Source organism: Francisella uliginis, from assembly GCF_001895265.1.
GTDB lineage: Bacteria > Pseudomonadota > Gammaproteobacteria > Francisellales > Francisellaceae > Francisella > Francisella uliginis.
In genome coordinates this window covers 115,343-346,028 of record NZ_CP016796.1, presented here as the reverse complement: position 1 = coordinate 346,028, position 230,686 = coordinate 115,343, and the positions used below count along the sequence as shown (strand labels likewise).

Genomic DNA, 230,686 nt, shown 5'->3' with positions numbered 1-230,686 from the left:
TAAAACAGTATCAGCTGGATAATCAGAAAGATCAACCCCAACCAATCTTTCTACTGCATATACAGGAGCATCTGCCTTTATTAAAAATCTATTTGCTGCTAGTGTCAGCCAAGGCTCTTTAACAAGATGAAACTCATCGGATATCCTACCTATTAGAATAGTCAACAAATTATCTAAAGTAGACCTCTTGCGAAATACTAATTATTCACCATATATATAGAAAGATTGCTTAAGAGATCCATAAAAATGCAAATAAGCTACGCAATATTGTCAAAGAAAGCCAGAATATTTAGAAAACTAACAGGTTTAAAACTAAAACATTTCAATAAAATCTTAACCGATGCCTCAAAATCCTTAGATGAAGGATTTCCAAGGATTGGCAGAAAGCCAAAAGTTGATAATCATGCAGATAGATTATTGTTAGTTTTAATATATTATCGTTGCTATATGACACAAGAATTTTTAGGCTACTTGATAGGATTAGATGAATCAAATGTAAATCGCCTAATTAGACGAGTAGAGTTACTACTAGTTAAAGAAATACATATAAAAAAAGATAGAAGCATGACTAATCAAAAAGTAGAAAGACTTTTAATAGATGCAACAGAACAGCCAATCCAGAGACCTAAGAAATTAAAACGAAGAAAGGCTAACTATTCAGGGAAGAAAAAAAGCCATACACAGAAAGTAGAAATAGCTATCAGTGAAGCAGGTCAAATAGTTAATGTTTCGAAGGTTTATCCAGGCAGTGTTCATGATATAACTGTTCGCAGAAAATCAGATAAATTAGCTCGTGATGTTGATAAATATTGTGACAATGGCTACCAAGGTATTCAAAATGAATCTACTAAAGTAAAACTCCCCTATAAAAAGCCCAAAGGAGGTTCTTTAAGTATAGAGCAGAAGAATTATAATAAATGGCTTAGTAAGATTAGGATTTATGTTGAGCATAAAATTGCAGAAATTAAAAAGTTTCGTATACTGGGTGAAACCTATAGAAGTTTTGGTAAAAAAGCTAATCTTAGGTTTAATTTAGTGGCTGGAATAGTTAATTTACAAAACGGATTCTAAAAAGAAAATACCTACTTAGAAATAAAATGCCTCTGAAGTAGTATTTCGCAAGAGGTCTAGTTATAAAACCTACTAATTTATGATTTTTATAGACTAATGCAAAATGTGGTTTACCTTGCTGAAATTTTCGCAATACATCTATTAATTGATCATGATGTGATACTTTAAGTATAGGTCGTAACTCTTCCTTTCTAGATTCATCATCTAATGCGCATAAAATATCTTTAGTATGTATAACTCCTATAATATTCTTACTCTTACCTCTATAAACTGGGTATCTTGTATATAAATGCTTTTTGACGACCTCAAGCTTTTGTTTACTTGATAAATCATAATCTATAGCAACCATTTCCTTGATTGGTCGCAGAGCATCTATTGCTTGTAAATTAGAGAACTCTACTATTCTTAGTAATATATCTCTATGATCTTCAGTCATCGGCTCTCTAAAACGACTACTTTTAAGAATAAGCTTTATTTCTTCAGTAGTATAGCCATATTCAGTATCAGAAACTGTGTCTAGTTTAAAAACTTTAAGGAGTTTGTTTGCAGTCTCATTAAGAATCCATATAAATGGCAACATTGTCCAATAAAATATATAAAGAGGAATGCATGTCAGTAAAGATAGCTTTTCTGTTTGTCTTATAGCCATAGATTTTGGCATTAGCTCACCTATAACTATATGCAGAAAAGATATCACAGCAAAACCCACAGCAAATGCTATAAATTTTGTGATCTCTACTGATACAATTCCTAGATATAATAAAAATGGCTCCAATAGCTTAGAAAATGCAGGCTCCCCAACCCAACCTAATCCAAGAGAAGCTAGCGTGATACCTAATTGACAAGCAGAAAGATAAACATCAAGATCATTATGTACTTTATATAATATTCTACCTCTTAGACCTTTTTTTTGCTTTAAGATTTTCGCTTGCGAATGTCTAAGCTTGACTAAAGAAAATTCCGCAACTACAAAAAAAGCATTTAGCAGGACAAACCCAAACGCTATAACCAAGTAAAATAAACTTTCATATTCAATCATATTATAAATTTTATTATCTTGCTTTACCTAGTATAGCAACACATAAAATTGTATTCAAAAATAAAAGTATACTTGGCAACATGCACAAGAAATACATATAAAAATCTGTTTGAGGATAAAATTTTAAAGTTGAATAAATAGCTACAGCTAAGCCAAATGTTGAAAACGCTAGCTTACCAATATTATCATAGATAATTTGCGGCCAACCCTCAATCTTATCAAAAACCTTACTCGTAGGCTTCCAACCTTGCGGTTTATTTAAATAATAGTTTATTTCAGCTTTTATACCGCACCAGAATACGAAAGATGAAAGCATAAACATTGATACGTATATCTGTGATATTTTACTTAAAAAACCACCTTGAATATCTCCATACCAATAATACCAAAAACTTAAAATAAATAACGGAACAAGGGTTATATTTACAATTAAAACAAACTGTGGATCTCCTTTAGGAAAAAGCACTAAAAGCAATGCAAATATAGGAAATCCTGAAGCTACTACTTTAAACAAAAGATATAACATATCAAGCTTCACTCTAAAATGAAGATTTGGTGATCTTATTATCTTTGACATATGCTTGTGCATAACTTGCATACCTCCAAATGACCATCTCAACCACATTTTCTCAAACTCTTTCAAAGATGTAGGTACCCACTCGCCTGTCTTAAGAAACACCGGCTTACTTGTAAAACCTGCTTCATAACATCTAAAACCTGCTGCAATATCTTCAGTTACCATAACTTGAGATTTGTAGTACTCCTCCCACTTAGATATCGCATTAAGTGCTTTTTTATTCCAAATACCATTATGCCCTTGATAGTTACAATAACCATATTTACCTACAAACTCATTAAAATACCTAATTGTATTTTGAAATATGCTAGCAACCTTGGTAACTAAGTTAGTGCCATAATTAGTACTTTCTATTAGAAAGCTTATAAATCCTAGCTTTGAATCTTTTTTAAACTCAGATAGTCCTACTTTAAGTGCATTTGCTGGTAATGTTGAATCTGCATCTAAGAATAGAACATAATCAAAACTAACATTTTCCATAGCAATATCTAGATTACGCGGCTTAAAGCCTTCAGTGCCATCTCTATGAATAAATCTACAAGCTATGCCATCACGCATATTCTTTTGGCTAACGTACTGGCGCCACTTAATAAAATCTTTATTATCTAAATCACTGTTGTCTACAACAACTATTTCTTTATTCTGCGCAGGATAATCTAAATCATATGCTGAATCAAAAGTCATCTTACAAACATCAAAAGGTTCATTACGAGTTGTAATAACTATTGAGCACTTAAGATCTGATGTTTCTGTGACTATTTTATTTTTTTTACGCGACTGATATAAACTATCGATAAAGCAATGTAAGCTTAGGATTATCCTATAACCCAATAAAAAAAATGTTGGTAAAAGGATAACCAATACTACTACAGATATAAATGGATGAGAATTATAGTCTGCACCTAAAAAAGTTTGTGTCACGTAAGCAACAAAGCCAAAACTCAAAATAGCATATATAATACCAATGAGTTTAAGCCGATCTTTTTTTGAAGATATAAATAAATATAATAAAAATAAAAGTAATAAGGATAGTAAAATTATTGCTGCCATAAATCGTCCTGCAAACGAAACATTATACAATACCATAAGTATTATTGTTAAAGCTAATGTTCGTCCCATCTAAAAATCACGAAATCAAATGATAAGAATTCTACTGCAAAACAACCTAAGTAACAATATTATATTTAATTTATAATGCTTGTTTCTCTGTACACGACAAAAAAAGTTGAGTTAGCTGACTAAAGCCTTATATATTCATTATTTGGAACAGATGAAAAAGCACCTTAATCAGCTAACAGGAAGTTTATCTAAAATATTTGATTGGCACAAGTCAAGAATAGATTGCTTTAGCAATCTATTACTTGGACTAATATCAGCTCAAACTGTTAATCTATCGAAGATAGCTAGATACTTTAAAAATAATAATCTGATAGAGTCAAACTATAGAAGAATCTACCGTCTTGAAAATCAAGCACTAAATTGCATATTTTGCTTAACCATAGCATTGAGAGTTACAAGCATTTTTCTCATAACAGCAACTATAGCAACCTTTTTGATTTTACCATTTTCTAATAAACGATTATAAAAATCCTTCATCCTAGAGTTAAACCTAGTAGCTACTAATGCAGCCATATACAATGTTTTGCGTACTTTAGAGCGACCATACTTAATTGCAGAATAGCCGCTTTTCATACCACTCTGATTTGTAATAGGTGCTACACCAACTAAAGCAGCTATTTCTTTATTGTTAATTCTGCCAATTTCAGGTAAATCACATACAATACAGCAGGCAGTATTTGCACCAATACCAGGCATCGATGTTAATATGTCAAACTTGTTAGCTAGTACTTTATCTTCATTTATGATTGCCATCATGTGTTGCTCTATTTTCTCTATCTCTTTCTTCAGGTATTTAAGCATTCTTTCACTCGATGATTTCAAGATTTTATCTTTAACCAAACCTAAACGACAAGCCTCTTGATGATGAGTCTCTTTAAGCTGACCTAGGCGAGAGCTTAGTGCATTCAACTCTAGATCTTGATCGCTAGGTAAGCCTCGTATATCATCGTCTTTAATAAACGCACCATAAGCCTTTAGTACTTTTGCATCTATAGCATCAGTTTTTGCTAAACATCCCATGGCTTTAGCAAATGAAACCACCTTGTTAGGGTGAGCTATGTGGACTTTTATGCCAAAGCTTTCTAAACATTTTGCTGGCAGAACTTCATAACCTCCAGTACTTTCTAATACTGCTAAAACAGCTTCGTTTTCTTCAAAATGCTTTTTTATGAAAGAGTTGATGCTACTCTTTTTCATGGCTATACGCTTAACTTTGCCTTTATCGCCATAGCAAACATCTATCCACTTTTTTGATATATCTATTCCTAAATACTTTATTGTTTTATCTGTCATGTTTGGTATCCTTTTTATTAGGCTCATAATCGCGGGATTGTACATTCGGTCTTTGATGACCTTTCTACCGTTCGCGTTTTAAAGTCGTGATTGAGATGAGCTTTTTGATTCTCACGGTTTTCAATAACCAATCCAAGGTCAAAGTCTCATCTCTTTCTTATATTTTATCAAGGATGATAGAATACAAGATTAATCACTGTTTATAAGATACAATCCAAAACTTCTTCAAGGAAGTAGAGTTTGATATTAATGATATAGCCCAATTCAGTATACAACATCTTTTATCAACTAAAGATAAATTATATCTAATTCTTGATAGGACAAACTGGCAGTTTGGAAAAACAGATATAAATATTCTAGTTCTATCAGCTGTGTATAGACCTCTTGCGAAATACTAATTATTCACCATATATATAGAAAGATTGCTTAAGAGATCCATAAAAATGCAAATAAGCTACGCAATATTGTCAAAGAAAGCCAGAATATTTAGAAAACTAACAGGTTTAAAACTAAAACATTTCAATAAAATCTTAACCGATGCCTCAAAATCCTTAGATGAAGGATTTCCAAGGATTGGCAGAAAGCCAAAAGTTGATAATCATGCAGATAGATTATTGTTAGTTTTAATATATTATCGTTGCTATATGACACAAGAATTTTTAGGCTACTTGATAGGATTAGATGAATCAAATGTAAATCGCCTAATTAGACGAGTAGAGTTACTACTAGTTAAAGAAATACATATAAAAAAAGATAGAAGCATGACTAATCAAAAAGTAGAAAGACTTTTAATAGATGCAACAGAACAGCCAATCCAGAGACCTAAGAAATTAAAACGAAGAAAGGCTAACTATTCAGGGAAGAAAAAAAGCCATACACAGAAAGTAGAAATAGCTATCAGTGAAGCAGGTCAAATAGTTAATGTTTCGAAGGTTTATCCAGGCAGTGTTCATGATATAACTGTTCGCAGAAAATCAGATAAATTAGCTCGTGATGTTGATAAATATTGTGACAATGGCTACCAAGGTATTCAAAATGAATCTACTAAAGTAAAACTCCCCTATAAAAAGCCCAAAGGAGGTTCTTTAAGTATAGAGCAGAAGAATTATAATAAATGGCTTAGTAAGATTAGGATTTATGTTGAGCATAAAATTGCAGAAATTAAAAAGTTTCGTATACTGGGTGAAACCTATAGAAGTTTTGGTAAAAAAGCTAATCTTAGGTTTAATTTAGTGGCTGGAATAGTTAATTTACAAAACGGATTCTAAAAAGAAAATACCTACTTAGAAATAAAATGCCTCTGAAGTAGTATTTCGCAAGAGGTCTTATGAAGGTATAGCAATACCATTATATTATGATTTATTAGATCATAGAGGTAATTCTGATTCTGGATTTAGAATAGATTTAGTCAAAAAGTTTATTGCTAAATTTGGTAAACAACGTATTGGTTGTATATTAGGAGATAGAGAGTTTATAGGTCAAGACTGGTTAAGTTGGTTAGAATCTCAAAGTATTGATTATGTTGTTAGAATCAAAAACAACCTTATGACAACTAACACTAGAGGTTTCAGCGCTAAGGTCTCAACACTATTTGATGACTTAACTGTTCATGAGCATAAGGATCTTAGAGATCAAAGAAGTATTTGTAACCAAAGTGTTTATCTATCTGGCACTAGATCGCATACTGGTGAACTACTTATTGTAGCTAGTAATTCCAATAGTATAAAGAGACTGATACCTATTTATGGTATGAGGTGGGAGATTGAAAATTTATTTCAAGCTTTTAAGGGCAGAGGATTTAATCTAGAAGATACTCATTTGACTGATACTAATAAAATATCAAAGTTAATAGCTTTGATATCTATAGCCTTTGTATGGGCTCATAAGGTTGGAGAGTATAAAGATGCTAAAATAAAACCTATTCCTAGAAAAAAGCATGGAAGGTTGCAGAACTCTTATTTTAGGTATGGTTTGGATATGATTATTAATGCAATTCAAAAGATAGCTTTCTCTGTAAAAGACTTTTCTCTTTGCTTAAGAGTACTCAATAAAACAAATAAGGAACTCAAAATATGAAAATCATCGTGTACAGAGTGCTTGTTTATACTTATTATATTCAAGCTGTATTGATTCTTCTGGTTTTGAAGTTAACAAACTAACAATCACTATTAATATGCTACTAATTGCAAAGCCAGGAACCATAGCATATATTTTAAACCAGCCTCCTAAACTTGCAAATAATGGCCATATTAAAACTACCAATGCTCCTGATAAAATACCAGCTGTAGCGCCAGCCTTATTAATTCTAGACCAAAATAGTGAGAATATCACAACGGAACCAAAAGAGCTTCCTAAGCCAGCCCATGCATAACCAACTAGATCTAATATAGTCGTATTAGGATTTAGAGAGATAACTATTGCTACTATAGTTATTATAAGTACAATTAAGCGGCTAACATTTAATTGTTCACGATGTGAAGCATTCTTTCTTATAAACTTAGCATAAACATCTACAGAGAACGCACTCGATAGTGCTAGCAATTGTGCTGAGGATGTACTCATAACAGCAGAAAGAACTGCTGCTAATAGAACCCCTTCTATCCAAGGATTAAAAAATACTGATGATAGCTTTAAGAATACCGATTCAGGATTTATTTGACCGCCTTGAAAATAAGCTGCTCCAAGGATACCAACACATGCTGCCCCAATAAGTGCCAAGATCATCCAAATCATACAAATCCACATAGCTTGTGAAGTTTTATTAGGATCTTTTATTGCCATAAATCTCACAATAATATGTGGCTGACCAAAGTATCCAAGTCCCCAAGCAAGCAAGGAAATAATCGTAATTAAAGGAACTCCTGAAGTTACATCATAGAAACCTTTAATATCAATATTTGATAAAATACTTGTAGTTCCAGAGCTATCAAAATTAAAATAAACAACAATAGGTACTAGTAGTAAAGCAAAAAGCATTAATGACCCTTGGAAGAAATCAATCCAAGATATTGCTAAAAAGCCTCCTACACAAGTATAGATAAATATAATTGAAGCTGTAAGTAATAAGGCGCTATGATATGAAATCCCAAACATTGAGCTAAATAAAACCCCTCCAGAGACAAAACCCGCGCCAACATATATAGTAAAGAAAATCACTAAAACAATTGCTGTCAAAGTTCTAATTCTACCTGTACTATCATGAAATCTATTTTCAAAATATGCTGGAATAGTAATAGAATCTTTAGCTATCTCTGTATATATCCTTAATCTTTTTGCGATAACTCCCCAGTTAATAAATGCTCCGATTGATAAACCTAGTGGTAACCAAATTTGGTTAAATCCAGAAACCATAAATGCTCCTGGAAGAGCTAGTAGTAGCCAAGATCCCATATCAGAGGCACCAGCTCCTAGTGCAGCAATTGGAGCACTTAAAGAGCGCCCCCCTAGCATATAGTCAGAAACTTTTTTCGTTTGAAAGTAAGAATATAAGCCTATACCGAAAATAATAGCTATATATATAATGAAAGTAACCCAGAGAATACCTATTTGATCCATTTGTTAGATATTAGTTTTAAAAGTCATTTTTACAATCTAACATTTTAGAATTGTTTTTTAAACCTTGTTTATTGGGATTATAAAGTTTATTTGTCAAATTAACTTTATTAGAACTTAATCTTAATAAAATAGCACTTAAAATTTAAGATAAATTAAAACCTAATACAAAGGCAACTTGGCATGGGAGGTAGAAAAATTCTGAGGGAGCTAAAATTTAAGACATAAACTTCTCAACACCATCTTTAAAATCAAAACTATGCTCAGCTGTAATATGACGCACTGTTTTTGTTGTAGAACGCATAACAACACTATGAGTTACCGCAAAAGATCCTCTAAGTGAGCTTTTAACTCTCTTAACTCCTTGTAGCATATTACCATCAGTAACACCTGTCGCAGCAAATACAATATCTCCCGAAGCTAGATCATCAATATCATACTTTTTATCAAGATCTGTAATACCTAGACGATGTGCTCTTTGAACCTCTTCATCTGAATGAAAAACTAGTCTTGCTTGCATTTGACCACCTAAGCATTTCAAAGCAGCTGCTGATAAAACCCCTTCAGGAGCACCACCAGTTCCAATAAAGACATCGATGCCTGAACCCTCAGTAGCTGTTGAAATAACACCTGAAACATCACCATCATCTATTAAAATAACTCTAGCACCACACTCACGAGCCTCTTTAATAATATAGTCATGCCTAGGTCTATCCATTGTACAAACGACTAATGCTGATACATGAACTCCTTTGAATTTTGCAATTCTTTCTAGATTTTCCGTTACAGAGTCATCTAAATCAACAATTCCTTTTGGAGCCTTAATCCCACCAACTGCAATTTTTTGCATGTATACGTCAGGAGCATTTAAAAAACCTCCTTTATCTGCCATCGCTAAAACAGTAAGAGCATTTGCTCCGCCTTTTGATGTAATAGTTGTTCCTTCAAGAGGATCCAAAGCTATATCAACTTCACAACCACCAGCACCAACTTTTTCACCAATATAAAGCATTGGAGCCTCGTCAAGTTCTCCTTCACCTATAACAACAGTTCCATCAATATCAACCTCATTAAGAGATTCTCTCATTGCATCTACAGCAGCTTGGTCTGCAGCAATTTTATCTCCTCGACCCATCTGACTCCAAGATGCTAATGCTGCTAATTCTGTTACCCTAACCGCTTCAAGAGCTACTTTTCTATTCATTACTTTGGTCCTTTTTGTTTTATAGTTTCTTAACTATGGGGGTTAAAAAGTCTTCTATTACATTCTTTAATTGTATCAATTTACCATGAAAAAAATGGCCAACTTGATCCATCTTTACTAAAGTTAAATCTGACTTTACTTTTTTAAGAGTAAAATCAAAAACAGAGTTTGGATTAACTGTATCATCATCTATACCTTGAATAACAAACCATGGCACATTAGGCTCATTAAACTTAGTAAGATCAAACCTATCAACTGCTGGAGCAATCGTTATCAGTGCTACAACATTATCTAAATTGCTTAAGCCTTTATAGGCTATAGCTCCTCCAAATGAGAAACCACATAGTAATATTTTTTTTACAGAAGTATTTTCAGATATCCATTTACATAGAGAAAGTAAATCATCTAGTTCACCCTCTCCTTCACCATACTCACCTTGACTGCCACCAACTCCTCGATAATTAAATCTATACGATTGTATATTATGAGTTTTCATCGCTCGAGAAACAGTAGTTACAACTTTATTATGCATGCTACCTTGATATAGCGGATGAGGATGACAGATAACAGCTGCAACCTCTTGATTAGAATCTTTTACTTTATCATGAGCTACTTCGATTTGCCCAGCTTTACCTTGTATAAAAAAAGTATTCAAGACACAACCCTAAACATTATTTGCGCTTCCTAAATCACATTCTTCAAGTTTAACAATTTTAGTTTTTTTCACAAGCTTATAAACAAAATACATTACTATAAATACGATTAGTCCCACATATGTTGATAAAAACTCCAACAACATAGATATAAAGCTTCTATCATGTTGTGTAAACATGCTCAAGCCTTGACCAACAACAATAATGCAAACCATACCCAAAGCGATCAAAGGCGCCCATGGGAAAAATCTAGATTTATAAGGAAGTTTATCAACATCAAAACCTTGCTTAATATATGCCTTCCTAAACCTATAGTGACTAAGTGCAATGGTAAACCAAGCCGTAAAACCCGCCAAACTAGATACATTTATAAGCCATGTTAAAATCTCATTACTACCAATAAAACTAACAGCAAAAAATAGTGATCCTATAATAGCAGTAGCAAGCAGTGCAAATATTGGCGTACCATTTTTATTTATTTTAGACAAAAATGACGGTGCTTGTTTGATATTACCCAAATGCCACAGAGTTCTAGTAGCAGTATACATACTAGCATTACATGCAGATAATATCGCTGTAAGTATAATCACATTCATAACTGTTGCAGCAACCTTAAAGCCCAAATCGCTAAACACAATAGTAAAAGGACTAAAAACAGCTGACAAAGTATTACCATCAATTTGTTTAACATATTCGTTATTATAAGCAACTAAGAAACTAACTATCACAACTGTCACTACATAAAACACAAACAATCTCCAAAAAGTTTGCCTGATTGCTTTAGGTATAGATGTTGATGGATCTTTTGCTTCACCAGCAGTTACACCAATAAGTTCGCTCCCCTGAAAAGAGAAACCTGCGATCATAAACACCGTTATAAAACCCCAAAAACCATTATGGAATGGGGCATCTCCGACTGTCCAGTTTTCAAAACCAACTGGCTGATTTCCCATCAAACCAAATATTGCCAATGTCCCTACTACAATAAATATAACAACAGTAGAAACCTTTATAAATGAAAGCCAGTACTCAACTTCACCATATATCTTCACAGAAAATAAGTTCAAACCAAGTATTAAAAAGAAGAAAAGTGAGCTCCACACAATAGGATGAACTTCTGATGCTGGAAACCAATACTGCATAACAACAGCTGCAGCAATAACCTCAGTAGCAACAGTTACAGCCCAATTAAACCAATAATTCCAACCTGTAGTAAACCCTAACGCTTCATCCACATACCTTCCTGAGTACTCACAAAAAGTTCCTGTTACTGGTGAATGTGCTGCCATTTCGCCAAGGCTCGACATTAAGAAAAAAACCATAATAGCAATTAATACATATGCAATAACCGTTCCGCCTGGGCCTGCATCTGCAATAGCTTTACCAAGACCAATAAAAAGACCTGTACCTATACATCCGCCTAATGCAATCATTGACATATGGCGACTTTGTAAACTACGCTTAAGTTTCTGGGACATTAAACTTTCTTCTCCAACTATTTTTAGTTTTTTTAACTTCTACAACACAATAATTAAGATATAACATCTTAACTTTCTTTTATAAAATACAATATTTATTATCTCATTAATGACACATAAATCAATTAACCTTCGAATTCTCATAAGATTTTTAGCATACTCTTTCTAAAAAGATCCTACTAAACTAGCCACTGAGATGCTTGTTTTGCTTCACGCACTACTTGCACTTGACCCTTTATATAAATAATCTCTGCAGGTAATGTATGGCATAAGAAAAAAGGCATACTTTCTGTAAAACCATATGCTCCTGTTTGAGTAAATGCTAAATAGTCTCCAGACTCAGTACTATCAGCTAAATCAACTCTTCCTAAATGATCTATACTTGTACATAAAGGCCCATGAACTTCCATAATTGTATGATTTTCTTGATTAGCTCTTGATATATTTTTTACTGGGAATGCTTGGTTTGTAATAAATGGACGACCTAAATGTTGGCTTCCCCCCTCTAAAACAAGTAAATCTTTATCATAAACTTTTTTTCTATCTATCACTTTTGTTACATAAGCACCACATTCACCCACTGCATAACGACCTAACTCTAGCCAGAAGTCGACTAATGGATATTTCAGTTTCAAATTATTTAAAGCTTCTGCAACATCCTCAACTTTCAGTTCATTAGCTTGATTGTAGTAAGGTATTCCTAAACCTCCACCAAGATCTATAACTCTTAGATCCATTGAAATTTGATTTGCTAATACAACTAAATTTTCAGTAATAACTTCCCAAAGATGTACAAGCTTCTCTATATCTGTAATATTCCCCCACTGGAAGCAATGTAAACCTATTACATCAACATATTCATTTTTTATAGAGTTTTCTGTGAAAAAATTCACCCATTCTTCAGGTGCTAATCCAAAAGGAGTCACGCTATCGCCACCAAGAACATTCTTCTCACCAGAATTATCCCAACTGATCTGAACACGTAACAGTGATGTAACTTGAACGTCATAGTTTTTAGCTGCTTTTAATAGATCTTGATACTGCTGAACACTTTCAAGTACAAAAGTTCGTACACCTTTTTCAATAAAATAACAAATCTGCTTATATGATTTTGCTGATCCAGTATTTAAGATATTCTTAGGATCTACTCCTTGTTTTAGAACCTGGTCTAGTTCTCCACAACTTGCAACATCAAAAGATATACCCTGTTTAGCTACACTCTGAATTATACTTGATAATGGATTTGCTTTAACCGCATACCAAAGTTTTACTGTTAGTTTTCTTAAACTTATTAACTTATTCTCTAACGCATCTAAATCATAAAAAAAGAAGGGACTGCCTACTTCATCTGCTAAGTTAAGTAAACAATCTCTATGTAATCCCAAAGAAAACATTAACGTAACGCCTCCTCTAGAGTCAAAGCTTTATCACTTTTATCATCACGATATTTAATAATTACAGGACAATAAGATTGTAATCCATGAGCTTTTGCCCAACTTGTATTTATTGGACGTGATCCCGGTACAACAATAGCCCCCTCAGGAATTTTTTCTCCTTTATCAAGCACTCTTTCATTAACGCTATCATAAACTCTAACACCTCTTGAAAGAGAAACAGATGGTGCGATTACAGATCTTTTGCCAACGATGACACCTTCAACAATAATAGCTCCAGCACTAACAAATACATCATCTTCAATTATTACAGGATTCATCCCCACTGGCTCAAGAACCCCGCCAATTTGCACCCCAGCAGATAAATGAACATTTTTACCTATTTGAGCACATGAGCCAACCAATGCATTACTATCAACCATTGTTCCCTCATCGATATAGGCACCAGTATTTATATATGATGGTGGCATTATAATCACAGATGATGCAACATAAGCTCCTGCTCGTACAGATGAACCTCCTGGAACTATCCTAATGCCTTCTGATTTACTAAACTTACGTGGTGCTAGGTTATGCTTATCAACGAATCCTTCATAAGTACCATTATAATCAACATTCACACCAGCTTTAAAAGCCTCTAAAATAGCTTTTTTAACTTCAACATTTACTTGCCAGCTTCCATCACTTAATTGTTCTGCTGCTCTTATTTGCCCTGATTGAAGCGCATCTAAAGTCTCCTGCCATTCCATAATACTACTCTCCTATCTTTTCTATCCTATTAATCTTATAAATTTGTGTAACTCTGCTTAACTAAACTATTAGCTTTCTCTAGATTAGTAATATCTGTTAGTTCCTCTGCTACAAGTGGAGCTCTTAAAGTATTAGATCTTATTACACCATTATGTTTAAGCCATACTTTAACTGGTATTGGGTTTGCCACCTCAAAGCATGCCTTTGTCGCATCTTTCCAAGTCTGACAATGACTTAGCTGTATAGTTTTATTTATGCTTTCTTTAACATAGCTTCTAACTTGCACAGGCCAAATATTTGATATCACAGATATTAATCCTACAGCCCCATAGTTTGATAACTCAGGAAATATTCCATCTTCACCACTATACATTCTTAAATTTGGTGCAATCTGAGCATATTTTGCAAAACGTTCACAATCACCTGAAGCTTCTTTAATTGCCCATGCATTTTTATGATCTTTTATAATTTCTAGTGCTTCATAACTCAAATTCACACCAGTTCTAGATGGAACATTATATAAAACACATGGTCTTTGAGCCGCATCAAGTAGACTTGTAAACCAATTAATTTGACCAACTGTCCCAGGTTTAGCATAAACTGGTGTTACTAGTAAAAAACAATCAATATTCTGAGAATTACAAAATTCTATCCATTTAATCTGCTGATCAAGCCTAGATCCTCCAACACCAACCATTATTGGAGTATTTAAATTCAATGAACATGTAAATTTAACTACCTCACATTGTTCCTCAAAGCTTAGTGCTAATGCTTCTCCAGTGCTACCTAAAATTAATATTCCACAGCCAGATTCTGCCTGATATTTTAATATTCTTTCAAAACTACCATAGTCTATCTCACCATTATCAAGCATTGGTGTTACTATCGCTGTATAAAGATCTTTATTAATATTCATTTGCATACTCCTTAGCAACAAGCTCTTCAAATTGGTAAAAACCATATAAATCAGAATTATTTATGGCATATTTAGCTGCCCAAATAGCACCCTGAGCAAAAAGCTTGCGGTCATGCGCAGTATGTTTTAACTCGATAGTTTCATATTCATAGCTAAGAGTCGCCTCATGAATTCCTTTAATATCACCTAAACGCTCTGATGATATCGCACAGCTATCAATATCAAGCCAATTTTCCCAAGATATTGCCGTACCACTTGGAGCATCTAGTTTTCTTGTATGATGAGTTTCTTTTATCGTGCACTCTAATCGTGGAATTAAATGTTGGATTTTACCTAGTGAGTTTAGAGCTTTTTTAATAAAAACCATGGATAGACTAAAGTTATTAGCAACAATCCACACCTTTTTATTTAGAGTAACTTGCTCAACAACACCTTGAGTATAGTCAAAGCCTGTTGCTCCACAAATAATAGGTGTTTTTGTCTCTAATAAAATTGGTAATATATCTTCCAATATTTTAGCTGAAACAAATATAATAACAGCCTCAGCATTATTAAGTTTTTCAACTGTAACTGTGTTATTTGAATCAAAAACTTCATATATATTTTGACTACCAAGCAAATCTAAAACAGCTTGTCCTGTGTTACCTTTTCCTACAATTGCAATTTTCATACCATCCCTCCTTTTTCAAAAAATTGATTATAGATTTTTTGTATAACTAGAGATGATTCATTTTGGTCAACAAGCAAACACATATTATGTCCACTAGCTCCATGACTAAGTAAGCGTATATTATGATCAGATAACTCAGAAAATAACCTTGAGCTAATATTCTTAGTCTGATGGATATTGTTACCAACTATCGCAACTAGAGATAAATTCTCATCAATCCTTATTTCAACATCACCAATCTCATCTAAATCCTCCAATAAGCTTGGTGTAAGTATAGTATCTCCTATAGATTGACTACCGATATGATCTAAAGTCAAAGCAAGGCTTACCTCACTAGTAGTCACAAGATCAACACTTACTTTATGATCAGCTAAAACCTGAAAAACTTTAGCTAAGAAACCTTGAGTATGAACCATATCATAACTTTTTATCGTTACTAATACCTGATTTTTGCGCTCAGCAACAGCTCGAACAACTGGAAGCTCTTGATCTATTTCTTTTGCAATCCATGTTCCAGGATTATCTGGGTTAAAAGTTGAGCCTATAAATACACTTATATTACTTCTTATAGCAGGCCATAGCGTACTAGGATGTAAAACTTTAGCTCCAAAAGTCGCTAACTCAGCTGCTTCATTATAAGACATTTTCTGTATTGATACTGCACTAGGTATTCCTCTAGGGTCAGCTTGATAAATACCTGGAACATCTGTCCAAATCAGCAGATCCTTAGCACCTATAGCCTCAGCGATTAAGGCTGCAGAATAATCACTTCCACCACGACCAAGAGTAGTTGTCAGGCCTTGAGATCCTTGACCAATAAAACCTTCTGTTACTACAATACTATCTTGAATTAATGGTACTAATTTTTGCTGTACATTTGCACGAATACCTTTAGTAATAGGTTTTGCCTGACCATAGTGGTTATCAGTTTTTATAAACTCTGTTGCTCTTAGATGTGTAGCATTAACACCTGATTGAACTAAAAGCTCTGTCATTATCGTTGCTGAAATTAACTCACCAAATGATAATATCTCATCTGATAATTGAGGAGTTTTTAATCTTAGGGATAGCTTAGTAAGAGACTCTAAATCTTTTATTACTTCTTTTATTCTTATCGAAGTTTCAGAATTTTTAATATGCTCTAGTATTGGATAGACAATTTCTTGTATTTTATTAATTGTCTCTTGTAGAGAGCTCTCATTAGAACAGCTTGTCACAAGTTTTACTAAAAGATTAGTTACTCCAGACTGAGCACTTACAACAACTACTTTAACTTGAGATGTATCTTTTATAATTTCGATACATTTTGTTATTGATTCAATATTGGCAACACTTGTACCACCGAATTTTGCAACACTTATTTGATCTTCCACAAAGCTCTCCATGTTTTCACTAATGTGGGGAAACTAGAGACTTTGCAAAATTAATGCTTAGACCGAAGCGCCCCACGTTTAAGTTCAACGTGACAGTTCTGCTACCTTTCAGTATCAGACCCAAGAATATAGCTCATAACTTCTATATTCTTTCGGCACAATCTCTAAAAAATCTAATCATCTCTAAGCGTTATGGCTTTCAGATTAGCATTATAGACTATGCACCTCTTCTTTAAATTACGTTAGTAAGAAAACTTACTGATTTTGAGTCTAACATAGTAAATCAAAACCTGTCAAACTCTATTTAGCATTTTAATAAAATTAAATTAATGAGATAATATAAAATTCTTTAATCTCTTAATAGCCTCCTCTAAAACTCCTCTCCCAGCTGCGGCACTAATTCTAATATGTCCTGCCAAACCAAAGGCGCTACCATGAATAACTCCTACAAAGGTTTCTTCTAAAAGATTTATACAAAAGCTCTCATCTGTAAGTTGGATCCTTTCTAAAACATCACTTATATCTAAAAATATATAAAAACCTCCGTCAGGCATAAAAACTTTAACGTTCGGAATATCTTTCAAAGCATTAAAAACAAAAGAAACATTCTTATAATATTCTTGATTCATATACTCGATATCAGATCTTTCTAACTTTAGTGCCTCTATCGCTGCAATTTGTGAAATTGAACAAGCACATGATAGAGATTGAGACTGAAACTTCTTAATAGCATTAATAAAAGCTGAGGGTGCTAGAATATGCCCAACTCGCCACCCTGTCATTGCGTAATTCTTAGAAACTCCACTAGCCACTATGACACGGTTTTTAAGTTCCGGAGAAATTTTTGTAACAGGAGTTGGGGCTCTATCCCAATAAATCTGATCATATATCTCATCACTAATTAATACAATATGAGGATACTTTTTCATTAAATCAGCTAAAGCTGACATTGTAGCTTCTGAATAAATAGCTCCTGAAGGATTATTGGGAATATTTATCAAAATAGCTTTTGTTCTTAAGCTTATTAAACTTTCAAGTTTCTCAATATCAGGTTCAAAACCATTTTCAATATTTGTTTCTAAAACAACCGGAACACCTCCAGATAATTTAATCATATCTGGATAAGATGCCCAATACGGAGCCATATAAATAATCTCATCACCATCATTAATAATACAATTAAATATATTATGAAGACTGTGTTTAGCTCCAGTTGTGACACAAACTTCATCAAGCTCATAATCAACTCCATAATCACTATAGTACCGCTTTATTATCGCTTGTCTTAAATCTCTATAACCATCAACAGTTGTATATTGAGTATAATTATTTTGGATTGCTGTAATACCTGCTTTTTTATAATATCAGGCGTGCTAAATCCTGGTTCTCCTACACTTAGAGAGAGAATTTTCTCGCCTTTATCAACAAGCTCTTGAACTTTAGAAGACATTAATACTGTTGCTGAAGGTTTAATATTTTTTACACGATTACTAATTTGTATAGTCATTGATTTTCCCATTCTTTCACCAATAATGGGGAGCTGAGACTTTGCAAAAATTAATGCTTAGACCGAAGCGCCCCACGTTTAAGTTCAACGTGACAGTTCTGCTACCTTTCAGTACCAGACCCAAGAATATAGCTCATAACTTCTACACTCTTTCGGCACAATCTCTAAAAATCTAATCATCTCTAAGCGTTATGGCTTTCAGATTAGCATTATAGATTATGCTCCTCTTCTTTAAATTGCGTTAGTAAGAAAACTTACTAATTTGGAGCCTAGCACAGGAACTCAAAGCCTGTCAAATTCTATTTAGCATTTCTTAAAATGGTTCTCTGTACACGACAAAAAAAGTTGAGTTAGCTGACTAAAGCCTTATATATTCATTATTTGGAACAGATGAAAAAGCACCTTAATCAGCTAACAGGAAGTTTATCTAAAATATTTGATTGGCACAAGTCAAGAATAGATTGCTTTAGCAATCTATTACTTGGACTAATATCAGCTCAAACTGTTAATCTATCGAAGATAGCTAGATACTTTAAAAATAATAATCTGATAGAGTCAAACTATAGAAGAATCTACCGTCTTGAAAATCAAGCACTAAATTGCATATTTTGCTTAACCATAGCATTGAGAGTTACAAGCATTTTTCTCATAACAGCAACTATAGCAACCTTTTTGATTTTACCATTTTCTAATAAACGATTATAAAAATCCTTCATCCTAGAGTTAAACCTAGTAGCTACTAATGCAGCCATATACAATGTTTTGCGTACTTTAGAGCGACCATACTTAATTGCAGAATAGCCGCTTTTCATACCACTCTGATTTGTAATAGGTGCTACACCAACTAAAGCAGCTATTTCTTTATTGTTAATTCTGCCAATTTCAGGTAAATCACATACAATACAGCAGGCAGTATTTGCACCAATACCAGGCATCGATGTTAATATGTCAAACTTGTTAGCTAGTACTTTATCTTCATTTATGATTGCCATCATGTGTTGCTCTATTTTCTCTATCTCTTTCTTCAGGTATTTAAGCATTCTTTCACTCGATGATTTCAAGATTTTATCTTTAACCAAACCTAAACGACAAGCCTCTTGATGATGAGTCTCTTTAAGCTGACCTAGGCGAGAGCTTAGTGCATTCAACTCTAGATCTTGATCGCTAGGTAAGCCTCGTATATCATCGTCTTTAATAAACGCACCATAAGCCTTTAGTACTTTTGCATCTATAGCATCAGTTTTTGCTAAACATCCCATGGCTTTAGCAAATGAAACCACCTTGTTAGGGTGAGCTATGTGGACTTTTATGCCAAAGCTTTCTAAACATTTTGCTGGCAGAACTTCATAACCTCCAGTACTTTCTAATACTGCTAAAACAGCTTCGTTTTCTTCAAAATGCTTTTTTATGAAAGAGTTGATGCTACTCTTTTTCATGGCTATACGCTTAACTTTGCCTTTATCGCCATAGCAAACATCTATCCACTTTTTTGATATATCTATTCCTAAATACTTTATTGTTTTATCTGTCATGTTTGGTATCCTTTTTATTAGGCTCATAATCGCGGGATTGTACATTCGGTCTTTGATGACCTTTCTACCGTTCGCGTTTTAAAGTCGTGATTGAGATGAGCTTTTTGATTCTCACGGTTTTCAATAACCAATCCAAGGTCAAAGTCTCATCTCTTTCTTATATTTTATCAAGGATGATAGAATACAAGATTAATCACTGTTTATAAGATACAATCCAAAACTTCTTCAAGGAAGTAGAGTTTGATATTAATGATATAGCCCAATTCAGTATACAACATCTTTTATCAACTAAAGATAAATTATATCTAATTCTTGATAGGACAAACTGGCAGTTTGGAAAAACAGATATAAATATTCTAGTTCTATCAGCTGTGTATGAAGGTATAGCAATACCATTATATTATGATTTATTAGATCATAGAGGTAATTCTGATTCTGGATTTAGAATAGATTTAGTCAAAAAGTTTATTGCTAAATTTGGTAAACAACGTATTGGTTGTATATTAGGAGATAGAGAGTTTATAGGTCAAGACTGGTTAAGTTGGTTAGAATCTCAAAGTATTGATTATGTTGTTAGAATCAAAAACAACCTTATGACAACTAACACTAGAGGTTTCAGCGCTAAGGTCTCAACACTATTTGATGACTTAACTGTTCATGAGCATAAGGATCTTAGAGATCAAAGAAGTATTTGTAACCAAAGTGTTTATCTATCTGGCACTAGATCGCATACTGGTGAACTACTTATTGTAGCTAGTAATTCCAATAGTATAAAGAGACTGATACCTATTTATGGTATGAGGTGGGAGATTGAAAATTTATTTCAAGCTTTTAAGGGCAGAGGATTTAATCTAGAAGATACTCATTTGACTGATACTAATAAAATATCAAAGTTAATAGCTTTGATATCTATAGCCTTTGTATGGGCTCATAAGGTTGGAGAGTATAAAGATGCTAAAATAAAACCTATTCCTAGAAAAAAGCATGGAAGGTTGCAGAACTCTTATTTTAGGTATGGTTTGGATATGATTATTAATGCAATTCAAAAGATAGCTTTCTCTGTAAAAGACTTTTCTCTTTGCTTAAGAGTACTCAATAAAACAAATAAGGAACTCAAAATATGAAAATCATCGTGTACAGAGAAAATGGTTATAAAAATAGTTTGATAAAGATTTACTTTAATCCTTAATGACTCAAAACTCTAGAAAATATATGTATTGTTAAAATCTAACCTGAATAATTTTCTATTTCAGGAGGCTTTTTATTCCTCTCATACATCACCCAGTATATAATCCAGGTACATATGTATACAAATATTCCACAGAAAATCACATCACTAAAAAAATGTCCTCCTTGAGCCATTCTCATTAGGCCTAAGCCGCCACCTGCTAGTATCGCTGCTGCAAAAGCTAAGGCTTTTTTCTTACGTGTCGCAGCTAAAGGCATTAAAGCAAAAAGCCAGAATCCCATAGATGCATCTCCACAAGGGAAAGAGCAATTAGTAGAGCATTGGTTAGATATAACAAATGGTTGTTGAAAAACCTTATCTCCATCAAACTGTTGTACCATATATGGTCTAGGTCTACCCCAATGATTCTTAAATACAGCATTGACAACAAGTCCTGGACCTATCCATAAGCACACAGCCACAAAAAATATAGCTTTTCTATTTTTTATTCTAAAAGCTTTTATAAATAACGATCCTAGCAAAAATAAAATAACTATTACCGAAAATATTACAGGGAAGACCATTGCAAATTTATGTAGAGCACCAAGTATACCTTGACTAGCACTCGCTGCAAACCCATATGAAGGGTTATAAAAATCACTTGCTAAAGTTAAATCTAAATGGGGAAATATTAAAAAAAACACCCACGCACAGAAGCAAACAACTAAGCCTACTATTATATGAAATTTTGCCAAAATTTATCCTTAATTAAGTTATACTCAATAAATTAGTACTATAAGTTTAACATTTTTAAACTTTTTTTTGTTAGAATTACGAATTGGTTTTATGATTAAGTTTAATATTTCATTTGTAAATTAATATGGTAGACAATAATACGAACAACACAAACAAAACTCATGCTATTGGCAGACTAAAAATAACACTAGTTGTCATTTTAGCAGCAATTGTAATATATCTTTTTATAGCATTATTTAGCTTTAATATAAATGATCCTGGCTGGAGTAGTGTTTCTTCAGAAACTACTATAAAAAATTATGCAGGTCCTGTTGGAGCATATATTGCAAGCTTTATACTCTCAATATTTGGAGTAGTTGGTTTTGTCATTCCATTTGTTTTTATAGATTTTATTAGAATTTTACTAATTAAAAGAAAAGAACAAAGCCTTAGTTATCTAATGTTTACAGTCAAAACAATAGGTATTGTATTTTTTATTCTATCTTGTTGCGGTATTGCTGAGTTATATTTTAGCTTTGCTAATTACTGGATGCCTCAACGTTCTGGAGGAATTTTAGGCTATGAAACAGCAAAGATTTTTATTAAATATTTTGGTACTGTAGGTGGATCATTTGGGTTATTAGTATCACTATTTATTGGCTTAACGCTTTATTCTGGTACGACATGGTTACACTTAGGCAAAAAGATTCTTTCAATATTTGGTAAGTCTGTTAGCCATGTTGCAAAATCTAAAAAGAATGATAAAGACATTACAAGCTTTAATGATTTTGATGACTTTAACAATAAACCTAATACATCAGCATTAGCTCAAGACAAAACTTCAACTTCAATACCTTTTAAGGATGAAAAAAAAGAAGCCCCTAGTGAAGACACTTTTAAAGAAGTGTTACAAAAATCAAAAGATAATGATGAACTATCATTCAAAGACTTTAATAATAACCCATCTCAAGATGAGCTATCATTTACAGAATCTGAACAAAAAAAAAATAAAAAACCAATAAAAGCTATTGAAAAAACAAAACCACAATCACCTAAAACAAATAGCCTAAATAAAGACTGCTTACCATCTATTGACCTTCTTATGGAACCTGAAGCAAAAAAGGTTGCAGTATCTCAAGAGCAACTTAATGAAACTTCGTCCCTGCTAGAACAGACTCTAAATGACTTTAATATTAATGCTAAAGTTGTAGCTGCATATCCCGGTCCTGTTATTACAAGATACGAGATAGATTTAGCTAGAGGTACAAAAGTTAGTAAACTTACAAATATAGCTCAAGATTTAGCTCGAGCTCTTTCAACAACAGCTGTTAGAGTTGTAGAAGTGATACCTGGAAAACCCTACGTTGGATTAGAACTACCAAACCCAACAAGACAAATGGTACGCATAAAAGAAGTTTTATCTTCTCCAGAATTTTTAAAATCTCGAGCAGCAACATTAATGGGAATTGGTGTTGATATTTCTGGAAAACCTGCATTTGCTGAACTTGCAAAAATGCCGCATCTTTTGGTTGCTGGTACAACCGGATCTGGTAAATCTGTCGGTGTTAACTCTATGATAATTAGTATGCTATATAAATGTACTCCTGATGATCTAAAATTTATCATGATTGATCCTAAGATGCTTGAATTATCTATTTATGATGGCATTCCTCACCTTTTAACTCCTGTTGTTACAGATATGACAGAGGCTGCTAACTCTTTACGCTGGTGCGTTAAAGAAATGGAAAGACGCTATGCTCTTATGTCAGCTGCTGGTGTTAGAAATATCGCATTGTTAAATGACAAAATTGAGCAAGCTGAAAAAGCTGGTAAACCTCTAAAAGATACAATGTTTATCAAGATGAATCCAGAGCGTGCCCATGAAGCTCCAACGCTTACAAAAATGCCTTATATTGTTGTCGTTGCAGATGAGTTTGCTGATATGATTATGGTAGTTGGTAAAAAAGTTGAAGAGCTTATCGCAAGACTTGCTCAAAAGGCTCGTGCTGCGGGAATTCATATAATACTTGCAACACAAAGACCTTCCGTTGATGTTGTAACTGGACTTATAAAGGCTAATATACCTACTAGAATGTCTTTTCAGGTATCATCTAGAATAGACTCAAGAACTATACTTGATCAACAAGGTGCTGAACAACTACTTGGTCAAGGTGATATGCTATATTTAAAACCTGGCTTTGGCGCCCCTATGCGTATTCACGGTGCTTTTGTTGATGATAATGAAGTCCATAGAGTTGTCGAATCATGGAAAGAATATGGCCAACCAGAATATGTCCAAGATATTCTCGAATCTACTGAAGAAGCTGAAAATGGTTCATCAGGAGGGGAAGACAATAGCGAAGACCCTCTATATAATGATGCTGTTGAAATAGTAATTAAAACACAGAAAGCATCAATATCAGCAGTCCAACGTAAACTAAAAATTGGCTATAACCGTTCTGCAAGACTTATGGAAGAAATGGAAGAAAATGGTATAGTCTCAGAAATGAATCAAAATGGCATGCGTGACGTGCTAGTAAAAAGAGAATCTTAAATGAAAAAAATAACCCTACTTTTAATAACAATTTTTATTAGTGCAAATATCTGTTTTGCTAATGCTGCGGGAGACTTGGTAGAAAAAATTAAAAGCATCGACTCTATGACTGCTAACTTTAGTCAAAGACTTATTAATAGCCAAAATGATATGAATACTAAAGGTAAAATGAGCCTTAAAAAGCCTCAATTTTTTAAATGGGTCACAATCTCTCCAAATAACCAAGAAATTGTCTCTAACGGCAAAAAACTTTGGATTTATGATGGTGATCTTGAACAGCTTATAATTAAAAAAGTCTCAAACAATATTGCTCAATACCCATATCTCATACTTTTATCAAAAAACACAGATAATATTGATAAGTTATTTACTGTAAAAGAAAAAAGTAACAATAGTTATATTCTTAAGCCTAAAAATGATGAAATGATAAATAGTATCGTAATTAAGTTTGATAGTGAAAATAAACTTAAATCACTAGAGATTTCAACTTCACTAAATCAATTTACACAGATTAAATTCTCTGATGTAAAAGATAATGTTTCTCTTGATAACTCGACTTTTAACTTTAAAGCACCTAAAGATACTGATGTAATTGATGAGACAAAATCATAAAAAACTCTTTACTTCTTATCAACCATATATGCTCCAGCAGCACCCCCTGCAGCAGCAACACCTCCGACAGCCAACCAAAAACAACTATTTAGAGATAAAGTTAATGAACACAACAATACCAAAGATACAAACTTCTTTTTCATTTATATTTTTCCTAAAAAATAATACCTAGTATATCAACAAAAATTCTTTTTTTAACTCTTAAAAATATACATTCTTTAAAAACCATCGTACATATATCGATTATCTTAAGCTATTCTAGAATAAACTAACTGATTAGTATCAGCATCATAAACCTCAACTGTTTTAAAAGATACAAAAAACCTCAAAATATAACCCTTTGCTTACAAGGTGTTTAACCAAAAAAAACAAACAACAAAGAGTTAATTTTTAGACATTTTTTTTAGTTGATGATTAAGCAAAGTAACCATATAATTAAATTTAACCTTTATTTCACACTTCTTTAACTATGTATTTTGGTGTCGATTACTACCCAGAGCAATGGGATCATTCACTTATTGATAAGGATCTTCAACGTATTGCAAACTCAGAACTTAATTGTATTAGAATTGCAGAATTTGCTTGGCATCTAATGGAACCTCAAGAAGGTCAATTTGATTTTAGTTTTTTTAAGACAATATTAGATAAAGCACATAAGCTAAATCTCAAAGTAATGCTTGGTACACCAACAGCTACAGCTCCTGCTTGGTTATACAAAAAAGATCCAAAGATATTCTCAATAGACAAAAATGGCTTACAAAGACATTTTGGTGGTAGAAGGCAGGCTTGTCTAAACTCACCAACATACAACAAGTATGCTGAACGTATTACTCAGAAAATGGTAGAGGCATATCATCAACATCCTGCTTTATTACTTTGGCATATAGATAATGAACTAGGTCATGAAACTAGTGATATGTGCTACTGTGATCAATGCGAGTTAGAGTTTAGAGACTATCTAAAACAGCAGTTTGATAATAACATCGACTTATTTAATGATGCTATTGGCTCAGTTTTTTGGTCACAAACATATAATGATTTTGATGAGATAAATATACCTCGCCCAACTATTCCTGCACCAAACCCTGGAATGATGTTATATTTTAACCGTTTTAGAGCACAAACAACTACCAACTTTTTAGCAAGACAAGCTAAAGTTATCAAAGACATAGCTCCAGACCAACAAACTTTACATAACTTTACTGGGGATTATTTCTCTAAGGCTCAAGATCATACAGATCTAGCTGAGCAAATAGATCTTGTAGCACTAAATAACTACCCCGTTTGGGGTGGTCAACAGGTCCCAGTAGATGCTTATAAAACAGCAATGAAGTTAGATCAAACTCGAGGCTTTAAAAAAGAGAACTATTGGATTACTGAGCAACTGATAGGAGCTCAAGCTCACAATATAATGGGATTTGTACCTCGACCAGGCCATGCTAAGTTATGGTCTTTTCAGGCAATGGCTAGAGGATGTGATAATCTAATCTATTTTAGATGGCGTACAGCAACAAAAGGTGCTGAGCAATTCTGTTATGGTGTCTTAGATCATGATAACAAATATAATCATCGCTATGATGAAATGCTAGATATCATTAAATTAGCTAAACAAAATCAAAAGGCAATACAAACTCCAACACAATCAAGAGTAGCTCTTTTATATTCTATGGATAATATCTATAGCTGGCGTATCCAACAGCAATCAACTGCTTTTGATATTCAGCATGAGCACACTAGACTTTATAAACCTTTCTTTGATAATAACATTAATGTTGATGTACTAGATGTTCGCCATGATTTTAGTAAATATTCAATACTCTTACTTCCAGTATCTATGTTAATCACAGATAAGAATATTGCTAGAATCAAAGCTTTTATTGAAAATGGTGGTACTATTATAGCTACATTTAGAGCAGGTCTTAAAGAATATCACAATGAGATTCGCTTTGGTGTTGATAATCCTATTCATGAACTTGCTGGTGTAAAAGCAGACTATTTTGAGCCTCTCCCTATAGGGACAAATTGTAAAATCAAATATCAAAATAAAGATCTAACTGCCACTGTATGGCGCGATATGCTTACAATTAAAGGATCTAGTCAATCATTATGTGATTATGCTGATGAATTTAAAAACTATAGTGCAGCTGTAAGAAATAATCTCGGTAAAGGATCAGTTTACTATATTGGTACAGGTATTGATGATAGCTCTTTTTGGAATGACTTAGTGCTAGACACGACTAAAAAGCATAATATTAATAGCTTTCAATCTCCAGATGATGTTGAGGTTATTATAAAAGGAGATGGTGATTCCAAAATAGCTATTATTTTAAACCACAATAGTCATGAGGTTGACTATTTAGGATTAAAACTTAATCCTTATGATACTCAGATAATAAACTATTTAGAGTTCTCAAATTCATATAGCAAATACTATTAAATCAAAGGCAAATCATAATGAAATATAATACTCGTCGCTGGAATCCTTTTTTGATTTCTATACCTGATATTGGCATAGGAATGTATTGGTCATTAACAGGAACTATTGGTTCATGGATAGTTTACCAACATACAGACTCTTCTTTTTTAGCTGGCCTTTTATTATCTATGGCTGCTTTTACCGGACTATTTATGCAGACCCTCTCAGGAATTATTTCTGATAATACATCTTCCAATACCTTTTTAGGTAAAAGAACTACGTGGCTATTAGTAGGATTAGCCAGTACTTGTATCTTCCAAATGCTCTGGCCTTTTGCTCCTAACTATATTTGTTTATTTACAATTGCCTTTTTGACCTATGCTAGTATCAACTTCTTTCAAGGTCCTTACTATACAATGGTTGTAGAGGTTGTAGATCGTGATCAAATTCCTTTTGCTACACTACTTGCTAGAACTACTGCGCAGATAGGAACAATTATAATTGGTCTAGTTGGTGCAGTTATCTGGAATATAGGCGGTGCTTTTCTTAGCTGCGTAACAGTATGTCTACTACTGATAATACCTACACTATCTGTAATACCATTTATTGTTAAAGAGCGTCCTGAAAATCAAATAACCTCAGCTTTTAGATTAAGTTTTGATATTTTTAGTGATAAGAACATAAACCTTCTTTTTCTAGCTACCTTCTGTACATTAACTGGTTTTGGCGCTTTCATGCCTTTAATGGGTGGATATATGAACCATTTTCTAGGCTTTAGCAAAGACTTTACAGCTTCATTAGTAATGACATTTGGCGTTGGCTCTGTTGTTGTTGGTATACTTGCAACAAGTATTATAAGTTTAATTAAAGTTGAGGATATTTTTAAAATTGGCTTATTAATATTCGCTATAGCTTTGATTTGTGGTTCTTTTTTAACAAAAGAAAGCTTTTTGTGGTACATTATTACATTTATTGTTGCAACAGGCTTTATTTTATCTCAAGTATGTTGCTATACACTAATTGCTAAATTAGCACCAAAAGGCAGACTTGGCGAATATATGGGCTGGCTAAACATGTTTTTTTCACTACCACAACTAATAATGCTTATTTGTGGAGGCTTACTAATAGATAGTCACCTAGCACCATATTTATACTGGATAGCAGGTATTATTTTGCTAATAGGATTTGTTGCTGTTACACAGATCAAGACTAACCATCAAGAAAGCTAGTTTTTGGCTTTGCTTCTCTTTTATATATATTTCTATGTTTCAAAATTTCTTTTTTTTGTGATTCTGATTTTTGTGGATTTGCTTTATCAAACTCTTGTAAAAGCTTATCAGCCTCACTCACATATGCTCTATCTTTTTTATTATCAAATAGATGAGCCAATTTTAATATAAGTTTCATCATAGTAAAAAACCTCTCTTAGATACTAGTAATTTATCTTGTAGCTTAGACATAATTATACTAAACTAAACATCAAAGTCACCAGTAAAGATATAGCTTTTAAGTATTACATCGATGAGGTTAAGCCAAAACCCTAAGATAATAGGTATGTTCTTAATGTTTTTAAGTCTTACCATGCTTACACCTATTGCTGTTGACTATATCTATGACGAATCAAATATATACCCTTTTTTACTAAGCTTTGCAATAACATTCATCTGTGGTTTCTTGTTATGGTTTATTGGTCGCAAGGCAAGTAAAAAAATTACAAATAAAGACGGGTTTGTTATTGTTACACTTGTCTGGGTTTTTGTTACAGTCTTTGGTGGGATTCCTTATATGGTGTTTCCTGGACTAGATTTATCTTTTACTCACGCAGTATTTGAATCGATTTCAGGATTTACTACAACAGGTGCAACGGTAATAATAGGGCTAGATAAATTACCACATAGTATCTTATATTACCGCCAGCAAACACACTTTTTTGGTGGTATGGGAATTGTTGTATTAACTGTTGCAATCTTACCATTATTAGGTGTTGATGGTATGCAGTTATATAAAGCTGAGGTAACAGGCCTAGGTAAAGATGAAAAAATAGCGCCTAGGATATCAACTACTGCTAAAGCAATGTGGTTAGTGTATGTCTTACTAACATTTATTTGCTTTATAGCTTATTTATTAGTTGGCATGGGGCCTTTTGATGCTATCTGCTATGCATTTTCAACTATCTCAACAGGTGGATTTGCTCCTACTGACGCTGGTATGACAACCCAATCAAAACCTGTGGTTTATGTATGTATTTTCTTTTTGTTTCTAGGAGCTACAAACTTTAAAGCACACTATATAGCTTTTTCAAAATTCAGCCTAAAATACTATTTAAACAATATAGAATTTAAAGCTTACTTTTACTTTCTATTTCTTTCATCTTTGATCATCGCTATAACTCTAATTGCATACTCAAAAGATTTATCAAAGATTCCTGATATAATAACTAATAGCATCTTCATGGTTGTCTCTATAAGCTCAACAGCTGGTTTTGTATCTGATTCAAATTATTATTTATGGCCTAGCTTTATACCATTCTTTTTGATGTTTGTAGCAATTATTGGCGGTTGTGGTGGATCTACAGCTGGTGGTGTCAAAATGATAAGGGCTATTCTTTTTAAAGAAAAAGCTACTCTTGAAGCAAAAAGAGTTATTCACCCCCAAGGAAAGTTTACCGTGAAGCTTGATGGAGTAGCTATATCAGAGCAAGCTCTTAATAGAGTCTCGGGTTTTGTCTCTGTTTACTTAATACTATTCGCTGTTTGTTGGTTAATGCTAATAGCATGTGGGCTAGATCCAGATACTTCATTTTCAGCAATTGCAACTACCCTATCGAATGTAGGTCCTGGCTTAGGGCAAATTGGTTCAAACTTTAAAACTGTACCTGATGACGCTATTTGGATATGTAATTTTGCTATGATTGCTGGTCGTCTTGAGATATTTACCGTACTAGTTCTTTTTATGCCAGATTTTTGGCGAAAATAGTATATATAAACCTTAAAAATATCCTCTTATTTTTAATAAAGACAAATACTTTCTCTAATTGAGAATTTTTATATACTAGATGATAAACTTGTAGCTTAAGTATAATTGTAATAAACTAAACATCAAAATCATCTAAAAGATAGCGCTTTTGAACCTTTTATCAATGAATTTAAGCCAAAAACCTAAAATAATTGGTATATTTTTGATGTTCCTAAGCCTTACTATGCTTAGTCCGCTAATCATTGACTATATTTATAAAGAAAATGATGCATACCCTTTTATTTTAAGTTTTACTATTACTTTTTTATGTGGCTTTTTATTATGGTTTATTGCTCGAAAATCAGATAAGAAACTATCAAATAAGGATGGCTTTTTAATTGTAGCTCTAGTTTGGATATTTGTTTCAGTATTTGGGGCTATCCCATATATGACGTTTCCTGGTTTAGATTTATCTTTAACCCACGCTGTATTTGAATCTGTATCTGGATTTACTACCACAGGAGGCACTGTAATTGAAGGTTTAGATTCTCTGCCTAATAGTATTTTATTTTACCGTCAACAAACTGAGTTCTTTGGTGGTATGGGGATTGTTGTCTTAACAGTTGCAATCTTACCACTACTGGGAGTCGGTGGGATGCAATTATATAAAGCTGAAGTAACAGGTCAATGGAAAGATGATAAAATCGCGCCAAAAATCTCTAGTACTGCAAAAGCATTATGGTTGGTATATCTGCTGCTTACATTCTTATGTTTTATCTCCTATATAATAGTAGGCATGGGACCATTTGATGCTATATGCTATACATTCTCGACTGTTTCAACAGGTGGATTTGCTCCTAGTGATGCTAGTATGACAAATAAGTCAACAGGGGTCCTTCTTGTTTGTGGTATTTTCCTATTTCTAGGAGCTACTAGCTTTAAAGCACACTATATTGCACTATCAAAATTTAAGATTAGTCACTACTTTAAAAATGTTGAATTTAAAGCATATTTTTATTTTCTCTTTTTCACATCTTTGATAGTAAGTATCACACTGATAGCCAACGCTAGTAGTCTTTCTGATACTTTTCACATTATACTTAACAGTATATTTCAGGTAATATCTATTAGCTCGAGTGCTGGATTTGTATCTGATACAAATTATTACTTATGGCCTACATTTCTACCCATTTTACTTATGTTTATAGCGATCATTGGTGGTTGTGGTGGCTCTACAGCTGGTGGTCTGAAAATGATACGTGCTATTCTTTTCAAAGAAAAAGCCATGCTTGAGGCAAGAAGAGTAATTCATCCGCAGGGAATGTTTACTGTAAAACTAGATGATGTAAACATCTCAGAACAGGCTCTTAATAGAGTATCTGGTTTTATTTCTGTTTATATCATAGTCTTTGCAGTTGGTTGGTTAGCCTTATTAGGTTGTGGTCTAGATATTGCTACTGCATTTTCAACAATTGCTACAACATTATCAAATGTAGGGCCTGGTTTAGGTGAGATAGGCTCTAACTTTAAAAATATACCTAATGAAGCTCTATGGATATGTGACTTTGCTATGATAGCAGGACGTTTAGAAATATTTACACTGTTAGTTCTTTTCATACCAGATTTCTGGAGAAAATAGTTAACTTTTAGATATTTCCTGATTCAACTAAATATGACAAATTGCCAATATTATCGTATTCAGCTCCATTTGCATAAGCTACTATTTTATAGTCAATATTTGACTGTTCACCCTTACACTGAAGCTTCAAGAGTTCATTTCTACCAGATAAATATGCTGTAAAAGATTGTGTTTTTGTAAAGTCTTCTTCATGATCACCATCTTTATCTTTAGTATAGGTGAACTTACAACCTTCATTATCAGCAATGTATACGTTTACGGTAAATTTAGTTGGCTCTTTGTTGACAACATTATATATACCTTTAGGAGTAGTTGCATAATCAAAACCAAAAACTTGAGATGCTGTATGTTTTGATTTTGAATAATTATGCTTTAATAAAGGAAGCTCTTTAGCTTTACCATCATCTTTTGCACAACTAGATAAGAGACTGACACTTAGTAAAGCAAAGATAGCTATATAAAGTAAGATATTTGTTTGCTTATAAGATTTTAAAAAACTCATGAGATTAAATACTATAGATTGCAATATAGTCAAATAATAAACTTAAAGATTTAAATAGACAATAATTTTATACAAACTTTCAGAATGAAAATTTATATACAGAGATTACTCTTCTGTATCGACATCCTCTTCTGACTGCTGTTTTTTGTACTCATAATAGTCTTTCATAGTTAGACCTTTTGCTCTAAACTCAGCTTTTTCAGCGATTTCATCTAGACGTTTTTTAGAGTACTCAATATGCTCAGCAGAATAATCTTCAACTGGTTGGCCTTGAAGGTTAAATCTTTGCTTTAACTCAAAAACTGCCTTGTGATAACGAGTATCTCCAACATAGCGACGTAATACATTTCTAAGTACTAACTTATCAACTGGAGCAAAATGCTCATTTTGATAAATTATTTCTATTTCTGGACTTATACCTATCTTAAGCGGCTTTTTATTAATAGGATCAAAACATTTTGGAAAACGTTTACATAACCATTTAAATAATTTAGCTTCTTCTTTTTGTCTTTCTTTCTCAACATCAACAGTTACTACTATCTCTTCGGCAGCGTCTTCTACTTGAGGGTTTTGTAACTCATTAACTATTTTATTATTTATTCTATGACCATATTGAGGAATACGAATAAATGATGTATCTCTATCTTCCACCTTTTTAGAGGGCGCTTTAGGCGTGTTTTTACTCTTTGAGATGTTTTTATCTCTTGCTTGTTTCATCCTAGATGTTTTCTCTTCTATTTTAGAAGAACCACCTAATAGAGATTGTAATAGCGAAAAATCGTTTAATTTATTTCTACCTTCAGACATCTTATTTTTTTATCATTTTATAGAGGGATTAATCCCTTTGTACACTTGGCTTATATCGTACTACAAAACCAACCCTTTTAGCAAGTAATAAAACATTAGTAATATTTTTTTTAATATCGTGATTAATTAATATTGACAATTACCATAATTTAAATATAATATGCTACATCATTTGTGGCTATGTAGCTCAGTTGGTTAGAGCACAGCATTCATAATGCTGGGGTCACTGGTTCAAGTCCAGTCATAGCTACCACAAGTTTTATACCAACAACTTATATAATTAGTTAATATTTAAAATTAGTACAGATTATTATAAATTAGCATCAACAGTAGAGCTAATTAGATTTCTACAGGTTATTTTTAAAGTATCAATAAGAATAAGCTCTTCTTGCTGCCTGCTTAGCTCTTTTTACCGCGGCTCTTTTAGCAATTTTTCTTTTTTCTGTTGGTTTGATAAAAGTTTTTCTATCTCGAAGTTCTTGTTTAATACCAGCTTTTTCACAAGCTCTTTTAAAGTTTCTCAGACTAATATCAAAAGGCTTTCTAGGGTCAACTATTATTCTTGGCATATTATCCTCTCTTAATTTTAGAATATTAAGAACTATTAAAGTTCTTTTTAGGTTAAAAATTTTTACTAGTAAAATAGTGAATGAAGTATCTAAAGAAGGTTTAGAGGCTTTATTTTATTTATACCCAATTAATAGTAATACAAACTAGTCATTAAAGATACATATTATGAGATATATATGAATATAACCTCTGTACACGACAAAAAAAGTTGAGTTAGCTGACTAAAGCCTTATATATTCATTATTTGGAACAGATGAAAAAGCACCTTAATCAGCTAACAGGAAGTTTATCTAAAATATTTGATTGGCACAAGTCAAGAATAGATTGCTTTAGCAATCTATTACTTGGACTAATATCAGCTCAAACTGTTAATCTATCGAAGATAGCTAGATACTTTAAAAATAATAATCTGATAGAGTCAAACTATAGAAGAATCTACCGTCTTGAAAATCAAGCACTAAATTGCATATTTTGCTTAACCATAGCATTGAGAGTTACAAGCATTTTTCTCATAACAGCAACTATAGCAACCTTTTTGATTTTACCATTTTCTAATAAACGATTATAAAAATCCTTCATCCTAGAGTTAAACCTAGTAGCTACTAATGCAGCCATATACAATGTTTTGCGTACTTTAGAGCGACCATACTTAATTGCAGAATAGCCGCTTTTCATACCACTCTGATTTGTAATAGGTGCTACACCAACTAAAGCAGCTATTTCTTTATTGTTAATTCTGCCAATTTCAGGTAAATCACATACAATACAGCAGGCAGTATTTGCACCAATACCAGGCATCGATGTTAATATGTCAAACTTGTTAGCTAGTACTTTATCTTCATTTATGATTGCCATCATGTGTTGCTCTATTTTCTCTATCTCTTTCTTCAGGTATTTAAGCATTCTTTCACTCGATGATTTCAAGATTTTATCTTTAACCAAACCTAAACGACAAGCCTCTTGATGATGAGTCTCTTTAAGCTGACCTAGGCGAGAGCTTAGTGCATTCAACTCTAGATCTTGATCGCTAGGTAAGCCTCGTATATCATCGTCTTTAATAAACGCACCATAAGCCTTTAGTACTTTTGCATCTATAGCATCAGTTTTTGCTAAACATCCCATGGCTTTAGCAAATGAAACCACCTTGTTAGGGTGAGCTATGTGGACTTTTATGCCAAAGCTTTCTAAACATTTTGCTGGCAGAACTTCATAACCTCCAGTACTTTCTAATACTGCTAAAACAGCTTCGTTTTCTTCAAAATGCTTTTTTATGAAAGAGTTGATGCTACTCTTTTTCATGGCTATACGCTTAACTTTGCCTTTATCGCCATAGCAAACATCTATCCACTTTTTTGATATATCTATTCCTAAATACTTTATTGTTTTATCTGTCATGTTTGGTATCCTTTTTATTAGGCTCATAATCGCGGGATTGTACATTCGGTCTTTGATGACCTTTCTACCGTTCGCGTTTTAAAGTCGTGATTGAGATGAGCTTTTTGATTCTCACGGTTTTCAATAACCAATCCAAGGTCAAAGTCTCATCTCTTTCTTATATTTTATCAAGGATGATAGAATACAAGATTAATCACTGTTTATAAGATACAATCCAAAACTTCTTCAAGGAAGTAGAGTTTGATATTAATGATATAGCCCAATTCAGTATACAACATCTTTTATCAACTAAAGATAAATTATATCTAATTCTTGATAGGACAAACTGGCAGTTTGGAAAAACAGATATAAATATTCTAGTTCTATCAGCTGTGTATGAAGGTATAGCAATACCATTATATTATGATTTATTAGATCATAGAGGTAATTCTGATTCTGGATTTAGAATAGATTTAGTCAAAAAGTTTATTGCTAAATTTGGTAAACAACGTATTGGTTGTATATTAGGAGATAGAGAGTTTATAGGTCAAGACTGGTTAAGTTGGTTAGAATCTCAAAGTATTGATTATGTTGTTAGAATCAAAAACAACCTTATGACAACTAACACTAGAGGTTTCAGCGCTAAGGTCTCAACACTATTTGATGACTTAACTGTTCATGAGCATAAGGATCTTAGAGATCAAAGAAGTATTTGTAACCAAAGTGTTTATCTATCTGGCACTAGATCGCATACGGGTGAACTACTTATTGTAGCTAGTAATTCCAATAGTATAAAGAGACTGATACCTATTTATGGTATGAGGTGGGAGATTGAAAATTTATTTCAAGCTTTTAAGGGCAGAGGATTTAATCTAGAAGATACTCATTTGACTGATACTAATAAAATATCAAAGTTAATAGCTTTGATATCTATAGCCTTTGTATGGGTTCATAAGGTTGGAGAGTATAAAGATGCTAAAATAAAACCTATTCCTAGAAAAAAGCATGGAAGGTTGCAGAACTCTTATTTTAGGTATGGTTTGGATATGATTATTAATGCAATTCAAAAGATAGCTTTCTCTGTAAAAGACTTTTCTCTTTGCTTAAGAGTACTCAATAAAACAAATAAGGAACTCAAAATATGAAAATCATCGTGTACAGAGGAATATAACTAAGATTATAACGTATTTTATAAGTATAATAGTCACCTACTAGTTAATAATATTGATATAGAATGATTGATCCAAAAAGTACATTTATTAATTTTGAAAATAATAAAATGTTAGAAGCTATTTTTCGTGATATAACTAATTTAGTTAAAAAAAATAGAAAAATCAAAAAAAATAAGCATTGCTCAAGCAGCTGAGATGAGTATATTAAATACTGAAATTATGGAACAGTTTATTAATTTAATAAACCATATGACAGATAGCAATTTTAGTGACCATAAAGAGTCTTCAATGGTCGAAAGTTGTTTAGACTTTCAAGATTTGTGCTTATATCTAAAAGATATAGATAAGTATGAAGAAGATTTTGATTTAACTAAAATGCCTAGTTTTCACTAAAAAGCTTTCAATTAAGACTTTGTTACTATATGATTGGTGACAGTTATTTATATTGTAACTTTATTTGACTACTACGAAACTAATATATCAGAAGTTTATTTCCAATATTCTATCCTTTATAAGTAAATCGTTAAAGTTTAAAACTAAGCCCAATGTGATTTAACTTATAAAACAACAAACAAAAGGAAATAAAACAATGAGACAAGGTACTATTAAGTTTTTTAATACGACTAAAGGATTCGGATTCATAGAACCTCAAGATGGTGGTAAAGATGTATTTGTTCATATTAGTGCAGTAGAAAATTCTGGTTTAAGCTCTCTACGTGAAGGCGAAAAAATAAGCTTTGAAACTGAAGAAAACAGAGGCAAAATGGCAGCTGTTAATATTAAATCTATCTAATCCCGTTATCCTTATATAGATTTATAATTATAAGGATATTCTTTTTCCCTCTTTTGGAATGAAATTATCTTTTTATTCCAAACTAAGCCCTCTTTTATATCTGTAGCATCCGATAATACTTTGCTTTTTGCTTTATTCTCTTTAGTCAAAGTAATATTTGATAAATAATCATTTATTACTCTAGATATAGATCTAGTAGCATTATCCCAAAGATATTTTGACGCATGATTGACTCCATAATAATCTATAGTACCTACTTTAAGCATAGGGTTATTAAACGTAGTTGGTTTAGCAAAAAAGAATCCCATACCCTCATTACAACTAAGATCTATAATTAAACATTTAGGATTCATTTTTACAAGATCTTTTTCTTTTATAAACATTGTTGGTTTTGTTAGATCTTGTGAAATTCCATTTACTACAATATCTGATTTATTGAGAAGTTCCACAAATTTGTTACTATCAGATATATTTTTAGGTGCTGTGATATACTTACACCCCTTAATTACATTTGGTAATGTTGCGATACTATAACGTGTACATACAGTTATATCTTTATATCCTCTAGATAATAAAGCATGTATAGCTCCTCGACTTACTGATCCAAAACCTATTACTAATATTTTCTTTTGATCGCCATATCTACCATCTATACCTTTTATACCAAGAGCATGCAAAACAGCGCTATATCCTGCTAACTCATTTGTCTCATGAAATATATTTTTCTTTATTTTTTCTTCATTATCACAAGAAATCATAGATTCAAAAGAAATAAGTGTTAATTTTTTATCAATAGCTAATTGTGCTATTTCTTTATCTTTAACACAGTTTGTCCACCCCCAGACCGTACCACCCTCTTTAATTTCAGCTAAATCTTTTGATGTTGGAGCTATTAATATTACATTACCAATATTTTCTAGTATTTCTTGGCGTGAAGATACTCCTGCAGTTAAGCTAGCAATTTTTTCATCTGAAACACCAAAAGACTCTCCATAACCTATTTCAAATACGAGATTATTCCTAATATTTCTAGGTATTTTTAATAATAGCTCTGGATTGATTGGTAGTCTCTTTTCATTTTGATCACTTGAGGTTGCTATAACTCCATATAATTGCTTATTCATAATTAGTTCCTTGCGTATTCATCAACACTATATGACCTGTAGAAATATTTTCTTATATCAGTGTTAAAGGTAAAACAGATCAAAAAAAGCTGATAATTAAAGGTCTAGCTAAGAATGAATTTTATAGGACTAACATTCAACATTGATCCCATATAAAGTATATACTATAAAATAGCTATATATTAGCAAACTGCTCAACGGTTAATGCTTTATATCCAAAAATATTAATGGCTATAGCAATTATATTGTTAAAGTTAACACAAAAAAGTAAAAAGATAATTTAATAGCTCTAATCATTCAGGAAAAAATAATTCCACAAGCTTTTTAACTTTTGGTTGAACAATATTATTTTTCTCATAATAAATACATAAATCAAAAATTTCTATATCAGTTGGTTTTAGTATCTCAATAAGGCTTCCTTCTTCTAACTCTTTCTTAACAGCATAATCATGAAACTGTGCAATACCCATATGTTGCAAAACACATGCTTTCATAGCTTCAACACCATTAATATATAAATAAGGTTTAATATTCTTTGGAGCATTCCTAAAACCTATTAACATCGGCATATTACTCTTTGTTCTTATAGTATGTATTATAAATTTATGCTTATATATATCTTCTATCGTCTTTGGCTCACCATAACGACGAATATACTCAGGTGAAGCACAAGTAACATAAGAAGTCTGCTTATATTTACGTGAGATAATATGCTCTGGAGGTGGCCAGTTAAAACCAAATGCAATATCTATTGTTGTCTGGCCGAAATTTACAGGCTCTTCCGTTAGATCCATATTAATGGTAACATCAGGATACATTTTAGTATAGGTATCCAACTTAGCTAATAAATCAGATGAAAATAGCAAAGGATTACAAATAATATTAAGTGTACCACTAGGATTAGCATTTATTGCAGAAACCATATTTCTAGCTATATCTAATTCTCGTTTAATATTTCTACACTGAAGATAAAGCTTCTCACCTTCAGCTGTAGCTTGTAGCCTTTTTGTTGATCTAAGAACCAAAGGAGCTCTAACTTGTTGCTCTAGTAATTTAACATTCTTACTAACAGCAGCTGTTGTAATACCTAGTTTTTTAGCTGCATTAGTAAAGCTATTTTCCTCAATAACTGTCAAAAAAACTTCAAAGTGATCTAGTGATGGTTTCGAATTAGACTTTTTTAACATTTTCTACACCTTATATTCAACTTTTAGTTAACTATTGTTAACTTTCATATAGCTTATTTATATTAAGTTAAAAAGATATAATAATCAAAGAAAATACAAAACATAAATTCTAATAAATTTTTAAGGATTAACACAATGAATAAAATATTTGCATTAATTTGCTATTTAATTGTTCCTATGTCTGGCTTATGTGTTGACCTATATGCACCTTCACTACCTGCGATTAGCTCTGCATTTGGCACACCTGAGGTACTTGCAAAATATACGATCTCATTTTACTTACTTGCATTTGCTTTTTTTCAACTATTTGCCGGTCCTGTTACAGATAGCTTTGGTCGCAAAAAGCCTATCATAGTATCATTGATAATTTTCATAATCGTCTCTTACTTAATGACATTGACAACTAGTATGACTGTTTTTATGGTTTACCGCATATTACAAGGTGCATGTATAGCATTTGTTGGAGTATCAGCTAGAGCAATTATCCCTGATATTTTTGAAGGTGCTCAATATAAAAAGATGATGAACTATATGACTATAATCTGGGCATTAGGTCCTATTATTGCTCCTTTCATAGGTGGCCACTTACAACACTATTTCGGTTGGAAATCATGTTTTTACTTCTTTAGCATATATGGTATTTGTGTGCTACTTTTAGTTATCTTTGTTTATCGTGAAACAGCAAAACAAACACACAAAATATCCCTAAGCAAAGTATTCTCAAACTACTATGAGATGGCTACTCATAACCACTTCGTTCTTGGCACACTTTGTATTGGGCTACTTTATTCATTCCTTGTGATATTTAGTACAGTGGGAGTATTTGTTATAGAAGATACTTTACATTACTCTGCAATTACTTTTGGTAATATCGCACTATTAATCGGATTTGCTTGGTTCTTAGGAAATATGGCTAACAGATTCTTACTACATCTAAGTGAAGAATTTAATAGAATGAAGTTAAGTTTAGCTGTTAGCATATCTGCAGTATCTTGCTTAATATTAATGGCTATTAGCATCTTCTTGCCAACTAGTATTGTAGCCCTAGCTGTATTTATGTTTATTGCATTCTTCTTTGCAGGAATTGTTTTCCCTAACTTCTTTGCACTATGTATTGGTCTATTTAGCCATATTGTGGGTAGTGCAAATGCGTTAATGGGTTCATTCTTTATATTTTTAACTAGCATACTAGTATTTATCTTTGGCCTAGTGCATATTCATACAATGCTAGCTTTAGCTTCGATCATATTTATACTATCTCTAGTAAGTTTTATATTAATAAAACTATTCTTCGCTCTTGAATTTAAAAAAATAGAGTAATTATCCCAAATCCACACATCTATTCAACTGTCAAACGTTTTAGTCTCAAAGCTACGGCAACAACTGTTACAGATGACATAGCCATTGCTAGAGATGCAATCACAGGACTAAGCATAATACCAAAGAATGGATATAAGATCCCTGCAGCAACAGGTATACCACAGATATTATATATAAAAGCTCCCACTAAAGTTTGCTTAATATTTAAGATAATTTTCTTTGAAAGAATAATTGAGTTATTAATATTTTTCAGCTCTCCAGAGGTCAAAGTAATATCAGCACTTTCTATAGCTATATCAGTACCATTACCCATGGCAAAGCCAACATCTGCTTTTGCTAAGGCTGCTGCATCATTGATACCATCACCGACCATTCCAACTTGGAATCCTTGTTGTTGTAGATCATCAACGAATTTTGTTTTATCTTCAGGCATTGCACTAGCAAAGACCATATCATTATCTATACCAACTTCTTGAGCGATTACTCTTGCTGTATGCTCATTATCTCCTGTAACCATTGCAACTTTAAGGCCAGATTTTTTAAGTTGAGATATAACTTCTTTACTCTCTTTTTTGACAGGATCCTTAACAGCAAAGATCGCTGCTACCTTACTATTCATAGCAAAGATAATAGGTGTTGCTCCTTGGTTAGCATAACCATCTAAAACCTGTTCAACATTATTATCTATATCTATGCCATTTTCTGACATTATCTTCATATTACAAATAAGAACATCAGTATCTTCAACTTTTGCTGAGATACCTTTACCTGAAGTTGTCTCAAAATCACTTACTGCTAAATTTTTATTATATGCTTTACTATAAGTACTTAAAGCAAGTGCAAGTGGATGTTCAGATTTTGCCTCAACTGCATAAAGATGACTTAAAACTAAGTCTTCATCCGCGATGAAATGACTATTTGTTACTGCTGGCTTACCTTGTGTAACTGTCCCAGTCTTATCCATAACAATATGTGTTAGATTACTAACATTTTGCAACACTTCACCATTACGAATCAAGATACCATACTCGGCAACTTTACCCATACCAACCATCATTGACATTGGTGTTCCCAGACCAAGTGCGCAAGGACAAGCTACAACTAAGACAGCTATCCCAGCAGTTATCGCTAAAGCTAGGCTAAAAAAGCTCCAGACGATAAATGTAAATACTGCAATAGCAATAACCACTGGTACAAATACAGCTGTAACTTTATCTACTATCCTAGTAATTTCTGGTTTTGAGCTTTGTGCAGATTTAATAAGCTCAATAACATTTGCTAAAGCTGTCTCATCTATAGATTTAGTCATCTTGACTCTTAAGCTACCATTTTGGTTTATAGTTCCAGCAAAGACTTTATCATCTATTTTTTTACTGACAGGATCAGACTCACCTGTCAGCATTGATTCATCAATATTAGCTTTACCATCAATAACTACACCATCAATAGGAATCTTCTCTCCAGGATAGATAACAATAGTTTGTCCTACTTTTAAAAGCTCTAATGGTATATCAACTTCTGCATCATCATGGATCACATGAGCATTTTTAGGCTGTAGATGGATTAGCTTTTCAATAGCCTCAGATGCCCTACCTTTTGATTTGAGCTCCATGGCATGACCAATGTTTAGAAACCCTAAGATAAGGACACTAGTATCTAAAAAAACATGTAGCATTTGCTCAGGTAAATAAAACTCAAATAGTATAACAATAACAGAATATATCCAAGCAGCTCCGGTACCTAGTGCAACTAGAGTATCCATATTTGAGGATAGATGTTTTAGTTGTCGCCAAGCTCCCTGATAATAACGTTTACCAGAATATACCATAACAACAAGTGTACTAGTAGCCAATATAATCCAGATTACAAGTCTTTCGATACTATCAGTATTTGAAAAATATAAAATACTATCTTGGTTTTCTGAATGCATTTGGATAGCCATAAGAATAGCACCCGCCACAAATGCAACTATTGCTTGTTTGATACTTGTTCTGATTTCCTTTTTAGCTCTATCTATATCTCTAGTTTGTAATTTTTTCTCTAGAACTCCTGGTTTACCTATTTTATCTAAAGTGGCAAAGACTTCGGTAACATCCATACTACCTTCGATCTCTAATATCTTATCAACAAGATTAACACTAACTTTCTCAACACTAGAAACCACTTTCAAAGATTTTTCTATCTTTGCTACACAACCAGAACAAGAAATTCCCTCAATAAAAATGCGATATTTATTGCTGTTTTTTTCTCGCTGCTGTAGTTCACCAGGATAGCCAATCTCTTGTAACTTATTTTGTATAGGGTCAGTCAAAGACTCCTCAGCTTCAACAAATACACTTTTATCAACGATATTTGCTTTAACATTACTTACACCATCTATACTTAACAAAGCCTTTTCTATCTTTGCTACGCAACTTGAGCATGACATTGATTCAACTATAAATTGCATGATTATATAGACCTAAATTTAAATACTAACTATTTATTGTAGATAAAACATTAAAACAAAACAATTGACTTGAAATAATAGATCCTTAAATAGTTAATCAGAAAGGAGTATATCATTCTACAATACTGAATCAAGTTCAGCACAGGCTTTGATCGTAGAATCTAATTTTAGGGCTCATTATGAGCAGATCTTATGATCATACTTCGACTCCGTGGTTACTGAGCGTAGTCGAATGTACTCAGTGACCAGAGAAGATGAAAAAAGGTTTTCAAAAGATATTCGGATTAACTATATGTCTAAACTATCTAAAAATTTTGCCATATCATGAACATTGCTCTGCTTTGAAAAATTTCCTGACTTAGCTGTGATTCTCAAATAGTCATAAACACTGGCAATTGGAGCCCCTCCTAAAGGTCTACCTGAAGGTATCTGACCATAAAATACAAAATCTACCCTTTTAGGCTTAAATGTTTGAATGTCTTCTAAAACATATTCAAAAGCAACTCGTGGCAAAAACACTCTTTTACTATTTAAAATATAATACCAACTATTATTAAAGTACGAGTAATTATCACTATCGTATTTTTTAGGTGCATGATAAAAAGTCTGTAAGCCTAAAAAACTTAAAGAGCTAGGGTTGTCTATAAGCTGTGACTTATATAACGCATGTAAAGCAGTGTTTACACAATCATAAGAGATACCTCCTGTATCTTGTGAAATACGCATATAATTAAGGTCTCTATCAATAGTATTTGCCATTTTCTCAATTTTGTCTTTATCAACACCATATATAATAAGAGTATATGTCGGTCTGTAGTTTTGCTGGCCTTGTGATAAATTACCAAAGTAATCCACATATGATATCTTCGCAGGAATCATCATTTTTTTATTTTTAGTTGTGTAAAAATTAAAAAGACTAAAGTCTTTAAGCATATGATTTTTAATAGTTGCTTCACCTAAAACAAAGTGTCCACCAACTGTAGCAAAATCATCACCTTGCCTACCTGCTAATGAAATTATTAGAGCTTTATCGTTGTCTTTGACCTTAACATTATTAATTATAGTTGCTTTAAACGGTTGTAGGTTTTGACTAAGCTTATTTTTCATTAAAGTTTCTGTTATAAACTTCTGATAATCATTATCTAGAATCTTTTTATATTTAGCACTAATTGGAAATTTAGCATTCATATTTTCAAAAATATTACTGAGCAAAATTGCTGATATGTGTAAATATCCATTATAAGACTTGCCAATAACATTAACCTGCTTATTAATATAATAATCTATAGATTTTTGATCAAAATGATTCCCTCTAAAATCAACTCCATATAAAAATTTGACAGAAATTTTACTATCTTTAGTCTCTAAATATAAGTTGTTATCATCTCTAACAAGCTTTCCGCTAAGCTGAACATTACCACTTATTGAGGATGGAACTTCTTTGATAAATAAAGTTTTGCTATTTACTTCAGTATAATTATTAACAACAACTAAACTATCTAAATAAATTAAACTTTTTGACTCTTTTATGATCTCTTTGTCACCTTGCAAGCTAAACTTTTTGCTTTTACTTGTAAGAAAAAGTTTGCCATTTTGGATACTTAATTCACCAACTAATGCCCAAGCTTGACTTGTACTTAAAACAAATAAAAGACAAATAAATAACTTAGCTAACGCATTTAGTTGTATATTTTTTATAAACTTATAAACCATTATAAATAAAAGAAACATGCTAATTTCTTAGCATATAATATCACAATTAGAAAAAATATATACTAATGCAAACTAACTACACTCATCTGCAGAAGTTGGCTCATTAAAAACCTTTGGATGAATTTGATGTAAGTATTACATTTAATTTACCAAATTTAGTCATGTTCTCTAGAGTATCTAAATATTGATATATAAATAACAAGAGATAAAATAAATTTTGAAAATATTTAAATAGGCTCTCTTGCTGATTAATTAGATTTGTTATTAAAATATTCATAAGAAAGCTTAAACACTACTGGACTAAGCAACAATAGCGCTATTAAGTTTGGCACTGCCATAAGTCCATTTAAAGTATCTGCCAGCAACCAAACAACATCAATTTTAAGTATAGCACCAACAGGGATAGCTACAATCCATAAAATACGAAATGGTATTATAGATTTATCCCCAAGAAGAAACTCAGCACAGCGTTCTCCATAATAGCTCCAACTCAAAACTGTTGTAAATGCAAAAAATATTAAACCTAAAGTAACTACCCAACTCCCAAAACCAGGAATCAAAGTATTAATTGCTTCTGAAGATAAGTTTGCTCCATTAAGGCCACTATTCCATTTACCAGATAGAATTATCACAAGAGCTGTCATTGTACAAACAACAAGAGTATCAATAAAGGTTCCAAGCATTGCAACACAACCTTGTCGAACAGGACTATTTGTTTTGGCTGCTGCATGTGCAATTGGTGCTGAACCTAAACCAGCTTCATTTGAAAACACTCCACGAGCAACCCCCATCTGAATAGCAAGCATGACCCCTGCACCGGCAAACCCTCCAGTTGCAGCTGTAGGAGTAAAAGCACTATCAAATATAATATAAAATGCATCTGGTAATAATTTAATATTTAATAAAATTGCAATTGCACAACTAACAAAATATAAGATCGCCATCACCGGTACAACCTTACTTGCAACTTCTGCAATTCGTTTAACTCCTCCTAATAAAACTGTTGCGATAAGAAAAGCAACAAAAATACCTGTAATATAGTCCGGAATATATAAGTTCTTCTGTACCACATCTGCCATTGAATTAACTTGAACCATATTACCAATACCAAAACTCGCAACAGAGCCAAATATTGCAAATAATACGCCAAGCCAGAGAAATTTTTTACCTAAGCCATTTTTAATATAATACATAGGCCCTCCAACATAAGAGCCTTTTGCACCTACTTCACGATACTTAACTGCTAAAACTGCTTCAGAATATTTTGTCGCCATACCAATTAGCGCTGTACACCACATCCAAAAAACTGCTCCTGGCCCACCTATTGCAATAGCTGTCGCAACACCGGCAATATTCCCTGTCCCAATAGTAGCTGATAAAGCTGTCATCAACGCTTGAAAAGGCGTTATTTCACCATCATCCTTGTTTTCCTTTTTACTAAAAAGTAATCTAAAAGCAAAAATGATCTTTCTCAAAGGTAAAAAGCATAATCCTAGCATTAAAAATAAGCCCACTCCGACAATCAGCATAAGCATTTGTGGTCCCCAGACATAACTATTTACTATTTCAACTATTTGATGAAACAAGCCTTTTTCCATAGCTGTATTTTCTCCAAAAATTATCTTTCAATAATCTAATTATAAATTTTTAAATATCTTTAGCTGCTGATAATGCACTTATCATTTCAGATGTTAAGTTATTAAAACCTTTGGGTGAATTTGGTGTAAATATTACATTTGATTTACCAGATTTAGTCATGTTCTCTAGAGTATCTAAATATTGATACATCATAACAAGAGATGAAATATATTCTGAAGATATACTATCACCAGTACCTTCTTTAACATCTTCTATAGAAACACGCAAACCTCTAGCTATTGCTTTGCGTTGCTCGGCGATACCCTCACCAAGAAGCTTCATTGATTCTTTTTGTCCTTCAGCCTCTTTTATCTTTATAAGCTTCTCAGCCTCAGCTTTAGCCTTTGTAGCTTCAAGCTGCCTTTGAGCAGCATTAATCTCATTCATAGAACGTTTTACATTCTCTTCTGGGTTGATATCAACAACTAATGATTTAATAATTGTATAACCATAAGTACTCATCTCTTCAGAAAGCTCTTTTTTGATATCCAATGCTATTGCATCTTTATTCTCAAAAGATTCATCTAAACTCATACGAGGTAAAGATGATCTAATTACATCAAACACATATGACTCCATCTGAGCTCTAGCATTTGTAAGTTTATAAAACGCATCAACTGCACTAGCCTCCTCTACCAAAAACTGTACTGATACTTTCATATGCACAAATACATTATCTCTAGTTTTTGTCTCAGCTACTATATCTAATTGTTGAACTCTTAAACTAACTCTCCCAGCAACTCTTTCGATAAAAGGTATCCTAAAATTAAGACCTGCCCTTTGAATTCTAACAAATTTACCAAATCGTTCTATAACATTTACAGACTGAGTTTCGACAAGACTTACTGAAAAAACCAGCAAGATAATTACTACAACAATTAAGACTGTTAACCAAACTATAAACACGCTTTATCTCCTTTCAAATTAAGACTGTGGAAAATCCACTATTATTTTATATTTATTATTTTTATTCTTTTGCCAAACAAGTAGATCATGTCCTGTTGCTACTTCACCAGCAGGACTAGTCCATATAAATTTTAATATTACTAGCTGATGATTTTCATCAATATTTCTACAATACTGATAATTAAGCTTTAGCTTACCAAAATCTCTCTTACCAGAACTATCAGTAGCAAAACCATCAACATAATGCTTAAGCACTTTAGCTTTAGTCTTATATGGTTTACCACCACTCATATATATAAAATCATCATCATAAAATGAAACTAGTTTATTCGCATTTGCAGAATCCCAAGCTTTCTCCATTTGTACAGCCTGATTTTTTATTGCATCAAAACTCTTATTACTACAATCGCCTGTTGCATAAGCACTGATTACAGTAAATAGACCTAATATCATCAAACATATTTTTTTCATTAATTTCTCTCTTCTAATTTAATAATGACAATACAATTATATCTTTTTTAAAAATTTTTGGATTACTTTCAAACGGTCGAAAACACTCAAAATGTAAGATTATCTTTTGAGGAGCTTTTTTAAACCTATCATGAGCTCTAAGCTTAAAACTATCAAGCCCACCATATTTTGATTTTTCAATATTAGCGCTTTCATGTTCATAACTAACAGGTCTAATATAATCATAATCTGGAGATACCAAAAACCATCTATATCCATCAGTTGAGTCAACGGGTAAAGCAATATTAATTGTTTTATGGTTCCCATCTAAAAATATTGGTTTCGTATAAATAGAATCTATATATTTTTGAGTCATTTCTGCTAAGGCGAAAGAAGGAGCAAAAACTAATAAAATTCCTAAAACTCTAAATATCTGTAGCATAATACAAATACAAAATTATTACTCCTACTACTGCATTATACATAAAATGTTTTCGCGCATAAACATTAATAACTAGTCTAGTTACTTGAGCTTTCTAATACCTTTCATTATAAATAGATAAAAGACTAAAATTGAAAACTATATTTTAAAACCTATTATGTATATAATTACAGCTGTTACAAATATACATAATAGTTTTAATAAAATGGCATTAGAAAAATTTGAACTTGAATTAGTCTCTTTTAAAGATATTACAGATAATGTTAGACACTTTGTTTTCAAAAGAACAGATGGCAAACCTCTTAACTTTATTGCTGGGCAGTTTATTACATTTATGTTCGACGGTGATGATGGCAAGATTAAGCGTCGTAGTTATAGCTTAGGTTCTCTACCTTCTGACAATATGCTTTTAGAGATTGGCATCACTTATGTAAAAGATGGTATTGCTTCTGAAACATTCTTTAATATGGAAGTCGGTGGCAAAGCAAATGCAATGGGGCCAGCTGGTAGACTTATCCTAAAAGATGAAGATGTTAGAAAAATAATCTTAGTAGGTACAGGTACAGGTATTGTCCCTTATAGATCAATGTTCCCTGAGTTATTAGAAAGAGCTGATAATACTGAAATACATATACTACTTGGCTGTCAATATCGTAAAGACGCACTTTATCAAGAAGACTTTATCGAGTTTGCTAAAAAACATAAAAATATTGACTTCAAACTTTGTCTAAGTAGAGAGACTCAAGATCTTAAAGATTATGAAATCTCAGGCTATGTACAAAACCAGTTTGAAAAGATTGGATTAAACCCAGAAACTGATGTTGTTTATGTTTGTGGTAACCCAAATATGATTGATCAATCATACGAAATGCTTACAAATGCAGGCTTTGGACCTAAGAGTGTAAGAAGAGAAAAATATATTTCTTCTAATTAAGCTTGATACTGTGGATAACTTAAGCTAGAATATTCAAGCTATTCTATCTACAGGATATGGTGCTTAGATGAAATAGTCTAAGTGGCGATGTCAGATTATAAAAATAAGGAAACTATAAAAATGAGACAAGAAATTCATCCAAAATACACTGAAGTAACAGTAACTTGTAGTTGTGGTAACTCTTTTGTTACAAAATCAACTTCTGCTAAAGACGCTATGAGCATCGATATCTGCTCTCAATGTCACCCATTCTACACAGGTAAGCAAAGAATCGTTGATACTGCAGGTCGTGTTGATAAGTTCAAGAAGAGATTCGGCGGAATCAAAAAAGTATAATTTTACTTTTATTAGATTCACAAATATTAAAACCAGCCTTGCGCTGGTTTTTTTATATCTAAGAAAAAGTATATTAACAAACTCTTAAACTCTCCCAGACATCAAAAAATGAGCTTAGAATAAGGTTTTTTTGCAAAAGAATTCTAGTTATTTTTCATATATTTTGACAACAAAAAAATCTAACAACAATCTTTTGATGACTCATAATATCTATTAATATATTCATCTAGAGAGATATCGTCGCTTTCTACAAGCTCCTTTTCTGCGACAACAGATTTATCAACTTGCTCTTTTAATTTAGATTCTACTTCTTCAGAAATTTTAAACTTTCTAAACTCTTTTGATACATTTTTAGAAATCTCTAAAGCAAAGTTTTTGTACCCTTTTTGCTTTGCAATATCAACTATTCTCGCTGATGGTGTTTTAGATACATCTAATACTTTTTGCTTTTCGGCCTTAACTGCTTCTAAATACTCTTGTGGCATTTTTTCAGCTATATTTTCTATTTTTTCAAACAATTCAAGTGCATAGTCCTTCAACAGTACTTTATCATCCTCCCCAAGTTTATGAAGTTTAAGCTCTGAATTACGTCCATCTATAGCAACTGCTGTTAAATTTTCTTTAGCTAATTTAATAGAGGCCTTATCATATTTTTTTGGTTTTTCTTCTAAACAAGCCATCAGCATTGCCTCAACAAAAAGAGCCGTTGTCTTGCTTACACCGTTAGTTGCAAAAGGATCAACATCTAAAACTCTAACCTCTATATACTCAACCCCTCCTTTAGATAAAGCACAAGCAGGTCTTTGACATCTTTGAGTAGCCTGTTTAGGTCTAATAGAGCTATAGTATTCATTTTCTATTTGTAGAATACTTTCATTTAATTGGATTCTATCTCCTTGAGGATTGTACAACCCTATAGTCTTGTAATCTTCAAATTCCTCATCTGTAGCTTGTATAAGGTCTTTTACATAGGAGCTAACATCGTTATATGATATCGCTAAATCTTTTTGTGCAGGGCTTGTATAGCCAAGATCACTCATTCTAAGACTTGTTGAATATTTACCCACATAGAACTCTTGATCTAAATCTACCAAGTAATCTGGCTTATTTTCTACAGAGGTTTTTGCACATATTGGACTAGCTCCAAATAAGTATGGTAGTAACCACATATATTCAAAGTAATTATTTATAATTCCAAAATACACATCTGAAAAAGAAGTATCACTTTGATCTGCTTTAGCTTGAATCAAATCTTTATCAAATGAAAAATTATAATGAATCCCTGCAATAATCTGCATTACTTTTCCATATCTAGCAGACAAGCCTTTACGATAAGTTTGCTTCATCTTTCCTGAATTAGATTCACCAAAATCAGCTTCTTGAATTTCATTTTCATCTGCTGATAAAGGCATACTTGTATTTAAAGTTATCTCATCATCAGACATATTTTGTAATGTAAATGCTCCCAGAGATTCTAATTCAGCAAAAACACTATCAATATTTGAATGTGGTGATGTTATTAACTCTAAGAGGTTTTCAGAAAAATCAACTGTTATACTTTCATTAGTTAGCTTATGACCAAGCTTTTGTGGATGCTGAGAGTCAGCTAGTACACCATTTGACTTAATACGTAAAGTCTCTCTTTCTATGCCACGAAGATTATTCATTTTTTTGAAATCGTACATATTATTCCTATATAATTGCCTCATTAATAGTATAAACCAATCAGCAATTAATTTTTAGGAATCTGTTACTTTTAATGACTTGAACGTCCCTAAAATAATAATCACACTTATGTAAACTAAAAAGCCAGCTAATACTATTAAACACATATTTTTTAGTCTATCAAACATTGATAATGCAATCCAATAACTATCACTTAAATTAAATAGTTTTAATATCACAATCATAAATAAAGATGCTAAAAATATTCGTAATAAAACAGCAAAAGGTAAATAAATCTTACAAAGTTTTTTAAAATTAAACTCTGATAAAACTAAAAGCTGAATAAATAAATTAACTAAAGATACACCCGAGCTAACAAAAGCCAAATACATAAAAGCATACTTATCATTAGCAAAAAAATATATAACTATACTATCTAATACAATACTTAGTAATAAACACCCAAGGCTTATATAGAAAACTATTGAAGTTCTATTTTGAGCGTATAAGGCAGATATAACAACTCTAACAATTACAAAACAAAATAATGATAGCAAATATCCTAGCATTGCCAAATATGTAAACTCCACATCACTAAAACTAAAATGTCCATAATAAAATAATGTAATAACAATAGGCTTAGCTAATATAAATAAACCAATAATAGCTGGAATTGTTATTAATAGTGTAAGTTTTATAATCCATGCTAAAGTTTTGATAAACTCATCTTTATTGGTTTTGCAACTTATTAAATATGGAATCATTACAACAGCTATTGCAGTGCCAAAAACCCCATATAAAAATTGATTTACTCTATCAGCATAATATAACCAAGCTAAGCTTCCTGATATCAAAAAAGAGGCAAAAAAGGTCTCTATCAATGAATTTATCTGTAATATAGCTGTACCAAAAAAGGCTACAGGGAGTTTTTTTAGAAAAATTATAGACCTCATATCTTTTAACAGCATAATTCTTTTATTAAGTCTAAGATTTCCAGTTAGCTTATACAATGCGCTAACTCCAACCAATAGTTGAATTGCTCCAGCTGCTAAAACGCTATAAGCAACAGAATATATAGGTATATTGAAACCTGGGGATAAAACTATTCCTATTATCATTACAATATTTAAAATTATTGGTAAAAATGATGATATTAGATAGCGACTATAACTATTTAGTATTGCAGCTATAAACCCCATTACACTATTAAACAGTATATAAGGTATCATAACTACAAACATATCTCTGACAAGCTGATGAGAGTTACTCTTATCAACAAAACCATAAGCATATATATCTGTCCATAAATTACTAAATAAGATTGCTAATAGCGTAGTTATTAACATCAATATAGCTATAAAATATAATACGGTTACAATAAATGTTTTATCTCTAGAGCGTATTTTTGTTTTTAAATAAGGGTTTACTATCTGAGTTAGTGCCCCAGATGAGGTAACTTTACGAATAAACTCAGGGAATCTAAAAGCGATCAAAAAAGCTTGTAATCCAGAACTACTACCAAAAAAGCTTGCTAGTAATAAATCTCTAACAAAACCTAAAATTTTTGATAAAAGTAAAAAAAAAGAAACTATTAAACTATTGGAAAAGAATTTTTTCATTTTACAAATAAGACTTACTTATTTTTATGAATTCTCAGTTGGGGCTTTTTGCCAACTATTTTGGAAGCCTTTTATCTTTTTATTTGCTTGTTCTAGCTCTTCCTGAGATAACTTAATTTTTGCCAATTCATTTTTAGCTGCTTTTAAGCCACTATCAGATAGGTTTGGACGACAATATGCATTAAACTGATTCCAAAAATTAAGTGCTGGAGTTTTAAATAGCTGCACAGCTTGACTTAAATAAGCATACTTATCTACATTATTATCTGATAGCTCAGCAGCTACAACAAATGCAGGAGCATATGGTTGCTCTATTGCTTCTTGCGCATATTTTTTCGCTGATCTTTTATTTCCTTTTACTATATATGCTTTTGCTAAGCCTACTTCAACAGGAGAGATATGATCTATTTCATAAGCTTTTTTGTACCACTTAAGTGCCTCATTAACATCTTTAGGTAAATCTCCTTCACCTATAAAGAAAGCATCTCCAATAAATGTTTTACCTTGAGATATACAATAAGGGTACTTTTGAATAAAGCTTTGTTCATTATTAATTAAAAAGGCAGTACGGGCTTCCAAACTACCGTTAGCTATAGCAAGCTTATACCATTTATATGCTTTTGCAAAATTTGGTGAAGGGTTCTTACCAGCTCTTACATAAAAGTTACCTAGCTGATTTTGTGCAATTGCATAACCTAATTTGGCTGCCCCAATTATATATTTAAGACCCTTTTCCTGGTCAACCTTGATATCATTTGAGCCAAAATAATATAGCTCACCTACTAGGTATAGTAAATAAGAATATGACTTTTTATCATGTGCTGGGATACCATTCTTCTTATAAAAATCAATCGCCCATAAAGCATCACTTAAAGCACCTTTATCATTTTCATCAAGTTGAATATATGCTTCTGCTAGTAGTCCAGTCGCCCTAGCATCAGTTTTATCATATGGCTGGCAAGATTTTAAAACTTTTTGATAATCTTTATCAGATCCATCTTTATAACACTGCTCTAAGGTTGCATATGATGAGCTAAAAAACACTACTGATAAAAAAGCAACGATAAGTTTGGCTTTCATTTTTTCTCCCGTAATATGAAGTAACGTTTCCCATAAAGTATATAATTATTATAATATCAATATATTATGCTTTTAGCACATCTTTTACGCGGTTTATTTAGCAAAATTCAATAAGCCTACCACTTGGTAAATATTTTATAAATATTTTCGATACTTTTTCTGGTAAGAAACCTTTTGCCTTTTCAGGCCATTCAATAAAACATATACTTTTTTCATTAAAATAATCTCTAGCTCCTATCCACTCTAACTCCTCTGGATCTGCTAATCTATATAAATCAAAATGATAAATATTAAAATCATTAAATTGATAATCTTCAACTAAAGTATACGTCGGACTTTTAACGTTACCTTTGTAACCTAAAGATTTGATAACACCTTTAACAAAAGTTGTCTTACCAGCACCAAGATCTCCATATAAAAACACCACGGACCCAGGCACCAAATTTTTAGCGTACTCTTCAGCAAATTCAAACATTTGCTCTTCACTTTTAACTATTATGCTTTTCATATTCTTTTATAAATTCTCCAGCTAAAACAAATGATCCAAAAACGACCGTTACAGTACCTTTTTTTGATAAATAAACACTACTTAAATCTTTATTATAGTCAACTTTTAAAATATTTTGTTGGCTAAATTTTTGCTTAATTTTTTCTATATCTAATGCTCGTGGATCTAAGTATTTAAGATCAACAACTTCCCATTTATGAACATACTTTTTAGCGATAGATAAAATCTCAGAGACATCTTTGTTCGCTAAAATTCCAAATATAGCTTCATATCTAATTTTCTTATAAGCAAACTTTGCTTCAAGTAACTTGAATAAATGACTTACTGAAGCAGGGTTATGCGCGACATCAACAACAACATAACTTCTATTACTATCATCATTTTTGAGCAATTTAAATCTTGCATTTGCTCTTACATCATCTAGCTTTGGAATATAGCTAATCTGTATCTTATTAAAAAGATAATTTGCTATTCCCATAGCAATATTATAGCTATGTGTAAAACATTCTTTAGAACTATACTCATATTTATCATTATAAATTATAGCCTCAGCAGATTTTGCATACTCATAGACACTATTAGGCATTTCTGAACCTAAAAATAATGGAATAGCTTTTCTTGATATAGCAACTTTCTCAAAACCTATTTTATCTAAGGTATCTCCTAAGAGTTCACAGTGATCAAAATCAATATTTGTTATAGCTGTTATATCTGGATCCATTATATTAGCAGCATCAAGACGTCCACCAACACCAACTTCTAAGAGCAAGTAATCTATTTCTACTTTTTGAGAGTACATACATGCGCATAAAAATGCTATTTGGTAGTAAGATAATTTGTAATCGAATGTTATCTCTTCTAATCGCTCTAGTAATTCTAATAAAACACTATCACAGATAGGTTCTTTATTTAGAGAAATTCTCTCGTTAAATTTAAAGATATGAGGAGATGTATGACTTAAGACAGATTTATTATTAGTGGTTAATAATTCTTCTAACATTGCTACCGTAGTACCTTTACCATTAGTACCAGCAATAGTTATAATCTTAAATTTTTTTTTGAAATTAAATCTATCTAGTATAAATAATAAATCTCTAGAGCTACAAGAAAGAGCATCGTTATTAGCCATAATTTTAGCTATTTTTACTTCGACACTCATTTTTTTGATAAATTAAGCTTGTTCTTCTGCTGCTTTATGTTCTAAGGCTTGAGAATGGTTTATTTTCGTAAGATTTGGCATTAACTTATCTATTAATTTAGAAACTTCACTTCTTAAGTTTCTACGATCAACAATCATATCAACCATACCTTTTTCTACTAAGAACTCACTTCTTTGGAATCCTTCAGGCAGCTTCTCTCTAACAGTCTGCTCAATAACTCTAGGCCCTGCAAAACCAATTAAAGCTTTCGGCTCAGCAAGATGAACATCACCTAACATCGCTAAAGAAGCTGAAACCCCACCTGTAGTAGGATCTGTTAGAACAACTAAATATGGTAACTTAGCTTCTGCTAGCTTTTGTAGCGCTGCACTTGTTTTTGACATTTGCATAAGTGAAAATAAGGACTCTTGCATTCTAGCTCCACCACTTGCTGTAAAGCAAATAAATGGCACCTTTTTCTCCATAGCAAGTTTAACACCTCTAGCAAACTTCTCACCAACTACTGAACCCATAGAGCCACCTAAAAACATAAAGTTAAACGCTGCAGCAACTACAGGAAAACCTTTTACAGTTCCATCCATAACAACTAATGCATCTTGCTCTTCTGTTTTCTTTTGCGCCTGAGCTAATCTGTCTTTATAAGTTTTTGTATCTTTAAACTTAAGCATATCAACCGGAGCTATATCAGCAAAATGCTCAGTCGTGCTATCTCTGTCAAAGAAAATATTTAATCTATGTCTTGCTGATATTCTATAGTGATAGTTACAATGAGGACAAACCGACTTATTATTTTGTAACTCTTCTGAATATAATGTCACTTGACAACTTGGACACTGGCTCCATATCCCTGAAGGCATATCTTTTTTTTGAGCATTTGTCCCTAGACTTCTACTTATTACTCTTGTTAACCAACTCATTCTCTTATCTCCTCCTAAATTTTAAGACCAGATGTGATTCTTAGCTAAAAATCTCTATATCACTAAAGAAATATCTAATTTCTTGAGCTGCTGTATCTTCTGCATCAGAACCATGAACAGCATTAGCATCGATACTATCTGCAAAATCAGCTCTAATTGTACCAGCATCTGCTTCTTTAGGGTTTGTTGCTCCCATTAGTTCACGATTTTTAGCTATCGCATTTTCTCCTTCTAAAACTTGAATCATTACTGGGCCTGAAATCATAAACTCAACTAATGCACTAAAAAAAGGTCTATCTTTATGTACAGCATAAAAGCCTTCCGCTTCTGCTTTAGATAATTGTTTCATCTTAGATGCTACTATTTTTAAGCCTGCTTTTTCAAAACGACTGTAAATTTCTCCTATTACATTTTTCGCAACAGCATCTGGTTTAATTATAGATAAAGTTTTTTGTTTACTCATTTAGTATTCTCCAATAGTTTATTAAATCAAATTATAGCACTTTTATTCATGAAATATCAAAACTCGTAGCTAATTATTAGAATTTTCGATAGCTGCCTGTATATATGACTCGAATAATTTATGACCATATCTAGGTGTAGAAGTAAATTCTGGATGAGCTTGACATGCTATAAACCATTTATGATTTGGTATTTCCACAAGTTCCATTAAATTATTATCTTCAGATCTTCCAGAAAAGATTAAACCAGCTTGCTCAAGCTTTTCAACATAGTTCTTATTTACTTCATATCTATGACGATGTCTTTCAATAATCTCATCAGACTCATATATTTCTCTAGCACGAGACCCTGGCTTTAGAACACACTTATAACCACCTAAACGCATTGTACCGCCTAGGTCTGAATTATGATTTCTTTGATGAATAGTTCCATCTTCAGCTTGCCACTCTGTTATTAAACCTATAACAGGATTTGTTGTAATAGGATCTAGTTCACTTGAGTGAGCATCTTTCAATCCAAGCATGTTCCTTGCATATTCAACAACTGCTAGCTGCATACCTAAACAAATACCCAAAAATGGAATATTATTCTCTCTAGCATATTTGATTGAAGTTATTTTTCCTTCTGCACCTCTACTACCAAATCCACCTGGAACTAATATCGCATTTACATCGTCAAAATATGATGAAACGTTATCATCTGTAATATTCTCAGAATCAACAAACTTAATCTTTACTTTTACGCCCTTTTTGTAGCCTGCATTATACAAAGCTTCATTTAAGGATTTATATGCTTCAGTCAAAGATACATATTTACCAACCATCGCAATCGTAACTTGGCCTTTAATATTTCTAATGGTATCAACCACTCCTTGCCACTCTGACAAGTCAGCCTCATTAGTATTTAAATTTAAAAGTTCTACCAATTTAGCATCAAATCTTTGTTGATTATATTTAAGTGGTACTTCATAAATAGTTTCAACATCTTCAGCAGTAAAGATACAGTCTTGATCAACATTTGTAAAAAGAGCTATTTTACGCTTTTCACTTTCATCAAATATTTGTTCACACCTACAAACCAAAACATCTGCCTGGATACCAATACCTCGTAGCTCTTTAACAGAATGTTGTGTTGGTTTTGTCTTTAACTCGCCTGCTACTCTTATATATGGTAAAAGAGTCAAATGAACAAACAAGGTTCTATTTCTACCTAACTCAATTCTTAGCTGTCTAATTGCTTCTAAGAATGGTTGTGACTCAATATCTCCTACTGTACCACCTATCTCGACTATAGCCACATCTACATCGTCAGCTATCCCCATACAAACACGCCTTTTTATTTCATCTGTAATATGTGGAATAACCTGAATAGTTGCGCCTAGATAATCGCCTTTACGTTCTCTCTTTAAAACTCTTTGGTAAACCTTACCTGTTGTGAAGTTATTCGCTTGAGTCATCTTATTACGAATAAATCTCTCATAGTGACCAAGATCTAAGTCTGTCTCTGCACCATCTTCAGTAACAAAGACCTCACCATGTTGAAGAGGACTCATAGTACCAGGATCAACATTGATATATGGATCCAGTTTCATCATTGTAACATTTAAACCACGACTCTCTAAAAGAGTTGCTAGAGAAGCTGCTGTAACACCTTTACCAAGCGAAGATACAACCCCACCTGTAACAAAAATAATTTTAGTATTTGAATTCATTAGAACACATGAAAATATAAAAAATCATGGAACATTATAATAACATTTTTCCTAAAACGTTGCTATTTAAAAATAGCTCTATCACTTAAATTATACAATTAACTTTAATTAGTAAAAGCTTAAACATCATTATACAGTCACAAGCGGCTCTGCCTTGCTTGATCATATCTCAGGTGTATAATACCAAGCGACTCCTCTAAACCTAAAAAGAAAACCATGATAACTAAAATACGAATATCTTCAATATCTGTATTTTACAAAAAACTAAGGTTCAAGACATTAATCAACAGCCTTTGATTTACAGTGCTTTTATTCTGAACAGAGATTATTTAAGATTTGTATAAGGTTTAGACTTATATTATTCAGATACTTAACTTATCACTTAGGATAAGCTAAGTTAGGATTTATTATACTTTTTCCCAAGGAGAGCCTTTTGATGGAATATCACCTCGTGTCCACCACTTAGCTTTATATTCCTGCCCTTGGTAAGTTACTGTTTGACCACCTGTATAGGCTTTACTACTTTCCCAAGCTTCTCCACCTTGGTTTTGATCATTTACTTGGCCATCAACTACTCTCCATACACCCCATTTTCCTGATTGTGTAGGATTTTTCCCTTTAGTCCACCACTGAGCTTCGTATATTACTCCATTAACTTCCACTCTATCACCTTTAGTGTAAACCTTATTAGAGACCCAGTTTCCTGTAGCTTCATCTCCATCTTGGTTTGGATCAACAAGCTTAATTTTCATATCTTTTTGCCAAGTTGGTGCCCCTTGAAGAACACTACCAACTATAAGATCATATTCACCAAGCTGTAAGTTGTTTACTGTTAACGATAAGCTATAAGTTTCCATAGGAGATAATTGTATATCTCTCTTATCATAGACTGCTTTACCATTACTATCTTGCAATGTTACGAAAACATTTGTTTTATCAGAAGCATGAGACATAATCTTAGCAGTTATATTAACAGCACCATTTAAATTTAAATCATATTGATCTTTAAAGTCCATTAAATGAAGTTCATTTTTAAGATGATTATTTCCTTGATAATATTGGAAACTCGTATCACTATATGGCTTAGCCGAAACTTGATAAATGCTTACCAGCTCATCATTTGGTACAACCTCACCATTATTGTTTTTGACTCCAGCAATAATGCTACCATTAAGTTCTTGAGAGCTGATTTGATTAATTTTATCAGTCATTTGTTTAATTAACTGATTTCTAGTCATGCCTCTAGGAACTGTTACAAGATCATACTCTTTCATCACTCCATCTTTAGAGACTTGTAAAATTACTCTATCTCCCTCGCGAACATTTTCTTCGTTAATTGTGAAAGTGTTCATTTCAACAGGGAATTTATCTGATGGATTTGTTTGTTCATGATCTCTAATATATTCCCATGGCCCCCATTGAGTGGCTCCTGGAGTTTGTCCAGGATTTACCCACCATTTATTTGCATAAACTTTACCTTCATAAATAACTTCTGTACCAGGATCTGGATAGCTGCTATTTGGATCATACTCTTGAAGCCCATCAGCGCTACCTCCGTTATCAGTACTACCTCCGTTATCAGTACTACCTCCGTTATCAGTACCACCTCCGTTGTCAGTACCACCTCCGTTGTCAGTACCGCCTCCGTTGTCAGTACCGCCTCCGTTGTCAGTATCACCACTTGGCAATATGACTGTTCCAACTGGATGATCGCTTGTAAAATCAACATCTATAACATTAAGAAAACTAGCTGCAGTATCACCAACATTCCACTCTGCAGCAATAACTTGATATCCTGATCTATCAGGTAAATCACATGTAACTGTAAACTTACTATTTGAGTCACCTGGCATGCTATTTGCAAAGTTAGGTATCGGATTGTAGCAGTTAAGCGGCTGTGCCTCAAAATCACTTCTGCTTAATGGCATATTTGGATTCCAGTCAGGTTTTGTTATCCAAAATCTAAATGATGCTGGTGACACTGTCCAATGCTGTGCTGTGAAATGCCATCTAAAAGTTGTAGGGCCTGATTTAACAACTGTTTTAGCCCATCTACTTGATGTCTGCTCAGATAGTGATGCACTAAGACCTGCACCACCAACTTGATCCCCCATAGAACCATTTTCAAAACTACCATCGGCAACCTCAAATGACTGAGGTTCATAAAGAGATATATTTCCACATCCTTGGTTTACCCTCTCATTGCATAAAAGAGGACGCCCTTTTGGTGTTTGAACATAAGCATGTGAATATGCCTGTGAAGTAGCTAACAAAGCTAACCCTGTTAAGATCGTTATTTTCTTCAGTTTCATGATAAGCTCCTTATCTATAATTTATCTCAAAAACTCTAATTTCAAATACCTACATCCTCATGCTACATCAATAATTTAATAAATAAAAATATGGCAAAATATTACTATCTTAGGTGGCTTGATGAGACATTTTTCTAATTTTTAATAAAAGTTAAAGAATCATAAAAAAACTTTTTCAAGGAAAAATTAATCTAGATTTAATAATCACTTTTTTTGCAAAAAAAGCTTGAATTTATATTTTTTTATCATCGTAAACATAAGTAAAACTTATCAATATCTATACAATGATATTTTTTTTGTATGGAAATATTTCTAGGTTTCAACTAAAGAGAATTTTTAAATCCAGGATTTTTTCTTAGTCTATTATTTATAAATTCTAATAACCTCTCCAAAAACCAGAACTTTAAACATTCCCTTTCCCCTCTTAGAATTAGCAACTTTTTGTAATGATTTTTTTAAATACATATGAAGAATTTTACTCCAGTGATAACTTGCTACTTGTATTAGATTCTTTTGGAAGTATTTATATTTTAAGCAAAAAAAGTTATTATCAATATATAACCTAGTTAAAATTAATTGAATGAGTTTTAAAAAGAAGTCATGCGAAATAGGATTTAATTCTTTATATAGACTTACTAAAGATGATGTAAACTTAGTTATTAGTGACTCTATAGCTTATAGAGAAAAACTTATAGCTTTCTTGTCGTTGTTAAAGCTAGATCAAGTTACAAACTTATCATGGATTAGAATCATTGATGATAATAAATTTCAAACAGTTACAAGTAATATTAACGTTAATGCCTCATTAAATTACAGTCATAGTGGTTTATGGCAATATGACAAGGTAACTGTATCATACACTTCTGATTCTGAAGGCGTGATAGACTATTATACTTTAAATCCTAATGATACTTATGCAATAGAAAATAAGCATTTATTGTCAATATATAATTGCAAACACTTTCAAAATATATATGACTACTTCTCATTTGAAATTGGTAGAGATTTTTATAACAGTTTAGATACCAAGTCAAAAATTGCTCTTAGAAAAAGGCTTGATTCTGTTATCTCTTTAATGTACCAATCAATTTTTCTAGAAAAAACTTTTGAAGTAAAAGAACTTAATGCTACTTTCTATAAAGATTCTTTTGGAGAAATAGAGACTGAAATTTTAAGTACTTATAAGTTAACTCCTCTAAACTTATCATATTTAAAATTAATAGCTACTGGAAATACTGCTAAAGAGATTGCTCTTCAACTAAATAAGTCTAGTCGCTCCGTAGAGACAACAATAATGACACTCTGTAAAAAACTAAAGTGCTCAAATAAACAACAACTAGTTCTAGTTGCTAAAATTATCGTTAGTTATCTCTATTATTAATAATTAACAGTAACCACAATAAAAGCCTTTTGAGTAAAGAGACTTATTGTATTTTTTTGACTTATATAGATACATTGATATTAATCAAACCATTGAATTAACATCTTTAAACAAGGTTGCACATACTTTCACTATACTTTTCAAAACCTACTAACTTGTTTAACTTTACAGATTTATTATCAATACCAAGTGATTCTTCTATACCTAAAACAAAAAGAAAAATCTACGGTAACTAAAATACAAATATCTTCAGTATCTGTGTTTTATAAAAATCCAAATTCAAGACATTAAATCAACGACATTTAATTTTCATTTATTTTAACCTAGTAAAACTATCAAACATTTAATTTGCAGCACTTTTACTTCGAATAGAGATTATTTAAGATTTGTATGAGATTTAGATTTATATTATTCAGATATTTAACTTATCACTTAGGATAAGCTAAGTTAGAATTTATTATACTTTTCCCAAGCTCTGCTTTTAGATGGCTTATTACCTCGAGTCCACCATTTAGCAATATATGCTTGACCCTTATAAGTTACTTGGTCTCCTTTAGTATAGACAGTATTAGAATCCCAAACTCCTAAAACTGTAGGATTATCTCCATTTTGGCTTGAATCATCACTACCCTGATCTTGACCATTAACCACTCTCCATACACCCCATTTTCCTGATTGTGTAGGGTTACTTCCTTTAGTCCACCATTGAGCTTCGTATGTTACTCCATTAACATCGACTCTATCACCTTTAGTGTAAACCTTGTTAGAGACCCAGTTTCCTGTAGCTTCATCTCCATCTTGGTTTGGATCAACAAGCTTAATTTTCATATCTTTTTGCCAAGTTGGCGCCCCTTGAAGAATACTACCAACTATAAGATCATATTCACCAGGCTGTAAGTTGTTTACAGTTAACGATAAGCTATAAGTTTCCATAGGAGATAATTGTATATCTCTCTTATCATATACTGCTTTACCATTGCTATCTTGCAATGTTACGAAAATATTTGCTTTATCAGAAGCATGAGACATAATCTTAGCAGTGATATTAACCGTTCCATTTAAATCTAAATCATATTGATCTTTGAAATCCATCAGATGAAGTTCATTTTTAACATGATTATTTCCTTGATAATATTGGAAGCTTATATCACTATATGGCTTAGCTGATACTTGATAAATGCTTACCATCTCATCATTCGGCACAACCTCACCATTATTATTTTTGACTCCAGCAATAATGCTATCATTAAGTTCTTGAGAGCTTATTTGATTAATTTTATCAGTCATTTGTTTAATTAACTGATTTCTAGTCATGCCTCTAGGAACTGTTACAAGTTCATACTCTTTCATCACCCCATCTTTAGAGACTTGTAAAATTACTCTATCTCCTTCGCGAACATTTTCCTCGTTAATTGTAAAAGTGTTCATTTCAACTGGGAATTTATCTGATGGGTTTGTTGGTTCATGATCTCTAATATATTCCCATGGCCCCCATTGAGTAGCTCCTGGGACCACCCCAGGTTGTACCCACCATTTATTAGCATAAATTTTACCTTCATAAATAACTTCTGTGCCTGGATCTGGATAGCTGCTATTTGGATCATACTCTTGAGGCCCACCAGTGCTGCCTCCGTTATCAGTACCACCTCCGTTATCAGTACCACCTCCGTTATCAGCATCTCCGTCAGGTAAGATAACTGTTCCAGCTGGATGTTCATTAGTAAAATCAACATCTATTACATTACCAAAACTTGCACTTGTATCCCCAACATCCCACTCAGCAAAAATAACTTGATAACCAGATCTATCAGGTAAATCACAAGTAAGTGACTGAGGATTATTTGGTTGTGACTTGCCTGCAAAATAAGGTTCTGGATTGTAACAGTTTAGAGGTTGTGTCTCAAATTCATCCCTCTTTAAAGGCTCATTAGGATTCCAGTTTTGTTTTGTTATATAAAATCGAAAAGATGATAGATCGGTAGTGAAGTGAGGGGCCGTGAACTTCCATGTAAATTTTGTTGGGCCAGATCTAACTACAACTTTTGCCCACCTACTTGAACTCTGTTCATTCATTAGTTCATAACCACTAACTCCAGACCCACCGATTTCGCCATCCATTTTGCCATTTTGAAATCTACCATCTCCATACTCCATTGATTGTGGTTCATAAATTGCTCTATTTCCACAACCCTTGTTTATACCCCTATCACACAAATCAACTCGACTAGCTGGTGCTGTAACCCATCCATGCGAATAGGCTTGTGACGTAGCTAACAAAGCCAATCCCGTTAAGATTGTTATTTTTTTAAGTTTCATTGATATTCTCCTTATCTAATTGTTCTAACAACTCAGGCTTAACTCCTGTGACCTCAGTATTACATAAATAAAGATAAGAATAAAAACAGTGAAAAATATAATATATTTTTAATAATTCACAAAGCATTCATTAATATATACAGTAAAATATACGTTATTTAATTATAGCCTTCTTAGCTATGCTTAATATTATTTTAATAAAGATAATTCTGTTACAAAAACTTATTGACATTCTAGTTTTTCACCACACCAACGAATAATAAAATATTATCAAAATACATATCTCCATATTTTTTTTATATTAATTTTGATGCAAAAACTTAAAGATTTAATTGTTAATTAATATCCAATTTATTTATAAATACTGATACTCTAAATAGAAAGTTAATAATTTCTTTTACACATGAAAAATATCAAAAAAATTCAAATGCCTGATACATTAGTAATCTTATTTTGTATCGCTGTACTTGTTGCTATCGCTAGCTACTTTATTCCCGTAGGTAAATTCGATGTAAAAAAGGTTCAATATACTTCTGATGGGCAAACACATTCAAGAAATGTACTTATTGCAGATAGTTTTAAATTCAAATTAAACTCTCAAGGCTCACCTGAAGCTAACCCTGTAAAAATATTTGCAAAAGGAGATTCTGATCAAAGAGGTTTTACTAATTTTGTTTATGAAGGTATAACATCAGGTTCTAAGGATGGCGGAGCTGTTGCCATAATAGCCTTCTTACTAATAATTGGCGGTTCATTTGGCATATTACTTAGAACTAAAGTAATTGACCAATCTATATTACGTGTGGTAAATAGATTCCAAAATAATAAAATCGTCCTACTACCAACCTTATGCTTTATTTTTTCATTAGGTGGGGCAGTGTTTGGTATGGGTGAAGAAACCATACCTTTTATAATGTTACTAGTACCAATATTTGTACTTATAGGATTTGATGCTCTAACCTGTACGGTTGTGATATATTTAGCTACTCAAGTAGGCTTTGCAACATCCTGGATGAACCCTTTTTCTGTAAGTATCGCTCAAGGAATTGCCCAAGTTCCAATATTATCTGGGAGCTTATTTAGAATAATTATGTGGTTTATATTCACATTATCAATAACTATTTTTGCTGTAATACATGCTCTAAAAGTACAAAAGGATCCTCATGATTCACTAATGTATGAGCATGATAACTTGTATAGAAATTCGGATGAGCATTCTCTAGAACAAACACAAAAAATGTGTATTTACTCTTGGTTAATATTAACAAGCTTAGTAGTAACAATAGTATGGCTAGTTTATGGTGTTGTTGAACTAGGCTATTACTTACCAGAAATTGCTACTCTCTTCACGATATTAGGATTTGCAGCTGGATTTTTTGCCATAATTGGCAAAGTAAACGGCATGACACTAAATATTGCTCTAGATGCATTTAAAGATGGTGCAAAAGCTTTACTACCAGTTTGTATAATTATTGGTTTTGCTTATGGTTTAATTTATCTAATGGGCGGCTCAAATCCCGAACATTACACTATGTTAAACTCTATTCTTCACTATGCTTCGGCAAGCATATCTGGCACTAATCAATATGTCTCGGCACTAGGAATGTTCTTTTTCCAATCAATATTTAACTTTTTTGTAACATCCGGATCTGGACAAGCAGCTCTAACAATGCCAATTATGTCACCTTTAGCTGACTTAACTGGATTAAGTAGACAAATTGCTGTTTTAGCATTCCAGCTTGGAGATGGTTGGACACACTGTTTAATGCCAACATCTGCAACTTTAATGGCTGTATTAGGAGCTGCAAGAATACCTTATGGATTATGGTTAAAATTTATCTTTAAATTCTACTTATATCTTATGGCTCTTAGTTCTATTATGATAATTATCGCCGTCTATATTGGCTATAACTAACCCTTAACTATTACGATATATTTTAAAACTCTATAGATATTTCCATCTTTTCAAAACAAAATGATGAATAATTATTTAACTAATTCAGATTAAAAATCACATACATTAAAAACAAAAACAATTATAACCAAGAAACAACACCTTCAAATAAATATTCGTAATAAGTATTTGTTACTGCATTTTTTTCTGATAAAATGAATAAAAATTCAAAATAAGAAAAGGTGACATATGTCTGAAAAATATCAAAAAGTTGCAAGCCATGAAGCAAAAAAGGGAAACTTCAAGCGTTGCCTTTTACTTTATTCTGGTGGCTTAGATACATCTGTAATGCTTAAATGGATTCAAGAAGAATATGATGTTGAAGTTGTTGCTTTAACTATAGATATTGGCCAGGTAGCTGATAACCTAGAGCAAATAAAGCAAAAAGCTATCGATTTAGGAGCTATAGATGCCGTAGTATATGATGCCAAAGCTTGTTTTGCAGATGAGGTTATAAGCAAAGCTATCAAAGCAAATGCTGATTACCAAGGCGGCTATGCTCTTTCAACACCGTTAGGTAGAGTTATTATCTCAGAGATAGCTATTGAGGTAGCTAAAAAATATGATTGTCAGGTCGTTGCTCATGGTTGTACAGGCAAAGGTAATGATCAAGTTCGTTTTGAAAGCTATCTAACAACATTAGATGAAAATATAAAAACAATTGCCCCAGTTAGAGAATGGGGAATGGGAAGAGAGCAAGAGCTAGAATATGCAGAGAAACATGACATCCCAGTTAAGCAACAGAAAAGCAAACCCTACTCTTACGATGAAAATATGTGGGGAAATACTGCAGAAGGTGGTGAAATAGAACACTCTAACCTTATAGCTCCAAAAGAAGCTATCTTACAATGGTGCAAAACTCCTGAAAACGCTCTTGATAAGCCACAAAATATTACCTTAGAGTTTGTCGAGGGTATACCTGTAAAACTAGATGATGAATCAATGCCTTTAGCTAAGCTAATAATGCAATGCAATAAAATAGGTGGCGAGCATGGTGTTGGAGTATTTAACCTTATTGAAGATAGATTGATTGGTCTAAAAGTTAGAGGTATCTATGAAAATCCAGGTGCTAGTATTATAATAGCCGCTCACAAAAAGCTAGAACAACTTGTTTCTACACGTCAAGAAAATGAGCTAAAAACATTTATGGATAATAAATGGGCTTACCTTGCTTATGCTGCTGAATGGTACAACCCTGTTATGAATAACATCCTTGCATTTATCGAAGAGCAAAATAAAAAAGTAACAGGAAAAGTGACTGTATCTTTATATAAAGGTAATATAGAGGTAGTAGCTGTAGAATCACCGTTCTCTATGCTTAAACCTGAACTAGCGACTTTTGAAGCTGGTGGAGATTTATTTAACCATAATGCTTCAGCTGGATTTATAGAATTACATAGTCTAGCTCAGCGTACAGCCTATTCAATAATCAAAAATAAGAAATAAATATATGAGTAAAAAACTTTGGCAAACAGAAACTGACAAACTCCTACCTATAGTTGAAAAATATACTGTAGGTCAAGACTATATACTTGATCAAAAATTACTTAAATATGATATTCAAGCTAGCTTAGCTCATGCCAAAATGTTACTAAAAATGAATGTCATTAGTAAAGATGAACTTTCACTACTAACCAAAGGTTTAAATGAGATAAAAGAGCTTGAAGCTAAAGGTCAGTTTGAAATAACTCAAGATCAGGAAGATGGTCATACTGCAATTGAGCAATATCTTTGTAAAAACTATGGTGATGTTGGTAAAAAAATACATACAGGTAGAAGTAGAAATGATCAATCTCTAGTAATGCTACGTCTCTTTATGAAAGATAAACTGCAGCAACTAGAAGAAACCATACATGAAAATATCCATACTTTACGTACAAAAGCTAGTAAGTATACAAATACTCCTATGCCTGGCTATACACATATGCAAAAGGCCATGCCCACTACAGTTGCTGTATGGTTAGGATCTTTTGCTGATGCATTAGCTGATGCTCTACTTTTAATATCTACTACAAGCAAAGTTATCAATCAAAACCCTCTAGGATCAGCATCTGGATTTGGTATTGATAATTTCAAACATGATAAAGATTACACAACTGAGCTACTAAAGTTTAGTAGAACTCAAGAAAATCCTATATATTGCGCTTTTTCTCGAGGATATTTTGAAAAACTAATTTTACAAACTTTATCAAACCCTATGAGTATTTACTCAAGATTTGCTAATGATATGATGCTTTTTACAATGTCTGAGTTTAACTATTTTAGTTTAGATAATTCATATACTACAGGCTCATCTATTATGCCACAAAAGCGTAATTATGACTTGTTTGAGATTATGAGAGGTAATGCAAAACTATATCAAGGTTATCTTCAACAGATCACTTCCATAATTGATGGTGTGCCTAGTGGTTATAACCGCGATTATCAACTGACAAAAGCTCCTTTCTGTCAAGCTATAGAACTAATAGAAGATACCACTTTATTATTCGACTCAACTATAAAAAATCTAAAAGTTCATAGTAATGAGTTAAGTCAAGCAATGACTTCCGATCTATATGCTACCGAAGAAGTCTACAAACTTGTTCAGCAAGGGCTATCTTTTCGTGATGCTTATATAACTATCAAAGAAAAACTTAATAAATAATTCATCTTTTTATTAAATCTATATGTATATCTGCCTGAAAAGTTTATAATACCTTTTGATTTTTTTAATAATTATTAGAATTTGATGTTTTTTAGTAAAACTATTTAGAAATAATGATAAGTATAAGAATACATTAGATAGAAATTTATCTATTTAAGGAAAATATTATGGACAAGTCAGATATTTATAACGATTTAAGACAACTCATTCTTAGCAAAGAATTCTCTTCACAGAATGAAATATGTGACACTTTAGAACACTTAGGCTATAGCGCTAGTCAATCTAAAGTTAACCGAATGCTCAAAAAACTGGGTGCTATTAAAATCAAAAATGAGAAAAACACTCTAGTTTATAAAATACCTAACGAGCCAGCTCCACCAATAATGACTGATAATATTTCATCTTTAGTTATTAATGTTAATGCCAATGAGGCTGTAGTTGTTATAGATACAGCACCAGGGGCAGCACAGTTAGTAGCAAGAACTTTAGATTATAATAAAAATAGTTTTGGAATAATTGGTATAGTTGCAGGAGATGATACTGTTTTTGTTGCTCCTTCAACGATAAAAAATATTAGTAAATTAAAAGTTAATATACAAAAGTTCCTATTCTCTCAGTCTTAAATCTTTTATTACCTGTATTACTTCTAAAATAGTTTCTTCTTCTATAGTCAATGGAGGCAAAAGTCGAATAGTATTATTTCTAGTTTTCACAGACAACACTCCTAAACTTAAAAGCTCTTGGTAAAAACTCTCAAAATATTGTGGATATATTTGCAAAGCGATAAATAAACCTTTTGCTCTTATTTCTTGGATATATTTAGAGTTTATCTTTTTTAACTTATCCATAAGTAGACTTCCTAGAGTCTCGGCTCTCTTTGCTAAAGCTTCTTCATCCAAAATACCAAGAGTCTTATATGCTATAGCCGAGGCTAATGGATTTCCTCCAAAAGTACTACCATGATCACCAGGATGCAATACTTCCATAAGATTTTCTTTGCCGAGAAATAATGATATTGGTAAAACACCTCCTCCTAAAGATTTCCCTAATGTCATACCATCAGGATCTAAATCATAATGTTCTTTAGCAAAGTTTTTGCCAGTGCGCCCCATACCTGTTTGTATCTCATCTAGAATAAACAATACATTGTTCTTTTTACAAATTTCCTGACATTTATATAAATACCCCTCATCTGGAATAACAACTCCGCCCTCACCTTGGATAGGTTCAATAATTATTGCTGCTGTATTTTTTGTAATAGCTTTTTCAAGAGCATCTAAATCATTAAAAGGTATTGAAATAAAACCTTGTGGCATAGGACCAAACTTATCTTTATACGCAGGATTCGATGATGTGCCTATTGCAGTTATTGTTCTACCATGAAAACTATTATCAAAAGTTATTATCTCTGCTAACCCATCTGGAATTTGTTTTTTAACATATCCCCATTTTCTAGCTACTTTTATTGCAGTTTCTATAGCTTCAGCACCACTATTCATAACTATAGCCTTATCCATATTCGTTAATTCACAAGCTTTTTTAAATAAATTTGCCAACGGTTGATTATGAAAGAGTCTTGGGACAACTGCAATTTTATTTGCTTGTTTAAATAATTCTTCAATAATCTTGGGATTATTATGGCCAAAATTAACTGATGAAATCCCTGTTGCCATATCGATATATTTTTTACCTAAATCATCATATACATAAGCATTATCTCCTTTAACTATTGTTATAGGTGCAGGTAATATAATATTTGCACCATATTGCTTTGTTATATCAATTGTTGTCTGCATTGCTTATCTCCCATTTAAATACCAATCCATCAAAGTTGAATAAAAAAATAATAAATTAACCTAATTATAAATATTTATTCTTTTTTAGTAAATAATTATTCACTTTTTATTTTTTTGATGTTAAGTTAATTATCAAACGCAAATTTATAAGACAGAACAATGACTTGGAAAATATGTATAGCTGGTGTAAATGGCTACACTGGTCAACTTCTTAAAAAACTAATAGATAAACACCCTAACTTCGAACTTGCTGGAAGCTTAGGAATATCACCACAAGAAGACAAAGCATATACATTTACCTTAGATAGCATAAACACAGAAAATTTTGCTGTTGATTTCCTACTTCTTGCAACACCAGCTGATATTTCTATTAATGTCTTAGAAAAATTACAAACAAAGAATATTAAAGTTAAAGTTATTGACCTAAGTGGAGCTCTTAGATTAGATAAAGAATCTTTAAGATCATGGTATAACTTATCTCACTCTATTCAAGGACTTGAGCATGGTGCTAAATATGGACTTTCTCCATATGCCAACTTTGATGAAAATGATACTGTAATAGCAAATCCTGGATGCTATGCAACATGTGCATTACTATCACTATTACCATTACTAAAATATAATCTAATAAAGTCTAGCAATATAATTATAGATGCCAAATCAGGAGTTTCTGGAGCAGGGAAAAAACCTAGACAAGACCTAATGTTCTCAGAGATGCTTAACAACTTTTTTCCATATAAAATTGGCAAACATCAACATATCCCTGAGATTCTAAAAGCTTTAGCAAAATTTGATATTAAAGAAGATGAATTTTATTTCAACACAAGTATGTTACCTATTCACTCAGGTATTTCTATGAGCATTTATGCAGATCTTAATTTAGTAGATAATCTATCAAAAAAAGAACTTAGAGATTTAGTCAGTAATGCTTATAACAAAGAGTATGCTGACTACCCCTTATTTAAATTTATTGATATAGCAGCAGAAACAGATAATACAGAAGTATCATCATTATTATCAATTAAAAGTGTCGTTGGCACACCTAACACTCATTTAGGATTTTCGATTAAAAATAATAAAATCATAATTTTTTCTTTTATCGATAACTTATTTAAAGGTGCTGTTACTCAAGCGATTGAAAACTTAAACAATTATTACGGGCTTCCTATAACCACAGGATTATAAAAAAAGGAGATAGATATGGAGAGCTTATTTAGAACAAAATTACCAAAAGGATTTTTAGCAGGCGGTGTAAATTGTGGTGTTAGGCTCTATCGTCCAGATCTAGGAGTTATAATCTCAGAAGACAACTGCAAAGCTGTGGGAGTTTTTACAAGAAATAAATACAAAGCTGCTCCAATTAAATATTGTATGAATTTATTACCTGCAGACAATATCAAAGCGATCATTACAAATAGTGGTCAAGCTAATGCTGCTACTGGAGAAATAGGCGAAAAACACAATCAACAAGTAGTTGATAGTTTGGCAACAGAACTAAGCTGCTCATCAGAGCAAGTCTTAATCGCTTCAACAGGTGTTATTGGTCAGCAAATGTCTATTGATAAAATAACGTCTGCGATACCAAAACTAGTAAATAGCGTATCGAATATTGCTGATAAATTTGCGATCTCAATACTAACTACAGACCTACTACCTAAATCAGTCTATAAGAAAATACAGCTATCCACAGGAGAAATCACTATTACTGGGATTTGTAAAGGTTCTGGAATGATCAATCCAAATATGGCTACAATGCTTGGATATTTTCTAACAGATGCTGATATAGATATTCAGCTAGCTCAAGAAATCCTTAAAGAATCTAGTGATAACAGTTTCAATATGATTTCAGTAGATGGTGATATGTCTACAAATGATTGTGTATTTATGCTAGCAAATGGTGCAAGTGATGTAAAAGTTTCTTCTGATGAAGACGTAAATATATTTAAAGAAGCATTACATGAAATAGCTGTAATTTTAGCTAAAAGCATTGCTCGTGATGGCGAAGGTGCAACCAAACTTATCGAAGCAAAAGTTACTGGTCTAAACAATGTAGCACTTTCTAAGGAGCTGGCAAAAAAAATAATCTCTAGCTCTTTAGTCAAAACAGCGATATATGGCGAATCTCCCAACTGGGGAAGAGTTTTAGCAAAAATTGGTGAAGTTGATATAGATGAGCAAACTCTAGAAAGTTGCCAAATATTTATGCAAGGACAAAAAATCTTCACTAATGGCCTACCTGTTTCAGATGATTTAACAAATCTTAAAAATGCCATGAAAGAAGATACTGTAATTATTGATGTCACATTTTCTCAAGGAAACGAGCAAGCAATAGCATGGGGCTGTGACCTAACTCAGCAATATGTAAATATAAATGCGGAGTATTTATCATGAAAGAATTAGCAAATAAAAGAATCCTAATAAAACTAGGTGGTTCAGTACTTGAAGATGAAAAAGTTATGAAAAACCTATGTATTGATATAAAAAACTTAAAAGAAGCTGGGGCAGAAATAATCATTGTCCACGGTGGCGGAAAATTTATAACCAAATGTCTCGAAAAACATAATCTTCAGACAAAATTTTTAGATGGTTTAAGAGTTACTCCAAAAGAACATATGGAGATAGTTCAAATGGCTCTGTATAGAGTTAATAAAAAACTTTCACAAATGTTTAGTAGTATTAACTTAGATGGTATTAGCATCTCTGGTGAAGATAGCAATTTACTAACTTGTAGCCTAATTGACAAAGAAAAATATGGCTATGTTGGTCTAGTCAAAGATGTTGATCCTACAGCTATCTTTAAAACGCTACCGCAAGGCCTAATACCTATAGTTGCAACCATTTGTCTTACTGATAAATTTGAGTCAGTAAATGTTAATGCTGATAATGTTGCATCTGAGCTAGCTATTATTTGTGATGTCGATGAACTTATCTATATAACAGATCAAAATGGTGTACTTGATAATAATGGCAATCTAATCAAAAGCCTATCAGTAAAAGATATTTCAAAACTAATTGAAAATAAAACAGCTATTGGTGGAATGAGTATCAAGCTTGACTCAATAAAAAACTTTTTAAATTGTTCAAAAAAAACCATCAGCATACTAAATGGCAATGAAGAGAAAATTTTAACAAAAAAAATATTATTTAATGCAAAAGAACTAGGAACAACTTGTGTATTTGGAGGAGGAATATGAAAAACTTATCTTTTAATCATCTACTCTCTGGGGCAGAAATAACAACCGAAGATTTTGAAAACATCATGCAAATAGTCCAAGATATGAAATCTAATCCTCAAAAATATAATAATGCCTTAAAAGATAAAATAATTGCTCTGATTTTTGACAAGCCATCTCTTAGAACTCGTTTTAGTTTTTCTGCAGCTATTATCGAGATGGGTGGTAATCTAATTGAGAGTGTCTCAGCTTCGAGAAAAAATGAACAGCCCAAAGATTTTATTAGAGTGATACAAAACTATTGCTCTGCTGTTGTGATTAGAACTTTTGCTGATAGTGATGTTGAAGAAATGGTTTCTTACTCTAAAGTTCCAATTATAAATGCTCTGACAGACCTATATCATCCTTGCCAGACATTAGCCGATATTTTAACGCTAAAGGAAGTTTTTGGTAGTTTAGATTCTCTAAAAATCGCTTATATAGGTGATTCTAATAATATTTTATATAGCTTGTTATTATTAGCTAACACTACTGGTTTAGAGGTACACTACTCATGTCCAGAAAGTCATAAACCAAACAAAAAGATTTTAGATCAACTGCAAGATCTAAGTATTGTTAAAAGTTTTGACAATCCTAAAGAAGCTGTCAAAGGATGTGACGCGGTATATACTGATGTTTGGTGTAGTATGGGCTTTGAACCTACGGAAGATGATGCTTTCGCAGGATTTCAGGTAAATAAAGAACTAATGTCATATGCAAATGATAATGCCATCTTTATGCACTGTATGCCTATGGAAAGAGGTAAAGAAGTCAGCAAAGATCTCCCTGATGATAAATGCTCAGTTATTTTCCAACAAAGCTTAAATAGAAAATTTGTGCAAAAAGCTCTTTTGTATATGCTATTAGGAAACCCTGTAACATAATAGAATATCTAAATTAAAAATCAATTTCTCGTGTTAGATAAAAGGCAATATCTTTTTCATAATATGCCGACTCATTCACAAAAATAGGATACCATTCTCCAGGCTCACTCAACAATTGAACACTGCCATCCATTAATTCAAAAACTGGATCTTGCTCATTAATTAGCTTAAAATCATAACCATTAATATTATCATGAATTACTGCGTTAATATTTCCCTCATTATCTCTAGGAAAAGCAATAGCTTTAACTGGTTCATATGCCTTACAATTTTTGGTTTCTGGTAAATCATCACAGTTTGCCATCTCAACAAACTTAATAATTTCATTTAATATTTCGGTAGTTATTTCAATAGCTTTTGTATCATAAACACTTGTATGCACAGCTCCAATTTCAATAGTTAGTGACATCGGTGCAATATTATTAATTGCCACATCAGTAATACTTTGATGCTTAATAACTCTAAGACCATCAATTTGCTCAACTAAGTATGCACATAATTTATTAACTAGAGGGCTTCTACCATCAGTAATTATTGTTTTACCAAGGCTTGAAGTTGTAGTATGAAAATCAACTAGAAGATCAACAGGAGAATCTGATTTAAATCCATAAGTTTGGTTAATTTCTCGAGCTCTTTGATCTTCGTAGGTATTTAATGAAAGGTTGTTTAGATCCTCAGTTGAAAAAGATCGATTTAAATCTTGATCTTTATATCTTTTACTTAATTTAAAAGCTTCAGGATTTGATAATAAAGGTATAATTTCAAATGTTTTTGCTTTTAATGGATATTTTTTCAGACGATTAATTATATAAATACCGGTATATTCATTCCCATGGACACCGCCACTAACTAATAGCTTATTTATTTTCATGAAAATACTCATAAATTTGAATATATAGATACTGATAAGTTTACATTATAGTTTAATAAAATTCTGCTATTCTATAACTTATCGGGAGTCAATCATCTAAAGTTCTCAACAGGTACAAAAAGCACTATATAGTTAATCCGAATGAGTTATGCCAAATAAAACCTGTCATTCCCGCGGAGGCGGGAATCTCTCAAGTATTTAAGAGATCCCCGTGTCAAGCACGAGGATGACTAATATTTTTGATGGTGTACCCTGATTAGATAAAGAATCTTTCAAAAGTTATTCTGATTAGCTATAAATATTAAACACTTTTGTCATTCCATGGCTTGACCATGGAATCCATTTTAAAAAAACACTTTGTTTCGGTCATACTGAACTTGATTCAGTATCTCATTATGATTAGGAGATTCCGTATCAAGTACGGAATGACAGCTTATGGTTAATACTCCTTCTAACCTCCTCTATACATTCGACTTCGCTCAGCAACCAACTGAAGGGGTAGTTTTACCCAACGCTCATCGGGCTATTTATTCTTTCAGTCTAAGTAATTTTCTAATTTGTAAAGCCATAAGAAAGACTAACAAATAAGAAACTATCATTAGAAAATATATAAATATTTGCGATACTCCATTAAGTATTACAGTTTCTGGTTTATGAATAGTTGCTAATAGTGGTACTGTTACTAAAAAAGCCTGCTTAATAGAAAATAATACGGAATAACTAGAATATGCTATTACTCCTGTTGATTTAGCAGACATTACTAATTTTATACTTGATGATAAGAATATCAGATATGTAAATAGCCAACAGTATAAAATCCCTATAAAAGGCTTCAGCAAACTAGTCCCACAACCATTTATAAAATCATAAATATTAATCAGTCCTGATAAACCTGTCCACTTTTTACAGAAGCAAGGCTTATTCTCTTTATCACTATTATCTTCTTTAGATTCCTCTTTTAGAGATTCTTTAGCTTTTGCCAATAAATAATGCCTATGTAACTGTTGTGCTTCCATATAAGCATTATTGCGATTAAAAAACTCTGCGAGTCGACTAAACTCAAGTGAACCACCTTGTTTTACTTTTAACAAGTTATTAAAAGTTGGTTTGTCTATATTAACTGAGTGCTTGACTGATGATTTATCATCAAAATATGGTATTTCTTCTATCTTCTTTAAGTTACTTAAACGGAAGTTATCAAAGACTGTTTTTCGAGCATCAATTTTCTTGCAAATCCTATTAATATCTAAAGATATATTTTTAGAATTATTAATTAGTAAATTATCTATACCATTACTACTTATGACTTTGACTGATTTATAGATCCCAGCATTAAATATGCTTAGCTTTGATAACTTACCTATATTTTCTATACAAAATGTACATAATGATTGATCTAATTCTAGTAGTCTTTTCCTATTGTAACTTTTTAAGAAAACTATTTGTACAAAAGTCTTATTTTTTGAATTAAAACATAATTTGACATTTTTTTCTATTTGTTTTGATGGGAAATAAGTGGTTAACTCCCTAAACTCAGGCTCATATATAATAACATCAATATAGTCACAACCACAATTAGAAATACAAAAATCACCTTCAATATACCAGAAACATTTATAAAAAAATAAACGCATACCAAAATTAGAGTTTTTCATTTTTTCGGTCGCTAAAGATGAAATTTTACAGTTAATAAAAATAATTATACAACCATTATCTAAATTTAAATCGAGTACACAATCAAGAGAGATGTCTTTAAAAATGATTATTGACATATTAATTTCTTCACCACTCAAAAGATCAGTAAAAATGGTTAATTTATTATTTCTTTGCAAAAAAACATTATTAATCAAATAAATATTTGCTTGAGATGAGAAGCGAAGATTATAAGTTACTATAGACTCATAATCATTATCAGATAAGTTCAAACTTGTTTTAAATTCATTCTCATCTATCTCTAAATAACTATCTATAGCATAAGGATTATAGCTAAAGAATTGGTTTTTATTATCTTCCATAATATATAAATACAAATACCTCATACTTATAAGCATAAGGCATAAGTTAAAATAATAAAAATTAAGTTATATATTTAAAAAGAAAAAATATTTAGAAAAAAACTATCTGATATATTTATTTACAAGCTTAACAAAAGACATAGGATCTTCGATCTTAGCACCTTCAACAAACATTGCTTGCATAAGAAGTAGCTCAGAAATATCACCAAATACTTCTGTATCAGCTTCATCTTTTAGCTTTTGTACTAAATGATGCTCAGCATTAAGCTCTAAGATAGGCTTCATACCCATTCCTGGCATAAATGACTGTCCCGCTTCTTCCATCATCTTTTGCATGTGTAAGCTCATACCATAGTCGTTTACAACCACACAGCTTGGAGAATCAGTTAGACGCTTAGATAAACGTACATCTTCAACTTTATCTTTTAGAGATTCTTTTACTTCTTCTAAGATTTTTTTGAAATCTTTAGATTCTTTTTCAAATTTCTCTTTGTTTTCTTCTGACTCAAACTTATCAAGATCGATATCACCTTTGATAATAGATTTCATATGCTTACCATCAAACTCAGTCAATGTAGACATCATCCACTCATCGATACGATCTGACATAAGAATTACTTCGATACCTTTTTTCTTGAATGCTTCAAGTTGTGGGTTATTCGCAGCAGCCTTATGACTATCAGATGTAATATAGTAGATAGTATCTTGACCTTCTTTCATACGCGAAATATAGTCAGCTAAAGAAACTGTTTGCTTAGAGTCACCACTTTCAGTAGTCGCAAATCTCATTAGACCAGCAAGCTTTTCTTTGTTTGAGTGATCATCAGATACACCTTCTTTAAGTACTTGACCAAAGTTATCCCAGAATTTTTGATATTTTTCTGCATCTTTATTAGCAAGTTTCTTAAGTTCACTAAGAACTTTCGAAGTTGTAGCTTTTCTGATTTTATCAATAACTTTGTTATGCTGTAATATTTCACGTGATACGTTTAGTGGTAAATCAGCAGAATCAATTACACCCTTAACAAATCTTAAATATGGAGGTAATAATTCCTTGTTCTCCATAATAAATACTCTACGTACATATAAAGATAAACCATAATCTTTATCTCTATTCCAGAAGTCAAAAGGCTTATTCTCTGGGATATATAGTAAGCTGTTATACTCAAGGTTACCTTCAACCTTATTATGTATCCACATTGAAGCATCTGCAAAATCATGAGATATATACTTATAAAACTCCTGATACTCTTCATCAGTTATTTCATCTTTTGATCTTAACCAAATAGCTTTAGTATTGTTTACAGTTTCATACTCATCTTTGATTGTTTGCTCACCCTTATCATCAGTTTCAACTTTTTTCATCTGAATAGGAGTGTTGATACAATCTGAGTACTTATTAACTAGTCCTTTTAAGATGTGATGCTCTAATAAATCTAAATGATCTTCTTTAATATGAAGAGTTATTTCTGTACCACGCTTTTCTTTTGTAATAGTGTCTATTGTAAAGCCATTTTGTGCATCAGAAACCCATTTAGTTGCCTGATCTTTATCTTGACCTGCTTTTCTAGTTCTAACTGTAACTTTATCAGCAACGATAAATGAAGAGTAGAAACCAACACCAAACTGACCGATAAGCTCATTATCTTTACTCTTATCACCAGTTAGGCTTTCTAAGAATTTCTTCGTACCAGATTTTGCAATAGTACCAAGGTTCTCGATAACCTCTTCCTCTGTCATACCAATACCATTATCACTAACTGTAATAGTCTTAGCATCTTTATCAAAATCTACTCTTATTGCATAATCAGTGTCGCCTTCATTTAACTCTGCATTTGAGATGCTTTCATATCTTAATTTCTCAATCGCATCAGAACTGTTTGATACAAGTTCTCTTAGAAAGATTTCACGATTTGAATATAGCGAATGAATTACAAGGTGAAGTAATTTGTCTACTTCAGTTTCAAAAGTATATTTTTTTTCTGACATTTTATATAACCCTCTCTTGTTATACTCATTTTTAAATAATTTATGACACTGATATATATGAGAGTTATTATTATTTTTTCAAGAATTTTTTTATAACGATTACATTTTAAAGAGCTAATTTTACAAAGAATCCTTATCAGTTCTAGATATTTTTTTAGCCGCTTCCTCTCGTTCTTGGCGTATTTCATCAATAAAAGCGCCTCCTATTAGACCACTAGGAATAGCAAAAACCCCTATACCAAGCATTGAAAGAATAGCTGCAATAAGTCTGCCAACTAGAGTTACTGGATACATATCGCCATATCCAACTGTTGTTAGAGTAGTAACTCCCCACCATAATGTATTTGATATAGTTGAAAACACTTCTGGTTGTGCATCATGCTCTGCGTAAAACATCATTACACACGATATTATTAATATCACAAAAATTAAGCAGTATGATACTAACAGCTCGAGATAGATTTTTTTAAAGACATTTATTAATCTATTCATAATTGCTGTATTTTGAAATATTTTAAATACACGTAATAATCTAAGCACAATTAATTCGTGAGAGTTTACACCAAAAAGAGCAAGTATTAAGGGTAAAAAGATAGCCACAAAATCGATAACATTATAAAACTTAAAAACAAACACTAGTTTTCTAGGAGATATAACTAATCGAACAATATACTCAATAGCAAAGATTGCTGAAAAAATAATATTAATATAGTTAAGATAATCTATATCTCCATAATCTACTTGTGCTATTAATGTTATAGAATTGATAACAACCAGTATGATAATTACACACTGATAAAGTTTCTGAACCATATAAATTAAACAGTAAAAAATTTATAAAGTAATTTTAGCAAATATATTTGAATTTATGAGAATAAAAATTTAGATATTTTTGGATAAGAATTTTTGAGATAAAAAGAAATATTATTCTTCGTCAGCAGCTTCTTCTACTTCAGGTCTGTCTACTAATTCGATGAAAGCCATAGGAGCCTTATCACCGAATCTATAACCACACTTAAGAATTCTAGTGTAACCACCAGCTCTTTCTGCATAACGAGCACCAAACTCTTCGAAAAGTTTAGTTACAGCTGCTTTGTTTCTTAAGAAATCAAAAGCTTGTCTTCTTAATGCAACTGATTGTGCTTTGAACTCATTAGAATTTACATCTAACTCGTTTCTTAACTTATATTCTCTTTTAGCTAAAGTAACTAAAGGCTCAACGATAGTTCTTAACTCTTTAGCTTTTGGCAAAGTAGTTTTGATAAGCTCATGATTAATCAAAGAAGCTGACATGTTTTTAAACATAGCTTTTCTATGACTACTAGTTCTACCAAATTTTCTACCTTTCTTATGATGTCTCATAGTAATTACTCCTTTATAGTTAATATTATATGATTACTATATTAATTTATTTTCCTTCAACTAACTCTCTAAAGTTATCAATCTGAACACCTAGAGATAAGTTGTTATCTATCAATATTTGCTTAATCTCATTTAGAGATTTTTTACCTAAATTAGGTATCTTCATAAGTTTAGACTCACTATATTGAACAAGATCACCAAGATACTTGATGTTCTCGGCTCTTAAACAATTAGATGATCTTACAGTAAGCTCTAAGTCATCAATTGGTTTAAGAAGTATTGGATCAATATTAGAATCTAATAAAGCATCTCCAGTTTTACCATTACTAGGTACTTTAAGAGATACAAAAACTGACATTTGCTCACAAAAATATTCTAAAGCTTTTGTAACAGCTGCTAGTGGTTCTACAGTACCATTTGTTTTCAAAAATACTTCTAGAACATCACTGTCGCCATTATCAATTACTTCAAATGCAACTCTTTTGATTGGGTTATAGTCTGCATCAACAGCTATATCGCCAACTCTGTCTAGTTCAATTGGTACAGCTGAAAGTATTCCAACATTTCTGCCATAATCAACTGTTGCAACTAAACTGAACTCTCTTTGATTTGTCAAAGTAGCTATAGGTTGATCTTTGTTTATAATCTCTACGCCTTGAGTTGTCTTAAAGTCACCAGCTGTAACAATACCTGCTTTATCAACAGATAACTCTAACTCAACATTATCAATGCCTTTGTCAAGTTTGATTGCTACTTTCTTTAAGTTAGAAACGATTTCGACAACATCTTCTTTGACATCTTCTAAAGCAGAATACTCATGCAATACATCTTTAATATTAACTTTAATAATAGATGCACCAGGAAGAGAAGATAATAAAACCCTTCTAATAGAGTTGCCAAGGATATGAGCCATACCTTTTTCTACAGGAGAAAGCTGTACTTTATATCCTAAAGCACCCAAATCTTCTTTAAGCTGTATATTAGGTAAAAATTCTTGGTTTGAATTATTATTACTCACTAAAAAATCTCCTTGAAATAAAGGCTATAAAGAGCCACTAAAGATAATAAAATATTATTTATTATTACTTAGAGTAAAGCTCGATGATTAATTGTTCATTTATGTCTGATGATAACTCAGATCTGTCTGGAGAAGCCTTCATAGTACCTTCTAATGAATCAGTATTTACATCGATCCAAGAAAGTTCTTTTCTACCTTTAGCAAGCTCAACAGCATTTTGAATTCTTAATTGTTTTTTAGCTTTCTCTCTTACTGCAACTATATCACCAGCTTTAACTTGAGCAGATGGTACGTTACAAGTATGTCCATTAAGAACTATACCTTTATGAACAACAAGCTGTCTAGCTTCTGCACGAGTAGCAGCAAAGCCCATTCTATAAACAACATTGTCTAATCTTGATTCTAATAGTTCTAATAAAGTAGCACCTGTGTTACCTTTTCTTCTATTAGCTTCAAGATAGTATTTTTTGAACTGACCTTCTAAAACACCGTACATACGACGAACTTTTTGCTTTTCTCTTAACTGTAAACCATAGTCAGAAAGACGCGCTCTTCTTGCTCCATGTTGACCTGGTGCAGTATTCATTTTGCATTTTTCGTCGTTAGCTTTTACGCCACTTTTTAAAAATAAGTCAGTACCTTCTCTTCTAGAAAGTTTACACTTTGGTCCTAGATATCTAGCCATTATTTATTTCCCTTTAAAATATTAAACACGACGTTTCTTAGGAGGACGACAACCATTATGAGGTAATGGAGTCACATCTGTTATACTTGATACTTTTAGGTTCTTAGCATTTAAAGCTCTAACAGCTGAATCTCTACCTGAACCTGGTCCTTTTACTAAAACATCTACATTTTTAACACCATATTCTAGAGCCATATCAGCTGCTCTTTCTGCTGCAACCTGAGCAGCGAAAGGTGTACTTTTTCTTGAACCTCTAAAGCCACTACCACCAGAAGTAGCCCAAGATAAAGCATTACCTTGTCTATCTGTGATAGTCACTATAGTGTTATTAAAAGATGAGTAAATATGAGCAACTGCATCAGTAACTACTCTTTTTACTTTTTTCTTTGATGATCTAACAGACTTAGCCATATAATCTACCCTTTAATCTTTATAGTTATAATTGTATTACGCCTTGATTGGCTTTCTTGGACCCTTACGAGTACGAGCATTAGTCTTCGTTCTTTGCCCTCTTACAGGAAGGCTACGACGATGTCTTCTACCTCTGAAGCAACCTAAGTCCATAAGTCTTTTTATGTCCATAGAAACTTCACGACGCAGGTCACCTTCTACAGTATATTTAGCAACCTCTGTTCTTAAGGCTTCAACTTGCTCATCTGTTAACTCTTTGATCTTAACAGTTGGATCTAGTTTACAAGATTCACATATTTGTTGTGCTCTTGTCTTGCCTATTCCATAAATTGAAGTTAATCCTATTACAGTATGTTTATGAACAGGAATATTAACACCAGCTATACGAGCCATCTAATTCACTCCTAAATAATTATTCTTAATTTATTTGCTACCACAGCAATTAGTAACTTGCTAGGATAACTTTTTAAAAACAAATAATCAAGCTTTATTTAATTTGCTTGACTGATTAACCTTGTCTTTGCTTATGTCTAGGGTCTGTACATATCACACGAACAACTCTGTTACGCTTGATAACTTTACAGTTTCTACACATTTTTTTAACTGAAGCTCTAACTTTCATTATATTTCTCCAAAAAATATTTCTCTATTTTCTCTTACCGCTAAGATTTGCTTTTTTCAGTAAAGAATCATATTGTGTTGACATCATATGTGATCTAACCTGAGCCATAAAGTCCATCATCACAACTACAACAATTAGTAAAGATGTTCCACCGAATGTAAATGATAAACCTTGTGCAAAGAATTTCACTACAAATATCGGTAATAAACATATAGCTGTAATATATAATGAACCAACTAAAGTCAATCTTGTCATAACCGCATCTATATACTTAGCTGTCTGCTCACCAGGTCTTACACCTGAGATATAAGCACCAGATTTCTTTAAGTTATCCGCTGTTTCTTTCGGATTAAATACTAGTGAAGTATAAAAGAAACAGAAAAATATAATAGTCGCAGCAAATACTACTGTATAAACTATACTACCTGGTTGTAGCATCTCAGCAACATCTGCTAACCAGCCTAGTGAATTATAGTTAGATAACCAACCAATTAAAACACCTGGAACCATAAGTATAGATGAAGCAAAGATTGCTGGGATTACACCAGCCATATTTAACTTCAAAGGCAAATGACTAGTCTGAGCAGCAAACATTTTTCTGCCCTGCTGTCTTTTTGCATAATTAACAGTAATTTTTCTTTGAGCACTTTCCATAAATACCACAAATGCTATCACTAACAATAGAAGTATTAAAAGAACCCAAACAGATAAATATGATATTACATGTTGACTTGCCTGAGATAGAGTATTTGATATTTCAAATGGAAGATTCGCAATAATACCCGAAAAAATTAGTAGTGAAATACCATTTCCCACACCTCTTTCCGTGATTTGCTCACCTAACCACATCAAAAACATACTACCTGTTGTAACTGAAACAATAGTTGTTAAATAAAATAACGGCATATTGTTTGTTGTCACTAAACCATCTTGATGCAGAACAAATGCAACAATACCAAATGATTGCACTACAGCTAAAGCAAGAGTAAAATATCTTGTATACTGAGTGATTTTTTTCTGACCAGATTCGCCTTCTTTCTTCAACTCTATAAATTTCGGATATACAGCTGATAACATTTGAAAGACAATTGATGCAGAAATATAAGGCATCACACCCAAAGCAAAGATACTCATTTGAGTAAGAGCGCCACCAGAGAACATATTAAACATACTCATCAAACCACTTGTTGATGAGTGTTGATTTGAAATAATTTGAACTAATTTTGCAGGATCAATATTTGGTATAGGAATATATACACCTAATCTAAATACTAATATAGCAATAACTACAAAAATTAGTCTTGATTTTAATTCACCTGTTGTACCAGAAGCACTATTAAACTTTGACATATCTTTAATCTTACTCTACTTTACCACCAGCTTTTTCGATAGCTTCTTTAGCACCTTTAGTGCAAGCTATACCTTTAAGGTTAATAGCTTTTTGGATTTCTCCAGTAGCTACTACTTTTGCTGTTTTAATATCTTTTCTAATAAGACCAAGATCTTTTAAAGTATCTAGAGTTACTTCATCAGCAGCAACATGATTTAACTCATGAAGTCTGATTTCAGCAACGAATCTTTTAGACGCAGAAGTGAAACCAAATTTTGGTAGTCTTCTTTGTAAAGGCATTTGACCACCTTCGAAACCTACCTTATGGTAACCACCTGAACGTGCTTTTTGACCTTTGTGACCCTTACCAGAAGTTTTACCTAAACCACTTCCTATACCACGACCAAGCCTTTTTGGAGCGCTTTTTGAGCCAGCAGCAGGAGCAATTGTATTTAATTTCATTTGATACTACCCCTCTATCTTAACCATATAATAAATTTTATTAGCCATACCACGATTTTCTGGAGTATCTAATACTTCAACTGTGTGGTTGATTTTTCTTAAACCTAAACCTCTAGCAGATGCTATGTGTTTTTGCTTACGACCTATCAGGCTTTTTACTAAAGTAACTTTAAATGTTTTAGCTTCGCTCATTTTAATTACCCCTGAATCTCTTCAACAGATAGACCTCTTTTATCAGCGATCTGTTCTGGTGATTTAATTTTCGCCAAGCCTGAGATTGTTGCTCTAACAACATTTACAGGATTAGTTGAACCATATGTTTTTGCTAAAACGTTATGAACACCAACAGCTTCAAATACAGAACGCATAGCACCACCAGCAATAATACCAGTACCAGCAGACGCAGGCTGCATAAACACTTTTGAAGCACCATGGTTAGCCATAGTAGCATACCATAACGTATCGTTATTTAGATTCACTGATACCATGTTTTTCTTAGCGTTTTCCATAGCTTTTTGGATAGCAACAGGCACTTCTCTTGATTTACCTCTACCTACGCCAATTCTACCTTTACCGTCACCTACAACAGTTAGTGCGGCAAAGCTCATGATTCTACCACCTTTAACTGTCTTAGAGTGTCTTTTAACACTAACTAACTTTTCAATCAGCTCTTCGTTCTTTTTTACTTCATTAGACATAATGAATAATCATCCATATTTTATTTATTAAAACTGTAGACCATGCTCTCTAGCAGCTTCTGCTAAAGCTTTAACACGTCCATGATATCTATATCCAGATCTATCAAAAGCAACTTGCTCGATACCTTTGTCTTTACATCTATTAGCAATAACTTCGCCAACGATTGCAGCAGACTCAACATTACCAGTATATTTACATTTTGCTTTAACATCTTTCTCTACAGTAGACGCAGAAGCTAATACAGTAGAACCATCACCAGAAATTACTTGAGCATATACATGCTTAGGTGTTCTATAAACACAAAGTCTAGTATGCCCTAATTCTCTTAGCTTAATTCTAGTACGCTTACTACGATTTAAACGAGCAGTTTTTTTATCCATAATAATACTATCCTTTACTAACTACTTCTTCTTAGCTTCTTTCTTAGCTACATATTCGTCTTCATAACGAACACCTTTACCTTTATAAGGTTCAGGTTTTCTATAGTCTCTAATTTCAGCTGCCACTTTACCTAAAAGCTCTTTATCAGCACTTTTAAGAACGATTTCTGTAGGAGCTGGAGTCTCTGCAGTTACACCTTGTGGTAAAGCATAAACAACTGGGTGAGAAAAACCTAATGTAAGGTTTAACTCACTACCTTGAGCTTTAGCACGGTAACCTACACCTATAATTTTTAGCTTTCTTTCAAAACCTTTGCTTACACCTTCAACCATATTGTTTAGGATAGCTCTTGCAGTACCTGATTGAGCAACTGCATTTTTACTATTATTGTTAGGTGTAACTGTTGCTTCATTATCTGCAACATTAAAAGTCACATCAGTAGAAAAAGTTTTGTTTAAAGTAGCCTTAGCTCCTTTAACTTCTACCTGATTGCCAGCAGCAACGTTGATTGTAACACCACTTGGGATAGCAACAGGTTTTTTACCTATTCTTGACATATCAAATCTCCTTGCTAACTTAAGCTACGTAGCCAATTACTTCGCCACCAACACCAAGAGCTCTTGCTTTTCTATCACTTACTAAACCTTTAGAAGTAGAGATAATAGCAACACCAAAACCACCATATACTTTAGGTAGTTCTTCGTGAGACTTATAGATTCTCAAACTTGGTCTAGAAACTCTTTTGATCATCTCGATCACAGGAGTACCAGCATGATACTTAAGCTCAATTTCTATAGAAGGATGACCTGCAGCAGTTGTACCTTTAGTACAGCTTTTAACATAGCCTTCTTTAACTAAGAAGTTTGCGATTTCCATTTTCATCTTTGAAAACGGTACAGAAACAGCTTCCTTTTCAGAAGAAAGACCATTTCTGATTCTTGTAAACATATCCGCGATAGGATCTTGCATACTCATAACTTAAAATTCCTTATTACCAACTAGCTTTCTTCAAACCAGGAACATCTCCTGCCATTGCATACTCTCTAAGCTTATTACGACATAAGCCAAATTTTCTGTATACAGCATGTGGTCTACCTGTTACTTTACATCTTCTTTGTACTCTAGAAGCTGAAGAGTTTACTGGTAGTTTTTGCAGTTTAATTTGAGCTTCCCATACTTGTTCTTCAGTAGAATTTACATCAAGAATAATAGCTTTAAGCTCAGCTCTTTTTTGAGCATATTTAGCTACTAATTTTTCTCTCTTCAATTCTCTCTGAATCATTGCTTTTTTCGCCATTTAAAACCCCAATTTAGATTAAGACTTAAAAGGAAAACCGAATGCTTTAAGCAAAGCTCTTCCTTGGTCATCATTTTTAGCTGTAGTAGTTATCGAAATATCTAAACCTCTGATTGAGTCAACTTTATCATAATCAATCTCAGGGAAAGAGATTTGCTCTCTCATACCTAAGCTGTAGTTTCCTCTACCATCAAAAGACTTAGCACTTAAACCCCTAAAATCTCTAATTCTAGGAATAGCAATTGTTATAAGTCTATCTAAAAATTCATACATACGCTCACCACGTAAAGTAACTTTACAACCGATTGGCCATCCATCACGGATTTTGAAACCAGCGATTGACTTTTTAGACTTAGTAACAACAGGCTTTTGACCAGCAATAGCTGTCAAATCATTTAATGCAAAAGTCATGATTTTTTTGTCTTTTGCAGCATCACCCACACCCATATTAAGAGTAATTTTCTCAATAGCAGGCACTTCCATTATATTATCTACATTAAGCTCGTCTTTTAACTTAGCAACAAGCTCCTTCTGATAATGATCCTTTAATCTTGCCATAAAACTTAGTCCTATAAGTCTACAAGCTCGCCATTTGATTTAAAGTAGCGAACCTTTTTCTCATCAACAAACTTATAACCCACTCTATCAGCTTTTTCAGTAGCTGGGTTAAAGATAGCAACGTTAGAAGCATCTACTGGAAGTTCTTTTTCAACAACTCCACCTTCAACACCTCTATTTGGGTTAGGCTTAATGTGTTTCTTAACAACATTAATACCTTCCACTAAAACCAAAGAACCACCTTTAGCGAATGACTTAACAACGCCTCTGCGACCTTTGTCTTTACCAGCGATAACGATTACATCATCACCTTTCTTTAATCTATTCATTACTTACACCTCAATAAATAACTATAATACTTCTGGTGCTAAAGATACGATCTTCATAAACTTCTCAGTACGAAGTTCCCTTGTTACAGGGCCAAAGATACGAGTTCCCATTGGTTGACCGTTAGCATTTAGTAGCACGGCAGCATTGCCATCAAAACGAACCTTAGAACCATCTCTTCTGCGCACACCTTTAGCTGTTCTCACAACTACAGCATTATATACAGATCCTTTCTTAGCTTTACCTCTTGGAGCAGCTTCTTTCACAGTCACTTTTATCACATCACCAATAGATGCATATCTGCGATGAGAGCCACCCAAAACTTTTATACACTCAACTCTCTTAGCGCCACTGTTATCAGCAACTTGGAGTTCTGTTTGCATTTGAATCATACAAATAACCCTTATTTATTATTAGATAAGACTGCTTGTGCATTTTTGCAGTCCGATAAATATACCAATAAACAAAAATAAAATCAAATTTATTATTTTTCTCTATAGATAATATCTACTAAACACCATTTCTTAGTTTTTGAATATGGCTTAGTTTCCTTGAACTTAATAACATCGCCCTGCTTACATTCATTCTTCTCATCATGAACATAATACTTAGTAGTTTTCTTAACGAATTTACCATATAAAGGGTGCTTAACGTATCTTTCAGCTCTTACTACTACAGTCTTATCCATAGCAACGCTAGAAACTTTACCTTCTAACAATCTAATTTTATCGCTCATCTTTCAGGCACCTATTTATTCTTTTCTGATATTATTGTATTTATACGAGCAATATCTCTTTTAGCACTTTTGAATAAGTGATTCTTTTTTAATTGCCCAGTACCCTTTTGCATACGAAGAGAAAATAATTGTTGCAATAACTCAATTTTCGCTTCTTGCAATTGGTCAATACTTTTACCTCTATAATCTTTTAAAGTATCATTTCTTTTCATTACATCACCTGCTTTTCAACAAAAGTTGTCTGCACTGGCATTTTAGCTGCCGCTCTTGCAAAAGCTTCACGCGCTAACTCTTCTTTAACACCAGTAATTTCATATAGTACACGTCCTGGTTGAATTTGAGCAACCCAATATTCAACTGAACCTTTACCTTTACCCATACGAACTTCAAGAGGCTTTTCTGTAATAGGTTTGTCCGGGAAGATTCTAATCCAAACTTTACCACCACGCTTAATGTGACGATTAATAGCTCTTCTTCCTGCTTCTATTTGTCTAGCAGTGATTCTGCCTCTAGATGTTGCTTGAAGACCAAACTCACCAAAGCTTACTTTATTACCTCTGTGAGCTAAGCCTCTATTACGCATCTTCTGCTGTTTACGAAACTTTGTACGCTTAGGCTGTAGCATTATCTAGCTCCTTTTTTATTATTTTTCTGATTCGTTTGACCAGGAAGGATTTCACCTTTATAGATCCAAACTTTAACACCGATAATACCATAAGTAGTTAAAGCTTTTGATGTAGCATAATCCACATCAGCTCTGAATGTTTGAAGAGGAACTCTACCATCTCTAGCCCACTCAGAACGTGCGATCTCAGCACCACCTAAACGACCACTTACCATGATCTTGATACCTTTAGCACCTGACTTCATAGCACCTTGCATAGCTTTTTTCATAGCTCTTCTGAACATTACTCTTTTTTCTAATTGTTGAGCAACGCTATCTGCTACTAATTTAGCATCAATTTCAGGCTTACGAACTTCTTCGATATTGATTTGAACAGGAATCCCCATTAACTTGTTAACTTCTGCACGAAGTTTTTCAACATCTTCACCCTTCTTACCAATTACAATACCAGGTCTTGCTGTATGAATTGTAATCTTAGCATTTTGAGCAGGTCTCTCAATCTGAATCTTACTAACTGCTGCTGAAGCAAGTTTTTTGTGCAAAAACTCTCTAACCTTAATATCTTCATTAAGCTTAGTAGCGTAGTCAGAAGAGTCAGCATACCAAGTTGAGTTATGCTCTTTTACTATGCCTAATCGAATTCCATTAGGATTTACTTTTTGACCCATTTTTACTACACCTCTTAATTTTTCTCAGCAACTTTCACAGTGATATGTGAAGTTCTTTTTAAAATACGATTACCACGACCTTTTGCTCTAGCTTCAAAACGCTTCATAGTAGGACCCTCATCAACAAACACTGTTGAAACAAATAAAGAATCAACATCCATTCCGTCGTTATGCTCAGCATTTGCAACAGCAGAGTTTAAAACATCCTTGATTAGAACCGCTGCTTTTTTGTTACTAAAAGTCAAAAGATTAATAGCTTTCTCTACAGGTAGACCCCTGATTTGATCAGCAACCAATCTACATTTTTGAGCTGAGATTCTTGCAAATTTTAATTTAGCTTGTACTTCCATGTATATAACCCCAACTATTTCTTCTTAGCTTTTTTATCAGCTGCATGACCACGATAGTTACGAGTTACCGCGAACTCTCCTAACTTATGACCAACCATTTCTTCAGTCATAAGAACAGGCACGTGCTGCTGACCGTTATGTACAGCTATAGTTAAACCTATCATATCTGGCACAATCAATGATCTTCTTGACCATGTTTTGATTGGCTTTTTAGAATTACTTTCTTGCGCTTCAAAAACCTTCTTTAAAAGATGATGATCTACAAAAGGTCCTTTTTTTAATGAACGAGGCACAACCTTCTCCCTAATTACTTACGTTTTTGAACAATCAACTTATTAGAACGCTTATTTTTACGCGTCTTATAACCTTTAGTAGGCACACCCCAAGGTGACACAGGATGTCTACCACCTGAAGTACGGCCTTCACCACCACCATGTGGGTGATCTACTGGGTTCATTGCAACACCTCTAACAGTAGGTCTTACACCTCTCCAGCGCTTAGCACCAGCTTTACCTAAAGATTTTAAGTTATGCTCAGAATTAGATACCACACCAATAACCGCTCTACAATCTAAAAGCACTCTTCTCATCTCACCTGATCTTAGACGAATAATTGCATATGCATTATCCTTACCGACCAACTGAGCAAAAGTACCAGCACTTCTGATCATTTGCGCACCTTTTTTTGGCTTCATTTCGATATTATGAATAACTGTACCTAGAGGGATATTTCTAAGAGGCATACAGTTACCAACAGCAACATCAACTCTTTCGCCAGAAACTACAGACATATCTTTCTTTAGTCCTTTAGGAGCGATGATGTATCTTCTTTCACCATCAGCATATAATACTAAAGCAATGTTTGCACTACGGTTAGGATCGTACTCGATTCTCTCAACCCTAGCAGTGATACCGTCCTTATTTCTTTTGAAATCAACTACACGATAGTGTTGTTTATGTCCACCACCGTGATGACGAACTGTAATTCTACCAGTATTATTTCTACCAGCTTTATTCTTCTTAACTTCAACCAAACCTTTAAATGGCTTACCTGTATGTAATTCTGTATTCTTTACGCTCACTACGTGGCGACGGCCAGGTGAAGTAGGTTTAGCTTTTTTTATTTCAATCATGATTATAAACCTTCTTTATAATTACTCTGCACCAACAAAATTGATATCATGTCCTTCAGCAAGCTTCACATAAGCTTTTTTCCAAGCTTTTGTTCTACCTTCAACACGACCAAATCTACGCGCCTTACCCTTAACATTAAGGATATTTACAGACTCAACTTTAACTTCAAAAAGCTGCTCAATAGCATTTTTTACATCTTGCTTGCTTGCAAATCTAGCAACTTCAAACACGATTGTTGAGTTTGCATCTGAAAGACCATAAGTTTTATCAGAAACATGAGGTCTTATTACAGTTTTTAATAATTTTTCTTGAGAACTCATACTAACTTCTCCTCTATTTCTTTTATAGCTTTTTTAGTGAAAACAACGTTCTCAAAGCATACTAAAGAAACCGGATTAATTTCTACAGAATCACACACTGCTACATTCTTAAGGTTTCTAGAAGATAAGTATAGATTCTCACTAAATTCTTCTACACCAACAACAAAAAGTACATCATTAACTCCTAAAGAATCAATAACTGATTTAAACTCTTTTGTCTTTGGAGTTTCTAACTTCAACTCTTCTACTACAGTCATTCTATCTGATCTTAATAACTCAGATAGGATTGACTTGATAGCACCTGAATACATTTTGCGATTAACTTTTTGCTTATAACTCTTAGGCTTAGCGGCAAATGTTACACCACCCTTTCTAAAGATAGGAGAACGGATAGTACCCGCTCTTGCTCTACCTGTACCTTTTTGTCTCCAAGGCTTAGCTCCACCACCAGATACTTCAGATCTAGTCTTTTGAGCTTTTGTACCTTGACGAGCACCTGCCATATAAGCAACAACAACCTGGTGGATCAGAGCTTCATTATAGTCTGTTGCAAAAACACCTTCTGCAACATCTACTACACCAGCCTCTGCACCAGCTAAAGATTTCATATTTAAGTCCACAACAATCTCCGGTATTTAATATTTATCTACTAACTTTTAACAGCTGGAGTAACAATGATATTGCCACCAACTGAACCTGGAATACCACCTTTTAAAAGTAATAAACCATTTTCCGCGTCCACTCTCACAACCTCAAGAGACTGAATAGTAACGTTTTCGCTACCCATGTGTCCAGCCATCTTCTTGTTCTTAAATACTCTACCTGGAGTCTGGTTTTGACCAGTAGAACCATGAACTCTGTGAGAAAGTGAGTTACCATGAGTTGCATCTTGTGTAGCAAAGTTATGACGCTTAACGCCACCTTGGAAACCTTTACCTTTAGATACTCCTCTTACATCCACTTTTTGACCTGCTTCAAATATAGTAGCTTCAACAGATGAACCAACTTCATATTCAGTAGCATTATCTATAGCGAATTCCCACAATCCTCTACCAGGCTCCACACCAGCTTTCGCATAGTGACCAGCTGTAGGTTTGTTTACATTAGAACGCTTCTTGAAACCAGTAGTTACTTGTATAGCATTATAACCATCCGTTTCAGTAGTTTTAACTTGAGTAACCTTGTTAGGCTCAACTTGAACTACTGTTACAGGAATAGAAACACCATCTTCAGTAAAAATACGAGTCATACCACATTTGCGACCAACTAATCCTAAAGACATTATTTAATCCTCTATTATTATTATATTAACCCTGTGATTACGATTGACCACAGAGACCTAATTGATTACATTTTTTGAGTTTTTCAAAAAAGTAACGTATATATTAGCTTAAACTGATCTGAACATCAACACCTGATGCTAAATCTAATTTCATTAAAGCATCTACAGTTTTGTCTGTAGGCTCAACAATATCGATCAATCTCTTGTGAGTTCTGATCTCATATTGATCTCTTGCTTTTTTATTTACGTGAGGAGAAATAAGAATTGTAAACTTCTCTTTACGTACTGGTAAAGGAATAGGTCCTTTAACCTGAGCCCCTGTTTTCTTAGCTGTATCAACAATTTCTTGAGTTGAAACATCGATAAGCTTATGATCAAAGGCTTTTAATCTAATTCTAATACGTTGATTATTTATAGCCATTTTAATTATATCCTTTTAATTATGAGTTACGTGATTTGATGATTTCATCAGCTATGTTATTTGGTACTTCAGCATATTTTTCAAACTGCATAGAGAAAGATGCTCTACCTTGGCTCATAGAACGAACATTAGTAGCATAACCAAACATTTCTGAAAGAGGAACTAGAGCATTAACAACTCTACCACTTGGGTTCTCATCCATACCTTCAATAATACCTCTTCTTCTGTTAAGGTCACCCATAACATCACCAAGATAATCTTCAGGAGTCACAACTTCTACCTTCATAATTGGCTCAAGTATACAAGCATTTGCTTTTTTAGCACCTTCTTTAAGCGCCATAGAAGCAGCAATCTTAAACGCCATCTCAGATGAGTCAACATCATGGTAAGAACCATCAAATAAAGTAGCTTTAACACCAATCATTGGGTAACCAGCTAATACACCATTCTGCATTTGCTCTTCGATACCTTTAGCAACTGAACCAATATATTCTTTTGGTACCACACCACCAACAATCTCATCAACAAACTCAAATGTCTTATCTTCACCATTTTCATCTTCTTCAACAACTAATGGCTCAAACTTAACAACAACATGACCATATTGACCGCGACCACCAGATTGGCGCACGAACTTACTATCTTGATCTACAGTTGATTTAATAGTTTCTCTGTATGCCACCTGAGGATTACCAACATTTGCTTCAACCTTGAACTCACGCTTCATACGATCAACAATAATATCCAAGTGAAGCTCACCCATACCAGAAATAATTGTTTGACCTGACTCTTCATCAGTTTTAACTCTGAAAGATGGATCCTCTGCAGCTAGCTTACCTAAGGCTATAGACATTTTTTCTTGGTCAGCTTTAGTTTTTGGCTCAACAGCAACAGAAATCACTGGCTCAGGGAATTCCATTCTTTCTAAGATAACAACATTATCTTGATCACAAAGAGTATCACCAGTAGTTACATCTTTTAGACCAATACATGCAGCGATATCACCAGCACGAACTTCTTTGATCTCTTCACGCTTGTTAGAGTGCATCTGTACAATACGACCTACACGCTCTTTTTTACCTTTAACAGGGTTATAAACAGCATCACCAGACTTAAGTACGCCTGAATAAACACGTATAAACGTTAAGTTACCAACAAACGGGTCAGTAGCTAGCTTAAACGCAAGAGCTGCAAATGGCTCATCATCAGATGAAGGACGAGAAGCTGGCTCACCATCTTGTGTTTCACACTTAATAGCAGCAACCTGGTTAGGAGCAGGTAAATAACGGATAACACCATCAAGAACAGCCTGAACACCTTTGTTCTTAAATGCTGATCCACAGAATGCAAGCACGATCTCATTATTAAGAACTCTTGTACGAAGACCTTCATGAATTTCATCTTCTGAAAGCTCGCCTTCTTCAAGATATTTTTCCATTAGCTCTTCTGAAGACTCAGCCGCAGCCTCAATCATCTCCATACGTAGCTCTTCTGCTCTATCTTGAAGCTCAGCTGGAATATCTACAAGATCATAAGTTAGACCCATATCTTCTTCATTCCACATAATAGCTTTCATCTTAACTAGATCTACAACACCTTTGAAATCTTCTTCCGCACCAATATTTAATTGAACAGGAACTACATTTGCTTTTAGTCTTGTTTTAATCTGACCACAAACTCTTTCAAAATCTGCTCCAGATCTGTCCATTTTGTTTACAAATACGATTCTTGGAACACCGTATTTGTTAGCTTGACGCCATACAGTTTCTGACTGAGGCTCAACACCTGATGAACCACAAAATACAACAACCGCACCATCTAGTACACGTAGAGAACGCTCAACTTCAATTGTAAAGTCAACGTGACCCGGAGTGTCAATAATGTTTACACGATGCTCAGGAAATTGTTGATCCATACCCGACCAGAAAGTAGTTGTAGCAGCTGAAGTAATTGTAATACCTCTTTCTTGCTCTTGCTCCATCCAGTCCATAGTAGCAGCACCATCATGTACCTCACCGATCTTATGAGAAAGACCTGTATAAAATAAGATACGCTCTGTAGTAGTTGTCTTACCTGCGTCAACGTGGGCACAGATACCGATATTTCTATATTTTTCTAAAGCTGTTTTACGAGGCATTTTCTATTCTCCTATTACCATCTAAAGTGAGCAAATGCTTTGTTAGCTTCAGCCATCTTATGAGTATCTTCTCTCTTCTTGACAGCAGCACCTCTACCTTCTACAGCTTCTAGAATTTCCGCAGCAACTCTATCACCCATAGTATTTTCTTTTCTCTTACGTGCAGCATCAATTATCCATCTCATACCCAAAGTTTGACGACGCTCTGGTCTAACTTCTACAGGTACTTGATATGTAGCACCACCAACACGGCGAGATTTAACCTCTACCATAGGGCTAACGCTTTCTAACGCATTTTCAAAAACTTCAACTTCATTAGCTGAAGCATCTTTTGCTTTGATTCTATCAAATGCACCATATACAATTTTCTCTGCTACTGATTTTTTACCATCTAGCATGATATGGTTAACAAACTTAGCAACTACCTGACTCTTATACTTAGGATCAGGTAAAATATCTCTTTTAGGAGCTCTATTTCTTCTAGACATTTTTACACCTTTTTCAAATGTTAAATTTTAAACACAAACTAAGACTTAGGACGCTTCGTACCATACTTAGAACGACCGTGCTTACGATTATTAACACCTGAAGTATCTAAAGCACCCCTAACGATGTGATAACGCACACCTGGCAAATCTTTAACCCTACCACCTCTGATAAGCACCACACTGTGCTCTTGTAGGTTATGGCCTTCACCACCAATGTAACTTGTTACCTCAAAACCGCTCGTTAATCTTACACGAGCTACTTTTCTAAGTGCTGAGTTAGGCTTCTTAGGAGTTGTAGTATAAACTCTTGTACAAACACCTCTTCTTTGAGGACAAGCCTTCAACGCAGGAACCTTAGACTTAACAACCGATCTCTTGCGAGGGTTGTTCACCAACTGATTTATAGTTGCCATTAGTTATTATTCTCCGTTTTTTTATCAGTTTTCGATTTAAATAATTTCAAATGCTAGACAAAGGCAATGCCTATGCAAAAATAGCATTAGGCAACAATAATAACAAAAAAGCAAGAAAAAGCAAAGAAAAAGTATTACTTATTGGAAGATCCAAAAACGGACTTAAATGCAACATAAAGATAATTACACATAGAATAAACTGTTAAAACCACAGCAATATACAACATCAAAAACCCTAAAAATATAAACCATGTATTAAAACTTGCATAATCAATAGACTGCCTAAAATCTATCGCTGGTTTAATTAGAAATATAAATAGCGCTGCCATCTGAGCAGTAGTTTTAACCTTCCCCCAGATACCAACCTTAACAACACTACGCTGACCTAACTCTGCCATCCATTCACGTAAAGCAGACACAAGTATTTCACGACAAATCATAATAATTGCAGGGATAGTCGCCCACCAATAAGGATACATCTCAACAAATAAGCATAAAGCTGTAGCTACGATAAGCTTATCTGCAACAGGATCTAGAAAAGCTCCCAACTTACTTGTCTGTTCCCATTTACGTGCTAGATAACCATCCAACCAATCAGTTGCAGCACCTAATAAAAATAGCGTAGCCGTGATACCATGATGATGCGGAAAATTAAAATAATAACAAATAACGATAAAAGGAATTAAAGCCAAACGCCCAAAAGTTAAAATATTAGGTATATTAAAAAACATTAAACTAAACCCCTGTATGGCCAAAACCACCAATGGCTCTAGCTGTTTCTTTTGAAAACTCATCAACAACATTAAAGGTTGCTTGAATAACAGGCACAATAACAAGCTGAGCAAATCTCATCAAAGGTTCTATTTCTACAACCTCTTGAGAGCGATTAAAACAAGAAACTTTTAATTCACCTTGATAATCAGAATCTATAAGACCCGTACCATTACCAAGTACCAAACCTTTCTTATGCCCCAACCCTGATCTTGGCAAAATCATCGCAGCATATCTTGGATCAGCAATATTAATAGCTATTCCAGTACCTATAAGCTTACATTCACCAGGATTTAAAAACACACTCTCAGAAATACATGCTTTCAGATCAACAGCTGCAGAACCCTCAGTTCCATAACTAGGCAGCTCTTTAATAATCTCTTTATTTAAAAACTTAAGTTCAATATTCATAAAAACCTCTATAAAACAAACACACCAGCCAAATATCCTAACAACACAAATACTGGCAGAGTAGGCATATAACCATCCAACCTATCAAGCAAACCACCATGGCCAGGCAAAATATTACCACTATCCTTAACCCCTGCTATACGCTTCATCATACTCTCAAACACGTCACCAACAACAGACAACACTGCAATAAGAGCTGATATTAGCACCATATAAAGATACTCTAAAGGAGTTAAGCCCATGTATAAAAGAAATATTACAGCCACCACAACAGCACAAGCCATACCACCAAGAAGACCTTCTATAGTTTTATTTGGGCTCAACCTAGGAAGCATCTTACGCTTACCAATAGCTTTACCAGTAAAATATGCGCCACTATCAGCTGCTGCAACAACTAAAATAAACATAAATATCCACGCAACATTATTACTATGCAATATATATAGACAAGCAGCAAAAGGAGCTATAGTAAACAACCCTAAAACAAGCATTTCCGTTGATGAAATAGCATTTATTTTCTCTCGCTCATACTGACTTAATCTAAATATAGCGTATAACCAAAATATAGGGAAAATATACTGCAAGTAGGTAAAGAATTCAGCAACTACAAAAGCTGCAACCACGAACACAATAAGATACTTAACCATAGCATCCTGATCAACCTTTGCTAGTCTTAACCACTCATGTGCAGACAAAAGAGCTACAAGGAAAACACCAACCCCAAATAAGTACTCAGATGCGTATAACAAAAAACTAAATACCACTACTACAAGCACAACACCTGTTATAATTCTTTCTTTCATAAATCCCTCTTATTTAACCTGCTCACCACTCTTACCAAACCTTCTTTGGCGCGAATAAAAATACTCTACAGCCCTATTCAGCTCCTTTTTAGAAAAATCTGGCCACATAACATCAGTAAAATACATCTCTGCGTATGCAAGTTGCCACAACATAAAATCACTTAAGCGGACTTCACCACTTGTGCGAATAAGTAAATCAACAGGTAGATCACCAGCAACCAAATATTTACTAAATACTTGCTCAGTTATAGCCTCTGGCAAAACTTTTTGTTTCTGAACATCGTTTACCACAGCTTTTACTGCCTCTACAATATCCCATTTACCAGCATAGTCAACAGCCAATCTTAACTCTAAACCTGTATTTTGACTCGTTAAAGACTCTGTTTCTGCAATGATATTTAAAAGCTTCTCTGAAAGTCTTGTCTTATCGCCAACAACCTTCAAAGATATATTATTTTTATGCAACTTAGGAGCTTTATCTTTGAGCGTTTTGCAGAACAAATCCATCAAGTCCTCGACTTCCTGCGCTGGTCTTAGCCAATTATCCCTACCAAAAGCAAAAAGTGTCAAAATTTCGATATTATTTTCAGCACAATACTCTATTGAAGCATCTACACTAGATATAGCATTCCTATGTCCAAAGATTCTTGGCTTTAATCTACTTTTAGCCCACCTACCATTACCATCCATAATTATGGCAATGTGTCTAAGAGTATTTTTCTTAGCCGAGATCATAATTAAATTTAGAATAAAAATTAAACTAGGTAAATAATAAGAAAGAATAGATGAAAATACAAGTTTTATTAAGAAATCTAAGCAATTAGACCTCCATTAAGTCTTGTTCCTTTTTAACTGCTAGAGCATCAGCTTGAGCAATCATTTTATCAGTGATTTTTTGGATATTATCTTCAGCTCTTTTTGCTTCATCTTCAGTTATTTCTTTTTCCTTAAGAAGCTCTTTAATATCACTATTAGCATCACGACGAATATTTCTGATAGAGATTCTGCCACTTTCTGTTTCAGACTTAACTAGCTTAACAAGCTCTCTTCTTCTTTCTTCGTTTAATGCTGGCATAGGCACTCTTAGAGAATCGCCTAAGTTAGTAGGGTTAAGACCAAGATCAGAAGTCATAATAGCCTTTTCAATCTGACCCGAAAGACCCTTCTCCCACGGAGTAATACCAAGAGTTCTCGCATCTAGAACATTTACGTTAGCAACCTGAGTAATAGGAGTAGCTGAACCATAATAGTCGATAGTTACATGAGCTAAAATATCAGGATGAGCACGACCAGTTCTAATCTTAGCTAAATCATCAGCTAAAACATCCAAAGATTTACTCATTCTGCTTTCAGCATCTTTTAGAATTTCATTTATCATATAAATAACCCCTTTAAAAATTAATTAGTCTAAAGTAACCCAAGTACCATATTTAGAATCAACAACAGCATCAACCAAAGCATTAGGCTGAGTCAAATCAAACACATATATTGGAATACCAAAATCTCTACATTGAGTAAAAGCTCCCAAATCCATAACACTCAGCTCTTTAGCAACCACTTCCGAGAAAGTAATTCTCTCAAAGCGCCTTGCATCTGAGTGCTTATTTGGATCTTTATCATACACCCCATCAACAGTTGTAGCTTTAAGTAAAGCATCTGCACCAATCTCAACAGCTCTTAAACTAGCTGTAGTATCAGTAGTTACAAATGGATTACCTGTACCACCAGCAAAGATCAAAACTTTCCCAGCAGCTAATGACTGATTAAACTCATGCGCACTAGCCACCTTAAGCAAGCCATCAACACCTTTCGCTGAAAAAACATCTGCTTCGACATTTTCACTAATAAGCATATCACGTAAAGCCAAAGCATTAATCATAGTCGCGATCATACCCATCGAGTCTGCAGTCGCCCTTTTGATCTTGTCACCAAAATTAGCCCTACCTCCTCGCAAGATATTACCACCACCAACAACTATAGCTACTTCAACACCCTGATTAGCAAGAGTTTTAATTTGATTTATAACAGGTTTTGCAGAGTCAACATTTATACCAAAACCCTGATCTGCAGATAAAGACTCTCCACTTAACTTAAGAAGAACTCTCTTAAACTTTGGAGATTTTTGAGAACATTCTGACGAATCGTTAGACATATATTAACCTTTAATTTGGCTCATCACCTCTGCAGCAAAGTCTTCTTCTTTCTTCTCGATACCTTCACCAACATCTAGACGAATAAAGCTAGCTACTTTTGCATTTTTATCTTTAAGAAGCTTTTCAACTTGGATACTTGGATCTTTAACAAAAGCTTGACCAGTTAAGCTAACTTCACCAGTAAACTTCTTCATACGACCAACAACCATCTTCTCAGCGATTTCTTTTGGCTTACCAGATTGCATAGCGATCTCAACTTGGATAGCCTTTTCTTTTTCTACAACATCTGCAGGAACATCTTCAGGATTAACATACTGAGGATTAGCAGCTGTTACATGCATAGCGATATCTTTAGCAAGTTCTTCATCACCGCCTTCTAAAGCAGCAACTACACCAATTCTACCACCGTGAACATAAGCACCTAAGTTACCAGCTTCTGTAGCTTTAACTCTACGAACTTGAATGTTCTCACCGATCTTAGCAACTAAAGCTTTTCTAGCTTCTTCAACAGTTTCACCAGTTGAAATCTTAGCTTCTAGAACTTCTTCGATAGTTTTTGCATTAGCAGCATGAGCAGCTTTCACAGCTTCTTTAGCAAATGATTTAAAACTATCATCTCTAGCAACGAAATCCGTTTCCGAGTTGATTTCAAGCAATACAGCTCTACCGTCAGCAGCATAAGCTTCGATAACACCTTCAGCAGCAACACGAGAAGCTTTCTTATCAGCTTTTGCTTGACCAGAGATTCTCATCTCTTCAGCAGCTTTTTCAATATCACCTTCAGCAGCAACTAGAGCTTTCTTACACTCCATCATGCCAGCACCAGTTCTTTCTCTAAGTTCCTTTACTAATTTAGCAGAAATATTTGACATTGTTTTATTATCCTTGTTTTGTTTCTTATGCTTCTTGTTGAGCTTCTACAGCTTCATCAGCTTTTGCTTCAATTGCTCTATCTAGACCTTGAGCATCGATAACAGCATCAGCAAACTTCTTCATATAGAAAGATATAGACTTAACAGCATCATCATTACCAGGAATGATATAATCAATACCTTCAGGGTTTGAGTTAGTATCTACGATAGATACAACTTTGATACCAAGCTTTTTAGCTTCTTGAATAGCGATATGCTCTTTGTTGCTATCAATAACAACGATAGCATCAGGAATACCACCCATCTCTTTAATACCACCAAGAACTTTCTCTAACTTCTCGATAGTTCTTAAGTTTTGAAGCATTTCTTTCTTAGTTAAAGATTCAAAAGTACCATCTTCTTTCATCTTTTCTAACTGAGCTAATCTTTTGATAGATTGTCTAACTGTTTTGTAGTTAGTAAGCATACCACCTAACCATCTGTGGCTAACGAACGGCATACCACATCTTTTAGCTTCAGTTTCTATGATATCTTGAGCTTGTCTTTTAGTACCAACAAAAAGAACCTTACCACCATTAGCAACAGTTTTACCAACAAAGTTAACAGCGTCTTGGAAAAGAGGAACTGTTTTTTCTAAATTGATGATATGTACACCATGGTTAATACCAAAGATGTATTCATTCATTTGTGGGTTCCAGAAAGCTTTTTTGTGTCCGAAGTGAACACCAGCAGATAACATTTCTTTCATTAAAGACATTTTATTAATCCTTATTTATTTGGGTTATATCTAACACTTTAAACCAGCTCAAACATCGTAAACGACACCCTTTAAGCTAGCATTATTTTGCTAAAGTGTATGATTTATTAATTAAACATTACTTATACATAAAAATATAAGCTTGCTTATTCTATCATAAGACATCCCAAAATTACAAAAATTTATTTTTAATTAGATATGAAATACATTTCGACAAAATTAATAAAAAGTTCTGCTAAAAAGTGTAAAATGCTACAATATTACAAAACTGTTAAATAATACAAGAATATGATTTCACTAATAGTTGCATATGACAAAAACCTTGGTATTGGTAAAGAGAATTCTTTAGCATGGAAACTATCCGAAGATCTTAAAAATTTCAAAAAAATCACTGAAAACAACTATATTGTAATGGGTAGAAAAACTTTTGAATCAATTGGCCGCCCTCTTCCTAATCGTAAAAACATTATTCTAACTAGAGATAAAGAATACAAGCAAGACAAGTGCCTAATAATAAATAGCACGCAAGATATCTTAAACTTTGCCAAATCAAAACCGCATTATGAAATATTTATAATAGGTGGCGCGCAAATTTACAAAGAGTTTTTGCAATATGCCGATAGATTATATATAACTGAAGTTGATACACAGATAAATGATCTTGATGCTTTCTTCCCTCAATGGGATGAATCTAAATACAAACGCATAGGTCATAAAGAATTCAAAAAAGACGATAAAAACGAGTTTGACTTTACTTTTAGTGTTTTTGAGAAAAACTAATACTTTTTTGACATCAGTCAGATATAAAATCAACAACTACACTTAGTAGCTCACTAGGTCTTTCAATATGTGGTAAATGACCAGTATTTTTAAACCTATAATACTCAGCGTTTTTGATTAATTCACAGAGAGCTCTAACATCACTCTCATAGAAAATAATATCTTTCTCACTAGCAACAACCAATGTAGGAACCTCAATTTTTGAAACCCATCTTTTAGAATCAAAACCCTCAACTGCACAACGCTGATTCTTAAATCCAATTAAACTAAAAGGATGTGGATTTGTTATCACAAGCTCGACAAGCTTCTCTATTTTCAGATCACTTATTAAAAAATCATCAGAATAAATCCATGGTAAAAAAAGTCTTGTTGCTACTTCAGGTGGCACTGCTCTAGCACTCAAAACCTCATAAAACGATTGCATAAACACGCTGTAATGTTTTGATGTTTTTGTTGCCGAATTTAATATAACTAACTTTTCACAAATCTCAGGATAATCATGTACAAGCTGCTGAGCAATAAACCCTCCCATCGATGAGCCAATAACAATCGCTTTCTCTATATCTAAATAATTACAAAGACTCTTTACATCTTTTGCCATTTGAGCAATTGAATAAGGCTCATCTGGACAATCAGTCTGCCCTGCACCTCTATTATCAAATACTATAACTTTATAATCTAGAGCAAGCTTGTTAGCAAACTCACCCCAAGCTTTATGATCTGCTCCAAAACCTCCAATCAGAATAATAGGATGCCCACAACCTTTTTCTTCATAATACATATCAATATAATTAACTCTTGCCTTAGGCACTGTCTACCTCCTATCCAAATAATCAAAAGTAAAAATACACGTATGCAGTATAATTAAAAACTAAATTCATACAAATCCCAATATAAGCTAATATATTTACCATAAAGCAGTTTATGTCTAATTTGTGCTTTTGATTTGTATATAATAGTCTATTAGCTAAGGTATTATAGTAAAATTTTTCAGTAGACATAAAAAAAGCCACTTTAAGTGGCTTTTTAAATTTGGCATCCCGTAGGGGATTCGAACCCCTGTTGCCGCCGTGAAAGGGCGGTGTCCTAGGCCTCTAGACGAACGGGACATAAGACTTTAAGTCACTGTTTCCAGCGATATGAGATGTATTATAATGACTTTTAAAACTTAGTCAAGGTTTTTGTAAAAAATAATTAATATTTTTTAGTACTTCGCGTGAAACAACAGTTTTTTACAGTCTAGCAAAAAAATACTTTATTAGATAACTTGCTACAGCAGATTAAAAATGATAATAATGGCTATATTTTGCCATTAAATTATTGACTATTTATTAATAGGATATTAGTTGTTAGCAATATTATTTATTGCGTTAGATATTCTTGAAATGACCTTTTCTTTACCTAATAATTTCAGCGTAATCCCAATATCTGGCGACTGTCCAGAACCTGTAATAGCAACACGTAGTGGCATACCAACCTTACCCATACCAACTTCACATTGCTCTGCAGTATTACCAACGATATGATGTAATTCTTGTGGATCTTGCCATTGCTCTGAGCTTAAAGCTTCAAATTTTTCTAGAGCTACCTTCAATATACTTCCAGTTGCAGCTTTAAAATGTTTCTTAACCGCTTTTTCATCATACTGAATATCATCACTATAAAAATAACTAGACTTCTCAGCAAGCTCAACTAAAGTATCAACCTTTTCAGCCATTACAGCAACAAGCTCTTGTAAATCTGGACCATTATTAATATCTAAACCTAATTTTGAAAAATGATACTCAACTTCTGAACGAATATCTTCAAACTTAGATTCTTTAATATAGTGTTTATTTATCCATTTAAGTTTCTCAAAATCAAAGCGTGATGGTGAGGCACTAATATGCTCTAAATTAAAACTTTTTATCATTTCTTCAAGAGAGAAAATCTCTTGATCACCATGTGACCAACCTAACCTAACAAGATAGTTAAGCATTGCTTGAGGTAAATAACCATCTTCACGATATGCCATTACATTCACAGCTCCATGACGCTTAGATAGTTTTGCCCCATCTGGACCAAGAATCATTGGCACATGAGCAAATACTGGAATATTAGCGTTTAATGCTTTGTAAATATTGATTTGCTTAGGAGTATTATTAACATGATCATCACCACGAATAACATGAGTAATAGCCATATCCATGTCATCTACAACAACACAAAAATTATAAGTTGGTGACCCATCTGCTCTTTGAATAATCATATCATCTAACTCTTGGTTCGCTATTGAGATCTTACCTTTTACCGCATCATCCCAACTTACTACGCCATCTTTAGGATTCTTAAATCTTATAACAAAACTCTCACCCTCTTTAGGTACATAGTTTTCATCACGACACTTACTATCATAGCCAGTTTTAAGATTATTTGCTTGTTGATATTCTCTTAGCTCATCTAACCTTTCTTTAGAACAGCTACAGTAGTACGCCTTGCCTTCGGCTATAAGTTGCTCAACAACTTCTTTATATCTATCAAAACGCTTAGTTTGGTAGTAAGTTTCACCATCGTTTTTTAGACCTAACCACTTCATGCCATCTAAAATTGCATCTACTGCCTCTTGAGTAGATCTTTCTAAATCAGTGTCTTCGATTCGAAGAATAAATTTGCCATGATTTTTTTTTGCATATAACCAACTAAATAATGCTGTACGCACTCCACCAACGTGTAAAAAGCCAGTTGGGCTCGGTGCAAATCTTGTTGTAACCATAATTAAATACCTTAGAAATAAAAAATTGTTTAAAGATTAAACCAGAAGGTAGATTGTTTCAAGATTTTAAGAATTAATTTACTTAATAAAGTAACTACATATAAATGTTATTGTAGTTAAGAAAATATAATCTAACAATTAAGATTTATCAAAAGATATCTAAACACACTTAGAGCAAATACCACGAATTTCCATACTCCAACTATGAACTAGAAATGATTCTTTTTCACTAATCTCAGCTGATATACGTTTGTCATCAACACATGTCTCTTTAGTCATACCACACTTTTCACAAATAATTATCTGTGTCCCTTTATGTTTATGATTAAAGTTACATGCTATATAGCAATTCATACTTTCAACCCTATGTATGAATCCATGCTTTAACCAAAAATCAATCGCCCTATAAATAGTTGGTGGTTTTGTATCTTTTGCTATAGATAAAAGCCTTAAAATATCATAAGCCGTAAGTGGAGCTTTTTGTTTAACTATTGCTTCTAAAACACGTTTCCTAGGTTCTGTAAACCTGTGCTTATAAGACTTACAATATATTTCAGCCTGCTTTATCAGATCCATATAACTTATTTTAAATATATTTTAATGTCTAAGTATAAACTAATAATCTTAACTTTTACAAACTGTTATATTGTAACACTTTATGTTTTTGTGTATTATTCACATAAAATTTAATAATATAAGAGTTGAAGTAATAAATGAAATTACCTGTTACAGTGCTATCTGGTTTTTTAGGAGCTGGTAAAACTACATTATTAAGTAATATCCTTAATAATGCTAATGGTCTTAAAGTAGCAATGATCGTCAATGATATGAATGAAATAAATATTGACGCTGAACTAATCAAAAATCATGACTCACATATCTCAAAAACTGAAGCAAAAATGGTTGAGCTCAGTAATGGTTGTATCTGTTGTACTCTGCGTGAAGATTTATTAGTAGAGGTAGAACAGTTAGCAAAATCACAGAAATATGACTACCTAATTATCGAAAGTACAGGTATTTCTGAGCCTTTACCTGTGGCTACAACTTTTGAATTTAGAGATGAAGACGGTAAAAGCTTAGCAGATGTTGCTTATATTGACACAATGGTTACAGTAGTTGATAGTGTCAACTTCATGAATCACTATAGCTCTTCTGAATATCTAAAAAATACTGGCGAAAGCTTAGGCGATGAAGATGATCGAGCAATAGTTGATCTTATGGTTGAACAAATAGAATTTGCAAACGTTATAATCTTAAACAAAGTTGATAATTGTTCAGCAAAAGATAAGCAAACTATTAAGTCTATAATCAAAGGCTTAAATATTGATGCTGAAATTATAGAAACAAATTTCTCAAAAGTTGATATAAATAAAGTTGTAAATACTAAAAAGTTTGATTTGGAAGAAGCTGAAAATCACCCTTTATGGAGTAAAGAACTATATAACTTCAAAGAGCATGTACCAGAAACCGAAGAATATGGTATTAGATCTTTTGTTTATCACTCAATAAACCCTTTTGACCCTGAAAAGATAATGAACTTTTTTAATAATGTTGACTGGCCGGGAGTTGTGCGAGCAAAAGGTTTCTTTTGGTTAGCTACAAGACCTGATTATGTTGGTGAAATTTCTCAAGCAGGTGCTTTAGTTAGACATCAAGGTATGGGTATGTGGTGGGCTGGTATTGACAAAGATCAATGGCCAAATACTCCAGAATTTCAACAGATGCTAAAAGATCGATGGAATAAGGTAAGTGGAGATAGAAGACAAGAAATCGTATTCATTGGTCTAAAAGATCAAATGAAAGATGATCAAATTAAAGCTGCTTTAGATGAATGTCTAATAAAAGACTATTGGGATAATCCACGAGGATATTCTAATTTATCAGACCCATTCCCAGCATGGTTTCAAGAACAGTAAATATAAGGAAGTAAAATGTATAACTTTAATATTATAGCTGCGATACTAATTTTTTTTGTAACAGTTATATTTGGAATATTTCCATTTGTCAAAAAAGCAACAAATCCCGAAGGTTTTAAATTCCCTATTGGTGAGGCCTTAGCAAGTGGTGTTTTTTTAGGGGCTGGACTAATTCATATGCTAGGAGATTCTGCTAGTGATTTCTTTAGTTTGAAAATAGACTATCCATATCCATTTATGATAGCAGGCGTTACAATATTATTTTTCTTATTCATGGAGCATGTTGGCGGATCATTAGCAAAAAGCAATAAGGGAAATTCATCTTTTATGGCTATAATGGCAACTATTATGCTATCAATTCATAGCTTCCTTGCTGGCGCTGCTTTAGGAGTTTCACCTCAATTAAGCGTAGCCATAATAGTTCTTTTAGCAGTCATAGCGCATAAGTGGGCTGCTAGTCTAGCATTATCAATAGTAATTAATAAATCAAATTTGCAATTTCTTACTAGGTTTTTACTATTCTTTGGTTTTACATTAATGGGCCCTATAGGAATTTTATTCGGCGCAAATGTTCAAAGCCATGTTTCAAATCCATATATTGAACCAACAATAACAGCAATAGCTGCTGGTACATTTATATATATGGGTACTTTACATGGATTAGAAAGATCAATACTTATAAAAGACTGTTGTAATACTAAGCAATATACATTTGTAATAATTGGTTTTGCTCTTATGGCTATAGTCGCTATTTGGGCATAACTTCTAAGTTATATTTTCTTAAAGAAAATGACGCTATGCTAAAATAGATACACTTGAGTTTAATATAGTTTAAAATGTTTATTAGTATAAAACTCTAAATCAATATTTAGATATAAATACTAGATTCATAAAACTCAAGGAGGTATTTATGTCCTTTTACTCTATCCAAGATGAACTTCTAGAGAACTATAAATCTAAAGTTGAACTTAAATATAAAATGCTCAATGGTCTTTTTCTAAGTACTCCTCTTGATAAAAAACATAATGCAAACTTTAAATTAGCAACATTTGCTAATATCTGCAAAAGTGAGCTAAAAAATGGTAAAGACCCGATAGAAATTATTGAAAACATATATCCTGAGATGTCAGAAGAAGAAAAACTCGAGACATTCATAAAATTTATCCGTTATATAGAGAGACAAATAGTCTTAGTCGATGCCTTAGAAGAAGCTGCTTATGCTAAAACACATGATCTAAATGGTGAATATAGTATCACTAGATTAACTAGAAGAGTAGAAAGACACAATAAGCAGAACTCTTTAAATAAGGCCCTAAAAGAGTATAAAACAAGGCTTGTTCTTACAGCACACCCTACCCAGTTTTATGCCAAACTAGTGTTACCTATTATTCATGATCTTAAGAAAGCTATCACAGATAATGATATAAATAAAATTCAAGATATTTTCCTACAGATGGGAAAAACTAAGTTTAGTAACAAGACTAAACCTACTCCAGAAGGCGAAGCAATATCAATCATATGGTACTTAAATAATATTTTTTATAATACTATCCCCAAAATTCAGCATAAACTAACTAATGATAATACCAATATTGAGCTTGGATTCTGGCCTGGAGGTGATAGAGATGGTAATCCATTTGTGACCGCAAAAGTAACTAAAAGAGTATCTAAACATTTAAGAGTAAGTATTTTTGATTGCTATAACAAAGATCTAAAAAAACTTATTAAAAAACTAACTTTTGAAAATGTTCATGATGAACTCACAAAGATTAGAAAAAAACTAAAAGCTAATAGATATTCTTCAGCACAAGAATTCTTAAATGAGTTAGTTAAAATAAAAAAAGTTGTTGACACACAGTACGACTCATTATTTGTTGATAGACTTGATAATTTGATTTTAAAGGTAAAGATCTTCGGTTTTCATTTTGCAAAATTAGATGTTCGTCAGAATGCTAGAATACATAAACAATTCTTCACAGAGGTTTTTAAAGAAAACTATAGTTTAGACTATGAAACGCTCAAAGAAACACAAAAAATCAAGCTTCTAATTAAGCTTGCTAAACAAAAAAGCTTTGCAGAGCTAGAACATAGTAGCGAGTTAGCTAAAGAACTGATAGAAACTATTGCGACTATACAATATATCCAGCAACAAAATGGCTATGAAGCTATAGAAAGATATATCATTAGCAATGCTGACTCTACCGTAAGTATCTTAGAAGTTTTAACAATATTCGAACTTTTTAATAAGAATACTAAAGGTCAAGATAAAATCAAAATCGAAGTTGTTCCATTATTTGAAACTATGGAAGATTTAAAAAACTCAACGCAAATCTTAGATGATTTACTAAAAATAAAACTCTATACAGATAACTTAAAAATCTGGCAAAACACGCAAACAATTATGCTTGGATTCTCTGATGGCACAAAAGATGGTGGTTATTTTATGGCTAACTGGTCAATCCTTGAGGCTAAACGAGCCCTAAGTAAATACCTTAGCTCTAAAGGGATCAAACCTATCTTTTTTGATGGTCGTGGTGGCCCTCCTTCACGCGGAGGTGGTGATATGTTTTTATTCTATAGAGGTTTATCAAACGTAGTTTCAAATCATGATGTTCAAGTAACCATCCAGGGACAAAGCATATCATCTAAATTTGGTAATTCTGATAGTGCTCAGTATAACCTAGAGCAGATTCTCACATCAGGTCTATATGGCAAGCTAAACCTACATAATGCGCATAAATTAAACTCTACAGAGCTTAATCTTATAAATGAGCTAGGTAAACTGTCTTTTGATACATATATAGGCCTTAAGAATCACCCTCAGTTTATAGATTACCTAACAGAAGTAACTCCTCTTAAGTATATTAGTGAGATGAATGTAGGCTCGCGCCCATCAAAGAGAAACTCTGGAGATAAGATCAAGCTAGATGATTTACGAGCTATTCCTTATGGTGCTGCCTGGACACAAATGAGACAAAGCATCTTGGCATTTTATGGGCTTGGAACAGCAATAAACAGAGTGGTCAAAAAAGATCCTGACAATCTAGATTTGATCCAAAAGATATATAAGCGCTCACTTATAATCAAAGGAATATTTGATAATGCTCTACAAAGTATCGTCCAAACAAATTTCAATATGACTAAACATATAAGTAAAGACCCTAAGTATAGTGATTTTTGGCAACAAATACACAATGAGCACGCTCTAGCGAAAGAGTACTTATTGGCAGTAACAGGTAAAAATGAAGATTTTTTACACGCAAACCCTGTCAAAGAAAGATCTATAAAAATGAGAGATGATATTACCCTACCTCTAGTTATATTGCAGCAATATGCACTTAGCGCTCTAAGGAAAAATTCTAATCATAAATACAAAAATCTTCTAAATACTATAATCAAGAAATCCTTAGCTGCGAATATTAATGCAAACCAAAATTCTATATAAATCCGTGACTATGACTTATACCATCTACGGATACTTTCTATCACAGCTGGAGCCATAAATTCTGTATCATCTAAATCAAACCATTTTATCTCAGAGATTTCAGCACACGGTTGTATTAGTTGATTGATATCACCAGCATAGCACTGTACTGAGACAGTATCTGTTCTATCATGATTATCTGTAATAACCTCACCAAGATACTTTAGCTTAGATGACTGTATTTGTACATTTAGCTCTTCATCAAGCTCACGAATAATCGTTTGTAGATGAGTTTCACCTTCATCTATTTTTCCACCAGGAAAATACCAAATAGTATTATCACGTACTCTTACTAGAAGCATCTTATTATCTTTAACACAAAGCAAAGCCGAAGTTTTTATCATAATTTTTTATCTTTCTTATATCTACAAAAAGATATGATTACAAAAAAGTATAAATATATCTACTAAAGTATTAAAGATCTTTAAGCTTATACCAATATAGCCCAACTATAATTGCTATCAATACTAAATATATTGCCACAATATTAGTGATAGTATCAGCATGTAAATACCCTTGGATAAATGAAGTTAGACTTGATATAGTCATATTTGTAAGGTACATAATCGCAGCAGCTGTCCCAGAGATATGGCTAAACATTGAGATGCCCTTCCCCATAGAAAGAGGAAATATTGATCCGCAGACGAAATAAACTGTCATTGTAGCTACAATAAGTAAGCTAATACTACTTTGCATAAAATAACTAGATATAAAAAATAGTAATATTAAAAGTATAAAAAAATGAGTCATTATAAAAAATATTTTGCTTACAGGAAAATAATCAAGTAGCTTACGGGCAATTATTGGCGCTGGTAAAAAAGAACATCCCAAAAAGATTGCTAACTTACCAAAATAAGCTGGTGAATACCCCATTACATCCTGGATTAAAAATGGCCCTAGAGTATTAAAACTTATTATCATAGAATACGCCATCCCCATTGCTACACATAAGCTCATAAACTGTTTATTAGACACAACCTCGATAATGTTTTTATATACTTGTGAGAATTTTAATGATGTTTTTTTTGCAATAGTCTCAGGTATGTATATAAAAACGAGTATTGTTATTATTAAAGTGATTATAGCAAAGAAATAAAATCCAGATTCCCAGCCGAAGTACTCTTGTAGAAAACCTCCAATTATAGGTCCGACAATTGGACCTAGCCCCCAAAGAAACCCAATAGTTGGCCCAAGTTTTAAAAGCTTCTCAGCTGGCAAGATATCTGAGAAAACACCTCGACTAAGCACTCCCATAGATCCCATTAAAAAGCCTTGGAAAAATCTCACTACTAACAATACATATTCATTAGGTATCAACGGAGGTAAAATACTTATTATAACAAACAGCACGCATGAAGCTCTTAATAAAGTTCTACGGCCTATAGCATCGGTTATTATACCAATAATAAAATTTCCTAAAGCATAGCCAATCAAATACATTGAAATAACCATCTTTGCTGTTGATGGATCAATTTTTAACGAAGAGCTAATTCCTGGTAACGATGGTGCAAATAAATCTATACTCATTCCCATCAGTATAAAGAATGATAGAAGTATAATTATTCTTATTTTAGTTTTATCAAGATTAATAATAGACATTAGTTTTTATTAGAAAATCTAAGAAGATGATAATTCTATCAAAAATTAAACTAATATTGGTTATTTAATGCCTAGCAACTATCAAGTTCTGCATAATTTAGTATTATAAAAATTAAAATATCTTAAGCTAAGAGCATTGTTGAAAATTTTTCTATAAAATATACTAATCAAAACTTTAATAATCCTACTTTTTCTATGAATATAGTCAATTATGCGAAGACTCGCTATACATCAAAAGCCTATGATCCAGCAAAAAAATTAACAAATGAGCAAATCCAACAGATAAAAGATATACTTAGATTTACACCTTCAAGTGTAAATTCTCAGCCATGGCATTTTATCTTAGCTACCTCTGATCAGGCAAAAGCTAAAATTTCTAAAGCTGCAGAAAACATTCATCCCAAGAATGTAATTAATATAAAAAATTCTGCTTTGGCTATAGTACTTTGTTTTAAAACAAGCATTGATAATGATTATCTAGAAGAGCTTTTGACTCAAGAAAGAGAAGACGGTCGCTTCCCTACCGCTGAATTTGAAATTATGCAAAGGGATGTACGCAAAAAATTTGCTCTAGCATACCAAGATAGACCTCAGGAGCTACAAAACTGGGCTGAAAAACAGCTTTATATCGCTCTAGGTAATATCCTACTTGGTATCTCAGGTTTAGAGCTACATGCAACGCCAATGGAAGGAATTGAGCCTCATATAGTTGACCATGAATTTAATTTAGAAGAAAAAGGACTTAAAACCTCTGTTATTGTCACAGTTGGTTATAGTTCAGAAGACGATTTTAATGCTAAGCTACCTAAATCAAGACTTCCTGAAGAAAAGATATTTACCGAAATTTAGTTAAAAACTTTAAGTTATATTAGTAGAGAAACTCCTATGAAAAATAATCTTCAAAAAATCATATCTCTTGATGAGTTGCGTAAAATTTATCATCGTAAAGTTCCTAAAATGTTTGTTGACTACTGTGAATCAGGTTCATGGCAACAACAAACTTTAGAGTATAATCAAAAGGATTTTGATAAATATCTTTTTAAACAAAAAGTACTAACTGATATACAGCATCGCTCACTAAAAACAAAGATTCTAAGCCAAGAGTATAAAATGCCTTTAGCATTTGCTCCAATAGGTTTATTAGGAATGCAACATGCTGATGGTGAAATTCATGCTGCTAGAGCCGCTGAGAAGTTTGGCATACCTTTTACCCTATCTACAATGTCTATCTGCTCTATCGAAGAAGTAGCAAAGCATACATCAAAGCCATTTTGGTTTCAGCTATATATGATGAAAGATAGAAAATTTATGGCAAATCTAATCGCTAGCGCAAAACATGCTGGTTGTAATGCCTTAGTATTGACGGCTGACTTACAGATGCTTGGTAACCGCTATGCTGATATAAAAAATGGTTTAACAGTCCCACCAGAGCCAACTCTTAAAAACCTAATTAATTTAAGTACAAAAATTCCTTGGTGTCTAAATATCCTAAAAACCAAAAACAGAACTTTTGGTAATATCTTAAATCACATAGAAAACAAAGGTGGTTTTGCTTCTCTAGGAAAGTGGACAAATGAGCAGTTTGACCTAAGCCTAAACTGGCATGATATTGAATGGGTACAAAAGCAATGGGGAGGTCCAATGATTATCAAAGGCATTATGTGCCCTGAAGATGCTATTATGGCACAAAATACTGGTGCTGATGCAATCGTTGTATCAAATCATGGTGGTCGCCAACTAGATGGTGCCCCATCGAGTATATCTGTACTAGAAGAAATCATTAGCTGTGTAGATAGCAAACTTGAAGTTCTGATTGATAGTGGTATTCGTACCGGACAGGATCTACTTAAAGCAAAAGCTCTAGGCGCAACAGCTGGACTAATTGGTAGACCTATGGTTTACGGTTTGGGGGCTTATGGCGAAAAAGGAGCTCATAGGGTATTAGAAATCTTCTATGAAGAAATGGATAAAACTATGGCATTTTGTGGCCACACAGATATTAACAATGTTGATAAATCAATTTTAATAAATTCTAACTAGTAACCTATTTAGTTAACCATTTAAATGATTTCTTAAGAAAATCTGCCGCATTAGCTTCAATATTTTTACCATGAGCGACAATTATCCTCTCAGGCTGCCAAGCTATTATTCTATCAAAACATTCACGCGCTTGTTTTTTACCAAAGAAAAACGATAATCTCCAATCGATAGGAGTTTTACCATTTGGAGCTACAATACCAGAAAGCCTAGCAATAAGACCTTTAAAACCTGAGAAATAATTCTCATCAAAATTCTCTATAAGATCTGTAAGTATAAGTGTTTTAGAGGCTTTATGAAAAAAGACAACCTCTTGCATCACTCTACTACCCTTAAAAATAAGCTGATCAATTCCCCCCTGCCACTCAGGTTCGGAAGAATCTTTCAAATCAGCAGTAAAATTAATATCTTTTCTTTTGTTTCTAAGTCCAGGTGATGCATATATCTTAGCATCAGGGAAAATTTTTGCCCAATCTTGTAAAAATAGATGATGAATCTTATTTGGTGATATCAAAAACTTTACTTTTCCAAGCTTCGATACCTGCGAAATCAGTTCAGAATCAGCTTTAATTGGTGAATGAATGAAAAGCTCATCATTAGCAAGGCGAATCACTGTCATTCTTGTTGAATATGGTAGCCCGTAAAATGGCACTGAGTCACCATTGCAGATCCAGAGGTTTTTAGATAACTGTTCTAACATACTCTTAGGACAAACAACCTAGAATAAAGCACCCTAAAAAATGCTGGATAAAATATAAAACAATAATAGTTACTATCATTGGAGCAATCAAAAGCTTCTTATTTTTATCAAATACTGCAAATATAATCGCAAAAATAATAGACAATAACCCAGAAACCTTTATTGCACCATAAATTGATGTCCAAATGAATCCATGTCCTTTTAAGATATTGTAAACATCTTTGGATGATGTTAAATATACTGCTATGTAGCCAACTAAAAGACCTGCCACAAACCAGAATATAAACATAAATAAGTTTTTTAAAATATAATCAAGTAATATAAATGCCTTTTTCATACTTAAGCCTGTATCCTAAAATTTTAAATTATCATGTAAATGAGCTTTTTTAGATTAAACTAGAAAGCAAATTGTTTCAATATAAAAATTTGTTAGGTAACTTTTTAATAAAAATAATTTTTACTATTAAATTCTCTTCAATATAAGTGAATGTTTTAGTAACCCACCTTTTTGAAGCCATTGTACACTAAACTTTGGATTCTTCTTATTTTTATATACTTCATATATATCATATAACCCTTGAGCCTCAAGGAGTGATATATTTATATCTGGATCTAATTCAGCATGCTCGATAAAATCATCTGTAAAATCAGGAGCTATAACCAAAACTTGAGTTACATTCTTTCCATGCTGCTCACACAACCTTACATATGACTTTGTTTGTCTTGCTACGGATGAATAGCTACCGTACCCTCCACCCTTATGAGTTTTCATTTCTCCAATTATTACATCATCATTACTAGTTGATATTATTAGATCGGCTTTATCTTTAGATGTATTAACCTCCGCTCTTAATTCTTCATCGACATTAAGACCTAACTGCTCTAGAATGCTTCTGGTCGCCTCTTCAAACTTAGTCCCTATTTCAGCCTCACTTAGATTTAAACCTTTTGCATTTAGTGAATTAACATCTCTATTTGCAAGCAAGTTATAGTTTTCTATTAACTTGTCAGTAGCATCATTAAAACTACCAATAATACTTTCTCTAACATTACCTCTATTACTTAGACCAAAAAACTTAGCTATTGCTTTAATATCATCATTATCAACGATATATAGAATATCGTATGGTGTAATTGATAACTGCCTTAATTTACTTGAATCAATTTTTTCAACAGATTCTATTTCAAATTGTTCTCTTACTAGATCATAGAAAAAGTCTTTTGACTTTTCTTGATTAAAATATTCATTCAATTTTTCAAGACATTCATCATATCCTGCTGAACTAAGAACATTTGACTCAATCTTTGAAATATCTTTTAAACTATCAATTATAATATCTATTCTAGACTCAACAGTTGTGCCTATTGTTTTAGTCTCAATACTCAAATCATCAATTAGTAGTTTTAATCGCTCTTTTCTTTCATTTTGAGAGGCACTATCATTAAACATATATACAGAAAGAATTTTCTTAACATCTAATCCCAAATGTACAATATTATTAATTTTATTTACTCTCTCAACACCTCTTATTCTCTGATTTTGACTTTTTAATATATTTGACAGCTCAGCATCAGATAAAGTTCTTAGAACTCTAATCAGATACTTATCTGATATAGCTTTTCCTTTAATACTATTCAGAATCTCAACTACTTCATCTGCAACATAAACTGTTTGCTCTTTATTTTTTATAAAAAGAATTCCTAGGCATCTCAACTCATTTAAATAATCAGAGATAGCGCTTTGTTTACAACATGGTCTTACCATGTACTCTAAAACCACTTTATCATCATGGTTTATATCAAGCTTATCAGACAATACGTTGAGAATACTTCTTTCATCATCATTTATTTTAGGCTCTTGATTATTTCTAATATCATTATTATAAGCTTCTTTCAGACATGAAAAATATACATTCATTCTACCTTCGTAAGTTAAAAGGTCAGTTTCTGTACTTCTTATTGTAGATAATTCTTTTACTTTAGCTTCAAGTCTTTCAATATCTTTATGATATAAAGATTCTATCCATGAGACTCGAGCCACAGAGTTTCCATCTCTGCTTAAAATATCAGTTAATATACTTATACTTGGGTTTATATAAGATAATTTCTCAAGAAGATACTCTTCAAAGTAAGGTTTTGCCTGTTTAAATAATGCAACAATCTCATTATTCGTTGCCTGCTTAATCTGATCATATTTCTTTGAAATATTATTCTCTTGAATGAGATTATCAACAACGTTGATAAATTTATTTTTCTCAACCTGATTTAAGTTTGACAATACACTTTCTAACTTCACAAATATCTCCTTAGAATTTTTAAACTACTACACCAAAGCCTCTTTCTTCTCAAGCGTTTTAGTATAAAGCTCTTGATACTTAGCAAGCTTGCCTTTCTCTGCAGCAACTACAGCCTCTGGAGCATTTGAAACAAATCTTTCATTAGAAAGTTTCTTCTCAACCCTTGCAACCTCGCCTTTTAGCTTGTCTAGTTCTTTATCTAGTCTCGCTTTTTCAGCCTCAATATCAACTAAACCTTCTAATGGAATATTTAACTCAAGCCCTTCAACAATTTGTGATAAAGATGTTGGAGGATTATCATTAAACTCAATATTATTCACTCTAGCTAACGCTTTGATAAAGCTTTCAGTTTGAGCAAGATATTGTTTATCTTCTTCAGCGACATCTTTGACAATTAGAGAGATCTCTAAAGATGGCTTGATACCTACTTCGCTACGCATATTACGTAGAGTTGTTACAACACTTTGTAACCATACGATCGCTTTCTCAGCTTCTGGAGCTTCTAAATCTTGAGTCGCTACAGGATAACTAACATCCATAATTGTTTCTTGGGCATTATCAAGATGAGCTTTTAACTGCTGATAAATACTCTCTGTAATAAATGGAATTAATGGATGTGCTAAAGCAAGGATATTTTCTAAAACTTTAGTAAGTGTATATTTAACACCATTTTTTTGCTTCTCAGATAAAGATTCATCTTTTAAAGCAACCTTAGCAAACTCAACATACCAGTCACAATAGTTATTCCACACAAGATCATAAATAGTATTTGCCACCATATCAAAACGATAATTAGCAAGTTGTCTATGTATATCAGCTACAGCGTTATTTAAAACACTCCAAATCCACTTATCTGCAACACCTAGCTCATAATTATCACAAACCTTATAATCATCTAGATTCATCATCACAAATCTTGAAGCATTCCAAAGTTTGTTACAGAAGTTACGATACCCCTCTACCCTAGCAGTATCAAAACTAATATCACGAGATGTAGAAGCCAATGCAGCATAAGTAAATCTCACCGCATCTGAACCATAAGCACTAATACCCTCAGGGAATTCTTTCTTAGTAGCCTTTTCAATTTTAGCTTTCATTTGTGGCTGCATTAGACCAGTAGTTCTCTTTTTCAAAAGCTCATCTAACGTAATACCATCAATCAAATCTACAGGGTCTAAAACATTACCTTTAGATTTTGACATTTTCTGACCTTCGCTATCACGGATAAGTCCTGTGATATAAATATCTCTAAATGGCACATCATTCATAAAATACATGCCAAACATCATCATTCTAGCTACCCAAAAGAAGATAATATCAAAACCTGTTACAAGCACGCTTGTTGGATAGTATTTTTCTAACTCAGGAGTTTTTTCAGGCCAACCTAAAGTACTAAATGGCCACAATGCAGAAGAGAACCATGTATCAAATACATCTTCATCTTGTTTGATAGCAATATCATCAGCTAGGTTATATTTAGCTCTAACATCAGCCTCACTTTCACCGACATAAGCATTACCTGCCTCATCATACCATGCTGGAATTCTATGTCCCCACCAAAGCTGACGTGATACACACCAGTCTTGTAGATCTCTCATCCAAGCAAAATATGTATTTTTCCAGTTATCAGGTACAAATCTCACCGTACCATTCTCTACAGCCTCTATTGCTGGTTTTGCAAGCACATCAGCTTTAACAAACCATTGCTTAGTCAAATATGGTTCTAAAACCTCACCAGTTCTATCGCCAGTTGGCACTTTTAGTGCATGCGGTTCGATCTTATCTAGAAGACCAGCTGCTTCCATATCAGCAACTATTTGCTTACGTGCTGCAAATCTATCTAAACCTTGATATTTTGACGGTACATTTGTATTTAGAGCTGCATCATCTGTTAAGATATTCATCATTGGTAAATCATGTCTTTTGCCCATTTCATAGTCATTAAAATCATGGGCAGGAGTGATCTTCACACAGCCAGTACCAAAATCTTTCTCAACATAATCATCAGCAATAATCGGAATCTGTCTGTCTGTAAGTGGTAGATTAATCATCTTACCTACTAAATGGGTGTATCTTTCATCTTCTGGATGAACTGCAACAGCCATATCACCAAGCATTGTCTCTGGACGAGTTGTTGCAATTATAACCTTTTCATCACTATCAGCTATAGGATATACAAAATGCCATAAAGAACCTTGTTTATCTATCTGAGCAACTTCCAAGTCTGAAACTGCTGTCTTTAACTTAGGATCCCAGTTTACTAGTCTCTCACCACGATAAGCTAAACCATCTTCATACAGTTTGATGAAGCTCTTCTTAACAGCATCAGATAAACCATCATCCATCGTAAATCTCTCACGATCCCAATCTGGAGATGCCCCGATTCTACGCATTTGAGATGTAATAGTTCCACCTGATAGCTCTTTCCATTCCCAAACTTTGCTTACAAAGTTGTCACGCCCTAAATCATGTCTTGAAATACCTTGAGCATTAAGCTGTCTTTCAACTACCATTTGCGTAGCAATACCAGCATGATCCGTACCTGGTTGCCAAAGTGTATCTTTACCAGCCATACGGTTATAACGTGTAAGGATATCCATAAGCGTCATCTGGAAACCATGTCCCATATGCAGAGTTCCAGTTACATTAGGAGGAGGAAGCATTACAGAGAAAGTATCTTTTGAATCTGTATTGCCACACGCAAATTTACCAGCAGATTCCCAGTTTTGATAATTAGATTGTTCTATTTCTTTTGGATTATAATTTTTATTCATTTGTTAAGCCTTTATAATGCTGTAAATATATAAGTTTATAGAAAAATTAATGCAAATAATTTTAGCAAAGTTATTTAAAAAGTACTATTAGTTAGTTGACAAAGATCTATCAACACCTCTTTTTTTCCAAACGATAATACCTATTACAGATGTAAGCATATATACAAGTTGCATCAGCGACAGATAATAATTATGAACCATAAAGAACATTATTGTCTCTAGAGCATTTAGGGTAATGAGAAATAACCAACAATAAATACTTCTAACCGCCATTAAAAATGTTGCTATAAGACCCATAGATGCAACAACAGTATCAAGTATTGGTAAAGGATTATTCGTAAATTGAACCTGAATCATGGCAACAACAAAAACTACTAATATATAAGGTAATAAGTGCCATTTCTTAAAATAATAAATAGATGTTTTCCAATTTATAAAGCCTAAAAAGCAAACAATTGCTGCTAAAGCCCTAATTATAGCATTTGCATATAACTCATCAGAGTATGTAAATGCCGATAAACTTGCAAAGAGAAAAGCCCCTAATAGTAAATTTATTCTCCATCCAATAACTTGTGTAAATTGTGTTATATATCCCAATATAGATATTGCTAATTCCATTGATCTTTTTTACTCTTTTATAGTATTAATTTCTAAATTAGAATTTTTGTAGTACATATATTTTTTACGTGAGGCTAGTAATGCCTGCTCTTGCTGATAGACAAACTCTTTAAGCTCCTTTATCTTAATCCTTTGAGGATCTACTGCCACATCCATAATATTTATCAACACATCAAAACCAGAAGTGATAAATAGATTATCTGTTATTAGGATAGGAATATTTTTATACTGATTATACTCTTTAGCACTTATAGCACAGTGATGAGGTATAAAAGACTCCTCCCCTTCTTGCCATAATCTTTCATCTAGCTCTTTGGCAATTCCAGCAGGTGCCAAAATTGCAAATGTACTATTTTTATAGTTATCTAGAACATAGTCAATTATAGAATCTAGAAGTACTTTTTGCTCAGATGTTTGTAAAACTTGAAACTCTACTTTCATAAAAATATCTTTAATTTTGACGACTAATATAAACTCAGTAATCTAGTATAAAACATTTTTATGATTAAACAATTATAATTATTTGAGCTAAAAGTTTAGTTGATGGTAACGATACTATTCATAGTCTATATTAGTAAGAAAGATATTTTTACACAATAGAAAATTAACTATAGTATCTATTAATTGATTTAATTATTATTTGGTTAGAGTATCTAACTCAGTTTATCAACTTTTTAAATATTTAATTTTTTTTGAAAACAAGATTGCCAGAAGTGAATGTACTTCGATCAAAGTCTATAGTAAAGATTCCTTCAGATATAAATCCCGTAGGTCTGAGAAGTAACTGTTCATAATTATCTCCAAGTAACGTACTATATATTTCTTCGTCAAAAACTTTAATACGTTCCTTATCAAATTTTTTTAAGATTCTAAAAAATAACAAATGCTCTTTAGTATCTAAATTTATTTTAAAATCAAACATACCTGAAGCGACACAAGAAGTCGATAATAATAGCTCAGCTCTAGTGATCTGTGTTTGTTCATGATTTTTATAATATGGCGTCATAATATCAGCTAGGATGCCTTGATGACACATAGGCATATATTTCTTAACAGTGCTACTATCATCCTTACCTAAAAATTTTTCTATTTCTTTAAATATATCAGCTTCTTCTCCAGTATATTGTCTACCAATTTTTATTGCCTTTTTGTTTTTAATTATTTCAATCTGGGTAAGCCTTTGAACATCTTTTAAAGTCGATCGCATATCTGCATTTGCGAGATTTAAACTTCCTGATACATTATTATCAATCAGGAGAATTTTCGTATTTATTTCTCTTAATATATAAAAAGGGTTTTCGTATAATCTTTTAGTCCATTCAGATCTACCATTCACATTTATATTAGTATTAACTTTTTTTAACTTTTCAGCTAATTCTTTAATAAAATCACCTTGGTTAATTGTGATCCGTTGCGACATCTCCTTAATAGCTCGTCCTAAATTATCAGGTACAACATAAGATACATTATCACTTATATTTACCCTACGCCCTCCTCCTAAGGGCTTATATTTAACATAAGTTGTTGCCTCTTTACATAAATCTATTAAAAACTGCTCATTTGCAGCTTTATTAGCTTCATTATTTTCATTAAAACTAGATTGCCGATGTAAACTACGGGCTCTACTTCTTTGCTGAGAAAATAATCCATAACTCATTATTCTAAACTCCTACGATAAAATTTTACGGATTATAGTAGCCAAGAAATGTTTAACAAATATATATATTTTGTAACTATTTGTAACAAATATATAATAAGAAATATTTAATGATAAATTAAAGCAAAAGCTTTATTAGGCACGATATTTAAAAGCTGACTTTAACTTTGTTATAAAATCAGTTCCTAGAACAAAGAAACTCGCTATAAAGATCAAGTCTCCACTAAATAAGATAAGGATCATATTAAGCTCACCAACTTGCTTAACCTTATCAAAAATAAGAACCATCTCAGTAATTACTGTCGGATATATTAGACTAGCAAAGAACATTATAATACCTAGCAAGTATCTTTTATAACTAATAGGTTTTTGTTGTGAGAAAGCAGACTTAAACACCCTTTTTACCCCAGCTTTCATCGCATCTACAATAGTTCTTCCAAGTAACATTACAGATATAACAAACATGCCTTCTGCACTTGCTAGTAATATAGATGAAATTGCCAAATAACTAGCTGTAGATAAACCTAAAAAAGGCATAATGCAGAAAACTATTATATACGGTACAAATGACAAACAAAAAAGCATAAGTCCTAAACAGTACTTCCAATCCTTTTTTTTCATCTGTACTTACTATCCTTGAGCTTTGATTGATTCTTGTATAGCTTTTACTAACGCCTGTGTAGCATTAGAAGTACTCATACTAGGAGTATCTTTTTTATCAACAACTTGGCTTGGTGCATACGGCACATGGATAAAACCACCGATCTTATTAGGATATTTTTTGTCTAATAGTTTTAGTAAATGATACATTACATGATTGCATACAAATGTCCCAGCAGTATTAGATATATAAACTGGAACTCCCTGGTTCTTTACTGAACTTTCTATCTGATATATAGGCAACTTTGTAAAATATGCATTTTTACCTTCTTTAGATATTTTTTTATCTTTAGGCTGATTATTATCATTATCTGGGATTCTAGCATCATCAATATTTATAGCAACTCTTTCAAGAGACACCGCAGATCTCCCCCCAGCTTCTCCTACATTTATGATGATATCTGGATTATATTGCTTTATTAAACTATCAAGCTTTTGTGTTGAACGTTCAAATGACACTGGCAGCTGCTTTTTGACAATCATCGCGCCATTAATAATATCTGGTAGACTCCTAACTGCTTGCCAAGATGGATTTATCTTTTCACCTCCAAAAGGTGTAAATCCAGTTATTAAGACAGTTTTTGCTTCAGCCGTAATTATAATTGTTAAAAATATAAATATACTAAAAAATATTTTCTTCATAGCTATTACTCATATAATTTTTTCACTAAATTACCAGACTTGTTTTTTTTAGTTTTCTTAACTTCTTTAATTAATTCTAGTAACTCTTTATACTGATTAAAATCTTTCTTCGCATATATTGCACCATTTAGATCTTTTAGAATTTGCTCTAGCTCTGGGAAGATTCTTGCAACCTCTAATAATGAAAATATATGTTTATCTGATTTAGTATTTGCCCAACTAATAATAGCTTTTTGCAACTCTATATTATCTTTACTAGAGCATGCTTTTTTAATTTCTTTTATACCAGTTGATTTATCCACTGATTCTGACGCTAAATCATCAACTACTTGAACTGCTTTCTTTGTATACCTGATTTTTATTAATAAAATTAACGTCAACACCCACAATACTATAAATGCTATAGCTATATCCCTCCAGAAAGGATCTTGGACAATTTTTTCGACAACTTGTGGTGACGAGTTATTATTACTAACAAGGTTGCTCGGCATATTTCCTTTTTGAACATCAAACGTCTTAGCCGCTAAGCTAGCTATTTTAGAACTATGTGTATCAACATCATACCACTTAAGTTTAACAGGCGGCACTGTTGCTTTACCTTTTTTGATAGGCATGTAACCAATCTTATATGTTGCCACACCAGTTAAGTGTCCTCCTTTCTCAATATCCTGAAGCTCAGGTTTTTCTGGATATACATTAAAAGCATCAGATGATTTAAATTCTAAATTAGGAATATCACTACTTAATACACCTTCAGCCTTAACCTTTACTGTTCTAGTTAGAAGTTGACCTTCTTTGACACTTTTATCTTGTGACCAATTATCACTGATTTTTACTTCTGATGCAGGAAACCAGTCTTTAATGCTTATATCATTTGGCACAGGTTTAACATTTAAAATCTTAGCTTTAGTTGAAAAGTATTTCCTTCTAGATCCTAATTGACCAAAAGCATTAGGGATAGTAGCTTGTAAAACAATTGCTGGAATTTTTATCTCACCAGTAGTATTTGGAATTATTAAAAAGCTTTCTTCAACAACATCATACAACTTACCATTTATACTTTTTTGATAGGTTTTACGATGATTTGTTGTTTTAATGTCTGATTTTTTTATATCAAATGGTTTAGGTTGTAAGCTTAATATTGGCCTTGAAGTATATATTCTTAAAGTATATAAAACTGGTACATTCACATACGTTTGATTAGTATCTAATGTACCTATAGCAAAAAGGTCTTGATATTTACTTTGCTCTTCATTTGAAAGCTCTTTATCAACTTCAATTTTGATTGGTTTTGTTGCTTGATTACCAACTTTTATAGCCGGTATTGTCAAATTGCCTGCTTTATTTGGCATTAACGTAACTATCATCTCAAAGTGAGACTCTCTCTTACCATTAATTACTGTTGTTTTACTACTAGTACTTGTGTTGTAAACAGTGAAGTCTTTATCCAAAACATCTAAGTTTGGCTGCGTACTAAAACTATCTAAATGCAAAACTAGTTCAAACGTTTCACCCTTTTCAATATGATTCCTACTAATAGTAGCTGATACATTAGCATAACTAATACTTACAACCATTATTGATAATGTAAAAATACTTATTAATTTAAATAGTTTAGCTTTCACGTTTATCTCCTATCATTCTTTGGTAGTCACGTGCAAATTTATGTCTAAGAAGCCCACCAGGGTCATCATCAATCATTGATAAAAGCTTATCTGATTCTTTTTTATCAAGCTCTTTTTGACGCTGATCCATTTTGTTTTGTTCAGCTTTTTGCTGGTCTTTATTGTTTTTATTATCTTTGTTGTTTTTATTATCTTTGTTGTTTTTATTATCTTTGTTGTTTTTGTTATCTTTGTTGTTTTTGTTATCTTTGTTGTTTTTGTTATCTTTGTTGTTTTTGTTATCTTTGTTGTTTTTGTTATCTTTGTTGTTTTTGTTATCTTTGTTGTTTTTGTTATCTTTGTTGTTTTTGTTATCTTTGTTGTTTTTGTTATCTTTGTTGTTTTTGTTATCTTTGTTGTTTTTGTTATTCTGTTGTTTCTTCTTTTGCTTATCTAACTCTTTTGCTATTTCTAAATTACTTTTAGCATCTTCAAAATCTGGTCTTTTTTCAATAGCCTTTTTATATGTATCTATAGCTTGTTTATACTGACCTAAATGAGTTAAGGCATTCCCTTGATTATAAAGACCTTTTGCAGAACTATCTTTTTTAAACTCTTGATATGCATTTTTATAATCACCAGCTTTATAATATGAAGCCCCTTTCCAGTCACTATTTTTAAAAGATACAGCAGCTTTTTTAGCATTACCACTATCATAATAGCTCATACCTTGCTGATCTCTTGTTTGCCATAAGTCATCCCAACTACTAGCAAATGAAATACTTGGTATTAGTATTAAAATAAATATTAATCTTCTTAACGACATATTCTCTCCAAAATACCTCTTCTAAAGATAAGAACACTCAAAATACTCAAAACCCATATAATATAGATACCATCATCTTGCCAAAAAACATTTGCTGAATCTTGCTTTGACTCTTTTGTTCCAACATTTATCTTTTCTGACAGTAAACTCTTAATATCTGTATTATTAGTCGTTAGTGTTACCAACTTACCATCACCAGCATTTGCCAATGATTTAAGTTTAGAAAGGTTAACACCGAAATATTGAATATTACCTTTAGCATCTTTCAAGTAGTTACCTTTAGCATCTTTAGCTATTCCACCTTGTGGAGTACCTATAGCATATACGTCTATTTTTATACCTTTTGCAGCTAAATCTTTTGCTTGCTGTATTGCTTTAGCAGACGGAGTAGAATCAGTTACTAATATAATTTGACCATCTGTTGCTCCAGCTTGTTCAATAAGCCCTGCTGATTTCTTTATCGCTTTGGTAATATTATGTCCTTTCACTGGAACAATATCTGAATTTAACACAGGTACCAAGTTTGCAACAGTTTTTGCATCTGAAGTTAAAGGACTAACTACAAAAGGCTCACTAGAAAACACCAACATCCCTACTTGACCTTCTTTTATTCTACCTAGTATATCAAGTATCTTATACTTAGCTCTTTCAAGCCTACTTGGAGATATATCTGAAGTATCCATAGATTGTGAAACATCTAGTGTAATAACTCTCGAGATATTTTTTTGATAAACTGGAACCTCTTTATGCCTATACGCTGGGCCGGCTAAAGCAAATACTGCGATGCCCCATAAAACCAGGAATACTAATGGTATTAATGTTTTATTTGTCTTTGAGTCTTGACCTATAGTTACATGTTCAAGTAAATGGCTATCACAATATTTACTCCAGCTATTAGATTTTGCTGAATATTTAAAAAGCAATATAGTCAATATAACAACTGGTATTAAAGCTAGAAGCCACCAAGGTCTTAATAAATGAAAGTCCATTTAGTGCCCTCCTCTGCGTTTTAGCCACATGCCAGCAACCACAAAGCTCAAAATCAACGCTAAACCTAAACTCCATGGATAAAGGTATGTAACTGGTCTAACTATAGTTTTATCTGATTTGATCGGTTCAAGCTTATCTATATCTTTATATATATTTTTCAAATCACTACTATTTTGAGCTCTAAAATATTGCCCACCTGTCATTTTAGCTATTTTCTGTAAGGTTTCTGTAGCTAAATCTTCTGATGTGTTTACTAACCTTTTTCCAAAGGCTGTTTTGATAAGCATCTGACCACCACCAAGAGCAATCGTATAGATTTTTATACCATATTGCTTAGCAATTTCTGCCGCTTGCAATGGTTGTAATAGACCTGCAGTATTGTCACCATCTGTAAGTAATATAATAGCTTTCGAATCATTTGGATATGACTCTAGTTTTTTAATAGATAAACCAAGTGCATCACCTATCGCCGTATTTGGACCAGCTATAGCTATACTAGAATCATCAAGCATTTTTTTAACTGTTGGAATATCAAATGTTAAAGGAGTCTGTAGATATGCTCGTGTCCCAAAAAGTACAAGGCCAACACGGTCACCTTTGCGAGTATCTAAAAACTGATTTGCTACTCGCATAACTAAGTCAAATCTTGACTCCATTTTACCATTAGGCTTTTTCATATCTTGTATTGACATACTTCCAGATAAATCTATAGCCATCATCAGAGCTCTACCACTTTGTGGCATACTTATCGGCTTGCCTAACCATTGTATCCCTGATCCAGAAACAATTAGCAGCAGCCAAATAGCCGCCAGGATGTATTTAAAGTAATTTGCTTTTGAAAAATCATGCGCACTGTGAGTACCCAGCTGTGACTGTAATTGATCAAAAAATGGTGTTTTTAATGCTGATTGCTGCTTATTTTTAGCTCTAGGAAAAATCCAATAAACAACTAAAGGCAAAACTACTAAAATAAAGAACCAAGGATACTCAATATTTATCATATGACTCTCCTCAACCATTTCTCAGCCACAGCCATTACCTCATCAAAAGTTGATCTATCTAGCTCGATAGGTTTATAAGTGTTTTCAAGTAATCTTGCCTTAGTTGCTTCAAAACTGTCTTCATCTATCTTTGAGTCCAAAAATTCTAACCATTTTTCGCCATATAAAGTTTTTATCTCTTCACTAGGGAACTTTTGCATTGCGACTCTTTTTAGATAAACAGATATACATTCTAAAACATGAGTTGGATCATTCTTATAAACACTCTCTACTTCTTGTCTAAATTCATTGATTATAGAGTTCTTATATTGTTTTTTCTTTTTCTTAAGACGTAAAACGATTAATACTAAGATTACTATTAAAACAATAATACCTAAAACTATCCACCAGCCATATGCTAATGGCCATAATTGAGAGATTCTATCAGGCAAATAAATATCTTTTAATTGCTCTAAAAGACTATTATTTTGCATAATTGGCTACCCCATAGTTTATTGTTTTGACCAAATTATCATTTGTAGCAACCTCTATAAAGCCTGTTTTATTTTTACGTGAAAACTCTTCTATAGCATCATGTCTACTTTTATAAATATTTTTATAGACTTGATTTTGTTTCTTACTTGCAGAATCTAAAACGACTCTTTGTTTACCATCACTAAAATAGTAAGTATCTAAACCAGGTAGATCTTTCTCTATTGGATCATAGCTAAACACATTAATCACTGAGTTTTTATTATTTAACAGTTTAAGATATCTATTCGCTTCTTCATCAAAACTACTAAAATCACTTATAACAACGACTATACTACTGCTACGAATCTTCGCATAAAGAAACTTTAAAGCCTCAGCAAGCCTTTTATCAGAAGATAATTGGTACTTTTTCTCATCATTTGCAACAAAGTTGAACATCTTGACTAAAGCTGACTTATTTTGTTTCGCTGGATAAAAATTATAGCCATTATCATCAAAGATAATACCGCCAACTTTTTCATGTGCTTCTAATGCCCCAAAACCTATCAAAGCAAGAATATTAGAAGCTTTAACACTTTTAAAACACTCCCTAGTGCCAAAATGCATACTTTTACTTTGATCCAAAACAAAGTATAAACTTCTTTCTCTTTCTTCATGATAAACTTTTGTATAAGGCTTACCTAATCTTGCTGTAAGAGCCCAATGCATCAAACGAATATCATCACCAGCTTGATAGTGCCTAACTTCATCAAAGTCCATACCACGACCCTTTGCCTTAGAAAGGCTATTTCCAGCATTAACACTATTTACTCTTTGACTTGCAAACAATTTAAGAGCTTTGGTCTGATAGCGATAGCTTAAGAGCTCTTGAACGTCAGGTTTTATTCCTTTGTAATTTTTCATAGTTTCTCTTAAATTTATAACTTTTTATGTATAGACAAATTATGATTTGTCCCTACTCCAAAATCATATAGCTCTATGGTATCGGTACAGCCTTTAATAGCTCAGTAATAACGTCATCTGTTGTTACACCATCAACCTCAGCTTCGAAAGTCAAAAGTATTCTATGGCGCAGTACTTCATAAACAACCTCATGAATATCACTTGGAGAAACATAATCATGACCTATAAGCCAAGCATGTGCTCTTGCAGCTCTATCTAAAGCAATTGTTCCTCTTGGGCTAGATCCAAATGCAATCCATTTTTTGATGTTTTGGTTATATTTTGATGGATCTCTAGTCGCTAATATCAATTGAATAATATACTGCTCAACAGCTTCAGAAACTCTGATATTTAGAACCTCTTGTTGTGCCTTAAAAATAGTATTTTGATGAATATTTGGATGCTTTATCTTATGTCCTAATGCCTCACCTCTACTTATAGCTAAGATCTTTGCTTCAGTCTCTGGATCAGGATACTCAATTTTAACAAACATCATAAATCTATCTAACTGAGCTTCTGGCAGCGGATAAGTACCCTCTTGTTCAATTGGGTTTTGTGTTGCCATCACCATAAATAAATCAGATAACGGATATGTTTGCTTACCAACAGTTATTTGTTTTTCACCCATTGCCTCAAGCAACGCTGATTGTACTTTTGCTGGAGCCCTATTTATCTCATCAGCTAAAAGTAAATTATGAAATAAAGGACCTGACTGAAACTCAAACGTTTGTTGTTGAGGAACATATATTTCAGTACCTGTTAAATCTGCAGGTAAAAGATCAGGAGTAAACTGTACTCTATGATATGAACAATCTATACTTTCTGACAAAGTTTTAATTGCTGTAGTTTTCGCTAGTCCTGGAGCTCCTTCAACAAGTAGATGCCCCCCCGCTAATAATGCTATAAGCAAACGTTTGTTTAGGTTTTCTTGACCTACAACACGATTATTTAAAAATTCTAATAATTCTCCAAACTCACTATAAACAGACATCGATTTCCTCCCAAATCGTAGATCACTTGTTTAGAAGTATAGGGGCTATTACTACATTTTCAAGGGTTTAAACATTATATAGTCAATTTACAAAAAACAAATACTATTATAAAATTCCTACCAGCTAACTATAAAGGAGTAAATCAAAATGAAAAAAATTAAACTTTTAGCGATTGGGATATTAGCTGTCTCTACTCTTGCTAGTTGTTCAAATAATGCTAGTCTATCAAATGATTTGAATAACACTGGCGACTCTATTGTTAGGTTTGTTAATGGTACGTTCACTGCTCAGATAGATAACACTAGCGTAAGCAGTGTGTATGATGCTACTAAATTAGCTCTAAACAACAGCAAAATTTACAATATTACGAATAGCTCTATACATGCTAAATCTGCTGACATCTCAGGAACCTTTGCAACGGATAAGAACTACTTTAATGAGTCAGGTACTGATAACTTTGATGTTCGAATAGTTAAAGATAGTGGAAGCAAAGTTAATATATATATAAAAATTGGTAAACTAGGTGATAAACAAGCATCCGTTGACTTACTTGCAAACATAAGAACAAATCTAGGCCTATAATTTAAATGTCTTTTAAAACACCTCACGTACTTTCTATCCAATCACATGTTGCATATGGTTACGCCGGAAACAAGGCAGCTGTATTTCCAATGCAAAAACTTGGTATAAATGTATCTCCAATATATACAGTTCAATTATCAAACCATACTCAGTATGATTATTTTAAAGGCTCTTTTTTTAATGCTAATGATATCCAAAATGTCATCGACGGAATGATAGCTAATAATTTCTTAGCTAAACAAGATGCTATCTTATCTGGGTATATTGGCGATCTTGAAGTAGCTAAAGTTATTGCTAATACTGTTACTAAGCTTAAAGAAGATAACCCTAATAGTTTATACTGCTGTGATCCAGTTTTTGGTGATAAGTATGACGATCAAGAATATGGACATATTTTTGCCTCAAAAGATCATCCAAGCATTTTTCTAGAGCATTTATTGCCATTAGCAGATATTATTACGCCAAACTTATTTGAATTAAGCATACTTAGTAATACTGAAATCAATAACTATAATGACATTGCTAAAGCGTGCAAAAAACTAATAAAGATAACGAAAAATAATGAGCTAATTATCATAGTAACTAGTGTATCTTTTAGTAGTTCAAAAACTGGTATCGCAATATATGACAAAGATAATTTCTCTCACTTAGAGTCTCCTAAGTATAAGGTCCAACCTAAGGTTAGTGGTTCTGGTGATATCACTGCAGCAATGTTTCTAAGCTATTTATTAAAAGATAAAAGTCTTGAAGATGCATTAAAAGCAGTCACACAATGCCTAGATGGAATTTTTAGAGTAACACATGAATTAGATACTGATGAGCTTGCTCTAGTTCAAGCACAGGAGTATATCAAATAATGCAACGCTATAGCAAAATCACAGATGTTCATAAATACAAGCGAGAAATAGTTCTTCTAAAAAGTCGTCCATGTGCTTACGGTAAATGTACATTCTGTGACTACATCTTGGATAACTCCAAAAATATCGATGAAATTAATAAAACAAACTTTGAAATTTTAAAAAATGTCACTGGTGAGTTTGGTATATTAGAAATTATAAACTCTGGAAACATTTTTGAGCTTCCTTTGCAAACAAAAAACTTTATTAAAGATATTGTAAAAGAAAAAAATATCAAACTACTTTTTGCCGAAGCTCACTGGATGTATAAAGATCATCTACATAAAATTAAAGATATTTTTGAAACTGAGATCTTTATTAAAACAGGACTTGAAAGCTTTGATTATAATTTTAGAGAAAAGCTTCTAAATAAAGGGTTTCATCACGACTCACCAGAGCAGTTAAGTAAATTATTTGATTCAGTTTGTCTATTAATAGGTGTGCAAGGACAAACTAAAGAAATCATCAAAAATGATATTCAAATAGCAAAAGATTACTTTAAGCATACGACTCTTAATTTATATGTTAATAATACTACTCATATCAAAGCAGATGAAAATTTAAAAAAATGGTTCTTAACAGAATACAAACATCTCTTTGATGACCCTCAATTTGAGATACTTGTAGATAATACCGACTTTGGTGTTGGCGACTAGTTACTATATCAAAAACTAAAGAAAGCTGTTAACCTTAAATTAACATATAAAACAAAGTCTTAAGCTTAATATGAAATATTCTGTCACAGAAATCTCTCAACAAATCGGTGGTAAGTTAATAAATCCATCAAATGAAAATATCACAATTTCAGGTCTAAACTATGCTAGCCTTGCTAAACAAAGTGATTTAACCCTTATAAACAAATATGAGCACATAAAATTATGGCAAAATTCTAATGCTTCTGCTGCTATCGTAAGTGAAGATATAAGTAAAGATCTACTAGAGATTAACGATAAGCCTCTAATAGTTGTAAAAAATGCTGACCTTGCAATGGCTCTAGTATTAGAATTATTCTCTGAACCTAATCCAGAGCAAAATGGCATACACGAGAAAGCTGTAATAGATCCAACAGCTCAAATAGGTAAAAATGTATCTATTGGACCAGGAGCCTATATTGGCAAAAATGTATCTATTGGTGATAATACGATAATATACGCTAATGTATGTATTTATGACCAAACTAGTATCGGACAGAATTGCATAATATGGCCAAATGTAACAATTCGAGAAAGAACTGAAATAGGACACTTTTGTAGACTATATTCAAACTGCTCTATTGGAAGTGATGGTTTTGGTTATAGACCGTCACAGGATGGTAAAAGCATTGTTAGAATACCTCATATTGGTAATGTAGTAATTGGCAGCTATGTTGATATTGGTTCTGGTACTTGTATAGACCTTGCAAAATATGGTTCTACCATAATTGGTGATTTTACAAAAATAGATAATCTAGTCCAAATAGGTCACAATGTTATAATTGGCAGAGGTTGCATGATCTGTGGCCAAGCAGGGATTAGTGGTTCAGTTACTATTGGCGACGGGGTTGTAATTGCTGGTAACGCTGGCATCAAAGACCATATTAATATTGGTAGTGGTGCTAAAGTTGGTGCTAAAGCTGGTGTTATGTGGGATGTACCTGCAGGAGAGAGTCAAATGGGCTATCCTGCATACAAAGATAAAGAGCTAGCAAAACAATGGATTGCTATTAGAAAATTACCTGAAACAATGAAAAAACTTAAAGCTATCGCAAAAGGTTTAAATATAGATCTATAAGTTTTATCCAAAAGTCAAACAAATAACTGTGATTACAATAATTGAAAATTTAAATACTGTTTTTGCATAAACTCTATCCTCATCATTGATATAAGATTTAATCGACTTATATAACCAATACAAAGATATAAACATACAGAAAATAAAAGATAATAAATCTGCTGTACCTAACAACATCGGTAAGCTACACGATAATACAAATAGTACTAGGTATACCAACATAATTTTTTTAGTATAACTTACACCTTTGACTAAAGGTAACATTGGAAGCTTAACCTTCTTATAGTCATCCATATATAACATAGCTATAGCAAATGAATGAGGTATTTGCCAAAAGAACAAAATTAGAAATAACCCAAGAGCATTATAGTCTAAATGATTAACAACTGCTGTATAGCCAGCTACTGGAGGAATAGCACCTGAGATACCACCTAGGACAGTAGCATGGATAGTAATACGTTTAGATACTGTATAGACACCTACATATACGATAAAGCCAATTATAATAATCCATAGAGTCAAAGGATTTACAAGATAGTATAAAACGGCACAGCTAAGTATCAACAATACTGAACCATAAACAGTTGCTTGTATAACTGAAATATCTCCAGTAACTAAAGGTCGTCTTTGTGTACGTGCCATAGTGCTATCAATATCTTTATCATAGATATTATTAAAGACACACCCTGCTGCAATCATTAAAGCAACACCTATCATCACATAGAAAAATAATGCTAAATATTCAAAACCAATCTCTCTATGTGTTGCTAGTAGAAAGCCACCTGTAAGAGTAATAAGGTTGCCAAAGATAATACCTGGCTTAGCTAATTGGAAATATTTTTTGAAAGACATAATAAAAGAAAGTTAATTAAAAAGAATTACATCATCATGTCATACAAGTCAAACATGATCCACATAGTACCAGCAACTATGATTAATACAACAATAGCCGCAAATATCGCACTTACCAAATTCCATAGTGCTTTTGAGTCTGTACTAAGGTGTAAGAAATATACTAACTGAATAAAAAGTTGTGCAATAGCTAGGATTGCCACAGCAACACACAAAGCAATCGGAGATAGCAAACTAAAGCCAACAAGTACAAAAGCTATAGTTGTTGTTATAACAGATAGAACAAAACCTGTTATATAGCTTTTATAAGTTCCGTATGCAGCACCAGTATCTTGATCATATAAATGTTCTTTAGCCATATTATACTGCTCCTAATAAGTAAACTATTGAGAATACAAATATCCATACGATATCTAAGAAATGCCAAAACAGTCCTAAGTAAGTAAGCTTTGTTTTAGCCATAGGATTCATACCATATTTTTTAAGCTGGAATATCATGCTTACAATCCATAAAAGTCCCATTGTTACGTGTAACCCGTGAGTCCCTACAAGAGTATAAAAAGATGATAAAAACGCACTTGAAGCCCAAGTGTGTCCTTCCATTACTAGCTCATAAAACTCATACAACTCCATGCATATAAAGCCTAAACCTAGAAAGAAAGTTATCCATAAAAACTTTATAACTGTGCCAATATTCTCAGAATTACGGTTAAGCATAGCCAAGCCGAATGTAAAACTACTTACTAGTAGAAGCATAGTCTCAACAAATACAAAAGGTAGATTAAAAATCTCGTGCGAAGCTACCCCACCAAAAGTGTGCTCATGAAAAACTGCAAACACTGCAAATAGTGTTGCAAAAAGCACACAGTCGCTCATTATATAAATCCAAAAACCAAATACACTCTTAGAACCATCAAAATGATGTTCGTGGTGATGATTATCTGCAGTTACTGTACTCATACGCGTAACTCTCCTTGTTGATTATATTTATTTTCAACATCTTTAACTTCATCAGCTTTTACGTAGTAATCGATATCATAATCAAATGATCTATATAGAACTGTTCCTATCATACCAACAACGCCTACAGCTGCTAACCACCAGATATGCCATACTGCAGCAAAACCAAATACAAAACTAAACGCTCCGATAATAACCCCTACAGAAGTATTTCTTGGCATATGGATATCTTCATATTTCTTATCATCAGTCAGTGGCTTATTATCAACACCTAGACCTTTTTCTTTATGATCCCAATAAGCATCACGCTCTTCGACAACAGGATCATGTGAGAAATTATAAAAAGGTACCGGTGATGGGATCCCCCACTCTAGAGTACGTCCATAACCCCAAGCATCTGAACCAACACGATTCTTTTCTCTATCTTTGATACTTACGAGAATTTGTAAAACCTGGAATAAAATACCCAAACCAATAATCATAGCTCCTATCCAAGCAACTATCAATAAAGGCTGATAGCCAGTTGATGCTGAGTAATGGTATAGTCTTCTTGTCATACCCATCATACCTAATATATATAAAGGCATAAATGCAACAAAGAAACCTACTAACCAACACCAAAACGCATATTTTCCTAAGCGTTCATTTAATTTAAAGCCAAACACTTTCGGGAACCAGAAAGTAAGACCAGCAAATGCCCCAAATACAACCCCACCAATAATAACGTTATGGAAATGTGCAATCAAAAAGACACTGTTATGCATTTGGAAGTCAACACCTGGCACTGATAGTAATACACCTGTCATCCCACCAACAGAGAAAACTATCATAAAACCAACAAGCCACATCATAGGTGTTGCAAATGTTATACGACCCTTATACATCGTAAATAACCAGTTAAAGATCTTAACCCCTGTTGGAATTGCAATAATCATTGTCATAATACCAAAGAAAGCATTAACGTTTGCACTAGCTCCCATTGTAAAGAAATGGTGAAGCCATACTGTAAATGACAATATAGTAATAGCTATACTAGCCCAAACCATTGTTGTATAACCAAATAACGGCTTCTTAGAGAAAGTTGCCGCAACTTCTGAAAATACACCAAACATAGGCAACACAAGAATATAAACTTCAGGATGTCCCCATATCCAAATAAGGTTTACATACATCATTTGGTCACCACCACCTGAAACTGTAAAGAAGTGCGTACCAAAATATCTATCTAAAGTTAATAATGTCAAAGTTACTGTTAAGACAGGGAATGCTGCTATTACTAAAACAACAGAGCAGAAAGATGCCCATGTAAATATTGGCATTTTCATTAGAGTCATGCCTTTACAACGCATTTTGATAATTGTTACAAAGAAGTTAATACCTGTCATTAGTGAACCAATACCAGATATTTGTAGACCCCATATATAATAATCGGTTCCGACGGTCGGACTATAGGTCATCTCAGAGAAAGGCGGATACGCAAGCCATCCAGCATGAGCGAAATCCCCTACTAATAGAGAAACATTTATTAACATAGCCCCTACAACAAACAACCAGAAACTCAAAGAATTCATATAAGGGAAAGCTACATCTCTAGCACCAATTTGAAGAGGAATAACCCAGTTCATTAATGCAAACACTAAAGGCATAGCCACGAAAAAGATCATAATCACACCATGTGCTGTGAAAATCTGATCAAAATGCTCAGGAATTAGATAACCTGTACTATCACCAGAGGCTAATGCTTGTTGTGTTCTCATCATTGCTGCATCAACAAAACCACGGAACATCATAACTAATGCTACAATAGTGTACATCGTTCCTATTTTTTTATGATCAACTGTTGTGAACCACTCTCTCCATAGATAGCCCCACTTCTTAAAATAAGTAAGTCCTCCTAATAGTGCCACACCTCCAACTACAACACCAATAAACATCACAAGTATAATCAACTGTTGGCTTACTGGCTCATATAGGTATGGAAACACTAAATGAGGATTACTTAGTTTCCCAATCAATGCTTCTAGCATATTTTTCTCCTATTTATAAACTACTACTATTTTACTAACTACATACTATGATGATGCATGCTGTTATGCATTTTTTGCCCATGATGCATAGGCATCGCATTAGCCATATTCTCTGGCTTATAATTTGGCATCATATATGACATAACAATATGATTAAATAAATTTTTATCAACATGAGAATAATATGCCACTGGATTATTTATAGAATCTTTTACAAGATCCTTCCAGAAGTAATTCCATGTCAATGATTGGTGTTTACCATCTTTAACTTCTTTAACCCATTTGTTAAAGTCAGCCTGATCAGTCACTTTGGCATAGAACTGCATCTCAGCAAAGCCTATTCCAGTATAGTTTGCAGAAAAGCCTCTAAATTTACCTTCATGTTTAGCTATCACATGTAATTGTGTTGTCATACCTGTCATTGCATATATCTGCCCTGCTAACTCTGGTATAAAGAAAGAGTTCATAGGCGCTGCAGATGTTATTTTGAAATTAACTGGGCGATCTTTCGGTAACTGTATATAGTTAACTGTAGCTATATCATACTCAGGATAAATAAACATCCATTTCCAGTTTAGAGCAACAACATCTATCTCTATAGGTTTTTTATCTGACTCTAATGGCTTATATGGACTAAGTGTGTGCGTTGTTTTCCATGTAACAATTGACAATATCAAAATTATCACAAATGGTACACCCCAGCAGATTATCTCTAGCTTATTACTATGACTCCAAGTTGGCTTATACTCAGAATTAGCTCCATCTCTATATTTCCAAGCAAACCACAGTGTCAGAATAATAACCGGAATAACCACAAAAAGCATAAGAACAGTCGCAAATATTAGCAGATGTTTTTCTTGCGATGTAATAACACCCATTGGATTCCAAATACCGCCTTTACAACTAGATAAAGACAGCACCCCAACTATACTTGCAAATATTAGTAAGTATTTTTTCCAGTTCATCAATACATTCCTTTTAAATTACAATTGCATATAAATCGTTTATTCTCTAAACAGATACTTTACCAAACCAGTATATCATAATATATAAATATAAAAGAAAATTCATTAATTAATAATTTTTTTATTATTTGAATATAAAGTCATATTCGCTATACTCATCAATATTTTTATTACGATAAATATTTCCGATGTACAACAAAGAGTTAAGAACGACTATAAACATCTCTCTAATATACGGCTTCAGAATGATTGGGTTATTTATTATTTTCCCAATATTTAGTTTATATATTAATCACTTACAATACGCAACACCCTTTCTAATAGGCTTGGCTCTGGGTGTTTATGGACTAAGTCAGGCAATGTTACAAATTGTTCTAAGTATTTTATCGGATAAGTTTGGACGTAAACCTATTATACTAGTTGGTTTGATATTCTTTATTATTGGTAGCATTGTTGCAGCCTGTTCTACTAGTATTTATGGAATAATTATTGGTCGTGCTATACAGGGTGCTGGAGCAATAGGAAGTACACTAACGGCATTAGTCGCTGACTCCACAAAAGAAGAAAACCGTCTTAAGGCAATGTCACTAATAGGGATGTCTATTGGTTTTTCATTTCTAATAGCAATGATGATAAGCTCAATACTAAATAGTATTATTGGATTATCTGGTATTTTTTGGTTAACTGCAGTCTGTGGTGGTATTAGCATATTTATCTTAACAAAAATACCTACCCCAAAGACACCAAGCTTTCATCATGAAGCAAAACCTGTTTTAACACTTATCAAAGATATCATAACGCATAAAGAACTACTTAAGCTCAATTACGGCATCTTTACACTACACGCAACACTTACAGCTTTATTCATAGTAGTTCCGCCTATTCTAACTAATATCTTGCAAATATCCTCTAACTATCAATGGCTTATCTATCTTCCCGTGTTAATCATATCTTTCAGCATGATGTTTCCGTTTGTTATGATTGCTGAAACACAACGTAAGATGAGAAAATTCTTTATCGTTGCTGTTTTAATTTTAAGTGCTTGTTTAGGGCTTTTAGTTATAAGCTTCAACCATACAATAATTCTAAGCATAGTCCTAACCTTTTTCTTTGCTGCCTTTACATTCTTAGAGTCATGCCTACCTTCATGGGTTTCGAAAATAGCTCCTGTGGGTAGTAAGGGAACTGCTATGGGTATTTTTTCTAGCTGTCAATTCTTTGGTATTTTTATCGGAGGAGTCATGGGGGGAATAATATTCCATAAATATCATATACCTGGAGTTTTAATTTTCTGCACAATCTTAGCTTCTTTATGGTTTTTAATCACATTAATAATGGCTGAGCCAACATACCTAAACTCCAAAGTTTATAAACTTAATAAAATAACATCTGAATTAGAAGAGAAATTAAAAAGAATAATTATTTCAGAGAAAGGTTTATATGAGTCAGTAATCTGCTTTGAAGAAAATGCTATATATATAAAAATTGATAAAAAAGAATTTGATGAAGATCTTTTTATTCAAAAGATAAATCTAATTAACCAAAATACATAAATACAGTTCAGATAAGACTCTAAACTATACCATTTTGGTATAGTGAAATCCTTTATTTTCAATGCTTTCAGCCATATTTAGTTTTTGATTTAAACAATTTATATGTTACAATTCATGTGTATAGTTAAAGGTTAGAAAAAGTGACTACTCAATTACAAGCCGATTTTTCTTTCCAAATTTCTATTTTTAGAAAAAAATAACCTTTCGTTACTCGAATATCATAAGGAGAAGCAACATTATGTTACCAACGCTCATGTCTGTTGACTTAGCAAGATTGCAGTTTGGTCTAACGGCATCATTTCACTTCTTATTTGTTCCTTTAACTTTAGGTCTAACGTGGATTTTATTCACAATGGAGCTAATGTATATAAGAACAGGTAAAGAAGTTTACAAAGATATGGTGAAGTTTTGGGGTAAATTACTTGGAATAAACTTCGCTCTAGGAATTATTACTGGTCTAACCATGGAATTTGAATTTGGTACCAACTGGTCATACTACTCACAATCAGTAGGTGATATTTTTGGTACTCCTCTAGCTATTGAAGGTATGGCAGCATTCATGCTTGAGTCAACATTCGCTGGTTTATTCTTCTTTGGTTGGGATAAACTATCAAAGAAACAACATTTACTTTCAACGTTCTGCTTAGCAATAGGTTCTAGCTTCTCAGCATTACTAATTCTTGTTGCAAATGGTTATATGCAACATCCTGTGGGTTCTGAGTTTGTAGCTTCAACTATGAGAATGGAAACAGTTAGCTTACTAGATGTATTCTTAAACTCTACTGCTCAGTCAAACTTTGGACATGTAATCACAGCTGGATACACAACTGGTGCTACTTTTGTTATTGGTATTAGTGCATACTACTTACTTAAAGGTCGTGATATTGCTTTTGCTAAGAGATCTTTAGCCGTTGGTTTAGGATTTGGTATAGTAGCTTGTACTATGGCTATATTCTTTGGTGATGCCAATGGACAAGATGCTTGGAAAGTACAACCATTAAAAATGGCAACTATCGAAGGTGAATGGGATACTTCACCAACTCCGGCTCCATTTAATGCTATTGCATTCCCTGATCAAGAAAAGCAAGAAAACAATTTCAGCATAGAAATACCTATGGCTCTTGGCCTGATAGCAACACACACAACAACTGCTCAAGTTCCTGGTGTTAAAGCTATTCTATACGGAGAAATGCAGAACGGTAAAAGAGATCCTAATCTAGCTTACTACAGAAATATCAAGACAGGTGAAACTGCTGACGTTTCCCCTGCTGTAGCTGCAGCTAACCCTCAAAAGTATGAGAAAGTTCCTGCTGCCACTGTAATGATTAGAGATGGCGGTCTTGCTTATGCTGATCTTCTAAAATGGAGAGAATCTGGTCATAAAGGTGATACTCCTGATAGTAGTTATGCAAATTACAATAACCCTGAATATCAAAGATATATGGGCTTCGGTAAATTACTTGTTCAAGTTGCTCAAGAAAAATATGGTAAAGCTGACTCAGCAACAATTGCTAAGCTAGCTAATAATCCAGAGGTAGTAAAACAAGTTGCTACTAATATGGTTCCTGATGTATCTAGTATCTTCTGGACATTTAGAGTAATGGTAGGAATCGGTTTCTTACTATTTATTTTAATGTTTGTTGGCTTAGTGCTTTTAGCGAAGAACTCTCTAGGAAACACTAAGTTTAGTAAACTTGTTCTAAGAGTTATGACTTGGTCAATTCCATTACCATTTATCGCATGTTTATGTGGATGGTTTGTAACAGAGCATGGCCGTCAACCTTGGACTGTTTATGATCAGTTACCTACGAGCATCAGTTCATCAGCTTTAACAGCTGCAGATATAGGAACATCTATGTTAATATTCTTCTTAATAGATACATCTTTATTTGCAGTGTTACTATTCTTAATGTTCAAATATGCAAAACTAGGTCCTAGCTCATTAGGCTCTGGTAAGTATCATTTTGAACAAAATAACAAAGATAAATAAGGAGAGATAAATGTTATTAGATGTTTTACAAATTATCTCTTGGCTAGTTGTTGGAGTTCTTATATTCCTAGTAGCTGCAACAGTTGGTTTTGACTTTGGTATAGGTATCCTTGCTAAATTTGTTGGTAAGGATAACTATGAAAAAAGAGCTATTATAAATACTGTAGGCCCAACTTGGGATGGCTCTCAAGTTTGGTTTATTACTGCTGGTGGTGCTATTTTTGCCATCTGGCCTCAAGTTTATGCTACAAGCTTCTCAGGTCTATATATCGCAATTTTAGCTGTATTATGGGGACTTTTCTTAAGACCACCCGCTTTTGAATACAGAAAGAAAATAGATAGTGATAAATGGAGAAACTTTTGGGATTGGATGCTTGTTTTAGGTAGTATCATTCCTATAGTTGTTATGGGAGTTGCTGTTGGTAATTTATATCTTGGTTTCCCAATCTCTTATGATGATACAGCTAGACTAGTTTATGGTACGGTGACAAATGGCCAGTATCAATCTATGTGGATTACATTACTAAATCTACTAACTCCTTTTGCATTACTATTTGGGATATTTGCTCTAAATATGACACTAATGCATGGTTCTACTTACGGAAAACTTAGAACAGAAGGTGTATTAAGAGATAGATTTAAAAAGATTTCGAATATCACAACAGTTATATATATCGTATTATTTATAGTTGCTGCGATTTGGATATCTTTCATCCCTGGCTATCAGTACACTACTGACCCTGCTTTTGCACATGCATCTAATGCTTTAAATCATGCATTTACAGCAGGTACAATAACAACAGACTATTCATGGTTCTATAACTTTAACCATGCACATATTTGGATGTGGTTTGCACCTATCTTAACTGTTGTTGCTGCGATACTTGTTATCGTGTTTAATGGTAAGGATAAAGATGGTTCAGCATTCTTAGCAAGTTTAGCATCATTACTTGGTGCAGTATTAACAGTTGGTTTTGCACTATTCCCATTCATTATGGTATCTAACGTTGGTGACTATAAATTTAGCTTAACAGTATTTAATGCTAGTAGTAGTCAAACTTCATTGATAGGTATTCTATGTGCTGCTGTTATCATACTTCCAATAGTATTTAGCTACACATTCTTTGTATACAAGAAAATGTGGGCAAATGGCCGCAGAACATCTGCTGCAGAAATAAAAGCTAACTCACATGAGATGTACTAAAAAAGGAGATTTATTATGTTTTATTTAGTATGGATAATTTCAGCATTCGCTGCGGTTGGTATCGGCTGTTTCGTTGCTGGCAAAATGGATAAAAGAGAAGATTAATCTACACTTTCTTGCTATCTAATATTCTTTTTATTTCTCTATTCGTATAGAATCTTATAATCAATAATTTTCAAATATTTAAATCATTATGAAAAAGTTTTTCTATACGGCTATTATTAGTATTCTTTTTTTTACATCTAGCTATAGCGATATTATTGTAGGAACAACCGGAGATTATGCTCCTTTTTCTAACTACGATAAATCGACCAATACATTTACTGGTAAAGATATACAACTTATAAAAGAGTTTGCTAAATCCAAAAATGAAAAAGTTAAGTTTGTTAAAACTACTTGGAAAACAGCTACACATGATCTAAAAGCTAATAAGTTTGAAATTTTCGTAGGTGGAATGACAATAACTGCTCAACGTAAAAAAGGTTTCTTATTCTCAAGTCCTTTAGAAACATCTAGAAAAGCAGCAATGACTGCATGCAAAAACTTAGGAAAATATAAAACTTTTAAAGATATAGATAATCCAAAAACATTGGTTATTGAAAATAGAGGCGGTACTAATGAGAAGTTTGCTCTACAAAAACTAAAAAAGGCAAACCTTTTAATCATAAATGATAATAAAGAAGCTGTAAAATCGATAGTTGATGGTATAGGAGATATTCATCCAGATATAATGTTTACTGATAATTCAGAAATAAAATATCAACACTCCATAAATCCAAAAATATGCCAAATACCTATCCAAATAGATAAAACTAGCTCTTTCAAAGCATTTATGTTCAATAAGACAGCTAATGGCAGAAAGCTAGCAATCCAATTTGATCAATGGTTAAAAAATAATCCAAAAATCTTTAAAACATATACTAATTCATAAGTAATTCTTTATTATTTGACAAGATTATAAGAAAATACTGAAACTCTATATAAAATAATAAAGTCATGCTTAGAGCATATCGGGTTTCTATAGCTTTTAGTGGTTTAATAGTTTTAACAGGGCTAATGTCTATTGACTTTATAAGCCCTTCTCTACCATATATAGAAAATGATTTTGCCACATCTCAAGCAGTATTAAAAAATAGCGTACTAATATATATGCTTATCCTTGGAATCTTCCAGCTGCCGTATGGTTTCTTGAGTGATAGATTCGGACGTAAGAAACTAATCTTAATATCATTAGGTATAACTATTTTAGGAATAATAGTAACTGCATTTGCTCAAGGAACTATTTCTTTTTATATAGGTAGAATAATAACTGCTATTGGTAGTGCTGGATGTCCTGTAATTAGCAGATCAATCATTGCCGATGTTTCTCACAACTCTAAAAGATTAAAAAAATCTTTCTCTGTATATGCTTTAGCAAGTCAAGTATCACCATGTATCGCACCTGTTTTAGGCGCATTTATACAATCAGTAAGCTCATGGAGGTTTTCATTAACTGCATTAATGCTTATAAATATCATTGTTTTTTTACTTATTCTTAGACTAATGCCTGAAACTTTGAGAATTACAAAGTATAAAATACGTTTTAAAATTACTATTAATAAATACTTAGAGCTTTTCAAAAACAGATATTTTTTTACTATGAGTTTATTCTCAGCGTTAGTTTATGTATATTCTATAGGCTTTTATAATATGCTTCCTTTTGTATTACATAATTTACACATAAATATAGTGACTAATGGTTTTATAAACAGTTTTTATGCATTAAGTTTAGCTATTGGAGCTTTTTCACTACAACGATGTTTTTATAAGTACTCTTCTGAGAGAATTCTTAGTACTATAATTAAGATTTATCTGGTCTACTTTATAATACTTTGTTTGATATTTCTGATATATACAAATATTTTTATCATAGCAATTTTCGGAATAGGTACGGCATTTTTATGTGGTGTAGCAGCACCTTTGATACTATCAATGTGCATGCAAAGCTTAAAAGAAAGTAAAGGTATAGCTAGCGCAGTCCAAAGCTCGATAAAAATGTTTTTCACAGGTATTGGATTAATACTTTTTTCATACATAAAACTCACAAACATGATCCAAATAACGATCATATACATTTGTCTCACTATTCTTGCAGTCTTATTATGGTCACTAGCAAAAAAAGCTAACCCAGCTCAATAGGATCTATATCAAAATAAACTTTAATAGTACTCTTAATATCACTACATACATTTTGATTAAGCCATTTTATTATTGAGTTTATTTCACTACGTTTTTTTGATGTAAGTAACAAGCTATAACGATAAACATTATTCTTTTTTAAGTGTAACGCGGGTAAAGGCTTTGATATTTGCACATTCTCGCAATTTTCTAATTTTGAATATATATCATTTAGCAAACTTAAAATTTCTTGCTCTTTTCTAGAATCTGCTATTATTTGAGCTTGATATGAGTAGGGTGGATAATTTGCATATTTTCTCTGCTCTAAAAGATAATCAAGAAATTCTAAGTAATCACTAGCAACTAGTAACTGTAAAAGCCTATTTTCCGGCTGATAAGTTTGCAACAGTATTGTCCCCGGCTTATCTGCCCTACCTGCTCTACCAGAGACTTGCACTATCATCTGTGCTGTTCTTTCTATCGCATGAAAATCTGTACTATATAGACCTGCATCGATGTTTATCAGCCCAACTAAGGTGATATTTTCAAAATGATGTCCCTTAGCAATCATCTGAGTACCAACGATAATATCAACCATATTTTCATTAATCATTTGATTAATATTATGAAGATCGCTAATAGTCTTTATATTTGAACGATCAAAGCGAACTACTTTGTTATACGGAAACTTAGCTTCTAAGCGAGATTGAACCTTCTCTGTACCAGTTCCATAAGTAAATAACTCTTGTTCTCCACAACTTGTGCATACTGTAACTAAAGGCTTACGCGAGCCACAAAAGTGACATTCTAAGTATTGATATGGATGAGTATGTAATGTATATGGTTTATCACACTTTTTGCACTCAACAGCTTCACCACAGCTCTTACAAACTAAGGCCTTAGCAAAGCCTAGTTTATTGATAAAAACCAAAGATTGTTGATGAGCAGTGATATTCTGCTCTAAAAGATTAAAAAGCTTATTACTAATACCATTATCAACTATACTCGATTTTAAATCTAAGAGTTGAATTTGGTTTTTATGATTATTCAAAGCTCTATTTTGTAACTTAAGTAATGTATATTTACCAGTCAAACTATTATAGTAGCTTTGTATTGATGGTGTTGCACTTCCAAGGATTACAGGAATATCTAATTGACTAGCTCTAAATATAGCGATATCACGAGCATTATACCTAACTGTACTGGTTTGTTGCTTAAAAGAACTATCGTGCTCTTCATCGATTATAATAATCCCTAAATTTTCAAAATCTGTCAGAACTCCGCTTCTTGTTGATATAACAATATCTGCTCTACCCTGCTTAATCTTTAACCAATTTGTCAACCTTGCTTTTTCACTTAATTTAGAGTGTAAAGCAACTATATTTTTATTAGGAAACCTACTTTCAAATCTCTTTATCGTCTGAGGTGTTAGGTTTATCTCTGGAACCATTACAAGCACTTGTTTTGAGCTTTCTAAATATCTTTTTATAGTTTGCAGATAAATCTCTGTTTTTCCGCTACCTGTAACTCCATAAAGTAGAAATACATTAAAACCTGTTTGTAATAATATATTGCTTAATACATTATTTTGCTCTTTAGATAAATCTTTAGGCTTATCATATTCTATGGACTTACTAGACTCCTTTAACTTATATGATTTTCTAAGTATACCCTTCTCAAAAAGCTTATTGATGACATAAGTAGTTCCTAATTGTTTTAAATCATCATATTTAATAAAGTCACTTTGTTTGAAAGTATTAATAAGTTCTTGTTGTTTAGGTGTTGACTTATGATTTTCTAAATTTTTAAAATCAATGTAAACATATGTATCTTGTTGAGGTTTGATAATTTCACTTTTAAAGTAGTCATTTGGTAAGGCTAAACGTATTGCACTGTAAAGATCACAGCAGTAGTACTTAGAAATCCAGATTATTAGTTTTTGTATATCTACACTTATAGGGCTATCTATAAGCTTAACTACTGGCTTAACCTTTTCAACTCCATAATCAATTTCAACATCTTTCGCAATTATAAAACCTATTAATTGACGTTTCCCGACATTTACTAACACTCGGTCAAATAATTTAATATCATCATTATCGATACTATAATCAAGTACATATGCTGGAGGAACAGCTAATGCAACTTTGACTATCATTATGCAGATTCCACAAAAGCTTTTGAATTTTTATACCAAAAATAGAAACCATATACCGCGGTTAAAAGAAAAATAAAATTTTGTAAAACTTGACCATATAGTTGTTGCTGATACATCACAAAAACAAAATATAAATCAGAAACTATCCAGACTATCCAATTTTCCATAAATTTTTCTATAGTCATAATAATTGCTGTAAATGTAATACCTGTCAATAAACCCGTCGATATAACATCTTCTGAATCTGTAAAATAATTAAATGCAACACAAAACACACATAAAGCAATAACATAAAATACATAGCGAAAGTAATCTGAGGCTTTCATCCACTTAATAGTATTTTCACTATCTACGCCTTGTGTACTCCATTTATACCAGCCATAACTAAAAAATATTACATATACAATCTGTAGTAAAACTAATGAATAAGTACCTTTCAGAGCAAATAAAAAAAGTAATATCAAAGCCCCAACAATTCCCAAAGACCAAGACCATACTCTTAGTCTAGCTAGATATATTGTATATAAAACATTTATAATAAGCGCCGAGTAATCAAGGATTTTAAATAACATAAACTATAATAACCTTTTTAGAAACATTCATACAATTTTATATCAAGATCTTTATACAGGTCTGATTTTATCGTATTAATCTTTCTAATTGTACTAGTTTTAAAGTTAATTGTTGGATTAAATGCCAAATACACCTTATGTAAACTAAGATCAAAAACATCACAATTCAAATAACAAATATCTTGTCCTGTAATTCTAATAATATTTGCACTTTCTAAACTATACAAAACCTGTTTCACTTTATCATAGTCAGCAACAGCTGCTTTTTTATAGATACGAGAAATACTCATACCATTTTTTAATTCTCGCTGAACAATATGCAGATCTCTTAGAATATTAACACTTATACTTAAATCGTCTCTTTTGACTTCTTTTTTGAAGTTTAAAGTTATTTTCATATACTGCATTGCCCTGATCATAACAGCTCCCAAGAGCGTTATATGCCATGTTACATAAACCCAGAGAATAAATATAGGTATCAAGGAAAGTGAGCCATAAATAACAGAATATGTTGGCACATAAAACATATACAAAGAAAAAACCTTCTTAGCAACGGAGAAAACTATTGCTACTAAAAATGCAGCAAAGAAAGCTACTCTTGAGTTGATCTTTGTATTAGGCAAAATTTTATAAACTACAAAAAAACCACCCGTTAGAAAAATAATAGATAAAAAGTTTAATAAATATTGTTCAATACCAACACCCTTAAAAAACCATGTCATTGATATAACATAAGTAGTTGATATAAAAACAAAACCCATTAATAATGGCCCCATTGTCATCAATGCCCAATATACTAATAAACTTTGAAGCATAGGACGTTGTCTATTTACATAAAATATCTTATTTAGCGTAATTTCTAATCTTTTTATCATCAAAAAAATTACAACTAGTAGAACTATAACTGAGGTAACAGGTAAGCTAGTCATCTTATTAGAAAGAACAGTAATATATTGCTGAACAGTCGTTGCTGTTGCTGGAAGCATATTATCAAATAAGAAATTCTGAATATTATCAGAAAGAGAACTAAATGCATTAAAAGCATTCAAAATATTTATTATAATGAAAAAAGCTGGTACGATAGCAAACAAACTTGTAAGTGTTATAGAAGCCGCTACTGTTGGACATTCTTTACGGAAATATTCCTTAAATACCCAAATCCAATAGTTTTGAAAAATAATTAAATATTTTTTACACAATCTGATATTAAACATAGAATAGACAACATGAAAAACATACTAATACTATACTACAGCCAAGGTGGAAGTACAAAGAAAATGGCTCACACTATAGCTCTAGGCGTTGAGGCTTCTGGAGCTACTGCTACAATCCGCACTATCCCTAACATCTCAGCTAAAACAGAGAAAATAGATCCGATAATTCCAGAAGATGGTGACTTATATGCTACAAAAGAGGATTTAGCTAACTGTGATGGTCTTATAGTAGGTAGCCCAGCATATTTTGGTAATATGGCATCGCCTCTTAAATATTTTTTAGAAATAAATAGTGATTTATGGTTTAAGGGTAATCTTATTGGTAAGCCTGTTGGCTTTTTTACTGCAGCTTCTGGAATGCATGCTGGCCATGAGAGTACTTTATTATCAATGATGATCCCATTTATGCACCATGGTTGCTTAATTGTCGGCGTACCATATAGTGAACAAGCTTTAGAGCACACACGTACCGGAGGTACTCCTTACGGTGCTTCTCATCTAAATACTTTTTCACCTAATAAAACAATGTCTGATGATGAGACAAAAATATGTAAAACTTTAGGCAGAAGGGTTTCTGACATTGCTAATAAACTTTCAAGATAAGGAATTTCGATGAAAAAGATCTTTTATTTGAGTGTTTTTGTATTTAGCTTACTCTTATTAACAAGTTGCTCAAGTACCGACCCAAGCTATTCTGCAAACTCTGTAGGTCAAGTCTCCCAAGTCGAACAAGGTGAAATTCTAGATATTCAACGAGTTAATATAAAAGGCTCTAATAATGTTGGTTCTAGAGTTGGAGGATTAGCTGGAGGACTTGGTGGAGCACTTGCTGGAAGTGGTAATATGTTAACAAGTATTGCCGGGTCTATTGGCGGTGCTGTTGTTGGAGGTATTGCAGGTGGTGCAACAGAAGAAGCCGTTACCTCTTCTAAAGGATACCAATTTACTATAAAACTAAATAATGGGAAAACTTTCGCAATATTACAAGAAGATGATAATAACCTAAAAGTAGGTGATCATGTAACTATCTATATATCTGGCAACAATACCAGAATAGTCCCCGCTAAATCTAACTAAACAAGTCACTATATAGTTCCATAGCAGTTTTATTTTATATATACTAAATTAATAATCTATTTATTTTATTTTTATAGGAACTTTTATGTATAAACAAAAAGCTACAAAGCTAGGATTAAGTATATGGTTTATCTGTGCTTTTTTCTATGCATTGGAATACTTTGTAAGATCTTCAACCGGAGCTTTGCTTGTTGGCTTTACAAATGAACCATATAATTTAACTATAGCAACTACTGCTTTATTTAGTTCATCATTTTATTGGGCTTATATGATATCGCAAATACCTGCTGGTATTCTTGTTGATAAGTTTGGTGTTAAGAAAGTTATGATAGTAAGTTCAAGTGTATTCTCTGTTGCTATGCTTATCGCTTCAATAGCACATTCTGAAGAGATTTTAGTTATTTATAGAATTCTTGCTGGATTTGGTGGAGGGTTCGCCATACTATGTGCTATCAAGTCTATCTCAATTTGGTTACCGAATAGACTTTTCCCAGCTTTTACAGGCTTAACTCAGTTTATCCTATACATAGGAGCTACTCTTTCTGCAGCACCTTTGGTATTTTTATCAAATTATCTGAGTATTTCTGAGATTATGGCAATGATATTTATCATATCTTTTATTGTTTTATTACTTAGTATTTTTGTCATAAAAACTCACCCTGAGTACAAGAAAGAGAATATGCAGCATAGACAAAACAATGAAAGTCTTAAAGATATAATGGCTGTTATAAAAAATAAGCAAATATGGTTTAATGGTTTTTATTGTTTCACTATATATGGCACCACTGTTTTATTCGCAGATCTATGGGGGGTTAGATACTTAACTCTATACGGATTTTCAGAAGAAGTAGCTGGAATTTGCACCTCTTTGATTTTTATAGGTGTATGTATAGCTAGTCCTTTATGGGGAATTTTAGCCTCAATAAAAGACGGCGAAAAAAGATTTTTAATGATATCTCCAGTAATTGGTCTTTTTGTTGTTACATATCTAATATTTTTTAATCACAATATAACCATAGCTTTTGTATTATGTATTTTATTTGGAGCTTCTCAAGCAGTTCATGTACTTAACTATTCAGCCCTTAGAAATACTGTCTCTGCGACCCAAATTGCAACAGGCCTTGCTGTTGTTAATATGTTTTTACCACTAAGTGGTGGTGTACTACAACCTTTAACAGGTACTATTATCACCCACTTAAAACAAAACTTTGGATACTCTTCTTTACAGTCATTCCAAATAACTTTAATATTCATTCCTCTTTTGATGATTCTTTCTTTTATTATTGCTTTGTTTATAAAAGATTCTAAAGACTAAAAATATACTGCTTTACTATACCTCATTTTTATTTTATTATTTGTTCTACAATTTTCTAATAAAAATAGAAATTCATGAAAAAAGCTATCTTAATAGTTGTTGTAATCATTGCGATAACTGCTCTACTCATTATAAATTTCTTACCTAATGAAAAACCTCAAACAACAAAAGGGTTTCACGATATAAATGTTGTAGCTGCAGAAAATCAATATGGCAGTGTAGCTAAACTTATAGGAGGAAATAACGTTAAGGTTACAAATATAATTAATAATGCTGATGGTGACCCTCATACATTTATTTCTTCTGTAAAAAATGCAAAATTACTAGCAGAAGCTGACGTAATTATATATAACGGAGCTGATTACGACTCTTGGATACAACCTATTCTAAAAAGTAATCATAATGCTGTAATCATTAAGGTACAAGATCTCTTAAACTATCAACAAACGCCAAAATTTGGTATAAACCCTCACCTTTGGTACAATCCTAAAACATTCCCTGCATTAGCAACTAAGCTAAAAGATATATTTATAGAAAAAGATCCTAATGATAGAAGTTTATATGAAAAAAACTATGAAATCTTTAATCATAAATACGAAAAAGTATATAAGCTAGTTGAGCAAATTAGACAAGATAATAAAGGCACACCTGTTACAGCAACAGAACCTCTTTTTGGCTATATGGCAAATGCTCTTGGACTAGATATGAAAGGACTTGCCTTTCAATGGGTAATAATGAATGATTCTGAGCCAAGCCCTAATATGATGATAAATTATCAAAAACTACTTATTGACAGAGAAGTTAAGGTTCTCTTTTACAATGAACAGGTTACAGACAATGTCACACATAAAATCTTAGAGCTTGCGAGTGACAACGAAATTCCAGTAGTGGGTATTACTGAAACAATGCCCCCTAATGATAATGCAATAGACTGGATGATAAACACATTACAAGCAACAGCAACCGTTCTAGAACAATCCAAAAATCAAAATGATTAAATGCTCAAATTTAGTTATTGGATATAATAAACCAATAACATCCCCTCTCAACTTAGAGATCCCAACTAATGCATGGGTAGGTATAGTTGGTAAAAATGGTATTGGAAAATCTACTTTCTTTAAAACTATTTTAGGTAAAATACCAAGTATTTCAGGATCAATAACTATAAATGACTCAAAAATAAATATCGATAATATAAGTTACATACCTCAAGAAAGAGAAATAAATTTTGAAGAAAAGACTTCTGGATACACACTGGTAAAATATAGTTATAAACCAAAATCTTGGGGACTGCCATTATTTAATAATGAATTTAAAAAGAAACTAGATTACCTTATTGAAATAACACAAACCAAAAACTATATACACAACCCTTTTAAGAACTTATCAGGTGGGCAGAAGAAGCGTATATATCTAATTCAAGCGTTAATAAATGAGCCTAAAGTACTACTTTTAGATGAGCCCTTATCAGACCTTGACCCTGATGCAAAACAAAAGTTTATTGCTTGTCTTAAAGAAATTCATAAAAAAGAAAATATTACTCTTTTAATAATATCTCATGACATGAAAGAAATTAGTTCACAATTAGATGCTTTTATTCATTTTAAAGATGGTAAATGTCACTACTGTGATGAAATGCCATGCCTACAGGAGGATATTTGTGTTTAACTATACTTTTATGTTATATGCATTTGTTGCTGGAACTATAATAGCCTTTATATGTGGAATTATTAGCTTTTTTGTCATTATTAGAAGATTATCCTTTGCATCACATGCTTTAGGTCATATTAGTTTAACAGGAGCTTCTGGAGCTGTATTACTTAATCTATCTGCGATGACTGGCCAACTTTTTATAAATATAATTGCTGGAACTCTTATGGGTGCCTTTGGTGATAAGATCAAAAAAAATGATATTGCTATAGGAATTGTTTTGACATTCTTTTTAGGGTTAGGAACATACTTTCTATTTTTATATCAAAGTGGTTATTCTGGTTCTGTAATGTCAATATTAGTTGGCGATATACTAACAGTATCTCTTGAACAAATATATATTTTACTTGGCTTAGCTATTTTTACTATAATTGTGCTAGCAATAATAGCAAGACCTTTGTTTATCTCATCTATTGACCCTGTCTTTGCTGAGTCAAAGAAAGTGCCTAACAAATCATTATCTATTCTTCTTTTTCTTTGTATTGCCATAACAGTATCTATGGCTTGCCAAGTTGTGGGAATATTATTAGTTTTTTCACTTTTAATTGGGCCAGCTGCAATTTCAACTCAATGGGTTGATGGTTTTTATAAGCCTATTATCCTTAGCACTATAATATCTATACTTACGGTTTGGTCAGGAATAACAGCTGCTTACTATATAGATGTACCAATAAGCTTCTTTATAACTACAATTATTTGCTTCTTGTATCTTATAAGTATCGCAAAGAATAAATTACTGAACTTCTAATTAATTTAAAAAAGAGGTTCTTAAAGTAGTAAGAGAGTTATTTCTTGCTTTACCTTATAATCTCTTATTCTTTAAGATTATCAATAATTTCACGTTGCTCTTTTTGTTTTTTCACAAAAGCAGCTTTATCTGTTGATAATATTATATAAATAACAGGTAAAATAAATAATGAAAATATCGCACCAATAATCAAGCCACTAAATATAACTATCCCAATACAATTACGACTTACAGCACCTGCCCCTGATGATATTACCAAAGGTATAACTCCTACTGCCATTGCCATAACTGTCATCAAAATTGGACGTAAACGCTGTGATGCTGATTTCACAATAGCATCATACTTACTCATACCATGTTTAATTTGTAATTCATTGGCAAACTCTACAACTAAAATACCTTGTTTAGAGATTAGTCCAATCAAGGTTATAAGACCAAGCTCTGTGTATATGTTAAGTGAAGCCCAACTGGAGTTGAAATTCTGATAAATATATAGAGGTAGTAAAGCTCCAGAAATAGCCATAGGAACAGTAACCAAAATTATTAATGAGTCTATAAAGCTTCCAAATTGAGCAGATAGTGCTAAAAATATCATGATAATTGCAAATGCAAAGGCAACCATCATTGTACTACTATTCTGAAGATACGTTCTAGCCTGACCAGAATAATCATAAGAATAGCCTTTAGGTAGCATAGTTTTTGCTAGCTTATCCATATATGCTAGAGCATCACTAGTCGTTACACCTCGGGCTGTTACTGCTGATATTGTAGCTGAATTTAGCTGCTGGAATGTATTTAAGCTTGATGGACGACCAAATGTTTTAAAATTTACTATAGATGACAGAGGTACTTGATTTCTTAAAACATTATTACTATTTGAATCAGTTTTGATATATATATTACCTAATTGCTCAGTTGTTTGTATTTGATTTCTAACTAGTCTTGGTATAACTTCAAAACTATAGCCATCTAAATAGAAATAGTTTAAATATCCTTCTGAATATGAATACCCTAAAGTTTTAGCGATATCATTCATAGTTATGCCCATAATACCAGTTTTATTTCTATCAATATTAATATTAATATTTGCATCATCAAAAATAAGATCACTATTAGCAAAAACAAATAATCCACTACTCTTCATTTTCTCAACAATCTTATTAGCCACACTATTTAAAGCTGGATAGCTATCTGATGTTTGTATAACAAATTGCATCGATGGTCCACGAGGTATTCCTGGCAATGATGGCGGTTGAATTACATACCAACTCAAACCAGGAATCATAGATATATCTGATTGAATCTTTGCAGCCTCTTCTGCTTGAGTGGTTTTCCTCTCACTCCAATCAGTCATGATAAAGCCCTGAAAAACTGTTGTGTCACTCATTACACCATCAAGTGCAAATATATTTTTTTTATTTGGCTCCTTATCCATAACTTTATATAAAGCTGAACTAAACTTGTCTAAATAATTAAGTCCTGCGGTTGATGGAGCTTGTCCCATAACACTTATAAAGCCTTGATCCTCAGTAGGATCCAGCTCAGACTTGATATTTAAAAACATATAAAAACAACTTAATAATACAATAACGGCACAAACAATAATTGCTTTTTTGGTTTCTAACACAAACTCTAATGAAGCTTTATATTTAGAAGTAATATGACTGAATAATTTCTCTAGAAATCTTGCAAATTTGGTATTCATAGATTCTTTAGTAAGAATCTTTGAGCATAGCATTGGTGATAATGTATAAGCAACGATTCCAGAAATAATTACTGATGATGCTAATGAATAAGCAAACTCAGTAAAAAGTTTACCAGTATACCCGCTCATAAAGCCAATAGGTATATACACAATAACTAATGTTAATGTCATTAAGATAACCGGATTAGCTATTTCTCTTGCCCCTTTAACAGCTGCTGCAAAGGGTGATAACTTATACTCTTCAATATTTCTATAAATATTTTCTAAAACTACAATAGCATCATCAACTACCAAACCGATTGCTAAAATTATTGCTAACAATGTTAAAAGGTTTATCGAGAACCCCATTAATGTCATCAAGAAAAAAGAACCTATGATTGATAGAGGTATAGCAATTAGCGGTACTATAATTGCTCTTAGTGATCCCAGAAATAGAAATAATATTATTGATACAATAATAACTGCTTCAATTAATGTTTTTATAACATCATCTATAGAGTCCTGAATATATGTTGAACTATTATAAGCAACTGAGACTTTTAATCCCTTTGGCATAGTTCTTTCAAATTCAGGCAATTGCTTAAGAATATCACTAACGACATCTAATTGATTAGCATTAGATGCAACGACTATACCTGCCTGAACAGCATCTTTACCATTAATTTTAACAGAGTAATCATATGTCTGTGATCCAAGATCAACTTTTGCAACATCTCCTAACCTAATTAACTGATTCCCTGATTTTTTAACAACTAGGTTTTTATAATCCTTTGCTTGTGTCAAACTAGTTTTGGGACTCAGAACATAATTCAAATAAGGTCCTTTTAAATCTCCCCCAGCTGTAATTAAACTGTTTGCTTCTATGCTTGTAGCAATATCAGATGTTGTTACACCATATTTTGCCATCAGCTTAGTATTTGGAAACACACGCATTGCATAAGGTTTATCTCCCCAAGAATTGACATCTGAAACTCCTCCATTAGCCATAATCTTAGGTGTAAAAACATTATCAACATATGCTGAAATAGCTGATGGGCTTAAGGTATCGCTTGTAAAAGCTAGAACTAACGCTGGAAAATTATCTGCTGGATTTAATTGAATAGATGGTGATTGAGCATCTGCCGGTAATTGGTTTGATACTGCATTTACATACTGTACCACCTGAGATAATGTAGTATCAGGATCAAAACCAAATTTTACATATATTGTAATCGTACTAACACCCAAAGTTGATGATGATGTCATATAATCAATACCATCAGACTTTGAAACAGATGCTTCTAGTTTACGTGTTATAAAAGCTTGCATAGTGCTTGGATCAGCACCATAATAGTCAGTTGTAATAGTAATATTAGCTGAGTTTACATAAGGAAACTCTCTAACTTGTAAGGTAAAATAACATCCCAAGCCAACAATTAATATCATTAAGCTCAAAGATATTGATAGTACTGGTTTTGTTATAAATATATCAATAAATCTCATTACGTATTACCTTGAGTATTAAGTATATTATTGTTTAATTTGACGCTATTATTAATAATTGTATAATCACCATCTTGTAATTTATTTTGACCTGATGTTGCAATAATATCACCCGCTTTAATACCTGTAACAACAGCTAGATTTTTGCGAGTATGTAAAACTTTAACTTCTACTTGTTTTGCCTTATATAGTATTTTATCAGAATGCACTGTACTCAATTGTCCTTTTGACAAATCAGTCCAAGATGCTCTCTTAATAGAACCATCTTTATTTTTCTGTGGGACAAGCACATATACAAACTGACCATATATATTGTAGCTAATCGCATTTCTCTGAATTATTATCGCTTTTTTTATAGTAGGTAGGTTTACTGATACATTTACAAACATTCCAGGTAAAACTTTCTTATCCTTATTACTATAAGTAGCTCTTACAGTGACTGATCTGTTTGAAGAATCAACATATGAATCAATAGCTATAATTTTCGCTACAAAAGTCTTACCTGGTAATGCATCAGTTGTAAACTGAAGTTTCCCACCAAGATTAATATTACCTACGCTATTTTGAGGAACCTGAAAATCCACATACACTGGTGTAATTTCAGTTAAAGTTCCAGCATTATCACCATTTTGAAAATACTCACCAAGGTTAATGTTTCTAATACCAATTCTACCACTAAAAGGAGCTCTAACTTGTTTAAATGCTATTTGAGATTCGATATTTTGTACATCTGCCAAAGCAGATAAATAATCAGCTTCTGCTTTATCGGCTTCTTCTTTTGAAACAGCCTTTTGTTTAACTAGTTTTAATTCCCTATCACTAGTTATTTTTGCAAGCTTTAAAGTCACTAACTTAGATTTAAGCTCAGCTTTTAGTTGACTGGTATCAAGTTCAAATAATAAATCTCCTTTTTTAACATCTTCACCACTAGTAAAATTAATTTTAGTAACAATACCACCAGATTGTGATGAGATTTCTGTTTCCTGTAATGCACTTATTTGTCCAATGGTATTAAATACATTTTCCCAACTAGACTCTTTAACAGTCTCACTTGTAGATACAGTTGGCTGTGGAACATATTCAGCCATTTTTTTAGATACCATATAACTAACAAACTCAGAAAAAGCAAATGCCCCTCCAAATATTACAAGCACTAAAACAATAAATGCTACAGATGCAACCTGTTTATTTTTAAGTTTATGTAATCTTGATTTAACAAAACTACTATTGGTAATAAAGTACACAAAAGCTACAATTGCCAATATGTCACTAATTATAACTTTTAGCATTACTACAACTACAATTGCAAAAATGAAATAGTTGATTTTGCTAGAATAGATTTTATCTTTTAGATTTTTTAAATTATTAATCATTATATTTTATATCGTAAAGTATCCTATCAAAGAGGATGTTTTTATCAATTTTAGATAGTCTAGTTTATTTTTTTTTGATTGTATATAGGTTCTGTGCACAAAAAAGCTAAATTAAATTGAAAATAGCTAAACCGTTGTTATTTAAAAGTTGAAAAGCAATAAATATCAAAGGTTTAGCAAGTGAATTATCATATAAAAGAAGTATTTTGGTCAAGTATTTTATCATTCTTAAAATTACAAAAAGGTATACATACCAATGATGCAGATAAATTAAGATTATTTATTGAAGCAGTATTTTATGTATTACGTACAGGCTGCCAATGGAGGATGTTACCATTTTATTATGGTAAATATAGATCAATACATAAGCGTTTTAAAGATTGGTGTGATAAAGGCATATTCTCTAGATTATTTAAGTCAGTACAAAACCCTGATTTACAAGAAGTTATGCTCGACTCAACAATAACAAGAGCGCATGCCTGTTCTACAGGATATGACAAAGATAACAACCAAGCAATTGGTAGATCAGTTGGAGGGGTAACCACCAAGATTCATGCTATGACTGATGCTTTAGGCAACCCAATGGAAATATTACTATCAGAAGGTAAAACTCATGATAGTAAAGTAGCTATAGACTTACTGCAGAATGTATATAATACAAAAGTTATTGCTGATAGAGCATATCATTCTAATGAGATTAGAGAACATATTCAAAACATATCCTCTGAAGCTGTTATTCCTTGTAAATCAAATACTATAAACCCTATAGGTTTTGATATTCAAATATATAAAGAAAGACATTTGATAGAGAATTTCTTTTCTAAAATCAAACATTTTAGAAGAGTGTTTTCCAGATTTGATAAAACCGTTTCCGCATATCTAGGAATGATTAAATTAGCTTGTACTTTTATTTGGCTACGATGAGAATTTATTTTTGTGCACAGAACCTAGTTTTATAAACTTATAAGGTTTTAAACTATTAAACCATATAGTAATCAAGTAACTTGAGCTCTAGCTTTCCAAGTCGGCTTTTATAGGTCAAAAAATGATTGAATTTAAGATACTACTTTAGATAGACAACTTTAGATTTTAGCTCTTTTCAATGATACTTATAGATAATAATTCACGATACTTTAAATAGTATTTTATTTTCTTATACGCCATGTACGAGTTTAATTAATAATTTTATCAAACTGTAATGGATTAAGAGGATTTATTTTTAGGTTAATGGCATATGCTACAGTGTAAGCCAGTATTTTTCTAGCTACTTTTCTACTAAAATGCCAAAGTTTTCTAGCTTTTATATTAGCAATTCCAAATCTATCAGTCAGTTGTCCAATAACTGTTTCTATAAGCCTTCTTGTTGAGACAAGCATTTTGACAAAACATTTATCCCTATCATCTTTCATATTAGATCTTAAAGGAGTTTGTAGATTAATACCTTGAGCAATCAAATTACCTTGTAATTCAAAATCTATAAGTCCTTTATCGGCTATAACCAAACCTTTTATATCACTAACTAACTCAGGAAGAAGCTTTCTTTCATCAATCTCTGCAGAAGCAAAAGTATAGGTAGTTGGAATTCCTGTCATACTAACTAACAAGTGCCCTTTGAACCCATAGTACTTTTCATCTTTAGCTGCACAATAACCATAATCTGCCTCACTTTTAAATAGCTTGGTTTTACTTGATCTTTTATAGTGGCACACAGGCATTGGGAAACCATCAAACAAATGTATATCATCACTAAATGCACCTAACTGTTTAGCTAAGTTATTTCGCATAATATTTTTGATTATAGATAGATTAGATGCTTGTGTTACAAAGGTTTTGCGACTACCAATGTTAGGAAACCATTCTAACCAATGAGTACTAAAATATTTCCATATTTGTTTATCATGATTAAGCCCCGAGAACTCTCCGACTATCTCCATAGTTATAACTTCCGAGTCGGACAATTTTGGCATAGGTCCTTTAGATCTTAATCTTTTAATAATAACTTTTTGATAAATATCTTCTACTAAACAGTAAACACTGATGATAAAATCCTCTGTAGACATAGTTTGTTCGTTTATTTGTTTTTTTTTGAATTATTCTATGTCTATTTTTTTATTTATTAAAATTTAAACTCGTACATGGCGTTTTCTTATATATAACTTTATAATTATGCTAATTTGATTATAAACTACATATAAAATGATAATAACAAAAGAAGTTGAATATCGTGGAGATGGTGTATTATTAAAAGGTTTTTGTGCATATCCTGATAGAGGGTCGCATCTACCTGCAGTACTAATAGCTCCAACATGGGCAGGTCGCGATAAATTCGCTTGTGATAAAGCAATAGCAATAGCAAAAAAAGGCTATCTTGGCTTTGCTATAGATCTTTATGGAGATGCTAAGGTAGGATTATCAAAAGAAGAGAATGCTGCTCTAATGAACTCTTTATTAGAAGACAAGTATGCACTTATGACAAGACTTAGAACAGCATATAGCGTAGTAAAAAAAATACCTAGAGTAGATAAGTCAAATATCTCTGCAATTGGCTTTTGCTTTGGAGGTAAATGTGTTCTAGATATGGCAAGATCTAATATGCAGCTAAAGGCAGCTATAAGCTTTCATGGCTTGCTTGATTCAACAATTAACAAAGAACAAAACATCGACACCAAAATACTGGTCTTACATGGTTATAATGATCCAATGGTGCCACCTGAACAAGTTAATAGATTCCAACAGGAGATGGATAAGCGTAAAGCTGATTGGCAATTGCATACTTTCGGTAACACGTACCATGCCTTTACAAATCCAAGTGCTAATGACTTTGAGTTTGGTACTGTTTTTAATGCGACATCAAATAAAAGAGCTTGGAAATTAGCTGAAGATTTTCTTAGAGATGCTTTTGTAAGTGGATTCCCATTCTAAAACTTTAGAAATTTATTTAATAAGTCCTATATAAGGAAGTTCTCGATACTTCTCATCAAAGTCTAGGCCATAACCAACAATGAATTTATCTTCGATTTCAAAGCAAACATAGTCAAGATCCACTTCTCTTTCTAACCTTGCTGGCTTAAATAACAAAGTAGCAAATTTTAACGTTTTAGGGTTATATTTGTTTATACCTTCCATTAATTTATGATAAGTATGTCCAGTATCAACGATATCTTCAATTATTATGATATTTTTATCTTTAACAAACTCTTCTTTAAGCGATGTCTCTGTTAGAGTTACCTCGCCAGAGCTCTTTGTTCCTGAACCATAAGATGAAGCTGTAATAAATTGTGTTCTTAGATCTACTCTTAGCTTTCTTACAAGGTCCGCGAAGAACATAAATGATCCTTTTAAAACACATACAAGAGTAACCTCTTGACCAGAATAGTCTTGATTGATCTCTTCAGCTAACTTAGTAACAGCAGCTTCAAGTTGTTCAGATGTTATATAAACATTAGTATTTTCTGCAGAATAACTCATAATTAACCTTTTTTGAAATAATCTTCGAAGAATAAAATTTGTTCTCTAGATGGTCCATATGCTAATGAAGAAATGGGAATACCAATATGATTCTCTATAGTCTTAAGGTATGTTACAAGAGCGTCCGGCATATTATTTTTAGTAACCTTTTCATCAATTGAGAAGGGTTCTAAATCAACTAATATTGGCTCAACTTTATATAAGTCTATACCAGGATATGCACAATATATCTCTTTACCTTCATATTTATAACCAATACAAATTTTCAAAGTATCCATGTCTGATAATACATCAACTTTTGTCAAAGCAATCGATGTAAGGTTTGAACACTTAGCAGAATATTTAAGTAATGGTAGGTCTAACCAACCACAACGACGAGTTCTGCCAGTAGTTACACCTATTTCACCACCCTTACTTTGAATAAAGTTACCCACATCATCAAAAAGCTCTGTAGGGAAAGGTCCCTCACCAACTCTTGTTGTATAAGCTTTTGTAATCCCGATTACATGATCTAAATCACTTCCAGCTGTTGTAGCACCAGAATAAACACCTGCAACAGAAGTGTTTGATGATGTTACAAAAGGATATGTCCCATAATCAACATCTAAAAGTACACCTTGAGCACCTTCATAGACTATATTTTTACCTTCTGAGATAGCTGAATCTATAATCGAAAAAGTATCTTTTGCATATTGCTTAAGCTTTTGCCCTAAAGAATAAAGTCTTTCAAATTCTTCATCTATTGATGGGTATTCAACCTTATATAAATCTCTAAATAATGTCTCTTTTTCAGCTAAAGATATTTCTAATCTTGATCTTAATAAGTCCTTATCAAACAGGTGTTTAAATTTAATCGCTTTACGCGATACTTTATCTTCATACGCTGGACCAATTCCTTTGCCTGTTGTGCCTATTTTTTCAGTAGTGCTATTTTCTCTAACAGCATCTAATAACTTATGATAAGAAGTAATAACAGTACAAGACTCTGAAACAAAAAGATTATCTGCAGAGATATTTATACCAGTTTCTTGCAAACGTGCAATCTCACTATCAAGAGCAACAGGATCTAGAACTACACCATGACCAATTACACACTTCGTATGCTTATGTAAAACACCTGATGGAATAAGATGTAAGAAGGTTTTCTTACCATCTACAACCAGTGTATGACCAGCATTATTACCACCTTGATAGCGTACAACTAAATCTGATTTTTCTGCTAAAGTATCTGCTATTTTACCCTTACCTTCATCGCCCCATTGAGCACCAACGATTACAATTTTTGACATATTAAAACTGAGTATTATGACATTAAAGTTTAGATATATATTATGGTAATATATTAGCAACAATTTTGCTAGTAAAATATAAATTGGCAAAACTATTTTAGGTAGGCTTTTATCATTAATAATTGTTATAATAGCTATTCAAATTATAGCTTTAACCATCAAAACAAGGAATAAATACATGTCGAAAATAAAAAGGGTTCTAATATCTGTTTCAGATAAAACAGGTATTGTCGATTTTGCCAAAGAATTAGCTAAATATAATATAGAAATTCTATCAACCGGAGGAACATCAAAAGCCCTAAAAGAAGCAGGTCTTAATGTCAAAGATGTATCTGAACATACTAACTTCCCAGAGATTATGAATGGACGTGTAAAGACACTTCATCCTCTTATCCACGGAGGCATCTTAGCAGATAGAGATAATTCAGAACACCTTCAAGCAATGCAAGATAACAATATTGGCCAAATAGATATGGTTGTTGTTAACTTATACCCTTTTGTTAATACAGTTAAATCTGGCGCTGATTTTGATACATGTATCGAAAATATTGATATTGGTGGACCATCAATGGTTCGCTCATGTGCGAAAAACCATAAGCATACAGCTATAGTTACAAACCCAAACCAATATGAAACTGTAATAACAGAAATGGCTCAAAATGATGGTCAAACAACTCTACAAACACGTAAAGAGTTTGCTAAAGAAGCTTTTGCTCATACTGCTGAATATGATAGTCATATTGCAAATTGGTTTAGCAAAGAGTTAGATGAAGAGTATCCAGAAAAGCTTTTCTCAGTAGGAACTCTTAAGCAAGTCCTAAGATATGGTGAAAACCCACATCAAAAAGCTGCTGTATATTCTACAGATACAGATTGTGTAAGCATCACAAATGCTAAGCAACTACAAGGTAAAGAGCTATCATACAATAATTTAAATGATGCTGATGGTGCATTTGAAATGGTTTGTGAATACTCTGAACCATCTTGTGCAATTATCAAACATGCTAACCCTTGCGGCATAGCTTCTGGCAAAAATGCTCATAAGGCTTGGAAAAAAGCTTTAGCTTGTGATCCAATTTCAGCATTTGGTGGTATTGTTGCATTTAACTGTGAGGTTGATAAAGAATTTGCTGAGTCTTTAGGCAAAATGTTTTTAGAAGTAATAATTGCTCCTAGCTATACTCAAGAAGCCTTAGAGGTTTTAACTGCTAAGAAAAACTTACGTGTACTAGAGACAGGTAAAGTTTTTGATACAAAATCATCACGCATGATAAGCAAAAACATTCATGGTGGAATACTATCACAATCTTATGATAATGGTGGTGTAGATATTAATGACTGTAAAGTTGTTACAGATAGAGCTCCCACAGATAAAGAATGGGCTGATTTAATGTTTGCATGGAAAGCTGTTAAATATGTCAAATCAAACGCTATTGTATATGCTCGAGATACTCAAACAGTTGGTATTGGTGCTGGACAGATGTCTCGTGTAGATTCTGCTAGAATTGGGGCTGAGAAAGCCGAAGCTCATGAAGGTGCTAAAAACTCAGCTGTTGCATCTGATGCTTTCTTTCCATTCGCTGATGGTCTAGAGGAATGTATCAAAGCTGGTGCAACTGCAGTAATTCAACCAGGTGGATCTAAGAATGATCAAGAAGTTATCGATGCTGCTAATAAAGCTGGTATAACTATGGTCTTCACAGGAATGAGACATTTTAGACATTAATATCAATTCTTTATTTTCTTAACTATTCTCTTTGATCTAGCATAGTTTTACTCTACGACAATGCCGATGTTAACAACGGCGATATAACTAAAACAATACCGATAAAAATAATAAAATAAATACTTTTAGTCCGATACTTCTTTAAGCTTGGAGTTTTAAAAACAATATACGCAGGTACTAAACATCCTAATATTCCAAATATTGGTCCAGATAAAGGTACTAGTTTATATATTGGTGCATTAAAAACTATCGAAAGCCATGTTAATAGAAATATAATAACAACTACCACAGTATTAAGACTAAATAAGCTTTTACCTTCAATAGCTAAACCATTCTTTCTAAATTTTCCTCTCAAGATACCTCTTAAAGACTCTTCCATCCCCGCTAAGATACTTAGAAAAGAAGTTAAAATAGCACATAAACTGATAATAATTCCACAAACATATAATATATCATTTGACTGGCCCTGCTTCTCTAGCAATATAAATGCTGACTGATTGCTCGCTGTTGCTGCTAATGCTTGAGTTTTTGGAATAACTAAAGAGAAGGATAATACATAAAAACCTATAATTACAACCAATATAACAAATGCTATACTCATCGTCCTAAGAGTTTTATTTAAAATAAAACTTTTATCCTTACAACGGTAATGTGATCTATAACCAATAACCATTGGACTTAGAGACTGGATAAACAAAATTGATGTTAATGAAAACGGCAACATTATAATACTTTTAGCAATAAATTCACCACTGCTAGAAGGTAGTTCTAAAAGGTTACTAGTTGACCATAAAGGAATTAAACATATAGAAACTATGATAATTGATACAACTAGTACAGCTACTAAAAGTGTAGATATCCGCACAAAAAGCTTCTGACTCTTAACTCCTAAAAATATCAGAATAATCATCAAAATCCCACTATATAAAGCGCTTTGCTCAAGATGTGGATTTGTAGTTAATTTGAACATATATAGATATGATGCTAAAGACTTTGCAACAACCTCAGCATATATCACTGTCCATATAATCATCATAAGAAGATATAAAGCGCCTAAAAAAGCCGACCATTTACCTCCTAACAACTCAGCAACGACTTCTTTATAATCTTTAGGCTTTTCAGATTCAAATAATGTTTGTATATAAAGCTTTTGAAAAAGATATATACCTGGATAGGCTATTAATATTGATACCATAAAAACGGTAAAACCTACTACACCCACACTTACAGGAACAAGGACAATTCCAGCACCCACTGCCATTCCTATACTGACAACAAGCCAGCTAAGGTCGAATTTATTAAATTTATAAGTTTGAGACACTAATACTTTTAAGGTAGAAAAAACGTATGTATATTCTTACATTTTTTAATAGTGATTTAAATAAAAACTCTTTTTATAAAGCTATTGTTTAACCCATACCAATTTACTTGTATCATACCCTAGCCCTTTAGCTTTCTTAATAAAGTCTTGTTTTACGCTTTCTGGGACTGTTTTAGTTCTAGAAAGTAGCCATAAATAGTTTTTATTATCACCGACAACATAAGCATATTTATAATTATCATCTAATTTAAATACAACATATGCTCCATAAAAAGGTCTAAAGAAGGAAACTTTTAAAAATGCCGTATTTTTATTCTCAACAAATTTTGCAACTCCTGTTGCATAACTTCTTTTACCAGTGGAAGGTGTAACACCACTATTTACCACCTTTATTGAACCATCAGGATTCAAACTATACTCAGCGTAAACATTTGTCATGCCTTTTTCAAAACTATTATCAAAACGAGCTATTTCATACCATTTACCTAAATATTTACTTGCCTGAAAATTTTTGACAGGCTTTATATTATCCGGTTTTGTTACACATCCAGAAAGTAGTAGCATAGAAACACTTACCAATATTATAAATAACTTTTTCATATTTAAACTGCTTTTAAATTTCTAATAGATACACAATATAGTAAACTAAATACTTGTTATAGGAATAGTTAAAATTTTTTAATATTATGGAACTAAGTTACTTTGATTTTCTCAAAAAAAATGACCTTACAAATTATAAGCTATTTATTATAACTGGAGATGAGCCGTTACAAAAACATAATATTATTGAAAAAATAACCAAAACATTTAAGCAGAAAGATTTTGAAATATCTTATCATGATCTAACTGAACAAAATCTTGATATTTTATATAATGAAACAGATAGCCTAAGCCTATTCTCAATGGATAAGTTTATCCAATTTAATTTTGATAAACCGCCACAAAAAAATCTTCAGAACGCTCTAACTGAGAACTTACTAAGTGATGATGAAAATGTTTACTTGCTTGTTTTTAGTGGTATGAAAAAACAAAACACTTCGGCAAAATGGTTCCAAAGTCTTGCAAATAAGGCTATACATATAAAAATATATCAGCCAAACTTCACAAATGCTGTGAATATCATAGACAATGAAATATCAGATTTAAATCTTAATATTACTAGACAGGCAATAGAACTTTTAGCACAAAAAACAGAAGGGAACCTTATTGCCACAAAGCAAATACTTAAACTCCTATCAAGACAGAATACACCTTCATTTGATGAGAACTCAATACGCCCTTTTCTTCATGAGCATTCAAATTATGATGTGTTTGATCTTTCTGAGGCAATACTTAAGCAGCAAAGAACCAAAGCTTTGAAAATTTTAAACAATATTTTAAATGAAAATGATAAGCCTCCTTTAGTATTATGGTGTCTAAAAAAAGAACTAAGAATCCTTTCACAACTAAAAAACACGCAAATAACATATCATCAGAAGATATTTAAAGACAATAATATTTGGCAGTCAAAACAAAAATTTTACACAAGTTTGGCTAATAAAATTGATTCAGACACAATATCACGTTGTTTAGAAATGTGTCTTGATACTGATCTATCCATAAAAGGTGCTAAAAAAGCAAATACTAGATTACAGCTAAATGAAATAACTTTTCAATTATTCAACTAATTTAGGGTTGCGTTTTATCATAACTTATGATTTTTTTATAAACTTAGTGCTGTTGTCATTTACTTTTTTTAGACACTTGATATCATTTATATGAGCCAACAAAAGTTAAGGAAGCTAACGTAAAAATGAAGACAATGACCGCAGAATATATCTGGATCGATGGTACAGATCCAGTGCCTGAGCTTAGATCAAAAGCACGAGTTTTACCTTTCAAAGAGGTTAATAACGCCCAGGATTTCCCTGAATGGAGCTTTGATGGTTCATCAACAAACCAAGCTACAGGTAATGATTCAGATTGTATAATCAAACCAGTCAATTTTGTAATTGACCCTTTAAGAGAATGTGGTTATATCGTTTTATGTGAAGTTTATAATCCAGACGGAGAGACTCCTCATAAAACTAACAATAGAGCTAAGCTAAGAGAGATTCTAGATAATGCTGACGAAGACCATGAAATGTGGGCTGGATTTGAGCAAGAATACACTATGTTCAAAGATGGACGTCCTCTAGGCTGGCCTACAACTGGCTTCCCTGGTCCTCAAGGTCCATATTATTGTAGTGCAGGTGCTAGCAAAGCCTTTGGCCGTGATCTAGTAGAAACTCATATGCAAGCTTGCTTAGATGCTGGAATTTTATTCTATGGAATCAACGCTGAAGTAATGCCTGGTCAATGGGAGTTCCAAATTGGTTACAGAGGTGTTGAAGGTGAAGATGCAGGTATATTAAACGTATCTGATCATACTCATATTGCTAGATGGTTACTAGAAAGATTAGGTGAAGAATATGATATAACTATTTCATTTGACAATAAGCCTATTAAAGGTGATTGGAATGGCGCTGGTTTACATACTAACTTCTCTACTAAGAAAACTAGAGATCCTCAACAAGGTAGACAAGCAATCGCAGATATAGTTAAGAACCTAGAAAAAAATCATGCTACAGATATTCAAAACTATGGATTCAACCTACATGAAAGATTGACTGGTGAATATGAAACATCAGATATGTCAACTTTCAGCATTGGCGATGCTGATAGAGGTTGTTCTATCAGAATTCCTAGACCTGTAGCATTAAAAGGTTATGGGTACTTTGAAGATAGAAGACCTGGTGCAAACTCTGACCCATATTTAGTAGCTATAGCTCTTGCAACAGCTACTACTAACTAATATTTATTCAAACAATATATCTCTACCTATATTAAAATCACTTTTTTCTGTAGAATACACACAATTACTACTCTTTAAACAACTATACAAATAGAGGGCTTAATAATGACAAGTTACTCAACTAGTGAAGATTATTGCAAAAATATTTTTGATGCTATTTGTGATAAAGATGGGTTTATTACTAAAAATGATATTCTAGATGCTTTAGATGAGTCCGGCATAGTTACAGATGATCCTAGAATTAGCAAACTTATAACAAAGTTAAATACATTTTCACGTATTGACAAAATTGATTTTGAAACTTTCTTAGATTTCAGTTCTGATAGTATTAGCCTTATTGAAAAATCTATTAATAAGGGGTTTATAATTCCTGATTTTAAAGATTTTAAAAAAGAGATTATCGAAATATATAATGAAACTCAAAAAAATGAATCTGGACAAAATGCTAATTACATACCTCAGTTAGCAAGGGTTGATCCAGACCTTTTTGCAGTAGCCTTTTGTAGTGTTGATGGTCAAATGATTACCCTAGGAGACTATCTTCACCCTTACTGTGTACAGTCAACAGCAAAAGCAGTAACATACTGCATAGCAACTGAGCTAAACGGTGAAGAAAAAGTTCATAAACATGTCGGTAGAGAGCCAAGCGGTATTACATTTAATGCAATAGCTCTAAATAAACATAATCTTCCTCATAACCCTATGATTAACTCAGGTGCTATTATGACCTGTTCACTAATAAAACCTGAGTGGAATCTTGCTAATAGATTTGAATACATTACTCAAATCTGGAAAGATCTTGCTGGTGGCGAGTCAACTGGTTTTGATAACGCAACATATCATTCTGAAAAAGAAACAGCAGATAGAAACTATGCTCTAGCACACTATATGAAAGAAGTTGGTGCTTTTCCTGAAGGTGCTAACATCCACTCTGCTTTGGATTTTTACTTTCAGACATGTTCTATACAGGTCAACGCAAAAAAAATGGCAAAAATAATGTCTTCTATTGCAAATGGAGGTATATGCCCATTAACTAACAAGAAAGTATTTTCTCCAACTACTGTACGTAACTGCTTATCAATGATGTATTCATGTGGCATGTATGATTTCTCTGGAGAATATGCTTTCTCAGTTGGCCTACCTGCTAAATCAGGAGTTTCTGGAGCTTTGGTTATAGCTATACCAAATGTTGGAGGATTTGCTATATTCTCACCTAGATTAGATACTAATCATAACTCTGCTAGAGGAGTTGAGTTTAGTAAAAGACTGGTTGATAAGTTTAGTTTTCATAATTATGACCACATAGATTGTAGTAATAAAATCAACCCTGTAGAAAATCGTATGATTGCCGAATCAAACCTAACATTTGAACTAATTTGGGCAGCTAGTACTGGAGATATTTCAGAAGTTAAAAGAGTTGTTGTCCTAGGAGCTGACATAAATAAAGGTGACTATGATGAAAGAACAGCTCTACACTTAGCTGCAGCTGAAGGTCATTTAAATGTTGTTCAATATCTTATTAATAAAGGTGCTGATATTAACGCTAAAGATAAACGCAATAAAAAACCTATTGATGATGCTAAAACTAATGGTAATATTGACGTAGTTAAATTTCTTGAAAAAATCTCTGATCAATAAATGAATCTCACTATTATCTACATTACATATATATTAGTAGTCTTATCACTATTCTCCTTATGGTTCAAAAAATATAGAAAAATTAGTAATATAATATTTGGCCTCTCACTAGTTTTAGCTTCCATTAGTGGAATGATAAATTATATAGGAGCATTAATAGTTATTGCCTCAGCAATACTTATTTACTTAAACTTTAGATACGAAAAACCAAAGATATTTACTCTTATTTTATTTGCTATAACCGCAATATTTTTATTGCTTAACTATATGCATATCTTACCTGGCTTTAATAATTTATGTATTATCAAAAATGTACAGATTTCGTCAGATGCAATTCCTTTTACACTATATTTAAACTATAACTCTTTAGTACTTACATACTTTATATTAGTGCTCTCATCAGAAATTAACTTACTAAATACACTAAGCAAAATATTACCTACTTTGAAAGCAGGACTATTATATGGTTTAATAGCGATATTAATATTATTACCAATAAGTTATACATTTAGTTTTATAAAATATGATTTTAAGCTAACTAATTACACTTTAATTTTTATTTTTGTAAACCTAATATTTACATGTATTCCAGAAGAAGTGTTTTGGCGTGGGTTTGTTCAAACAAAAATTCAAAAATATACTAATTCAATAGTAAGTGTTTTAATTACATCTCTAATTTTTGCTTCAATACACATTATTTTTGCTGGTATATTCTTTGCAGTACTTGCTTTTATTGCAAGTATTATTTATGGTCTGACATATATCAAAACTAAGAGAATTGAAGTTAGTATTATCTGCCATTATTTAGTTAATGTTGGACAATTTATCTTTTTTACATACCCTATATTAACTAATGCTTATCCTAATTAATTTTCTCTTATTTTAAAATAGTCATTATTGCTTTTAATTTAATTTTCAGATATCTTTGGTACTTAGAAACTTTAACAGCAAAGGCTAACTAAATGAGTAAATATGTAAACAAACTATTATCAATAGTTGAAATGTTCATCTTTGGTATTCGTTGGATTCAAGCCCCAATATACCTACTTTTATCACTAGTTCTATTTGGTTTTATCTATGAGATATATCATGAGCTATATCATTTATTTACTTCTTTTAAAAATTTCAATGAAGACCAACTAATTATACTTGCACTAACTCTCTGTGATGTAGTACTAGTAGCTAACCTTGTTGTAATAGTAGTAATCAGTGGTTATGAGAACTTTGTAAGTAAAATGAATCTTGATAAAAAAGATGGTGGTCAACCTGTTTGGATAAAGAAGCTTTCTCCAAATGCTGTGAAACTAAAAATTGCTGGATCTATTATAGGGATATCATCAATATCATTACTTAAAAAATTCTTAGAAGTATCTCAGACATCAGATAGAGATCTAGCATGGTCCGCAGCAATCCATATTGTATTTGTAGTTTCAGCACTACTAATCGCATATACTTCATATATAGAAGGCAAATCTCATAAAGCTAGCTATGATGATGAACATTAAATTAATATAAATTACCTTTTAATAGCTACTACTGTTGGAAACATTTTCTGACTATCATAAATTATTTCTTTGATTTCAAAACCACAACTAAATAAAATCTGACGAAATTCATCTTCAGCATGAGTCTTTGTCCAAGTCACATTTAAAATGTCCGCAAATATTTGCTTGCCAAATTTAGCGTTCTCTAATTTTTTAATACTAACATCCTCTAATGATGCTATAAAGCTAGAAACAATAATGCCTCCCTGCTTTAGAGAGTTATTTAAAATTTGGAAAAACTTTTGCACCTCATTATTTGTTTTAAGATAAATATTAAGACCATTACTAACAACTGCATCATAATGATTTTTAACATCCATTTTAAAAACATCTTTAACAATATAATTAACACCTTCTAACTCTGCTAAACCACTTTGAGCTGCACAACTACTATCAAGATCATAAGCATCAATATTAAAGTTCTTAGATAAAATTAATTCTCTGGAGAATTCAGGTAAAAGCCCAGCCGGTACAGATAATATTTTAGAGTTATTTGGTAAGTCTATGATCTGCTGCTTAAAGATTTGATATCTTTCCTGAGTAGCAATAAATATTGGTGGTATAGTTATAAGCTTTTTCTCAAAATCACTATCATAACCACCTTTATTTTGAGTTATAACTTTTGTCCAATATGCATCTAGACCTCTATTCTGAATCAAAAATCTGCCCAGAGGACAACTCTCTAGCTGATTCAAAAGTCCTAGTAAATTCTCATCATTTGCTATTCTAAACTTAATTTCATCATAAGCATCATTATAGTCAGTAAATACACCATGACTAATTATTTCTTTAGACATAAACTTCCTTATTAATTTAAAAAGTGATTTAAGAATATTTTTAAGAATTTAGACTACTCAGGCTTCATATGAGGGAATAATATTACATCTCTAATAGATTGTGAATTTGTTAGATACATTACAAGTCTATCGATACCAATACCTTGACCTGCTGTTGGTGGCATACCATACTCAAGAGCTCTAATATAATCTTTATCATAAGGCATAGCTTCATCATCGCCAGATGCTGCTGCTTCAACTTGCTTTCTAAATCTTTCAGCTTGATCTTGTGCATCATTTAACTCAGAGAAACCATTAGCAATCTCACGCGCGCCTATAAAGAACTCAAATCTATCAGTAAACTCTGGATTACCATCTTGTCTACGTGCCAATGGCGAAACTACTGCTGGGTAGTCTGTAATAAATGTTGGCTGAATAAGCTTATGCTCTACAGTTTCTTCAAATATTTCATTTATTAAGTGTCCAAGCTCATGGAAAGTTTCAACCTTAATATTTAATCTATCGGCAACTTTCTTAGCTGAATCAAAATCTGCTAGATCTTGTTTTGAGATATCCTCGTTATATTTAATAATTGAATCAACCATTGAGATACGCTCATACTTACCACCGAAGTTGATTTTATACTCACCATACTCAAGTTCTTGAGTTCCTGTAACTTCTTGTACAAGCTTAGAAAGCATATCTTCTGTTAAATCCATAAGATCATTATAGTCAGCATACGCCATATAGAACTCAAGCATTGTAAATTCTGGATTATGTCGTGATGATACGCCTTCATTTCTAAAGTTACGATTTATCTCATAAACACGCTCAAAACCACCAACAACTAATCTTTTTAAATAAAGTTCTGGAGCAATACGTAAATATAAAGGCATATCTAAAGCATTATGATGAGTCTTAAATGGCTTAGCTGCTGCACCGCCTTGTAAAACATGCATCATTGGAGTTTCTACTTCCATAAAGCTCATACTATCAAAATAATTACGAATAAAACTCACCACTCTTGAACGAACTTTAAATACTTCTCTAGCTTTTTCATTTGTAATTAAATCAACATATCTTTGACGATATCTAGTTTCTTGATCTGATAAACCATGGAACTTATCAGGAAGAGGTCGAATCGCTTTGGTTAAGATCTCAAAATGATCTGCATGGATTGATAGCTCACCAGTATTTGTTTTAAACATAGTTCCAGAAACACCGACTATATCACCTAGATCACATAGGTTTTTAAAAGTATTATATTGACCCTCAGGAAGATCACTTTTCTTTAAATAAATTTGTATTCTACCTGAGAAATCTTGTAAAGTAATAAAAGAGGCTTTACCCATTACTCTTCTTAAAACAGCCCTACCAGTCACTTTATAAAGCTCTTTTGGCTCTAATTCTTCTAGCTCTTGCTTTGATTTTTCAGAATATTTTGCTTGTAAATCTGCAGCAACAATATTTCTTCTAAAACTATTTGGATGACTAATGCCATTATTTTGCTCTGCAAGTGTTTGTAGCTTTTCTTTTCTTAAAGCCATTTGTGAGCTTTCTTGCATATCTGTAATGTGCTTTTTAACAAGCCCCGCCACTTTTGTCTTAACTTGCTCATTTATTTCGTTAATATCTTCTAAAGATTTACTAACCTGTTCTCTTATTTTTCCTCTAACAGCATCTTTAACTGTTATATCATTAGCATCTAAGTATTCTTTTATCGATGTTTTTATTAAATCTTTTAATTTGCTACTCATTTTTATACCTTTTGTTTAAACTAATAAAAATAGCTGTCATTCTACGGCTTGACCGTAGAATTCCTATCTTATAATCTCTTCATATAAGTCATGCCATTGTGAATTTACAGAATTGATTAAATCAATTTTCCACTTTCTTAGCCAAGCTTTTAATCTTTTCTCTCTATGTACTGCTGCTCGAACATCTTCAAATGATTCAAAGTAAACTAAATATTTTATAGAATATTTCTTAGTAAACCCATCTACAAGCCCATTTTTATGTTCAAAAACTCTTTTCACAAGGTTTGATGTAACACCAATATATAATGTACCATAAAACTTATTAGTCATTATATATGTATAATACATTTTTAACCCTTATAGATCCTACGGTCAAGCCGTAGGATGACATAATGCCCTATTTATAACCCACTTTTTAAGCTTGCCTCAATAAACTTATCTAAATCACCATCTAATACCGCTTGAGTATTAGTATTTTCAACTCCTGTTCGTAAATCTTTAATACGTGATTGATCAAGAACATACGAGCGAATTTGACTTCCCCAACCAATATCAGATTTTGAATCTTCAAGAGCATTTTTCTCGGCATTGCGCTTTTGCAACTCCATCTCATATAATTTAGACTTGAGCTGCTTCATCGCGCTATCTCTATTTTTATGCTGAGATCTGTCACTTTGACTTTGAACAACTATATTTGTTGGAATATGCGTTATTCTCACAGCCGAATCAGTTTTATTGACATGCTGACCACCTGCCCCTGATGCTCTATAAGTATCAACTCTTAAATCAGCAGGATTAACTTCTATATCAATATTATCATCAACCTCTGGAGATATAAAAACAGATGCAAATGATGTATGACGCTTACTATTTGAATCAAATGGTGACTTTCTAACTAGCCTATGAATACCTGTTTCTGTTCTCAACCAACCATAAGCGTACTCACCTTCAATTTTTAAAGTACATCCCTTTATACCTGCAACATCTCCATCTGATACATCATCAACAGTCACCTTAAAACCATGACTATCTGCCCAGCGCATATACATACGCATTAGCATTTCTGCCCAATCCTGAGCTTCTGTACCACCTGAGCCTGACTGAATATCAAGATAAGCATTATTTGCATCCATCTCCCCTGAAAACATGCGACGAAACTCAAGTTTTTCTATTTCAGCAGTTACATCTTGAGTATCTTTAGCAATTTCTTGCATAAGAGACTCATCTTCTTCAGCGAGTTCTAAAAGCTCTGATAAAGTTTCCAATGTTTCTGAAATATGCTCACAATTATGTACAACATTTTCAAGTTCGACCTTTTGTCTACCTAAGTTTTGTGCATACTCAGGATTGTCCCAAATAGAGCCATCTTCTAGCTCCATAAGAACCTCTGTTAATTTTTCTTTTCTAACATCATAGTCAAAGATAGTCCCGTAAAGATTCAATACGGGCCGTTAGATTTTTCAATAAAACTCTATAGTTTATAGATTCCATTTGATAATTTTTATGTTAGTTAAATTTTGTTTATAGATTTTATATTTTTGGACTTGATATTACAAATAAAGACTCACTAAAGTTATTAAAATAACAGCTTATTCTTTTACGCTAACTCTGATATCATTTAGTATAAGAATTTTTAAATAAAAAATTTGTAAATGTCATATCAAGCATTAGCAAGAAAATATAGACCACAATCATTTGCAGAAGTTGCTGGTCAACAACATGCTCTAAATAGTTTAGTTCATGCATTAAAAGCACAGAAAGTCCACCATGCTTATCTCTTTACTGGTACGCGAGGGGTTGGTAAAACAACTTTAGGTAGGCTACTAGCAAAATGTCTAAACTGTAAAACAGGTGTAACTGCAGAGCCATGTAATGAATGTGAAAACTGTATTGCTATAAATAATAACAGTTTTATTGATCTAATAGAGATTGATGCTGCATCGCGCACAGGTGTCGAAGAGACAAAAGAGATTCTTGATAACATCCAATATATGCCATCTCAAGGTCGCTATAAAGTTTACCTAATAGATGAAGTTCATATGCTGTCCAAACAGAGCTTTAACGCATTGCTAAAAACTCTTGAAGAGCCTCCAGAATATGTAAAATTTATCTTAGCTACTACAGACTATCACAAAATCCCTGTTACTATACTTTCTAGATGTATACAGCTGCACCTAAAGCATATATCTCAAGCAGATATTAAAGATCAATTAAAGATGGTTCTTTCTAAAGAGAATGTTGAAGCTGATGAACAATCTCTTGATTATATAGCATATCACGCCAAAGGAAGCCTTAGAGATGCATTAAGTTTACTTGATCAAGCAATTAGCTTTTGTGGTGGTAAGTTAGAACAATCACAAATCAAACAAATGCTAGGTATAGTAGATAGTGAAGAAATTTATACACTAATAAATGCTATTATAAATGATACTCCGGATAAGATATTGCCCGCGGTTAAAAATCTAACTCTATCTGAAGATAACGCTGAAGCTGTGCTTGATCGAATAGCGGAAATTTGGTTTAGCTGCTGTCTATATGGTATAACTCAAAGTTTAGACTCTACAAATCAAATTAGTGTAGATTTGATAAATAATATTCTTGAGAAAATAGATATTGAACAAGCCCACTTACTTTATCAGCTTACTATTTCAGCAAAAAGAGACCTTTCATTAGCGCCAAGCTTTGAAACTGGACTAGCAATGGCTATTCTTAGGCTTATAGCTTTCAAAAAAAAAAGCTTAAATAATAACAATAATTTTTCTCAATCCGATACTAACGACATTGTTAAACCTAAGAATAAAGATCTATCAGATCTTAAAAAACAATTCAGCAAATCTACTACAGCCCCTAAGCTAGTTAAAACTAATGAGACAAATATTCCACAAGATAAAGAAAAGCAGCAAATACAAGAACAAGATAGCGAACTTGATAAACACTGGTTTAACACCCTTAATAAGATAAAGCTTAAAGGCTTTACAAAAACACTAGCATTTAATAGCCACCTGATTAAGAATGACGGAGACATTTATGAAATCCAACTAAATGATGATGCTAAAAAAATTCTAGAGCTTGACCCACAAAGTATTACAAAGTTACAATCAGCTATTTGTGAATTTTTAAATAACCCAAGCTTTAGACTTGATATTAAAAATTTACCATCTCATATATCAAGTAGTTCAAACAAATCTCCTGCAGAAATAAAACGCGAGAATGCCGTACAAAAAATATACAATGACAAAAGTGTAAAATTAATAAAAGAAAGTTTAGAGTTAAATATTAAAGATGAGAATATAGTTCTGACAGACTGATATATAGTCTAGTCTACTATGAAAAGTAGTACTTGATCAAATAGCTTGCATGCACGCTATTTGCTAGATTGTATGGTCAAGCCTGACACAATGACGTACTACTTTTATATGGTTTTAGCTATAAACAGTTTTATAAATAATATTTTTAGCAGATAGATTTTACGATCAAATCTTAGAATGACATATTTCCATTAAGGTTAAATATACTCCCACGCACTTTTATCAGCAAAGATTGCGTGTAGAAGTTTATTATTAAGAGTATGGCCAGACTTAAAGCAATTAAAATGACCTAAAATATAACCACCAACATAGAAGTCACCAATAGCATCTAAAAGTTTATGTCTAACAAATTCATCATCATAACGTAAACCACCCTCATTAAGAACGCCCTCATTACTAATACCTACAGCATTATCTAAAGACGCTCCTTTTGCAAGGTTATTTTGATGCAAATATGCAAGCTGCTCATAGAAACCAAATGTTCTAGCTTTTGATACCATTTTAATATATTCATCAAGATTATACTCAAATAAAACATGATCATTAGTCGCGGCAATTACTGGGTGATCCCACTGTATTTTAAACTCATATTTAAGAGTATCACTTGGCAAAACTTCAGCGAACTTATCTTCATGCTCAACTCTTACAGGCTTTAAGATTCTAATTCCTTTTCTATCAGCAATTTGATCTACCACTCCAGTTTCTTTCAAAAGTTGCGTAAATTCATAAGAACTACCATCCATTACAGGAAGCTCAGGAGCATTAACTTCTACAAGGACATTATCCACTTCAAACATAGCAAGTGCTGACATCAAATGCTCTATTGTAGATACAGCTAAGTTTTGATCTCCTTCTTTTGTCAAAAGAGTGCACATAACAGCCTCTTTAATATTAAAAGGAGTGACTTTAATATCAACAGCCGGGCTTAAATCTGCTCTACGAAATACTATTCCTGTATTAACATCAGCAGGTTTAACCGTCATGGATACATCTACACCAGAGTGTAGACCTATACCTGTTACAGAAAACTGATTTGCTATTGTTTTTTGCTTCATTCTTAACCTCTTTAATTATAAATGATAATTAGCCTACTATAAAAAATAATCTGCTCAAACATAATTCTTAGTCCTGAATAGTCTCAGGGCTTTAGTAAGATTAATGTTTAGTATAAGGTGCTAAAATAAATTCAGCACAACAATTCTATAATAAGTTAACTATATAAAAATATCCATATTTAGATTATATATTTCAAAAAACTATATTGATATAGAACAACCTAAGATTTTAGGCTATTGTTGATTTATTTAAAGTATAAGAAAAATCTATATAGAAATTATCTTCTTCTTAAAAAACTTGGTATATCTGATTTGTCAGCTGAATCCAAATCAGGCTTCGAGCTATCACTAGATCCTACAACCTCAGTTTCCTTTCTTGCAAAAGAAGTACTTGGTTTATTACTTGAAAAGCTTGATCCTTGACTAGGAGCAGGTTTCTTCTCTACACCAAAGCCTTTTTTCATAGCAACTTTTTCTATACCAGTAACAACAACTGTTACATTCATAGAATCAGACATATCTGGATCAATAACAGTTCCAGCTATCACGATTGCTTCATCAGAAATGAAAGACCTAATAACCTCACCAACTTCTTCAAACTCACCAATAGACATATCCATACCAGCTGTAATATTTACGATTACACCCTTAGCACCATCTAAATTGATATCTTCTAAAAGAGGGCTTGAAATAGCAGCTTCTGCAGCTTCTCTCGCTCTATTTTCACCAGTTGCTTGACCCATACCCATCATAGCTAGACCCATATCAGTCATTACAGCTCTAACATCGGCAAAGTCGACGTTGATTAAACCTGGTTTAGTAATTAACTCAGAAACACCTTTCACAGCATTTCCTAATACATCATTCGCAGCATTAAATGCATCTAAAAGAGATGCACCTTTGCCAAGTACACTTAGAAGTTTTTCGTTAGGTACTGTAATTATAGAGTCAACGTGCTGAGTAAGCTCATCAATACCATATTCAGCAGCTTTCATTCTTCTAGGGCCTTCAAATGGGAAAGGTTTTGTAACTACAGCAACTGTAAGAATTCCCATTTCTTTTGCAACTTCTGCAACAACGGGAGCACCACCAGTACCTGTACCACCACCCATACCAGCAGTGATGAAAACCATATCAGCACCTTCTAATAACTGCTCAATTTTGGCTCTATCTTCTGTAGCAGCTCTTTTACCAACTTCAGGATTTGCACCAGCGCCTAGACCTTTAGTAAGGTTAGTACCAATTTGTAGAACATTTTGAACTTTTGATTTTGATAATGCTTGACCATCTGTGTTTAAGGCAAAAAATTCAACGTCAGTGACATCTTCACACATATGTTGTACAGCGTTACCGCCACCACCACCAACACCGACAACTTTAATTATGGCACTTGATACCATTGAATCATTAAAATCAAACATATTATACTCCTTTACTTTAGATTTATTTTTCTAACCTTTTTATATCTTAAAAATTATTCGAAAACCACCCTTTTACAGATGACATTATCTTTTTCTTAGACTTGCCTGTATCTTCATCAAGTTCCATCATATCTTCATCAACGCCCTGTTCAGGACCTTCTTGAGCATTTTCTGAAGCATACTTTAGTAATCCAACGACTGTTGAGTAAGAAGGGTTATGTACCACCTCATTAGCTCCACTAACCTCTATTGGACCACCGACTCTTACAGGTAACTTAAACATATCTTCAGCTAATCTAGCAAGACCTTTTAGCTTTGCTCCACCACCAGTGAACACTATACCTGATGATATTACCTCAAGTAAGCGATTTTGATCTAACTCTCTATATAGAGCCTCAAATATTTCCTCGACTCTAGCTTCTATGACTAATGATAGATCCTGTAATGATATTCTTTTTTTAGCATTACCTAAAGAATTTGGAATATCTATTTTCTCATCTGGATTTTTAAGATACTTACTTGCAGCATAACCATATTGTAATTTTAAGCTTTCTGCAGCCTCTATAGGAAGTCTAAATACTTTTGATATATCTGAAGAAATACTGCTACCACCTGTTGTAATACTCGATGTATAACAGATACCTCCTTCTGAGAATACTGAGAAACTTGTAGAGTCAGCCCCAAGGTTAACTAAACAAACTCCCATCTCTTTTTCATTTTCTGTAAGAGTTGCACTACTTGCTGCTAAATGCTCAACTACTAGGCTACTTATCTTATAGCCACAATTTGAGACACATTTTCTAACATTCTGTAATAAACGCGAAGATGCTACTATGATATGTACATTAGATTCCAACCTTACAGCAAACATCCCTATTGGTTCTGTAACACCTGCTTGACCATCAACAATATAATCTCTTTGTAACACATGAAGCATTTCAGTATCCGCAGACATTGGTACAGCTTTTGCAGTTTTTATTGCCATAGCGAGATCTTCCATACTGACTTCACCATTATCTACAGCAGCTAGACCATATGAGTTAAAGCCTCCAATGCTTGGAGCACTTATGCCTAATGTTACTTCTCTAACATCAACTCCTGCTATACTTTTAGCCTCGTCTAATGCTGCATTTAATGTTTCCATAGCCATCTCAAGATTAATTACTGAACCTTGTTTTATACCTTTAGATTTTTTCTGACTAACCCCTAGTATTTTTATACTGTTGTTTTCTGCAAGCTGACCAATCGCAACAGTTACTTTGTGAGAACCTAAATCGACCGCACAAAAATTATTATTCCCAAAACTCATTTACTAGCCCCAATTTTTAAGACAGATATTTTTTACTTGTATATACACTTACATTACATTATAAGCTTATAATTATAGAAAACCAATAGAAATAAATATCTTTCTACCTATACTTCACAGCAAAACCATCACTATAACGCATATCAAAATATTCTGTTGAATGGTAATCTTTTACTTTTTTATATGATTTAAAAAATAATTCTAATCTTGAAGTTAGTTTTTTTGAACCAAGAACAACTTTTAAATCATTTGCAAACAGTAAACTAAATTGATTACCGCTATAGTATATTTTAATTATCTCTGTACCATTCTGTTTGGCAATACTATTTAGCTCTTGATAGGTTTCGTAAATATAGTCTTTATTATCTTTATCACTACTTTCTATATAAGGAAGCTCTCCATCATAGCTAAAAACTTGTGGAGTAATTATATCCATATTATCTAATAAAATTTCGTTATTATTCCAATACGCTACTGGCTTATGATCATATAGATATATAACAAGTGTAGATGGCCAAACTTTTTTTACCAAAGTATAATCAACGCCCTTAACTGAATGAAGATAATTTTCAATACTATCTGTATCAACGTCAAACCATTCTTTACTGCTTAGCTTATCAACCTTATTTATTAAATCTTGCTTTGATATATAAACCAAACCATCATTAGAAACAACATCTACTCTTGATATTTCTTTATCAGTTTTACTAACAATGTATATTGCAATACTAAGTAACACTAATAATATTAAACTCAATATTAGAAGCTTGCGTACAGCACTAATCATTTTGCTTGTTCTATTATTAATTTAACAAATTCATCGAAATTGATACCCTCTACCGCTGCAGATTTTGGTGAAAGACTATTTGCTGTCATACCTGGAGAAGAGTTTATTTCCATAATATAAAATTCGCCCTGATCATAAATAAAATCAACTCTTGCATGCCCTTTACAATCTAGTAAATCATACGCTTTTTTAGCTAACTGGCGCACCTCAAGCTCTTTTTCTTGGCATAAACCGCTAGGGCAGTGATATATTGACTTACCACTATACTTTGACTCATAATCATAAAACTCATTTGACGGCTCAATCCATATAGATGAGAAAACCTGATCATTAACTACAGCTACCGTTATTTCTTTACCCGTAATCCACTGTTCAACCATTACCTCGCCATACTTAGAAGCCTCGTCATAAGCTGGTTTCAACTCATCAATGGCTTTAACCTTGAACGTAGCTATGCTTGAACCACCATTACTTGGCTTAACAGCTACAGGAAAACTTATTTCATCTTCACTAACAAGTTTCTTAGTAAGAACTTTTGCCATTGGCGTTGGCATACGATGATGCATCCAGATCTCTTTAGAAATCATTTTATCCATTGTAATAACCGAAGATCTCATTCCTGAGCTAGTGTGCTTAATCCCCAACATCTCCAATAAAGCTGAAACTCTACCATTCTCACCGTCTTCACCATGTAAAGCAATAAAGCACTTATCAGGATTCAATTCTAGAAGTTTTGATACTAATTCTTTCGAGCTAGCATCTAAACCCACAGCATCATAACCTTGACGCACTAATGAATCCAGCACAGCTTTTCCAGAACTCAAAGACACTTCTCTTTCAGGAGAATCTCCACCATATAAAACAACTATTTTTTCTTTGCTCATAAATTCATTTTCTTCTTTCTTTGAAAAACTTTCTTAAAAGTTCTCCACATTGCTGATTCATCACACCATTAATTATTTGAAATTTATGGTTAAAACTTTTAGCCTGGTGAAGCTGCTGTATTGATGTAACACCAACACGAATATCATCACAAGCATAAATCAATTCAGAAACTCTTGCCTGAACCAAAGCACCAAAACACATTATACATGGCTCTAAAGTAACATACAATTTTGTATTAACTAATCTATAATTATTCAGCTGTTCAGCAGCTTTTCTTAGAGCTAATATCTCTGCATGAGCTGTAGGATCATTTAATGCAATAGTTTGATTATATGCTTGAGCTAATATTTGATCATTTTGATCAACAACTACCGCTCCAATGGGTACCTCATTGGCATCATAAGCTAAAAGTGCCTGCTCATAAGCCTTTTGCATAAAAAAAACATGTTTTTCATAGTCATTTGACATAAAATAAATTTATATTTTCCTTGAACAAAAGATATCTCTTAGATAATATTACACATTACAAAATTGTTTGCCAGCGCTTTTTAATAAAGCCAGTGGGTGCTTGCAAACTATGTTAAACCAACCACACTGGAAATGGAAATAAATAAAATGTCAGAAAATTTCAAAGAACTATTTGAACAATCTCTAAAACAAACAGAGATGAGAATAGGTAAAATCATCGAAGCAACTGTTGTTAGTCTAGATAAAGAATTTGCAATGATTGATGCTGGTCTTAAATCAGAATCTTTCATCCCTGTAGCTTCTTTAAAAAATAGCGATGGTGAACTAGAAGTAGCTGTTGGTGATAAAATCAACGTTGTTCTAGAGGCTTTAGATAACAGCTGCGGTGAAACTAGATTATCAAGAGACAAAGCTAAGAAAATTGAGCTTTGGGACAGAATCGAAAACGCTTTCGAAAACAATGAAACTGTTCTTGGTAAAATCACTAATCACGTACGTGGTGGTTATACTATGGATGTAGAAGGCCTTAGAGCTTTCTTACCTGGTTCATTAGTTGATACAAGACCTATCAAAGATGTAGCACACTTAGAAGACAAAGACATCGAGTTAAAAGTTGTTAAGATAGATACTAAGAGAAATAACATCGTTGTTTCTAGAAAAGCTGTTATCGAAGAGAACAACTCTGGTGATAGAGATGCTATGCTAGAGAAAATCTCTGAAGGTACTGTACTTAAAGGTATCGTTAAAAACATCACAGACTTCGGTGCGTTTATTGATCTTGGTGGTGTTGATGGTCTATTACACATTACAGATATTTCTTGGAGCAGAATCAGCCACCCTACAGATGTACTATCTATAGGTCAAGAAATCGATGTTAAAGTAATCAAGTTTGACAAAGAGAAGCAAAGAATATCTCTAGGTATCAAGCAACTTGGTGAAGATCCTTGGTTAAATATTGCTAATGAGCTTCCTGTAGGTGCTAAGCTAATGGGTACTGTAACTAACATTACTGATTACGGTTGTTTTGTTAAGCTTAAAGAAGGTATCGAAGGTCTAGTTCATACTTCAGAAATGGATTGGACTAACAAAAACGTTAACCCTCATAAAGCTGTATCAATTGGTCAAGAAGTTGAAGTTATCGTACTTGAGCTAGATGCTGACAAGCATAGAATATCTTTAGGTATCAAGCAATGTAGACCTAATCCTTGGAGCGAGTTTGATAAAAACTACAAAACAGGTGATAAAGTTACTGGTAAAATCAGATCAATCACTGAGTTTGGTGTATTTATCGGTCTTGAAGGTGGCATAGATGGTCTTGTGCATATCTCAGATGTTGCTTGGGATAACCCTGCTAAAGCTATCAAAGAGCTTAAGAAAGGTGATGAAGTAGAAGCAGTATTAGTTTCTGTTAACACTGATCTTGAAAGAATTGCTCTTAGCATGAAGCAACTTTCTGAAGATCCATTCAAGAACTTCATCAACATTCATCCGAAAGGTTCTTTAGTGAAAGGTACAGTAGCTAAAGTACAAGAAAATGGTGCTGTTGTTATGCTTGATGAAGACAACAATATTGATGGTTTCATCAGAATTGCTGAAGTATCTGTTGATCATACAAAAGATGTTCGTGATGAATTAAGCGAAGGTCAAGAAGTAGAAGCTAGAATTATCAATATCGATGCTAAGAAGAGAAGTATAGCTCTTTCTATTAAAGCTGTTGATGAAGATAACACTGCAGCTGGCAAATCTAACTACAAAGTAGAGCAAATGACTCCTACTACTCTTGGTGATCTTATCAAAGAACAACTAAGCAAGAAGTAAGAATCTACAACTACTAAATATTAAATCTACTTAACCTATAAGTTATTTTTAGCTTATAGGTTTTTTTATTTCTAAAATCAACTAAAATTACTCTCACAAAAATATTTTACTCAAAAAAATATGCTTACTGATAATATACAAGTTATTAATACTGAACTTAGAAATAACAAAGTTGTTAGTATACCAACTGATACCGTATATGGTCTTAGCTGCAAGTTATCTAAAGATGCTGTTAAGAAAGTTATAAATCTTAAAAAAAGAGACTCTAGTAAAGGCTTTATTATAATATCTCATAATTATAAACATCTACTAAGATATGTTGATATAGCACAACTAACTACAAATCAGATTGAAAAAATATCTACAAAACAAAATACTCCCACGACATGGATTGTCCCCGGTAAAGATAGTATTCAATGGTTAACAGGTGGCAAGCCAACTATTGCCATACGCCTAGTAAACACAGTTATAATTAGCCAGATATGTTCAAATATTAATGATGCTATCATATCGACAAGTGCAAATATTTCTGGTCATAACTTTATTAACAATGCTGAAAATATAACCAAGACATTTCCAGATATTTATGTCTTAAAAACTCAAGCAAAAGCATCGCAACCATCTAGAATTATTGATATAATTACAAACCAAAGATTAAGATAGTGGCTGGTAATTTATAATTTGATAAATTACTAAAAATGTAATAGCATTACTTTGTTAAACTACTTGAGTAGAAGTTAAAGGAAAAAAATGGAAAAGATAAGTCGCAAAGAAGTTCAAGATAAGTTGTGGAGCAATGAAGATGAAAACAATTTATCTAATGAGCAGTATAATGCTCTTTTAATCGAGCAGTATAGAATTTATGTTGAGTTAACAGATAGAACTGGTTATAGAAGAATCGTTATTAATCTTTTCTTCTTGGTTTTCAACCTAATATTAGTTGGTATTGTTGCTCTAGCTATTAGTAATAATATAAACGTTGAGAATCCTCCTTCCGCCATATTAATCTCTATCCCATACTTTGCTGGATTAGTATTTTGTTATGCTTGGTGGAAAATTATTAGATTCTTTAGACATCATATACAAATCAAAAATAGTATCGTTCCTTCTCTAGAGAGACGCCTACCTTCAAGAGTATGGCTAACAGAAGAACATATTGCTGAAGAGAAAGGATCATTTAAACCTATCAGAATATTAGAAATATATATGCCATTTATTTTCATGGGTATATATTCAGCTTTATTCTTATTTATTCAATTAGCTTGGCTAAATCACTAATCTAATTATGTCATCTTTTAATGCTAAAAAATTTGAAAATATTGATGCATCTAAACAATCTCAAACATTTATTAATGCTTTAGAGAAATTTAACTCTACTAAACAAATTCAAGAACTTAAACAAATAGCACGAGATAAAATTAAAACTTTTGATAAAACTACTATTCTAGATGCTGGATGTGGTCCTGGATTTGAGTCAATTAAAATAGCTCTTGAATTTCCTAACAGCACTTGTAGAGCTGTTGACTTAAGTAGCGACTTTTTAGAAAATGCCAATCTCAAAGCCATGAATGAAAATCTTATAAACTTAGATTTTCAGCAAATGGATATACATGACTTAGACTTTGATGATAACTCTTTTGATTACTCACGTGCAGAAAGAGTACTTTTATATTTAGAAGACCCTATGCAGGCTTTAAAAGAGCTTAAAAGAGTTACCAAAAACAATGGTTATATATGCTTAATTGAGCCTGATTGGGAAACAAACACAATTAATATTGCTAATAAGCAACTAGTAAGAAGAATCATTAATTACGACTGTGATAAAAATATTCGTAATGGCTGGATAGGAAGACAACTCCCCCAATACATCAAAAACTTAGGGCTTAATTTTGAAATAGATACTAGAGTGGTTATCTTGCCTCAAGATTTAGCATATACGTTCTATACTGGAGTTATATGCGCAAATTATGAAAACAACAATATTAATAGCGAAGAGTATGATTTTCTTAACAAGGAAATTAATAAGCTATATGAAGATAGCGATTTATTTTGTACAATATCGTACTTTTTATATATCTGTAAAGTTATTAAGAGCTAGCTTGAATCTCTAGCTGTTGTTGAGAAATATATTCATCATTCTTCTGCCAGATATCATTTAACCAATTTTGGAAACTTTTTTTATCCTTTTCATTATTAAAATAGTCTCCTAATGGAACTTCTGAAATTGGTATAAAATCTACTTTCACCTTTATTCTCTTTGTCTTTCTAACCATAAAATCCCATAAAGTTTGCTCAGGATCATCATAGACAATAGTCGTATTTAATATTCCAACCATTCTATCTGATAAGCTTTTTAGTATTACAGCTATACCTCCAGCCTTAGGATTGAGTAAATTTTTATAATTACTATTCTTTACCTTCTCAAGTGAAAATCTAGTTCCTTCAACGAAGTTAACAATTGTAGTAGGTCTTAAAGATAATCCTTTACAATATTTAAAGGTTTTATTAAGGTCTTCTCCTTTCTTCTCCGGATTTGCGGCCAAATACTCTTTTGAATATCTTTTCATTGCCGGAAATTCAAGAGCCCAAGCAATTAAACCTAGAACAGGAATAAAAAATACCTGAACTTTCATAAAAAACTTAGGAAAAGCTATCTTTTTATGAAAAGCTAACATCAATATAAAAGTATCAAGCCAGCTTTTGTGATTACATATAATTAAATAAGAGCTATTTCTATCTAAATTAGCATTTTGTTCAAACTCAATTTCTGTTGGAGAAAATAACTTTGTGATCAAAATAGCATAACTAACCCAGACACTTACACAATACTCAACTGCTGAGGTACAAAAGTATCGTATACCTTTTACAGGCACAAGTAATTTAATCAGTGAAAAGAAAAATACAGGAATAACAGTAACTACTGCACTTGATAAAAAACAAGTCGTCGAGAACAAAGCATAATATGTATACTTTAGAATTTTAATCATAATATTTTAAAAAATTATCCTTTGGTATTTATAGTACCACTTATAAACTTTTTTTTAAAAGATCTTAGCTAAATATGTTTATTAATAATCATTAATCTTTAAAGTCCGTCAACTTATTAACTTACCGTAGTTACTGCTATGCTAATAAAAACCTACCTTGCATATAATAGTCTTTATGCTCAAATTTATGTTTAGTGCGTAACTTCAATTATTAATATTTTTTAAGTTGAGAAGTAACACTTAATTTATCATTATGATCAACTTTAATTGTTATAGCTCCATTTGTATATGTATCAAAAATTTTATGTTTTAAATCATTGAACCGATATAATTCTCCTACCCTATTTGATATATAAATAATATAATCAAGTCGATTATTAGTAAACTTTGAATATAGCCTTGTTGGTGTAATTATAATATCTGGTGAAACTATCCTATTATATAAGTTAAAAATTTTTTCTTGAGAGTTTAAGCTTGTATTATCAAATAACAAAAACTCCCGATTTAAATACTTTATATCAACTAAACAAGTATTTTGATTTGATAAAAACTTAATCTCTAAGTTGTTAAGCAATAAGTTATTCTTATAACTGCATTTTATTAAACCTAAGTTATTATTTTCATTATTTGAAATAGTTTTTTCTATGGGGATAATCTGATTAATATTTTTTAAATTAAAACTCTTTTGACTACCAACAACAATTAAATAATCAACTTTATCAATCCCCTCAAGCTTTAGATAGCTAGCCAAGATATTGGATAAAATATACTCATTACCTAAATTCTTAACTGACGTATATAAAATATTCTGGCCATTATTTTGAGCCAAAACCATCTCATCTTTAGTATCAAAAACATGTAACTTAAAATATTCATATTTCTTTGATAAATCTGTAGATGACTGAAAAAAGACTAGACACATTACTAATCCAAGCAATCTAACCGACTTAGAAAAAGGAAAAATCAATAAAATAATACCGACAAGCACAATTATTAGGCTAGTTAGTGAAAAATAACTCCAATACTCTACAAGCGGAATATGCTTAGTTAAAAACTCTAGATATATGTATAGCAACTTTAAAAAAGCCATAGGTATAAACCAAAGTTTTAGGCCAATGAAAGAAATAACCAAACAAAATAATAATAACGGTAATATCACGAAACTCACTAAAGGAATAGCAACAATATTTGCCAAAATGGAAACTACGGAGAAGCTATCAAAATAATAGACTGAGATAGGAATTAAAAATATTGTTAAATAAACTTGTGGCAAAAGAAAAAGAGCTAATTTTGATTTATACTGTTGTAGCAATACCGAAATAATAACCAATATAGTTACAGCGGAAAAACTAAGCCATAAGCTAATACTATAGATAGATTTAAAATCTAATAACAATATAACGATAAATGCAATAAAAAGAGATCTAACTATTGAGATTCTTTTTTTAACAAGCCATAAAACAACTACTACTAATAGCATAATAACAGCTCGTTGAGTAGGTAAGCTAAACCCAGCAAGCAGACTATAGCTAAAAGCTACTATCACAGAAGATGTAACACCTATATATTGTGCTGGTAACTTACGACACAATTTTGGCGAAAGAGACCATATACCTCTAAAAACCAAAAATGCTATAAATGCTAATAAACCTATATGTAAGCCCGAAATTACCATCAAATGAGAGGTTCCTGAGCGAACTAATAGATTTTGTTCTGATTCTGTGAAATCCTTATCACCAATAAGTAATGCTAATACAAAAGGCTTTAGTTTATTTTCATTCAGCTGACTCTGTAGATGATTATAGATATAGTATCTAAATCTTTCTGGCAGAGATAATATTGATGTACCACTATATTTTATCCTAGAGCCATTCTTAATATTTCCTAGTGCAACAATATAATTATGCTCTAAATATTGTGAATAATTAAAAGCATTTGTATTATCATATTCATGTGGTTTATAGATTTTCGCCAATAAGGTAAGTTCATTAGCAGGTATTAGATAATGCCGATAACTCTTATCTGCTTTGAGTAAAACATCTCCATATTTAAACGTATGAAAAACAAATTCTAACTTATCATCTTTTTGCTTTGGAATAGTACTAACTACACCTGATAATGATACCTCTTGATTATATTTAAATTTTTCAATATTTTGATACGAATCGCAAGAAGAAATACTTATAAACAAAAGTATAATAAGTAAACAATTTTTTCTAATTAGCATCACAAGAGATAAAAAATATTACTACTTAGAATAATATTACATTAACAAACTTAATACTAACAAGATAACTAAAACTAACTTTTTACTTCTTTTCTACATTTATGAACATTACCTAAACAGCATCATAAATATTTACCTAGATCACATATAATATACACTAGCATATCCTAATAATACACCAATAAAACCTATATATAAGAATTTACTCCTAGTATCATTTCACCGACAATATTTGTCTTATGAGTTTTGGTTTGAAAACTTTTCCCATTTAAGCTAATAAATACGTCTTCTAAATTAATATGTTGCTTTTTACAGTAATTACATATTAAAGCTAAATTTATTAATTCCTTAGCACTAGTTGAATGATTCTGCTTAACAACACCATTTAAGATGCTTCCTATTTCATATTTACCTCTCATTACCTCTCCCCTTTACTTATTTTTGTTTTTGTAAAACTAAAACATATTTATTATTATGATTTTATTATTATAATATATATAATCAAAAAAGCAAATAAATACAAAAAATAAATTAATTTAGAGCTAAAATAATGTTTTGGTTATTATATCAATAAAGATCATGTCTTTTTATGTTCAAAATTAGACAAAAAAGATTTTTTATAATATAAATATTAAGTATCGTTATATTTGTATTTTCGTTTGTTATAAAAAAGTCTTGTCATTTATTAAAAAAGGTAGATAATACATTCGCCTTAGTTATAACAAGATGTTATATATGAAACCCTTAAAGATAATCACTGATAATAAAGATGTATGGTCGCCATACTATCCTTACTCAAACTTAGAAACAACTCATCAATATCTACAAGGTATTAGTATAAAGCCAAATTATATTATCAACTTATCTGAGCAAATGGGTTATCTAGAACAAGGATACTATGCTTGTCTACTAGCACATTCAAATAAAGACACTATCATACCAACAGTTGAAACATTAAATAGTATTAGTCACTTTGAAGAAACTTTATTATCTAACTTAATTAATAAAGATCTTAAGTTTATTAATACTCTTAAGAATGAATATATTAATATAAAAATTTTCTTTGGAGTATCTAATATAAATGGATTTGAGAAATTAGCTAAAAAGATATTTGAATCATATCCAACACCAATACTAGAAACAGTACTAGAAAAGCAAAACACTATTTGGAAAATAAAAAGCATAACTATTGGTAAGATTAGTCAACTTAGTGATAACGAACAGACAATTTTTGCAAATGCTCTAAATAATTTTAGTAGTAAAGTTTGGCGTAAGCGGAAAAATAAAAAAAGTTATCACTATGATCTAGCAATACTACATGATTCTAATGAAACCCTTCCTCCTAGTGATAGTAAAGCACTAAAAAACTTCCAACAAGCTGCTAATAGCCTAGGTATATATACGGACTTAATAACAAAAGATGATTATATGAGGCTACTTGAATATGATGGACTTTTTATTAGAACTACAACTTCTATCAACCACTATAGCTATAGTTTTGCTAAAAAAGCTGAGGATAATAATTTAGTAGTTATTGATGATACAAAATCAATAACTTGTTGTACAAATAAAGTTTATTTACATAACTTAATGACTAAAAATAAGATTCCTATACCAAAAGGAAAACTTATCTTTAAAAATGATGACTTATCACCTCAAGAATTAATTAAAGAACTTGGTTTACCTATCGTACTAAAAATTCCTGATGGTTCATTCTCAAAGGGTGTTAAAAAAGCTAACTCTATTGAAGATTTAGAGCAAATCCTTAGCGATATGTTTGAGCAATCTTCAATAATAATTGCCCAAAAATATTATTATACTGATTTTGATTGGCGCATAGGAATACTAAATAATAAACCAATATATGCCTGTAAATACTATATGGCAAAAAATCATTGGCAAATAACTAACCATAACAAAAAATCGACACAGCATGGTAAATCTGAAGCATTTGCTATTCATCAAGTTGATAAAACTATTATTAAAATAGCACTCAAAGCTGCAAAAACCATAGGTAATGGACTGTATGGCATTGATATTAAAGTAATTGACAATAAACCTATTATTATTAGACCTCTTGCGAAATACTAATTATTCACCATATATATAGAAAGATTGCTTAAGAGATCCATAAAAATGCAAATAAGCTACGCAATATTGTCAAAGAAAGCCAGAATATTTAGAAAACTAACAGGTTTAAAACTAAAACATTTCAATAAAATCTTAACCGATGCCTCAAAATCCTTAGATGAAGGATTTCCAAGGATTGGCAGAAAGCCAAAAGTTGATAATCATGCAGATAGATTATTGTTAGTTTTAATATATTATCGTTGCTATATGACACAAGAATTTTTAGGCTACTTGATAGGATTAGATGAATCAAATGTAAATCGCCTAATTAGACGAGTAGAGTTACTACTAGTTAAAGAAATACATATAAAAAAAGATAGAAGCATGACTAATCAAAAAGTAGAAAGACTTTTAATAGATGCAACAGAACAGCCAATCCAGAGACCTAAGAAATTAAAACGAAGAAAGGCTAACTATTCAGGGAAGAAAAAAAGCCATACACAGAAAGTAGAAATAGCTATCAGTGAAGCAGGTCAAATAGTTAATGTTTCGAAGGTTTATCCAGGCAGTGTTCATGATATAACTGTTCGCAGAAAATCAGATAAATTAGCTCGTGATGTTGATAAATATTGTGACAATGGCTACCAAGGTATTCAAAATGAATCTACTAAAGTAAAACTCCCCTATAAAAAGCCCAAAGGAGGTTCTTTAAGTATAGAGCAGAAGAATTATAATAAATGGCTTAGTAAGATTAGGATTTATGTTGAGCATAAAATTGCAGAAATTAAAAAGTTTCGTATACTGGGTGAAACCTATAGAAGTTTTGGTAAAAAAGCTAATCTTAGGTTTAATTTAGTGGCTGGAATAGTTAATTTACAAAACGGATTCTAAAAAGAAAATACCTACTTAGAAATAAAATGCCTCTGAAGTAGTATTTCGCAAGAGGTCTATTGAGATTAATGATAACCCATCTATCGACTCTGATATTGAAGATGCATATATTGGTGATCAACTATACACAACGATAATGCTAGAGTTTCTCAATAGAATGAATCATAAGAAGCTACCATATGCAAATAACTAAAGCTAAGTTATCACACCTTAAAGAGCTTATTGATTTAGAAGACTCTACTTTTCTATCCGATAAGATATCCAGAAGACAGTTTATTTATAACATAAAAAAGCAGAAAAACTTTTTTGTTTCTAAGAAGGCAAGCTCTCTAACAGGATACATACTATGCTTTGAATATAAGAAAACAATTAGGATATATTCTCTCGCTGTTTGCCAAAACTCTCAAGGTCAAGGAGTAGGCAAGAGACTTCTAGAGTATATTCTAAATAACTCAACAAAAGATATCACTCTAGAAGTAAACACTAATAACTTTCGAGCTATAAACTTATATAGAAATATAGGATTCAAAATTCATAAGAAAATAAATAGCTTTTATGAGAATGGTGATTCAGCATATAAAATGTTGTTAACAAAAAAGAATAATTTAAAAAATTAATAATGAAAAAGTTGAGCTAATACACTTTGTAAAAATATCTGAATACAGAATAAAGCTATCAAAACGATAATAGGTGAAAAATCAAATCCAGATTTTGGTTTTATAACACCCCTAGCTCTTGCTAGAAGCGGCTCTGTAATTTGAAATATTACTATAAATATAGGATTTAAACCACCTTGAATAAACCAACTAGCTATAGCTCTTATAACAATCAAATAAACATACATATTTATGATAGCAAAGATTATATCCACAAAAGGCTTTATAAATATAAAGGTCAAATCAAACCCTATACCATTGAGTAAGCCTAAAAGTAAGTCTTGAATAACAAAAACTAGATACACTGCAACAATACATGACCAGTCTAAATTTAAGAAGCCCGGCACAAGCTTTCTAATTGGTAGGATAATAGCATTCGTAACACGCATAATCATCTGACAAACTAGATTATAAAAATCTGCTTTTACCCACTGCAAGAAAAACCTAAATAACAATATAAAGGCATATAAACCAAAGACTATACTAACTAAAAAATCAGCAACATTAATTAAACCGTTTAACATTGTTTTACCTATTTATTCTTTTTAATATATTCGATACCAGCAGCTATTGCTTCAACTTGGGCTAAAATACATTCTTGAGGATTTGTTTTTGGGCTATCTGGATATACTTCTGTAGTAGTTGTATATTCAGCATTAGATAAAGACATACAAAGCTTTTCTTTGTCTGAATCACAAACCATAACACCATTTTTTATAGTATCATCGCCAAGAATACTTATATCAGGGTCTGTCGGTGCTATATGCGTAACTTTAGCTACAGCGTCGATTATATAATTTTGAAACTCATGATGAGGTCTATTGCTATTAGCAACTAGATAAAAACCATCTGGTATTCCCCATTTATCTATAAATATACCTTCTCGTGCTGCTAATGCTGGTCTAAATTCACTATCATCAGTATCTGTAGTCTCATGTAAATCTATATGCATTATAAAATCTTGATTTAAAGAATACACATATTTCATTGCAGCAACTGACTCTTGACAGCCACTATCTAGATAAAAAGATCTATTTGGATCTACAGCATTAGGATTCCAACGGTTAATTGTTTCATAACCCCAAGGACTTAAACATGGTAAGATAACTATATTAAAATCTTTAGCAAATTCTAAAGCTCTTGTTTGGGCAAAACTAATTGCTCCTTGAACACCACTTGTCTCATACCCATGGACACCACCAGTAACTAATATAGATGGTTTAGAAGCATCCCAGTTTTTAGTTTTAAGAGCATATAGTTTATAACTACCAACTGAATATTCCAGCTTATGATATACATCGACATCAAAGTTTGAAGTTAAAGCTAATATTTTTTGCTCTGCTTCTTCATTATAAGATCTTTTCTTACCTTGCTCATTAAGCCATTGCTGTTTCTCTTGCGAACCCCATTTTTCACCAGGTGTTCCAATATGATAATTCTCAGACATAATTAAATTTAATTAATATAACATTAAATAACAATTATATATTTTTTTAAACTAAAAGTCAGTGGATGAAATAGTTTTAAATTTGGGGAATTTGTGTGGCTGGGCTAGCAGGATTCGAACCTGCGCATGACGGGATCAAAACCCGTTGCCTTACCGCTTGGCGATAGCCCAACTAAAGAACTAACCTCAAAAGTTAGTAGCCATAGTTTAATGTTTTAACTACCCATTTGTCAAGACATTTATCAACTTTTCTTGCAAGTTGTTGTAGTTTGTCCTTATTTTGAGAAAGTAAATAAAAACATGACCCTGTTCCAGTCATTCTAAATTCAGGATCTAACCCTTTAAGATAATGATTGAATTCAGGATATTTTGCAAAAAAAACTCTCTCAAAGTCATTATGCATAACCTTTTTATCAAAACCTAAATCTTTAGATAAATAATTAGTCGTTTTAATAAGCTTTTCGCTTTCAAAAAACTCTTTTGTACTTATATGGATATCTGGCTTAACTAGCAATACGTATTGCTGTTTGAATTTCTTATAATATAGTTTATCCCCTATTCCTTCGGCCCATGCTGATTTACCATATAAAAATATTGGCACATCAGCACCAAGTTTGGTAGCTAATTCCATCATATCTTGATTAGACAGCTCAGGCATATAAAAATCTCTCATAGCTATAAGAGTTGTAGCGGCATTAGAGCTTCCACCACCAAGCCCCGCTCCCATAGGTATTTGCTTTGATAACTCAACATCAACACCTACATTGGGAACTTTGAAAGCTTTTTGAAACTCTTTTATAGCTTTATAGACTAAATTATCAGTTTTTGATGAAATATCTACATTACTTGAAATATTAATTTCAGATGAATCATTAAATCTAAATTTCAAACTATCTTTTAGGTCTAAAAATGTAAACCATGTTTGTAGATTATGATAACCGTCATCTCTCTTATTTAGTATGTGTAAGAAAAGATTAATCTTTGCAAAACTTTTGTATTCTTTATAGTTTAGATCTGCCATGATTTTATGACTATTTTTATTATTAAATTATCCCTAGACATTCTTATTCTTGATGGTAGAGGATATTTAGAATCAACAAACTTATAACTCTTATATGAGATATTCCAACCATTTTGTTCCAACATTTCTACAAGGTTGTTATGATTTAGCTTAGACTTATATTTGATACTAGGAATAGCTACGCCTTTTATCCAGTACTTTAAGCCATCTACAGGTACATACCAGCCCAACTGCTCTATCATCAATGATTTAGCATCTTTTGCCTGTATTTTTTGTCCTTTGCTATTTTCTAATGTTACTTGATTAGAGTCACCCTTAATTTGAACACTACCTATACCTAAAGGTCCGTATAGTTTAATACTAAATTTATCATCATCCTGAGTATATATGTAATTTGCTGATTCAGCTTTATTATTATAAATGATTCCTAAAACACCTTTTATTTTCCAACTATCAAGCTTAAGAAGCTGAGGCTTTATCTTATCTTGCTCAAAAGTATTTTTTGGAGATATTGGAGTCATTTTTGTTTGTACAGTAGTACAAGATACTACTGTAGTTGCAAATAAAGAAACTAATAAAAGCTTATATATCTGCTTTATACCTATTTTTAACTTTGACATAATGATTAGCATTTTCTTGTATAATTTTTCTTTCTTGATCACTTATTGGTCTGATTTTCTTTACTGGAGACCCTAAATACATATAGCCAGATTCAAGAATCTTCCCTGGAGGGACTAAGCTACCTGCACCTAGAAAAACCCAAGGTTCAACAACTGCTCCATCTAAAATTATAGCCCCCATACCTATTAGGCAATTATTCTTAATTTCACAACCATGCAATATAACACCGTGACCTACTGTAACATCATCTCCAATAGTTAGAGCAAATCCTTCTCCAGAATCTTTTGGATATTCTGTTGTATGCAAAGTACTACAATCTTGAATATTAGTACCTTTACCGATAGTAATTGTTAATAAATCACCTCTAACACTGACTTGAGGCCAAACAGAAGCGTCATCTTTAAGAATGACATCACCTATTACAGCAGCGGATTCATCAACGTATGCAGAGTTGGCAACATTTGGATTTTTACCATTAAAGCTTCTTATACATCTAGACACAATTGATCCTTATTTTTCTTATTCACATTATCTCTTAATGATATCAGACTATAGTTTTCTTGTTTAATTTTCTTATTCTTACTAAATGGTTGTGCATAGCCATAACTATCAATTATAAATAAGGGTATCGCATCCGGGTTATCAGTAAAGAAAGTCTCTAGCGTGTAGTTTTGCGTAATATTTGTACTTCTTATACTAGCCCCTTGATTTAATCTATCTATTAATAGATTAAAATCAACGCCTTCATCAAAAAGTAACGTTGCAAGATTTGTTTCTATAGCTCCAATTCCTTTATAACTTTCTTTTTGAGATGTTCTTAGCACATAAGTATTTTTAGAGCCAAATTCATGCTTATATTTAACAGCTGATACTGCATTTACATATTCACTAGTCGACAAACCTAGCATCGAACCAATACCTACTAGATTAATACTCCAATCTGCATGAATCGAAACTGGACTTCCATAATATGTGTTTAAACCAAGTTGACGACACTTTTGAACATTTGCCCAAGATGAATCAGTAATAATAACTTCTATATCATTTTTAACAAAAGTTTCTGCTAACTCACGAGCAAACTTATTACCACCAATTATCAAAAAGCCTTTACCTTCTGGTTCTGTAACACCTAAAGCCTTTGAAATTGCTGGGGTAAAAATACTTTGGAAAATAACTGTAAATATAATTATCATAAATACGAAAAATACTAGAGTATCTGCTTGAGATGTTAACTCTGGATTTGATCGACTAACTTTAACTGCTACTAAAGCCGCTACAGATGCAGCTATAATTCCACGAGGATAAATCATCCCCATAATAACCTTTTCTGCAAAAGTTGTTTTTGACCCTATAGAACATAAAATAACTACAGCAGGTCGTAAAACAAACTGCAAAAATAAAAATATTTCTATCAGTGCTAACCAGTAGTCTTTAAATAAGCTAAAATCAATATCAGCTCCTAATACAATAAATAACACAGAAATAATTACTATACTAAGATTCTCTTTAAATGACACAATATCAGACATTCTAATATCTTTCATATTTGCCATTACAAGCCCAGCAACAGTAACCATTAACAATCCAGAACCATGCATTAGAGAGTCTGTAATTATAAATCCTACAACTATTACAGCTAAAACAAAAAAACTCTTAAGATATTCCGGAATATAGTGCCTTCTAAAACTTAATCCAATAAAGTACCCAAAGATAAAACCAGTAGTAACCCCTAAGATGCAAACAAATAATATATATGCAATAAATACACTAACCCCATTAGGTTGACCATAATAAGAGCTTCCTAGAACAAACCAAGAAAGCATAAATACAACAACAAGAGCACCAATTGGATCAACTATTATCGCTTCCCATTTTAAAATATTTGCAACATGTCTTTTAGGTCTAACTGTTCGCATAAGAGGAGGCACTACAGTTGGTCCACTAACACAAGTTATTCCTCCAATTAATAAAGATAACTGAAGATTTAAACCTAATATTTTATGACAGAAAATAGCAGTGAATATAATTGTCAGAGCTAAACCAACAGTAATAAGTAAAGTCACAACACTACTAACATTCTTAATCTCTCTAAAATTTAGAGATAAACTCCCCTCAAAAAGAATTATAGCAACACATATTGATACAAATGGTGATAAAGATTGGCCAAATATAATATTGCCATCCACAAGCTTAAAACCACTAGGAAAAAACTGTGCTGAAACAGGGCCCAAAATAATACCACTTAATATTAAAAATAATATTGATGGTAGTTTTAGTTTCCATGATAGGAACTGAGAGACAATAGCAGAAAACAATATTAGTCCTGAAGCTAACATAATGTAGTTAGATGAATGTAAAAATGCTTCGATGCTATTATGCAAAATCAACTCCCAAAAGAGATAAAACCTTAATTGGAAACTAAGATATTATATTATATTAATTTTTTTATCAATCTATAAGAGCCATCATACTTATGCTTATGCTAGATATACACTGATAAATCTAAAGTTAGTGTATTCATATATTGGTTATTATATAAGCGTTGATAAGAGTATTCTGGTCCAAGTAACACATTATTATCAAAATATGCTCTTTGCGCTGAAATAATCCATTGGTTCTTTATCCCTGAGCTTGCAAGACCAAAGTTTGGAGATGCATTAGCTAATGGCATTGGAATATTTGCTGCATTATATGATTGACCATATGTAACGTTAAAGTTAGTATCTCTACCTCCTAAAGTAAGCCCATAAGCTAAACCTAAATACCAAGCTCCAGCATTTACATTGGTACCATTTTCATTAAAGTCCTCAGCATTAGTCGTTGTTGACCAACCTCCTTGAAACTGAGCAATGCCTCCTAATACTGAATACGCTAATGTCCCATCAAAATTTATCACACCAACATTATCATTAGCCCTACCAATATTATCAAGAAATTGAGATATACTGCTATTTCCAGCTCCTGCAATATTAAAAACATACCCCGCATTAAAACCAACTGAAAGATCTTGTGTCCAGGAATCTGCATAGAAAAAACCTGCTGAAAAGTTAGCACGATTATCATCAGAGCCAAAGACTGCTATATTAGTATTAATTGTGTCATTTTTATAATTTATCGATACATTGGTAACTTTATCTGGCGATAAGAAATCATCGATAATACCACTAGTCCAAGGCCCACCACCACCATATGAGCCAACGGACAGCTTACTTCTACCAGCTGTTACGAAGAAAGGAGATGTATCTAAGTTACCAAAAATTACAAAAGCATTACCTATACCAAAACTACCTGTTTCATCTGTATCAAAATCAAATTGAGCCGTGACATAATGACCAAGATTTGAGAGGAAATAAAGCTTTGAGTTTGTTAAATAGATGTTCTGACCTGTAGATTGAAAGTTTGCAGCTCCTGCTGTCCTATTTATCTGACTACCAAACCATGCCTGTGCATCGGCTTCTATATACCCTCCAAAAAATACTGAGTAGTCATTAAATGAATCTCTTTGCCCTAATATGGTAGATGCAAAAAGATTACTCGAGATCATTCCTATTGGAATGCTATTATTACCAGAATATGATCCTAGATAAGTTATTTGACCTTGAGTTGTAATAGCTGGTGTACCTCCAACATCAATCTTACCATTTGAGATAAAAACGCCGCTTTTATTCATATCATCATCTATAGAATCATCTGCTTCTATAGATGATGTTATGTCAGCAGCATCAGCATTATTTAGCTCATTTGTCGTAAGGTCTAAGTTATGCCCACTAGTAATTGAGGTATTATCAATTTTTGAACCATAAGTAGCAAATGATGAGCTTGAATTAGATCTATTTATATTTTTTGATTTTTTTACCTGACTTATTTGCTCTTTCAATGAAGTTATCTGTTGCTGTAATGCTAATAGATCTTTCTTATCAATACTAGAAGTAGCTTCTCTGTCAGTAGAAGATTCTGCTAACGCATAGATTGGTATCGTGAAAATTATTAGAAGAATTAGAATAAATCTCACAATAGTGACGGTTGTAGATTAAAATTGCTTATAAACTACTTCAGATCTAAGATATTCTAAATATTATTTTTTGATAGCTCTTATTAAAAATTAATAGCTTAAACTACATTTTCTTTATATATTCAGCAGCATTCTCATCTAATGAAATAATACCTGTATTTGCATCATAATAAACAAGCTCCGCATAACGAGCCCAATCAATAAAGGTATCAAAGACTCTTTCAGCTATATCTACTGGGTAATAATCATCTAATTCTGCTAAGAATCTACTTCTTGGTGCTGACTGATTTTCTCTTTCATTTAAAACTTTAACAACATGACGCGCTAAAGGAATATATTTTAAAAACAATCTACCAAAGATGAACTTTCTATCATCAATGTTTGAATCAATAAATTTACGCCCCATCGCTGTCATTTTGATATCACCATCTGAAACCTCGGCAAAACGCAAAATAGAAAGGATCTCGATAATTGGGAATAAGTCATTAATATCTAGATGTAGCTCATCTGCAAGCTGCGGTAGATCAACAGCATCAACATTTTTGATTTCTGCCATTTCATCCAAAAGACCATTCATCTCAGAAATATCAACATCTGGAAGCCTATAACCAATCGTCATAGCAGTTTTCTTGTTCATACGTTCTGAAAGCTCTTTAGTCTGCGCTGTTGTCATCATACGATAAACCTGATCGACAAGGTTCGCAACAACTGGATCTTGGGAGCTTCTTGGGTGAGGAATATTTATTTTTAATTCACCACGAATAAACCCTGGGTTACTACCAAATATAATAATCCTATCTGCTGTTAAAACAGCCTCTTCAATACTATGAGTAACATACAAAATACCTTTCATAGCATCATTTTCTTCCCATAGATCAAGTAAGTCTTCTCTAAGGTTTTCCGCAGTTAAAATATCAAGAGCTGAGAATGGTTCATCCATAAGTAAAACATCTGGTTCAAGAACTAGAGCTCTTGCAAAACCAACACGCTGCTTCATCCCTCCAGAAAGCTCTTTAGGGTAAGCATTTTCAAAACCATCAAGACCAACCATATCAATAGCTTTTAACGCTCTTTCCCTACGTTCTTTGAGGCTTATTTTACGCGCTTCAAGCCCTAGTTCAACGTTTTGTAAAACTGTTAACCAAGGCATAAGAGCAAAACTTTGAAAAACCATTGAAATATCTGGTACTGGCGCAGATACTTTTTTACCTCTATATAGTACTTCACCATTTGTTGGGCTTAAAAGTCCTGCTATTATTCTTAATAGTGTTGATTTACCTGAACCTGACTTTCCTAATAAGGCAACAATTTCACCTTCATGAAGTATAAAGTTTATATTATCTAATACTTTAAGAGAATGGCCTCCCTTAATATTAAACTCCTTATTAACCTTTTCTACTGTAAATATTTTCTTACTCATTTTAAAAAATCCTCTATGCTTTACATATTCATACTAAAACGATTTTCTGCATAGTTATATAATCTGCGCCAAAACAATTTATTTGATGCTACAACTAAAATACACATAACAATCACACCCAAAAGAACATTAGCTGTATGATCTCCAGGCATATTTGTATACTTTGTAATATAATCACCTAAACCTGAAGCTTGAATTACAGAACCCTTGCCCCAGTTTATGTACTCACTAATAATACTAGCATTCCAAGAGCCTCCTGCTGCTGTAATTGCTCCAGTAACATAATAAGGCATTACAGCAGGGATTAAGAACTTCTTAAGTTTTGCTATCCCTTTTAACTGCATATTTGTAGCAGCAAACTTCAACTCTTCTGGGATAGCCGATGCTCCTGCAATAACGTTAAATAAGATATACCATTGTGTCCCAAGAGCCATTAATAAAATACACCAGATATCAAAATGTAGATTAAACATTACTACTAACGTCCCAAAAACACCATATAAAACGTTGACAGGGAAAGCCGCTGCCATTTGAGCATAAGGCTGGACTTTTTGAGCTATCTTAGGTCTCAAACCAATCCATATACCTATAGGAACCCATATTAAAGATGTAATAAGTATCAAAACAGCGACTCTAGCACCTGTAAATAAACCATACATAAAAACTTTTAGAGTTTCTTCTATACCTATATTAGGATTTTTTACATAAATAGTTTGATACATCGAAAATAGTAAAAGTAAAATAACAATAGAAATAATTACATTCCAAAAAATTCTCTTAAATGCACTCTCTGACTTCTCAGCCTTACGATGGACTTTACGATTATAAGCTTTATTAAGATCCTTTTTAAATATCTTAATATTCACTACTTTATTTGAAATTTTAGCTAAAAATGAGGTGAAAACTTTTACAGCTAATGATTTTTGTAGAATATTTAAGAACCATGACTTACTATGTGCTTCTGACGGATTATCTCCTATGACAAATTTTTCAGACCATGCAACCAATGGTCTAAATAAAAGCTGATCATATAGTACAATCGTTATTAACATTGTAACTATCGCAGCTCCTACAGCTCCAAAGCTTTGTGCATTATTAGCAGCATCAATAAAAGATCCTATGCCTGATAAGTTTATTGGTATTGATTGCGAAGCACTGAAATTAACAATTATAGTTTCAGATGCAACTATCATAAACCAACTTGCCGACATCGACATCATAGTATTCCAAACTAAGCCAGGCATCGAAAATGGTACTTCAACTTTCCAGAACTTCTGCCATGGCGAAAGTTGGTACATTTCAGCTGCTTCATTTAGCTCTTTAGGAACAGTTTTTAATGATTGATAAAAACTTAGTATCATATTCCATGCTTGTGCTGTAATAATACCAAAAATCACAGCGGCCTGAGCTCCCCATAATGAGGTTGGAAATAGTGCTAAAAAGCCTGTTACAGTTATAGCAAAAAAACCTAGTACAGGTATAGACTGTAAAATATCTACAACTGGTATAATCAGACTCTCTGCTCTCTTACTTTTTGCCGCCCATGTACCGAAAATAAATGTTACTAATAAGGAAATCCCCAAACCAATAAACATTCGAATAGTTGTTTCTGCTGTATAATAAGGTAGCAGCCATAAGTTTAATGATATTTCCGAATACTTTTCAACGCTTGTTTGACTGGTATAGTCAACTGCACCTCCAAGATTAGAGGTTGACCAAACAAAAATACATAGGATTAAAAGTATTATTGATAAAGCAAAAACATCCCACTTTGTGCGAGATACTTTTGCTGACATATTTGCATTATATAACCTTTTCATATGTCAAAACCTTTTGTTTTTTACATAACGCTTTAAGTATAAGTGATTTATATTTGTTTTTGTATTATTAATTTCTTTATATTTTTGTTAAAATCTAGACACTATAAGATTTGTTACATCAGAAAAATGAAAAAAGAACAAAGAATTATTAAAGTACATCCTGGTGAAAGAGTGTCTTGCCCAACAAAATACCACGAAAATTGGAACTTACATCCTCGAGTGTATATTGATCTTAAGGATAAAAAAACAAATACTTGTCCATACTGTGGTACAACTTTCAAAGTTGAGAAGTAAACCTAATCTTTTTTAGATTCCTCTGATTTTATAAAATAAGTCTTTTCCCCTTTATATTCACTTTTATAAAGGTCAACTTTCTCTCCAACTAAATAATTCTTATCAGGAAATTGTTCAAAGGTTACCGGTGTTGTTTTACCATCTTGTAAAACCTGGTACTTATATTTACCAATAATATCATCCTTATTCGATACATAAATATAGCCTCCTCCAGCTCCTACAAGAGCTCCTGTCCCGGCTCCAACGATCGCTCCTGTACCAGCTCCTACACCTGCCCCTACTGCCGCCCCTGAGCCAGCTCCTACACCTGCTCCAGTTAGAACATCTTTTTTAGTTTCATCTTTTTTCATTTGCTCTTTACTAATTAGTTGCTCTTCAGATTTAACAACTCCTGGTCCAAGCTTAGTGATCTCAGGATTGCTTGAACAAGATATTAACAATAATGAAAGAGCGATTGGCGAGTATTTCTTCATAAATTTCCTTAGATTGATATATTTTCTGCTATAGTAATCAAATTTGATTTTAATATTTAAAAGACTGCACACAATGACTTAATCGGGTCAAAATAGATATAGTTACTTTCTGGAAAATTTTCATTACTTCCCTCTTTGGATAATTCCGAAGAAATTATATATTCGCGACAATTAATTATAAAATTAATATTTCTTATTTTATATATAAGTAAAATTGATAAATTTTTTATGAAAATAATTCAGGTAATAATTAGCTAGTACGAATAAATGGAGAACCTAAGGCTTATTTTAAATTATCTAAAACTAAATCTTCTAGGTAATAAATACGCTGCATCTTCTTATCTTTAGATCTTTTATCTGAACCAAGATATACACCAATATAAACATTATCACCTTTTTTGAGAGCATAAAATGTAACTGGTTGATTATATTTATTTGAGAAAGTCCATACAGTTGATTTCTCACTACCATAATCATCTCCCTTAACTTCAAACTCTTTTGGATGTTTTTTAATAGCTTTTTTTATAGCATCATAAACTTGTTTGACTGTTGTTCCTTGTTCCATTTCAAGACTATTAATACCATCATTAACACCAAAAAGACCATCTTGAACTGCCACATTTCCCCCAGCAAAAGGAATACATCCAGATATAGCTAAAACTAGAGATAAAGCTAAGCCAATTATTATTTTTTTCATCTATAAAGTCCTATTATGAAATAATATCCTATAATAACAGCAAATAAAGATACTAACACACTTACAAGTACATATCCTAAGGCTATAAACATCTCGCCTCTTTGTAATAAGTTTAAAATATCTAAACTAAAACTTGAAAAAGTTGTAAAGCCTCCTAAGAATCCTGTAACAAAAAGAGATCTTACATAGGTTGAGATATCTTCATTAAAAAGCTTTGTTTCAAGCAAAAAAGCCGCAACCATTCCTATAACTAACGAACCTATAACATTACAAAATAAAATTCCTAAGGGAATTTGCTTTGAGATACTTGCTGTTGCTTGAGTTAGTGCAAATCTCGACATTGCACCAAGACCTCCACCAATTCCTACCAATAATAATAAAGTCCCCATCTAACTCTCCAATATTTCGCGTGCGCCCAATTCTATCATCTTTTGGGCTAATTGTTTACCTAAAGCCAAAGGATTCTCTCCAGTTATACTATGTCTTAATATACGATCTCCATTACTACTAGCAACCATTGCAGTAAGAGTTATTTGCTCATCTATAATTTGTGCATAAGCTCCTATAGCTACATGACAACCACCTTTAAGCTCTTCATTAAATGCTCTTTCTGCACTAGCAACAATATAGCTTTCTGCACAATTAAGCTTTTGTAGAATCTCAAAAAGTTCTTTATCCTTTTCTAAAGCCTCGATAACAACAATACCTTGACCCACTGCTGGTAATGATATATCTGTTGGGATAAATTGTTTTATCCTATTTTGAAGCTCCAAACGAATAAGCCCTGCACCTGCTAAAATTATCGCATCATAATTTCCTGCATCTAATTTTGCTAACCTTGTTTGGACATTACCTCTTAGCTCTTTTATCACAAGATCTTTTCTATAGTTAAGTAATTGGGATTTTCGACGCAAGCTAGATGTCCCAACAACAGCTCCTTGAGGAAGATCATCTATAGAACTATAGTTGTTTGAAACAAATGCATCGCGAGGATCTTCTCTTGGCATAAAACTTGCTAGACAAAAACCTTCTGGTAACTCATATGGAACATCCTTAAGAGAATGCACAGCTATATTAGCCTTATTATTTTGCATTGCAACTTCTAACTCTTTCATAAAAAGAGCCTTACCTCCAATCTTATTGAGAGGCTTATCAAGAATAATATCTCCTTGTGTTTTCATTGTGCTAATTCGACAAGGAATATTTAGTTCTTTCTCTATTCTGTTTCTGACAAAGTTCGTCTGCCATAATGCTAGCTTACTATCTCTACTAGCTATAACTATTTGTTTCATATATTAAATGCTTTTGCTATAAAGTTAGATATATCTTTTATTTCTTCTATACACACGGAATGTTGCATCCCTGAGTAATGTTTATATTCATTACTAAAACCATTATCCCTAAGCTTAGAAGATAGGTCTTTACCTAATACTTCGGGTAATACTTGATCATGAGTTCCATGACATACTAATATCGCAGCATCTTCATTTATTTCTGCAATATTATCTTTAAACTCATCCCAAGCAGGTAAATACGTAGACAGTGCCATCAAACCTGCAAATTTACGCTTAGACAAAATAGTAGCATAAGTTACAATAACCCCACCTTGTGAGAAACCTGCTAAGATAATATTCTCACTAGAAATACCTTGACTAACTTGTTCATCTATTAGATTGTTAAGCTTTTCGATTGATGTATTTATACCTTGAACATCTACAACTCTATTTAAGCTACCTGCATCTAATGATTTAATATCATACCAAGCTCTCATCTGCATTCCCATATTTATGGTAACAGGCATTACATCTGCATGAGGGAAGATAAAGCGAATGTTTTCAATAGATACATCAAGATGATCTACAATATCAACAAAATCATGTCCATCAGCCCCAAGACCATGTAACCAAATAACACAAAATTTTGCTTGACCTTTTGGTTCAATTAATTCGTAATTCATAATTTTTCTAAACTCTAAATAATTAAAGAAAATGATACATTAATTTATATGATTTATTAACCACTAGAGAATATAAATAACATCAAAAGCCTTATATATTAAGCAATTCCATGGGGGAAAACAATAATTCACAGCCGTTGTGGATAAGTATGTTTATATATATATGAAATTTCTGTGTGGAATCTTTAACTATCTTTTAGTGAAGTAAATTTCACCACTCTAAAACCCTTATAAATCAATACATACAGAACATAAGTTAAATATAAAAAAAGACTCTTTTTGATTTTTCACAACCTGTGGATAAAACTGTGAGTTTATTGTTAGAATGTGGTTAACTTTCTTCTATAACCTTGAAGAAAGCCTCTTGTGTTACAAGGTTTACAGAGGTATTTTGTAATTTTAAAATATCATTTAATTCATACTTCCCACTTACAGAAAGTTTTTTAGTCATTGCCAGATCTGCTATAGAAACCATTAATCGACCTCTTTCTAATTTTTCGATCACAGTTGCCTCAAATTCTAAGTTTGGATTCTGTAATAGGTAAACAAGCTTCCAATGAGAATTAGAAAAACGTTCAGTCTGCCTATTTGTTCGAATAGGAATATCAACTTGAGCAATTATATTGTCAACTTCTTCTGCTTGTAATAGTGTTTCTTGGCTTAAGAAATTTCTAAGCTGATAGTGAACAAGTAAATCAAGGTATCTTCTTAATGGGCTTGTAACTTGCACATAAGTATCTAACCCCATACCCGCATGCATAGCAGGAGTCGTCGAGTACTTTCCTCTTTGTAATTTCTTACGTGTAGCAAACATATCTGCAATTGAATTAAGATTATCTAAATGCTCTTGCTCGAGGTCATGTTCAGGTTGGGTTGAAAAAGGCACTGCAATATCATTCTCTATACAAAACTGGCCTATAGCAACCCCTGCCATTAGCATAGTATCTCTGATAAGAGTCCTTGAGTTTAATCTTGGTAGATCTGTTAATTTAACATTTTTATCTTCATCAAGGCTTATCTTGATCTCAGGAAAATCGAGCTCTACAGCTTTTTGAGACAAGCGCTTCTGAGTAAATTTTTTTGCATAAGCGATTATATCTCCAAGCTCCAAATCTTCGATATGCCCCTCTGCAAATTCATATGAGTGTCTTGTTACTTTTATCTTACTAAAACATATTTCAACATCGTGGATATCTCCTTGCTCACTAACTGTAAAACCTACAGATAAAGCTGGAGAAATATCTTTTAGCCCTAGTCCAAGCTCTTCAGTAGCTTGTTGCGGAAGCATAGAAACTATCTTTTCTGGAACATAAAGGTTTGAACCTCTTGCTCTTGCTTCTAGATCTACTTCATCACCAAAACTTATACTTGATGATGGATCTGCTATGTGCACCCACATTTTATTTCTATCTGAATCCCAACTTATTGCATCATCAGGGTCATTACTGCCCTCATCATCAATTGCATAAGCTATTAAGTGTGTTAGATCGACTCTATCAGCATCTGAATCACAATTATATACAAACTCTGCAGGGTTATTTTCAAGTTCTGCTTTATATCTATACAAATACGGATTATAAAACTCATCCCAATAACCTACATCTAGCAAAAGCTTATAAGCACTGTTCTCAGACTCTTCCATATTAAGATATTTGAATAAGCGACAATTTGGACTTTTTAATGTTGCTAGAGTTGCAATCTCTTTTAAAAACTTCTCATCCTCTGGAGCATAACTTTTTTGTTTTACTCGTTCTATAAAATCATTTAGTTCTTGCTCTTTTTTTTGCTTTTCTTGTCTTTCTTTAACAATTGCATTACGCTCACTTGAAGAATGAACCATGATATTAAAGTTATCATCAAAACTAAAATACTCACCTTGAGATACCAGTGACCATACTGTATATGCTTCATTTATACCTACACTCTCAAATAAAAGCTCACATAACTCTTCTATAGTTGTACTTTGTTGCTCTTGTAGTAAATCCCAAGTCATTTCTAACTCAGAGATATCCAGTTGCTCTAGACTATCAAGTTCAAAATCACGACCTGCATGTACTAATAATTGAACATTCTTAGGAGGTAGCTTTATATTTTTACCATCTAAAGTTTCTATTTCTATTTTTTTATCTAAAACATCAATAACCTTCGCAGGTTTTGATTTAAAAATTACTAAAGAATTTTTTTGCATTTTTATTTAAGACATCCTTTAAAATTTATATGAATAAAAGTGAATTACAATAAAATATAAAAGTAACTTGTCAATTATACTACTTCATATTTTTAGGAGTTAGGCTCTTTCGTCAAAAGTTTTTCATATAGATTATACGTTTTCATTACCATTTTATTCATAGTAAACTCTCGTTCAACCCATTGTTTTGCATTTTTTGAAGATTTTATTCTTTCATCAGAATTTTCAATAAGATAGTCTATCTTATTTTCTAGATCTGCTATATTACCTTTTTCAAACGTAAGCCCTCTTTCATTATTTTTTACAATCTCAGGCATTCCTCCAACATTTGAGACTATAGGACAACACCCAACAAGTATTGATTCTACAAGAGCAAAAGATAATCCCTCAGAGAAAGAAGGTTGAACATACAGGTCAAATGATTTTACATAGTTTGCTGGATCTTTTTTAGACCCAAGAAATAAAACCCTATCTGAAACCTCTTGCTTAACAAGTCCTTTTAAATTCTTTTCACAACCTTCACCAATAACCACAAGGCAAATATTTTTGTCTTTCTTCTCTAAAATAGAGTTCATCGCTTCAATAAGCAATTCAAGACCTTTAATTTTTCTATAGTTAGCAACCACTCCTACTATTAAGGTATTATCAGGGATAGAGTACTCTTTTCTTAAGCTTATGTCTTCAGATATATTTAAATCTTTATATTCAATAGATTGATAAATAGTTGTTACTTTATCATGAAACCTCTTATAGCTAGTTAATTGCTTATTTATACATTCAGATAAGGCTATAACATGAGAAAGATTGGGACTTAAGTAAGTTATATATTCTGTAGGATCAAAATACTTAATATCCCTAACGATCCCTCTACGACAAATAATCTTAGGTTTCTTTTTTAAAAAAGTTACTGCTAAGTTTATAATGCCTAAGTATCTATTACTGACACAATGAACAATATCAATATTTCTTTCTTTAATAACTTTGCGAAACTTGCTTATACCTTTGAAGTCAAGCTTTGATGATGGATGTCCTATCTCTACAAAATCCACGCATGTTGGAAGTTTTTTAAAATTCTCTAAGTTGCCAACACTATATATTCCTCGAACATGATCATATTTTTCTACAATTTTCTCAAAAAAACAAAAAGTTTTATCAAAATACTGATCGTTAGGAGAGTCATACCCTCCAATCATAAGGACATTCATACTTACTTCTCTTCTTTCTTAACAGCTATACCTAACTCGTTAAGCTGCTCTAAAGAAACCGTAGATGGTGCTTCTGTCATTAAGCAACTTGCTGTTTGAGTTTTAGGGAATGCTATTACATCACGAATATTTGTAGTACCCGTTAATAACATAATCAATCTATCAACGCCAAATGCAATACCTCCATGAACAGGAGTACCATAAGATAAAGCATCTAGCATAAAGCCAAATTTCTCACGAGCTTCTTCATCAGAAATACCAAGCAAATTAAACACTTTTGCTTGGATATCTTCTTTATGAATACGGATAGATCCACCACCAACTTCATAACCATTGATAACCATATCATACGCTCTAGACATTAGTTTCTCTGGATCAGTGCTTGTAAGCTCTTCAACAGACTCAACACTAGGTGCTGTAAATGGATGGTGCATTGCATATAAACGATTATCATCTTTCTCAAACATTGGAAAATCAACAACCCATAAAGGAGCCCATTCTTTATCAAATAAGTTAAGATCTTCACCAACTTTAGCTCTCAAAGCACCCATTGAATCATTTACAATCTTAGTTTTACCAGCGCCAAAGAATAGTAAATCTCCTTCTTGTGCACCTGTCTTCTTAATAACATTGAACAATGCATCTTCAGAAATATTCTTAACGATTGGGGATTGAAGACCTTCTTTACCCTGGGATAATGAATTAATCTTAATATAAGCAAGACCTCTAGCACCATAAATACTAACAAATTTAGTATATTCATCGATCATCTTACGTGTCAGCTTCTCATTACCTTGAGGGATTCTCATAGCTATCACACGTGATTGTGAATCATTTGCTGGTCCTGAGAAAACTTTAAACTTTTCATTTTGCATATCTTCTTTGATATTAACAAATTCAAGAGGAATTCTTAGATCAGGCTTATCTGAACCATATTTATCCATAGCATCAGCAAAACTCATTACTTGGAATGGTGTACTAAACTCTGCTCCTACAGTCTCTTTAAATAATCCAGCAATCATTTTCTCCATAGTAGACATAATAAACTCTTCATCAATAAATGAAGCCTCAATATCTATCTGCGTAAATTCTGGTTGTCTATCTGCTCTTAGATCTTCATCACGGAAACATTTAACAATTTGATAATATCTATCAAAGCCAGATACCATTAAAAGCTGTTTAAATAATTGTGGTGATTGCGGCAAAGCATAAAATTTACCATTAAAATTACGGCTTGGTACAAGATAATCTCTAGCACCTTCTGGAGTAGCTTTTGTTAAAAATGGAGTTTCAATATCTAAAAAACCATTATCATCTAAAAAGTTACGTACATAACGAATAGCTTTTGAACGTGTAATCAATTTATTTTGCATTTCTGGACGACGTAAATCTATATAGCGATACTTCAGTTTGATGTCCTCACCAGTCGCTTGGAAATCATCTAATTGAAATGGGATCGTCTTAGACTTATTGATAACTTCAATAGTATCACCAATAATCTCTATTTTACCACTTGCTAAATTTTTATTCTCTTGACCTTCTGGTCTTAGATTAACCACACCTTCTGCTTGAATCACGAATTCAGATCTTACACTGTCAGCAACACCAAAGTTTGCATTATCTGGGTTAAAAACTAACTGAACAAGTCCTGTTCTATCTCTTATATCTAAAAATATAACTCCACCATGGTCTCTACGACGATGAACCCATCCACAAACTGTAACTCTTTGGTTTTCTAACTTTTCATTAATATCTGAACTATAGTGCGTTCTCATTTAAACTAACCCTTTAAAATTTTTTTATAAATAAATAGACAAAATTTAATCACCATATTATAGCAAGAAATAATAAAGAAGACTAAATTTGAGCAAAATCTTTACAAAATAAATTTTATAGTAATATACTTTGTAATAACTATGACTTTTATTCAAAATTATAAAATATGCAGAATATAGAAAATATCAAACTTGACTACTTAAGCTTAGATGACTACCAAGAGCTTAAAGAAGCAATGATAGAGGTTTATAACAATGTTAGAAATCCATACTGGGAAAACTATGAAATAAGTACACTAATAAAAAAATTTCCTGAAGGACAAGTCGTAATTAAGGTTAATGATCAGTTGGCAGGATGTGCATTATCAATTATTGTTGACTATAAAAAGTTTGGCCATAAACATACTTATAGAAAAATAACAGGTAATGATACTTTTAATACTCATAATGATGAAGGTGACGTTTTATACGGTATAGATCTATTTGTTAAACCTGAATTTAGAGGTATGCGTCTAGGCCGTAGATTATATGATTATAGAAAAGATCTATGTGAAAGACTAAACCTGAAAAGCATAATTTTTGGTGGTCGAATACCAGGATATCATGAGTATGCAGATCAAATGTCTCCTCAGCAGTATATAAACAAGCTCAAAAGACAAGAGTTGCACGATCCTGTTCTTCACTTTCAATTGAGTAATGATTTTCAACCAGTTAGGATAATAAAATCATATTTAGATGGGGATACCGAGTCTAATGATTATGCTGTTCTACTTAAATGGACAAACATCTATTATGAAGAAGAGCAGAAAGAAGCAGCCCCAATCAAAAAAGATGTTCGCTTAGGATTGATCCAATGGCAAATGCGCCCATATAAAGGTCTAGATGAGCTAATGCAACATGCGGAGTATTTCGTAAATGCAGTATCAAACTACAGATCTGACTTTGCATTGTTCCCAGAATTTTTTAATGCTCCATTAATGGCTGAAAATAACCACCTATCAGAGCCTGAGGCAATTAGAGAACTTGCAAAACATACCCAATTTATTACTGATAAGTTTTCTGAATTTGCCGTTACATATAATATAAATATAATAACGGGAAGTATGCCAGAAATGAAAGGTGAACGACTATACAACGTTGGTTACCTGTGTCGTAGAGATGGTACTATAGAGAAATATGAAAAACTTCATGTAACACCAGATGAAGCTATGGTGTGGGGTCTTCAAGGTGGCAGTAAGCTAGAAGTATTTGACACTGATTGTGGAAAAATAGGTATCCTAATTTGCTATGACTCCGAATTTCCAGAGTTAAGTAGAATACTTGCTGAAGATGGTATGGATATTCTTTTTGTTCCATTTCTAACAGACACACAAAATGGTTTTTCTAGAGTTAGAAACTGCGCTCAAGCAAGAGCTATTGAGAATGAGTGTTATGTTGCTATCGCCGGTAGTGTTGGTAACCTACCAAATGTACATAATATGGATATTCAATATGCCCAATCAATGGTATTTACACCTTGTGATTTTGCTTTCCCAGCTACAGGAATAAAAGCAGAGACAACTCCAAATACTGAGATGATCCTGATTGTTGATGTTGATATTAATTTATTACGTGAACTCAATCAATTTGGAAGTGTTAAGAATCTAAGAGACAGACGCAAAGACCTATATACATTAAAACGCAGTGATTAGAAAAATCATACTATTAATTGTCTAAGCTTTCTATTTAGATACGGTGATAAAATAAATAAGATAATTGCTGCGCCACATCCTAATAAAGTGAAATAACTAAACGCTTTTGAGTATGTATGTATTGTCTCAACTGGTGCAAGTGTAGCAGATTTACCATTGCCACTAATTAATATTCCAAAACTTGCGGCCATGAAGTTGGCAAAAGCTGAACTTAAAACCCATACCCCCATAAAAAAGCCAACCATCTTTTTAGGGGATACAATACTCACCATTGCTAAACCTATTGGACCTATAAATAATTCACCTAAAGCCTCGAAAAGATAACTTAAATTTATCCACCACGATGAAATGATACCGTTTTTAGCAGTCAGAGGAATCGCTACAACTAAAATAAAAAATGACAGCCCCATAATAAACAATCCCTTAGCGAACTTTGTCGGATATGCATATGGATTTGTTCCATATTTACGGCTTAGACAAGTATACATTGGTCCAAAGAGAATTATAAAGAAAGGTTCTACAGACTGATAAGCACTAGCAGGAATATCGAATCCAAATATAACTCTATCAACATTCCTTTCTGTAAAAACATTCATTATTCCACCACTCTGCTGTAACAGAATCATAAATATCATATAAAAAATAGTTAGTGTAACTGTAATATAAATCCTACTTCTATCATTAGCTTCTGAAACTCTAACAAAATATAAGATTATTAATAATGTAATAGCTCCTATTAAATATAAAACCCTGCTTGCCCAAATAGGATAAACAAGCAAAACAAAAATAAAACCAGTCAAAGCACACAAACCTACAGTTATAATTGCTGTAAACTTATATCTGTCGACTAAAGACTTTGTATTTTGTTTAATATCTTTATAGTGTTTTGAACCTTTTATAAATATAAACAAACCCACTAGCATCCCTAAACCAGCAATACCAAACGCTAAGTTCCAACCAATTGTCACCGCTATATATGAACAAACAATTGGTGCTGTTATAGCGCCAAGATTCATACCTATATATAGTAAAGTAAAACCTTCATTCCTTTTATATTCAGTATCTGTAAACAGTGCTCCTGTTATTGCACCAATACTAGGCTTAAACAAACCTGTACCAACTATGACAAAACTTAACCCTAGGAAGAAATAAATATGCTGAGGATTAGGAACAATCATTACAAAATGTCCTAAAGCTATTAGTGAAGCTCCGACAATTATAGATCTATATTGGCCGATATACTTATCTGCGATAATCCCTCCAATAATTGGTGTACCATATACCATCGAAGCATATGCACCATAAATAAGATAAGTTTTAGCATCAGATATATCAAAAAACTTAAATAAATATAAAATTAGTAATGCTGTAATTCCATAGTAACTAAATCTCTCCCATAGACCAGCTAGGAAAAGATAAACCATTCCTTGAGGATATTTAGACTGCTTGGTTATAGTCAATGTCTTCATCTGTTTTATCCTTTCTTGCCGTTGCTTTTATAAATGCTTGTTCGATATCACTTTTAAGATCTTCAACATCTTCTATACCTATTGAGAGTCTAATTAAACCATCACTTAAACCTTGCTCAAGCCTAACCTCCCTAGGAATTGATGAATGAGACATTAAGGCAGGAATTGATGATAAACTTTCAACCCCGCCAGCACTTACTGTTATAGCAAATAACTCTAACTTCTCTAGAAATGCTTTTGCTAAGCTATCACTACCATTTAGCTCAAGACTTAGAACTCCTCCAAAACCCTTCATCTGCTCTTTTGCAAGCTGATAATCTGGACTACTTTCTAGGCCTGGATAATACACTTTTTTGACTAATTCATGTTGCTCAAGCCATCTAGCTATTGTTAGAGCATTATGATTATGCTGCCTTACTCTTAAAGCTAATGTTCTTAATCCCCGTGTAGCCAAGAAACTATCAAATGGACTTGATACTGCTCCCCCAGCTAGATGAACAAGATCTAACTTTTTTATTAGCTCATCATTATCTTTTACAACGATAACGCCACTAATTACATCCGAATGTCCACTTATATACTTTGAAGCTGAATGAATAACTATATCAGCTCCAAAAGAAATAGGCTTTAAATTATAAGGAGTAGCAAAAGTGTTATCGACAACAAATATTAAATCATGCTTCTTACAAAACTGACTTAACCTTCTTAGATCAACGACTCTTAATAAAGGATTTGATGGTGTCTCAACCCATACCATTCTGGTATTTTCTCTAAGGTTTTCTTCTAAATTATCTAAATCACTCAAGTTAGCATATGTTGCTTGAAGTCCAGATGAGTGTTTTTTAACTTCTTCAAATAATCTATAGGTTCCACCATATAAAGCATCAGTTGCTATTATATGACTATCTGCACCTAAAATATCTAATACTGCATTAATTGCAGCAACCCCAGATGAAAAAGCATAGCCTTTTTTTGCCCCTTCCAGCTCTGCAACAGCCTGCTCATAACTAGATCTAGTAGGATTGCCTACTCTGCCATATTCAAAAGCTTTTTCACCACCTGGACTTTGTTGACGATAGACTGAAGAGGTGTAAATAGGTGTCGTTACTGCACCTGTTACTGGATCACCTGGATTACCTGCATGAACAGCTAGAGTATCGATTTTAGAATTTATAATGGTCATATCTTTGCTCCCATAAATTTTAATTGCTAAAACGATGAGAACAATATTATTAATGTTTTCGCTTTAGCAGATTTTATCTAGCGCCCGCAATTTGAAATAAATCAGCGCTTTTTTAAATTAACTTGTTACTTTTTATGCTTTATTACCATATTCTTGCATATGTTTTGCTGTACGCTTATTAGTACCGTACATAAAGTGATTTTCCATTCTCTCTAAGTATTTACTTGCTGGCACTTGCAATCCAACAGCATCTGCAACCTCCCTAATTAACATAGGGCTAGCACCACAACACACACCCAGATAATTAACTCCTAGATCATAAGCTTTCTTAGCAAAATCTCTAATTTCATAACGATTACAGAATAAAGGATCTAATGCTGTAGGGAATGTTCTACCATGAGGGGCACCACAAAGACAACCATTTTCATCAGGTAAGTTAAAAAATGTAGTATGATCATTTGTTGTTCTATAAGGAACAGGTAATGCCGCAACATGGCATTTAACAGCTTTACGAATTTCTGCTATATCAGGAAGCATTGTATGAGGACCTCTGAAACAGTTCATACCAACCACATCAGCACCACGTTGCTCTAACTCCTTACAAGTATCCACAATACTCCAGCCATCACGCATAACATTCTCACCAAATGGCGCTATTGTAACTACACAAGGTAAACCTGTTTTTTTCATAATTTCTAAAGCAGCGAAAGCCTCTTCAGCATAATAGAATGTTTCACCAATTAGTAGGTCAGCACCTTCTTCAGCAGCCCATCCTATCATCTCGCTAAACATACTTTTAACTTCTTGCTGTGATTTTTGATCATCTTGTTGCCAAATATTTGAATTAGAAATATTTCCTGCTAATAAATTTGGTTGTACACCTTCTGGTGTTGAGTCAGCAACTTTCTTAGCAATTCTTAGAGCTTGTCTATTTAATGGCTCAAGCAAATGCTCTTTACCAATAACTCTTAGCTTCTCTCTATGACCATTATATGTAAATGCTTCAACAATATCAGATCCCGCATGTTGAAACTCTCGATGTAGGTTCTCTAAAACTTCAGGATGTTCAAGCGATACCATTGGTACAAACTCACCTGATGCTAAATAACCACGACGCTCTATTTCAAATAGGAAACCTTCTGCACAAATTACTGGACCTTTATTAAGTCTTTCAAGTAGATTCTCTTTTTTCACTTTGGATAATCTCCATGTTTTAGTTAATAAACAAACTTTTTGAATATTAGCAAAAAGCTTCCTACTAAAACGATCTACAAGACTTAATAGAAAAGAAATGCTTCGCTTTAGCAGGATTTATAAAGCGCTCGCAATTTGAAATAAATCAGCGCTATATTTAAAACTCTACACATTTCTAAGAAAATAAACAATAATTTAACGGCTAATTTTTATATTTTTTAGTAAATAAGAACTTAGTAAGACTATTACCTCTTAGATAATGACAGTAACGAAATAATATATATCACAACCATTATATAAAATGGTGCAGATATGATTTTTAAATCTACAGCTAGATAAGCAAAAAGTATTGGTAATCCTCCTGTAAAAATTGCCATAGCTAAATTCTGAGTAATTGCCAAACCACTAAATCTTTGCTCCTTTTTAAACCTATTTAATACTACACACATATAGTTAGCATTTATTAACCCATTTGCAAAAGCAAAAGGAATTATAAACATCAAAATTAAAGATCCTTTTGATATTAAACTAACCGCTAATGGTACAATTAAAATTAATGACAGCATTATACCTATAGCTTGAGTAGCTATATTTCCTATTCTATCTGCAATTCTCCCTCCAGCTAGTACAGATACAGCATAAGTAACTATCGTTACCAACACATAAGTCGAGGTTGTGTTTTTATCAAAACCTAGACATTTTTGGCAATATGTTGGTAAAAACACTATAAACATTGCTAAGAAAACAGTACAAGAAGAGATTGTTAGTATAGATCTTAGTGATAATCCCAAATGGTCTTTCAATAGTTCTACTAGGACAAATCCTCTTGGCTTACTAGGTTCTGTAGTTAGAGTCTCTCCTATCGAAGAACGCCAAAAATAACTAAATAGCACCGCAACTCCACCAAAAGCAAAAGCTAAACGCCAGCTATAAGCAAAAAACTGTTCTGTCGTTAATACAAGACTAAGCAAATAATATGCTATTGACCCTAAAATCATCCCAGAGGTTGCACAGAAGATAACTATTGAAGTAAAGAAGTTCCGCCTAGGAGAAGGTTGTTCATGTACTAGTAACACTGCAGCTGTCAGCTCTCCACCAAAAGAGAACCCCTGTATTAGTCGACATGCTGCTAATATTAAGGGTGTAAATATACCAATAGTGTTAGTACTTGGTAATATTGCTATTATTAACGATGAAACCCCTATTAAAATAACTGTCCATTTAAAAGGTACTTTTCTACCATATTTATCACCAAGATTACCCCAAAATATAGCGCCTATTGGTCTAGCAAAATATCCAGCACCAAAAATAGCAAAAATTAAAATAAGTGAACTATTGAGTGACTCTTGGTGTAAAAGTGACATAGATATCTGAAAAGCAAATAAGCCAAATATATGAAAGTCAAATGTTTCAAAAGCACTCCCAAGGCTTGAAACTATTATTGATTTAGTACGCAAAATAACTCCTTTAAAAATAGTATTATTTTTATGATAAAAAACTAGGGCTTATTATAGCAACTAAAATAATATTTATAATTTAAAAATTAATAAGTAAAACTAAATAAAACTTTGCAAACTATACTTTGCTTCTAAAAACTCATATATGCCATCATCAGAGCCTTCTCTACCAAGCCCTGACTGTTTTATACCTCCAAATGGAGCTTTTTCACTTGAGATTACTCCAGAGTTTATACCTACCATACCATATTCAAGGGTATTTCTAACTCGTCTTATTTGATTCATATCATTACTGAAGAAATAGCTAGCTAAACCATACTTTGTATTATTTGATCTTTGTATAACCTCGTCTTCTGTATCAAAACCAAAGATAGCAATGACAGGCCCAAAAGTTTCCTCACAACTAGCTACCATACTATCTTGCATATTATCTAAAATAGTTGGCTCAAAAAAGTTACCACCTAGCTCTAAGTTTACTTTGCCACCACAAACTAGTTCAGCACCTTTCACCAATGCATCATTAACGTGTGATAGAACTTTCTCTACTGCAGCATTATTAATTAAAGGACCTACTTTTACATCTTGTTCTAAACCATTGCCTTGCTTAAGCCCTTCAATTACTTGTTTAAGCTTAGCTACAAACTCTTTTCTAATAGAATTCTGCACAAAGATCCTATTTGGCGCAATACAAACTTGACCAGCATTTCTAATTTTAGAAGCTAAAATTCCTTGTATGGCTTTTTCCAAATCAGCTCCTTCAAATACTATAAAAGGCGCATTCCCCCCAAGCTCAAGAGATATCTTTTTGACCGTATCAGCCGCTTGTTGCATAAGAAGCTTGCCTACTTTTGTTGAGCCAGTAAAAGTTATCTTTCTAACTATATCACTCTGCTGGAATTCTTTACCAATAATCTTTGAATCTCCACAAACAACCTGTAAGAGGTTTTCATCTGCTCCTGCTTCTATAAGTAGTTCTCTTGCAGCAAAGGCAGCTAAAGGTGTCAACTCAGATGGTTTAAGTATTACACTACAGCCTGCTGCAATTGCCGGAGCTGCTTTTCGTGTAATCATAGCGAAAGGAAAGTTCCATGGAGTTATCGCAGCTACAACACCTACAGGCTGATAATCAACTCTACCTTCTGCATCTTTAATATTAGGATCATATATACGCGAATCTATTCTATTTGCTTTTTCAGCATACCATCTAATAAAGTTTGCTCCATACTGAACCTCTCCCTTTGATTCAGCTAAGGGTTTACCACTTTCTAAAGTAATAATCTCTGCTAAGTAATCTATATTCTCTATTACTAGATCATACCACTTGGATAAAATCTTTGACTTATCAATAGCGCATTTCTCTTTAAAAACATTTTGTGTATGCTTTGAAACTAAAATACTATCTTTAACATATTGTGAACTTTTTTGTTCAAGCTGACATATAAGTTCACCTGTTGCTGGATTAATTAGCTCAAAACTATTTTTTCCAGTATATGAATATTTTTGTAAAACTTTCTTTAATAGTTTATTCATAGCTATTTCCTCCATTATTATCCAAATATTAGGTTAATATCTAGTTGTATTATATCTATTTCCAGGATTCGGTTGATTAAAACTAACAGATACACACCCCGACAAACCAATAACAAATAAGACTAAAAATATTTTCTTCATAATACTTTTCTTCTTTTAGACTTCTATAAACAAATTATATAGATTGAATAGCTGTAATTGCAATCGTATAGGTTATATCATCAACTGTTGCCCCTCTTGAAAGATCATTTACTGGCTTATTAATACCTTGTAAAACAGGGCCGATACTTAAAACATTAGCACTTCTTTGTACAGCTTTATATACAGTATTACCTGTATTTAAATCAGGAAATATTAAAACCGTTGCCTTACCTGCAACTGGACTATTAGGAGCTTTTTTATTCGCCACACTCTCTATCATCGCAGCATCATATTGTAATGGTCCATCGACTAATAATTCTGGTGCTTTTTGCTTGAGCATTTCTGTAGCTGCACGAACTTTCTCTACTTGTTCTCCAGAACCTGAATTTCCAGTACTATAGCTAATCATTGCAACACGTGGTTCAATATTAAATTTCTTTGCTGACTCTGCACTTTGAATCGCTATATCAACCAACTGCTCTGCTGTAGGATCTTGATTTACTGCACAATCTCCAAAAACTATAACCTCATCGGGCATACACATAAAAAATACCGATGAAACTAGAGAAATATTTGGCTTAGTTTTGATAAGTTGTAAAGCAGGTCTTAAAACATCTGCTGTAGTATGCTCTGCTCCTGATACTAAACCATCAACCTCACCAAGATATAACATAAGAGTTGCAACTATTATCGGATTTTTAAGAGCATCTTTTGCCATACTTCTAGACAGACCTTTATGCTTACGTAGCTCAACTAGAGCATCTAAATATCTCTCTTCAGTAGTAGTATCAATTGTTACAATTTCAATATCATTAGGCAAACAAAACCCATTTAACTCAGCAACCTTATTAATCTTTTCTCTATCACCAATTAATACACATTCCGCTAAGCCCTGTTCATGGCAATTTTTTGCAGCTTGTAGAGTTCTTGGCTCATAACTCTCTGGTAAAATAATACGCTTTTTAGCTCTTCTTGCCATCTTTAACAAATGATATCTAAATGCTGGAGGCGACATAACCTCCTCTTTAATATCACTAGAAGTTATCGCTGTGATTATTTTTTCTCTGTCCAATGAACTTGATATAACTTCTTTTACCTTTTGAATTCTTTCTTTATCATCAACGGGGATTCCCATTAAATCAATATTAGCGATTTTAAGAATAGTGTTAACACTTTTACTCTTTGTTGTAAGTATCGCAAAACCAGCTTTTTCAGCTGTTTCAACACATAATTGTTTAACATTTTTCTTTACTTCTTGATAAATATTTTCCTCAGCTGTTAGAACTATCCCAGCAATTTTCATACCATTTTGTACAGCTAAACATACTGTTACTAAAATATCTGAACGATCGGCAGAAGTTATAACTAGAGAATTTGGGGTTAGATCATTTACAAAATTATCAACCCCTCTAGAACACATCATAACTTTCTCAACACGAGCATCTAAACTTACATTAGATAGAACATTCAGATTAAGAGTATTTTTAATATCTAATACTCGAGGAAAAGTCCTTTCCTTATTCCAATCTACAACTCCTATTAAATTCAATCCCTTCTGTGCAAATACTGGTAGCTGCTCAAGTTGCTCTCTAGTTATATGGCCATGCTCTTGAGTAGTGGTACTTTCATCTGTCAAACTAAAACTAACTTTACCATCACTATCATAAGGGGCATTTAACTTTGTGATTATTGCACCAATTATTTTTATTTTCTTTGGAATTCCTTTAACTGCATAGTTAAGTTCATCATTGATATCATAAATAGGCTTATTACCATGGTATGCGGTTATTATTACATCAGCATTCAATGCTTTTATAAGTTCAATATTAAGTTGATTAACAACAACATTAATGGGATACAACTTATGTGAGCTTCTACCTTGTCTAAATAACCCTGAGACAATTATAAAGTCTGACTCTTGACATTTTTCATAAAATCTACTCAATACCAGTTCAACATAATCTTTTATACGATCATTTAATAAATATTCCTCTATTTGCTCTACTGACATTTCCATATCATAGATAGGATGGAAAAAATCAACCTTAAGACCTTTCTGTTGCAGAGATAGACCTAAACTACTTGCTAAAACTCGCAAGCCAGTATGTTTTGATGTTGGTAATATAAATATAGACTTTTTCATAATATTCTCTTATATTAAGTTTTGTGTATCTTGAGCTATCATCAATTCTTCATTAGTTGCTATAACCATTATTTTATGGCTGCTTCCTGAGTTTATAAATAGATCAGATTTATCGTTCTTGCCACTATCAATTTCAAAGCCAAGGTTATTTAGCTTTGAAACAATATTCTCACGAATGTTAATCGCATTCTCACCAATACCTCCTGTAAATACAAGAGCATCAAAATTTTCAAAATAAACCATGTAGCTTGCGACAAACTTAGCAACTCTATGACAAAAAATCTCTATAGCCAATTTTGCTAGATCATCTCCTTTTGCAGCAAGTTCAGAAACTTCACGCATATCATTATGTCCACAGATACCCAAAAGACCACTTTTCTTATTTAAAGTATTTGTGATTTTAGTAATATCCCAACCAAGGTTATCTGAGATATATGCAAAAATACTTGGATCTATAGCTCCAGAACGTGTCCCCATTACCAAACCATCTAGAGGAGTTAATCCCATACTAGTATCAACACTTTTTCCATCTGCAACAGCTGTTATACTACAACCATTGCCAAGGTGAGCAACTATTACATTAGCTTTTTGCTTATCCAATATCTTTGCAGCCTGTTCAGATACATATTTATGCGATGTCCCATGAGCCCCATACTTTCTAATATTATGCTTTTCTGTAAGCTCTCTCGGTATAGCATATTCAGCAACATAGTTAGGCATAGTTTGATGAAAGGCTGTATCAAAAACAGCTACCTGAGGTAAATCAGGAAATATCTGCTGGCAGAAAGTAATTCCTTCAATATGTGCAGGATTATGTAAAGGAGCTAAAGGGACACAACCTTTGATCTTTTGTAAAGAATCTTCATCTATTAACACAGATTTTGAAAAAAACTGCCCACCATGTACTACTCTATGCCCAACAGCAGAAATCTTACTTAAATAATTACCCTCTGATAAAAATTGCTTTAGCTCATTGAAAATATCTGAATATAAACCATTCTGAATGTTTTTCTGAAATTTCTCTTTTGTTTTAAAGCTAATTTTACAATTTTTACTACCAATATTCTCAGCAAGTCCCGTTAAGAGTGACTCCGCTGTTTGTGGGTTAATAAGTGCAAATTTAACTGAAGAACTACCACAGTTTAAAACTAAAATATGTGACATAATTAAAATTAGAAGATAGATAAAATGATAGCTATATTATATAACAAGATCGAGTAGAGTAACAATATTGGTAAGAGCCTTTTAATCTATCAACAGAGAACTCAATATAAAATCACTAATTATTGTTTCAAATATTTCCTACTGAGCTGTAAATGTAGTGGTTGCAGAATAATTTTTTCCAGCTGCTGTAAATGAAATTGTTATATTAGTTGTCTTTCCGGAAGTATTATATCCCATTGCCGCAAACAAGGAATCAACACCAAATTCATCAAAATCGGTAAAAGAATAACCCGTTGATGGAACTCCTGCTGTTAACGTATTGCCGCTAGAACCAAAAATTTGGCAATCAGAAGAAACTGTCGAAGCTACAATTGTAACATCTGTTGGAGTATAGCCAGCTTCATTTTCAAACCCAGGAATGCTAATTTGGTTTATGCCAACACCTGCTCCAGTTGAAGACCTACTATTGCTGCAATTCCAACTTGGAAAATCGCTATTAAAGCATTCTTTAACACAGAGCTATTATCATTACTTTGATCTATACATCCTGTTAACATTGCTTATCCAGCCAGAACTGACAAATCTAAAACTTTCTTTTTCATGATTTTTATATTCCTTATAATCTAAAATAGAAGTACTAAGATATATAGCCAATAGTTAATTAAAATTTTATTATTATTTTAAGTAACTTATATTTATCACCGACCAGAGCTAACAATTTAACAATCAACTAGAAAAGATTTCACTTTCTAAAAATGATTAGTATCATAGTCATTATTAAAATATAAATATCAGGGTAATAAAATGAAACGTATATTATTAACTATATTACTGTTTACTAGTGTCAGTGCCTTTGCTTGCTCAAACAAAGATCAACTTACTATCACAATTAACACTATAGAAAAAGCTAACTTTCCTCATAAAGCATACATAGCTTTAGGTAAAAAACTTTTTAATGATGATCTTTTATCTAACGAACTACACTCATATGATGTTGCTATAAATCATTCATCAGGAACTATGATATTTGATATAGAATCGAGTAAAATGAAAAAGCAAATACAAGAAAGAGCCGAAAAACTTTTAACTCAACAAGGCTTATGTGAAATACGAGTAACTCATGATAAGTTACAAAAGATTAAAAAGTAAATAAGCCCAGGATGTTTAAATAAAAGTAATGCTTGATCAAATAGCTTACAATAAGCTATTTGCTAGATCCCGTGGTCAAGCCTGACGGAATGACATACTACTTTTATATGGTTTTAGCTATATATAGATTTTTAAGGATTATTTCCACAAAGAAATTGTAACATCTTCATATGTTACACTTAAAATGGAATATCATCATCAAAGTTAGATGAGTTAATTTCTGCAAAATCTGGCATATCATTTTGTTTCTGCTGTTGTTGCTGATTCTGATTAAAGTTGCCACCTGATTGCTGATTAAAGTTTTGATTGTTTTGGTAACTAGGGTTCGAGTTTCCTTGAGCTTGAGCATTACCACCACCGACAAATTGGAAATTATTAGCCACAATCTCAGTTGTGTACTGCATATTACCGTTTTTATCTTGCCATTTGTTAGTACGTAGTCTACCTTCAATAAAAAGCTGTGACCCTTTACTCGCATATCTTTGGATAATCTCAGCAGTTTTACCAAACACAACAACACGATGCCATTCTGTAGTTATATTTTCACCCATACCATCATTAGTTGCGATACTCAAAGTAGCAACCACAGTACCATTTTGAGTAGTTCTAACTTCTGGATCATTACCCAGTCTTCCAAGTAAGATAACTTTATTAACAGTTCCTTTGGCCATTTTAATCTCCTATATTCTTTATGTAATTACACCATTACAGCTTACAGTAAAAAAGCTCTTCTTATAAGTTGTTTAAAATATTTTTTTAATTTTTTTAAAACATATCTTTAAAAACTTTTATGACTCATTAATCGCAAAATCTATCTCATCAAAACTAAAACCATTGTATGCTAAATAGTTCATAGCTTTTTGTTTTAATTTAAAATCAGATTGTAATAGTTTGATATCTTTATATTTTTTTTGTAGACACTTTTGACATAACTCAAACCAGTCAATATTTTGCTTTTCTAAAACATTTAAAACTAGTTCCTGAGATAGTCCTTTTTGATAAACTGCGGTGTTTATAATCCTCTTTTTACCTCTAAGTTTAGATAACTCACTTGCTATAAACACATTAGCAAAACGCTTATCTGATAACCATTTATTTTTCTCAAACTCATCAAGTAGCGAATCTATCTCTTGTGATGAAATATTATCTCTAGTATGAAGTTTATCAGAAAGTTGTTTTCGCGAATAATCTTGCTTTGCAAGAAGATAAAGAAGATAGTTTTTTTCTTTAGATAAGCTCATCTTGAGTAGCTAATTCAGAATCTTGTGGTGCATATTTATGAGGTAATAGAAGCTCAAGTATTGCTCTTTCAATCTCATCACGTTCTTGAGTATTCTCTTTTAGATAATCTTTAGCCTTCTCTTTCCCTTGGCCAATTTTCTTACCTTTATAGCTATACCAAGCACCTGATTTTTCTATGATATTATGTTTTGCTCC

General features: G+C 32.5%; 225 protein-coding genes, 3 tRNA genes, 7 pseudogenes and 2 riboswitches (2 of these 237 cut by a window edge). Of the genes and pseudogenes, 71 read left to right on the top strand and 164 right to left on the bottom strand.

Annotated features, from left to right (window positions below; genetic code table 11):
* Positions 1-180: pseudogene (locus tag F7310_RS01750) on the bottom strand (hypothetical protein); its annotated part reaches 144 nt to the left of the window's first position; the annotation flags it as partial.
* A 66-nt stretch (positions 181-246) separates the two neighbouring features.
* Here F7310_RS01750 and F7310_RS01745 point away from each other — a divergent pair.
* Positions 247-1,071 carry a transposase family protein gene (locus F7310_RS01745; RefSeq protein WP_072711046.1) on the top strand — a complete coding sequence of 275 codons (825 nt, stop codon included), beginning with the start codon at positions 247-249 and terminating at the stop codon, positions 1,069-1,071.
* 58 nt (positions 1,072-1,129) lie between these two features.
* On the opposite strand, the pseudogene F7310_RS01740 reads toward F7310_RS01745, so the two are convergent.
* Positions 1,130-2,110: pseudogene (locus F7310_RS01740) on the bottom strand (hemolysin family protein); the annotation flags it as partial.
* A 13-nt stretch (positions 2,111-2,123) separates the two neighbouring features.
* A complete protein-coding gene (locus F7310_RS01735) occupies positions 2,124-3,806 on the bottom strand; it encodes a glycosyltransferase family 2 protein (RefSeq protein WP_072711344.1) in 1,683 nt (560 codons plus the stop codon).
* Positions 3,807-3,957: 151 nt separating this feature from the next.
* Here F7310_RS01735 and F7310_RS10450 point away from each other — a divergent pair.
* Positions 3,958-4,140, top strand: a pseudogene (locus F7310_RS10450) (IS4-like element ISLpn9 family transposase); the annotation flags it as partial.
* Between the two features lie 14 nt (positions 4,141-4,154).
* On the opposite strand, the gene F7310_RS01725 reads toward F7310_RS10450, so the two are convergent.
* Positions 4,155-5,099, bottom strand: a complete 945-nt coding sequence (locus tag F7310_RS01725; protein ID WP_072711322.1) for an IS110 family RNA-guided transposase — start codon at positions 5,097-5,099, stop codon at positions 4,155-4,157.
* Between the two features lie 443 nt (positions 5,100-5,542).
* On the opposite strand from F7310_RS01725, the gene F7310_RS01720 reads away from it, so the two are divergent.
* Positions 5,543-6,367 (top strand): transposase family protein, encoded by an 825-nt coding sequence (locus F7310_RS01720; RefSeq protein ID WP_072711046.1) that lies wholly within the window; start codon positions 5,543-5,545, stop codon positions 6,365-6,367.
* Between the two features lie 67 nt (positions 6,368-6,434).
* The gene (locus F7310_RS01715; protein ID WP_084645157.1) at positions 6,435-7,175 is read left to right on the top strand and encodes an IS4 family transposase; all 741 of its coding nucleotides are present in this window, start codon (positions 6,435-6,437) and stop codon (positions 7,173-7,175) included.
* A gap of 3 nt (positions 7,176-7,178) precedes the next feature.
* On the opposite strand, the gene putP is transcribed toward F7310_RS01715, so the two are convergent.
* The 11 genes from putP to F7310_RS10640 all read right to left on the bottom strand — a co-directional run bounded on the left by putP (position 7,179) and on the right by F7310_RS10640 (position 18,596).
* Positions 7,179-8,654, bottom strand: a complete 1,476-nt coding sequence (gene putP / locus F7310_RS01710) for a sodium/proline symporter PutP (protein WP_072711342.1) — start codon at positions 8,652-8,654, stop codon at positions 7,179-7,181.
* A gap of 214 nt (positions 8,655-8,868) precedes the next feature.
* A complete protein-coding gene (gene glpX, locus F7310_RS01705) occupies positions 8,869-9,855 on the bottom strand; it encodes a class II fructose-bisphosphatase (protein ID WP_072711341.1) in 987 nt (328 codons plus the stop codon).
* 19 nt (positions 9,856-9,874) lie between these two features.
* Positions 9,875-10,510, bottom strand: coding sequence for an alpha/beta hydrolase (locus F7310_RS01700; RefSeq protein ID WP_072711340.1), 636 nt, complete (start codon positions 10,508-10,510; stop codon positions 9,875-9,877).
* Positions 10,511-10,519: 9 nt separating this feature from the next.
* Positions 10,520-11,986, bottom strand: a complete 1,467-nt coding sequence (locus tag F7310_RS01695; protein ID WP_072711339.1) for an amino acid permease — start codon at positions 11,984-11,986, stop codon at positions 10,520-10,522.
* Positions 11,987-12,165: 179 nt separating this feature from the next.
* Positions 12,166-13,380 carry a PLP-dependent decarboxylase gene (locus F7310_RS01690; protein WP_072711338.1) on the bottom strand — a complete coding sequence of 405 codons (1,215 nt, stop codon included), beginning with the start codon at positions 13,378-13,380 and terminating at the stop codon, positions 12,166-12,168.
* Complete coding sequence (locus tag F7310_RS01685) at positions 13,380-14,129, bottom strand: 2,3,4,5-tetrahydropyridine-2,6-dicarboxylate N-succinyltransferase (RefSeq protein ID WP_072711337.1); 750 nt, start codon at positions 14,127-14,129, stop codon at positions 13,380-13,382. Before F7310_RS01685 ends, F7310_RS01690 begins: the two co-directional genes overlap by 1 nt.
* A 35-nt stretch (positions 14,130-14,164) precedes the next feature.
* A complete protein-coding gene (gene dapA / locus F7310_RS01680) occupies positions 14,165-15,046 on the bottom strand; it encodes a 4-hydroxy-tetrahydrodipicolinate synthase (RefSeq protein ID WP_236939882.1) in 882 nt (293 codons plus the stop codon).
* Entirely contained in the window at positions 15,036-15,716 is a 681-nt protein-coding gene (locus F7310_RS01675; protein WP_072711335.1) for a dihydrodipicolinate reductase C-terminal domain-containing protein, read from the bottom strand. Before F7310_RS01675 ends, dapA begins: the two co-directional genes overlap by 11 nt.
* Entirely contained in the window at positions 15,713-17,089 is a 1,377-nt protein-coding gene (gene lysC, locus F7310_RS01670; RefSeq protein ID WP_145951715.1) for a lysine-sensitive aspartokinase 3, read from the bottom strand. Before lysC ends, F7310_RS01675 begins: the two co-directional genes overlap by 4 nt.
* A 57-nt stretch (positions 17,090-17,146) precedes the next feature.
* Positions 17,147-17,327, bottom strand: a riboswitch (Lysine riboswitch).
* An 88-nt stretch (positions 17,328-17,415) separates the two neighbouring features.
* Complete coding sequence (locus F7310_RS01665; RefSeq protein WP_236939899.1) at positions 17,416-18,426, bottom strand: pyridoxal phosphate-dependent aminotransferase; 1,011 nt, start codon at positions 18,424-18,426, stop codon at positions 17,416-17,418.
* Positions 18,375-18,596, bottom strand: a complete 222-nt coding sequence (locus tag F7310_RS10640; RefSeq protein ID WP_236939881.1) for a hypothetical protein — start codon at positions 18,594-18,596, stop codon at positions 18,375-18,377. The genes F7310_RS01665 and F7310_RS10640 overlap by 52 nt, the downstream gene beginning before the upstream one ends.
* A gap of 57 nt (positions 18,597-18,653) precedes the next feature.
* A riboswitch (Lysine riboswitch) is annotated at positions 18,654-18,833 on the bottom strand.
* Positions 18,834-18,986: 153 nt separating this feature from the next.
* Between F7310_RS10640 and F7310_RS10445 the strand changes: the two are divergent.
* A pseudogene (locus F7310_RS10445) lies at positions 18,987-19,169 on the top strand (IS4-like element ISLpn9 family transposase); the annotation flags it as partial.
* Positions 19,170-19,183: 14 nt separating this feature from the next.
* Here F7310_RS10445 and F7310_RS01655 read toward each other — a convergent pair.
* On the bottom strand, positions 19,184-20,128 hold the full coding sequence (locus tag F7310_RS01655; protein ID WP_072711322.1) for an IS110 family RNA-guided transposase: 945 nt from the start codon (positions 20,126-20,128) through the stop codon (positions 19,184-19,186).
* 212 nt (positions 20,129-20,340) lie between these two features.
* On the opposite strand from F7310_RS01655, the gene F7310_RS01650 reads away from it, so the two are divergent.
* Positions 20,341-21,252 carry an IS4 family transposase gene (locus F7310_RS01650; RefSeq protein ID WP_084645155.1) on the top strand — a complete coding sequence of 304 codons (912 nt, stop codon included), beginning with the start codon at positions 20,341-20,343 and terminating at the stop codon, positions 21,250-21,252.
* Positions 21,253-21,355: 103 nt separating this feature from the next.
* On the opposite strand, the gene lpxF is transcribed toward F7310_RS01650, so the two are convergent.
* A complete protein-coding gene (gene lpxF / locus F7310_RS01645; RefSeq protein WP_072711332.1) occupies positions 21,356-22,051 on the bottom strand; it encodes a lipid A 4'-phosphatase LpxF in 696 nt (231 codons plus the stop codon).
* 125 nt (positions 22,052-22,176) lie between these two features.
* Here lpxF and F7310_RS01640 point away from each other — a divergent pair, with 125 nt between their 5' ends.
* Positions 22,177-24,585 carry a DNA translocase FtsK gene (locus tag F7310_RS01640; protein ID WP_072711331.1) on the top strand — a complete coding sequence of 803 codons (2,409 nt, stop codon included), beginning with the start codon at positions 22,177-22,179 and terminating at the stop codon, positions 24,583-24,585.
* Entirely contained in the window at positions 24,586-25,197 is a 612-nt protein-coding gene (lolA, locus tag F7310_RS01635; RefSeq protein WP_072711330.1) for an outer membrane lipoprotein periplasmic chaperone LolA, read from the top strand.
* 8 nt (positions 25,198-25,205) lie between these two features.
* Here lolA and F7310_RS10785 read toward each other — a convergent pair whose 3' ends face one another.
* Positions 25,206-25,340 carry a hypothetical protein gene (locus tag F7310_RS10785; RefSeq protein ID WP_257786354.1) on the bottom strand — a complete coding sequence of 45 codons (135 nt, stop codon included), beginning with the start codon at positions 25,338-25,340 and terminating at the stop codon, positions 25,206-25,208.
* A gap of 326 nt (positions 25,341-25,666) precedes the next feature.
* Here F7310_RS10785 and F7310_RS01630 point away from each other — a divergent pair, with 326 nt between their 5' ends.
* Both F7310_RS01630 and F7310_RS01625 read left to right on the top strand, forming a co-directional pair.
* Entirely contained in the window at positions 25,667-27,634 is a 1,968-nt protein-coding gene (locus tag F7310_RS01630; RefSeq protein ID WP_072711329.1) for a beta-galactosidase, read from the top strand.
* A gap of 17 nt (positions 27,635-27,651) precedes the next feature.
* Positions 27,652-28,842 carry an MFS transporter gene (locus tag F7310_RS01625; RefSeq protein WP_072711328.1) on the top strand — a complete coding sequence of 397 codons (1,191 nt, stop codon included), beginning with the start codon at positions 27,652-27,654 and terminating at the stop codon, positions 28,840-28,842.
* On the opposite strand, the gene F7310_RS01620 is transcribed toward F7310_RS01625, so the two are convergent.
* Positions 28,823-29,023, bottom strand: a complete 201-nt coding sequence (locus F7310_RS01620) for a CBU_0585 family protein (protein WP_072711327.1) — start codon at positions 29,021-29,023, stop codon at positions 28,823-28,825. The two genes, F7310_RS01625 and F7310_RS01620, sit on opposite strands and share 20 nt — an antisense overlap.
* A 111-nt stretch (positions 29,024-29,134) precedes the next feature.
* Here F7310_RS01620 and F7310_RS01615 point away from each other — a divergent pair, with 111 nt between their 5' ends.
* Positions 29,135-30,589: a TrkH family potassium uptake protein gene (locus F7310_RS01615; protein ID WP_072711326.1), complete on the top strand. Its 1,455-nt coding sequence runs from the start codon at positions 29,135-29,137 to the stop codon at positions 30,587-30,589.
* Positions 30,590-30,752: 163 nt separating this feature from the next.
* Positions 30,753-32,207 carry a potassium transporter TrkG gene (locus F7310_RS01610; protein ID WP_072711325.1) on the top strand — a complete coding sequence of 485 codons (1,455 nt, stop codon included), beginning with the start codon at positions 30,753-30,755 and terminating at the stop codon, positions 32,205-32,207.
* A gap of 7 nt (positions 32,208-32,214) precedes the next feature.
* On the opposite strand, the gene F7310_RS01605 is transcribed toward F7310_RS01610, so the two are convergent.
* Both F7310_RS01605 and F7310_RS01600 read right to left on the bottom strand, forming a co-directional pair.
* A complete protein-coding gene (locus F7310_RS01605; RefSeq protein WP_145951714.1) occupies positions 32,215-32,709 on the bottom strand; it encodes an FTL_1709 family lipoprotein in 495 nt (164 codons plus the stop codon).
* Between the two features lie 105 nt (positions 32,710-32,814).
* Complete coding sequence (locus F7310_RS01600; protein ID WP_072711324.1) at positions 32,815-33,516, bottom strand: ProQ/FINO family protein; 702 nt, start codon at positions 33,514-33,516, stop codon at positions 32,815-32,817.
* 176 nt (positions 33,517-33,692) lie between these two features.
* Here F7310_RS01600 and F7310_RS01595 point away from each other — a divergent pair.
* A tRNA-Met gene (locus F7310_RS01595) sits at positions 33,693-33,769 on the top strand.
* A gap of 115 nt (positions 33,770-33,884) precedes the next feature.
* Here the strand turns inward: F7310_RS01595 and rpsU are convergent.
* A complete protein-coding gene (gene rpsU / locus F7310_RS01590) occupies positions 33,885-34,085 on the bottom strand; it encodes a 30S ribosomal protein S21 (RefSeq protein ID WP_072711323.1) in 201 nt (66 codons plus the stop codon).
* 254 nt (positions 34,086-34,339) lie between these two features.
* Here rpsU and F7310_RS10440 point away from each other — a divergent pair.
* Positions 34,340-34,522: pseudogene (locus F7310_RS10440) on the top strand (IS4-like element ISLpn9 family transposase); the annotation flags it as partial.
* A 14-nt stretch (positions 34,523-34,536) separates the two neighbouring features.
* On the opposite strand, the gene F7310_RS01580 reads toward F7310_RS10440, so the two are convergent.
* Positions 34,537-35,481, bottom strand: coding sequence for an IS110 family RNA-guided transposase (locus tag F7310_RS01580; protein WP_072711322.1), 945 nt, complete (start codon positions 35,479-35,481; stop codon positions 34,537-34,539).
* A gap of 212 nt (positions 35,482-35,693) precedes the next feature.
* Here F7310_RS01580 and F7310_RS01575 point away from each other — a divergent pair, with 212 nt between their 5' ends.
* The 3 genes from F7310_RS01575 to F7310_RS01565 all read left to right on the top strand — a co-directional run bounded on the left by F7310_RS01575 (position 35,694) and on the right by F7310_RS01565 (position 37,425).
* A complete protein-coding gene (locus tag F7310_RS01575; protein WP_084645151.1) occupies positions 35,694-36,605 on the top strand; it encodes an IS4 family transposase in 912 nt (303 codons plus the stop codon).
* Between the two features lie 222 nt (positions 36,606-36,827).
* Positions 36,828-37,025, top strand: coding sequence for a hypothetical protein (locus tag F7310_RS01570; protein ID WP_072711320.1), 198 nt, complete (start codon positions 36,828-36,830; stop codon positions 37,023-37,025).
* A 196-nt stretch (positions 37,026-37,221) separates the two neighbouring features.
* Positions 37,222-37,425 carry a cold-shock protein gene (locus F7310_RS01565; RefSeq protein ID WP_072711319.1) on the top strand — a complete coding sequence of 68 codons (204 nt, stop codon included), beginning with the start codon at positions 37,222-37,224 and terminating at the stop codon, positions 37,423-37,425.
* Between the two features lie 11 nt (positions 37,426-37,436).
* Here the strand turns inward: F7310_RS01565 and F7310_RS01560 are convergent, their stop codons facing one another.
* Positions 37,437-38,549, bottom strand: a complete 1,113-nt coding sequence (locus F7310_RS01560; protein ID WP_072711318.1) for a N(5)-(carboxyethyl)ornithine synthase — start codon at positions 38,547-38,549, stop codon at positions 37,437-37,439.
* A 293-nt stretch (positions 38,550-38,842) separates the two neighbouring features.
* Complete coding sequence (locus tag F7310_RS01555) at positions 38,843-39,736, bottom strand: LysR family transcriptional regulator (protein ID WP_072711317.1); 894 nt, start codon at positions 39,734-39,736, stop codon at positions 38,843-38,845.
* 135 nt (positions 39,737-39,871) lie between these two features.
* Here F7310_RS01555 and F7310_RS01550 point away from each other — a divergent pair, with 135 nt between their 5' ends.
* Positions 39,872-41,056, top strand: coding sequence for an MFS transporter (locus tag F7310_RS01550; protein ID WP_072711316.1), 1,185 nt, complete (start codon positions 39,872-39,874; stop codon positions 41,054-41,056).
* Between the two features lie 19 nt (positions 41,057-41,075).
* Here F7310_RS01550 and F7310_RS01545 read toward each other — a convergent pair whose 3' ends face one another.
* From F7310_RS01545 to F7310_RS01520, 6 genes are all read right to left on the bottom strand, one after another.
* Positions 41,076-43,505: a heavy metal translocating P-type ATPase gene (locus F7310_RS01545; RefSeq protein ID WP_072711315.1), complete on the bottom strand. Its 2,430-nt coding sequence runs from the start codon at positions 43,503-43,505 to the stop codon at positions 41,076-41,078.
* A gap of 288 nt (positions 43,506-43,793) precedes the next feature.
* Positions 43,794-45,236 (bottom strand): hypothetical protein, encoded by a 1,443-nt coding sequence (locus F7310_RS01540; protein ID WP_072711314.1) that lies wholly within the window; start codon positions 45,234-45,236, stop codon positions 43,794-43,796.
* Between the two features lie 230 nt (positions 45,237-45,466).
* Positions 45,467-46,816 (bottom strand): alanine/glycine:cation symporter family protein, encoded by a 1,350-nt coding sequence (locus F7310_RS01535; RefSeq protein WP_072711313.1) that lies wholly within the window; start codon positions 46,814-46,816, stop codon positions 45,467-45,469.
* Positions 46,817-46,865: 49 nt separating this feature from the next.
* On the bottom strand, positions 46,866-47,762 hold the full coding sequence (locus F7310_RS01530; RefSeq protein ID WP_173647411.1) for an SPFH domain-containing protein: 897 nt from the start codon (positions 47,760-47,762) through the stop codon (positions 46,866-46,868).
* 18 nt (positions 47,763-47,780) lie between these two features.
* A complete protein-coding gene (locus tag F7310_RS01525; protein ID WP_072711312.1) occupies positions 47,781-48,233 on the bottom strand; it encodes a YybH family protein in 453 nt (150 codons plus the stop codon).
* A gap of 13 nt (positions 48,234-48,246) precedes the next feature.
* Positions 48,247-48,588 (bottom strand): protease inhibitor I42 family protein, encoded by a 342-nt coding sequence (locus F7310_RS01520; protein WP_173647417.1) that lies wholly within the window; start codon positions 48,586-48,588, stop codon positions 48,247-48,249.
* A 271-nt stretch (positions 48,589-48,859) separates the two neighbouring features.
* On the opposite strand from F7310_RS01520, the gene F7310_RS01515 reads away from it, so the two are divergent.
* Positions 48,860-49,588: a ferredoxin--NADP reductase gene (locus F7310_RS01515; protein ID WP_072713509.1), complete on the top strand. Its 729-nt coding sequence runs from the start codon at positions 48,860-48,862 to the stop codon at positions 49,586-49,588.
* Positions 49,589-49,708: 120 nt separating this feature from the next.
* Positions 49,709-49,924 carry a 50S ribosomal protein L31 gene (gene rpmE, locus F7310_RS01510; RefSeq protein ID WP_072713508.1) on the top strand — a complete coding sequence of 72 codons (216 nt, stop codon included), beginning with the start codon at positions 49,709-49,711 and terminating at the stop codon, positions 49,922-49,924.
* A gap of 179 nt (positions 49,925-50,103) precedes the next feature.
* Here rpmE and gshA read toward each other — a convergent pair whose 3' ends face one another.
* From gshA to F7310_RS01465, 9 genes are all read right to left on the bottom strand, one after another.
* A complete protein-coding gene (gene gshA, locus F7310_RS01505; protein ID WP_072711311.1) occupies positions 50,104-51,609 on the bottom strand; it encodes a glutamate--cysteine ligase in 1,506 nt (501 codons plus the stop codon).
* Between the two features lie 54 nt (positions 51,610-51,663).
* Positions 51,664-53,208 (bottom strand): murein biosynthesis integral membrane protein MurJ, encoded by a 1,545-nt coding sequence (gene murJ / locus F7310_RS01500; protein ID WP_072711310.1) that lies wholly within the window; start codon positions 53,206-53,208, stop codon positions 51,664-51,666.
* 24 nt (positions 53,209-53,232) lie between these two features.
* Positions 53,233-54,288 carry a tetratricopeptide repeat protein gene (locus F7310_RS01495; protein ID WP_072711309.1) on the bottom strand — a complete coding sequence of 352 codons (1,056 nt, stop codon included), beginning with the start codon at positions 54,286-54,288 and terminating at the stop codon, positions 53,233-53,235.
* Positions 54,289-54,385: 97 nt separating this feature from the next.
* Positions 54,386-54,796 (bottom strand): tRNA (adenosine(37)-N6)-threonylcarbamoyltransferase complex ATPase subunit type 1 TsaE, encoded by a 411-nt coding sequence (tsaE, locus tag F7310_RS01490; protein ID WP_072711308.1) that lies wholly within the window; start codon positions 54,794-54,796, stop codon positions 54,386-54,388.
* Complete coding sequence (locus F7310_RS01485) at positions 54,777-55,955, bottom strand: bifunctional folylpolyglutamate synthase/dihydrofolate synthase (protein WP_072711307.1); 1,179 nt, start codon at positions 55,953-55,955, stop codon at positions 54,777-54,779. The genes tsaE and F7310_RS01485 overlap by 20 nt, the downstream gene beginning before the upstream one ends.
* A 12-nt stretch (positions 55,956-55,967) precedes the next feature.
* Positions 55,968-56,873: an acetyl-CoA carboxylase, carboxyltransferase subunit beta gene (accD, locus tag F7310_RS01480; protein WP_072711306.1), complete on the bottom strand. Its 906-nt coding sequence runs from the start codon at positions 56,871-56,873 to the stop codon at positions 55,968-55,970.
* 40 nt (positions 56,874-56,913) lie between these two features.
* Positions 56,914-57,336, bottom strand: a complete 423-nt coding sequence (ndk, locus tag F7310_RS01475; protein ID WP_072711305.1) for a nucleoside-diphosphate kinase — start codon at positions 57,334-57,336, stop codon at positions 56,914-56,916.
* Between the two features lie 69 nt (positions 57,337-57,405).
* Positions 57,406-59,046, bottom strand: a complete 1,641-nt coding sequence (locus tag F7310_RS01470) for a CTP synthase (RefSeq protein WP_072711304.1) — start codon at positions 59,044-59,046, stop codon at positions 57,406-57,408.
* A 407-nt stretch (positions 59,047-59,453) separates the two neighbouring features.
* A complete protein-coding gene (locus F7310_RS01465; RefSeq protein ID WP_072711303.1) occupies positions 59,454-61,358 on the bottom strand; it encodes a lytic polysaccharide monooxygenase in 1,905 nt (634 codons plus the stop codon).
* 580 nt (positions 61,359-61,938) lie between these two features.
* Between F7310_RS01465 and F7310_RS01460 the strand changes: the two genes are divergently transcribed.
* Positions 61,939-62,739: a helix-turn-helix domain-containing protein gene (locus tag F7310_RS01460; RefSeq protein ID WP_072711302.1), complete on the top strand. Its 801-nt coding sequence runs from the start codon at positions 61,939-61,941 to the stop codon at positions 62,737-62,739.
* 447 nt (positions 62,740-63,186) lie between these two features.
* Here the strand turns inward: F7310_RS01460 and F7310_RS01455 are convergent, their stop codons facing one another.
* Entirely contained in the window at positions 63,187-65,055 is a 1,869-nt protein-coding gene (locus F7310_RS01455) for a lytic polysaccharide monooxygenase (RefSeq protein WP_072711301.1), read from the bottom strand.
* 403 nt (positions 65,056-65,458) lie between these two features.
* Here F7310_RS01455 and yfcC point away from each other — a divergent pair, with 403 nt between their 5' ends.
* From yfcC to F7310_RS01435, 4 genes are all read left to right on the top strand, one after another.
* Positions 65,459-66,970 (top strand): putative basic amino acid antiporter YfcC, encoded by a 1,512-nt coding sequence (gene yfcC, locus F7310_RS01450; RefSeq protein WP_072711300.1) that lies wholly within the window; start codon positions 65,459-65,461, stop codon positions 66,968-66,970.
* Positions 66,971-67,198: 228 nt separating this feature from the next.
* Entirely contained in the window at positions 67,199-68,455 is a 1,257-nt protein-coding gene (locus tag F7310_RS01445; RefSeq protein ID WP_072711299.1) for an argininosuccinate synthase, read from the top strand.
* Between the two features lie 4 nt (positions 68,456-68,459).
* Complete coding sequence (gene argH / locus F7310_RS01440; protein WP_072711298.1) at positions 68,460-69,653, top strand: argininosuccinate lyase; 1,194 nt, start codon at positions 68,460-68,462, stop codon at positions 69,651-69,653.
* A 167-nt stretch (positions 69,654-69,820) separates the two neighbouring features.
* Positions 69,821-70,276, top strand: a complete 456-nt coding sequence (locus F7310_RS01435) for an arginine repressor (RefSeq protein WP_072711297.1) — start codon at positions 69,821-69,823, stop codon at positions 70,274-70,276.
* On the opposite strand, the gene rocD is transcribed toward F7310_RS01435, so the two are convergent.
* On the bottom strand, positions 70,259-71,449 hold the full coding sequence (gene rocD / locus F7310_RS01430) for an ornithine--oxo-acid transaminase (protein WP_072711296.1): 1,191 nt from the start codon (positions 71,447-71,449) through the stop codon (positions 70,259-70,261). The two genes, F7310_RS01435 and rocD, sit on opposite strands and share 18 nt — an antisense overlap.
* 159 nt (positions 71,450-71,608) lie before the next feature.
* Here rocD and argC point away from each other — a divergent pair, with 159 nt between their 5' ends.
* From argC to argF, 4 genes are read left to right on the top strand one after another with little or no spacing between them, the layout of a single operon-like run.
* Complete coding sequence (argC, locus tag F7310_RS01425) at positions 71,609-72,634, top strand: N-acetyl-gamma-glutamyl-phosphate reductase (protein ID WP_072711295.1); 1,026 nt, start codon at positions 71,609-71,611, stop codon at positions 72,632-72,634.
* Between the two features lie 15 nt (positions 72,635-72,649).
* Positions 72,650-73,840, top strand: a complete 1,191-nt coding sequence (gene argJ / locus F7310_RS01420) for a bifunctional glutamate N-acetyltransferase/amino-acid acetyltransferase ArgJ (protein WP_072711294.1) — start codon at positions 72,650-72,652, stop codon at positions 73,838-73,840.
* Complete coding sequence (gene argB / locus F7310_RS01415; RefSeq protein ID WP_072711293.1) at positions 73,837-74,643, top strand: acetylglutamate kinase; 807 nt, start codon at positions 73,837-73,839, stop codon at positions 74,641-74,643. The genes argJ and argB overlap by 4 nt, the downstream gene beginning before the upstream one ends.
* The gene (argF, locus tag F7310_RS01410) at positions 74,640-75,545 is read left to right on the top strand and encodes an ornithine carbamoyltransferase (protein ID WP_072711292.1); all 906 of its coding nucleotides are present in this window, start codon (positions 74,640-74,642) and stop codon (positions 75,543-75,545) included. The genes argB and argF overlap by 4 nt, the downstream gene beginning before the upstream one ends.
* Before the next feature lie 13 nt (positions 75,546-75,558).
* On the opposite strand, the gene F7310_RS01405 is transcribed toward argF, so the two are convergent.
* From F7310_RS01405 to rpsB, 43 genes are all read right to left on the bottom strand, one after another.
* A complete protein-coding gene (locus tag F7310_RS01405) occupies positions 75,559-76,416 on the bottom strand; it encodes an aspartoacylase (protein WP_072711291.1) in 858 nt (285 codons plus the stop codon).
* A gap of 527 nt (positions 76,417-76,943) precedes the next feature.
* Positions 76,944-78,431 carry a hypothetical protein gene (locus F7310_RS01400; RefSeq protein WP_072711290.1) on the bottom strand — a complete coding sequence of 496 codons (1,488 nt, stop codon included), beginning with the start codon at positions 78,429-78,431 and terminating at the stop codon, positions 76,944-76,946.
* A 102-nt stretch (positions 78,432-78,533) separates the two neighbouring features.
* Positions 78,534-80,420: a molecular chaperone HtpG gene (gene htpG / locus F7310_RS01395; protein WP_072711289.1), complete on the bottom strand. Its 1,887-nt coding sequence runs from the start codon at positions 80,418-80,420 to the stop codon at positions 78,534-78,536.
* Positions 80,421-80,540: 120 nt separating this feature from the next.
* A complete protein-coding gene (locus F7310_RS01390; RefSeq protein ID WP_072711288.1) occupies positions 80,541-81,233 on the bottom strand; it encodes an ion transporter in 693 nt (230 codons plus the stop codon).
* Between the two features lie 111 nt (positions 81,234-81,344).
* On the bottom strand, positions 81,345-81,782 hold the full coding sequence (gene rplQ, locus F7310_RS01385; protein WP_072711287.1) for a 50S ribosomal protein L17: 438 nt from the start codon (positions 81,780-81,782) through the stop codon (positions 81,345-81,347).
* Positions 81,783-81,828: 46 nt separating this feature from the next.
* Positions 81,829-82,800 (bottom strand): DNA-directed RNA polymerase subunit alpha, encoded by a 972-nt coding sequence (locus F7310_RS01380; protein WP_072711286.1) that lies wholly within the window; start codon positions 82,798-82,800, stop codon positions 81,829-81,831.
* A gap of 64 nt (positions 82,801-82,864) precedes the next feature.
* Positions 82,865-83,485 carry a 30S ribosomal protein S4 gene (gene rpsD / locus F7310_RS01375; RefSeq protein WP_072711285.1) on the bottom strand — a complete coding sequence of 207 codons (621 nt, stop codon included), beginning with the start codon at positions 83,483-83,485 and terminating at the stop codon, positions 82,865-82,867.
* 21 nt (positions 83,486-83,506) lie between these two features.
* Positions 83,507-83,896, bottom strand: coding sequence for a 30S ribosomal protein S11 (gene rpsK, locus F7310_RS01370; RefSeq protein ID WP_072711284.1), 390 nt, complete (start codon positions 83,894-83,896; stop codon positions 83,507-83,509).
* Between the two features lie 36 nt (positions 83,897-83,932).
* Positions 83,933-84,289, bottom strand: coding sequence for a 30S ribosomal protein S13 (rpsM, locus tag F7310_RS01365; RefSeq protein WP_072711283.1), 357 nt, complete (start codon positions 84,287-84,289; stop codon positions 83,933-83,935).
* Positions 84,290-84,404: 115 nt separating this feature from the next.
* Entirely contained in the window at positions 84,405-84,518 is a 114-nt protein-coding gene (rpmJ, locus tag F7310_RS01360) for a 50S ribosomal protein L36 (protein ID WP_003017816.1), read from the bottom strand.
* Between the two features lie 24 nt (positions 84,519-84,542).
* The gene (secY, locus tag F7310_RS01355; RefSeq protein ID WP_072711282.1) at positions 84,543-85,868 is read right to left on the bottom strand and encodes a preprotein translocase subunit SecY; all 1,326 of its coding nucleotides are present in this window, start codon (positions 85,866-85,868) and stop codon (positions 84,543-84,545) included.
* Between the two features lie 10 nt (positions 85,869-85,878).
* A complete protein-coding gene (gene rplO, locus F7310_RS01350; protein WP_072711281.1) occupies positions 85,879-86,310 on the bottom strand; it encodes a 50S ribosomal protein L15 in 432 nt (143 codons plus the stop codon).
* 6 nt (positions 86,311-86,316) lie between these two features.
* Positions 86,317-86,502 (bottom strand): 50S ribosomal protein L30, encoded by a 186-nt coding sequence (gene rpmD, locus F7310_RS01345; RefSeq protein ID WP_072711280.1) that lies wholly within the window; start codon positions 86,500-86,502, stop codon positions 86,317-86,319.
* A gap of 5 nt (positions 86,503-86,507) precedes the next feature.
* Positions 86,508-87,008 carry a 30S ribosomal protein S5 gene (gene rpsE / locus F7310_RS01340; RefSeq protein WP_072711279.1) on the bottom strand — a complete coding sequence of 167 codons (501 nt, stop codon included), beginning with the start codon at positions 87,006-87,008 and terminating at the stop codon, positions 86,508-86,510.
* A 27-nt stretch (positions 87,009-87,035) separates the two neighbouring features.
* Entirely contained in the window at positions 87,036-87,389 is a 354-nt protein-coding gene (gene rplR, locus F7310_RS01335) for a 50S ribosomal protein L18 (protein WP_072711278.1), read from the bottom strand.
* Between the two features lie 21 nt (positions 87,390-87,410).
* On the bottom strand, positions 87,411-87,947 hold the full coding sequence (gene rplF / locus F7310_RS01330) for a 50S ribosomal protein L6 (RefSeq protein ID WP_072711277.1): 537 nt from the start codon (positions 87,945-87,947) through the stop codon (positions 87,411-87,413).
* 19 nt (positions 87,948-87,966) lie between these two features.
* On the bottom strand, positions 87,967-88,365 hold the full coding sequence (rpsH, locus tag F7310_RS01325) for a 30S ribosomal protein S8 (RefSeq protein WP_072711276.1): 399 nt from the start codon (positions 88,363-88,365) through the stop codon (positions 87,967-87,969).
* 16 nt (positions 88,366-88,381) lie between these two features.
* Positions 88,382-88,687, bottom strand: coding sequence for a 30S ribosomal protein S14 (gene rpsN, locus F7310_RS01320; protein WP_072711275.1), 306 nt, complete (start codon positions 88,685-88,687; stop codon positions 88,382-88,384).
* Between the two features lie 18 nt (positions 88,688-88,705).
* Positions 88,706-89,245 carry a 50S ribosomal protein L5 gene (gene rplE / locus F7310_RS01315; RefSeq protein ID WP_072711274.1) on the bottom strand — a complete coding sequence of 180 codons (540 nt, stop codon included), beginning with the start codon at positions 89,243-89,245 and terminating at the stop codon, positions 88,706-88,708.
* 11 nt (positions 89,246-89,256) lie between these two features.
* Entirely contained in the window at positions 89,257-89,574 is a 318-nt protein-coding gene (gene rplX, locus F7310_RS01310) for a 50S ribosomal protein L24 (RefSeq protein WP_072711273.1), read from the bottom strand.
* A gap of 21 nt (positions 89,575-89,595) precedes the next feature.
* Positions 89,596-89,964 carry a 50S ribosomal protein L14 gene (rplN, locus tag F7310_RS01305; RefSeq protein ID WP_040010096.1) on the bottom strand — a complete coding sequence of 123 codons (369 nt, stop codon included), beginning with the start codon at positions 89,962-89,964 and terminating at the stop codon, positions 89,596-89,598.
* A gap of 92 nt (positions 89,965-90,056) precedes the next feature.
* The gene (gene rpsQ, locus F7310_RS01300; protein ID WP_072711272.1) at positions 90,057-90,308 is read right to left on the bottom strand and encodes a 30S ribosomal protein S17; all 252 of its coding nucleotides are present in this window, start codon (positions 90,306-90,308) and stop codon (positions 90,057-90,059) included.
* 11 nt (positions 90,309-90,319) lie between these two features.
* The gene (gene rpmC, locus F7310_RS01295; RefSeq protein WP_072711271.1) at positions 90,320-90,520 is read right to left on the bottom strand and encodes a 50S ribosomal protein L29; all 201 of its coding nucleotides are present in this window, start codon (positions 90,518-90,520) and stop codon (positions 90,320-90,322) included.
* The gene (gene rplP / locus F7310_RS01290; RefSeq protein ID WP_072711270.1) at positions 90,520-90,933 is read right to left on the bottom strand and encodes a 50S ribosomal protein L16; all 414 of its coding nucleotides are present in this window, start codon (positions 90,931-90,933) and stop codon (positions 90,520-90,522) included. Before rplP ends, rpmC begins: the two co-directional genes overlap by 1 nt.
* Positions 90,933-91,601, bottom strand: a complete 669-nt coding sequence (rpsC, locus tag F7310_RS01285) for a 30S ribosomal protein S3 (protein ID WP_072711269.1) — start codon at positions 91,599-91,601, stop codon at positions 90,933-90,935. The genes rplP and rpsC overlap by 1 nt, the downstream gene beginning before the upstream one ends.
* A gap of 14 nt (positions 91,602-91,615) precedes the next feature.
* Positions 91,616-91,951 (bottom strand): 50S ribosomal protein L22, encoded by a 336-nt coding sequence (gene rplV, locus F7310_RS01280; RefSeq protein ID WP_072711268.1) that lies wholly within the window; start codon positions 91,949-91,951, stop codon positions 91,616-91,618.
* Positions 91,952-91,965: 14 nt separating this feature from the next.
* Entirely contained in the window at positions 91,966-92,244 is a 279-nt protein-coding gene (rpsS, locus tag F7310_RS01275) for a 30S ribosomal protein S19 (RefSeq protein WP_004286613.1), read from the bottom strand.
* A 14-nt stretch (positions 92,245-92,258) separates the two neighbouring features.
* Positions 92,259-93,083, bottom strand: a complete 825-nt coding sequence (gene rplB / locus F7310_RS01270) for a 50S ribosomal protein L2 (RefSeq protein WP_072711267.1) — start codon at positions 93,081-93,083, stop codon at positions 92,259-92,261.
* 21 nt (positions 93,084-93,104) lie between these two features.
* Entirely contained in the window at positions 93,105-93,404 is a 300-nt protein-coding gene (gene rplW / locus F7310_RS01265; protein ID WP_072711266.1) for a 50S ribosomal protein L23, read from the bottom strand.
* Entirely contained in the window at positions 93,401-94,024 is a 624-nt protein-coding gene (gene rplD / locus F7310_RS01260; protein WP_072711265.1) for a 50S ribosomal protein L4, read from the bottom strand. The genes rplW and rplD overlap by 4 nt, the downstream gene beginning before the upstream one ends.
* Positions 94,025-94,053: 29 nt before the next feature.
* Positions 94,054-94,686 (bottom strand): 50S ribosomal protein L3, encoded by a 633-nt coding sequence (gene rplC / locus F7310_RS01255; RefSeq protein ID WP_072711264.1) that lies wholly within the window; start codon positions 94,684-94,686, stop codon positions 94,054-94,056.
* A gap of 103 nt (positions 94,687-94,789) precedes the next feature.
* A complete protein-coding gene (gene rpsJ / locus F7310_RS01250) occupies positions 94,790-95,107 on the bottom strand; it encodes a 30S ribosomal protein S10 (RefSeq protein ID WP_088771920.1) in 318 nt (105 codons plus the stop codon).
* A 19-nt stretch (positions 95,108-95,126) separates the two neighbouring features.
* Complete coding sequence (gene fusA / locus F7310_RS01245) at positions 95,127-97,244, bottom strand: elongation factor G (RefSeq protein WP_072711263.1); 2,118 nt, start codon at positions 97,242-97,244, stop codon at positions 95,127-95,129.
* A gap of 14 nt (positions 97,245-97,258) precedes the next feature.
* A complete protein-coding gene (rpsG, locus tag F7310_RS01240) occupies positions 97,259-97,732 on the bottom strand; it encodes a 30S ribosomal protein S7 (protein WP_072711262.1) in 474 nt (157 codons plus the stop codon).
* Between the two features lie 38 nt (positions 97,733-97,770).
* Positions 97,771-98,145, bottom strand: coding sequence for a 30S ribosomal protein S12 (rpsL, locus tag F7310_RS01235; RefSeq protein ID WP_003035357.1), 375 nt, complete (start codon positions 98,143-98,145; stop codon positions 97,771-97,773).
* Positions 98,146-98,279: 134 nt separating this feature from the next.
* A complete protein-coding gene (gene pgsA, locus F7310_RS01230) occupies positions 98,280-98,876 on the bottom strand; it encodes a CDP-diacylglycerol--glycerol-3-phosphate 3-phosphatidyltransferase (protein WP_072711261.1) in 597 nt (198 codons plus the stop codon).
* Positions 98,877-98,880: 4 nt separating this feature from the next.
* On the bottom strand, positions 98,881-99,327 hold the full coding sequence (gene dut / locus F7310_RS01225) for a dUTP diphosphatase (RefSeq protein WP_072711260.1): 447 nt from the start codon (positions 99,325-99,327) through the stop codon (positions 98,881-98,883).
* Between the two features lie 8 nt (positions 99,328-99,335).
* The gene (locus F7310_RS01220) at positions 99,336-100,130 is read right to left on the bottom strand and encodes a phosphatidate cytidylyltransferase (RefSeq protein WP_072711259.1); all 795 of its coding nucleotides are present in this window, start codon (positions 100,128-100,130) and stop codon (positions 99,336-99,338) included.
* Positions 100,131-100,139: 9 nt separating this feature from the next.
* Positions 100,140-100,865 (bottom strand): polyprenyl diphosphate synthase, encoded by a 726-nt coding sequence (gene uppS / locus F7310_RS01215; protein ID WP_072711258.1) that lies wholly within the window; start codon positions 100,863-100,865, stop codon positions 100,140-100,142.
* A gap of 85 nt (positions 100,866-100,950) precedes the next feature.
* Positions 100,951-101,508, bottom strand: coding sequence for a ribosome recycling factor (gene frr, locus F7310_RS01210; protein ID WP_072711257.1), 558 nt, complete (start codon positions 101,506-101,508; stop codon positions 100,951-100,953).
* Between the two features lie 24 nt (positions 101,509-101,532).
* The gene (gene pyrH, locus F7310_RS01205) at positions 101,533-102,282 is read right to left on the bottom strand and encodes a UMP kinase (RefSeq protein ID WP_072711256.1); all 750 of its coding nucleotides are present in this window, start codon (positions 102,280-102,282) and stop codon (positions 101,533-101,535) included.
* 3 nt (positions 102,283-102,285) lie between these two features.
* Positions 102,286-103,155, bottom strand: coding sequence for a translation elongation factor Ts (gene tsf / locus F7310_RS01200; RefSeq protein WP_072711255.1), 870 nt, complete (start codon positions 103,153-103,155; stop codon positions 102,286-102,288).
* A 25-nt stretch (positions 103,156-103,180) separates the two neighbouring features.
* Positions 103,181-103,912 carry a 30S ribosomal protein S2 gene (gene rpsB / locus F7310_RS01195; protein ID WP_072711254.1) on the bottom strand — a complete coding sequence of 244 codons (732 nt, stop codon included), beginning with the start codon at positions 103,910-103,912 and terminating at the stop codon, positions 103,181-103,183.
* A 288-nt stretch (positions 103,913-104,200) separates the two neighbouring features.
* Between rpsB and F7310_RS01190 the strand changes: the two genes are divergently transcribed.
* Positions 104,201-104,692, top strand: coding sequence for a dihydrofolate reductase (locus F7310_RS01190; RefSeq protein ID WP_072711253.1), 492 nt, complete (start codon positions 104,201-104,203; stop codon positions 104,690-104,692).
* A gap of 13 nt (positions 104,693-104,705) precedes the next feature.
* Here the strand turns inward: F7310_RS01190 and F7310_RS01185 are convergent, their stop codons facing one another.
* From F7310_RS01185 to F7310_RS01170, 4 genes are all read right to left on the bottom strand, one after another.
* Positions 104,706-105,503 carry an alpha/beta fold hydrolase gene (locus tag F7310_RS01185; RefSeq protein WP_072711252.1) on the bottom strand — a complete coding sequence of 266 codons (798 nt, stop codon included), beginning with the start codon at positions 105,501-105,503 and terminating at the stop codon, positions 104,706-104,708.
* Between the two features lie 222 nt (positions 105,504-105,725).
* Positions 105,726-105,801: transfer RNA gene (locus F7310_RS01180), tRNA-Glu, on the bottom strand.
* A 233-nt stretch (positions 105,802-106,034) separates the two neighbouring features.
* Entirely contained in the window at positions 106,035-107,444 is a 1,410-nt protein-coding gene (gene gltX, locus F7310_RS01175; RefSeq protein ID WP_072711251.1) for a glutamate--tRNA ligase, read from the bottom strand.
* A gap of 159 nt (positions 107,445-107,603) precedes the next feature.
* Positions 107,604-108,020 (bottom strand): Fur family transcriptional regulator, encoded by a 417-nt coding sequence (locus F7310_RS01170; protein ID WP_072711250.1) that lies wholly within the window; start codon positions 108,018-108,020, stop codon positions 107,604-107,606.
* Between the two features lie 137 nt (positions 108,021-108,157).
* Between F7310_RS01170 and F7310_RS01165 the strand changes: the two genes are divergently transcribed.
* From F7310_RS01165 to F7310_RS01155, 3 genes are all read left to right on the top strand, one after another.
* Positions 108,158-109,360: a GTP-binding protein gene (locus tag F7310_RS01165; RefSeq protein WP_072711249.1), complete on the top strand. Its 1,203-nt coding sequence runs from the start codon at positions 108,158-108,160 to the stop codon at positions 109,358-109,360.
* 15 nt (positions 109,361-109,375) lie between these two features.
* Entirely contained in the window at positions 109,376-110,122 is a 747-nt protein-coding gene (locus F7310_RS01160) for a ZIP family metal transporter (RefSeq protein WP_072711248.1), read from the top strand.
* A 148-nt stretch (positions 110,123-110,270) separates the two neighbouring features.
* The gene (locus F7310_RS01155) at positions 110,271-112,805 is read left to right on the top strand and encodes a phosphoenolpyruvate carboxylase (protein WP_072711247.1); all 2,535 of its coding nucleotides are present in this window, start codon (positions 110,271-110,273) and stop codon (positions 112,803-112,805) included.
* Between the two features lie 8 nt (positions 112,806-112,813).
* Here F7310_RS01155 and F7310_RS01150 read toward each other — a convergent pair whose 3' ends face one another.
* Both F7310_RS01150 and F7310_RS01145 read right to left on the bottom strand, forming a co-directional pair.
* A complete protein-coding gene (locus F7310_RS01150) occupies positions 112,814-113,188 on the bottom strand; it encodes an NUDIX hydrolase (protein ID WP_072711246.1) in 375 nt (124 codons plus the stop codon).
* 70 nt (positions 113,189-113,258) lie between these two features.
* Positions 113,259-114,443, bottom strand: a complete 1,185-nt coding sequence (locus F7310_RS01145; protein ID WP_236939880.1) for an MFS transporter — start codon at positions 114,441-114,443, stop codon at positions 113,259-113,261.
* 195 nt (positions 114,444-114,638) lie between these two features.
* Between F7310_RS01145 and nfsB the strand changes: the two genes are divergently transcribed.
* Both nfsB and F7310_RS01135 read left to right on the top strand, forming a co-directional pair.
* Entirely contained in the window at positions 114,639-115,292 is a 654-nt protein-coding gene (gene nfsB / locus F7310_RS01140) for an oxygen-insensitive NAD(P)H nitroreductase (RefSeq protein ID WP_072711245.1), read from the top strand.
* Between the two features lie 36 nt (positions 115,293-115,328).
* Positions 115,329-116,483, top strand: coding sequence for an alpha-hydroxy acid oxidase (locus tag F7310_RS01135; RefSeq protein WP_072711244.1), 1,155 nt, complete (start codon positions 115,329-115,331; stop codon positions 116,481-116,483).
* 4 nt (positions 116,484-116,487) lie between these two features.
* Here F7310_RS01135 and F7310_RS01130 read toward each other — a convergent pair whose 3' ends face one another.
* From F7310_RS01130 to F7310_RS01055, 16 genes are all read right to left on the bottom strand, one after another.
* Positions 116,488-117,180, bottom strand: a complete 693-nt coding sequence (locus F7310_RS01130) for a DUF4336 domain-containing protein (protein ID WP_072711243.1) — start codon at positions 117,178-117,180, stop codon at positions 116,488-116,490.
* Between the two features lie 4 nt (positions 117,181-117,184).
* Positions 117,185-117,517, bottom strand: coding sequence for a hypothetical protein (locus F7310_RS01125; protein ID WP_072711242.1), 333 nt, complete (start codon positions 117,515-117,517; stop codon positions 117,185-117,187).
* 126 nt (positions 117,518-117,643) lie between these two features.
* Positions 117,644-119,476 (bottom strand): hypothetical protein, encoded by a 1,833-nt coding sequence (locus F7310_RS10605; RefSeq protein ID WP_202968671.1) that lies wholly within the window; start codon positions 119,474-119,476, stop codon positions 117,644-117,646.
* A 27-nt stretch (positions 119,477-119,503) separates the two neighbouring features.
* Positions 119,504-122,251 carry a valine--tRNA ligase gene (locus F7310_RS01115; RefSeq protein WP_072711241.1) on the bottom strand — a complete coding sequence of 916 codons (2,748 nt, stop codon included), beginning with the start codon at positions 122,249-122,251 and terminating at the stop codon, positions 119,504-119,506.
* A gap of 87 nt (positions 122,252-122,338) precedes the next feature.
* On the bottom strand, positions 122,339-122,869 hold the full coding sequence (locus tag F7310_RS01110; RefSeq protein WP_072711240.1) for a nicotinamide mononucleotide transporter family protein: 531 nt from the start codon (positions 122,867-122,869) through the stop codon (positions 122,339-122,341).
* A gap of 9 nt (positions 122,870-122,878) precedes the next feature.
* Positions 122,879-123,310 carry a DNA polymerase III subunit chi gene (locus F7310_RS01105; RefSeq protein ID WP_072711239.1) on the bottom strand — a complete coding sequence of 144 codons (432 nt, stop codon included), beginning with the start codon at positions 123,308-123,310 and terminating at the stop codon, positions 122,879-122,881.
* A gap of 241 nt (positions 123,311-123,551) precedes the next feature.
* Entirely contained in the window at positions 123,552-124,526 is a 975-nt protein-coding gene (locus tag F7310_RS01100) for a hypothetical protein (protein WP_072711238.1), read from the bottom strand.
* Between the two features lie 135 nt (positions 124,527-124,661).
* Positions 124,662-125,147 carry a transporter suffix domain-containing protein gene (locus tag F7310_RS01095; RefSeq protein ID WP_072711237.1) on the bottom strand — a complete coding sequence of 162 codons (486 nt, stop codon included), beginning with the start codon at positions 125,145-125,147 and terminating at the stop codon, positions 124,662-124,664.
* Between the two features lie 9 nt (positions 125,148-125,156).
* Positions 125,157-125,828 (bottom strand): pyroglutamyl-peptidase I, encoded by a 672-nt coding sequence (gene pcp / locus F7310_RS01090; protein WP_072711236.1) that lies wholly within the window; start codon positions 125,826-125,828, stop codon positions 125,157-125,159.
* A gap of 5 nt (positions 125,829-125,833) precedes the next feature.
* The gene (locus F7310_RS01085) at positions 125,834-127,453 is read right to left on the bottom strand and encodes a BatD family protein (protein ID WP_072711235.1); all 1,620 of its coding nucleotides are present in this window, start codon (positions 127,451-127,453) and stop codon (positions 125,834-125,836) included.
* On the bottom strand, positions 127,443-128,258 hold the full coding sequence (locus F7310_RS01080; RefSeq protein ID WP_072711234.1) for a tetratricopeptide repeat protein: 816 nt from the start codon (positions 128,256-128,258) through the stop codon (positions 127,443-127,445). The genes F7310_RS01085 and F7310_RS01080 overlap by 11 nt, the downstream gene beginning before the upstream one ends.
* Positions 128,249-129,247 (bottom strand): vWA domain-containing protein, encoded by a 999-nt coding sequence (locus F7310_RS01075; RefSeq protein ID WP_072711233.1) that lies wholly within the window; start codon positions 129,245-129,247, stop codon positions 128,249-128,251. The genes F7310_RS01080 and F7310_RS01075 overlap by 10 nt, the downstream gene beginning before the upstream one ends.
* Complete coding sequence (locus F7310_RS01070) at positions 129,248-130,249, bottom strand: VWA domain-containing protein (RefSeq protein WP_072711232.1); 1,002 nt, start codon at positions 130,247-130,249, stop codon at positions 129,248-129,250. It lies immediately after the preceding gene.
* Positions 130,246-130,722 (bottom strand): DUF4381 domain-containing protein, encoded by a 477-nt coding sequence (locus F7310_RS01065; RefSeq protein ID WP_072711231.1) that lies wholly within the window; start codon positions 130,720-130,722, stop codon positions 130,246-130,248. Before F7310_RS01065 ends, F7310_RS01070 begins: the two co-directional genes overlap by 4 nt.
* Positions 130,712-131,623: a DUF58 domain-containing protein gene (locus F7310_RS01060; RefSeq protein ID WP_072711230.1), complete on the bottom strand. Its 912-nt coding sequence runs from the start codon at positions 131,621-131,623 to the stop codon at positions 130,712-130,714. Before F7310_RS01060 ends, F7310_RS01065 begins: the two co-directional genes overlap by 11 nt.
* Before the next feature lie 73 nt (positions 131,624-131,696).
* Positions 131,697-132,653 (bottom strand): AAA family ATPase, encoded by a 957-nt coding sequence (locus tag F7310_RS01055; protein WP_072711229.1) that lies wholly within the window; start codon positions 132,651-132,653, stop codon positions 131,697-131,699.
* A 148-nt stretch (positions 132,654-132,801) separates the two neighbouring features.
* Here F7310_RS01055 and F7310_RS01050 point away from each other — a divergent pair, with 148 nt between their 5' ends.
* The 4 genes from F7310_RS01050 (at position 132,802) to lpxD (ending at position 135,902) form a co-directional block, all read left to right on the top strand.
* The gene (locus F7310_RS01050) at positions 132,802-133,236 is read left to right on the top strand and encodes a DUF3568 family protein (protein ID WP_072711228.1); all 435 of its coding nucleotides are present in this window, start codon (positions 132,802-132,804) and stop codon (positions 133,234-133,236) included.
* Between the two features lie 5 nt (positions 133,237-133,241).
* Complete coding sequence (pdxY, locus tag F7310_RS01045; RefSeq protein ID WP_072711227.1) at positions 133,242-134,093, top strand: pyridoxal kinase; 852 nt, start codon at positions 133,242-133,244, stop codon at positions 134,091-134,093.
* Positions 134,093-134,788, top strand: a complete 696-nt coding sequence (locus F7310_RS01040; RefSeq protein WP_072711226.1) for a radical SAM protein — start codon at positions 134,093-134,095, stop codon at positions 134,786-134,788. The genes pdxY and F7310_RS01040 overlap by 1 nt, the downstream gene beginning before the upstream one ends.
* Positions 134,789-134,858: 70 nt before the next feature.
* The gene (lpxD, locus tag F7310_RS01035; protein WP_072711225.1) at positions 134,859-135,902 is read left to right on the top strand and encodes a UDP-3-O-(3-hydroxymyristoyl)glucosamine N-acyltransferase; all 1,044 of its coding nucleotides are present in this window, start codon (positions 134,859-134,861) and stop codon (positions 135,900-135,902) included.
* Between the two features lie 3 nt (positions 135,903-135,905).
* Here lpxD and cyoE read toward each other — a convergent pair whose 3' ends face one another.
* The 5 genes from cyoE to cyoA are packed head-to-tail and all read right to left on the bottom strand — an operon-like array spanning position 135,906 to position 140,706.
* A complete protein-coding gene (gene cyoE, locus F7310_RS01030; RefSeq protein ID WP_072711224.1) occupies positions 135,906-136,754 on the bottom strand; it encodes a heme o synthase in 849 nt (282 codons plus the stop codon).
* 26 nt (positions 136,755-136,780) lie between these two features.
* Positions 136,781-137,113, bottom strand: a complete 333-nt coding sequence (gene cyoD, locus F7310_RS01025) for a cytochrome o ubiquinol oxidase subunit IV (RefSeq protein ID WP_072711223.1) — start codon at positions 137,111-137,113, stop codon at positions 136,781-136,783.
* A gap of 1 nt (position 137,114) precedes the next feature.
* The gene (gene cyoC, locus F7310_RS01020) at positions 137,115-137,714 is read right to left on the bottom strand and encodes a cytochrome o ubiquinol oxidase subunit III (protein WP_072711222.1); all 600 of its coding nucleotides are present in this window, start codon (positions 137,712-137,714) and stop codon (positions 137,115-137,117) included.
* A complete protein-coding gene (gene cyoB, locus F7310_RS01015) occupies positions 137,711-139,741 on the bottom strand; it encodes a cytochrome o ubiquinol oxidase subunit I (protein ID WP_084645149.1) in 2,031 nt (676 codons plus the stop codon). The genes cyoC and cyoB overlap by 4 nt, the downstream gene beginning before the upstream one ends.
* A 38-nt stretch (positions 139,742-139,779) precedes the next feature.
* The gene (cyoA, locus tag F7310_RS01010) at positions 139,780-140,706 is read right to left on the bottom strand and encodes a ubiquinol oxidase subunit II (RefSeq protein ID WP_072711221.1); all 927 of its coding nucleotides are present in this window, start codon (positions 140,704-140,706) and stop codon (positions 139,780-139,782) included.
* A 188-nt stretch (positions 140,707-140,894) separates the two neighbouring features.
* On the opposite strand from cyoA, the gene F7310_RS01005 reads away from it, so the two are divergent.
* From F7310_RS01005 to F7310_RS00980, 6 genes are all read left to right on the top strand, one after another.
* Positions 140,895-142,259 (top strand): MFS transporter, encoded by a 1,365-nt coding sequence (locus F7310_RS01005; RefSeq protein ID WP_072711220.1) that lies wholly within the window; start codon positions 140,895-140,897, stop codon positions 142,257-142,259.
* A 238-nt stretch (positions 142,260-142,497) separates the two neighbouring features.
* The gene (locus F7310_RS01000) at positions 142,498-144,249 is read left to right on the top strand and encodes a cytochrome ubiquinol oxidase subunit I (protein WP_072711219.1); all 1,752 of its coding nucleotides are present in this window, start codon (positions 142,498-142,500) and stop codon (positions 144,247-144,249) included.
* A 10-nt stretch (positions 144,250-144,259) separates the two neighbouring features.
* A complete protein-coding gene (gene cydB, locus F7310_RS00995; protein WP_072711218.1) occupies positions 144,260-145,453 on the top strand; it encodes a cytochrome d ubiquinol oxidase subunit II in 1,194 nt (397 codons plus the stop codon).
* Positions 145,454-145,468: 15 nt separating this feature from the next.
* Positions 145,469-145,558 carry a cytochrome bd oxidase small subunit, CydX/CbdX family gene (locus tag F7310_RS00990; protein ID WP_072711217.1) on the top strand — a complete coding sequence of 30 codons (90 nt, stop codon included), beginning with the start codon at positions 145,469-145,471 and terminating at the stop codon, positions 145,556-145,558.
* Positions 145,559-145,646: 88 nt separating this feature from the next.
* Positions 145,647-146,384: a transporter substrate-binding domain-containing protein gene (locus tag F7310_RS00985; RefSeq protein ID WP_072711216.1), complete on the top strand. Its 738-nt coding sequence runs from the start codon at positions 145,647-145,649 to the stop codon at positions 146,382-146,384.
* Positions 146,385-146,449: 65 nt separating this feature from the next.
* Positions 146,450-147,631 (top strand): MFS transporter, encoded by a 1,182-nt coding sequence (locus F7310_RS00980; protein ID WP_072711215.1) that lies wholly within the window; start codon positions 146,450-146,452, stop codon positions 147,629-147,631.
* Here the strand turns inward: F7310_RS00980 and priA are convergent.
* The 3 genes from priA to F7310_RS00965 are packed head-to-tail and all read right to left on the bottom strand — an operon-like array spanning position 147,615 to position 151,554.
* Positions 147,615-149,768: a replication restart helicase PriA gene (priA, locus tag F7310_RS00975; protein ID WP_072711214.1), complete on the bottom strand. Its 2,154-nt coding sequence runs from the start codon at positions 149,766-149,768 to the stop codon at positions 147,615-147,617. The genes F7310_RS00980 and priA overlap by 17 nt on opposite strands.
* Positions 149,768-150,340 (bottom strand): nicotinamide riboside transporter PnuC, encoded by a 573-nt coding sequence (pnuC, locus tag F7310_RS00970; RefSeq protein ID WP_072711213.1) that lies wholly within the window; start codon positions 150,338-150,340, stop codon positions 149,768-149,770. The genes priA and pnuC overlap by 1 nt, the downstream gene beginning before the upstream one ends.
* Positions 150,341-150,357: 17 nt before the next feature.
* Positions 150,358-151,554, bottom strand: coding sequence for a YhjD/YihY/BrkB family envelope integrity protein (locus tag F7310_RS00965; RefSeq protein WP_072711212.1), 1,197 nt, complete (start codon positions 151,552-151,554; stop codon positions 150,358-150,360).
* 12 nt (positions 151,555-151,566) lie between these two features.
* Here F7310_RS00965 and wrbA point away from each other — a divergent pair, with 12 nt between their 5' ends.
* From wrbA to F7310_RS00935, 6 genes are all read left to right on the top strand, one after another.
* Entirely contained in the window at positions 151,567-152,157 is a 591-nt protein-coding gene (gene wrbA / locus F7310_RS00960; protein ID WP_072711211.1) for an NAD(P)H:quinone oxidoreductase, read from the top strand.
* 9 nt (positions 152,158-152,166) lie between these two features.
* Positions 152,167-152,631, top strand: a complete 465-nt coding sequence (locus F7310_RS00955; protein ID WP_072711210.1) for an outer membrane lipoprotein — start codon at positions 152,167-152,169, stop codon at positions 152,629-152,631.
* Between the two features lie 85 nt (positions 152,632-152,716).
* A complete protein-coding gene (locus F7310_RS00950; RefSeq protein WP_072711209.1) occupies positions 152,717-153,946 on the top strand; it encodes an MFS transporter in 1,230 nt (409 codons plus the stop codon).
* 74 nt (positions 153,947-154,020) lie between these two features.
* Entirely contained in the window at positions 154,021-154,944 is a 924-nt protein-coding gene (locus F7310_RS00945; protein ID WP_072711208.1) for a metal ABC transporter solute-binding protein, Zn/Mn family, read from the top strand.
* On the top strand, positions 154,937-155,614 hold the full coding sequence (locus tag F7310_RS00940) for a metal ABC transporter ATP-binding protein (RefSeq protein WP_072711207.1): 678 nt from the start codon (positions 154,937-154,939) through the stop codon (positions 155,612-155,614). Before F7310_RS00945 ends, F7310_RS00940 begins: the two co-directional genes overlap by 8 nt.
* Complete coding sequence (locus F7310_RS00935) at positions 155,577-156,404, top strand: metal ABC transporter permease (protein ID WP_173647416.1); 828 nt, start codon at positions 155,577-155,579, stop codon at positions 156,402-156,404. Before F7310_RS00940 ends, F7310_RS00935 begins: the two co-directional genes overlap by 38 nt.
* Before the next feature lie 64 nt (positions 156,405-156,468).
* On the opposite strand, the gene F7310_RS00930 is transcribed toward F7310_RS00935, so the two are convergent.
* Positions 156,469-159,591 carry an efflux RND transporter permease subunit gene (locus F7310_RS00930; protein ID WP_072711205.1) on the bottom strand — a complete coding sequence of 1,041 codons (3,123 nt, stop codon included), beginning with the start codon at positions 159,589-159,591 and terminating at the stop codon, positions 156,469-156,471.
* Positions 159,591-160,964, bottom strand: coding sequence for an efflux RND transporter periplasmic adaptor subunit (locus F7310_RS00925; RefSeq protein ID WP_072711204.1), 1,374 nt, complete (start codon positions 160,962-160,964; stop codon positions 159,591-159,593). The genes F7310_RS00930 and F7310_RS00925 overlap by 1 nt, the downstream gene beginning before the upstream one ends.
* A gap of 180 nt (positions 160,965-161,144) precedes the next feature.
* Between F7310_RS00925 and F7310_RS00920 the strand changes: the two genes are divergently transcribed.
* On the top strand, positions 161,145-161,888 hold the full coding sequence (locus tag F7310_RS00920; protein ID WP_072711203.1) for an IS5 family transposase: 744 nt from the start codon (positions 161,145-161,147) through the stop codon (positions 161,886-161,888).
* Positions 161,889-162,136: 248 nt separating this feature from the next.
* On the opposite strand, the gene F7310_RS00915 is transcribed toward F7310_RS00920, so the two are convergent.
* Positions 162,137-163,024, bottom strand: coding sequence for an IS982 family transposase (locus F7310_RS00915; protein WP_072711202.1), 888 nt, complete (start codon positions 163,022-163,024; stop codon positions 162,137-162,139).
* Positions 163,025-163,160: 136 nt separating this feature from the next.
* On the opposite strand from F7310_RS00915, the gene F7310_RS00910 reads away from it, so the two are divergent.
* A complete protein-coding gene (locus F7310_RS00910; RefSeq protein WP_072711201.1) occupies positions 163,161-163,886 on the top strand; it encodes a dienelactone hydrolase family protein in 726 nt (241 codons plus the stop codon).
* 12 nt (positions 163,887-163,898) lie between these two features.
* Here F7310_RS00910 and hpt read toward each other — a convergent pair whose 3' ends face one another.
* Complete coding sequence (hpt, locus tag F7310_RS00905; RefSeq protein ID WP_072711200.1) at positions 163,899-164,432, bottom strand: hypoxanthine phosphoribosyltransferase; 534 nt, start codon at positions 164,430-164,432, stop codon at positions 163,899-163,901.
* A gap of 2 nt (positions 164,433-164,434) precedes the next feature.
* Positions 164,435-165,721: an adenylosuccinate synthase gene (locus F7310_RS00900; RefSeq protein ID WP_072711199.1), complete on the bottom strand. Its 1,287-nt coding sequence runs from the start codon at positions 165,719-165,721 to the stop codon at positions 164,435-164,437.
* A 178-nt stretch (positions 165,722-165,899) separates the two neighbouring features.
* Here F7310_RS00900 and purH point away from each other — a divergent pair, with 178 nt between their 5' ends.
* Positions 165,900-167,447, top strand: a complete 1,548-nt coding sequence (purH, locus tag F7310_RS00895) for a bifunctional phosphoribosylaminoimidazolecarboxamide formyltransferase/IMP cyclohydrolase (protein ID WP_072711198.1) — start codon at positions 165,900-165,902, stop codon at positions 167,445-167,447.
* A 52-nt stretch (positions 167,448-167,499) separates the two neighbouring features.
* On the opposite strand, the gene F7310_RS00890 is transcribed toward purH, so the two are convergent.
* Together F7310_RS00890 and F7310_RS00885 are read right to left on the bottom strand one after the other, a co-directional pair.
* A complete protein-coding gene (locus tag F7310_RS00890) occupies positions 167,500-168,708 on the bottom strand; it encodes an aromatic amino acid transport family protein (RefSeq protein ID WP_072713504.1) in 1,209 nt (402 codons plus the stop codon).
* A 141-nt stretch (positions 168,709-168,849) separates the two neighbouring features.
* Complete coding sequence (locus F7310_RS00885) at positions 168,850-169,368, bottom strand: lipocalin family protein (protein WP_072711197.1); 519 nt, start codon at positions 169,366-169,368, stop codon at positions 168,850-168,852.
* Between the two features lie 86 nt (positions 169,369-169,454).
* Between F7310_RS00885 and holA the strand changes: the two genes are divergently transcribed.
* The 5 genes from holA (at position 169,455) to F7310_RS00860 (ending at position 174,744) form a co-directional block, all read left to right on the top strand.
* Positions 169,455-170,435, top strand: coding sequence for a DNA polymerase III subunit delta (gene holA / locus F7310_RS00880; RefSeq protein ID WP_072711196.1), 981 nt, complete (start codon positions 169,455-169,457; stop codon positions 170,433-170,435).
* Positions 170,436-170,560: 125 nt separating this feature from the next.
* The gene (locus F7310_RS00875) at positions 170,561-171,601 is read left to right on the top strand and encodes a glutamine synthetase beta-grasp domain-containing protein (RefSeq protein ID WP_072711195.1); all 1,041 of its coding nucleotides are present in this window, start codon (positions 170,561-170,563) and stop codon (positions 171,599-171,601) included.
* A gap of 105 nt (positions 171,602-171,706) precedes the next feature.
* Positions 171,707-173,239 (top strand): glutaminase A, encoded by a 1,533-nt coding sequence (glsA, locus tag F7310_RS00870; protein ID WP_145951711.1) that lies wholly within the window; start codon positions 171,707-171,709, stop codon positions 173,237-173,239.
* 132 nt (positions 173,240-173,371) lie between these two features.
* The gene (locus F7310_RS00865; protein WP_236939878.1) at positions 173,372-174,109 is read left to right on the top strand and encodes a CPBP family intramembrane glutamic endopeptidase; all 738 of its coding nucleotides are present in this window, start codon (positions 173,372-173,374) and stop codon (positions 174,107-174,109) included.
* 92 nt (positions 174,110-174,201) lie between these two features.
* Positions 174,202-174,744: a TIGR00645 family protein gene (locus F7310_RS00860; RefSeq protein WP_072711192.1), complete on the top strand. Its 543-nt coding sequence runs from the start codon at positions 174,202-174,204 to the stop codon at positions 174,742-174,744.
* Positions 174,745-174,755: 11 nt separating this feature from the next.
* On the opposite strand, the gene F7310_RS00855 is transcribed toward F7310_RS00860, so the two are convergent.
* The 4 genes from F7310_RS00855 to prfB all read right to left on the bottom strand — a co-directional run bounded on the left by F7310_RS00855 (position 174,756) and on the right by prfB (position 178,807).
* On the bottom strand, positions 174,756-175,580 hold the full coding sequence (locus tag F7310_RS00855; RefSeq protein ID WP_072711191.1) for a class I SAM-dependent methyltransferase: 825 nt from the start codon (positions 175,578-175,580) through the stop codon (positions 174,756-174,758).
* Between the two features lie 53 nt (positions 175,581-175,633).
* Positions 175,634-177,316 (bottom strand): lysine--tRNA ligase, encoded by a 1,683-nt coding sequence (gene lysS, locus F7310_RS00850; RefSeq protein ID WP_072711190.1) that lies wholly within the window; start codon positions 177,314-177,316, stop codon positions 175,634-175,636.
* A gap of 63 nt (positions 177,317-177,379) precedes the next feature.
* Positions 177,380-177,664 (bottom strand): GIY-YIG nuclease family protein, encoded by a 285-nt coding sequence (locus F7310_RS00845; protein ID WP_072711189.1) that lies wholly within the window; start codon positions 177,662-177,664, stop codon positions 177,380-177,382.
* 53 nt (positions 177,665-177,717) lie between these two features.
* Positions 177,718-178,807 (bottom strand): peptide chain release factor 2 gene (gene prfB / locus F7310_RS00840; protein ID WP_202968670.1). Its coding sequence is split into 2 segments (ribosomal slippage): positions 177,718-178,734 and positions 178,736-178,807, totalling 1,089 coding nucleotides; the frame shifts between segments, so codons are not numbered across the junction.
* 161 nt (positions 178,808-178,968) lie between these two features.
* Between prfB and dnaX the strand changes: the two genes are divergently transcribed.
* Complete coding sequence (gene dnaX, locus F7310_RS00835) at positions 178,969-180,624, top strand: DNA polymerase III subunit gamma/tau (protein ID WP_072711188.1); 1,656 nt, start codon at positions 178,969-178,971, stop codon at positions 180,622-180,624.
* Positions 180,625-180,821: 197 nt separating this feature from the next.
* Here dnaX and lpxC read toward each other — a convergent pair whose 3' ends face one another.
* The 6 genes from lpxC to tadA form a co-directional block, all read right to left on the bottom strand.
* Positions 180,822-181,679, bottom strand: a complete 858-nt coding sequence (lpxC, locus tag F7310_RS00830; protein WP_072711187.1) for a UDP-3-O-acyl-N-acetylglucosamine deacetylase — start codon at positions 181,677-181,679, stop codon at positions 180,822-180,824.
* Between the two features lie 278 nt (positions 181,680-181,957).
* Positions 181,958-183,100 (bottom strand): cell division protein FtsZ, encoded by a 1,143-nt coding sequence (gene ftsZ / locus F7310_RS00825; RefSeq protein ID WP_072711186.1) that lies wholly within the window; start codon positions 183,098-183,100, stop codon positions 181,958-181,960.
* A gap of 46 nt (positions 183,101-183,146) precedes the next feature.
* The gene (gene ftsA / locus F7310_RS00820; RefSeq protein WP_072711185.1) at positions 183,147-184,409 is read right to left on the bottom strand and encodes a cell division protein FtsA; all 1,263 of its coding nucleotides are present in this window, start codon (positions 184,407-184,409) and stop codon (positions 183,147-183,149) included.
* 103 nt (positions 184,410-184,512) lie between these two features.
* Positions 184,513-185,196, bottom strand: a complete 684-nt coding sequence (locus tag F7310_RS00815) for a cell division protein FtsQ/DivIB (protein WP_072711184.1) — start codon at positions 185,194-185,196, stop codon at positions 184,513-184,515.
* Positions 185,193-186,080: a D-alanine--D-alanine ligase gene (locus F7310_RS00810; RefSeq protein ID WP_072711183.1), complete on the bottom strand. Its 888-nt coding sequence runs from the start codon at positions 186,078-186,080 to the stop codon at positions 185,193-185,195. Before F7310_RS00810 ends, F7310_RS00815 begins: the two co-directional genes overlap by 4 nt.
* A 4-nt stretch (positions 186,081-186,084) precedes the next feature.
* Positions 186,085-186,549, bottom strand: coding sequence for a tRNA adenosine(34) deaminase TadA (gene tadA / locus F7310_RS00805; protein ID WP_072711182.1), 465 nt, complete (start codon positions 186,547-186,549; stop codon positions 186,085-186,087).
* A 147-nt stretch (positions 186,550-186,696) separates the two neighbouring features.
* On the opposite strand from tadA, the gene rpsA reads away from it, so the two are divergent.
* From rpsA to F7310_RS00785, 4 genes are all read left to right on the top strand, one after another.
* Complete coding sequence (gene rpsA / locus F7310_RS00800) at positions 186,697-188,367, top strand: 30S ribosomal protein S1 (RefSeq protein WP_072711181.1); 1,671 nt, start codon at positions 186,697-186,699, stop codon at positions 188,365-188,367.
* A gap of 120 nt (positions 188,368-188,487) precedes the next feature.
* Complete coding sequence (locus tag F7310_RS00795) at positions 188,488-189,030, top strand: L-threonylcarbamoyladenylate synthase (protein ID WP_072711180.1); 543 nt, start codon at positions 188,488-188,490, stop codon at positions 189,028-189,030.
* Between the two features lie 87 nt (positions 189,031-189,117).
* A complete protein-coding gene (locus F7310_RS00790) occupies positions 189,118-189,645 on the top strand; it encodes an intracellular proliferation membrane protein RipA (protein ID WP_072711179.1) in 528 nt (175 codons plus the stop codon).
* A gap of 7 nt (positions 189,646-189,652) precedes the next feature.
* A complete protein-coding gene (locus tag F7310_RS00785) occupies positions 189,653-190,465 on the top strand; it encodes a methyltransferase domain-containing protein (RefSeq protein ID WP_072711178.1) in 813 nt (270 codons plus the stop codon).
* On the opposite strand, the gene F7310_RS00780 is transcribed toward F7310_RS00785, so the two are convergent.
* From F7310_RS00780 to F7310_RS00770, 3 genes are all read right to left on the bottom strand, one after another.
* Positions 190,455-191,354, bottom strand: a complete 900-nt coding sequence (locus F7310_RS00780; RefSeq protein ID WP_072711177.1) for an acyltransferase — start codon at positions 191,352-191,354, stop codon at positions 190,455-190,457. The two genes, F7310_RS00785 and F7310_RS00780, sit on opposite strands and share 11 nt — an antisense overlap.
* A gap of 211 nt (positions 191,355-191,565) precedes the next feature.
* Positions 191,566-193,581, bottom strand: a complete 2,016-nt coding sequence (locus tag F7310_RS00775) for a ComEC/Rec2 family competence protein (protein ID WP_072711176.1) — start codon at positions 193,579-193,581, stop codon at positions 191,566-191,568.
* 188 nt (positions 193,582-193,769) lie between these two features.
* Positions 193,770-194,000, bottom strand: a complete 231-nt coding sequence (locus F7310_RS00770; RefSeq protein WP_072711175.1) for a hypothetical protein — start codon at positions 193,998-194,000, stop codon at positions 193,770-193,772.
* A 316-nt stretch (positions 194,001-194,316) separates the two neighbouring features.
* Between F7310_RS00770 and F7310_RS00765 the strand changes: the two are divergent.
* The 4 genes and pseudogenes from F7310_RS00765 to F7310_RS00755 all read left to right on the top strand — a co-directional run.
* A pseudogene (locus tag F7310_RS00765) lies at positions 194,317-195,651 on the top strand (RimK family protein); the annotation flags it as partial.
* Positions 195,652-195,717: 66 nt separating this feature from the next.
* Positions 195,718-196,542, top strand: a complete 825-nt coding sequence (locus F7310_RS00760; protein ID WP_072711046.1) for a transposase family protein — start codon at positions 195,718-195,720, stop codon at positions 196,540-196,542.
* Positions 196,543-196,600: 58 nt separating this feature from the next.
* Positions 196,601-196,735, top strand: a pseudogene (locus F7310_RS10850) (RimK family alpha-L-glutamate ligase); the annotation flags it as partial.
* Positions 196,722-197,159, top strand: coding sequence for a GNAT family N-acetyltransferase (locus F7310_RS00755; RefSeq protein WP_072711174.1), 438 nt, complete (start codon positions 196,722-196,724; stop codon positions 197,157-197,159). The pseudogene F7310_RS10850 and the gene F7310_RS00755, both read left to right, overlap by 14 nt.
* Here F7310_RS00755 and F7310_RS00750 read toward each other — a convergent pair.
* The 10 genes from F7310_RS00750 to F7310_RS00705 form a co-directional block, all read right to left on the bottom strand.
* The gene (locus tag F7310_RS00750; RefSeq protein WP_072711173.1) at positions 197,156-197,722 is read right to left on the bottom strand and encodes a YggT family protein; all 567 of its coding nucleotides are present in this window, start codon (positions 197,720-197,722) and stop codon (positions 197,156-197,158) included. The genes F7310_RS00755 and F7310_RS00750 overlap by 4 nt on opposite strands.
* Positions 197,723-197,730: 8 nt before the next feature.
* Positions 197,731-198,645, bottom strand: coding sequence for a M14 family metallopeptidase (locus tag F7310_RS00745; protein WP_072711172.1), 915 nt, complete (start codon positions 198,643-198,645; stop codon positions 197,731-197,733).
* A gap of 96 nt (positions 198,646-198,741) precedes the next feature.
* Positions 198,742-198,816: transfer RNA gene (locus tag F7310_RS00740), tRNA-Gln, on the bottom strand.
* Positions 198,817-198,838: 22 nt separating this feature from the next.
* Entirely contained in the window at positions 198,839-199,666 is an 828-nt protein-coding gene (gene ispE / locus F7310_RS00735) for a 4-(cytidine 5'-diphospho)-2-C-methyl-D-erythritol kinase (RefSeq protein ID WP_072711171.1), read from the bottom strand.
* A complete protein-coding gene (gene lolB / locus F7310_RS00730) occupies positions 199,654-200,298 on the bottom strand; it encodes a lipoprotein insertase outer membrane protein LolB (RefSeq protein WP_072711170.1) in 645 nt (214 codons plus the stop codon). The genes ispE and lolB overlap by 13 nt, the downstream gene beginning before the upstream one ends.
* Positions 200,249-200,788 carry a gamma carbonic anhydrase family protein gene (locus tag F7310_RS00725; protein WP_072711169.1) on the bottom strand — a complete coding sequence of 180 codons (540 nt, stop codon included), beginning with the start codon at positions 200,786-200,788 and terminating at the stop codon, positions 200,249-200,251. The genes lolB and F7310_RS00725 overlap by 50 nt, the downstream gene beginning before the upstream one ends.
* Positions 200,773-202,623, bottom strand: a complete 1,851-nt coding sequence (locus F7310_RS00720; RefSeq protein ID WP_414654035.1) for a cation:proton antiporter — start codon at positions 202,621-202,623, stop codon at positions 200,773-200,775. Before F7310_RS00720 ends, F7310_RS00725 begins: the two co-directional genes overlap by 16 nt.
* A 146-nt stretch (positions 202,624-202,769) precedes the next feature.
* Positions 202,770-204,299, bottom strand: a complete 1,530-nt coding sequence (locus F7310_RS00715) for a DUF3573 domain-containing protein (RefSeq protein WP_236939877.1) — start codon at positions 204,297-204,299, stop codon at positions 202,770-202,772.
* A 103-nt stretch (positions 204,300-204,402) separates the two neighbouring features.
* Positions 204,403-205,719: an ABC transporter ATP-binding protein gene (locus F7310_RS00710; protein ID WP_072711166.1), complete on the bottom strand. Its 1,317-nt coding sequence runs from the start codon at positions 205,717-205,719 to the stop codon at positions 204,403-204,405.
* 20 nt (positions 205,720-205,739) lie between these two features.
* Complete coding sequence (locus F7310_RS00705) at positions 205,740-207,539, bottom strand: ABC transporter permease (protein ID WP_072711165.1); 1,800 nt, start codon at positions 207,537-207,539, stop codon at positions 205,740-205,742.
* Positions 207,540-207,665: 126 nt separating this feature from the next.
* On the opposite strand from F7310_RS00705, the gene F7310_RS00700 reads away from it, so the two are divergent.
* Entirely contained in the window at positions 207,666-207,833 is a 168-nt protein-coding gene (locus F7310_RS00700; RefSeq protein ID WP_072711164.1) for a zinc-finger domain-containing protein, read from the top strand.
* Positions 207,834-207,835: 2 nt separating this feature from the next.
* On the opposite strand, the gene F7310_RS10570 is transcribed toward F7310_RS00700, so the two are convergent.
* The 8 genes from F7310_RS10570 to aspS form a co-directional block, all read right to left on the bottom strand.
* The gene (locus F7310_RS10570) at positions 207,836-208,306 is read right to left on the bottom strand and encodes a hypothetical protein (RefSeq protein WP_072711163.1); all 471 of its coding nucleotides are present in this window, start codon (positions 208,304-208,306) and stop codon (positions 207,836-207,838) included.
* A gap of 283 nt (positions 208,307-208,589) precedes the next feature.
* Positions 208,590-209,003: a hypothetical protein gene (locus tag F7310_RS00690; protein ID WP_072711162.1), complete on the bottom strand. Its 414-nt coding sequence runs from the start codon at positions 209,001-209,003 to the stop codon at positions 208,590-208,592.
* Positions 209,000-209,392: a fluoride efflux transporter CrcB gene (gene crcB / locus F7310_RS00685; RefSeq protein WP_072711161.1), complete on the bottom strand. Its 393-nt coding sequence runs from the start codon at positions 209,390-209,392 to the stop codon at positions 209,000-209,002. Before crcB ends, F7310_RS00690 begins: the two co-directional genes overlap by 4 nt.
* Positions 209,393-210,295, bottom strand: a complete 903-nt coding sequence (gene hemC, locus F7310_RS00680) for a hydroxymethylbilane synthase (RefSeq protein WP_072711160.1) — start codon at positions 210,293-210,295, stop codon at positions 209,393-209,395.
* Positions 210,292-210,960: an alpha/beta hydrolase gene (locus F7310_RS00675; protein ID WP_072711159.1), complete on the bottom strand. Its 669-nt coding sequence runs from the start codon at positions 210,958-210,960 to the stop codon at positions 210,292-210,294. Before F7310_RS00675 ends, hemC begins: the two co-directional genes overlap by 4 nt.
* Positions 210,961-211,291: 331 nt before the next feature.
* Positions 211,292-213,148 (bottom strand): ribonuclease catalytic domain-containing protein, encoded by a 1,857-nt coding sequence (locus F7310_RS00670; protein ID WP_072711158.1) that lies wholly within the window; start codon positions 213,146-213,148, stop codon positions 211,292-211,294.
* 92 nt (positions 213,149-213,240) lie between these two features.
* Positions 213,241-214,353, bottom strand: coding sequence for a glycosyltransferase family 4 protein (locus F7310_RS00665; RefSeq protein ID WP_072711157.1), 1,113 nt, complete (start codon positions 214,351-214,353; stop codon positions 213,241-213,243).
* 2 nt (positions 214,354-214,355) lie between these two features.
* Entirely contained in the window at positions 214,356-216,128 is a 1,773-nt protein-coding gene (gene aspS, locus F7310_RS00660) for an aspartate--tRNA ligase (protein WP_072711156.1), read from the bottom strand.
* 167 nt (positions 216,129-216,295) lie between these two features.
* Between aspS and F7310_RS00655 the strand changes: the two genes are divergently transcribed.
* Positions 216,296-217,819, top strand: coding sequence for a bifunctional GNAT family N-acetyltransferase/carbon-nitrogen hydrolase family protein (locus F7310_RS00655; RefSeq protein ID WP_072711155.1), 1,524 nt, complete (start codon positions 216,296-216,298; stop codon positions 217,817-217,819).
* 5 nt (positions 217,820-217,824) lie between these two features.
* Here the strand turns inward: F7310_RS00655 and F7310_RS00650 are convergent, their stop codons facing one another.
* The 8 genes from F7310_RS00650 to F7310_RS10780 all read right to left on the bottom strand — a co-directional run bounded on the left by F7310_RS00650 (position 217,825) and on the right by F7310_RS10780 (position 228,657).
* Positions 217,825-219,288: a peptide MFS transporter gene (locus tag F7310_RS00650; RefSeq protein ID WP_072711154.1), complete on the bottom strand. Its 1,464-nt coding sequence runs from the start codon at positions 219,286-219,288 to the stop codon at positions 217,825-217,827.
* Entirely contained in the window at positions 219,257-220,471 is a 1,215-nt protein-coding gene (locus F7310_RS00645) for a trans-sulfuration enzyme family protein (protein ID WP_072711153.1), read from the bottom strand. Before F7310_RS00645 ends, F7310_RS00650 begins: the two co-directional genes overlap by 32 nt.
* Before the next feature lie 132 nt (positions 220,472-220,603).
* Positions 220,604-221,665, bottom strand: coding sequence for a homocysteine S-methyltransferase family protein (locus F7310_RS00640; protein WP_072711152.1), 1,062 nt, complete (start codon positions 221,663-221,665; stop codon positions 220,604-220,606).
* Between the two features lie 245 nt (positions 221,666-221,910).
* The gene (locus tag F7310_RS00635; RefSeq protein WP_072711151.1) at positions 221,911-223,122 is read right to left on the bottom strand and encodes an MFS transporter; all 1,212 of its coding nucleotides are present in this window, start codon (positions 223,120-223,122) and stop codon (positions 221,911-221,913) included.
* A gap of 99 nt (positions 223,123-223,221) precedes the next feature.
* Positions 223,222-224,652, bottom strand: a complete 1,431-nt coding sequence (locus F7310_RS00630; RefSeq protein WP_072713502.1) for an NAD-dependent succinate-semialdehyde dehydrogenase — start codon at positions 224,650-224,652, stop codon at positions 223,222-223,224.
* 175 nt (positions 224,653-224,827) lie between these two features.
* Entirely contained in the window at positions 224,828-226,936 is a 2,109-nt protein-coding gene (gene pta / locus F7310_RS00625) for a phosphate acetyltransferase (RefSeq protein WP_072711150.1), read from the bottom strand.
* A gap of 9 nt (positions 226,937-226,945) precedes the next feature.
* Complete coding sequence (locus F7310_RS00620) at positions 226,946-228,100, bottom strand: acetate/propionate family kinase (RefSeq protein WP_072711149.1); 1,155 nt, start codon at positions 228,098-228,100, stop codon at positions 226,946-226,948.
* A gap of 431 nt (positions 228,101-228,531) precedes the next feature.
* Positions 228,532-228,657, bottom strand: coding sequence for a hypothetical protein (locus tag F7310_RS10780; protein ID WP_257786353.1), 126 nt, complete (start codon positions 228,655-228,657; stop codon positions 228,532-228,534).
* A 247-nt stretch (positions 228,658-228,904) separates the two neighbouring features.
* Between F7310_RS10780 and F7310_RS00615 the strand changes: the two genes are divergently transcribed.
* A complete protein-coding gene (locus tag F7310_RS00615; protein ID WP_072711148.1) occupies positions 228,905-229,249 on the top strand; it encodes a hypothetical protein in 345 nt (114 codons plus the stop codon).
* A gap of 179 nt (positions 229,250-229,428) precedes the next feature.
* Here the strand turns inward: F7310_RS00615 and F7310_RS00610 are convergent, their stop codons facing one another.
* The 3 genes from F7310_RS00610 to recA form a co-directional block, all read right to left on the bottom strand.
* Positions 229,429-229,920, bottom strand: coding sequence for a single-stranded DNA-binding protein (locus F7310_RS00610; RefSeq protein ID WP_072711147.1), 492 nt, complete (start codon positions 229,918-229,920; stop codon positions 229,429-229,431).
* 117 nt (positions 229,921-230,037) lie between these two features.
* The gene (locus F7310_RS00605) at positions 230,038-230,490 is read right to left on the bottom strand and encodes a regulatory protein RecX (RefSeq protein WP_072711146.1); all 453 of its coding nucleotides are present in this window, start codon (positions 230,488-230,490) and stop codon (positions 230,038-230,040) included.
* Positions 230,477-230,686, bottom strand: the end of a protein-coding gene (gene recA, locus F7310_RS00600; protein WP_072711145.1) for a recombinase RecA. Its footprint extends 825 nt past the window's final position; 210 of the gene's 1,035 nt are visible here — the last part of the coding sequence; its start codon lies off the right edge, out of view; it ends in the stop codon at positions 230,477-230,479. Before recA ends, F7310_RS00605 begins: the two co-directional genes overlap by 14 nt.

Coding starts and splice junctions, on each gene's coding strand:
- rpsC (WP_072711269.1), bottom strand. CDS start 91,601: ATGGGTCAAAAAGTAAATCCTAATGGAATTCGATTAGGCATAGTAAAA.
- uppS (WP_072711258.1), bottom strand. CDS start 100,865: ATGATCTCGGCTAAGAAAAATACTCTTAGACACATTGCCATAATTATG.
- frr (WP_072711257.1), bottom strand. CDS start 101,508: ATGATAAATGAAATTCTAAAAGATGCTGAAAGCAGAATGAGTAAATCT.
- F7310_RS00945 (WP_072711208.1), top strand. CDS start 154,021: ATGAAAAAAGCTATCTTAATAGTTGTTGTAATCATTGCGATAACTGCT.
- rplE (WP_072711274.1), bottom strand. CDS start 89,245: ATGGCAAGATTAAAGGATCATTATCAGAAGGAGCTTGTTGCTAAGTTA.
- F7310_RS01580 (WP_072711322.1), bottom strand. CDS start 35,481: ATGACAGATAAAACAATAAAGTATTTAGGAATAGATATATCAAAAAAG.
- argJ (WP_072711294.1), top strand. CDS start 72,650: ATGGAGAGCTTATTTAGAACAAAATTACCAAAAGGATTTTTAGCAGGC.
- dapA (WP_236939882.1), bottom strand. CDS start 15,046: ATGAATATTAATAAAGATCTTTATACAGCGATAGTAACACCAATGCTT.
- rpsD (WP_072711285.1), bottom strand. CDS start 83,485: ATGGCTAGATATCTAGGACCAAAGTGTAAACTTTCTAGAAGAGAAGGT.
- F7310_RS00810 (WP_072711183.1), bottom strand. CDS start 186,080: ATGAGCAAAGAAAAAATAGTTGTTTTATATGGTGGAGATTCTCCTGAA.
- F7310_RS01155 (WP_072711247.1), top strand. CDS start 110,271: ATGTCCTTTTACTCTATCCAAGATGAACTTCTAGAGAACTATAAATCT.
- F7310_RS01465 (WP_072711303.1), bottom strand. CDS start 61,358: ATGAAACTGAAGAAAATAACGATCTTAACAGGGTTAGCTTTGTTAGCT.
- cyoB (WP_084645149.1), bottom strand. CDS start 139,741: ATGCTAGAAGCATTGATTGGGAAACTAAGTAATCCTCATTTAGTGTTT.
- F7310_RS00780 (WP_072711177.1), bottom strand. CDS start 191,354: ATGATTAAAATTCTAAAGTATACATATTATGCTTTGTTCTCGACGACT.
- F7310_RS00855 (WP_072711191.1), bottom strand. CDS start 175,580: ATGTCTAAAGAAATAATTAGTCATGGTGTATTTACTGACTATAATGAT.
- F7310_RS00755 (WP_072711174.1), top strand. CDS start 196,722: ATGCAAATAACTAAAGCTAAGTTATCACACCTTAAAGAGCTTATTGAT.
- cyoC (WP_072711222.1), bottom strand. CDS start 137,714: ATGAGTACAGTAACTGCAGATAATCATCACCACGAACATCATTTTGAT.
- F7310_RS01460 (WP_072711302.1), top strand. CDS start 61,939: ATGAGTTTTAAAAAGAAGTCATGCGAAATAGGATTTAATTCTTTATAT.
- F7310_RS10785 (WP_257786354.1), bottom strand. CDS start 25,340: ATGAAAAAGAAGTTTGTATCTTTGGTATTGTTGTGTTCATTAACTTTA.
- dnaX (WP_072711188.1), top strand. CDS start 178,969: ATGTCATATCAAGCATTAGCAAGAAAATATAGACCACAATCATTTGCA.
- accD (WP_072711306.1), bottom strand. CDS start 56,873: ATGAGTTGGTTAACAAGAGTAATAAGTAGAAGTCTAGGGACAAATGCT.
- F7310_RS00900 (WP_072711199.1), bottom strand. CDS start 165,721: ATGTCAAAAATTGTAATCGTTGGTGCTCAATGGGGCGATGAAGGTAAG.
- F7310_RS01535 (WP_072711313.1), bottom strand. CDS start 46,816: ATGGAAAAAGGCTTGTTTCATCAAATAGTTGAAATAGTAAATAGTTAT.
- pnuC (WP_072711213.1), bottom strand. CDS start 150,340: ATGTTATTTAAAATCCTTGATTACTCGGCGCTTATTATAAATGTTTTA.
- rplO (WP_072711281.1), bottom strand. CDS start 86,310: ATGAAATTAAATACAATTGCTCCTGCTGCTGGCTCAAAAAGCGCTCCA.
- rpsA (WP_072711181.1), top strand. CDS start 186,697: ATGTCAGAAAATTTCAAAGAACTATTTGAACAATCTCTAAAACAAACA.
- F7310_RS00910 (WP_072711201.1), top strand. CDS start 163,161: ATGATAATAACAAAAGAAGTTGAATATCGTGGAGATGGTGTATTATTA.
- F7310_RS00965 (WP_072711212.1), bottom strand. CDS start 151,554: ATGTTTAATATCAGATTGTGTAAAAAATATTTAATTATTTTTCAAAAC.
- cyoA (WP_072711221.1), bottom strand. CDS start 140,706: ATGAACTGGAAAAAATACTTACTAATATTTGCAAGTATAGTTGGGGTG.
- tsaE (WP_072711308.1), bottom strand. CDS start 54,796: ATGAAAAGCATAATAGTTAAAAGTGAAGAGCAAATGTTTGAATTTGCT.
- rpsN (WP_072711275.1), bottom strand. CDS start 88,687: ATGGCGAAAAAAGCAATGATTCAGAGAGAATTGAAGAGAGAAAAATTA.
- F7310_RS01170 (WP_072711250.1), bottom strand. CDS start 108,020: ATGGATCTGATAAAGCAGGCTGAAATATATTGTAAGTCTTATAAGCAC.
- argB (WP_072711293.1), top strand. CDS start 73,837: ATGAAAGAATTAGCAAATAAAAGAATCCTAATAAAACTAGGTGGTTCA.
- F7310_RS00770 (WP_072711175.1), bottom strand. CDS start 194,000: ATGAGAGGTAAATATGAAATAGGAAGCATCTTAAATGGTGTTGTTAAG.
- rplV (WP_072711268.1), bottom strand. CDS start 91,951: ATGGAAGTACAAGCTAAATTAAAATTTGCAAGAATCTCAGCTCAAAAA.
- F7310_RS00700 (WP_072711164.1), top strand. CDS start 207,666: ATGAAAAAAGAACAAAGAATTATTAAAGTACATCCTGGTGAAAGAGTG.
- F7310_RS00775 (WP_072711176.1), bottom strand. CDS start 193,581: ATGCTAATTAGAAAAAATTGTTTACTTATTATACTTTTGTTTATAAGT.
- F7310_RS01145 (WP_236939880.1), bottom strand. CDS start 114,443: ATGTCTATTATTAATCTTGATAAAACTAAAATAAGAATAATTATACTT.
- F7310_RS00845 (WP_072711189.1), bottom strand. CDS start 177,664: ATGTATTATACATATATAATGACTAATAAGTTTTATGGTACATTATAT.
- tadA (WP_072711182.1), bottom strand. CDS start 186,549: ATGTCAAATGACTATGAAAAACATGTTTTTTTTATGCAAAAGGCTTAT.
- rplR (WP_072711278.1), bottom strand. CDS start 87,389: ATGGATAAAAAAACTGCTCGTTTAAATCGTAGTAAGCGTACTAGAATT.
- holA (WP_072711196.1), top strand. CDS start 169,455: ATGGAACTAAGTTACTTTGATTTTCTCAAAAAAAATGACCTTACAAAT.
- rpsB (WP_072711254.1), bottom strand. CDS start 103,912: ATGTCTTTAATGAAAGAAATGTTATCTGCTGGTGTTCACTTCGGACAC.
- F7310_RS10640 (WP_236939881.1), bottom strand. CDS start 18,596: ATGACTATACAAATTAGTAATCGTGTAAAAAATATTAAACCTTCAGCA.
- F7310_RS01695 (WP_072711339.1), bottom strand. CDS start 11,986: ATGTCCCAGAAACTTAAGCGTAGTTTACAAAGTCGCCATATGTCAATG.
- F7310_RS01540 (WP_072711314.1), bottom strand. CDS start 45,236: ATGTTTCTTTTATTTATAATGGTTTATAAGTTTATAAAAAATATACAA.
- F7310_RS00655 (WP_072711155.1), top strand. CDS start 216,296: ATGCAGAATATAGAAAATATCAAACTTGACTACTTAAGCTTAGATGAC.
- F7310_RS00980 (WP_072711215.1), top strand. CDS start 146,450: ATGCTTAGAGCATATCGGGTTTCTATAGCTTTTAGTGGTTTAATAGTT.
- ndk (WP_072711305.1), bottom strand. CDS start 57,336: ATGAGTAAACAAAAAACTTTATCTATAATTAAACCAGATGCTGTTGCG.
- F7310_RS00955 (WP_072711210.1), top strand. CDS start 152,167: ATGAAAAAGATCTTTTATTTGAGTGTTTTTGTATTTAGCTTACTCTTA.
- F7310_RS01655 (WP_072711322.1), bottom strand. CDS start 20,128: ATGACAGATAAAACAATAAAGTATTTAGGAATAGATATATCAAAAAAG.
- F7310_RS00985 (WP_072711216.1), top strand. CDS start 145,647: ATGAAAAAGTTTTTCTATACGGCTATTATTAGTATTCTTTTTTTTACA.
- crcB (WP_072711161.1), bottom strand. CDS start 209,392: ATGGGGACTTTATTATTATTGGTAGGAATTGGTGGAGGTCTTGGTGCA.
- F7310_RS01190 (WP_072711253.1), top strand. CDS start 104,201: ATGATTTCACTAATAGTTGCATATGACAAAAACCTTGGTATTGGTAAA.
- yfcC (WP_072711300.1), top strand. CDS start 65,459: ATGAAAAATATCAAAAAAATTCAAATGCCTGATACATTAGTAATCTTA.
- F7310_RS00990 (WP_072711217.1), top strand. CDS start 145,469: ATGTTTTATTTAGTATGGATAATTTCAGCATTCGCTGCGGTTGGTATC.
- rpsQ (WP_072711272.1), bottom strand. CDS start 90,308: ATGAGCGATAAAATTAGATTGTTAGAAGGTAAAGTTTCTAGCGTTGCT.
- rpmE (WP_072713508.1), top strand. CDS start 49,709: ATGAGACAAGAAATTCATCCAAAATACACTGAAGTAACAGTAACTTGT.
- F7310_RS01605 (WP_145951714.1), bottom strand. CDS start 32,709: ATGAGTTTTTTAAAATCTTATAAGCAAACAAATATCTTACTTTATATA.
- F7310_RS00915 (WP_072711202.1), bottom strand. CDS start 163,024: ATGTCTACAGAGGATTTTATCATCAGTGTTTACTGTTTAGTAGAAGAT.
- F7310_RS01555 (WP_072711317.1), bottom strand. CDS start 39,736: ATGTTAAAAAAGTCTAATTCGAAACCATCACTAGATCACTTTGAAGTT.
- F7310_RS01720 (WP_072711046.1), top strand. CDS start 5,543: ATGCAAATAAGCTACGCAATATTGTCAAAGAAAGCCAGAATATTTAGA.
- rpmC (WP_072711271.1), bottom strand. CDS start 90,520: ATGAAAAGAAATGATACTTTAAAAGATTATAGAGGTAAAAGTATTGAC.
- F7310_RS01570 (WP_072711320.1), top strand. CDS start 36,828: ATGAGTATATTAAATACTGAAATTATGGAACAGTTTATTAATTTAATA.
- lolB (WP_072711170.1), bottom strand. CDS start 200,298: ATGCTAATCATTATGTCAAAGTTAAAAATAGGTATAAAGCAGATATAT.
- secY (WP_072711282.1), bottom strand. CDS start 85,868: ATGTCAAAGTTTAATAGTGCTTCTGGTACAACAGGTGAATTAAAATCA.
- nfsB (WP_072711245.1), top strand. CDS start 114,639: ATGAATATAGTCAATTATGCGAAGACTCGCTATACATCAAAAGCCTAT.
- F7310_RS00890 (WP_072713504.1), bottom strand. CDS start 168,708: ATGGCAGTGGGTGCTGGAATTGTCCTTGTTCCTGTAAGTGTGGGTGTA.
- F7310_RS01100 (WP_072711238.1), bottom strand. CDS start 124,526: ATGAGTTATGGATTATTTTCTCAGCAAAGAAGTAGAGCCCGTAGTTTA.
- F7310_RS01625 (WP_072711328.1), top strand. CDS start 27,652: ATGAAATATAATACTCGTCGCTGGAATCCTTTTTTGATTTCTATACCT.
- F7310_RS01050 (WP_072711228.1), top strand. CDS start 132,802: ATGAAAAAAATTAAACTTTTAGCGATTGGGATATTAGCTGTCTCTACT.
- rpsL (WP_003035357.1), bottom strand. CDS start 98,145: ATGGCAACTATAAATCAGTTGGTGAACAACCCTCGCAAGAGATCGGTT.
- rpmD (WP_072711280.1), bottom strand. CDS start 86,502: ATGAGCGAAGCTAAAACATTTAAAGTTACTTTAGTAAAAAGCCTGATA.
- F7310_RS00745 (WP_072711172.1), bottom strand. CDS start 198,645: ATGTCTGAGAATTATCATATTGGAACACCTGGTGAAAAATGGGGTTCG.
- F7310_RS00645 (WP_072711153.1), bottom strand. CDS start 220,471: ATGACCATTATAAATTCTAAAATCGATACTCTAGCTGTTCATGCAGGT.
- F7310_RS00720 (WP_414654035.1), bottom strand. CDS start 202,623: ATGTTAGCTTCAGGACTAATATTGTTTTCTGCTATTGTCTCTCAGTTC.
- F7310_RS00610 (WP_072711147.1), bottom strand. CDS start 229,920: ATGGCCAAAGGAACTGTTAATAAAGTTATCTTACTTGGAAGACTGGGT.
- F7310_RS00785 (WP_072711178.1), top strand. CDS start 189,653: ATGTCATCTTTTAATGCTAAAAAATTTGAAAATATTGATGCATCTAAA.
- htpG (WP_072711289.1), bottom strand. CDS start 80,420: ATGTCAGAAAAAAAATATACTTTTGAAACTGAAGTAGACAAATTACTT.
- ftsZ (WP_072711186.1), bottom strand. CDS start 183,100: ATGTTTGATTTTAATGATTCAATGGTATCAAGTGCCATAATTAAAGTT.
- hemC (WP_072711160.1), bottom strand. CDS start 210,295: ATGAAACAAATAGTTATAGCTAGTAGAGATAGTAAGCTAGCATTATGG.
- F7310_RS01400 (WP_072711290.1), bottom strand. CDS start 78,431: ATGGAAGATAATAAAAACCAATTCTTTAGCTATAATCCTTATGCTATA.
- F7310_RS01495 (WP_072711309.1), bottom strand. CDS start 54,288: ATGAAAGCCAAACTTATCGTTGCTTTTTTATCAGTAGTGTTTTTTAGC.
- rpsM (WP_072711283.1), bottom strand. CDS start 84,289: ATGGCTCGTATAGCTGGTGTTAATATTCCTGTTCATAAACATACTGTA.
- F7310_RS01125 (WP_072711242.1), bottom strand. CDS start 117,517: ATGAAAAAGGCATTTATATTACTTGATTATATTTTAAAAAACTTATTT.
- fusA (WP_072711263.1), bottom strand. CDS start 97,244: ATGCCTCGTAAAACAGCTTTAGAAAAATATAGAAATATCGGTATCTGT.
- F7310_RS01220 (WP_072711259.1), bottom strand. CDS start 100,130: ATGAAAGAAAGAATTATAACAGGTGTTGTGCTTGTAGTAGTGGTATTT.
- glpX (WP_072711341.1), bottom strand. CDS start 9,855: ATGAATAGAAAAGTAGCTCTTGAAGCGGTTAGGGTAACAGAATTAGCA.
- F7310_RS01435 (WP_072711297.1), top strand. CDS start 69,821: ATGGACAAGTCAGATATTTATAACGATTTAAGACAACTCATTCTTAGC.
- F7310_RS01550 (WP_072711316.1), top strand. CDS start 39,872: ATGAATAAAATATTTGCATTAATTTGCTATTTAATTGTTCCTATGTCT.
- F7310_RS01080 (WP_072711234.1), bottom strand. CDS start 128,258: ATGTCGTTAAGAAGATTAATATTTATTTTAATACTAATACCAAGTATT.
- F7310_RS00930 (WP_072711205.1), bottom strand. CDS start 159,591: ATGAGATTTATTGATATATTTATAACAAAACCAGTACTATCAATATCT.
- rpsH (WP_072711276.1), bottom strand. CDS start 88,365: ATGAGTATGCAAGATCCTATCGCGGATATGTTTACAAGAATCAGAAAT.
- purH (WP_072711198.1), top strand. CDS start 165,900: ATGTCGAAAATAAAAAGGGTTCTAATATCTGTTTCAGATAAAACAGGT.
- argF (WP_072711292.1), top strand. CDS start 74,640: ATGAAAAACTTATCTTTTAATCATCTACTCTCTGGGGCAGAAATAACA.
- F7310_RS01545 (WP_072711315.1), bottom strand. CDS start 43,505: ATGCAATTTATAGTTGAATCAATGTCATGCTCAAGTTGCGTAGCAAAG.
- pyrH (WP_072711256.1), bottom strand. CDS start 102,282: ATGTCTAACGATTCGTCAGAATGTTCTCAAAAATCTCCAAAGTTTAAG.
- F7310_RS01560 (WP_072711318.1), bottom strand. CDS start 38,549: ATGAATAAGCAATTATATGGAGTTATAGCAACCTCAAGTGATCAAAAT.
- F7310_RS01150 (WP_072711246.1), bottom strand. CDS start 113,188: ATGATAAAAACTTCGGCTTTGCTTTGTGTTAAAGATAATAAGATGCTT.
- rplQ (WP_072711287.1), bottom strand. CDS start 81,782: ATGAGACATCATAAGAAAGGTAGAAAATTTGGTAGAACTAGTAGTCAT.
- argH (WP_072711298.1), top strand. CDS start 68,460: ATGAGTAAAAAACTTTGGCAAACAGAAACTGACAAACTCCTACCTATA.
- F7310_RS00815 (WP_072711184.1), bottom strand. CDS start 185,196: ATGATTAGTGCTGTACGCAAGCTTCTAATATTGAGTTTAATATTATTA.
- cyoD (WP_072711223.1), bottom strand. CDS start 137,113: ATGGCTAAAGAACATTTATATGATCAAGATACTGGTGCTGCATACGGA.
- F7310_RS01130 (WP_072711243.1), bottom strand. CDS start 117,180: ATGTTAGAACAGTTATCTAAAAACCTCTGGATCTGCAATGGTGACTCA.
- tsf (WP_072711255.1), bottom strand. CDS start 103,155: ATGTCAAATATTTCTGCTAAATTAGTAAAGGAACTTAGAGAAAGAACT.
- F7310_RS00940 (WP_072711207.1), top strand. CDS start 154,937: ATGATTAAATGCTCAAATTTAGTTATTGGATATAATAAACCAATAACA.
- F7310_RS01115 (WP_072711241.1), bottom strand. CDS start 122,251: ATGAATAAAAATTATAATCCAAAAGAAATAGAACAATCTAATTATCAA.
- F7310_RS00710 (WP_072711166.1), bottom strand. CDS start 205,719: ATGAGTAAGAAAATATTTACAGTAGAAAAGGTTAATAAGGAGTTTAAT.
- F7310_RS00620 (WP_072711149.1), bottom strand. CDS start 228,100: ATGTCACATATTTTAGTTTTAAACTGTGGTAGTTCTTCAGTTAAATTT.
- F7310_RS01110 (WP_072711240.1), bottom strand. CDS start 122,869: ATGGAATTAGCAATATCTATATTGGGATATATAACACAATTTACACAA.
- pdxY (WP_072711227.1), top strand. CDS start 133,242: ATGTCTTTTAAAACACCTCACGTACTTTCTATCCAATCACATGTTGCA.
- F7310_RS00795 (WP_072711180.1), top strand. CDS start 188,488: ATGCTTACTGATAATATACAAGTTATTAATACTGAACTTAGAAATAAC.
- F7310_RS00630 (WP_072713502.1), bottom strand. CDS start 224,652: ATGAATAAACTATTAAAGAAAGTTTTACAAAAATATTCATATACTGGA.
- F7310_RS00875 (WP_072711195.1), top strand. CDS start 170,561: ATGAAGACAATGACCGCAGAATATATCTGGATCGATGGTACAGATCCA.
- rpmJ (WP_003017816.1), bottom strand. CDS start 84,518: ATGAAAGTTAGAGCTTCAGTTAAAAAAATGTGTAGAAACTGTAAAGTT.
- aspS (WP_072711156.1), bottom strand. CDS start 216,128: ATGAGAACGCACTATAGTTCAGATATTAATGAAAAGTTAGAAAACCAA.
- F7310_RS01600 (WP_072711324.1), bottom strand. CDS start 33,516: ATGTCTGAAGGTAGAAATAAATTAAACGATTTTTCGCTATTACAATCT.
- rplB (WP_072711267.1), bottom strand. CDS start 93,083: ATGATTGAAATAAAAAAAGCTAAACCTACTTCACCTGGCCGTCGCCAC.
- F7310_RS01470 (WP_072711304.1), bottom strand. CDS start 59,046: ATGAATTCAAATACTAAAATTATTTTTGTTACAGGTGGGGTTGTATCT.
- rplX (WP_072711273.1), bottom strand. CDS start 89,574: ATGAATAGATTAAAGAAAGGTGATGATGTAATCGTTATCGCTGGTAAA.
- F7310_RS00615 (WP_072711148.1), top strand. CDS start 228,905: ATGAAACGTATATTATTAACTATATTACTGTTTACTAGTGTCAGTGCC.
- F7310_RS00935 (WP_173647416.1), top strand. CDS start 155,577: ATGAAATGCCATGCCTACAGGAGGATATTTGTGTTTAACTATACTTTT.
- F7310_RS00865 (WP_236939878.1), top strand. CDS start 173,372: ATGATAAATTATATAGGAGCATTAATAGTTATTGCCTCAGCAATACTT.
- F7310_RS00665 (WP_072711157.1), bottom strand. CDS start 214,353: ATGAATGTCCTTATGATTGGAGGGTATGACTCTCCTAACGATCAGTAT.
- F7310_RS01515 (WP_072713509.1), top strand. CDS start 48,860: ATGGCATTAGAAAAATTTGAACTTGAATTAGTCTCTTTTAAAGATATT.
- gltX (WP_072711251.1), bottom strand. CDS start 107,444: ATGGTTACAACAAGATTTGCACCGAGCCCAACTGGCTTTTTACACGTT.
- glsA (WP_145951711.1), top strand. CDS start 171,707: ATGACAAGTTACTCAACTAGTGAAGATTATTGCAAAAATATTTTTGAT.
- pta (WP_072711150.1), bottom strand. CDS start 226,936: ATGAAAAAGTCTATATTTATATTACCAACATCAAAACATACTGGCTTG.
- F7310_RS10780 (WP_257786353.1), bottom strand. CDS start 228,657: ATGTTAACAGGATGTATAGATCAAAGTAATGATAATAGCTCTGTGTTA.
- rpsJ (WP_088771920.1), bottom strand. CDS start 95,107: ATGGCTATAAATAATCAACGTATTAGAATTAGATTAAAAGCCTTTGAT.
- F7310_RS01135 (WP_072711244.1), top strand. CDS start 115,329: ATGAAAAATAATCTTCAAAAAATCATATCTCTTGATGAGTTGCGTAAA.
- F7310_RS01040 (WP_072711226.1), top strand. CDS start 134,093: ATGCAACGCTATAGCAAAATCACAGATGTTCATAAATACAAGCGAGAA.
- F7310_RS01675 (WP_072711335.1), bottom strand. CDS start 15,716: ATGAAAATTGCAATTGTAGGAAAAGGTAACACAGGACAAGCTGTTTTA.
- F7310_RS00690 (WP_072711162.1), bottom strand. CDS start 209,003: ATGAAAAAAATAATAATTGGCTTAGCTTTATCTCTAGTTTTAGCTATA.
- F7310_RS00750 (WP_072711173.1), bottom strand. CDS start 197,722: ATGTTAAACGGTTTAATTAATGTTGCTGATTTTTTAGTTAGTATAGTC.
- wrbA (WP_072711211.1), top strand. CDS start 151,567: ATGAAAAACATACTAATACTATACTACAGCCAAGGTGGAAGTACAAAG.
- F7310_RS00790 (WP_072711179.1), top strand. CDS start 189,118: ATGGAAAAGATAAGTCGCAAAGAAGTTCAAGATAAGTTGTGGAGCAAT.
- F7310_RS01735 (WP_072711344.1), bottom strand. CDS start 3,806: ATGGGACGAACATTAGCTTTAACAATAATACTTATGGTATTGTATAAT.
- F7310_RS00650 (WP_072711154.1), bottom strand. CDS start 219,288: ATGAAGACATTGACTATAACCAAGCAGTCTAAATATCCTCAAGGAATG.
- F7310_RS01525 (WP_072711312.1), bottom strand. CDS start 48,233: ATGAAAAAAATATGTTTGATGATATTAGGTCTATTTACTGTAATCAGT.
- pgsA (WP_072711261.1), bottom strand. CDS start 98,876: ATGTTTTTTAATATACCTAATATTTTAACTTTTGGGCGTTTGGCTTTA.
- lpxC (WP_072711187.1), bottom strand. CDS start 181,679: ATGAAGCAAAAAACAATAGCAAATCAGTTTTCTGTAACAGGTATAGGT.
- lysS (WP_072711190.1), bottom strand. CDS start 177,316: ATGAGTAGCAAATTAAAAGATTTAATAAAAACATCGATAAAAGAATAC.
- F7310_RS10570 (WP_072711163.1), bottom strand. CDS start 208,306: ATGAAGAAATACTCGCCAATCGCTCTTTCATTATTGTTAATATCTTGT.
- pcp (WP_072711236.1), bottom strand. CDS start 125,828: ATGAAGAAAATATTTTTTAGTATATTTATATTTTTAACAATTATAATT.
- cydB (WP_072711218.1), top strand. CDS start 144,260: ATGTTATTAGATGTTTTACAAATTATCTCTTGGCTAGTTGTTGGAGTT.
- F7310_RS01445 (WP_072711299.1), top strand. CDS start 67,199: ATGTCTGAAAAATATCAAAAAGTTGCAAGCCATGAAGCAAAAAAGGGA.
- rpsE (WP_072711279.1), bottom strand. CDS start 87,008: ATGTCTAATGAAGTAAAAAAGAACGAAGAGCTGATTGAAAAGTTAGTT.
- F7310_RS00705 (WP_072711165.1), bottom strand. CDS start 207,539: ATGAAAAGGTTATATAATGCAAATATGTCAGCAAAAGTATCTCGCACA.
- F7310_RS01520 (WP_173647417.1), bottom strand. CDS start 48,588: ATGACTCAAAAATATATAGATTCTATTTATACGAAACCAATATTTTTA.
- ispE (WP_072711171.1), bottom strand. CDS start 199,666: ATGGCAGATCTAAACTATAAAGAATACAAAAGTTTTGCAAAGATTAAT.
- F7310_RS01160 (WP_072711248.1), top strand. CDS start 109,376: ATGTATAACTTTAATATTATAGCTGCGATACTAATTTTTTTTGTAACA.
- rplP (WP_072711270.1), bottom strand. CDS start 90,933: ATGCTACAGCCTAAGCGTACAAAGTTTCGTAAACAGCAGAAGATGCGT.
- F7310_RS01065 (WP_072711231.1), bottom strand. CDS start 130,722: ATGCAAAATAATAGTCTTTTAGAGCAATTAAAAGATATTTATTTGCCT.
- cyoE (WP_072711224.1), bottom strand. CDS start 136,754: ATGTCTTTCAAAAAATATTTCCAATTAGCTAAGCCAGGTATTATCTTT.
- lpxD (WP_072711225.1), top strand. CDS start 134,859: ATGAAATATTCTGTCACAGAAATCTCTCAACAAATCGGTGGTAAGTTA.
- F7310_RS01565 (WP_072711319.1), top strand. CDS start 37,222: ATGAGACAAGGTACTATTAAGTTTTTTAATACGACTAAAGGATTCGGA.
- F7310_RS01610 (WP_072711325.1), top strand. CDS start 30,753: ATGAATTTAAGCCAAAAACCTAAAATAATTGGTATATTTTTGATGTTC.
- F7310_RS01405 (WP_072711291.1), bottom strand. CDS start 76,416: ATGAAAATAAATAAGCTATTAGTTAGTGGCGGTGTCCATGGGAATGAA.
- lolA (WP_072711330.1), top strand. CDS start 24,586: ATGAAAAAAATAACCCTACTTTTAATAACAATTTTTATTAGTGCAAAT.
- F7310_RS00675 (WP_072711159.1), bottom strand. CDS start 210,960: ATGAATTACGAATTAATTGAACCAAAAGGTCAAGCAAAATTTTGTGTT.
- gshA (WP_072711311.1), bottom strand. CDS start 51,609: ATGTACGATTTCAAAAAAATGAATAATCTTCGTGGCATAGAAAGAGAG.
- F7310_RS01060 (WP_072711230.1), bottom strand. CDS start 131,623: ATGAAAAATTACAAAGGAATAAAACCTGACGTTCAAGAGCTCTTAAGC.
- argC (WP_072711295.1), top strand. CDS start 71,609: ATGACTTGGAAAATATGTATAGCTGGTGTAAATGGCTACACTGGTCAA.
- F7310_RS01485 (WP_072711307.1), bottom strand. CDS start 55,955: ATGAGTGTCGAAGTAAAAATAGCTAAAATTATGGCTAATAACGATGCT.
- rplF (WP_072711277.1), bottom strand. CDS start 87,947: ATGTCAAGAATAGGTAAAAAACCTGTTGCTATCCCAAGTGGTGTTACA.
- F7310_RS01005 (WP_072711220.1), top strand. CDS start 140,895: ATGTACAACAAAGAGTTAAGAACGACTATAAACATCTCTCTAATATAC.
- rpsG (WP_072711262.1), bottom strand. CDS start 97,732: ATGTCTAGAAGAAATAGAGCTCCTAAAAGAGATATTTTACCTGATCCT.
- F7310_RS01620 (WP_072711327.1), bottom strand. CDS start 29,023: ATGATGAAACTTATATTAAAATTGGCTCATCTATTTGATAATAAAAAA.
- F7310_RS01690 (WP_072711338.1), bottom strand. CDS start 13,380: ATGTTTTCTTTGGGATTACATAGAGATTGTTTACTTAACTTAGCAGAT.
- F7310_RS00605 (WP_072711146.1), bottom strand. CDS start 230,490: ATGAGCTTATCTAAAGAAAAAAACTATCTTCTTTATCTTCTTGCAAAG.
- F7310_RS00950 (WP_072711209.1), top strand. CDS start 152,717: ATGTATAAACAAAAAGCTACAAAGCTAGGATTAAGTATATGGTTTATC.
- F7310_RS01615 (WP_072711326.1), top strand. CDS start 29,135: ATGAGGTTAAGCCAAAACCCTAAGATAATAGGTATGTTCTTAATGTTT.
- priA (WP_072711214.1), bottom strand. CDS start 149,768: ATGATAGTCAAAGTTGCATTAGCTGTTCCTCCAGCATATGTACTTGAT.
- F7310_RS01165 (WP_072711249.1), top strand. CDS start 108,158: ATGAAATTACCTGTTACAGTGCTATCTGGTTTTTTAGGAGCTGGTAAA.
- dut (WP_072711260.1), bottom strand. CDS start 99,327: ATGAATATTGAACTTAAGTTTTTAAATAAAGAGATTATTAAAGAGCTG.
- F7310_RS01725 (WP_072711322.1), bottom strand. CDS start 5,099: ATGACAGATAAAACAATAAAGTATTTAGGAATAGATATATCAAAAAAG.
- F7310_RS01390 (WP_072711288.1), bottom strand. CDS start 81,233: ATGGTTCAGAAACTTTATCAGTGTGTAATTATCATACTGGTTGTTATC.
- rplN (WP_040010096.1), bottom strand. CDS start 89,964: ATGATTCAAATGCAAACAGAACTCCAAGTTGCTGATAACAGTGGCGCT.
- hpt (WP_072711200.1), bottom strand. CDS start 164,432: ATGAGTTATTCTGCAGAAAATACTAATGTTTATATAACATCTGAACAA.
- F7310_RS01070 (WP_072711232.1), bottom strand. CDS start 130,249: ATGATAAATATTGAGTATCCTTGGTTCTTTATTTTAGTAGTTTTGCCT.
- F7310_RS00885 (WP_072711197.1), bottom strand. CDS start 169,368: ATGAAAAAGTTATTTATAATATTGGTAAGTGTTTCTATGCTACTACTT.
- F7310_RS01075 (WP_072711233.1), bottom strand. CDS start 129,247: ATGGACTTTCATTTATTAAGACCTTGGTGGCTTCTAGCTTTAATACCA.
- rplC (WP_072711264.1), bottom strand. CDS start 94,686: ATGTCTTTAGGATTAGTTGGTCGCAAATGTGGTATGACTCGTATTTTT.
- F7310_RS01000 (WP_072711219.1), top strand. CDS start 142,498: ATGTTACCAACGCTCATGTCTGTTGACTTAGCAAGATTGCAGTTTGGT.
- rpsK (WP_072711284.1), bottom strand. CDS start 83,896: ATGGCTAAGTCTGTTAGATCATCAAAGAAAAAAGTAAAAAGAGTAGTT.
- rpsU (WP_072711323.1), bottom strand. CDS start 34,085: ATGCCAAGAATAATAGTTGACCCTAGAAAGCCTTTTGATATTAGTCTG.
- F7310_RS00925 (WP_072711204.1), bottom strand. CDS start 160,964: ATGATTAATAATTTAAAAAATCTAAAAGATAAAATCTATTCTAGCAAA.
- rplW (WP_072711266.1), bottom strand. CDS start 93,404: ATGAGTTCTCAAGAAAAATTATTAAAAACTGTAATAAGACCTCATGTT.
- F7310_RS01095 (WP_072711237.1), bottom strand. CDS start 125,147: ATGAAAAAAAAGGATTGGAAGTACTGTTTAGGACTTATGCTTTTTTGT.
- F7310_RS01055 (WP_072711229.1), bottom strand. CDS start 132,653: ATGTCTGTTTATAGTGAGTTTGGAGAATTATTAGAATTTTTAAATAAT.
- F7310_RS01685 (WP_072711337.1), bottom strand. CDS start 14,129: ATGGAATGGCAGGAGACTTTAGATGCGCTTCAATCAGGGCAAATAAGA.
- F7310_RS00670 (WP_072711158.1), bottom strand. CDS start 213,148: ATGCAAAAAAATTCTTTAGTAATTTTTAAATCAAAACCTGCGAAGGTT.
- F7310_RS01105 (WP_072711239.1), bottom strand. CDS start 123,310: ATGAAAGTAGAGTTTCAAGTTTTACAAACATCTGAGCAAAAAGTACTT.
- F7310_RS01630 (WP_072711329.1), top strand. CDS start 25,667: ATGTATTTTGGTGTCGATTACTACCCAGAGCAATGGGATCATTCACTT.
- murJ (WP_072711310.1), bottom strand. CDS start 53,208: ATGAAAAAATTCTTTTCCAATAGTTTAATAGTTTCTTTTTTTTTACTT.
- ftsA (WP_072711185.1), bottom strand. CDS start 184,409: ATGAGTTTTGGGAATAATAATTTTTGTGCGGTCGATTTAGGTTCTCAC.
- rocD (WP_072711296.1), bottom strand. CDS start 71,449: ATGCAGACAACAATTGATATAACAAAGCAATATGGTGCAAATATTATA.
- F7310_RS01745 (WP_072711046.1), top strand. CDS start 247: ATGCAAATAAGCTACGCAATATTGTCAAAGAAAGCCAGAATATTTAGA.
- F7310_RS01455 (WP_072711301.1), bottom strand. CDS start 65,055: ATGAAACTTAAAAAAATAACAATCTTAACGGGATTGGCTTTGTTAGCT.
- F7310_RS00860 (WP_072711192.1), top strand. CDS start 174,202: ATGAGTAAATATGTAAACAAACTATTATCAATAGTTGAAATGTTCATC.
- F7310_RS01640 (WP_072711331.1), top strand. CDS start 22,177: ATGGTAGACAATAATACGAACAACACAAACAAAACTCATGCTATTGGC.
- F7310_RS00760 (WP_072711046.1), top strand. CDS start 195,718: ATGCAAATAAGCTACGCAATATTGTCAAAGAAAGCCAGAATATTTAGA.
- putP (WP_072711342.1), bottom strand. CDS start 8,654: ATGGATCAAATAGGTATTCTCTGGGTTACTTTCATTATATATATAGCT.